The following is a 230686-nucleotide window of genomic DNA, read 5'->3' on the forward strand; positions in this document are numbered from 1 at the left end:
TGGCACTTTGCCCGAAGATTTGCAGGGTGTAACTTGGCACGATTGGTATGCTGATGCGAATGCAGCCTTTCGCGATTTACGGCGCGAGGTCGATAAAGTTATTTTGATTGGGCTATCCATGGGTGGCCTCGTGGCCAATCATCTGGCAGCGGCCCATCGCGACGAAGTCATTGGCGTGGTCAGTGTGGCCGCAGCCATGCGCTTTCACTATAAACATGCCGACCGGGCACGCTATGTTGCACCAATGCTGGGCATGTGGGGCGACGAAAATCGCGATATGGGCGCAGGTTGGTACGATAAAGAGACAGGCCGCCAACATGGCAATTATCGGCGCTTTCCGGCTCCAGCCTTTGTTTCGCTTTGGCGCTATGCCAAAGTTGTGGAACAACAATTGCCACGAATTATTGCACCAATCTTAATCATTCATTCACATCAAGATCGTACAATTCCAACATCCGCCGCCGAAGCGATCTATCGCCACGTCGGCTCTAGCGATAAACAATTACTGTGGTTCGATAAGAGTGGCCACGAAATGCTCCGCGATGGCGAATCGCCAGCAGTCTTAGATGCAGTTGAGCAATTCGTGCTACATCATCGTGCTCAATATCAATCATCAACAAACAAGGAGTAGATAGCTGCATGCCTGCAAAAACCGATACACCTGAGGAATCGACCAACGGGTCAGCCAATGATCTATCGCTCGATGCTGAGCATGTTCGTAGTCAAGCTACCACGCCCTTGCCAACTCGTTCACGTGCCGCAGCTAAAGCCGATGCAGCCAACGACGCGGCGTTGATGAATGATCTGCTGTTGAATAATAATTCGACCGCTGCTGCACGCCCACGCCCACGGGCAGTACCACGCGCTGAGCACGAAGGAGCCTATGTTCGCGTGCCCAAGGCTGTTCAATCGGCGGTTGGCAGTCGCCCAACCTCGCGCCCATTGCCACCCAAAACTGCTCCGGTCAAAAGTACCTCGCGTGGGGCAGGCTGTGGCATGATTATGCTTGGGGTCTTGTTAACAGTGGTTTTGGTGGGCGGGGGTGGGGCACTTTGGGCCTATTTAAAGGTTAAAAACGCTACCAGCGATGCTTTAGTTACGATTCCAACTCAAGCGCCAAATCTGGTCGAAAATCCTAATAACCCTAATCCTCAGCCCAACCAACCTTTGGCAACCCCCGATATTGTCAAAGATCCCTTTAATTTGTTGTTGATTGGGGTCGATTTACGCGAGAATGATACCAAAGCTCGCACCGATACGATCATTGTGTTGCATATCGACCCAACTCAAAAATGGGCCAGCATGGTCTCGATTCCGCGTGATAGTTGTGCCGAAATTCCAGGCTATGATGCGCCTGGCACATGTTCACAACGGATTAATGCGGCCTATGAACTGGGCTATAAAGAAGGTATCGCCCAAAATATGACGATTCCTTCAACTCAAGCAATGGCGTTAACCCGCGATACCGTTGCTAATATGCTCAACATTAATATCGATTATGTCGCCCAAGTCGATTTTAAGGGCTTTCGTAAAATTGTTGATGCCGTTGGGGGCATTACGATCGATGTGCAACGCCCACTGTGGGATGCGACCTATCCAACCGATGATGATGATTATGGGGTGATTCGGCTGTTTATTCCGGCTGGCTTGCAACATATGGATGGAACAACCGCGTTGCGTTATGCCCGTTCACGCCATCAAGATGCCGATTATGGTCGCTCACGCCGCCAGCAAGATGTGATTCGGGCGCTGATTCAAACCCTCAAAGATAAAGGCTTGCTCGACCAAATTGATTCCTTGGATAACCTGGCCGAACAACTCAAAGGCTCGTTCTATACCGACCTGCCAATCGATGACCTTGGCAATTTACGAGCTTTGGCTGGGCTTGGCAGTGACATTGCCAATGGTCGAATCAAGAGTGTCAAATGGGATACTAGCTCAGTAATCGGCTATATGGATGAATCGCAGTATGTGCCAATTTGGGACCCAGCCAGCATCGCGGCTACGGTTGATCAATTATTGACCAGCCCGATTCCCGATACCAATAGCCCTGTTGATGGTAGCTCAAACACACCTTCGGACGACAATCTAAGCATCGAGGTGATCAATGGAGCACAAATTAGCGGGTTGGCAGGCGATGTAGCAACCCATCTTGAGAATCGTGAGTATCAATTGCTCAATCCTTCAACCGCTTCAACTGTGTATGACACCACCAAAATCATCGATTTTGGCAATCATAAAGACCTGCGTGAGCAACTTGCTGCTGAACTGGGCATTAGCAATCGCAACATTATTGTCGTGAGCAAAACCAGCCCAGCCCCCGAACAACCAAAGGGTGACGCAGCTTTAGTGTTATTGCTTGGACGCGATTACGACGAGGCTTGGCGCAAACCCTAAGCAAGAGGTCAGGGGTTAGGAGCCAAAATTGTAGTTATTTTTGCTGCTCCCTCGCCCCTTCGTGTCCTGCGTGGATAAAACTGGCTGTTTGGCTTTAGCTTTTATGTGTAATGGTTTATAGCGTTAAAAACAGCCAGCATGCCCTCACCCCCAGCCCCTCTCCCACTGCGACGGGCGAGGGGAGCACTCCTGGAACGGTTCTCCTTATGTTCTATGTTCTTTGCTTTATGCTCTCGCCTCGGCCAAAATATGGTAAAGCTGGGCGATTGCTTCTTTGCGGCGACGATAATATTCGCTTTTCGAGAGATGCAGTTGCTGAGCTTGGGTTTGCGGGTCGTGAAGTTGCACAAATTCGCCCTCCAGAATTGCCAAGGTTTCGAGCACATTCAATTGCATGGCTTCGCGAATCACGCTGGCAATTTTGGCTTGGGTTTGCAAGCCACGTTGATAATCGCTAGCAATTTGCGGAAACAAATACCTGGCCAAATGACTTGTACCCAAGCCAACCAAGCCTTGACGATGCAATTGCAACAGCGCTTTGGTCAGATCTTCCTCGTTCAACGGTGGGCTAGGCGTGGGGGCCAGCAAACGTAAGCGCAGAATATTCAGCAAGGCTTGACTGCCAAGCGGTGCTTGTTGAGCACTTGTCAGCAGTGCTTGCTCAATTCGTTGGGCTAAATCGGGAGTAGCGGGTTTTTCGAGGACGGCATCGCAGCCAAAGGCAATGGCTGTTTGATGCACTTCGCTGGCACTTAGTGCAGTTAATGCCACAATCGCCAACGGTGGTAGGCTGCCATTGGCAATCTGAATTTGCAATTGTAAAGCCAAATTTGCGCCCGCCAACGATGAGGCAACCACTTGCTGAAGCGCAGGATCGTTGGGCATATTTAAATCCACAAGCAACAATATTTGGCTTGGCTGATAGATCGCCAAGGCCTGCTGTAATTGCTCGGTAGCTTGTTTGCTTGAACGCGCCATGCTGGTTTGATAGCCAGCTGCTTGTAAATAACGCGCCGCTAACTGACGATCAACCGCCAGATCATCAACGATAATGCAATAGTTCATTGCGTAACCTGTGGAAAATGTAGTTGAATTGTATAGCCCGTCGGAACATCGGGCACATACAGCGTAGCTTTAGCTTGATTCAGCATCTGTTGCACTTGTTTCAAACCCAAACCTTGGGTGATTGCACTAAAATCAGCCTGATTGAGCGCCGCGCGTAAGGCTTGATGCATGCCAGCCCCATCATCACGAACTTCTATGATCACGTTTTGCTCCGATCGATAGCTACTGATACGTACCTCGTGATGGCAACGGCTCAAACTATTATCAAGCAAGTTGAATAAGGCTCGCTCAAATTGCTCACGATCAGCCATAATCACGCTGCCCGCAGCAATTTCAAGCTGCACCTTGGCGATTGGCTCACTGTAGTAGGCCGCCAAGCCGCTGATTGCTGGCTGCAATTGCGCCAAACATTGCTGTACATCGATGATTTCGAGGCTAGCACGCTGGCGACCAAGCTGCTGACGGGCTTGATCAAGCAAATTATTAAGTTGGCGTTCGACCCGCTGAGTGGCAGCTAGGGCTGGCTGAATCGTACTATTGGTGCTTGGTTGTTCGAACGCCAAGCCTTGCAACAAGCCTTGAACGCTTTTCAAGGGCTGGCGCAAATCGTGTTTCAGCAAACTAAGTTGTTGCACATGGCTTTGTAAATCGTGGAGTTGCTGTTGCATGCTGCTCCGTTGCTGCACTAATTGAGCAGTTTGGCTATGTTGTTGGCTAGCATGCCACAAGGTTTGGCGCGAAACAAAGCCAATCGTGCTGCACATCAACACAATGCTCAGTACCATAATCATCACCAAGGCCCATTCATTCAACACAATAAATTGGCCTGCAACAAGATAATTCAAGCCAATCAGCCCGCTAGTATAAGCCAACACTTGCCAAAATGGCATTACCACCGCAAAACTACACAAAGCAAACAACTCAAAAATAATCACATTTGGTAAATGCATCGCATAAGCCAAGGCTGAATTGTAGCCAATTGCGAGCAGCATTGTACAATGCCAAGCCCAATTAATCTGTTTACGCCGTACTAGCCACCAAACCAGCAAAGGATTGAAGAGGCTGCGCACAAGATGTAAACTAAATATACTCAACGATTGTTGCTGATTAAGCACGGCCAAACCAAGAATCAAGGTGAATGGGATGGCCAAGCCACATGCTACCAAGGTGATTAATTGAATCAAGCGGCGTTTGTTGTGCTCAAGCAGTTTTTGGTAGTGCTGCAAGGTAGCTGGTTCAGCATGGTTTTGGGTTGAATTAATGATCATTTTGAGCATTTTTGAATCGTCTTTTGAGGCTAGCCAGCATCATCTGATAATCGTAATCAAATAGCCAGCCAAAACAACAAAAAAGCATAAAGCTATTTAAGCCGCTGCTCACGATAATTGCCAGCAATTCGAATGGCAATAAATAGGCAACGATGCTATGCAAAAAATCGATGCAGCCAACAATCAACAGCGCAATTAAGCTAAAACTCAGAATTTTGAATGCTCCACGTGGGCGAACATGCTGAATTAACATCAAGCACCAGAGTGCAGCAATTGCCAGATGCACTGGCCATAGATGACTGAAGATCATCAATTTACCAACGCTCAACGATCAATTGCAGCACCAAACAACTAAACAGCCCCAACCCACAACCTAGGCCAATCCCGATAATTGGCCAGAACAGCCGCTTGGCCTCACGATCAAACTTCAACACGCAACCCTCCTACGCTAGCTCCTCAGCACTTCGCTCAGCGCTAGTGTAGTCGAATCAGGTTGAAATCGGGGGCTATTTTTCCCAGCTTTTTCCCAAGCTAAATTGCTAAAATGCTGGCGGGGCTGGGCACTAAATCGCGGGTAACCACCCGTTCATTCGCTCGATTGGGGGCCAAAATATCAATTGGTTCTTGTGGTTCGAGCTGATTGTCGGGGCCAGTTGTAAACCAAGGCGTGATGCGCAAGCGCCAGCCATTCAAGGTTTCATCGAGATTAAGTGTAAGCAAGCTTTGTAATAATGGCGAGCGATCATGGTTGAGCGCGTTGGTATAGCCCCGATTTAAAATATTTGGCTCTTGGCCGACAAGCCAGCGCCGCAAGCCCCAAACTTGGTCATCAAGCTCGATTTTGCCATTGAATTTGGTCCGAAGCTGTTGAGCCGTTGGAAACACTTCACGCAACATCACCTGATCGACGATATCTTGTTCGTCGTCGCGGTAGACAAAGCGCGATTCCAAGGGGGTCATGCCGCTGGGCGTGTGCCAATGTAAATCAACAGGTTTGCTGAGATACGCGCCGCCACCGCCATTGACCAGATGATGAGCAATATGTTGAGTGCCGCGCAAAGTGATATAGCGGGCTTCATAATGTTGGAAGGCATGGGTATCGCCGCCAATTACCACGTGGGTTTCATAGCGCCGCAATAATTCATATAATTGGCGCATGCCAGGATGATCAGCAAAGGCTCCATTGACATACAACGGCTCGCTAAGCACCACGGCAATAATTTTTTGTTGATTGAAGGCCGCCAGCAAACGCCCTTCCAACCATTCCATCTGAATTGGATCGACGCTACCGATGCAGCCAGTATCCACGGCTAACAACACAAATGGCACTGGATCAAAGCTCAATTCGAAAAATGGCAATCGTTGGTGGGTACGCGGTTCATTCAGGTCGCCACCAAGCCGCGTGAGGCCATAGCGTTGGCGCAAACTGTGCACCTCGTTCCAACGCAATTGGCCCCATGGATAGCCATAGCGTGCCCAAGGCCCAGTTTTGAGTGCCTTGGCCCATTGTTGCAACTGTGGGTCGCGGCTTTCGACATGGGCCGCAGCATAGCCAAAATTCAGCATCAAGCCCTTTAAATCATTGTACCAATCGTGATTGCCTGCCAAACCATAGATCAATGGCGGGGTTGCGCTGGCACTCGCATACGGTCGATACAGCGTGCGTTCATAATCCATCAACTCGCCAGCTGGGTAGACAATATCTGAGCTAAGGATTGTGAAGGTTGGATACGCTGGATTAGCTGGGCCTTGCTGGGCCAAAGCGCTCTGCTCGGGCACAATTGGCGGAGCAATCTGCGATTCGTCGCCCTCGCCCGGGTCGCCAATCACTGCGAAGGTAAAACCACGTTGGGGCTGCGCGACTGGCTCAATTTTGGCAGCTTTGGCGACATCACGCGGCGCTTTGCTACCCACGATATGCTCGATATAGGCCATGCGCACTGTATCAGCCAAATCGCTTTCAGCCAATGGTGGAATACCCCAACGTGGCATCAGGGTATATTTCAAATGCGGCAACAACGTGCGCCAATTCGGCGGATCGATCCATGAGAAGCTGCCACTTTTGAGCAATCGCCGTGCCAAATAAAAGCCCAGATAGTAGATGGTGAGCAGCACACACAAGGTTGCCAGCAATTCAACCCAATTCTTAATCGCATCGATAAACCGCGTATCACTATCGAGAATTCGCGCTGGAACCAACAATAGTTCTAATATGATGGCAATTCCGCTGACTGTCAGCAAGACCATACATAAAAATTGGATGACCACCAGCACGCCGCCCGTGTAACTTGAGGGTGAACGATCGCCTGCGCGTAAGCGTCGTCGTAGCTCACGATAGAGCGTCAGCAAGCCCATAATTGCCAACGAACTGGCAATCACCGTGCGCAGTTGGGGAAACGGCAGTAGCGCGAGGGTCAGCATGGTTGTAGTGACTGCAAAAATCTTGATGAGCAGTAAGGCCGCCCCAGCCAATTCCATCATTGTAATGTTGCGATGTGCCCAGTGTGAGGTTTCGATCCAAATTAAACTGAGCACTAAGATTGTAGTAATGATTAAATAGGTGCGAGCCGAGCTTGGCATGCCCAACGCAACCAAATATTCAGCGATTGTTCCAAGCAGCATAACGCACCTCAACACACAACAATCCTTGGGGTATTTCGATTGATTCAAGTATCCCTGCTATGGTTGATAATTCCAAGCAGGGATGATTGCAATTGGCTAACAAATTAGTGGCGTTTTTGTTTGGCGAGCCGTTCGTTGCCCCGTTTAAAATTACCAGTGATTTTGGCCATCACGAGTTGGGCAGCTTCGCCATCAAGCTCGGCGATGTTGGCTAGAAAGCGTTGGGCTTTGGCTCCACTTAAAATCACAACTTGCTTGCCATACCAACTAATAAACACTTTGCCGGCTTTGCTGACCGAGTAATCGAAGGCTTCATCTTCGACGGCGTTGGTTTTATGGGGGACGGTTGCGGTTTCAAGCACTTCCAGTTCGGGATCAGTTTGTTCGCTCAACGTTGGCGACTCCTTGGCAAAATTAGCGTCGGCGCACTTCAGGAGGAATTGCCGCTAGCCAGCCAAGTTCAACCGCCGCCCATAATCCCAAGAGAATGGCTTCGGCCGCGTCGTGGCGCAATGAGGTGGGGCGTGGCGCATCCGACCATTCGATCACGCGGCGGGCTAATTCATCGGCCACAGCTTTGGCTTGCTCTCCGGTGCGTTGCTCACGAGCATATAGCAAACTGGCTCGCCAAACCTCAGCACTTGTACGGATCAGCTGTAGGTCGCGGCGGGTAGCTTCGCGCTCCCAAACATCGGCAATCGGGCCACCACCCTCAAGCACCAATACGCTTAAATCGCTAATTTCGGCCAATTGGCCACTGCTGCCACGGCGTAAGCGCGGCAACGAACCATAATTATGCGAACGATACCAAATCAATTGGCCTGCGCGGTTGTAGCACGCAAAACCAGTGCGAATGCCCAAATCAACCGCTAGTAACATTAGCGTTCTCCAAAACTATCGCCCCGTTGCGGGTTGCTTAGTTCTTGATTGTAGGCTTCTAGCCCACCAATTGCGCGCTGGAAATGGCCATCGGCCTCTTGCAAACGCAAGGCAGCGCGGTTGGCAATTGCCACATTGTAGTTGGTATAATATTCCAAAATATCATCAAAGGCGGCTTGTTCTAGTTGTAGGCCTTGTTTATATTCGTTATGAATTTCGGCCAAAATGTCGGGGGCTTTGACGCGCTCCAAATCGGTGTAGGCTTGGCGCACCACATCCCGATAAATTTTGGCGGCCTCAATTTGCTCCGTTGCCACGGTTGAGGTATCGCTGGTTGCGCGATAGGTCGTGACTGCTTGGTCGAGGCGTTGGCGAATTTCACCGACTTGGCTCAGATAGCGCAATAATTCAACCTGATTCATTTCCGAGGCCGCAACTACCGCCTGTGGATCAGCCTGATCATTGATTGCAACATCAAGGCCTGCTGGAATTTCGGGTAAAGGCTGATTCTTGGCAACCGAAAGCATCACCGCTGTGAAGCTAATTGCCAAAATCAAAGCAACTAATGAAGCAACACGCACAACTTTACCGCTGCGCTCAGAATCGCGCCATTCTTGCCACCAAGCTTTTTCGGCGGCTGGGGTGATTTCGGCGGCCCGCTCCTCGGCGGTTGGGATGCTAATTTGTTGCAAACCACTAGGCGATTTGGGCGTGGTAACACTAGCAGGCTTGGTTTGCTGCTGCTGAACCCAAGCTAAGCCTTTGCGGGCTTGTTGGTTATGCGGGTTGATTTTGAGCGCCGATTGCAAACAAAATTCTACATCACGCGGCTCGTCGAGCACCCCACTAAGCCAAAGCCACGCTTGTTCGTGGCGCGGATCAAGTTGAACCGCCTTGGTCAATAAGCCTGCTGCAATTCGGCGTTGGCCGCCTCGGGCCGCCGCTAAACCACGCTCATACAAGCGCTGAGCCTCAACACTATAAGTTGTAATGCCTTGTTCCATAATCCTCTGTAGGGATGAAGGATGAAGTAGGAGGGATGAAACTTTATCCTTCAACAATTAGATTAATTGCACGTTAGAAATAATGAGGAATCAATCAGGCTCAATTAAGTTTTCATCCTTCATCCCTTATCCTTCATCCTTCTAAACTCAATGGTCAGGAATATAGCGATTGATTGAGCGTTGGACGATCAAGGGATCTTGTTTCAACGATTCGCGAATATAGGTCCAATTTTGGGGATCTTCGCTGCCCAAGCGCCAAATTGCAATCCCAGCTAAATCGTTTTCGCGCACCATCTCCATTTTGGCGGTTAGCGAACGATAATTGGAGAACCAAACCGTGCGTCCGGCATAGTTAAAGGTTGATTCCTGGATTTGCTGGCCGCCATCTTCCTCGACCAAACGAATTTGGGGCTGGTAGGTGGCCTTAATTTCTTCAACTTCGGTATAACTTCGCGCAATCCCAAAACCGCCATTGCTAGGCCAATCGTAGGCATAAAACGAAATCCCAATTTGAATTTTGCTAGGGTCAACTTGGGTTTTGGCATATTCGGCAACCGCTTTAACCCAAAACATCGGAGCGATTGGGCCTGGCTCAGAGCCACGCCAGCTATAATCGTAGGTCATAATCCGCAGGCGATCAACCACTTTGCCCAAATCAGCATAATTTTGGTAATCGGGTCGGCCCGTATGGGCATGGACTGCAACGGTTAGCAATTTATCTTCAGCATGCAACGCTGCACCCAATTCGGTCATAAACGCGGTAAATTCATCTTCATAATCAAGCGCAAGCGATTCATAATCGATGTCGATGCCATCGTAGCCGTAGGTACGCACCTCATCCATAATAATATTAATATGGTTTGTTCGACTTTCTGGAGTGGCCAAAACAATCGAAGCTGCTTCCAAATCTTCAATATTATGCACAGTTGGAATAATCAGCACATTATTTTCTTTGGCAATTTGCACCAATTCGGCATCACGAGAGCCAACATCGGCGATTAACGTGCCATCAGGTCGCACGCCATACCAAAATGGGCTGACCTCATCGAGAATATCTTTGTTGGCTTCAAAGGTTGCACGAGCAGCCTCAGCATCAAACGATGTCGGCAGCCAAGCAGCGACGTAACGGCCAGTTTTAGGGTGCACTCCGCGCACATCATTGGCGCTGGCAGGCAGCTCTGAGCCACCTTGACCATCGGCAACAGTGTTGGGCAGCGGCTGCAAGGTTGGCGCAACAAAGGTAGGAACGGGCAGGGCGGTTGAGGTTGCTCGGGGTAACAGAGCTTGGGCGGCGGCATCGGCGGCGCGACTGTGCTTGATCCGTAAATCAATAAACTGCCAGAGAAACACGATCCAGACCAAAATCCCAATTGCGAGAACCCCGCGAAAAAGATGACGAAACATAACAATTCACTCGATCAGCAAAAAAATCACGAAAAAGACCACTCAAAGTATAACCGATTAAACAAGGCTTTCCAAGAAACGCTAGATTAAAGGATGAAGGATGAAGGATGAGGGATGAAAAAGATAAAGGTTAAATGTTAATGCAGAGGCGCAGAGCATTAACTTTTTCTCTGCGCCTCTGCGTTAAAACGTATAGCCCTAGCCCCTGACCCCTAATCCCATCCTAATATTCTTGGTCGGCGTTTGCGTGAGGGTGATAGCCTCGTTTATAATGGAGGGCAGTTTTGAAGACGAGGCATATCCTTGATAGCTTTTTGGACAACCTATGGCTTCTACTTATGGATCGGCAGCGGCCTACTGATTATCGGCTTGCTGATCTGGATCGGGCGTTTAAGCAAACGGCTGAGCGCCATCGATCAACGCTACACTGCCCTCACCAAAGGTGTTGATGCCGAACATCTTGAAGATATTTGGCTTCAGCGCTCGCTGCAAGTTGCGCATCACGATGATCAAATAACCGCCCTCGAACGTGAAGTTCGGCGTTTGGGCCGCAGCAGCCTGCATCATGTTGGGCTTGTGCGCTTTAATCCCTTTGGCGATGTTGGCGGCGATCAAAGTTATGCTTTGGCGCTACTCGATGGCGAACAAAGTGGGGTTGTCCTGAGCAGTATCTACAGTCGTTCAGGGGTGCGCACCTACGCCAAGGCTGTGCAACGCGGCCAATCGAACCATACGCTTTCCGAAGAAGAAGTTGCATCAATTGCGCAAGCCCTTGGTCAATTTACCTCGGTGGAATCAGCAGCTCAACCCGCTACAACAGGAGGCAATTCATGAGCTTATTCGGTAACAAAAAAGTGGTACAACCAATCGCCCAATCGCCAACCGGCAAGCCCGAAACCGTGATTGGAGCCAATACCACCTTTGTTGGAACCCTCAAATCCGACGGGAATGTTCGGGTTGATGGCTCTGTTGAGGGCGAGATCGAGGTGCTTGGCAATTTGATCGTTGGCTCAACTGGGCGGGTTATCGCCACGCTCAAGGCCCAAAATATTCACGTATCGGGTGCAGTCAAAGGCGAGATCATCGCGACTGAGCAACTAGAAATCTCGCCTTCGGGCAAGGTTTGGGGCGATATTACTGCCGCTTCGTTACATATCGAGCCAGGTGGCTTGTTCCGTGGTCAAAGCAGCATGACTTCAAATATCGACGAGCCATTGTTGCTTGATGCCCCACGCTCACGCTTAAACGAAGAGCCAAGCGGGGTTTAATTCCTCAATGCTGATTGTTAGCAATTTGTCATCGATTAAGGCAGGTTTTGCCCAAGCGCTGTGCTAGGCTAACACGACTATCTAAAAACCTTGAGGATGGTGTTATGGCTCGTTGGCGCTGGCCACAATGGCGCAAACCACAGATTCCACAGCCAACTCAATTGCGCAGCGGGGCAACGCTGGCCGTAACCTGGGGCTTGGCCGCATTTGCGCTCTATTTGATGGTGCTATTTGGCAGTTTGGTGGTGCAAGGGTATACCATGGAGCAACAGGCTCAAGCCTTGGAAGCCGAAAATGCCCGTTTGGCTGCCGAAAGCCAAGCCCTGCGCGATCGCGCTGCCTATGTGCGCTCTGATGCGGCAATCGAATTGGCGGCCCGCGATATGCTCGATATGGCCAAGCCAGGCGATGTGGTGTTGCATGTGAGTGTGGTTACGCCAACATTGACGGTTTCGCCAACCGCTGCCTTAGAAGTTCCAGCCGCTGAGCCAGCCGCGTTACCACCGATGGACACAACGCCCAATTGGCGGCGTTGGCTGGAAGTGCTATTTGATTCGTAATTTCGGATGAAGGATCGAGCGATTGGGCAACCAATCGCTTTTTTGTTATGAATTGTTCTGTCATTATTTTAAATTGGAATGGCCGCACGCTATTAACTGATTGTCTCAACGCCTTATTGCCCCAATGCGATGCTTCAATCGAAGTGTTGGTGGTCGATAACGGTTCGCACGATGGTTCAGCGGCATGGCTGCATCAACACTATCCCCAAGTGCGTTTGCTGGCGCTCACCAACAATCGTGGGTTTAGCGGTGGGGTCAATGTTGGTTTACATGTGGCACGGGGCGATGTGTTGTTGTTATTGAACAATGATGCCATCGTTGAGCAAAATTTCATCTCGGCTATTTTAGCGCCGTTTGAACGCCAACCAACCCTTGCTGCTAGCGCTGGCGTGATGACATTTGCCCATCGCCCCGAAATCATCGCCTCAGCTGGAATTCAACTCTATCGCGATGGTGTGGCAACTGATGCTGGGTTGTTGCAGCCAGTTGCCCAATTAGCCAGCCAAACCAGCCCGATTTGGGGGGGCAGTGGCGGGGCAGTAGCTTATCGTCGCGCTGCATTAGCCGATGTTGGCATCTTTGACGAAGGCTATTTTGCCTATTTAGAAGATGTTGATTTGGCCTGGCGTTTGCAGTTGCGCGAATGGCAAACAGTACTAGCCCCGCAGGCTATCGCTCGGCATATCTACTCGGCAACTGGCGGCGAAGGCTCGCCCTTCAAAGCTTGGCTGATTGCCCGTAATCGCTGGCGGGTAATTTTGCGTTGCTGGCCAACACCATTGTTGGCCCGCGATCTGCCATTAATGCTGGCTTACGATGGTTTAGCCTGTGCTCAGGCCATCCTACGCCGCCGCTGGACGACGGTCAGTGGGCGTTTGCATGCATTACGTCAATTACCACAACTTCGCCAACAGCACCAAGCGATCCAAGTTCGTCGAACTGCTTCGCTCAATGATCTTGATCGTTGGATCAAGCCAGCCCGTTCGCCGCTAGCAATTTGGCGTGAAAGCCAAGCCCTAGGCCAATTGATCGCCCAACGCTAGCCTTTACTGGCCTCAATCATTCGCTGCATACGCTGATTGGCCGTGCCAGTGTCGATGGCCTGTTGGGCTTGACGCAAAGCCTCGCCAAACGAATCGGCCCGTTCGCAAGCAACCAAAGCAGCGGCGGCATTCAACAATACAATATCGCGGCGCGGGCCAGTATCACTGCCATCAAGAATCGCCTTGGTCATGGCCACATTTTCCTCGACCGAGCCACCAGCAATTGCTTCACGTGGCGCGAGGCTTAGGCCAAAATCGCTGGGGCTAAGCGTCGAAGCTTGGGGAGTTGCTCCAGCGCGTACATCAAATACCAAGGTTGAGGCGCTGATTGAAATTTCATCAAGCCCATCGCTGCCATGCACCACCAAGGCGCGGCGAATGCCCATTTTGCTCAGGGCGTTGGCCAATTTCTCAGCCAAGCCCACATTAGCAACCCCAATCACCTGATACTCGGCGCGGGCTGGGTTGGTCAGTGGCCCTAACACATTGAAAATGGTACGAATGCCAATTTCGCGGCGCACCGGCCCAGCGTAGCGCATCGCCGGATGAAACTTAGGCGCAAACATAAAGCCAATGCCTGCCTGACGTAAACAGCGGGCTACGCCTTCAGCATCAAGCTCGATATTGACTCCCAACCCTTCGAGCACATCAGCCGAGCCGCATTTCGACGACATAGCGCGATTGCCGTGTTTGGCGACGGTTGCGCCTGCGCCTGCTGCCACAAATGCCGCAGTGGTCGAAATATTGAAGGTATTCGAATGATCGCCACCAGTGCCACAGGTATCGACCACGCCGCCATCGTGCGGCACGGCCAGCGATTTAGCCCGCATCACTTGGGCCATACCAGCAATTTCTGCGTCAGTTTCACCTTTGAAATGCAAAGCTGTGAGCAAGGCCGCGATTTGGGCTGGCGTGGCCTCGCCATTCATCATCTGCTCCATCACCGCCGCCGCATCGTCTTGGCTTAAATCCGTTCGATTGGTAACCGTAATAATCGCATCGCGAATCTGCATGGTTGGCTCCTTGCAGCAAAACAACAAAAAAACAACGAGAGCAAATTGCCCTCGTTGTAGTGGTCGGGGTGATAGGATTCGAACCTACGACCTCAACGTCCCAAACGTCGCGCGCTACCAACTGCGCTACACCCCGTTGCTTTTGTTTTATCGTTGCGCGTGGCATTATAGCGGAGAATAGTTTGTTTGTCAAATTACAAGAACCCAAGCATCAAACATTGTATTCCCTCACCCCCTAGCCCCTCATCCCGCCCAGCAGGCGAGGGGGAATCATCCAAGTCATGAATGGTGGAACGCCCTTCTCCCTCCGCAGTGGGAGAAGGGTTGGGGATGAGGGCATGCTACCAACTAAACTATTTTACCCAGCAAAGCTTGAATTGCGCTAATTTCATCGTCGTTGACAGTATGGCCCATATTTGGGTAGAGCCGCAGATCGATGGTTGCTCCAGCTTGCTCAAAAACGCTGGCACTTTCACGCACCCGTTCGGCAGCAATATGAAAATCGCGGTCGCTACAGCCAAGCAATGCAGTCGTACCTGTGAGGTTGGTGCTATAGCTGGTCAAATGCGTGCCAGCGCCAATCAAGCCGCCGCTAAGTGCAATGACACCAGCTAAGCCCTGCCCATAGCGAGCTACCCACTCCAAAGCCAAACACGCACCCTGCGAGAAGCCCAACACCACAATTTTACTGCGCGGAATCTTGTGAGCTTCGGCCTCTGCTACTGCCCGACCAACCGCAGCCAAGGCAAAATCTAAGGCTGGCTGATTAACCGCTACTGGCTCGATAAAACGCTGTGGATACCAGGTATGATTATCGGCTTGGGGCGCAAGATAGGCCCAATCTGGCCGCTCAAAAGCTTGGCTCAAACTCAGAATGCTGGCGGCATCAGCGCCCCGCCCATGCAGCATAATCATGGCTCCAGTGGCGTTTTCGAGTTTGGTTCCAGTTTGAATAATCGGATTAGAATGCATGAGTTTGCTCCACCACTGCCAATTTGCTGCATGGAATAACCAACGGCGTAAGATGTTCTTCGATCAGGCTGCGTTGAGTTTCGAGCCATGGTGGCAATTTCAAGGTCTTGCCCAATTGCTCAACTGGCTCATCGACCGTAAAACCTGGGCCAAGCGTTGCCAACTCAATGATATGGCCATCGGGATCGTTGGTATAAATACTTTTGAAATAGGTGCGATCCTGGACTGGCGAAACCCGTTTGCCAAAGCTCAGTAAGCGTTCGCGCCAAGCCAATTGCTCATCGTCGTTGGCGACAGTAAAGGCAACATGATGAGTTTGGCCAGCACCCATGCGCACAGGCCGCGTATGCGCTGGATCACGCTCAAAATAGGTCATCAACGTACCAGGCTTGCCATGTTCGCTGCCCCAATACCAGTGCGCCGAAGTTGGATCGTCGAAGTTATAGGTCATTTTGACCCGTTGCAAGCCCAAAATACCTGCATAAAACTCATGCGAACGCTCAACACTCGCGCCGATCGCTGAAATATGGTGCAAGCCTTCGTGCAACGACATATCGGCAGTAATTTCGGGCACTGGTTCCGGCCAATTGATCGTAGCAATATCACATTCATTGCGATTGCTACTCATCAAATCCATTGGCGGCATCAAGGCTGTTTGCCCAAGGCTTTCCAATGGCTCATCGACCGTCCAGCCCGGCCCTTTGGTCGCAATTTCAATGATTGTACCATCGGGATCACGAAAGTATAGCGATTTGAAATAGTTACGATCATATGGGCCGTTGACTCGCACTTTAGCATCGAGCAAGCGGCGTTTCCATTTGAGCAAGGCCTGTTCGTTGGCGACGCTTAGCGCCAAGTGGTGGGTACCACCAAGGCCCGTTGCCCCGCGTGGCGCACGTGGCCATTCAAAAAAAGTGATGATCGTACCAGCCGAGCCATGCTGATCGCCAAAATAAAGATGATAGGAACCGGGATCGTCGAAATTCACGGTTTGCTTGACCAAACGCAGCCCCAGTACGCCAGTGTAAAAATCAACAGTTCGCTGCGCATCTGCACTAACAATTGTAATATGATGTAAGCCCAAAATCGACATAATCAACACTCCTTTGTGTGAACATGCGACGACCCGGTTGCCCTAATTAACTATTTATTGACTTAACCGTTTCGTCCAAGCCACAAGCGCTTCTAAATGGTTACGTACAACCTTGCGGGTTGGTTCATCGTGTAATTGACCATCGCTAAACTTTTTGTCTGCGAAGGTAATCATCACCTCAGGTTTATTTAAGGGATGCATGTTGGTATTGACGGTCACTTGGCGTAAATGGTGCTGGCCCCGAGCAGTGCCATAGGCTCCAACGCTTGCGCCGATGATTCCCAAGGGTTTGCCACTCAGCGGCATCTCGCCAGCGCTACCAGGCCGCGAAGCCCAGTCGAGCGCATTTTTCAGCCCCCCAGGAATCGAGTAGTTGTACTCAGGCGTAGCGATTAGCAAGGCATCAGCTTCACTAATTGCTTGGCGTAGATGTTGCACACTACTCGGGAAGCCGTGTTGCTCAACATCCTCATTGAATAACGGAATATCATGTAATAGGATAATGTTGAACTCCACGCCATCGGGCATTAACCCAGCCGCAGCCCACAACAACGCCGTGTTATACGAATCCTTGCGCAAGCTGCCCGAAATCCCGACAATCTTGAGTGTGTCTGCCATAGACTAACTTCCTCCAACAAATGGTTGTTGATGATCACACACTGATTGTATCGCGATAATACGATCATGTTGTCCGCCAAGTTGTCCATCTTTTTGTCCTTGGAAGCGTCCTATTCTAGTTAAATAATAAAGAGCAGCAGCTGCTGCTCTTGGTCGGAGTACATTTTGATCGGTTGTTTAGGGGCGTTTCCATTTGCGGCAGGTAATTTTGGTACCCTCGCCGACCACCGACTCAATTTCGAACTCGTCCATGAGCCGTTTTGCACCTGGCATACCCATCCCCATCCCCTTGGAGGTGGTATAGCCATCCTGCATGACGAGGCTAATATCCTCGATCCCTGGCCCTTGGTCTTCGCAAACGACCTGAAGCCCCTTACGGAGCCCCTGTTGAATTTCACTGACAGTGACAGTACCTTCACCGGCGTAGAGATAAATATTCCGCGCCAGTTCGGAGATCGCGGTAGCAATCCGTGCTTGGTCGATAGCGCCAAAGCCCATTGCCTTAGCCATATCGCGGGCCGCCATCCGTGCCGCCACAATGTCGAGGTCGCTCTGAATTGTGATGACTTTATTAGGCATTGCCATCCGCATTGTTCTCCGTAATCAGCCGCAACTTAGCGATGCCTTTTTCCAAATTCAGCGCCGTTGTGACACCAGGCAACTCAAGCCCAAGCTCCACCAACGTAATTGCGACGGCTGGTTGCAACCCTGTAATAACAACGGTTGTTCCCATCAGGCGAGCCATCGCCGCAATATCACTAATCAAGCGGCCTACGAAGCTGTCTAATACATCCATCGCCGTTAGATCGATGATGACCCCTTTTGCTTTGGTCTCATAGATCTTCTGGAGAACCGCGTCTTTGAACTGAATTGCTTGCATGTCATACAGGGCAACCTGAACCGAAGCAATTAAAAAGTTCTCGATCTTAAGAATTGGAATATTAACGATGTCCAAGCGGCCTCCCTGAAGTCGAACGCGAAGATGAGCCACAACAAAAGCTTGCGTATGGAGTATGTGCCTATTATACGTATGATATTGCTACTCGGCAAGCGTGAGTTTGCTGCTCATTTCGGAGTAATTTTCGCTATCATACAGCATAAAGCATCTCTATGCACATGTTTTTAGGCCTGTCCTAGGCTATAACAGGACTTAAGGATTACTCACGGCGGGTTTTGGCAAATCTAGCAACGAAAGGTTGACGATGTTTAATGCACTTTTGATGCTCTGGCGTGGTTTGGGCGGGCGTTGCCCCACATGTGGCTATGGGCACATGTTCAAAACATTTTTTGGCCTAATTGAGGGTTGTGCTGCATGTGGCCTACGCTTCGAAGGGACTGGCGATCAAAGTACTGGAGCAATGGGGATTTCATTAACGATCACCGTAGCAATTGGTTTTGCTGGAGCATTAATTTTGGTTTGGCAATGGCCTGGGCATTTAATTTTGGGCACGGCTGGGTTAATTGGCGTGCTTAGTATTTTTCAATTGTTCTGCTACCGCGTGTCGCGCGGCTTCTGGATTGGCATTCTGGCGATTACTGGGGCGATCCACGAGGATGAGCATCGCGATGAGTTTTTTCTTTAAAGCTTGGTTAAATTTAGGCGTTGTAGTAGTTTTCGTGGTTGTTGGGCACACTTTTTGCCGTACAATGGCAACGCCGTTTTGATCTTGAATGTGGAAAGAAGCGTCCCATGACTGAGTTGCTAATACCCGACACAGTTGCTGAACCACTAAATTTGGCTGACCCACGAAATTTCCTGAATCGTGAATTGAGTTCGTTGGCGTTTCATCGGCGCGTTTTAGAGGAAGCCCTCGATCCTTCATTGCCCTTGTTGGAACGGGTAAAATTTTTGGCGATTTTCAGCACCAATCTCGATGAGTTTTTTATGATTCGGGTTTCGGGAATTCGCCAGCAAGTTGCAGCGCGAGTGTTTGAACGCTCAGCCGACGGCAAAACGCCATTTGAGCAATTACGCGCAATTCGAGCGGCAGTTGCGCCCTTGATGGAACTGCAACGAGCCTGTTTTATCCAAGATTTGCAGCCCAAACTGGCCGCCGAAGGGGTTTTTATCCAAGAATATAGCCAGCTTTCGATTCATCAACAGGCTTGGCTAAAAAATTATTTTGATAATGAGATTTTTCCGGTCTTGACTCCTTTGGCATTTGACCCAGGCCATCCTTTCCCACATATTTCTAATTTGAGCCTCAATTTGGCAGTCGTGATTCAAGACCCTGATAGTGACGAACATTTTGCGCGGATCAAAGTGCCTGCTTCGTTACCACGTTTGGTCAGTGTGCCCAGCGAGCAGCCAAATACGGTTTGTTATACATGGCTCGAACAAATTATCGCCGAAAATATTAGCACGCTCTTTCCTGGTATGCAGGTTTCTGAGGCCTATACGTTTCGAGTTATTCGCAACGCCGATGTCGAAATTGAAGAAGATGAAGCCGCCGATTTGCTTGAGACAATTCAGGCCGGCGTGCGTCAACGCCGTTTTGGCTCAGTCACCAAGCTTTCAGTTCACTCAACCATGCCGCCACGGATTGTCGATTTGCTGATCGATAATCTTGAAGTTGAGCGCGATGATGTTTATCAATTGAATGGTTCGCTCGATTTGAGCAGCCTCATGAGTGTGGTGCGTTTAGATCGTTGGCAGTTGAAGTTGCCACCATTCAAGCCCAGCGTGCCAGCCGTGCTCTCAACTGGCGAAGATATTTTCAATGTGGTGCAACGCCGCGATGTACTATTACACCATCCTTATGATTCATTTATGCCGGTGGTTGATTTTCTGCAAGCAGCAGCGCGTGACCCAAATGTGTTGGCGATTAAACAAACGCTCTATCGGGTTGGCTCGAATTCGCCAATTGTCAAAGCCTTGCTCAAAGCGCGTGAGAACGATAAACAGGTGGCGGTGCTGGTAGAACTTAAGGCGCGTTTCGATGAGGAAAATAATATTGAATGGGCCAAGGCCTTGGAACGTGAAGGCGTGCATGTGGTTTATGGCTTGATGGGCTTGAAAACTCACTGCAAAGTGGCTTTGGTGGTACGCAAAGAGCGCGACGGCGTATCGCGTTATCTGCACCTTGGCACAGGTAATTACAACGCCGTGACCGCCAATATTTATACCGACCTTGGCTTGTTGACCTGCAATCCTGATTTTGGGGCTGATGCCTCGGATTTGTTTAATTTTCTCACGGGCTATTCGCGCCAAAGCCAATTTCGCAAATTGTGGATTGCCCCGATCAACCTGCGCCGCCGCTTGACCCATATGATCGAACGCGAGATTCAACATCAACAGGCTGGGCGCAGCGGCAAATTAATTTTCAAAATGAATTCGCTGGTTGACCCAAATATCATTCAATTGCTTTATCGGGCTTCACAGGCTGGGGTTGAAATTCAATTGCTGGTTCGGGGCATGTGTTCGCTACGCCCGGGAGTTGAAGGTTTGAGCGAAACTATTCAAGTTAAGAGCATTGTCGGGCGCTTTTTAGAGCATAGTCGTTTGTATTATGCTCGCAATGGCGGCGACGAACAATTGTATGTTGGCAGCGCCGATTTGATGGAGCGCAACTTAGATCGCCGAGTTGAGGTCTTATTCCCAATCGAAGATCCAAGTTTATTGAACTATATTCGTGAGGAGATTTTGGGCGTGGCATGGCGCGATACGGCCAAAGCCCGAATTTTGCTACCCAATGGTTTATATGGCTGTCATTTACCGCCTGCTGGCGAAGAACCCTTCGATAGCCAGATGTATTTTTTGCGTCGCCACACAGCTTAAGCTACCATAAGAGCGAACTTGGTCGATTGACCTGCCCTCACCCCCTGGCCTTACAAGGGTAGGTTACAATGATTGGGTAGGATTTTCGCATGGCATGCCCTCACCCCCTAACCCCCTCTCCCGCAAGCGAGCGAGGGGGAACCGCTCCATCATGAATATTGGAACTACCCCTCTCCCACGGCGGTGGGAGAGGGGCCGGGGGTGAGGGATAGAGAACATTGCCAATCTAAGAAACCATTACAAATAACCTCTGCCCAACTCCACAATCGCAATTTGCTTGGGGGAATCACAATGACTGCTTGTGGTGGTGCCCAGTTTTCGTGTAGCCAGCTTTTGCTGCAATTGGTGATTTTTGGCTTAGCCAATGGCGCAATTATCGCCCTAAATGCGATCAGTGTGACGCTGGTATATAGCGTTGTGCGCATGCTCAATTTTGCCCATGGCGATTTATTTTCCTTGCTCACCGTTTTGGCGGCTGAATCAATCGCAATTTTGGGCTTGCAAGTTGGCACTTCATGGCTCTGGATTGGGCTGGGTTTGCTGGTAGTTTTGGTCATTTGTGCGCTGGTTGGAGCGGGCACAGGCCTGATCATCGAACAAATTGGCTTTCGGCCTTTTCGTGGAGCTTCGCGTTTAGCTCCGTTGATGGCAACCCTCGGCATTTCATTTATGCTCTACCAAGCCGCTTTGTTTGTGCGCACCCTGACCAACGCGGTAATTCCAGGCGAACATCGCAGTGTGCCCGGCATTCCCGAAGTAGCCCGGCTTAATGTGCCCGATCTATTGCCGCATGGTAATTTGTTTGGCGATGCGGCGCTGATTTTACAAGGCAAAGATTTGATTGTGCTAGCGGCGGCGGTGAGTGTGGCACTGGGCGTGCATTGGCTGTTGCAGCGCACCCGCTTTGGCTGGAAGCTCCAAGCTAGCGCCGCCGACCCAACCATGGCTCAGTTATGTGGCATCAACTATAGCGCGACGTTACGTCAAGTTTTTGCGCTTGGCGGCGCTTTGGCGGGCTTGGCGGCCTTGCTCTTTAGCTTGTATTACACCGCGCCCTACACCAATTACGGGGCGCAAAGTGGCTTAATTGCCTTTACGGCGGCCTTGTTGGGTGGGGTTGGCAGGCCATTGGGTGCATTGCTAAGTGGCTTGGCCTTGGGCATTTTGGCAGCCTTCAGCGATTATTTTATCGCCGCCCAGTGGACTCCAGCGCTTACGCTTGGTTTGTTGGTGCTGCTGGTGGTGCTACGCCAACAACCAAAACTTGATGATAGCCCGATTAATTCAGCATTGGTTGGCAGCGTCCAAGTGGTTCGCCAAAACTGGCGTTGGCTGATTGTGCCAGCCTTATTGGCCTGTGTGCCATTGCTGAATGCCTGGTTTGAATTGGGCATTCAAGTTGCCGCAATTCAGATCTTGATTTATGGCTTGCTGGCGTTGGGCCTAAACCTGATTGTTGGCTGGGGCGGCATGCTTGATTTAGGCTATGCTGCACCGTTCGTATTAGGCGCTTATTTGGTCGGCTTAATGAGCACGGGCTTGCATGGCGGTTGGCAAACATGGCTCGCCTCAGGCGAATTGGCAGGAATTTTGCTGGTTTGTGGGCTTGGTGGCAGCCTATTTGGTTGGCTGATTGGGCTTTTAGCCGCGCGGCTTGATAATGAACTATTGGCAATTGTCACCTTTGCGCTGGGCGTGATTGCTCAGCGCGTGTTACAAAATTGGCGCAGCCTGACCAATGGCTCAAGCGGCATTTCGGGCGTGCCCAGCCTGCACATTTTTGGGCTAGATTTGGCTACACCTAGCGCAACCTACTATGCAATATTGGCAATTACCTGTGGCGTTGGCAGCTTGGGCTATAACTTGGTGCGTTCGCATTATGGACGAGCCTTAGCAGCCTTGGCGAGCGATGAGTTGGCGGCGACGAGCGTTGGGATTGCACCTGTGGTGCTCAAACGCTTGGCCTACAGTTGGGGCGGTGGCGTGGCGGCCTTGGCTGGTGGCCTGTTCGCAGTCAGTTTTAGCTATATCTCGCCAACCTTGGCCGAATTTCGAGTTTCAGCAATTGCTTTGATTATTGTGGTTTTGGCAGGTTCGCGGCGAATTATTGCCCCATTGATCGCGGCATGTTTGGTGTTGGGATACGATTTATTATTGATTCCCAAGCTTGGCAAATTGTTTGATGATTTACGCGAACAAACTGGCAATTGGCTGTGGAGTGCAATTAATCCGCGTGGCGCGAATTTTCTGAGTTTTGGCTTGATGCTCTATTTGACGGTGTTGTATCGAGCACGAGCACGCCGCGCATGAGCTGGCAACGGGTTTGGCTAGGGTTATGGCTGCTCGGGCTAGGCCTGAGTTATAGCAACCAATTTGATCTGCTGAGCGTGCTGCAACCATGGTTTTTTGCTCCAACCCTACCGTTATTGCTGTGGGCAATTCCACAACGGCGGCGCTGGCTGAGTGGGTTGGCCCTATTTATCAGTTTGATCTGGCTCTGGTTGTATGCTGAGCGTTGGTTGCCCCAACCAAAACCCATACAAACCCCAAACTTGCGTCTGCTGAGTTGGAATGTAGCTGGTTGGAATTTAAACAGTGCCGATATTCTGCGCGTGATTGAGCAAGAACAGCCTGATTTAATCGCCCTGCAAGAAGTTGATGTTGGTTTGGGTAAACCATTACAAACAGCTTTGGCCAGCAAGTACCCGTATGTTGAATTTCGCCCAGCGAGCGGAGCGGCGCAACCAGCCGATTTGGCTTTGTGGAGCAAATGGCCGTTTGCGTTGATTCAGCCGTGTGCCTATTGGCACTGCTATCGGCGAGCCTATCGCGTGCAGCACCCGCAACAACCCTTGATTTTGGTGAATGTGCATATTGAGCATAGCCCAATTCGTTGGCTCAAATTTGAGCGTCAGCGCGAAGAGGCAGCGATTGAGCAAATGATCGCTGATTTTAGCCAAACAACTGAGCCATTACTCTTAGCTGGCGATTTTAACACCGTCGAGCAACAGGCTAGCTATGCGGTATTAAAGGCGGTTTGGGGCGATAGTTGGCGTGAGCGTGGCGTGGGCATGGGTTTTAGCTGGCCGCAACGGTCGTGGCATCCACCATTGGTACGCTTGGATTATATCTGGTACAACGCAGCAATCCGACCAATCCAGATTGAAACAGGTGTTGGAGTATCCGATCATCGTTATTTGATTGGCGCATTTGATTTTTGATCCGCGAAGGGCAAAAAGAATTGGAACCGCGAAGAGCGCGAAGAACGCCAAGGCCATTTTTTAGCCACAGAGTACACCGTTTATAGTCCTACCGCTGGCTGAATCTATTTAGCTCCTGCCCAACCCGTCGTTAATCATCTCCCTTCGTGCCGCTTCGTGTCCTTCGTGGTTAAACCTTTAGCTTGCATCCTTCATCCTTCATCCTTTGAAAAACGGTTGCAACTCCCCCGCTTTTAAGCCATAATAGGCACTAACGTTCAGGCTCAAAACAAACAACGCGATGTTGCGACAGGCTTTTTCTGGCTGGCGGCATCGTTTTTTAATTAATCGTAGTACAAGGAGTTCCAATGAACGTTGCTGAATTACCACCGCAGTTTGCCCCACTACCCCAACGAATCAACCGACTCTATGAGTTGGCCTATAACCTTTGGTGGAGCTGGCAACCAGAAGCCCAAGCACTTTACCAAACGATTGATGCAACGTTGTGGGAGCGCACGGGCCATAATCCGGTGAAATTTTTGCGTGAAGTTAGCTTGGCTAGCCTCGAACAAAAAGCCCTTGATAGCAATTATTTGGCCCAGTATGATCGGGTAACGATCAAATTTGATCAGTATATACGTGATGATCAGACCTGGTTTGCTCGGACTCATCCTGAGCTTAAAGATCAGACGATTGCCTATTTCTCGGCTGAGTTTGGCATTCACGAGTCGTTGCCAATTTACTCTGGCGGCTTGGGCATTTTGTCGGGCGACCATTGTAAAGAAGCTAGCGATATGGGTTTGCCGTTCGTTGGGGTTGGCTTTTTATATCCTCAAGGCTATTTTCGCCAATTTATCAACAGCGAAGGCACGCAAGAAGCGCTCTACGAACGCTTGAATTTTGCCGAGTTGCCAGCTTTGGTTGTGCGCAACAGCGATGGCAGCGAATTACGGGTGAGCGTCGATTTGCCCGGGCGCATGGTGTTTGTCAAAGTTTGGCGCTTCCAAGTTGGCCGCATCACCCTGCTGCTAATGGATACCGACGTTGACGAAAATCGCCCTGAAGATCGCGAATTGTCAGCCCGCTTGTATGGCGGCGATCAATGGTTGCGGGTTGCGCAAGAAATTATCTTGGGGATTGCAGGCGTGCGGGTTTTACGCGCCCTCAACCTCAACCCAACTGTTTGGCACATGAATGAAGGCCACTCAGCATTTTTGGGATTGGAATTGTTGCGCGAACGAGTCCAACGCGGCGAAAACCTTGAGCATGCCGTCACTGAAGTACGCAAACGCTCAGTATTCACCACCCATACCCCAGTGCCTGCTGGTAACGATGCTTTCCCTCTCGATTTGATCGATCAATTTTTCCACAACTACTGGCCACAATTGGGCATCGATCGCGACACCTTTATGAATATTGCTTTGCAGCAACAAAGCTGGGGGCCAACATTTAGCATGACCGTGCTAGCGTTGCGCTTATCGGAATATCATAACGGCGTGAGCGAATTGCACGGCGCTGTGGCGCGTCAAATGTGGCAATTCCTGTATCCAGGCAAATCAGTTGACGAAGTGCCAATTGGCCATGTGACCAACGGCGTGCACTCGGATACGTGGCTCGCTCCAGCGATGGCCAATATGTACGATTCAGTGCTTGGGGCTGGTTGGCGCGAACGTATGGACGACCCTGCAACATGGGATCGCATCACCACGATGCCCGATGAAGTGCTTTGGGGCGTACACTCAGGTCAAAAGCATGATTTGGCTCGCTTTATTCGTGAACGGGCTTGGCAACGCCAACGTCGTTTAGGCTATCATCGCGACGATGCAATTAGTGGCGATGTTAACCCCAACGCCTTGTTGATTGGCTTTGCTCGCCGATTTGCTACCTACAAACGGGCAACCTTGATTTTCCGCGATTTGGATCGGATCAAGCGGATTTTGAACAATCCTGAGCGTCCAGTTCAGATTATTTTCGCTGGTAAATCACACCCAGCCGACGAGCCGGGCAAGAGCTTTATTCGCGCCGTTTACAACATGGCTCGCGACCCAGAGTTGCGTGGCAAGATCTTCTTTATCGAAGAATATGATATTAACGTTGGCCGCCATTTGGTACAAAGTGTTGACGTATGGTTGAACAACCCACGCCGACCATTGGAAGCCTCGGGCACCAGTGGCGAAAAAGCTGGCATGAACGGTGTACCAAACCTAAGCGTGCTTGACGGTTGGTGGCGCGAAGCCTACAACGGCAAGAATGGTTGGGCAATTGGGCGCGAAGCTGGCTACGACGACCTTGAACAACAAGATATTGACGATGCTGAATCGTTGTATAGTTTGTTGGAAAACGAAGTTATTCCATCGTTCTATGATCGTGATGCCAATGGCTTGCCCCACAAGTGGATTGCGACCATGAAAGAATCGATTCGCACGGTTGGCCCACAATTTAGCTTCCGTCGCATGCTTAAAGATTACGTAGCCCAATACTACGTGCCAGGTATGCAAGCCGAATAAGCCGCGTTTGTAGCGTGAGCCTGTGCTACAGTAAGGCTTTTTTGGTTTTTTGACAATGTTTGTCAGTCAAACAAACGAGCAAGGTTTTGAAAAAGCGCAAAATCTTGCTCGTTTGGCATTTTTAGCCCAAAACTTCGTTCGCCTACCGATCTTTGTTATATGCAGATGCGGCTATTGGCTAAAGGCATCGGCTATCGGAACAATGGTTGGTAGTTCCAATCAATCTCCGATAGCCAAGCGCCGCCAGCCAATAGCCATGTTTCCTTCGTGTCCTTCGTGGATCATTCTGCCTTTTCAGCTTGCTATCATTGACTAACCCGCCGTGAGCATGCTAGGCTGAGCAGGTGAATGTTGTGAGTTGATGGAGGACATACCTCATGAACGATCATGCCCGTCTTGCGGCGTTGGGTGGTTAATAGCCCCACTAGTGCCAACTGGTCAATCCGCTGTAACCACCTCTCGATACTGACATAAGTAAAATCACCATGACTAGTAGTAGTGGCTTTGTACCCATAAGCCTAGCTAATTTTGTTGCTGCCTGCCGTGCATGGGGCGCTAGTCCATGTGGGCTGGTCTTTTGGATCGCTTGCTGGAGGCCACAACAAAAGCACGCCTGCTGCCCTTTTTTACCGACTAAGCGGGCACATCGCCTACGTTGTTGGCTATCGTGCGCCCATGGTCATACGTACTCGGTTTATGGAGCCTTTCGTGCTCAAAACTCCCCCTTGACAATGATCTACTTTTGGCGTATCGTAATGGAAACGCTTCCATTACTTCAAATACTCAATCAACGCCAGAATGACCAGCGTTGGCCGTCAAGTAGCTGTTATTCCTGTTTAGCGCTAACCCTAAATGCCTTCCCAGTGCGGGATTTTTTTATCATAATGATGGAAACGTTTTCATATAAAATTGACGTATGATATAGGAGGATACCTCGCCGCTGTCAATCTGCCGCATCCACCCAATTTCGCTGTTAGCTTGACGTTTGGTTTAATCAATGAGGATACACCATTATGCAACGACCATGGATTCGCTCGTTTACCTTGCTGATCGGCTTAATTTTGGCGGCATGTGGCGAGGCTGCTACGCCAACCACGCCCCCGACCAACCCAACTACGGCAACTGGCGCTAGCAGTGCGGCTAGTGGCACGGTCACGCTTTGGTTTCACTCCGGCCAAGGCGCTGAACGCGATGCCTTGAATGCGACGCTCCAAGCATTTGCGGCCAAAAACTCAGCGATCAAAGTTGAAGCCATCGAATTGCCCGAAGGCGCTTATAACGATCAAGTCAATGCTGCGGCGTTGGCTGGTGAGTTGCCCTGTTTGCTCGATTTTGATGGCCCATTCGTCTATAACTATGCGTGGTCGGGCTATTTGCAACCATTGGATAGTTTGATTGCTGCCGATGTCAAAGCCGATTTTTTGCCCTCGATCATTCAACAAGGCACCTACAATGGCAAATTGTATAGCCTCGGCCAGTTCGATTCGGGCTTAGGCTTCTATGGCAACAAGGAATTGCTGGAAAAAGCTGGGGTGCGCATTCCAACCTTGGCTCAACCATGGACTCGCGCTGAGCTTGACGAGGCCTTGAGCAAACTTAAAGCCAATGGTTTGGAATATCCACTTGACTTGAAAATGGACTATGGCCGTGGTGAGTGGTTTAGTTATGGTTTTTCACCCTTCTTGCAATCATTTGGCGGCGATTTGATCGATCGCTCAAATTATCAAAAAGCCAGTGGTACGTTAAATAGCGCTACTTCAGTTGAAGCAATGAAGTGGTTCCAAGGCCTCTTCACCAATGGCTATGTTAATCCTAAGCCTGCTGGCAGCACCGATTTTGCTGAGGGTAAAGCGGCCTTGAGTTGGGTCGGGCACTGGGCCTACCCTGATTATGCCAAGGCGCTTGGCGATAAATTGTTGGTGCTGCCTGCCGCCGATTTGGGCAAGGGTGCAAAAACGGGCATGGGTTCGTGGAATTGGGGCATTACCAGCAAGTGTGCCAATCCTGCTGCTGCCGCTGAAGTGCTTTCGTTTATCGTTTCGCCCGAAGAAGTGCTGCGCATGAGCGATGCCAATGGCGCTGTGCCAGCCCGTACCTCAGCAATTGCCAAATCCAAATTGTTTGGTGATGGCGCTCCGTTGAACCTCTATGTACAACAATTGACCAATGGCGTTGCTGTGCCTCGCCCAATTACTCCAGCCTACCCAGTCATTACCGCCGCCTTTGCTGAGGCGGTCGATAACATTGTGGCCGGAGCCGATGTGCAAGCTGAATTGGATAAAGCGGCCAAAAAAATTGATGCCGATATTGAAGATAATCAAGGCTATCCCGTGAAGTAACTGTTGATTAACCACCAAGCCGTTGGTTTCAGCGGCTTGGTGCTTCACAAGGAGTGTGTCTGATGGCTATTTCAAAATCGCAAACCGCTAGCGCCAAACCCACCACCAGCCGCCCAATGCTTAGTTGGAAACGCCGCGAACAACGGGTCGCTTGGGCGTTTGTGGCTCCGGCACTGCTGTTGCTGCTAATCTTTTTGATCGCTCCCTTTGGCTTGGCGTTTTATCTCTCGCTAACCGACCAACGCCTCGTGCCCAACCCCAACTTGCCAACGCGCTTTGTTGGCCTTAAACACTATTTGGCAATGTGGCAAGATGCCACATTTGTACGAGCATTGCTGAATAATTTCTTGTTTGTGGCCGTGGTTGTGCCCGTGCAAACCAGTTTTGCCTTGTTTCTGGCAGTTTTAGTCAACCAAAAAATCAAGGCAATCAACTTTTTTCGCACAATCTACTTTATTCCAGTTGTCACAATTATGGCGATTGTGGCGGTAGTTTGGACGTTTCTCTACAATCCTGATCAGGGCATTATCAACAAATTTATTCAGACGATCAGTTTTGGCCAACTTGGCCCCTATCGTTGGCTCGAAGACCCTAAATTAGCGTTTCCCGCGATTATGTTGATGTCGATTTGGCAGGGCGTTGGCTTTCAGATGGTGATTTATCTGGCGGGTTTGCAAGAAATTCCTGGCGAATTGTACGAAGCAGCTCAGTTGGATGGAGCCAGTGCTTGGCAACAGTTTCGCTTTGTCACCCTGCCTCAATTGCGCAATACCTCAATTTTTGTGGTGATCTCAACCACAATTATGGCCTTCAAGCTGTTCGATCAAGTTGAGATTATGACCAAGGGCGGCCCCAACGATGCCACCGTCACCGCCATGTTGCATATCGTCAACAGCGGGTTTCGCACCCAAAAAGTTGGCTATGCCTCGGCACTTTCGGTAGTGTTTTTCGTGATTGTGCTGCTGATTTCAATGGGCCAACGAATCTTTACCCGCTCAGAAAGGTAGGTTAATGATGCAACGTCCTGCAATTGAACCAACCAAGCGCTGGCAGAAAAGCTCACGCACATTCGGCATCTACCTGCTGATGACGGGAATCGCGATTTTCACCCTGTTTCCCATTGTGTTTATGTTGGTCACCGCAATTAAAGCCGATGAATCGCAGATTTTGCGCGAAATGAGCACATTTGCGGCGTTTTTGCCAACTGGCGAGCTTTCGTTGCAAAACTTTCGCGATGTCTTTGAGCGCGTACCATTTGCCCAATATCTGATCAATTCGGTGATTATTGCCTTGTCGATTGTGATCTGTGGCCTGTTTGTGAATAGCTTGATCGCCTATGCCTTGGCCCGTATGCAATTTCGCGGTCAAAAATTGCTCTTGGCAATTGTCGTGGCATTGATTATCATTCCATTTCAAGCAGTTGCCGTGCCCTTGCTGCTGATCGTCAATCAGTTGCCATGGTTTGATGGTCGCATGACCTGGCTTGATAGCTATCATGTGCAGATCATTCCATTTATTGCCGATGCCTTTTCGATTTTCCTGTTCTACCAGTTTTTCCTGAATATTCCCAAGGATATCGAGGAAGCGGCCTTGGTCGATGGAGCCAGCCGTTTTCGCATGTATTCGCAGATTATCGTGCCACTTTCACGGCCTGTTTTTGCTACGGTGGCCATTCTGCAATTTCTGACCCACTGGGGCGATTTCTTGTGGCCATTGATGGTGGTGCGTGATCCAGCGGTGCGACCATTGACGGTTGGTATGCAAGCCTTTTTTGGCCAAATGCCACGCCAATGGGGCGATATTATGGCCTTTGCCACGATGGTAACGCTACCAGTATTGATTATTTTCCTGCTGTTCCAAAAATGGTTTGTCCAATCGGTGGCCTCATCGGGGGTAAAGGGCTAAACATACTGATTGTGTGCCCTCATCCACTAGCCCTACGGGCGTAGGTTTTAAAACCCGCCAGCCTGCCCTCACCCCCGACCCCTCTCCCACTGCGGCAGGAGAGGGGAGATCCAATCATCCCGCTCGCCTGCAGGGCGGGCTAGGGGGCTAGGGGGTGAGGGCACATCGAGAAACCCAGTATTAGTTAAAAAACCATCGGCAGTATGAGGAGTGTGGTTATGCAACCACTCACAGTTCAAACAATGCATTTACCAAATCCAACCACGTTCGACGATCTGCTCGATCAACAGATTGCCAATCCGCGTGATCGCGATATTTTTCGCTTGCGCATGCAGCGCCATTTTGGCGATTGCTTAGAAGCGCTGGGCGCGTTGTATGCGCAGCATCCAGCTTGGACACAGTTGTTGGAGCAATTGCCCGAACGTTTGATTACTGCCTATGCCCAACGCCGCGATGCCCTGAAAATTCACGATTTAGCCCGCGAAATTCAGCCCGATTGGTTTGCTGAGGCCAACATGGTTGGCGGCATTTACTATGTTGATCGCTTGGCGGGCACGTTGCGCGGAGTGATTGAGCATATCCATTATTTGCAGGAATTGGGTTTGACCTATGTACATCTGATGCCATTATTGCAGCCGCGCCATGGCCTTAACGATGGCGGTTATGCAGTGCTCGATTATCGCTCGATTGATCAACGGCTTGGCAATGTGGCCGATTTTATCGAATTAAGCGATTTGCTCCGTGCCAATGGCATTAGCTTATGTATTGATGTGGTGGTAAATCATACTGCCAAAGAGCATGAATGGGCGGTTAAAGCCCGTGCTGGTGATGCTCAATATTTGGATTATTATCTGAGTTTTGCTGATCGCAGTTTGCCCGATGCCTATGAGCAGCATTTACCTGAAGTGTTTCCTGATTTTGCGCCTGGCAATTTTACGTGGTATCCCGAGCTTGGCGAGCATGGCCGTTGGGTTTGGACGACCTTCAACGAATTTCAATGGGATTTGAATTATACCAACCCCATGGTTTGGCTGGAGATGTTGGATATTTTGCTGTATCTCGCCAATTTGGGCGTTGATGTGTTGCGCTTGGATGCCGTGCCATTTATGTGGAAACGCCTCGGCACGAATTGCCAAAACCAGCCCGAAGTGCTCGATTTGTTGCAAGCTTGGCGAGCAGCCATGCGGATCGTCTGTCCGGCGACAATTTTCAAGGCCGAGGCGATTGTTGCGCCCGACGATTTGGTGCAATATTTGGGCTTGGGGCGACGCACAGGCAAGCTGTGCGAAATTGCCTATCATAATTCGCTGATGGTCTTGTTGTGGAGTGCTTTGGCCTCGCAACGCGCCGATCTGTTCACCCAATCGCTGCTGAATATGCCAGCAACGCCTAGCAACGCCGCGTGGATTACCTATGTGCGCTGCCACGATGATATTGGCTGGGCCGTGACCGACCACAATGCGGCCTTGGTTGGTGAAGATGGGCCATTGCATCGTCAATTTTTAAGCGCCTGGTATAGCGGCGAATTCGCTGGGAGTTTTGCGCGGGGCGAGGTGTTTCAATACAATCCGCTCACCAACGATCGCCGAATTAGCGGCATGACTGCCTCGTTGGCTGGGCTAGAACAAGCCTTGGAGACCGCCGATCCAGCAGCGATTGAATTGGCAATTCGCCGGATCGCTTTGCTGTATGCAGTGATTTTTAGTTTTGGTGGCATTCCATTAATCTATATGGGCGATGAATTGGGCATGCTCAATGATCATAGCTACCTGCACGATCCGACTAAAGCCAACGATAACCGCTGGTTGCATCGCCCAGCGATGGATTGGTGCTTAGCGGCCCAACGCCATGATCCAAGCACAATTGCTGGGCGCTTATGGCAGGTAGTACGCCATTTGATTCAGGTACGCCAACAGACCCCAGCCTTGCATAGCGCAGGCCAAACCCTGCCAATCTGGACCCAGCAACGCCATGTTTTAGGGGTGGTTCGAGTTCACCCATTGGGGCGAATTTTAGTTCTTGGAAACCTTTCCGCAACGCCACAGCGGGTTAGTTTAGCGGTTATCCAACAGGCAAGCTTCGTTGGTCGCTTACAGAATTTGTTGGATGCGGATGCGCTTACTATTGATATTCAAAGCCATGAAATTGTACTTGATAGTTACCAATGTTGTTGGCTTAGTACGCAAGCCTAAACTTTTTCAAATCAAAAGATTAAGCTTCCGGTAACGATTGCAGTCCTGAATTGGATCAAGTATAGTTGCGCTATCCCTGTTCTTTTTTTCAGAAGGAGCGCAACGATGCGAAATGTTCAATTACGCATGCTCTTGCTTGTTGGGTTATTGGCGAGCTTAAGTGCTGGAGTCTGGCTACGCCGACCAGCGGCCTATGCCGTGCCTAGCGCAACCAGCCAAACCCTACCGCCACCAGCACGGGTCGCGGTAACAACCCGTAGTTTTAACAATGCCCGCACTGGCACAACTGCCGCCGAACAACTACTAGCCCCAACCAATGTTATGTCCACTACTTTTGGCAAATTGTTCAGCCACACCGTTGATGGTCAGATCTATGCCCAACCTTTGTATGTGCCCGATTTGAATATGCCTGGGGTTGGGGTGCGCAATGTGGTATTTGTTGCAACTCAAAAAATAATGTTTATGCTTTTGATGCTGATGATCCGGCGATGAGCCAACCATTGTGGTCGCTCAACCTTGGGCCATACGCCATTAGCAGCCTCAAAGAATTTGGCACACGCTACAACGGTGGTGTGTACCAAGATATTAAGCCTTACGTTGGGATTACCGGTTCGCCCGTGATCGATCCGGCCACCAACACCCTCTATGTTGTGCCATTTATTCGCTTGGGAGCCTATCAATATCAGCATCGAATGATTGCGATTAATATTTTGGATGGCACACTTATTCAATCAACGACGATTCAAGGCTCAGTGCCAGGCGATGGCAACGATGCTAATCCTAATGATGGAATTGTGGTGTTCGATAGCCGTCAGCATTTGCAACGTTCTTCATTGTTGCTCGATGGCAATCGGGTGTATGTGGCCTTTGCTGGCTATGCCGACACCGACCCCTACCATGGTTGGGTCTTTGGCTACAACAAAACGACCTTGCAACAAGAATTAATCTATAACACAACGCCACAAAAAGAAGTTACCTCGCAACCCAACGCCGCCAACGATGGCGAGGGTGGCATCTGGATGAGCGGACAAGGCCTTACCAGCGATGGTCAGGGCAACTTGTATCTTTCGATTGGTAACGGCAGCTGGAACGCCAACTTGCCCAATGGCCGCGATTATGGTTCGTCGGTCAACAAATTGAATGTAACCAATCCACTCTCGCCAACCGTCGAGACCTGGTTTACGCCTTACGATTACAAAACCCTCAATACCAACGACACCGACCTTGGCACAACTGGCGCGGTCTTAATTCCCAATACCAATGTTATGATCGCTGGCAGCAAGGGCGGTAAAATCTATGTCTTCAATCGTAACGATATGGGTGGATTAGGCGTTCAGCAAGGCACAACCGGCTTTGATAAAACCGTGCCTGGCAAGTTCTATCAAAGCTTCAAGCCCCATGGTGGCTCTGGCTTCCGTGGGATCTTTGGCACGCCAGTGGTTTGGGCGGCTGGTGGCGCAACCGGCACCCGCATGTTTGTTTGGCCAGTCAATTCGCCATTGAAGGCTTTTCAATTTAGCACCACCCAGCCATTGACTCCAAGTTTTAATACCACGCCTGTGGCAACCAGCACCTTGCAAACCGTTACGATGCCTGGTGGGGTAATGTCGTTATCGTGGAATGGCGGCAACGCCAATACCGGGATTGTTTGGGCGACCCACTCAACTGGCGGTAGCGCTAATACCACCACCCAGCCCGGGGTTATTCATGCCTATAACGCTTTGACCTTGCAAGAAACTTGGAATAGCAACCAAAACTCCACTCGCGACGCGATGGGCAATTTGGCAAAATTCAACACGCCGTTAGTTGCTGATGGCAAAGTCATCGTTGGTACATTCTCAGTCGATAGCATCACCAACACCGATAAATTGGTGGTATATGGTCATTTGGCTCCGCGAATTGTGCGCGAACCAGTTGATACTACCGTGTCGTTTGGCCAAAATGCCAGCGTCAATGTAACCGCAACTGGAGCAGCAAATCTCAGTTATCAATGGTATCGCGGCACAACTGGCGATACCAGCAACCCAATCAATGGCGCAACCATGCCAAGTTTGACCTTGACCAATGTCCAAACCAATAGCCTAGTTTGGGTGCGGGTCTCCAACCAGCAAGGCAATGTAAACAGCATTAGTGCTAGTGTGATGGTGACCAATCTTCCAACCAACACGCCAACGATTACCCCAACGCCGAGCAACACGCCGACCCCCAGCAATACCCCAACGCCGAGCAACACGCCAGTTGTTAGCCAATGGCAGGTTTGGTTACCGATGGCGATGCGAGGCCAATAATGTTGATTGATCGTCAATTAGCAGCCCAACTTGAGGCGGCTGATGCACATAATTTACGTCAATATACCGCTGCGGTAGCCCAAGTTGTGCCTACGAGCCAAGCAACATGGGCACAGATTGGCGATGCAACCGCCTGCTATACTGGCCCTGACCTGCCAATTAATCGGGCGGTTGGGGCTGGCAGCCAACAATCTTGGGAAGCGCAGCAATTTAGCGAATTAGCAGATTTTTATCAACAACACCAACTACCAGTGAGCCTCGAACTAACTCCATTCAGCGATCCGAGTGTGTCAGCAGTGTTGAGCCAGCGCAACTACCAGATTATTCGTTGGTGGAGCGTGTTAGCCTTTGACATGCTGCGTTATACCCCTTTTAGCCCAAGTAGTGTACAATCGCGGATGATCTCACCTGAACATGCCGAACTATGGGTTGAGAACATAACTAATCATGGTCAAAGTAGCCCGATGGGCATTACGATGGCCAAAGCCGCCGCTGCCCGATCGGATAGCCAGCTGTTTGGCGCTTGGCTCGATGATCAGCTGATTGGTTGTGGCGCATTGAGCATCAATGCCGAAGTTGCCACCCTGTTTTCAACCTTCGTCAAACCAGATTGGCGGCGGCGCGGCGCACAAACCAGCCTGATTGCAGCGCGTTTGGCCTATGCTCAGGCCCAAGGTTGCCGTTGGGCAACTGTGCTAACCATTAGCGGGAGCGATTCGCAACGGATTGTAATGCGAGCTGGTTTTGAGCTTGCCTACAATAAAGTAACGCTAGAAGAGCAACGAGGATCGTAGACAATCTATCTAGGAGGAAGCTGCACATGTATCGTGTGGAACCGGTAGCGGAACGACAAACCTTGGCCGACCTGATTCGTGGCAAATCACTGGGTCGTGATCTTGCGCTGATTATCGGGTTTAGTTTGTTTGTTGCCCTCACCGCTCAAATTGCTATTCCGTTGCCTTGGACTCCCGTGCCAATTACGGGTCAGACCTTGGGGGTGTTGCTGACGGGGGCGATTTTGGGGCCACGCCGTGGCGCTTTGGCAATTTTGCTCTATCTGGTCGAGGGCTTGGCTGGAATGCCAGTGTTTGCTGGCATGACCAGCGGCTTGGCTAAATTGCTTGGCCCAACTGGTGGGTATCTCCTGTCGTGGCCGTTGGCCGCAGTTTTGGTGGGCTGGTTGGCTCAACGTGGCTGGGATCGCCGGATTCCAACCGCCTTGGCGATGTTTTGTTTTGGCAATATCTTGATCTACGCGATTGGCGCATCGTGGTTAAATATCTACAAAGATACGTTTGGCCAAATCAGCGTCATGTGGGCGGGAGTTTATCCCTTCTTGCCTGGTGATGCCTTGAAGATTGTGATTGCAGCCTTGGTATTACCTGGGGCATGGGCGCTATTCGGGCGCAACGAACGCTAAAACTACTTGGTTAAACCACAACACGGCTGAAATTGCTTCAGCCGTGTTGGCATTTAACCGCGTCGGAACATACCGAAGAAACTGCTTTTTGGTTGGAGCTTGTGCATCAGCATCAGCCGATATTGGCCCCAATCGCCTGGATCACGCTCAATTCGCAAATCGTAGTGATGATTGATAAAGACTGGGCCGTATTCGTTGTTGGCCGATTGGGATAAACCACGTTTTGGACCTTCCTCTTTAAGTCGCTCAACGATTGGTGCAAGCTCTACGCCTTGCATCAAAATTTCACGCTTCACGTTCATCTCGGTAACTCCTTGATGGTATTATTTGAATATGTAGGTATAAATTTAATAATGCCGTTGTAATTTGTATCCTATCATGCTGTGCAAGAGCTATGCCATAAGCCATGTTTCCTACACAACGATAGGGCGTAGTAAAATGATGAGGGACGAAGGATGAATTTTGACACAGAGGCGCAGAGATTATAAGGGGGTAGGGGTCAGGGGGCAGGGACTAGAGGTCAAAGTTTAGAATCCTTCGCGGATCAAAATCTGGCTCCTAATCCCTAATACCTAGTCCCTATGTTCTATGCTCTTTGTTCTTTATCCATGTTGTTGGCCGCGTAAGGCTGGCCCGGCGGCTTGCAATGCCGAATATTCGGCATCGCTGAACACCCGCGAACGAGTTAAAAAGCGCACACCTTCAGGCGCTTCAACCGAAAAGCCACTGCCACGACCTTTAACCACATCAATCATCAACTGGGTATGTTGCCAATATTCAAATTGTGGTCCGCTGATGTAAAATGGGCAGCCTGCAATCTCGCCAAGATACACATCGTGCTGGCCAATTTTAAATTCGCCGCGTGGATAGCACATTGGGGCGCTGCCATCGCAACAGCCGCCCGATTGATGAAATAATAATGGGCCATGCAATTGGCTGAGTTTCGCAACCAAGGCTTCAGTTTGCTCAGTTGCCAGCACACGTTCAACCATCATGATCCAACTCCTTGTTGAGATAAAAACACTACCGCAAGCAGCATACCTGCGGTAGTGTGACGTTTGGAAACAACGATGAGCTAGAAAAAGCCCATTGGATTGGGATCGTAGCTGACCAACAGGTTTTTAACTTGTTGATAATGGTTGAGCATCATCTTATGGTTTTCGCGGCCAATCCCCGATTGTTTGTAGCCACCGAACGCGGCATGAGCTGGATACAAATGGTAGCAGTTGGTCCAAACGCGGCCTGCTTGGATGGCCCGGCCCATGCGATAGGCTGTGTTCATATCGCGCGTCCATAAGCCAGCGCCCAAGCCATACAAGGTGTCATTAGCAATGCTAAGTGCATCGTCAAAGTCATCGAATGAAGTCACCGAAACAACTGGTCCGAAAATTTCTTCTTGGAAAATTCGCATACGGTTGTTGCCAGCAAAGATCGTCGGCTGAATGTAATAGCCTTCAGCTAAATCGCCGCTGAGTTCAGCTTTAGCTCCACCAACCAACACTTTAGCACCTTCATCGCGGCCAATCGCCAAATACGACAAGATTTTCTCAAATTGATCGTTGGAGGCTTGTGCGCCCACCATCGTAGCTGGATCAAGTGGGTTGCCCTGAATACAGCGTTTGGTTCGTTCGACGGCGCGTTCTAGAAACTCGCCATAGATCGACTTTTGAATTAATGCTCGTGATGGACAAGTACAAACTTCACCTTGGTTCAAGGCAAACATAGTAAAGCCTTCGAGTGCTTTATCAACAAACGCATCTTGCTTGTTCAAAATATCTTCAAAGAAGATGTTGGGCGATTTACCCCCAAGCTCTAACGTCACAGGAATAATATTTTCTGAGGCATATTGCATAATCAAGCGGCCTGTAGTGGTTTCGCCAGTAAAGGCCACTTTGGCGATGCGATTGCTGCTAGCCAACGGCTTGCCAGCTTCGATCCCAAAGCCATTGACCACATTCACTACGCCCGCTGGAATCAAATCGCCGATCAATTCCATCAAGACCAAAATTGTGCTGGGCGTTTGTTCGGCGGGCTTGAGCACCACACAATTGCCAGCAGCAAGCGCTGGAGCCAATTTCCAAGTTGCCATCAACAGCGGGAAATTCCACGGAATAATTTGACCAACCACGCCTAGCGGCTCATAAAAATGGTAGGCTATCGTATTTTCGTCGATCGTAGCGGCACTGCCTTCTTGTGCCCGAATCACCCCAGCAAAATAGCGGAAGTGGTCGATCGCCAGTGGTAAATCGGCGGCGAGGGTTTCGCGCACAGGCTTGCCATTTTCCCATGTTTCGGCAACAGCCAACATCTCCAAGTTTGCTTCCATGCGGTCGGCAATCTTATTCAAAATATTGGCTCGTTGGGCGGGTGAGGTTGCACCCCAAGCAGCTTTGGCAGCATGGGCCGCATCGAGAGCTTTTTCGATGTCTTCGGCGGTCGAACGCGGAACTTCACAGAACGGCTTGCCATTCACAGGGCTGATATTTTCAAAATACATGCCCTTGACTGGCTCAACAAACTCGCCATTGATGTAGTTGCCGTAACGCGACTTAAAACTAACTTTACTGCCCGGCTGATTGGGATTGGTGTAGACCACAGTGTCCTCCAATAGCATGTTTCAAGCTTGGGCCAAAATGGGTGGGGGAATGTTTCAAAACCAGAGGCGAAGCGTTTCCAAACGTCGTGCCTGTATGATATCACAAAATAGAACATAGAACATAGAGCGTAGAGCATAGCGTTGAGGGGTCAGGATTCAGGGGTCAGATACATTTTAATTAACGCAGAGGCGCAGAGAGGGAAGGATGAGGGATGAAGAATGAAGGCAAAAAGGTCGGAGCACGCAATCAAGCATTGGGCATAGGAGAATAATCATAGCCATCCGTGCTTATCTGTGGCGAAAAAATTAACTTCGTGATCTTCGTGTTCTTAGCGGTTTCAGCTCTTCGTTAATCAACATTCATATGTTCTATGTGTAATGGTTTATCGCGTTAACAACGGCCAGCATGCCCTCACCCCCTCACCCCCTCACCCCCTCACCCCCTCACCCCCTCTCCCCCTCTCCCGCCCGCGAGGCGAGGGGGAACCGCTCCAGGCGTGCTCCCCTCGCCCGCCGCCGTGGGCGAGGGGCTGGGGTGAGGGAACGAGCACTGGTTGCCAACCCAATGAACCATTACAGCTATGTTCTATGTTCTTTGCATAATTAGCCCAAATCGGCTAGCATAGATCGCTGATTATTGTAGGAGTGTGGATATGTTGCCACCAGCTTTGCGGGTTGCCTTAGAACGCGAATTAACTGGCACTGATCAACAGCGTTTAGCGGCGGCGGCCAGTGGGCTTTCCGAGCGCTACCGTGAAGGCCATAGCCGCACCACCGCGCCATTTGTACAAAACGCCGCCGATGTGTTGGCCTATGCGGCCACGCGCATGCCCGCAACCCTCGGGGCAATCAAAGCCGCTTGTGCTGAAATTGCCCAACGCCAACCAAGCTTCCAACCCAGCACCCAGCTTGATTTAGGAGCAGGCACTGGGGCAGGAACTTGGGCGGCCAGCCAAACATGGCCAAGCTTGCACCAGCATCAGTTAATTGAACGTGAAAACACCATGTTGCAACTTGGTCAACGGTTGATGCAGGCTGGCCCAACCTCGCTGCAACAAGCAGCTTGGCAACAAGCCAATTTACCTAATACCAATAATTTAGGTAGTTATGATTTAGTGACGATTGGCTATGTCTTGGGTGAATTAAACGCCACCCAGCGCCAACAACTATTGACCCAAGCCTGGCAAGCCACTAGTGGCGTATTATTAATTGTTGAGCCAGGCACACCACGCGGCTTTGAATTAATCTTAGCAGCGCGAGCATTTTTGCTCGAACAACAAGCCCATTTAATTGCCCCCTGCCCCCATCAACAAACTTGCCCACTGCAAGCCAACGATTGGTGTCATTTTGCCACCCGCATCGAACGCACCCGCTTCCATCGTAGCTTAAAAGGTGCTGAGTTGGGCTATGAAGATGAAAAATCGAGCTATGTCGCGGTTAGTCGCCAAGCGAGCCAGCGAGCGCAAGCACGAGTTATTCGCCACCCTTTGCATCAGCCGCAGCGCATCCAATTGCAACTCTGCACACCACAAGGGCTGATCAGCCCAACAATTAATAAACGTGATGCCCAATGGAAACAAGCGCGAAAAGCCGAATGGGGTGATAGCTTCGAGCTAAATCTAAGCCAAGATTAACCATAATCATTGATAAAACAAGCGAACCAAGCCACTCAGACCATGCTATACTAGCAATGGTATCAGCACATTGCACAGCTTCATTAATTTGGCTGAATTGCAGCCCAAGCCAAGCCAAAGCCATGACCTAATCGGCCCTTGGTTTATGCGCTTTTTACCCTTGAAACAGGTCAAGCTTTGCTTGCGTTTCAAGCTTTTTTCAAGTATGCTACAGGGAAGCAAATGCCATTTGAAGGCATGTTGTCAACCTGATTTTCCGGCACAGGAGGCTCTCAAATGAGCGATGTAGCAGTAAAACCAATGACTGCCATTGAAATCGATCCAGCATTGGTCACGGTGACGGCATCAGCAGCAAATCGCTTGTTGTCGATCAAACAAGAAAAAGAATTGTCCGATCAATATGCACTGCGGGTTTTTGTGGCCGGCGGTGGCTGTTCAGGCTTGCAATATGGTATGAGCTTCGATGATCAAACCAACGAAGGCGATACCGAATTTTTCGCCAGTGGCTTACGCGTCATTGTAGACCCAATGAGCGCTCAATACATTGGCGGTGCCTCGATCGATTACATCGACAGTTTGATGGGTGGCGGTTTCAAAATTGATAACCCCAACGCAACCTCAAGCTGTGGCTGTGGTAGCTCGTTCAAACCAAAAAACGGTGAAGCTCCCGCCAGCGGTGGTGGCTGTGGCAGCGGGGCCGGCGGCTGCGGCTGTCACTAAGCCTAAGCCCAAGCCTTAAGCTGGTTTACGATACAGTGAGCGGGGACGAGCAACTCGTCCCCGTTTGTTATGCTTCATGAAGCGAAGCCATTTCTATGCTTGGTTGGGGCTGCTGTATACATTGGCCGTATTTGGCCTCGCATGGCATAATTGGACAGGTAGCTCAACCCAACCTAGCCTTCAATTACAAATCGGAGCCACGATCAGTGCAGCCTTCCAGCAAGGGGGGCGGGCTGCTTTGATTAATATCGTCGGCAATCTGGCGGCATTTGCCCCTAGCGGCTGGCTTTTAGCCTTATGGCGGCCCAAAATGCGGCTTTGGCAGATTGGCATAATCGGCCTTGGGTTAAGCTGCAGCGTTGAGTTTGGCCAATATTGGCTGGGCTATCGGGTTGTTGATATTGATGATGTTGTGTTGAATAGCTTGGGGTTCGGCCTCGCTGGCAGCGTTGCTCGCGCAAGCCAACGCTTGATTCAACGGTGTACGAGGGAAGTCGATCGTGGCGATTCCAGCTAATCATGAGCTTTGGCTCAGCGCTTATTGTTTTCAAAGTAATAATCATCAAGTAATTGCCGCCGCCGTGCGGACGATCACCCAATGCCATGATCAAGCGCCAACTTCGGTGCAATGGCAAGCAACCCAGCCCTTTGCTGAACAGCTTGAGCAAGGCATGCCAACCTCATATCATATCGCACCTGCAGAACAAGGCTGGGTGCTGGTTTATCCCAATCGCTATGCCAACTTAGCCTTTGCCTCATCACTCTCACGTCAATCTCGCAAATTAACGATCGCCTATTTTCCTGAGCGCCGCGAAGCCTGGGAGCGTGGTCACCCTGCCGATCTGCCAAGTTTGCCCGATTTCGGCTTGCTTGATTGCCGTTATTTTAGCCAACTGATTCAGCCACCAGTTGCCGATTGGTCGCAATGGATACACCTGTGGCATCCACGTTGGATTGCCCCTAGCCAAGGAGCTTAAGATGTATAACAACCAAAGTGCCGAAGACATTGCCGCCCGCATTGCCGCTGGGGAAGATTTGTATCTGCTCGATGTGCGCGAACCCAACGAATGGGAGATTGCCAGTATTGCAGGCAGCGAACGCAAAGCGATGAGCCAGATTAACGATTGGTGGGGTGATTTGCCCAAAGATCGTGAGATTGTGGTCTTTTGCCACCATGGCGGTCGCTCAGCTCAAGTGTGTCAGGCGCTTGCTACCCAAGCAGGGTTGACCCAACTAACCAACATGACTGGAGGGATTGATCGCTGGTCGGTAGCGGTCGATTCCAGCATCAAGCGCTACTAAAATCTGGCGGTGATGATGGACATGCCAATCCAGCAAACCAGCGAATTTATCCAAGGCTGCGAGTTATTCAACGCTGGCCACTATTGGCATGCCCACGAAGCTTGGGAAGTGCAATGGCTGCAACGTAACGGCAATGAACGCAATTTGCTCCAAGGCCTAATTCAAACGGCTGCGGCGTTGGTTCATTGGTCGCGGGGCAACCCCAAAGGTTTGTTGCTCAATTGGCGTAAAGCCACCCCCAAGCTCCAAGCCGCCCAAGCCTGGGCCGATTTTCTCGATCTTCAGCATGTGATTGTTACCATGCAGGCACTGGTTGATGATCAGGGTAAGCATCCGCCGCAATTGCGTTTCGTTTCAGCTTCCGATCCACTTTGCAATCAACATTGAGGGTATCGTCATGTCGGAGATCATTTTAGTTGTTGATGATGAGGCTCGTAGTATTGATACCTTGCGACGGGTGCTTGAACGTGAGCGCTATACCGTGCGCATCGCTCGTGATGGTGTCGAGGCGCTAGCTGACATTCAAGCATGTATGCCTGATTTGGTCTTGCTCGATGTAACCATGCCCGTTATGAATGGGTTTGAGGTCTGTCGGCGGTTGCGCGACCGCGAGGAAACCCAGTTGTTGCCAGTTGCCATGCTCACCGGCCTCAACGATGATGAATCGCGGATTTTGGGCTTGGAGATGGGCGCTGATGATTTTATCAACAAGCCATTTGAGCGCACTGTGCTCTTGGCCCGCATTCGCTCGCTACTACGGGTGCGCCGCCTCACCGAGGAACTCGAAAGCACTGAGCGCGTAATTTTCACCCTCGCTACGACGGTCGAATCGCGTGATCCCTACACTGAAGGCCACTTGCGCCGCCTAGCTTCGTATAGTTATGCCTTAGCCACAGCCTGTGGCTGCGATGCCAAAGAGTCGCGTTTGATTCGCTATGGTGGTTTGTTGCATGATATTGGCAAAATTGCCATTCGCGAAACTGTGCTGCAAAAAGAGGGCAAACTCACCAGCGAAGAATACGACGAGATGAAAAAGCATCCGCAAATTGGGGCCAATATTGTCGCGCCAATGCGCTTTTCGGTGTCGGTTGGGCCAATGGTTTTACACCATCATGAACGTTGGGATGGTAAAGGCTACCCGCATGGAATCGCTGGTGATACAATTCCGCTAGGGGCGCGGATCATCGCGGTGGTTGATAGCTTCGATGCGATGACCACCGATCGGCCTTATCGTAAAGGCATGAGCCGCGCCGAAGCAGTCCAAGTGCTTCAATCGGGGCGTAACACCCAATGGCAAGCCGAATTGGTCGATCTCTTCGTCGAATTGATCGAACATGGCCATGTGGCTTCGGATGATCTTAGTTGGGTGCTACGCAACGCCTAAGCTCTATTCGCCTTAAACGGGCGTTTCAGTGAGGTAGCTATGCATCCTGATTTGCTTCCATGGCTGCGTTGTCCGATTTCGCAAACCAGCCTTAGCCTGCACGATGCCCGTTGGCGCGATGGCATGATTTGGTCAGGCCGGTTGGTCAGCGCCGTCGGCCAAAGCTGGCCCATTCGCGATGGCATTGTCGATCTGTTGCCACGTTCAGCGGCTTGGAACGGCGCACAGGTTGTCAATCGGCTGCCATTAGCGGCTTGGGGCTACGAACGGCTCTGGCGTTGGCAAGCCTTGAGCACGCTCAGCGGGCGCAGTTTTCCGGTCGATGAAGAATTAGCCCTGCTGATGGCCCAATTAGCACCACAACGCGGTGGTGTCTACCTCGATTTGGCTTGCTCGAATGGCTTGTATGCACGAGCAATCGCCGCTGCTCTCCCCGCCGATAGCTATTGTATTGCCCTTGATCATTCGTTGCCAATGTTGCGCGAAGCCCAACGCCGCAGCCGCGCTAAACGCCTCAAAATTAGCTATATCCGTGGTTTGGCCGAAGATTTGCCATTTGCCGACCAATGTTTGGCGGGCGTGGCGTGTGGCGGTTCGATCAACGAGTTTGTCCGGCCAGATCGGGCAATTTCTGAGGTACGCCGCTGTTTGCTAGCCGCAGGCCGCAGTTTTTGGATGCAAGCCCAGCAAGCTGCCTCACGTTCAGGTCGCTTATTGCAAACATTTTTGTTAAGCGGCGGAATCCAATTTCTGGCTGGCGATCAGTTTGTCGAAAGTTTACGTGCCGCTGGCTTGTATGTCGCCTATGAGCAGCGCGATGGCGCAGTCCAAATTGTGGCAACTCGTGGCCGGATTATTGCTTAGCTATTGCGGATTTTGCCCGTAGCGTGGCGCTCTGATTGCAGGATACAATTAATGGCACAAGCACAATTACTCTATATCGGAACTGAACAAGGTGTGGTGTTGTTGAGCAATCCAGGTCGAATTGATCGCTGGATTTCGGTTGGTATCGAATTAGCCGATCAGGCAATTGCAGCGGTTAGTTGCCAAGCCGATGCCCCGATGCAAGCCACAGTATGGAGCAGCAACCAAGCTTGGCAAACCAAAGATGGTGGTCAATCGTGGCAAGCACTTGAGCCTGCGCCAAGCCTGATCACACCAAGTCAAAGCATAGAACTTTCAGGCCAACCACCAGCCACAATTCGCATCGCCAATGATCCCAACCAACTCGAACGCAGTAGCGATGGCGAAAGCTGGCAAAGTTTGGCGCTTGGGCAGCTTGGGGAATGGAGCTGTTTGATCAGCGTTGCCTACCAAATTGATAGTATTTATGCAGCAACCAAGGCTGGTCAGGTGTGGGTTTCCAGCGATCGGGGCCGCACATGGGCACTGTTGAAACAACAACTTACGCCGATCACATCCTTGGCAATTGGTCGGGTTATCTCTTAGCAGCAATATTTTGGTGGAGCACATGAGCAAAATAACCGACCGATTCACTCATTTTAGCCAAGAGCCGCTATACAACACCAAGGCTGTGGTGCAACGAACAGGCGTTGCCGCCGATACGCTGCGAGCTTGGGAGCGACGCTATGGTGTGCCGTTTCCTGAGCGCACCGAAGGCCGCCAACGCGCCTATTCTGATCGCGATATTGCGATTATCGATTGGTTGCGCCAACAAACTGAATCGGGATTAACCATCAGCCAAGCCGTGGCCTTGCTGCAAACCGATAGCATCATCGAACAACCAACTTATGATCTAGCGCCATTGGCCGAATTAAGCAACGACTGTGTTCAAGCCTTGCTCAGCTTCGATGTGCTCAAAGCCGAAGATATTTTGAACCAAGCCTTTAGTATTTATCCGGTTGAAACGGTTTGTATTGAAGTCATCGAACGGGTGATGGTGGCGATTGGCGATGGTTGGCATGCTGGCAAAATCTCAATCTCGCAGGAGCATGCAGCTACAGCATTTATGTCGTTGAAACTGAGCAATCTGATTCATCAAGCCCGTACTCGCTCCAACCGAGGGGTGATTGTTGTGGCAACCGTACCTGGCGAGCAGCATGAGCTTGGGGTGATGATGGTGGCCTTGTTTTTGATGCGACGCGGCTGGCGGGTGGTGTATCTTGGCAGCAATTTGCCCGCTTCAGAATTACTGCATACGGTGCAACGGCTCAACCCGAAATTGGTGGCGCTCAGTGCCACCACCAAAGACAATTATAGCCAAGCAGTGCATTTGCTCCAAGAACTCCACAACGTGCCAAAACCGCCAATTATTGGCTATGGCGGGGCAGCGTTAAGTGGCACAACCCAGCAAACTGTGTTGCCAGGGATCTTTTTGGGCTATAACGCCGGCCAAGCCTGCGACAAAATCGAGGAATTACTGGCCTAATTCTTGCGCCGACTCATCCAAAACCAACATGTTTGCGTAGCACCAAAAGCAAACCTATGGTGAGTCTGTAGCAGGAAGGATGCGCTATGTCTTGGCCTTCGCTCGATCCTCAAATGTGTGCTGGGTTGACCTTACCAGCTCAATTTATTCCAACGGTTGCCGAGTGCGTGTCACATCAGCCCAGCAACCAATGGCTTAATCATGCTTATGCCCATTGTACCGAACTAACTAACGTTCACTCAAAGAGCTTCTATTTTAGTACTCAATTGTTGCCTGCTCGTAAGCGTGATGCAATTCGGGTGTTGTATGCCTTCTGTCGAACGAGCGACGACTTGGTAGACATGCACCCTGAAACAGCCCCAGAACGTTTGCAACAATGGCTCAAAACTTTGCGTTCCACCCCACGTCACGACGACCCCGTGCCATTGGCTTGGCATCATGTGCGCAACCATTTTCGAATTTCTAGCAAACTTGAATCCGAATTGTTGGCGGGAGTCGAGATGGATCTCTCGATCAATCGCTATGCAACCTTTGCCGATTTATGGCTCTATTGCTATCGTGTGGCTTCAGTAGTAGGTTTGCTCAGCATGCAAGTGATTGGTTATGCAGCAGGAGCCGTGCCTTACGCGATCAAATTAGGTGTGGCCTTGCAATTAACCAACATTCTGCGCGATATTGGCGAAGATGCGCGGCGTAACCGAATTTACTTACCACAAGAGGATTTAGAACGCTTTGGGGTGCGCGAACAAGATATTTTGAATGGGGTGCGCAGCCCACAGATGCAGCAATTATTACAATTTGAAATGCAGCGGGCGCATCAACTCTACGATGAAAGTTGGCAGGGCATCGGTTTATTGCACCCCGATTCACGCTTCGCCGTCGCAACTGCTGCAACCGTCTATCGCGGCATTCTTGATCAGATTGTGCGTAATGACTATGATGTATTTAACCGACGCGCCAGCCTCTCGTTAGGGGCAAAATTGGCCTATTTACCCAACATTCTCTGGCGCTTGCGCAAGCTCAACCGTGAGTTTCCGCTTGATCAATGGGGGCAAGTATGATTTTAGTAACTGGTGGCACAGGCTATGTTGGTTCACGTTTGATTGAAAAATTACGCCAACGCCCTGAGCCAGTGCGAGTTTTAGTTCGCACCCCAGAAAAAGCTCAAAAGCTGGTTGCTGGCAATGTTTCAATTGTCAAAGGCGATGTGACCGATCCTGAGTCGTTGATCGCAGCAATGAAAGGGGTCAGCACGGTTATTCATTTGGTGGCGATTATTCGCGAACGTTCGGGCGGAATCAGCTTCGAACGCATGAATTATCAGGCCACGGTTAATGTGGTCGATGCTGCCAAAGCCGCTGGAGTCAAGCGCTTTTTGCATATGAGTGCGCTTGGCGTGGTCAATGACCCCAATTTGCCCTATATGGATACCAAATTTCGGGCCCAAAAATATGTTGAGGCCAGTGGCTTAGAATGGACAGTCTTTCAGCCTTCGGTGATTTTTGGCGAAGGCGATGAATTTATCAATACCTTGGCCGATTTGGTGCGCCGCCCGTTGATGATTGCCCCAGCGCCGTTTGTACCTGTGGTTGGCGATGGCAAAACCAAATTTCAGCCAGTTTGGCGCGACGATGTGATCGATGCCTTTATCAAAGCCTTGGATGATCGCAGCACGATCGGCCAAATTTATCAATTGGGTGGGCCAGAAGCGCTGACCTACGAGCAAATGCTTGATCTGATTATGCAAAAATTGGGCAAAAAACGCAGCAAAATCTATGTACCAGTACCATTAATGAAACCAGCAGTTTTTATGATGGATAAACTGTTGCCCAAGCCACCAGTCACGCCTGCCCAATTGACCATGCTCAGCCTCGACAATAGTGCGCCCCAATCGGCTACCGAGCAACTGATTGGGCATAGGCCGTTGGCATTAGGCGATGGCATCGACTATATCAAAAAGCGCAACACTGCTCGTCACAGTTGAAATCTAGATGTAATGCTTTATTACATTACTCCTTTGAGATTCCCTCACTCCTAGCCCTCTCCAACTGCGGCAGGCGAGGGGAACATACTAGAAATGAACCATTCCAACTAATCCAATTAAACCAACAACGGCGGGTAGCAACTACCCGCCGTTGCATCGTTACACAAGCGATTACTTGGTGCTTTCTTCCACCGCATCTTGCAAATATGAAGGTTGGCGCAATTCAACAGGCTTTTGAGTAACCTTCTTAACCCGCAAATTGAGCATTTCGACCAATACCGAAAAGCCCATTGCAAAATAAATATAGCCTTTTGGAATGTGTTGATCGAAGCCTTCGGCCACCAACGACATCCCAATCAAGAGCAAGAAGCTGAGGGCTAACATTTTGACAGTTGGGTGGTGATTGACGAAATCGCTAATTTTACCTGCTGAGAGCAACATCACACCTACGGCAATAATCACTGCTGCAATCATAATTTCAATATGATCAACCATGCCCACAGCCGTAATCACTGAGTCGAGCGAGAACACAATATCTAAGACTAGAATTTGGGCAATCACCGAATTGAAGGATTTAGCTTTGACATTTTGCTCATGATGTTCAGAGCCTTCCAAGCGTTCGTGAATTTCAAAGGTTGCCTTGCCCAAGAGGAACAAGCCCCCACTTATCAGAATTAAGTCGCGCCCTGAGATTGCTTGGCCGACAACTGTAAATAGCGGGTTAACCAAACCCATTACCCACGAGAGCGAGAACAATAGCCCTATCCGCGTAAATAAGGCTAAAGCTAACCCTACTTGACGAGCTTTGGCTTGTTGCGCTTGGGGTAGTTTGCCCGATAGGATCGAAATAAAAACAATATTGTCGATCCCTAAGACGATTTCAAGCACAGTCAAGGTTAATAGCGATACCCAAGTCTGTGGATCTGATAACCATTCCATACAGGTGCGCTCCTTCAATTAGCGAAAATGAATTCTTCCAAATTGTATGCAATCATGCGGCAATGTAAAGAGTATAATTTCTTATATGATACGAACACATGCTTCAATCGAATGGCTAGCCAACTTACCTACCAGCGAACGCCATGTGCTGGCGCATTTATGGCAGGTTGCTGATGCTGCTCAGCTTGGGCAACCAAGTGCCATCCAAGCCTTGGTTGCACGTTTATCGACGACTGAACGCTCAGCGCTTGATCGAGTGATTGCGGCTGGTGGTAAGCTCGCGGCCAAAACGCTTGAACGTGAGTTTGGCAAAATTCGCTCACATCGGGATATTGTGACTCCTCGGGCCTATTTATTGGCGCTGCATGGCCAAGCTTCGGTGCTCGAACGTCTTTATATTTTGGGCTTGCTTCAGCCGCTCAAAACGCTGGACGGCGAGTATTACGTGATTTTTAGCGATTGGTTGCAGGCTTTGCCAGCAGTTGCGGCCCCAAGTTTGCCAACCTGGCAGCAACACCCCAGCCCAAGCAACTGGCTCGAAGCTGATCTCAGCCAAACTGAAACGCTGCTCACCACAATCCTGGCGCTGTGTTATCAGCAACCACTGCGGCTGACTCGCCAACTCCAATTTGAACGCGATGGATTGAAAGCAATCTGTCAACGCATAGCAGTTTCTACGCCAGCAAGCGAACGACAATTTCCTCAATTAGCTTGGCTGCGGAGTGTGGCGCTTGAAGCTGGCTTAGTCCAAATCCAACATCAACAGCTTCAGCTCGCTGGTAAGCCAATTAATTGGCTGGAAGCAACACCCAAACAGCGGCTAGAGCACTTGTTTGCTGCTTGGTCGACTTGTGATTTTGATGAATTTAGTTTGACTGAGTTGCAGATTCAAGTTCGATGGACGCTCCAAGCTGCTCGCCAAGCCTTATGGCAAGTATTAAGAACTGCGCCACGTGATCAATGGTTGGACTTCGACGATCTACTGGCACAAATCCAAGCCTTGCACCCCGAACTCTTGCGCAGCGATTTTGAGCAGCCTGGCATTCACGATCAAACTGGCAAGTCACTAGTTGGTTGGCAGCATTGGGCCGAAGTTGAGGGCGCATGGATCAAAGCCACATGCCAAGGGCCATTGTTCTGGCTGGGCTTGCTTGATATAGATCAAATTAACCATCCACAGGCCTTGCGCTTAACTCAATGGGCAAGCTGCTTAATCGATCCAGTGCACGAACCAAGCCATTTTGCTGGACAACTACAACTCAGCAGCGATGGCCTGATTCGGGTTCCACCAACGGTTGAGCCGCTGCCGCGTTTTCAAATCCAACGCATCACCGAATGGCAATCAACCGATACGCAGGGCACAATGCTCGTGCGCTTGACTGCCCATTCGTATAGTCAAGCCTTGCAGCGCGGAATTCAGGCTAGCCAAATGCAAACATTTTTGCAACGCTGGTGTGACCGACCAGTGCCAAGCGATTTGCAAACATTATTTCAGCAATGGCAAAACGACCGCCAGCACCTATTGGCCCGTCCGGCGTTGTTGCTGGAAGCCGATGATCCCAGATTGCTCAATGAGCTGGCTAAGCTGCCCAACTTACCGCCATACGCCGAGCTTACTCCCCAACTTTGGGAATTGGAAATAGCCGATAGTGCCGCATTAACCAATCTGTTACATGCGGCAGGCTATGCGATCAACCCAGTCAGCGAGCCAGATCAACGGATCAATGACCATGATCTTAAACAATTGATTACTGCCTTATTGACAGTCCAGCGTTTAGCACCAAATTTGGTCAGTCAAACAGTGATTGAGCGGGTGTTGCAGGCCTTGCCCAGCAGCCAACGCCAACAGCTCACTGCCAACGTCAACCAATGGCTATCAATCATTAATCGAAGCTAGAAGGAGCCAGCATGCGCGACCGATTATATACCACTGAAGCCTTAATTATTCGGCGCTTCGATGTTGGCGAGGCTGATCGGATTCTGACGATCTATACGCCGCATCATGGCAAACTCAGTGTTACAGCTCGAGGTGTGCGCAAAATGACCAGCAAATTGGCAGGCCACTTGGAGCTATTTATCCATACCCGCTTACAACTTGCCAAAGGGCGCTCATTCGATGTTGTGACCGAAAGTCGGGTGGTTCAGCCATTTCGGAGCTTGCGTGAAGATCTCTCGCGGATCAGCCAAGGCTATTATGTGGCCGAATTGCTTGATCAAATGACTCCCGATGAGAGCGATAATCCGGCGCTTTTTCGCCTAACATGCGAAACCCTAGCAGCGTTGGATGTGCTTGATGAAGTTGTGCGGCGCGATGTAATTTTGCGGTATTATGAATTACACACGCTGATTCTTTCAGGCTATCGGCCACATTTGTTTGATTGTGCTAACTGTGAACGCGAGCTTAGCCCAGAAGCAGATCGGTATAGCCCAATCACTGGAGGTGTTTTATGTCAACAATGTTCAAGCAGCGAGCCACGAACATTGCCGATCAACCTCAATACCTTCAAATTGTTACGCTATCTGGCGCGAATGCCGCTGGAGACGGTCGTCAGCCTTGTGCCAGCCCCAGCAACAGTCCATGAAGCTCGTGCCGTTTTGAAAGCCTCGTTAAGTCAAATTTTAGAGCGTGAGCTAAAATCGACCCAATTTCTCAATTTAGTGCGTGGTTGACAAGCCTATAGCTTACCACTACACTAGCCGCGATTCCCCCTAAAGGAGCACAACCAATGAGCTATGTTGAGCAACTCTTGGCTGAAAACGAAGAGATTAAATATCAAGCCCATCAGCATCCGTTCGTTTTCTTGGGACGCATTAGCTTTGAAGTCGTTGTTATAGCAATTATGGTTGCGGCAATTGTGTTTATCACCAATTTGCCAAGCCAAAAATGGCAAGAAATCCAACCATATGTGCAATTAATTCTAATTGCAATAATTCTGTTGATTCTGGCGAGCGCTGTAGTGGACTTCCTGCGTTGGCGTAACGAAAAGTTTTTATTAACCGATCGTCGAGTCATTCATTTGCGCGGCATTGTTAATAAAACGACCCTCGATTCATCACTTGATAAAATTAACGATGTTCAAATGCGTCAAACATTTATGGGTCGTATGTTTAATTATGGTGATCTTGAGGTGCAAACCGCCAACGAAAATAGCGATAACTTCTTTGCATTTATTCGTGCTCCACTTGAATTTAAACGCGCCATGCTCAATGCCAAAGAAGAGCACGACCGTGAACCAGCGATGTATATGCAATCAGTTAATGCCTATCAAAACTTTGTACCGCCCTATCAACGCCCCAACGATCAGGACGTTGAAGAGTTATTGTTGCGCTTAAACGATCTCCGTCAGAAAAATTTAATTACTGATGCTGATTTTGAAGCCAAAAAACGTGAAATTTTAAGTCGGATATAATGCCTGCGGCCATAGCAATGTGGCTATTGTTGCAAAGGATTTCAATTCATGACCACCAACCGAACTCAAGCAATCGCTGGCGCAGTCGCCGCCATTCGTCAATATACCGAGCGTGTCCCCCAAGTCGGCATTATTCTTGGCTCTGGCTTGAGCCAACTTGTTGATCATATTCAGGATGCCGTGGTAGTTCCCTACACTGCGATTCCAGGTTTTGCTCCTTCGGCAGTACCAGGCCATCGCGGTGAGCTTGTTTTAGGTGAGCTTGGTGGGGTTTCAGTGCTGGCAATGCGTGGTCGCTTTCACTTTTACGAAGGCTATGCCATGGATGAAGTGACCTTGCCAGTCCATGTGATGCGAGCGCTGGGAGCGGATATACTAATTGTTACAAATGCTGCTGGTGGCTTAAATGCCAATTGGCAGGTTGGCGATTTGATGCGCATCAGTGACCATATTTTTATGCCAGGCATGGCGGGGTTTCATCCATTGCGCGGCCACAACGACGATACGCTTGGCCCACGTTTCCCTGCCATGCTCAATGCCTATGATCCTGAATTAGGCGCAATGGCCAAGGCCGCCGCCGAACGCGCTGGCGCAACCCTACGCGAAGGGGTTTATGCCATGCTAGCAGGGCCATCGTTTGAAACTGGCGCTGAAATGAACTATCTGCGCGGGGTTGGGGTTGACGCTGTAGGTATGTCTACCGCCCCTGAAACGATTGTGGCTCGCTATCGTGGCATGCGCGTCTTGGGCATTTCGTTGATCACCAACATTGCCCACCCCGACGCACCACCAGCCAACCATGAAGAGGTGCTGGAAGCAGGCGAAACTGCCAAGCCAATGTTCAGTGCATTGATCACCGATGTACTAAGCCAAATCGCCGCCTATGGCAAATAGTCTGCGTGGCTTAGGCTTACTGCTGGTAGGAATTGTGATTGGCATGATCATTGGGGTGTGGTGGTTAGCGCCACGCCTCAATGGAACGATTATTCGCTTTGAGAGCGCTAGCAATCCAATTGCTAGCCCTAGCGCGTTGCCAACCCTACCGACAATCACGCCCAATCAAGCATCAACAGCAAGTACCACTAGCCCAGCCAGCCCAAGCAACTCGGCCAGCCCAGTTCCATCAGCAACTATCCAAGCAACTGCCAGTTTGACCAGTTCTGGTGACCTTAAACTTGATCTATTAACAGCGGTTAATCGCGAGCGCCAACAAACCAATTGTGCAGCCTTGGTTTTCGATTCACGCTTGCAAAACATCGCCCAAGCTCATGCTGACGATATGGCTCAGCATCAAAAAATCGATCACGTTGGTAGCGATGGTCGAAGCTACAGCCAGCGGCTTGAAGCGGTTGGCTATCAATTTATTCGACGCGGCGAAAATATCTCAGCTTGGTTTGCCACTCCGGTCGAGGTTGTAGCCCAATGGATGGACGAGCCAGTTGATGGGCCACATCGTGCCAACATCACCAATTGTGCCTATCGCCATGTGGGCATTGGCCTCGCCTACGTTGGCGACCACCCGTATTGGGTGCTTGACATGGCCGAACCAAAACCCTAAGATGCACTTATGTTAAGCGTAATTGAGCATATCATTCAGCCAATCCTGTGGGCGATTGGCACCTATGCAGTGTTGCGCCTGTTAATTCGGCTTGGTCGGCGCATTGGGCTGATTAGCGGGTTAAGCATCCTTGGCCAATTTTTGGCGCTCAGCAGTGCTGGCTTAATTGGCCTATGGTCGGATCAACAGCTTGAGCATTGGCCGCTGCTCACCAAAATCCTGCAAACCACCGTGACTGTTTCGATTATTGCGGTTGTTTTACATATTGGAGATCAACTATTGGTGCGGCGTTTGGCTGCCGATGGTCGTCCCAATGCTATCCCGCGCTTGATGCGTGATATTGCCCGTGGTTTTGTGCTGCTCATGACCTTGCTGATTTGTATTGGTCATTTTTTCAAAGTACAAATTGGCACAGTGCTACTCAGCTCAACCGTTTTTACCGCTGTGGTTGGGTTGGCCTTACAAGATTTGCTCAAAAACGTGATTGCTGGGATTGCGCTGCAAATGGAGCGGCCTTTTATGCCTGGCGATTGGATTTTTATCGATGTCCAAACTGGTTATGGCCGCGTTTTGGAGATGAGCTGGCGGGCAATCCGAGTCAAGCCGCGTGATGGTCAGGTCGTAGTCATCCCCAACACGATTATTGCTCAACAACAAATTATCAATATGAGTGCAACTGGCTTGCCTGTGGCCATGCGGGTTGCAGTAACCGTCGATTGTGTGCACCCACCAATGATGGTACGCGAATTGTTGAAAGAAGCAGTGCTTTCCAGTCGCGGGGTCGTTGCCCAGCCTGAACCATTTGTGTTTGTGCGCAACTACACCGCTTTCTCGACGACCTACGAAGTTAAATGTTGGATCAGCAACTACGATGATTTTCCACAGTTGCAAGGCGATGCGCTGAGCCGGATTTGGTATGTGTTCCAGCGTCAAGGCATACACTTTGCCTCAAACGAAATGGTGCTGACCCGCCCTGAACAAGCTAGTCGGCAACGTCGGCTTGATTACACGCCTGAGCAAATTTTTGATCGCCTCCGCCGAATCAAGCTGCTCGATGGCTTGCACGAGCAAGAATTGCGCTTTTTATCGGAGAACGTCGAAATTCGCTTATTCGAACGCGGCGAAATTCTGGCGCATCAAGGCCGCCACGAACATATTTTGTACGCAATCACCCGCGGCAAAGTGCGAGTTGAGGTTGCTCATGACGATCAGCCAGCAATCGTCGTTTCGCACTTAGGTGCTGGCGATGTGTTTGGTGAGCGTGGCATGTTAATGGATGAACCGCGTTCGGCCAGCGTGATTGCCGAGGAAGATACCCGCACAATTGTGATCGAACGCCACGATCTGGCTCCGCTGTATGCCAAAAATCCCTCGTTGGCCGAACGTCTGGGGGTTATGGTAGCCGAGCGTCAGCAAGCCACCCACAATTATCTGGAGCAGCAACGCTCGGTCAACCAAAACCCCACGCCATCCCCCGCCGCCCGCTCAATCACCGAGCGCATCCGCGATGTGCTGCTTGATTTGAGCAAATAACTACAACGCTTGAAAATGACCAACCAAAGCGGCGTAGGTGTCATCCATGGCTTCGGGAATGAGCTTGACTCCACCAATTAATGGCATAAAGTTGGTATCGCCATTCCAACGTGGAACAATGTGCATATGCAAGTGTTCATCAATGCCCGCGCCAGCTGGCCGCCCCAAATTCATGCCCAAATTATAGCCATGTGGGTTCATCACCGTGCTCAAAATTGTGGCTGAACGTTGGGTCAAATGCATAATTTCGGCGGCAGTTGCAGCGGGCAAATTAGCAAAATCGTTGGTATGGGCATAGGGCACAATCATCAAATGGCCTGGATTATAGGGATACAAATTCATCAGCACATAACTAAATTGCCCACGATAAAGCACATGATTTTCAGCATCGTTTGATTCTTCATGTTTGATGCACAAGACACAGCGCGAATCTTTGGGTGTTTCGCCTTTGACAAACTGCCCACGCCAAGGTGTCCATTTGATCTCCATTACAACCTCCAAAATCCAAAGAACCAGCGCCATTGTAGCCGAGAATTGCTGCTTAAATGCCAACCGATCGTCGTTATGACGATCGGTTGAGGAAGCTTGAAATCGACTATTTATTGGGTTTTGACAAACGGAATAAAGGCTTTGTGGGCTAAAACGCTACGCACTTGCACATTGATGGGATTACGGGCATAAGCACTACCCCAAGCCCAGCCGCCACCAGCAATTGGCACTTCGCCAGTTGCTCCAGCATCAATTTCAATCGTGCCAGGAGCAACCGCCCGCAAGCCAATTGTACGACAATCGGTTGGGTGCTGGTTGAATTTACATGGCATCGTCAATGGTGGATCGAATTGGACAGTTCCGGTTGGGCTGAGCGTGATTCCGGTATAAGGCACACCAATATTGACATACTGAATTGTGAGGCTAAAAACGTCGCCAACATTGACCAGCGCTGGAGCACTCAAAATCAGCTCTTTAACAATTGGCGTGACTGTCGGGCTACCACTGGTGGGCGTGATCGTTGGCGTTCCGATACAAGTACTACCACTCATTGCCAAATTGGTTGGACATGGAGTGGCAGTTTTAGTAGCCGTTGGCGTTGGCGTACAGGGAACTTGGGTTGTTTGCACGCGATTGCTATTTAATGGTTGTGGCGTTGGCGTGAAACATGGTGCACTTGGGAAGGTCGGGGTCGGGGTAAAAGTTGGGGTTGGCGTACACGGTGCTTGGGTTACTTGAGGCGCTTGCTTGTGGGTTGGCCGCGTTGTTGGCGTGTAGCATGGATAGCTTGGAAAGGTTGGGGTCGGTGTCCGCGTTGTCGTTGGGGTTGGAGTCGGTGTACATGGTACCCGGGTTGTTTGCACACCATTGCTATTTAATGGTTGTGGCGTTGGCGTAAAGCATGGCGCGGTCGGGAAGGTTGGGGTAGGAGTACCAGTGTTGGTTGGGGTTGGCGTATAGGTTGGTGTACCATCGCCCGCCACGATATTTACATAAACTGGGTTGCGTGCCCGTGCACCACCCCACATCCAGCCACCGTCAATAAATAATTCACCAGTCGCCCAGGCATCAATCGTTAATTCGCCCACAGCAGTTGCTCGCAAGCGAATTTGGGTACAATGGGTTGGGTCTTCAAAGAAATCGCATGGCATGACTGATGGCGGTTCCACTTGGGCCAAACCATTGGGGCTGAGGCTAATTCCAGTATCTGGCGCACCAATGTTCACATAATCAATCGTTAGCGTAAAGATATCACCAACTCGGACTTGACTTGGGGCACTCAACAGCAACTCAGCATATGATGTTTGTTGGCATGGCAGCGCCGTTGGCGTTGGCGTGCGGGTTTTGGTTGGAGTTGGAGTCGCCGTCGCCTGACCCGCTGGAGTTGGCGTATAGGTTGGCTGTAGCGTAGAAGTTGGGGTTCGGGTTGCTGGAACACATGTTGGCATTGGGGTTGGAGTTGCCGTCGCATTCGGATCAACGACATTGATCCAAATTGGATTACGCGCTTGGGCACTGCCCCAAGCCCAACCACCGCCAGCAATCGGCACTTCGCCAGTCGCCGATGCAGAAATTTCTAACATTCCCTCAGCCGTTGCCCGTAATGTAATTGCACGACAACCTGTTGGGTGTTCATTGTACTTGCAAGGCATCGTCATAGGCGGATCAAATTGCGCCAGATTGTTCGGACTCATGGTGATCGAGGTGTAGGGCAAACCAATATTGACATACTGAATCATGATCACGAACAGTTCACCAACTTGGACTTCGGTCGGGCCACTCAGAATTAATTCGGAACGAAGTGGCGTTGGGGTTGGCGTTAATAACGCCTTGGCGCTTGTTACTTCAGGTCGTTTAGCCACAGCAAAGCTAAGCAACACTGCACACAAGCTCACTAACAGGGCCAGCCGCCTGTTATTCATAGGGGTCCTCCTCTATATAAGATTAATGGGCCTAGGCTTCTAAGTATTCATCAACTAGGACTACTCCCGCTATAGGACAAATGGCCCAAAAAACAAGCTATCTAGCTTACTAGATATTAATAATCATTAAAGAAGCCAACCTGAAATAGCTCGCTCTCAAGCGTCAAACGGCCAAGCGCCTATGATACAATAGACTCTGTGATGAATCGAACAGATGCGGCGCTTCAACTGAGCTGGCACGAGCTTGCCAAAACCTACAACACCCGCCCGGTCTATGACCAGTTGGCGGGCGAATTGCATAGTGGCGAAGTTTTGGCAGTACGCGGCCCAAATGGCGCTGGCAAATCGACCTTTTTGCGCTTGCTCTGCGGCCTCGAACGGCCAAGTGCTGGCACAATTCGTTATCAGTGGCAAGGCCAAACCTATAGCCCAAACACCATGCGCCCATGGATCGGCTTTGTGGGGCCAGATGTCGCGTTGTATCGTGAATTAAGCGCGATCGAACATTTGCAATTTTTAGCCAAAGCCCGTGGTTTAGCCGCCGACCAAGCCTATTGGCGCGAATTGTTGGCGCAAGTTGGCTTGGCTGGGCGTGAGGCAGAACAGGTTGCCCATTTTTCATCGGGCATGGCCTTGCGTTTGAAATATGCAATTGCGCTTTTAGCCCAGCCACCAGTGCTGCTGCTCGATGAGCCAACCGCCATGTTCGATGAGCATGGTCGCCAATTTGTGGCTCAACTGGTTGAACAACAACGTCAGCATGGCCTGACCATTTTGGCCACCAACGACGAGCGCGATGCTGCTTGGGCCGATTTGATTTTGACGGTAGGAGCGGCGGCACGTGGCTAAACCAACATTATGGCAAGCTGCTTGGGCAGTTGCCTATAAAGATTTACAAATTGAGTTGCGCACGCGCTATGCCCTGAATGCCATGGCCTTATTTGCAGTCACAACTGCGGTGATGGTCAGCTTTCGTTTGGGGCCATTGGGCCTAAGCCGTGATCCACGTTCGGCAGCAACCTTGGCCGTGCTCTTGTGGATTGCGATCTTTTTTGCGGCGATGAATGGCTTGGCTCGCACGTTTGTACGCGAGGAAGAAGCTCATACCGCAACCTTATTGCGCTTAAATGTGCCAGCGTTGGCCGTCTATTTGGGCAAACTCTTGGTCAATTTGTTGATTTTGGCCTTGCTCGAAACACTGGTAACCTTGCTGTTTATTGGCTTGTTGAATGTTACGATTGCCAAAGTTGGTTTGTTTCTAGCCACCCTCAGTTTAGGCGGAGTCGCCTTGGCCGGAGCAACCACTATTTTAGCAACTTTAGTCGCCAAGGCCGATGGCAAAGGTTCGTTATTTACGATTTTGGCCTTTCCCTTGGTGCTGCCATTATTGATTATCGCGGTTGAAACAACCGAATTAGCATTGAGCGGCGGAACATGGGGTTCAGCTGGGAGCGGTTTGCAACTGCTTGCGGCCTATACCATCGCTGAACATGTGGCCGCGCTCTGGCTGTTTGAACGAGTTTGGGAAGCCTAAAACTCTACTGGTGGGAACAATTAAGCATGCTTGCGACAACCTTTAAGTGGTTTACTGGAATTTGGCTCGCCTTGGTCAGCCTAGCGATGTTCTTGTGGGTGCCGGCTCACGAGGGCTTGGGCAACGTTGGGCGAATTGTGATTGTGCATGTGCCAACAGGCTGGCTAACCAGTGTAGCCTTTTTGTTTTCGGCAATTTATAGCTGGCGCTACCTGCGCAATGGCCGCGCCCGCGACGATGCTTTGGCCTTGGCTGCGGCAGAGTTGGGCTTGATTTTTAGTATTCTGGCAACGGTAACTGGCTCGATGTTTGCCAAAGTAGTGTGGGGAACTTACTGGAATTGGGACCCACGCGAGACCGCAATTGCTGCATTAATGTTGATTTATGCGGCCTATTTCGCCTTGCGTACCTCGATTGAAGATCGCCAACGCCAACGCTATCTTGGCTCGATCTATGCCCTGCTGGCGTTTGTGGCTGTGCCATTTTTGATCTTTGTGATTCCACGGGTCACCGATGATACGCTGCACCCCAATTGTGCCATTTTGAATACACCTAATTGCCAAGGCATTCAATTAACCGAAAATGGGCGAATTATTGGCACAATTGAGGATTTTAAAGTTGAATTGCTGGGCATCGAGCAACAAGCTGATCTAACGGTTGCTACGGTCAGTATTTTATCGAATGGCACAAATTACACACTCAAACCGTCATTTAATCGGGCCAGCAATAAACCCGAAGCCATTGAGCGCTTGCCCGAAACCTTGCGCGATGTACAAATCAAGCGGTTAAGTGGCGAGCCAGGCAATCAAACGGTCGAAATTGCGATCGCCAACACAGGCAATATTGGCCTGCTAACCGAGCAACGCACCCTGCTAACCTTCTTTGCCAGCTTATTTGGCTTTACGCTGCTGTTCTTCTGGCTCTGGTGGTTACGCGCCGATGTGCTCGATATCAACGAACAATTACTACAACAAGGAATCACGATATGAATGGATTAACCGACCCAGGCTTAGCCATGTATGTGGCAGCGGCGGTAACCTTGGTGGTTTGGCTGGGCATTTTTGCCTATTTGCTAAAGATTGATCGCCAAGCCAAAGCCTTACGCCAAGCCTTGCAAGAACGCCAAGCCAATCCAGCCAATCAAACCAGCAATGCCCCGATTCGGCCAGAACGGGTCAGCCCAGAGCGCAAGGAGACTAGCAATGTCTGAAGTTAAACCACGTTTTCGCTTAAAACCACTCCATATCGTTGGGATTGCCCTGTTAATGCTGGCAGGTTGGTTGGGCTTTACCTCGATGGGTGATTCACTAACTCCTTATGTCAATGTGACCGAGGCCAAAGCCAGCGGGCGCAATGTCCAAGTCATGGGTTACCCGCAAAATCAAGGCACGGTTGAATCAGGTTCATTCCGCTTTACCATGCGTGATGAAATGGGTCAACCAATCGAAGTACTGTATCGCCAGCCCAAGCCAGGCAATTTTGATCAAGCGATTAGCGTGGTGGCAATTGGCGCATTTGATGAAAGCCAAGGCATTTTTGTGGCCGACGATTTGTTGGTCAAATGCCCATCGAAGTATCAAGAAGATACCCAAGCTGCCAAGTAGGTCGCAAGGCTGGGGTTTGTGCTAACCCCAGCTATCAATCCAAACCAGAGGATCATCCATGAATTTGTTTATGTTTGGCACGTTGCTGCTGGTTGTGGCGTTAGTTGCCGCTTTCACCGCCACCACTTCCTATACATTGCTGATTGCAGGCCAGCGCACCGCCTTGAGTTGGGGCCGTTGGAGCGTGCGGATCGCCGCAGTTTCAATCCTTGTGGCTTCGCTGCTGCTCTTGGCGTTGTTCTATTTTGGGCGCTACGAGTTCGATTATGTTTATAACTACTCATCGAACGATTTAGAGCTACGCTACAAACTTTCGGCGCTCTGGGCTGGCCAACAAGGCTCATTTATGATTTGGGCTTTGGTTGGCTTGTTGGCAGCGCCGTTGTTGCTACGCCGCTCACGCGAGTTTGAGCCGTTTGTGCTCATGCCCTTGATGGCGGTGCAAGTAGCAATTATCAGCTTTATGTTGATCAACAATCCATTTGCCTTGCGCTTCGATGTTGCCAAACAAATCATCTATGCTGAAGATGGGCGTGGCTTGAACGAGCTGCTGCACAACCCATGGATGGTGATTCACCCACCTATTTTGTTCTTGGGCTATGGCTTGTTGGCAATTCCATTTGCCTATGCCATCGCTGGGCTGTGGCGGCGCGATTATGATGGTTGGGTCAAAGCAGCCTTGCCATGGACAATTACTGCGTGGGTTGTCTTGACGACTGCATTAACCCTTGGTGGTTATTGGGCCTACGAAACCTTGGGTTGGGGTGGCTACTGGGCATGGGACCCAGTGGAAAACTCATCGCTCTTGCCATGGCTGACCGTGACGGCCTTGCTCCACGGGATGTTGGTGCAACGCGCCCATGGTGGTTTGCGTCGCGCTAACTTTAGCCTAGCAATTGTGACCTATGGCTTGGTCATGTATGCCTCATTCCTGACTCGTTCGGGGGTTTTGGGCGATTTTTCGGTGCACTCATTTACCGAAGATGGCCTTGGCACGACCATGGCAGCAGTTTTGGTAGTTGGTTTAGTGGTTTCGCTAGGCATTTTCTTCCAGCGCTGGCGTGATGTACCAATCAGCAAACTCTCGGAAAGCCTATTTTCCCGTGATAGTTTGTTTGTGCTGGGCATGTTTTGTCTGGTCATTATCACGCTGATTGTGGGCCTTGGCACGTCAATGCCCTTGTTCTCCAAAACGCCGATTTTGCGCGATGGCCTACGCACGACGTTTGCCAAAGCCTTCGATATTGCCGCGAGCCAAGATGGCCGCTTTAGCTTGCAACCAAGCTTTTTCCGCACCGTCACACCGCCGTTTGGCTTGGTCGTGATTGGTTTAATGACTATGGCTCCTTTGCTTGGTTGGCGCGGCGGCAACATACGCAAATTTATTTTTGCCCTACGCTTGCCAGCGATTTTGGCAGTAGTGGCTACAGTGGTTGGCTTGTTGCTTGGCGTGCGCAAACCACTCTCACTGGCCTACCTTGGGCTGGGTAGTTTGGGGCTTGGGGTCAATATCTTGATGATCGTGCGCACAGTGCGTGGCGGCTGGATGCGGATCGGCGGTTATGCAGCCCATATCGGCGCAGCTCTGCTGGTAATTGGCTTCGTCGGATCGTCGGCCTATAGCTCGCCCGACATCAATATGACCATTCCCTTGAATACGACCCAAACCGCCTTTGGCCATAAAATTACCTTCGAAGGCTATGCAACCCGCACCAACAACCAAGGAGCCGAAAAAGGCGTGATCGATTTGGCGGTGCAACGCGGTGATGGCGAGGTGCAAGATGCTGCACCACAGTTGTATCTCAACCCACGCGATGGCCAATGGATCAGCAACCCAGCGATTATTCGCGAATGGTGGGGCGATTTATATATCTCGCCTGGTAAATATTTGGCCGCCAGTGATCCCAATTTGTTAACCTTGGCTCAAGGCCAAAAAGGCAGCGTCGGCCCCTATAGTTTTGTGTTTCAAAACTTCGATTATAGCCTGCCCGAGGACCACACTGGTGCCGAAGCCCAAACCGATGAGATTACGATCAAAGCGCGTTTGACCTTCTACGATGAGGCGGGTAAAGCCACGACGATCGAGCCAGGTTTACGCGCCGTTGCCAACGTGGGCAATCAACCTGAGCCATATACCTTAGCTGATGGCAACCAAGTGTTGATTTCAGCCTTAAGCTTGGAAAATCGCCAAGTGCAATTGCAAATTGTTGGGCTTGATTTACCAGTTTTGCCTGAACGGGCTGATATTTTTGTCAGCACCAAACCAGCGGTTGGCTTGGTTTGGGTTGGCACAGTGGTGATGACGCTTGGTGGCTCGTTGGCTGCCACACGGCGCTTTATCGAACATGCCACCAAACGCCATGCCCAAGCAAGCGTACCCGAGGCCGCAACCCAAGCCGCCTAATCGCGTACTAGCTTCCCTCACCCCCTAACCCCCTCTCCCGCCCAGCGAGCGAGGGGAAGCACTTCAATCATGAGGTTGGAACTCCCCTCGCCCGCCGCCGTGGGCGAGGGGTCGAGGGTGAGGGAACATAATTGTTCATGCAAAAAACCATGACAACCTAATTGATAATAACCGCTGCGGATGCAAGCAGCGTTTGCATCCGTAGCTAGCGAGTTTAAACAGAATGTCGGAACAACCCGATAAATTAGATTATCGCCCGCTGCCCTCGCGGCGTGGCAATACCACAATTAAACCCATTGACGTGGAACGAGCAGTGCGTTGGCGCTGGCTGAATGGCTGGCTAGTGTTGGTGATTACAACCGCACTGGTGATTAGCGGAACTGGCGGCTTAATTTGGATTAACACCCGTCCGCCAGCCGAGACCGCCCCGCAACAAATGCCGCTATTTGCCTCGACGATTTTGAGCGAAATTAGCGACCCGAATGTGCGCGATCAACTGCTAGCACTTGATGCGAGTACCTCCCAAGCCCAAAGTGTAATCAATCAAAACCCGCGTGATCCCAACGGCTGGATTATGCTTGGCCATGCCCATTATGATTTTATTCAGATGATTTATGAGCATGCCCCCAACGGCCAAGCCTATGTGCAAAACCTCAGCCGTTGGATTCAAGCCAGCGATGCCTATTCGCAAGCCTTGGCCTTGGATAACTTCCAACCGCTAATCCGTTCCGATCGAGCGGTGGCCTTGGCACGCTATGGAATTGGCTTTGGCAACCCCTTTTATAGCGAACAAGCCCTCGCAGAAGCTGAAACCGCCTTGGCCCAAGATGATCAGACCTTGCTGGTGTTGCTGAATGTGGGGCGTGTTTATGCCTTATTGCCTGAACCACGCATGGCTGATGCCGAGCGTTTATGGCGAAAAGTTATTGAACTTGGCCCAACCAGTTTGCAGGCCCAATTAGCCCAAAGCCTGCTTGATGGAGCCAAGCCCTAGGAGCAATCATCATGACCAGCGAATCTGAAACCAGCGTCAAGCAAGGCCTTTCACGCAAAGAATGGCTTTGGTTGGGAGCAGGCATTGTCGTCGCAATTATCGTTATCGCGACAGTGGCAATCTTAACGAGTGGCGGTAGTAAACCGCAAACCGTGGTTGGTATCGATCGACCAGTGCCTAATATGGTGCTCAAAACGGTTGACGGTGGCAGCTTTAACCCGACGGAATATAAGGGCAAACCTATAATTATTAATTTTTGGGCCTCGTGGTGCGAGCCATGCAAGGAAGAAATGCCCGCGTTGGTGCGCACAGCCGAACGCTATGGTGATAAAATCGCCGTCGTTGGCATCAACCTAACTGATCAAGATAACGATCAGGAAATTCGGCGCTTTATTCAGCGCTACGCCGTAACCTACCCGATTGCGCTTGATAACGAGCGGGTTGCCCAACAAGCATTTGGGATTTTTAATATTCCTGTTACTTTTTTTATTGATTCTGAAGGCATTATTCGGTATACTCGGATTAATGCGATTACAGAGTCTGAGATGGATCATGTATTATCGGAATTATTGCCCTAAAAAATCGGGTTAGTGTTTTTGGAGAGGATCTCTCACTTATGGAACAACCGTTAATTTTAGTTGTAGACGATGAACCCGATGTTGCCCAGTTGTTGTCGTTGCAATTGACCATGGAAAAATATCGGGTTCAAATTGCCTACGACGGTCCAACCGCCATCGAGTATGTCCGCTCACTCACACCCGATTTAATTATCTTGGATGTGATGTTGCCTGCCATGGACGGCTACGAAACCTGCCGTCGGATTCGCGAGTTCAGCAATGTGCCCATTTTGATGCTGACCGCCAATATTCAAGACCAACAAATTGTCTCAGGTTTGGATAGTGGGGCCGATGATTATGTCACCAAGCCCTATAGCCCAAGCCAATTGCTGGCACGGGTTCGCGCTTTGTTGCGCCGGATTCCACCGCAACGGCCAATTATCACCGCAGGCGAAGGCTTGATGGTGCTCGATCGCCAGCGCCGCGAGTTGAAAGTCAAAGATAAAGTGATTGATCTCACGCCAACCGAATATCAATTGTTGATTTTATTGGCTGATAGTGTTGGTCAAGTTGTGCCGCACGAAAAATTGCTTGGCTCGATTTGGGGCAGTGGCAAAGAATCAGATCACGATTCGCTGAAAGTTTATATCTGGCATTTACGGCGTAAATTAGAGGACAATCCTCGTCAGCCGAAAATTCTGCTGACCGAATGGGGTGTTGGCTATCGCCTAGCTGAGTAATCTGGTTTGCTTGTGGATTGAGGAATAAGCGGCACGATCAACGAGGATCGCGCCGCTTTGGCATTTTAGCAGCACCACACTGAACATGCACAGTCAATAGGTGTGCGCCTCAAGACTGATAGCCAAAACTTAAAGCAATGGTATGATGTGTGAAACCTTGAGGAGCACCCGCTAATGTCTGTCTTAATTGCCAATAATCTCGGCAAATGGTTTGGAGCCGAACAAATATTTGAAGCTGTCTCGTTCCAAGTGGCTCGTGGCGACAAAATCGCCTTGGTTGGGGTCAATGGTGCGGGCAAATCTACGTTAATGAAAATTATCGCTGGCATCGATAGTTCCAGCGAAGGTTCATTACATCGCTCACGCGGTTTGCGCGTGACCTACCAAGCTCAAGAAGCGACGTTCGCTGCCGATTCGACCTTGGAGCGCGAAGCTCATGCCGCCTTTGCTGCACTGAGCAGCATCGAAGACGAAATGCGCCAGCTCGAAGTCACGATCGCTAATCCCGATGATCCCCAATGGGAGCAGGCCATGGAACGTTATGGCGAGTTACAACATCGCTATGAGCATGCTGGCGGTTATGAAAAAGAGCATCGGATCACCCGTACCATCCAAGGTTTGGGCTTTACTGATGCTCAATGGACGCAGCCAATCGCTCAGTTTAGTGGTGGCCAACGCACCCGTGCCGCGCTTGCCATAGCCCTGCTAGGCGATCCCGATATTCTGTTGCTCGATGAGCCAACCAACCACTTGGATATGGCAGCCTTGGAATGGCTCGAAGAATTTTTGCGCGATTGGGATGGAACATTAATTGTGATTTCCCACGACCGCTACTTCCTTGATCGCGTTTCTAACCGCACCTGGGAAATGGAATGGGGTCGCTTGCAAGATTACGCCGCATCCTATTCTAAATATCAAACGATCAAAGCCGAGCGCATGGAGCGTTTAGCCAAAGAGTTTGAAGCCCAGCAGCAGCAAATCGCTAAAACCGAGGAGTTTATTCGCCGCTTCAAGGCTGGGGTTCGCGCCCGCGAAGCCAAAGGCCGCGAACGCCGACTTAACCGCTTTAAAGAAGGCTGGAATAGTATCCATGGCCATGTTAAAGCGATTGAAGGCCCGCAACGCCGCAAAGAACTCAAATTTGCTTTGCAGACCAATCTTCGTTCTGGTGATGTGGTGCTGGCCCTCGATCAATTGGGGGTTGGCTATACCAATAATGGTCAAACTACCACCTTGCTGCAATTTGATGAATTGTATGTGATGCGCGGTGAACGGGTAGCCTTGCTTGGGCCAAATGGCAGCGGCAAATCAACCTTGCTCAAAACTGTGGTCGATCAACTCAAGCCCTTGGCTGGCAGCTTTGAGGTTGGAGCCAACGTGCAGCTTGGCTATTATGCCCAAGGTCACGAAGGCCTCGAGTTCAGCAACACGATTTTGGATGAAGTGCTGCGGCATAACCCGCAAATGGGCGAAACCAGGGCACGCACCATGCTTGGCAACTTCTTGTTTACCAGCGATGATGTGTTCAAGCAAATTCGCGATCTTTCGGGTGGCGAACGTTCGCGGGTGGCATTATCACAGTTGATGCTTAACGGCGGCAACTTCTTGATGCTCGACGAACCAACCAACCACTTGGATATTCAGGCCCGCGAGGCGCTTGAAGGCGTACTTAACGATTTTAATGGTACATTACTGTTTGTCTCGCACGACCGCTATTTTATCGATGCAGTCGCTGATACCTTGTGGTTAGTCAACGACGATGGCAGCATTACGCGCTTTCCAGGCAATTATTCGGCGCTGGCTGCTCAGCGGGAAAACGAACGTCGCGCTGCCGAAGCCGCCGCGCTCGAAGCCAAACGCGCTGCCGAACGCCAAACCAAAGCCAACAAAGCCAATCCAACGCCTGTTCCAGCTAGCGCTAAGCGCCAACTACAAAATCTTGAGCGCGAAATTGCCAGCCTAGAGCAACGCAAAGCCGCGCTTGATGCCGAAATTATGCAAGCATCAATCAAGCAAGATAGTCGCAAAATTGGCGAGCTTGGCACGCAATATGCCGCGCTCGAAAACCAACTCAGCGATTATTACACCCGCTGGGAGCAATTGGCCGAAGAAGTTGGAGCTTAACCAAAGGATGAATTATGAAGGATGAGGGATGAAACCAAAAATCAAAAGTGCGAAGGTTTTAACGCAGAGGCGCAGAGAAAAGAAGGGTACGAAGATTTAGGGTTTTGGCTGTAAACGTTGTTAATATCAGCCTTCGTGCCCTTCGTGTCCTTCGTGGTTAAACGGTATCTTTCATCCTTCATAATTCATAATTCATCCTTCTGTAAGGGCTTGTAATGTATCGAATTGGCTTGACTGGCAATATTGCATGTGGCAAAAGCACGGTTGTAGCGATGCTCCACGAATTAGGCGCAGCAGTTTGCGATGCTGATGCGGTGGTGCATCAAGTGCAAGCACCTGATGGCAGCGCTTATGCACCAATCGTCGAGGCTTTTGGCCTTGGAATTGTGCAAAATCAAACCTTTGGCATGCCAATTAATCGCCAAGCTTTGGGCCAAATCGTTTTCGCCGATCAAGCGCAGTTGCGCCGTTTGGAAGCCTTGGTGCATCCAATTGTGCGCCAAACTATTATGGCTTGGCTGGAAGCTCAGCGCCAAAATAACGCTCAGGTTGTGGTGATCGATGCAATTAAATTGATCGAAAGTGGCTATCCTGCTTTGTGCGATGCAGTTTGGGTGGTCACCGCCGATCCAGCAATTCAGCTAGCACGCTTGATCGAAACGCGCGGTATGAGCGAAGCCGAAGCCCTGCTGCGGATTAATGCTCAAAATAGTCAGGCCGATAAAATCGCCCATGCCGATGTTGTAATTGATAATAGCGGTTCGCTCGCGGAGACTCGCCGCCAAGTTGAACAAGCATTTTTGGCGATTCAACGCCATGATTAAACCAAGTAAGGAGCCAGCCATGCGTGTTCTTGATGCCCCAACCAATCAAGCACGACCAACCCCTCAACCACGATTAACCCCAGCCATGAGTTTTGGCTTGGCAACACTTGGTGTTTTTGTGGGGGTTGGCTGGCTCTGGCTCGCGCCACACTGGCTAGCGTTGCTGATCACGCTTGGCTCATTAAGTCTTTTGCTCGGCCAAGCTTGGGCCAGCATCCAACGGACTGAACGCGAACGCACGGTGTTAGCCCAAGCCCATAGCGCCCTCGACAGCGAATATAATAGCATTCAAGCTGATTACGCCACGCTCGAACGGGCCTACGAAGATTTGCAACAATCGCATCAGCGTTTGCAACGCCGCATCGATGAACGCACTGCTGAGCGCGATCAATCGACCAATCAGTTGCAAACCTTACTTGATGATACCCGTTCGTATGTTGCGCAACTAACTGCCTTGAACGAAGTTTCGGTTGCTTTAAATGCCACGCTTGATCGCGATGAGGTGTTGGCCTGTATTTTGCGCCAACTTGAGCGGGTGGTTACCTTCGATAGCGCTTCGGTTCAGCAGCTTGATGATGATGAATTGCAGGTCATCGCTGCCCGTGGCATGAATAACGAAGTCTACGACATGCGGATTTCGGTGCCCGATAACGAATTGGCACGCAAAGTTGTTGGCTCGCCTGCTCCAGTGGTTTTGGGCGATGTGCGCAAAGATCCATCGTTTGTGATGCAGCCTGGGCCAATTCGTTCATGGATTGGGGTAGCGTTGCGGGTGGGCGAACGCACGGTAGGTATTTTGACCGTCGATAGCCATCGCGAAAATGCCTACACCGCTGACGATGGCCACTTGGTCGCTAATTTTGCCAACCAAGCAGCCTTGGCCTTGCACAATTCACATCTTTTTGCTGCTGCCGAACGTCGCGCTACCGAAATGGCCTTGCTTTTGGAAATGACCCGTACAGTTGGCTCGACTTTGCACTTGCCCGAAGTGTTGCTACGAGCCGCCGCCGCAATCGGCGAAGCCTTGCATGCGGAAGATGTGTTGGTGTTGTTGCTTGATGAACAGGGCGAACGTTTAACTCCCCAAGCTGGGGCAATGGGTGATCACAACTATTTGCGCATGCGCTGGGCAAGCCCAACCTCGTTGAGCAACGAGCCAACCTTGGCCAAAGTCATCAAACAAGGCTGCGCGAGAGTGATTCATGCGGTTTCGCCGACGATTCCATACCAAACCTTGTTGGCCTTGCCATTGAGCATTAAAGAGCAAGTTTTAGGGGTTGTCTTGGTTGCCACGCCTGATCGTGATGCACCGTTTGGGCCGCAACAATTAGTTTTAGCTGAAGGCTTAGCCACCTCAGCCGCCATCGCGATCGAACAAGCAAGGTTATATGATCAAGCTCGGCGAGCAGCTCAAGCTGAGGAGCGTTCACGTTTGGCGCGTGAATTGCACGATTCGGTCACCCAAACCTTGTTTAGCATGACCTTGACCGCTGAAGCTGCCCGTGCCCAAGTTGAGCGCAATCCAGTTCGGGCTGCAACTCAAATTGATCGCTTGAAGGCCGCCGCCCATCAATCGCTGGGCGAAATGCGCGAACTCTTACTACAATTGCGCCCAACACCTTTGCAAGAACATGGCATCATCAAATCGCTGCGCGACCATATTGCCAGCTTGAATGCCCAAGAAGTTGCGATTAACTTAGAGTGCGAGGGCGAAGATTCGGTGCTTAGCCCAGCCAATGCTGCTGGCTTATATCGAATTGCCCAAGAAGCAATTGCCAATGCCTTGCGCCATGCCCAAGCAACCAATGTGCGAGTGAGCTTCAGCTTTGCCAGCAAATCGACAACCCTGATGGTCAAAGATAATGGCTGTGGCTTTGATCCGGATTTATTGGAGCGCAGTGGCAGGCATTTGGGGCTAACCAGTATGGCCGAGCGTGCCGGAGAACTTGGTGGCACGCTCGATGTCCAAAGTATTGTTGGTGAAGGTACTTGCCTAACTGTGCACTTGCATGGTTAGGCTCGTATTCGATTCCGTTCATTGTCATCTATTTCGCCACCCTTCCGTCCCTCCGCCGGAGGGAAACGCAGGGGGTTTCACCCCCCTGCACCCCCTAAAGCACAATTTACGGTCTGGAATGATCTAGAAGATCCATCAACCTGATACATTAAGGTAAAACGCGGCCTCATCTATCTAACTAGGCAGGCTTGCCAGCCAACAATTTTAGCCCGATAATACCCGCAACAATCATTACCAAACAGGCCAGCCGCAACGGTTGAGCCGATTCGTCGAATAACCAAATACCCAAAATTGCCGTGCCAGCCGTGCCAATCCCTGTCCAGATTGCATAGGCTGTGCCCAAGGGCAAATCACGCAAGGCCATCCCCAACAGCGCCATACTCGCCGCTAGCATCACACCCGTGGCAAGGCTTGGGCCAAGCTTGGTTAACCCTTCGCTATATTTTAACCCAACCGCCCAACCAACTTCTAAAACACCTGCCACAATTAAATAGAACCAAGCCATTGTACAACTCCCAAAATTGAAATTAATCAGCGCTTGCAGCGTCGCATAGCCTGAATTAATCATCAGTTCAGCGATATGCAATGATCCTAACAAATTTGGGAACAAAATGCTGACGAAAAACGTCATTGTGCCAAACCCCGAAGAGTGTGTTTCGTCAGTCCACATTGGAGGAATACGTTATGACAATGGACGAGCTTGATCAGGCCATTTTAGAAGTTCTGCAAACCGATGCCCGCCTGCCCAATCGGGCGATTGCCAGTAAAGTTGGTAGCAGCGAGCCAACAGTACGTCGCCGCATCGAACGCTTGGTTGACGAAGGGTTAATCAAAATTGTCGCCGTCGCCTCGCCCTATGCCTTAGGCTATCAGGTGGTCGCCATCATCGGCATGCAAATCGATCGAGCTTACCAGCGCCAAATTGAACAAGCCTTATGTAATTTGCCCCATGTGCATTTCGTTGGCCTCACCTTGGGTAGCTATGATGTTGTGTTAGAAGCATGGTTGCGCTCTACCGACGAATTATTAGAGTTATTGGCCGACCATATCGCGCCCTTGCCAGGAGTCCAGCGGGTCGAGCCATGGCAAGTTTTGAAGCTCAGCAAATACAATTACGATTGGGGCAATCAGCCTTCGATCAGCAATTCTCACCATTGACGAAGGCTTAACTGACGCGTACAATGGCCTAATACTGAATCACTAGCAATCGGGAGAAAGGAATATGCCAGGTCAACGCTGGCGGCTCTTGCCGTCTCTGGTATTGGGATTGGCGCTCTTGGGGCTTGCGCCAAGTGTACCAACTGCCTCGGTTAGTGCTGCCGTGCAGGCACAACAAACGACTGCATGGGAGCCGTATCGCTATTTTTCGGCAACTGGCCATAACATCTCATTCGATGTCAAACGCTTCTATGAGCGCCAAGGCGATCTTGAGGTGTTTGGGTTGCCATTAACTGAAGTGATTTGGGAGAATGGGTTTCAGGTGCAATATTTCGAGCGTGCTCGCTTGGAGATTCACCCCGAAAATAAGGGCACAGATTTCTATATTTTAGCGACGCGTTTGGGGGCGGTTGCCGCCGAAGGTCGCCAAAACGAAGAAGCATTTGTCTGGCGCACTGGCCCTAGCTACGAAGGCGCAACCTTCTATCCTGAGTCGGGCCACTCGTTAGGCAATGGCTTCCGCGATTATTGGACGAAGTATGGCGGTTTGTACACCTTTGGCTATCCGATCAGCGAAGAATTTTCGGAAGTTAACGCTGAGGATGGTCAAACCTATACTGTCCAATATTTCGAACGCGCTCGCATGGAATGGCATCCCGAGCACGCTGGCACTAAGTGGGAAATTCAATTGGGCTTATTGGGCAAGCAATATATCAATCGCATGGGCATTGATCAAAATTTGCTCAAGCCAGCCCTCGAAGTGCAAAAACTGGGCAGTGCCACCACTTACTACCGCGGCTCCAATGCCGAACGCATCAACAACATCAAACGCGCCGCTGATCGCTTCAAAGGGGTCACGGTCAAGGCTGGTCAGGTCTATTCGTTCAACCAAAATGTTGGCGATGTTTCCGAAGAGGCTGGCTTTACCGATGGTTATGCAATCGTCGATGGCAAGCTTGAAAAAGTGGTTGGCGGCGGCTTATGTCAAGTATCAACCACGATGTACCGCGCAGTCTTCAATAGTGGCATGCCAATTATCGAACGCTATGGTCATAGCTACATCGTGTATTATTATGAAAATATTTTGGGCTTTGATGCCACTGTATTCGTGCCCGATGTCGATTTCCGTTGGAAAAATGACTTAGGCACCGATATTTTCATGTGGACGGATACCGACACCAGCGCTGGGCGGGTGACCTTCTCGTTGTGGGGTTATGGCGATGGCCGTCGCGCAACCATGGAAGGCCCAACCTATTCCAATGAGCAAAAACCAGGCAAGCCAGTTTGGCAATACGACAAAACGCTGCGACGTGGTGCAGTTGAGCAACTCGTCCATGGCCGCGCAGGCATGGATGTGACGATGTATCGCGTAATCAATAAGGCCAATGGCACATCGAACCGCGAGCGCTTCTTCACGCGCTACTATCCATGGGAAGATTTTTATCTATACGGGCCTGGAGTTAAGCCACCAGCAGGCGTAACGATCGCCCCACCGCGCTATCCATAACCTTCAACAGATCAAACAGTAAACCAAACAACGAGCGTCCTTTGGGCGCTCGTTAGTATATCAGAAGGAAAATTATGTCAAATCAACTTCCGCCAACCACACCGATTCAGCCGAGCAGCCAACCACCAGCTAATCAACAACCAAGCCAATGGTATGCCCAACAACCTTATCAAACACCACCCCAAGCCTATGGCAACCCAAGCTATAGCGTTCCAACCCAAAGTGTCAATGCTTCCAATAGTTGGTTACGCTGGATTGGCTTCAACCTTTTGGCCATGATTTTGAGCAACGTGGTGTTTGGAATACTCTTTTTTCTCATGGTGATCTGGTTGTTTATTGATGGATACCAATCTGAAGGAATTCTCAACTCAATTGATAGCCAAACAGGAGAAGTAGTCTTTATCATTGGATTAGGCACAGTTATAACTGGGATTAGTGCCATAGCAGCAGGTTGGGTTCAACGGATCGGACTCCATAAACGGGTTTCTTATTGGCCATGGATGCTCAAAACTGCCCTTATAACCGCGATCATGACATGCATCAGTTTGAGCATTTTCTTTTTCATCATTAATCCCAAAACATCTGCTGATAATTTTCAATTGATCAATACGCTATTTTCCACCGCAAGTACGGCAGCCATCGCCTTAGCAACTGCCTTGGGCCAGTTTTCCGAAGTAAAAAAGATAACTCCCCAACCCTTTACATGGATAGTTATTTCGGTTTTAACCTGGACAAGCCTTACCGGAATCCTGAGCGCCGTTTTATTTTTCTCATTGTAAGTAGCAATTCAACGTTTGGCGTTAGTGCTACAATCTTTAGCATCTATTTGCCAACTCAGCCCTGAGCATTCTTATAATGCTTGGTGGTTTTATCAGGAGATAGGTTTATGCCAGAACCAATTCAACCAACCACGCCCTTGACCCCGCCAGCAAATCCAGAGCAACCAGTGACCACCAATGTGCTTCAGCCGCAGGTAACCCAAGTACTGGATTCATCGACTCAAGCGTTGCCGCCCAATCCGACCTATGGGCAGCAGCCCCCAACCTATGGCTATCAACAGCCACCGCAATACGGGCAACCGTCTCAATATGGCCAGCCTCAGCCGCCCTATGGCCAACCACCAACCTATTATCAACAACCTCCACAAGCCTATGGCCAACCACAAGCGCCTTACGGCTACCAGCAACAGCCAGTGGTCTATGGCAATCCAGTCTATATGGGACCACCGCCAATCATTAGCGATATTAATGCGCCTGATCGTGGGCTACGCTGGGTTGGCATGAACGTACTAGGCTTTTTTGTAGCTTCAATGAGCTTCTTGAGCTTGTTTTTTGGCCTAGCCATGGTGATTGCAGCATCCTATGTCGATTCAACCTCAAACTTTGAAAATTTTGAGAATGTTGCCAATGCCGATATTCTTGCCTTCGTTGGCTATGGACTCTGTGCAGCACTTACTGCCGCGATTGTGGCCTTAATTCAGCGTGGAGCCTTACATAATAAAGTTTCGCTCTGGCCATGGATTGGCAAAACTGCCTTGGCTGTGGGCATTTTATTGCCATTAAGCACCTTTCTCAGCGGCACAGTGGTTAATATGGCAGAACCTGCTGAATCAAATGCTTGGATGTTTATCGTTTTAGCCACACTTATTTTTGGCATAACCTCATTTGGTACTGCCTTTGTGCAATATCTTGAGGTCAAAGAGGTCGCCAATCGTCCGATGCAATGGGTGATTACGACTGGCCTAACTTGGACAATCCTTGGTGGTTTAGTTTTAGGCGGCTTGTTTGGCTTCTTTGTGATGGCCATTGAGGGTCAGATCTAGCCTTTATTCGCCCTGCAAGTAGCACTACACTCGCAACAACCAATGAGCGTTCTTCGAGCGCTCATTAGTTAATGTAAGCGTAGAGTTGACGACAGAACATCGGATAAATAATCGAGAGGTGAGGCGAGCATGAATGATCTACCCATTAACCAACCAGCAAACCCCAATTCAATGCCAGGTTATCACGTTCCAACTGCTAACCTGAGCAAAATCAATCATCCAGATCGTTGGAAACGCTGGGTCGGTGCGAATGTGATAGCATTCTTTATGGCAAGCTTTCTGTTTCCTGGTTTATTCTTAGCTGTTAGCCTAGCGCTAGTATATGTAGAAGATCGATCGCCTTCCCTATTAAACCAGTTTAGCCTTGATGCCCGTGGGCCATTAGGTATCATAGGCTATGGCTTCCTTTCAGCCATAACCACAATACCCATAGCACTGATTCAACGCATAGCTTTAGATTCCAGCATCCCTCGCTGGTCATGGGTCACCAAAACAGCCTTGTCAGTCGGTGTGCTCATGCCGACTAGTACATTTTTAGCCCATTTTATGTTGGGGAATCTTCTTTCCAGCAATACTTCTGAATTCATCGTGATGGGATATTTATTTATTATTTTTGGCATAACTGCATTTGGTACAGCGCTGATTCAAGGGCTTGAAATCAAACCTGTTGCCACTGACCCACTTCAATGGGTTTGGGCAAGCAGTTTAACATGGATAATCCTTAGCTGTATCATATTAAGTGTCTTGTTTAGTCTAAGCAAAATAATCTTTCCCCCGATCAAACAATAAGATCTAAAGTATCGATTTGATTAACATTCAATGGAGAGGCGAGACCAGTATGAACGATTCAAGTCAACCACCGATCATTCCTGAGTCATCAGCAAACTCCAATTCAGTGCAAGACTATCACGTTCCGACAGTTCGTATGGACGACCCTAATCAGCCAAGCCGTTGGAGTTGGGTAGGGGTTAATTGCACAGCCTTTGGGGTTAGCTGTATCCTTTACCCAATGTTTAATGTTGGTGGTTTTTGCATGTTTGCCCGATCCAACTTTCGAATAGGGAGCATCAACGATCATTCTTCGGGCATTCTTATAAGCATATTCATATTCGCTATCCCTGTTTTTATCACGATTTATATTGCGAGTCGCATCCAGTGTGGAGCGATAAACGAGCATTTCAGGCACTCAGTTTGGAGTTTCAATAGTGCGCTAATCGGCACATTTACCTTTATCAGCATAAGTTATCTGATTATTGCCAATAATCCCGAATTAACCTCCGCCCACTTTATTGGGATAGTGTTTTTTGTTTTTGGATTTACCTCAAGTGCAATTAGTTGGGTCCAATGGCGTGAACTTCGGCATGTCGTTGATAACGCTTGGCAGTGGGTCTTAATCACAATCATCACATGGACTGGCCTTGGAACCCTCATTCTTGGTGCTGGTATTAGCTATGGATTACAAGCATTGATACGGCGCTAGCCCAAGGAGTATCCAATGAGTGAAGAACCACCACATGTTAACCCACTATCAACAAAACCAGAATTGCCAAACTTCAACCCAGCACAAGGCTATCACGTTCCAGCAACAATTATGGCCGACCATACTAAGCTGAGTCGTTGGGTCGATTGGGTGATAATGAATGGTGTAACTTTTGTTATTAGTTGCATCGTTTTTCCAATTCTATTTGTTGGATGTTTATTGCTCTTGGCAGGATTTACAGAGTCAGCCTCAGCAACCCAAGCTCCAATTTCAGATGGCTTTAGCCTCCTATTCGTCGTGGGAATTCCAGCATTTGTCACGATGTATCTTGCAAGTTTTCTGCAATGGACTATCGTCAGCGAAGGTATTAATCGCTCGACATGGGTCACCAATAGCGCAACAGTTGGGGCAATTGCCTTCACAGTATGGATCTATCACCTAAGCCCAATCAATGCTCAATCGATTAAAAATTATAATCAAGTTATCTTTCTGACTTTTGGTATCACCTCAAGCAGTGTTAGCTGGGCGCAATGGCTTGAACTGCGCAAAACAATCGATCAGGCATGGCAGTGGGCATTGATTAGCATCATCACATGGACTGGCCTTGGCACATTAATCTTGGGTTTTGGCCTTAGCTATTTGGTACGCCGCTAGCACAAGGAGTAGTAGATGAGCGAAGAACCACAATCAGCAATTTCAGCAACGGCCCAACCACCGATCACATCCGAACCTCTAGCAACCGCCAATTCAGTGCAAGGCTATCACGTCCCAATAACTAGCATGGCCGACCATAACCAGCCGAGTCGTTGGCGTTGGTTTGGGATTAATTGTTTAGCCTTTGTTATCAGTGGAATCCTTTATCCAATCTTAACTATTACTTTTTTATTTGCAATTGGTTCAATCAATGTTCAATTGCCTTTGATTGATAATCAACGTGCGCTCAAGCCGAATCTCTTCGTTCTTCTCAGTATCCCTGTGTTCATCACAATTTATATCGCTAGTCTCATCCAGCGTGCAGCAATTAACGAGGATTTCAAACGCTGGGCTTGGAGCCTTAACAGTGCAACTGCTGGAACTCTAACATTTATAACGGTGGGCTATCAGATCATTTCCAGAGATTCTATATCCACATTATCCAGCTATCTTTGGCTTATATTTTTCATTTTCGGGTTTACCTCAAGTGCAATTAGTTGGGTCCAATGGCGTGAACTTCGGCATGTCGTTGATAACGCTTGGCAGTGGGTCTTAATCACAATCATCACATGGACTGGCCTTGGAACCCTCATTCTTGGTGCTGGTATTAGCTATGGATTACAAGCATTGATACGGCGCTAGCCCAAGGAGTATCCAATGAGTGAAGAACCACCACATGTTAACCCACTATCAACAAAACCAGAATTGCCAAACTTCAACCCAGCACAAGGCTATCACGTTCCAGCAACAATTATGGCCGACCATACTAAGCTGAGTCGTTGGGTCGATTGGGTGATAATGAATGGTGTAACTTTTGTTATTAGTTGCATCGTTTTTCCAATTCTATTTGTTGGATGTTTATTGCTCTTGGCAGGATTTACAGAGTCAGCCTCAGCAACCCAAGCTCCAATTTCAGATGGCTTTAGCCTCCTATTCGTCGTGGGAATTCCAGCATTTGTCACGATGTATCTTGCAAGTTTTCTGCAATGGACTATCGTCAGCGAAGGTATTAATCGCTCGACATGGGTCACCAATAGCGCAACAGTTGGGGCAATTGCCTTCACAGTATGGATCTATCACCTAAGCCCAATCAATGCTCAATCGATTAAAAATTATAATCAAGTTATCTTTCTGACTTTTGGTATCACCTCAAGCAGTGTTAGCTGGGCGCAATGGCTTGAACTGCGCAAAACAATCGATCAGGCATGGCAGTGGGCATTGATTAGCATCATCACATGGACTGGCCTTGGCACATTAATCTTGGGTTTTGGCCTTAGCTATTTGGTACGCCGCTAGCACAAGGAGTAGTAGATGAGCGAAGAACCACAATCAGCAATTTCAGCAACGGCCCAACCACCGATCACATCCGAACCTCTAGCAACCGCCAATTCAGTGCAAGGCTATCACGTCCCAATAACTAGCATGGCCGACCATAACCAGCCGAGTCGTTGGCGTTGGTTTGGGATTAATTGTTTAGCCTTTGTTATCAGTGGAATCCTTTATCCAATCTTAACTATTACTTTTTTATTTGCAATTGGTTCAATCAATGTTCAATTGCCTTTGATTGATAATCAACGTGCGCTCAAGCCGAATCTCTTCGTTCTTCTCAGTATCCCTGTGTTCATCACAATTTATATCGCTAGTCTCATCCAGCGTGCAGCAATTAACGAGGATTTCAAACGCTGGGCTTGGAGCCTTAACAGTGCAACTGCTGGAACTCTAACATTTATAACGGTGGGCTATCAGATCATTTCCAGAGATTCTATATCCACATTATCCAGCTATCTTTGGCTTATATTTTTCATTTTCGGGTTTACCTCAAGTGCGATTAGTTGGATACAATGGCGTGAGCTTCGCAATGTTGTTGATAATGCTTGGCAATGGGTGCTGATTTCAGTTATTACCTGGACAGGCCTTGGAACATTAATCTTTGGCGCTGGGATTGGTTTTTGGATACGGTCTTTGATGCAACGCTAAACCAAGGAGTAGTAGATGAGTGAAGAACCACAACCACCAAACCAAGCAGATCAACCTCAGCCACCGTCTACCAATTATGGCTATCAGTCGTATGATCAAACTTACCCAAGTTACAACGTACAACCAAGCTACAGCGTGCCAGCAACTACCGATAACAATACCAATGCTCCCAATCGTTGGCGGCGCTGGGTTGGCTACAACGCTTTAGCATTTGGCCTAAGTTGTGTCATTATGCCCTTGGGCTGTTGCGTAATGTCGGTCATTGCCAATGTGCTGCGCAGCGGTTTGCAGGAATTGGTCGATAATCCCAACTTTAATCTTGCTGGAGCGATTGGGGTTTTCGTGCTACTCAGTTTCCCGCTCTTTTTGACCATCGGCGTTGCCAGTATGATTCAACGGGCTGCCTTGTATCATCAAGTGCCCGCTAAATTATGGTTTTTTGGCAGTGCCCTGAGTGGCATCGCTGCAATGTTTGTGGCAATGATGTTGATGGGAATGATCGCAGCGCTATTTGATCTCGACTTCACGCCCAATGCCTATCTCTTGAGCATCGTTGGGATATTTGCTGGTACATCAACAGGCATTGGCTTTTTTCAATGGTGGCAGATTCGACGGGTTGTGATTAATGCTTGGCACTGGCCGCTGATCTCCGGCGCAACTTGGACAGGCCTTGGCACGCTAATTCTTGGCGTGGGTATGCGCTATCTCTACAATCGCTTAGGCATTTAGCGAATGCCCAACATGGCCAAGCCCATGGGCAAATCGCGGGCGGTGCGAATGTTAGTAAGATGAATCCCCGCTCGAATAAGGCCTTCGATTAAACTTGGTCGTAGGCCAATCAGCATACTTTTGGCCCCAATCAACTCAATCGCTTTAACAATCGTGCTAATCGCTTGGATCGCATCGGGATCAAAGGTCAATAAGCCACTGCCATCGAGCAGCACATGCTCACAGCCACGTTCACGCAAGGTTTCAAGAATGGTGTGGGTCAGATTTTCCCAGCGCAGCCGATCAAGCACCCCAATCAAGGGCACAATCAACACATCATCGGAAAGTGGGATGCGCGGAATATCGAGTTCGCTGACCTCTAGCTCTAGCTCAGCTAAAACTTGGGCATTATCGAGCGCCAAAGCCACCGAACTGGCGACCGTGCTCAACAAAGCCTCTTCAAACTCGCCATACAAGGCAGGCTGATAGCTCTGAATATTCAACACGCCCACAAAATCAGTGCCAATCAGCAGGGGCACGCTCATCCAAGCACGTGAACGTTTTTCTTCTTGACCGAAGCTGCGAGTGTTTTCCACGGTAAAACGTTTGGGCAAATCTTCATGCAAATCATCAAAACGCACCAATTGCTGGTTAGCAATAATCCAAGCTACGACTTTGGAGCGCCGATAATCCCAAGCATAGGGCACAACGTTTTCAATGCCCTCATCGATTGAGTAGATCGTTTGCATGGTGTCGGTTTTGGGCTGATATTGCTCGATAAAGCCAGCATCAAAGCGCAATACGTGATGCAATTGCTCAAAAATTGTGCGACAAACATCAGCCAAATCACGTGGCAGCAAAATCGCCCGAATCAATTCATGAATCGCCAAAATCGTTTGCTCAACTGGCTGATGATGGCGGCTACTCTCATAGGCTGTCATACTCACCTCGCTCAAATTTGGCGCTTGAGATAGCGCAAACTTTGCTGCACATCACGCACAATTAGCACATTATGTTGGCTCAAAATCGGGCTAAGCACAGCGCTATTTTCGGCCTGCACTCCGCTAACAATGCAGGTTGCCCCCAATAAGCGTAATGCGCCGATTAATTTATTGAATAAGCCTGTTGCCTGTGGGTCAAACGAGCGCATGCCAGTTAAATCAAGCACCACATAGCGAATGCGTTGGCGCTCAACATGGCCCAAAAGAATCGTTTGCAAAATTGCAAGGCGCTGTTGATCAACCCGCCCAATCACTGGCACAATCCACAAATGTTGATCAACCGGAATCGTGGGAGCGCTCAAGGCCAAACGCAGCACTTCCAATTCTTCCACTCGTTGTATCTGGTTGATCGTCGTGGACAGCATCAAGCTGAGGGTTTGCAGCAATTGCAATTCGCGGTCGCCATAGGCCGCCGTTTCATGATGTTGAATCGTCACCAAGCCCAGCAATTGGCTGCCCAGCATAATTGGCAAGCCTAGCCAACTGCAACTGGCGTGGTGGAAATCGGCTCCAAGCGCATGCTCAAGGTTAATCTCGCTATGGCTATCAGTGTAGATATTTTCAAACAGCAGTGGTTTGCGCTGACGCAAAATCCAAGCGCTCGGCGTATGCGGTTTAATCGTGACTGGCTCATCGGCAAAATTACCACGCCGATGGGCAATCACATAGACATGACGCAAATTCTGCTGCGCATCAAAAAAGCTGATGTTGCCGTGATCGATCGGCACAACCTGCTCAAGCAATTGATAAAACGACTCGTAGACCACAAACCGATCGCGGGTACTATGGATAATGCGGCCAAACTCTTGAATACACTCCAACTCGGCTCGTGCCCGCACCAACGCCTCAGTCGTCGGCATAGCTCAATCCTTCAGCCTCACGGTTCAGCCAATCTGATGCCCAGCCGCCGTCAGAACTGCCACAGCTTCGTTAAATTCAGGTTCACGAAGCAAAAGATAATCGGTATCATAGGTTGATAGCACAAAAATACTGATCTGGGCTTGAGCTAGCGGCGCTGCTAAACTGGCCAAAATCCCAACTTGGCTAAAATCTAATGTGCCTACGACCCGCAGCCCACGCCAATTGCGCTCGGCTTGGACGTTTTCAGGCACACATTTAGTTTCACACACAATCGATAATTCATCAGTGGTACGGCTAATGCTCACAAATGGGCTTTGCAAGGCCCATTCCGGCCATGGCTGCTCGACATTTAAACGAGTAACCGCCAACATTTCGGAATAGACGCTTAATTTCAATTGATGCATGTTACTCACGAACCCGCTGGGCTGCAAATAGCGTCCCCAACACCACAAAAAAAGCGTTTGGCAAGGTAAAGCCCAAATAGCGTCGCGAAGGTACTTCACCTAGGTACATCAACCATTGGCTTGGCTCAAGATCGTTGCTGATGCCCAGTGTCCAGAGTGCCGCGACCAGCGCTGCAATCAGCACGCCTGCTCCAGCAATCACCATTAATTGGGCATTGCGGCGCTCGTTGGAAATCCGGCCAACCACTTCGCCACTCAACAGGCTAATGGCAAACACAAACCAAAAACTCCAATCACCCCAATCGCCGAGCAAGCGAAATTGCCCCCAGGCAATCCCGCCAACAATTGCGACACCGAGCATTCCGGCAATCGCTTTGAGATATTGCTGGCTCGTGACTTGGCTGAGCAGGGTTGGCACATAATAGCCAGTTCGTCCAGCCACCGCGCCAGTGCAATCGGGGCAGCGCCAACCAACTGGCGTGCGCATGGCACAACGTCCACAAATCGGGTTCAAACATTTTGAGCAGCGCAAAAGCGTCGCTTCTTTGGGGTGATTAACACAAAAAAACTCTTCTTCTACCGTTGTTTGCATAGATTTAGCCTCGTTTGATGCGTTGAGCTTCGCGCCAAGCCGCCCAACCAAAAAGCACCACCGCTGTGAAAATTCTGCGCCAACGCTGTGGATGGCGAATTAAGCGCCATAACCATTCTAGCCCAAATTTGCGCATCCATTGCGGCGCTCGTGGACGCAAACCAGCCAAATCATCAAACGTACCGCCAACTCCAATTCCCAGTTTAATCCCCAACTCAGCGCCATAGCGCCGAATCCAGAGGTCTTGGGCTGGTGCACCATAGGCCACCAACACAATATCAGGTTGGCTACGCCGAATTTCGTCGGCAATCGCTGGTTGGTCAAGCTCACGTGGTGAGCCGGCCCATGTACCAACAATCTGGCAATTAGGATAGCGCTGCTGGAGCACCGCCGCTGCTTTGGCTGCCACCCCATCAGCCGCCCCCAGCAAAAAGATTTTCCAGCCGCGCAGAGCACTTTCAGCCGCCAAACGTTCGGTCAAATCGATGCCTGTAACTTTGGATCGTAGCTGTTTGCCTTGCCAACGCGCTGCATGCAACAAGCCTGTGCCATCAGGAACCGAAAGACTTGAGGCGGCCAAGGTTGCCCGAAAAGCCACATTATCTTGAGCCGCCATCACAAACTCAGGGTTAACTGTGGCAATTTGATGCGCTCCACCAGCGGCGAGCATAGCCGCAATCAGCTCAATCGTTTCATCCATGGTCACGTCATCGACGCGCACCCGCAGAATTTCGAGTGAAGCCAAATCGGCTGGACGTTGAAAAGTCATAGTTATTGTTTTTCCTCACGTTGGCGGCCATGACGTTCGCGCAAGGTAAACCAAACATCCTCAGGCGAAACGCCCTGATTGAGCAACAACACAAACAAGTGATAAATTAAATCGCTGGCTTCGTTACGCAATTCATCGGCGTTGCCATTTTTGGCGGCAATAATCACCTCGGCTGATTCTTCGCCAATTTTCTTGCCAATTTTATCGACTCCTTTTTCGAGCAAATAGGTGGTGTAGGAGCCAATTGGGCGGGTTTGTTCGCGTTCGCGCAAAAATTCAAATAATTGGCTCACAAAGGCCAATGGCACAGCGCTACCTTCGCGTTTGGTGCCATCCAGTGTGGTATGAAAACACGAGCGTGAGCCAGTATGGCAGGTTGGGCCAGTTGGCTCAGCCAAAATCAACAAAGCATCGTTGTCGCAATCGGTGCGAGCAGCGATAAATTTCAGCACATTGCCGCTGGTCTCGCCTTTCGTCCACAATTGCTGGCGCGAACGGCTCCAAAACGTCACTAAGCCGCTGGTTTGGGTTTTTGCCAACGCTTCGGCGTTCATATATCCAACCATCAACACCTCACCGCTACGGGCATGCTGCACCACAGCGGGAATCAAGCCTTGGCTATCGTAGGTTAATTCGACCATAACATCACATTCTTTCGACTAAAAAGCGACCAGCGTGGCCGACCATCGACCAACGCTGGCCTGTAGATAGATTTAGTGTTTGAAGTGGCGGGTAGCAGTGAAGATCATCGCGATACCTGCGGCGTTGGCAGCAGCAATCACTTCATCATCACCTTGTGAGCCACCAGGCTGCACAATTGCGCTCACGCCAGCCTCAATCGCGGCCTGAATTCCATCGGCCTTGGGGAAGAAGGCATCGGAAGCTAGCACGCTGCCCTTGGCGCGATCACCAGCCTTACGAATCGCCGTCAACACCGAATCAACCCGCGAAGGCTGACCAGCACCCATCCCCACCAATTCTTCGCCTTGCACCAAGACAATTGCATTCGATTTGACGCTGGCACAGGCCTTCCAAGCAAATTGTAAGGCCGCCAGTTGCTCATCGCTTGGCACAGTTTCCGTTACAACCTGCCAAGCATCCCAGCGATCATTGCCAACGCGATCGACATGTTGGGCCAAAATACCGCCGCCAATGCTGCGATATTCCCAATCGTTGTTGGTTGGGCGGCTGGTATCGACGCTCAACAAGCGCAAATTGGGCTTTTCGGCCAAAATTACCAAGGCTTCTGGGCTAAAGCTTGGGGCAATAATCACTTCGTAAAAATATTTTTTCAACACATTGGCTAAGGTTTGATCAACTGGGCGATTGACTCCGACGATGCCACCAAAGGCCGAAAGCGGATCGCCCGCCCGGGCCGCTTTGTGAGCAGCCACCAAATCTTCAGCCGAAGCAAGGCCACAAGGATTGGTGTGCTTGATAATCGCCACAGTTGGCTGATCAAAATTTTGAATCACTTGCAAGGTTGCATCGGCATCAAGCAAATTGTTGTAGGAAAGCTCTTTGCCTTGATGTTGCACAGCCTGGGCTAAGGTATTGGCAGCAGCATTGGGAGCGCGATAAAAAGCCGCTGCTTGATGCGGATTCTCGCCGTAGCGCAGCGATTGAGCTAATTCCCAGGCCAATGGCAATTGTTGCGGGAAGGTTTCATCGGTTAAGTAAGCGGCAATCGCGCTATCGTAGGCTGCGGTATGGGCAAAAGCTTTGGCGGCAAGTTGGCGACGCAATTCAGGCGTAATTTGCTCAGTCCGCAAAGCTTCCAACACCCGTGGATAATCAGCAGGATCGATCACGATCAAGACATGGGCATGATTTTTGGCCGAAGCCCGCACCATCGTTGGGCCACCGATATCGATCTGCTCAACTGCTTCGTCTAAAGTAACATCAGGTTTGGCGATAGTTTGGGCAAACGGATACAAGTTGACGACCACCAAATCGATCTGACCGATATGGTGTTCGGCCAATTGAGCCAGATGGGCTGGTTTATCGCGGCGGGCCAAAATTCCAGCGTGCACGCCAGGATGCAAGGTTTTGACCCGACCTTCCAAAATTTCGGGAAAGCCCGTCAAATCGCTGACGCTACGGACTGGCACACCAGCCCCAACCAAAGCGGCTTTGGTACCGCCAGTTGAAAATAATTCAATGCCCAAATCGCTCAAGCCCTGAGCAAAATCCGCCAACCCCGATTTGTCTGAAACACTGACAATAGCTCGCATGAACCAAAGCTCCATTCGCGGTGTACATAGGGCTAAACAGCCCTTTGCCCAGGCGAGCGGCATCTGCGCAAATCGGCTCCCCCGTGGTTGCCCACGTTTGTGTATCGCCAGTCACCGATTCATGCGCCATTATAGCCGCGCCCCGCTTGTAGTGCAAAGCACAAAGAACATAGAACATAGAACATAGAACATAAAGAGTATGCGAGGCTGGTTTAAGTTTTAATACAGAGGCGTAGGAATTAAGGCTCTAGGCTTTTGGCTATCGGAGATTGTGTGCTTATTTACAAATTGTTCCGATAGCCTGTAGCCATCAGCCTAGAGCCAATATACGTGGTTTATTTGCTTAACAAGGCCTCGATTGCCGCTTGATCGTATTTCAGAATTGGGCGGCGAGCAGCGGTGGCTTCATCGAGCCGGCGGACTGGCGCGGTAGTTGGCGCAGCATGCAATAGCTCTGGGTTTTCAACCGCTTCATGGGCAATTTGCTTCATGGCAGCAATAAATGCATCCATGTTGCGCTTCGATTCGGTTTCAGTTGGCTCGATCATAATCGATTCAGCCACGCTGATGGGGAAATAGACTGTTGGTGGGTGAAAACCAAAGTCAATCAAGCGCTTGGCAATATCCAAGGTATGTACGCTTGGCGCTCCCTTGATTTTGCCTTGCAACACAACTTCGTGCATACAAGTACGATCGTAGGCCACTGGATAAATGTTATCCAAATTGACCCGCAGATAGTTGGCATTCAACACCGCGTGTTCGCTGACTGAACGCAAGCCAGCCGCGCCGAGCATGCGAATGTAGGTGTAGGCTCGCACAAACATACCAAAATTGCCTTTGAAGGCTTTCAAGCGGCCAATGCTCTTGGCTGGCGTGTGGCGGGTGTATTGACCTTCTTTGAGTGCCACGATTGGGCCTGGCAAATAATCGGCCAAAAATTCTTTACAGCCAACCGCACCACAACCAGGGCCACCGCCACCGTGAGGCGTGGTGAAGGTTTTATGCAAGTTGTAGTGCATAAAGTCAAAGCCCACATCGCCCGGCTTGACAATCCCCAAAATGGCGTTGAAATTCGCGCCATCGCCATACATCAAGCCGCCAGCTTCATGCACAATTTTGGCAACTTCATGCACATTTTCATCAAACAAGCCCAAGGTATTAGGATTGGTCAACATCAAGCCAGCGGTACGCGGGCCAACTTTGGCTCGCAGATCGGCCAAATCAACATTGCCCCGACTATCGGTAGCAATTTCGACTACTTTGAAACCGACCATCGCGGCGGTTGCGGGATTCGTGCCATGAGCCGAATTGGGGCACAATACTTCATCACGCTGATCATCGCCACGATCAAGGTGATAGGCACGGAACACCAAAATGCCCGCGAATTCGCCTTGAGCGCCAGCGGCTGGCTGCAAACAAACTTGATCAAAGCCTGAAATTTCGGCCAAGATATTTTGCAATTCATAGGTCAATTGCAAGGCACCTTGAACGGTTTCTTCGGCTTGCAAGGGGTGAATGAAGGCAAAGCCTGGCAAACGTGCGGCATCTTCGTGAATTTTGGGATTGTATTTCATCGTACACGAGCCAAGCGGATACATGCCTGTGTCGATGCAGAAGTTGCGTTGTGAGATGCGGGTGAAGTGGCGCACCACCTCGGTTTCACTAATTTCGGGCAAGCCCGCTAAATCGTCGTTGCGCAGCAAATGAGCTGGCAATTCGGTTTCAGGTACGCCAGCATCGGGCAGGGCTGCGCCAATTTTACCAGGGCTGCTCAATTCAAAAATTGGTGGTTCGTAGGTATGCATTGGCTTAGCCTCCCAACACTGCGACAAGTTGGTCGATATCGTTTTTCGTATTTTGCTCGGTAACACAGATCAGCATCGCATTGCCCAAGTGTGGGTAATCCTTGCTCAAATCGTAGCCGCCGATGATGCCTTGAGCATGCAAGGCTTGAGTAATTTCCGCCACAGGCCGTGGGCAGCGTACCACGAATTCATGGAAGAATGAGCCTTGCTCAAGCACTTCGTAGCCAGCCAAATTGCCAATCGCTTTGGCGGCATAATGGGCACGTTGGTAGCAAAGCTCAGCCACTTTACGCAAGCCAGTTTTGCCCATCAACGAGGTATAAATCGTTGCAGCCAAGGCCATCAAGCCTTGGTTGGTACAAATATTCGAGGTAGCTTTTTCGCGGCGAATATGTTGCTCGCGGGTTTGCAAGGTGAGCACATAGCCCAATTGGCCGTTGAGGTCGGTAGTTACGCCTACCAAACGCCCAGCCATGCGCCGCAAAAGTTTTTCGGTACAGCTAAATACGCCAACATACGGCCCGCCAAAGCTCAGCGGAATCCCCAAGGGCTGGCCTTCCATCACGGCAATGTCAGCGCCAACCATACCTGGCGTTTGGAACAAGCCCAACGCGATCGGATTGGTGACCATCAACAGCAATGCCCCAGCCGCATGAATTTGTTCGGCGACTGGCTTCAAATCGTGCAACACACCCAAGAAATCAGGCGATTGCACAATAAACACCGCCGTTTCGTTATCGACCAAAGCCGCAGCATCAGCCACACTAGCAGCTGGATTTTCGTCGCCAGTGATTGTTACGCCCAAGCCTTGGGTATAACTGCGCAACACGCCGCGATATTGTGGATGAACCGAAGGAGCCACAACAATTTTGCGCCGATTACGAGTTGCGCTGATCGCCATAATTGCGCCTTCAGCCATGGCCGTTGCGCCATCGTAGTGCGAAGCATTAGCTGCATCCATCTGCAACAAACCACACATCAACGATTGGTACTCGAAAATCGCTTGCAGTGTGCCTTGCGAAATTTCGGGCTGATAGGGCGTGTAGGCGGTGTAAAACTCCGAGCGGCGCAACAACGAATCGACTGCGGCAGGGATAAAGTGGTTGTAGGCTCCCGCGCCCAAGAAACAGCTATAGTTCAGCACATCGCTATTTTTGCTGCTCAAGCGGCGTAATTCGCGGGCCATTTCACCTTCGGCAAGTGCGGCGGGCAGATCGAGCGTTGGAAACCGAAGATCAGCGGGAACATCGTGGAAAAGCTCGGCAACATCGGCAACGCCAATCGCCTTGAGCATTTCTGCGCGTTCGCTCTCGGTAATCGAAATGTAGTGGCTCATATAACCTCTGACAAGGATGAAGGATGAAGGATGAAGGATGAAACCTAATCCTTCTTGCCTTGCAATCCATTGGTTTACGAATTTGTTTCTATTTAGATTAGTTGATCGAAGTCCCCTCACCCCAACCCCTCTCCCACTGCGGCGGGCGAGGGGCGTTCCAACCCTCATGCTGGGTTGGTTTCTCCTCGCATCGCTCGCTGAGAGAGGAGGCTAGGGAGTGAGGGATGGAACGCCCCTCGCCCCCGACCTCTGATCCCTAACCCCTACTTATTGGCTTCGTCGTTGATATAGCGTTCGTACTCTGCGGCACTCAACAACCCACTTGGTGCAGTGGTAAAGCTGAATTTGGCCAACCAGCCCTCGCCATAGGGGTCTTCATTGACCAATTCTGGTGAATCAACGACTTCGTTGTTGATTTCGGTAATTTCACCACTGAGCGGAGCATAAATTTCCGAAACCGCCTTGACTGATTCGACCGTGCCAAATGCGTCGCCAAGCTCAAAACTTTTGCCAACATCGGGCAATTCGACGAATACTACATCGCCAAGCTCGCGTTGAGCATGTTCGGTGATGCCAACAACTGCGCTGTTGCCGTCGATCCGCACCCATTCGTGTTCTTTGGTATACAGCAATTCATGTGGTACATTGGACATTCGGTGGTCCTCCTTCAATAACGCCGAAACAGCACACAATCAGCATAGATTGTTAGGCGCTACTATCAAGCAAAGCGGCTATTTATGCAAGAGCAGCAGGCTATTTTTTGTAGCGTGCTTTGTAAAACGGCGTTTTGACAACAGTTGCCCGCACTGGCTTTTCGCGAATCAGCACATCGACTTCAACGCCAACTTTGACGCTGCCAGCTTTGATCAAGGCATAGGCCAGGTTTTTGCCCAGTGTCGGGCTGGGCATGCCAGTCGTCACAACGCCTAACTCGCTACCATCAAGTGCCACAACCGGGTAGCCTTGGCGGGCAATCCCGCGGCCAGTCATTTCCAAACCAATCAGGGTGCGGGCTGGGCCGTTGGCCTTGATATCTTGCAAGGCTTCTGAGCCGATAAATGGGCCTTTATCGAGCTTGACCACCCAGCCCAATTTAGCTTCATAGGGATTAATATCGTGCTCAATTTCATGGCCATAAAGCGCCAAACCTGGCTCGAAACGTAGGCTATCGCGTGCCCCCAAGCCAATTGGCATAGCGCCTGCTTCCAACAAGCGATCCCAGATTCGTTCGATCTCGCCAGCAGGCAAGAACAACTCGAAGCCATCTTCGCCAGTGTAGCCAGTGCGCGAAATATAGCCAGCAGCAGCCTCAACGGTGGCCTTGGTGATGCCGTGGAAGGCCAAATTAACCACATCAGCATCAGTCAAAGGAGCCAACAGGCTTTCAGCTTTTGGCCCTTGCAAGGCAATCATCGCCAACTCTTGCGAACGATCAGTCAGCACCACATCGTAACCAGCAGTATGTTGATTGAGCCAAGCCCAATCTTTTTCAGCGTTGCCAGCGTTGGCCACAACCATCCATTCGTCAGGGCCAAGATGATAGGTGAAAATATCGTCAACAATTCCGCCATCTTCGTAGCACATAATCCCATAATCGGATTGGCCGATCGCGGTTTTGCTAATATCAAAGGTATCGATCAACTGAATAAAGCGTTCGCTATCGGGGCCAGTGACCCAAAATCGCGCCATATGGCTGATATCGAACAGGCCAGCGCCTTCGCGGGTTGCTTTGTGTTCAGTGATAATGCCCGCATATTGCACTGGCATATCCCAGCCGCCGAACTCGACCATTCTGGCTCCAAGGGCGCGATGGCGTGCATTGAGTGGTGTTTGTTTCATCAAAAAACCTCGTAAATCACTTAGCGTCGTTGTAACCATTCAGGGTTAGTATAGCGTTCATGGCGCAAGCGCTCAGCCGTAGCCAGTTCTTGCTCGGTCAATTGATCAGGTTGGAATTCGAGATTGAAGGCCGTGGCAAAGCCTGCAACAATCGCCTGTTGAGCCTCGTCAAAGCTCACGGGGCGTTGAGTCGCTTCATCGAGCGCAATCAACCGCTCGGCCAAAGCTGCTGAATCAAGCTCAGCTGGTAAATGTAACACTTGGCTTAATTGCTGGCGATCAGCATGCAACAACAGCGTTCCATGTTGCAAAATTGCGCCCCGCGTGCGAGTTTGAGCGCTACCAACCAATTTACGTCCAGCCACCGTGATCTCAAAATCGCTGGGTGTATCAAAGCAGGCGGCTGATTTTGGCTCATCGCTGGCACTAGTAGCCCAATCGACAGCGCTTACCAGTTGGCGCAAACCAACCAATAATCCATGGCTGATCGTGCGGTAGGTTTTTAAAACCCGACCCCCAAGCAGTGGGTTGCTGTTGGGGGCAGTGATCGAGTAGGTCAATTCAGCATCATGCAAAATTGCACGACCACCAGTTGGCCGCCGCACAATCTCGATTTGGGCTTGTTGGCAAGCCGCCACATTAACATCGCTATAGGGTTGAAATGCGCCGATTGAAAGACAGGCAGGCTGCCAACGATAGATTCGTAGGGTTGGGTATACCGATTGATTGGCATGCAGCGCCAAAGCATGATCAATCGCCATATTGGTTGCGCCATCGGCGGCGGCTGAAACAATGTAACGCCACATGAGCAAAATCGCTTAAATAAAAAAGAGATCACGACATACAATTATGCCTGATCTCTGTCCATTGACCTGAGAGATTCCTTGCCCTGCAAGTTACTCCATCGGTGCAAGTGAATGCTTGCTCTCCAGAGCGCTGTCGAGACACGGTGTTGGAGCCTGAAAGATTCATCAACGGGTTGGCTACCCGTAATTTGCTTCGTCGGCGATCCCCGTAGGGATACTCTTCCGCGTCCTTCATTCAGCGATATTGGGTTGTAGCAGTAGTATACGCCGCTGTGGGTATTTGGTCAATTTGCGTACTTTATTGGTTTGAGGCTTGGTTTGCTTCGTATTGAGCTTCGACTGGCTCGCTAAAACTGCGCAAGCCGATCACAACCGGAGCCACAGCACAGCAGAGCAACATAAATGCCCAAAACACGATAGTCAACATACTAGGGCGCTCCTCAAATAAAAAGTTCAAGAACCAATTGAGTTCATTCCTCGGTTCACACAGCGTTGTGGAATGCAAGTGATATGCCATCGATTGCATTTATACTGGTTGATTTTGGTGGGCGCAGTTCAATTATGACGATTGCTTTGGCAGAGCACAATAGCTGTTTGTGCATAGCAGACCCATGACTTTTGCCGAGCAAGCTGATCAACAATCGATTTTGGTGCGTCCTATCCATGTGATGGCTGCTAGATTATATGCTGCTTTGCTATTTCTGCAAATTACAGGGCTTGGTTATAAGCTGATAGTTTCCTGATAATTACCTGATAACTCAATAATCCGCCTAACCTGAAAGCGCTCAAGTGTTGTAGCGGTAGTGGGTTCAAGGCCCGCCCGTTGATAGGCCAATTGGCGTTGTTGCTCAAACGTCGTAATGCCACTGGTATTCGGCAGCACGACCCCTTGATTGCGCCCACGCAGCACCCGCAAGCCATCAACTGCAGGATCATGGGCAGATCTATTTTTCAGCAAGGCCAAATTTTCAACTAGATCAACGATATAGCTCAATTGATCAAGCTCATCAAGCTGAACTGGGCTAAATCGCGGGTCGTGCACTGCTGCCGCAACTGCCATATAGATCACTTCTTTGGCTAACGAGGCTTGTTGTGGTTGCACGCTGCCAACACAACCACGTAACTGCCCAGCTTTGATCAAGCTCACATAAACCCCTTGGCTGCGGCGTTGATCGATTGGCAATGGCTCGACAACAGGCAGCAACTCGCCTTGGCGAATAAAGCGATTGACCGCTTGCCGTGCCAGCACAACCAAGGGATCTTGCACAATCAGGGCTGCTTGTTTGGGCATTGGCAGGCTCCTTAGCTGCGTATTTAGTCGTTTAATTTGTTACGTTTAAATAATGATGAGCGAATGTAGACTTCGCTGCCACAGTTTTCGCACTGGCTTTCGCTAACCCCAACCACCCGGGGCTGACCATCGAAGCGTTCGATCACTGCCCATTCGCATTTGGGGCAGCGTGTAGTTTCGGTTGGCTGCGCTCCATAGACAAATGGCAAGCCTAAGCCTTGGGCCACTTTGCGCACCGAAGTCGCGGCGTTGGTATCAGCATCACGACTCGGGATAATCCGCCATGGAATCAGACCATTGAATTTGCGCTTGATCCAACGGGCAATGCCTTCAATTTCGGCGCTACTATCGTTCACTCCAGTCACAATTGGCGTGGTAATTTCAAGATGACAGCCCCAGCGTTTAACCGCATGCTCGGCTCCAGCGAAAATTCCTTGCCATTGCTCAACCCCAGTTAATGCTTGATAACTGGCATCACTCAAGCCATAGACCGTTAGCATTAAGCCATCGATATAGGGCGCAAGCTGATCGAGCGCCGCTTTCGACCAATAACCATTGGTTACCATACCGGTCATACGGCTGGTCGAGCGAGCCAAACGGGCGGTTTCTAGCACATGTTCAAAGTTCATGGTTGGTTCGTTATAAGCCCAAACAATCCCACGCGTCATGCGCTCTTGCGAAAATCCCACCACCCGTTCCGGATCAATCGAACGTTGCTTGGCGGGGTCAGTCGGAACTTGGGCGTGATAGGCAGCATCGTGATGGGCAGGGAACGACGTACCCCAACCCCCTATTGCAAACACGCTGGCCCCAGGAAAAAAATGGCGAAACCCATAATCCTCAACTGGGCCAATCGTGGCTGCTGACACTAAACCATGGTTATGAACCGTAATTGTTTGATCTTGGCGTTGGCGCACACCACAACGACCCCATTCACCATCAGCGAGTAGACAGCGCCATTGACAGACCTCGCAGCGCAATCCTTGCGCCGAGCGTGACACGAGTGTTGTTTCGTGCATGAAAGATTTCCTCGTCGTCCTACGTGTTGCGTCTTCCACCCAGCCGTGCTGACGCTCATATTTTCTTCTGCAACTATAGTACCACGCGCTGATAGGAACGCCGTTGATTTAACCCCATTTAGAGCAGCAATTTCGTCGATCAGCCCTAACCTGATCGTTAGCGATGAGCGCTAATTTAGCAAACCGTTAGGCGAACTCGTTGAATTGCGTTGTGATGATAGCCTTTGACATTCCAGGCTGGTTGCTCTGGCTGTTGTTGACCAAGCGAATCAGTGGCACGCACCCAACATTGATATGCACCTACGGCCAGTTCTAGCTCGATTTGCCAGCGACTCCAACAACCAAGCGTTGGTGGGTCGATCAAACGAGCACTTTGCCAAGTTTGACCCTGATCAAGCGAAATTTCGACCCGCTCAACCAGCGCTTGGCCGCCAGTAATCGCATAGCCCGCCAGAGTGATCGTGCCTGCTGTCAAGGGTTGGTCAGGTGTCGGCAAACACAGCACCGCATTAACTGGCAATTCATGCAACATTGGGGCTGTTTGCCAAGCTTCAGGTTCGCTACTTTGAGCCAAACGATAGGCGCGGCGCTGAAAATAGTTATGTGATGGCTCAGCACTCAATTCAATCGAGCGCAACCATTTGACGCTGCGAGCACCAACAATCCCAGGAATAACCAAGCGTAACGGGCCACCATGCAGCGCTGGCAAGGGTGCACCGTTCATCGTGTAGGCCAACAAGCTATGCTCGATCATCGGCTCGTTGAGCGGAATCGAACCACCATAGCCAAAAGTTTGGCCATGACGCTCAACCTGATCGTAGCTTTCAAACACCAAATGCAGCGCAGCAGGCTCAATCTCGCAGCGCTCTAGCAGCGCTCGTAAGGGCGCACCACCCCAAGTTGCGGTACTCAGGCCATTAGCTCCCCACGGCAATTCGCCATAAATTGGCTGGTAGGCGTGCATCTCCTGGCGGCGGTTGCCAGCACATTGCAAGGTCGAAACCTGCTCAATATAGGGCAATTGTTGCTTAATTTCGGTAATGCTCATGCCGAATGGTTGCGCCAATAAGCCCTGCACGTGAATTGTGGTGGTTTCAGGGTCGAGGCTCGGAATCGTGCCATGAGTGCGCACAAAAAAATGGCTGGTTGGCTGAATATAGCTGTCAGCTAGCTCAGCTAAGGGTGTGCCAGCATTAAATGGCTCGGCCTGAACCACCTGCATCGTCGCACTTTTGGCAAGGTCAAATGAAGGCAGACTATCTCGCATCGAAATCGCTCCTTTTCTAGAGATGCTGCAACCAGCACCCATGAACAACACTGTTCTTTGAATTGGCAATGGCTAGATTTTTTCTGCAACGGAGGGACTAAATCGATGCAGCGCTTGCGAGTATAGCACAATTAACCGCTAAATAAGGAGTTAGGGTACCTGCCCTCACCCCCGACCCCACGCCCACGGCGGCGGACGAGGGGAGTTTCATGATGGAGGGATGCCCGCTCGCCTCGCTGGGCGGGAGAGGGGGCAAGCTTTCAAGGGTCGGTTTTCGCTACGAACCACGGCTACGCTGGTTCATCGGTGGATGAATGAATGCCACTAATTGCAATTGAGGGGGTGCAGGGGGATTAAAGCCCCCCTGCGTTTCCCGCCTGGAGGCGGGACGGAAGGGTGGTGAATCCTCAAGAATACTAAAATTCATTGCCAATCAAGTTTGGCATTAAGCAGCTTGCGGCTGCGTGATTTGCGGGGTCGCCTTTAAGGGTAAGTAAAGTGTGAAATGGCTGCCGATCCCAGGATTGCTGCTCAAGGTAATATCGCCGCCCAGCAACAACGCCAAGCGCTTGCTGATGGCCAAACCCAAACCTGTGCTTGGTTGACTGCTCAGGCTTTTGCCCAAACGCGGTTGCTCTTGAAACAACTGGACTTGTTGCTCAGGAGTCATGCCAATGCCTGTATCGATCACATGAAAGGCCAAATAATGCTGACCATTGCGCTGTTCTTCGCTCACTTCGATCCGTACTGAGCCATCGTGGGTAAATTTGGCAGCATTACCCACCACATTCACCAAAATTTGGCGTACCAAGCGATTATCGCTCCAAAAAATGCGTTGGCGTGTGCCAATTTGCACATGGAACGAATTATGGTTACGCACCATCAACGGCCCAACAATCACATTTAATTGATCGATCAACGGACCCAAACAAACTTCCTCATAGTGCACATCAAGTTGGCCATGCTCAATCTTAGCCAAATCGATCATATCGTCGATTAATGCCAAAAGCTGGGCACTGGTTTCTTGGATATGATGGGCAGTTGGCTCTAACTCGGCCACTCCCGCTTCGATCAACTGATCAGCCAAAAGTTGACTATCGGTCATAATCGTATGCAGCGGCTTGTGCAACTGCTGGCTCATTTTGGCAATTAAGGGTGTTTTGCTCGGCACTTGGGGGTCATTGGCGATATTCGAATGAAAGACATCGTGGGGCAAGGCAGTCAGTTGTTGCACTTGGCGCAAAAGCTCAAATTGATGGCTTAATTGTTGGGCGATCAGTTGTAAACTTTCACGCTGCTGCGGGCTAAGTTGGCGTGGCTGCCGATCGATCACCGCGATGCATCCAAGGGCAAAGCCTTGTTGATTGATAATCGGCATGCCTGCATAGAATTGAAAGCCCTGCTGTACTAAGGGGTGATGTCCAAAACTACGCTCAAGGCTAGCCTGATCATAGACAACCATCTCACGCTCAACAATTGTCTGGGCACAACATGAATATTTACGTGGAATTGTTTTGAGTTGGCTGCCAAAAGCTGCTTTGATATATTGATATTTATGATCGATCAGCGAGATGATTGCAATGGGCGTAGCACAAAAAAGCGCCGCCAAGCGCGCCAATTCATCGAATTCGTGAATATATGGGCGGGCCAGCAAGCCATAACTTTGCAGGGCAGCAAGACGTTGAGCTTCGTTTGTAGGGTATTGAGTACGCATGGCGGCTCCTCGCTAAAATCAAGATCGCTGGAAACTAAAGGCTAGTACGATCTTGACATAGCGTTAAGCCACTGTCGAGGGGGCTGTTTGGGTGACTTCGCTGATAGTACGGTCTATAAGCTGAGAATGGACATTTGTCGCATGTAGCGCAGGAACGAGCACAGCCAACGAAGCTTCTGGTTGGCATTGATCGCCACAGGTAAAACAATCCCAGAAAGCTGCTCCATGCTCAGGATAGGTGTGTAGCGAGGCATGACTTTCGCCTAACACTGCCACGATGGTAACGCCTTGCGGAGTAAATTGATGGGCAACAATTTCGAGCACAGTTGCATTGGTGGCATGTGCTGCTTGCATCACAATTGCTTGCAGCACATCACGATCATTGAGGATTGCTGCTGAGCAGCCACCTAAATTTGCAAGTAGGTGTCGCCCAGCAGCCGGATAGATTGGCGCTTGAATGAAATTGCTCATGATTTGGATTGCCAGCGTGGTGCGCCTTCAACTCCTTCGGCATTCCACGAATTAAACCAATCGTCCATTAATGCGATTAAGCTGGCCCGAAACACAGCTTCGGCTTGCAACAAATGGTTTTGGCCACGCGCCGCAAACCAAGCCAGTTGGACAAACGCGCCCAAATCGTTGACATCGGTTGGGGTAAGGCCTTCGTTATTGCCGTTCGACCACCAATCGCGAATCACATGTTCGAGCACAACATTAACCGCAATCTTGCGGAAATTGGCGGGAGTATTGGGTGGTAGTTGATTGACTGCATCATTAGCAAAGCGCACATGCTGGGTTAGCAAAATCACGGTCGATGGCGGAATCCGCCCGTACCCTGAGGCCTTCAGCACCTCGTTGTTGCGTGAGGCTGCATACACTCCGGCCCCGATTGCTGTGCCAGCCCCAACCATGCCGATGCTACGAGCAAAGGTTGAATTGCTGAACATCAGTGCGCCAAGTGCTCCCATAATCAACCAAGTGACGATATAGGAAACAATCGACATATCTGAGTCAAAAAAGACGACAGCAATCACATTCACAACGAAATGCGCAAGAAACCAACCGCTAATCACCAAAAAGCTCGAACAACCACGAAACCAACGTTTGATGATAAAGTAGGATAAACAACCTACAATAACCATCATAACCACCAAAAATACAGGCATCCCACCAGTCAGTACCCGACTGGTTTGCCCAAAAATGATGTTTCCTAGCAACAACGATACAAGGCTAGCAATAGCCCCACCCAAGCCAAGACTAAGCGTATGGATGCCGAAGCGTTGCCAAAATGGTTGGGTTTGTGTATCCATGTTAGGTTGCCACTGCCATGATAACAATTGCGGCTAAGGCAATGGTTACTGCTGCTAATTGAATCGCTGCGGCCACATTGCCACGTTTAATTTCTTCACGATAATCAATTGGATCAAGTAAATCGTAAAGCCGAGCGCCACCGTAGAAAATCAAAACGCTGATGAGCGTCCAACCAACCGAAGCAGCGACCCGACCCACCAATGTCATAATTTCATCACCAGACATGCATGCTCCTTGAAGCTCAAAAAAAGCGGTTTATCCAGCAGTGTTTAGTATGGGCCAGGTGCACCAGGGTCGCCTGGAGCATTCCAATTTGCCAGCCAATCTTCCATCAAGCCAGTCAGCACCGCCCGAAAAACCGGCGCACCTTGATTTTCAAGATCGTTGCCAGCCAACGTGGCGGCAAGCTGCACAAATGAACGTAAATCGGCGACATCATCAGGCAATAAGCCCGAAGTATTTTCATTTTCGCGCCAGTCGCGCAGCACAATCCCCAGAATAATTTCGGTAGCTGCGGCGCGAGTTGCATGGCCTGCATGGTTTGGCAGGGCAGTCACAACTTGGCCAGCAACGGTTTGGGCAAGGCCCGCTACCAATTGAGCTGTGTTTGGCGGTATCCGGCCAAAACGTGGCGGTTGACTCATTGAGCCTCCTCGGAAGCACTAAAAGGCGTTTCCTTATAACAACTAACTAGGCCAATTCGCGCACTGCTCGAATAATGACATCGGCTAGTTGTTCGGTAAAATAATAATCATATGCCCCAATCAAGGCAATTGCTTGCCCACCAAAGGCTCGCTTGAAGCGCGAAAAGCCTGCAAATGGGTGATGCGGATCACCTGTTGGTTCAAATCCATAAAAATCGTAACTGGTGCAGCCCAAGCTTTGGGCTTGTTGAATTGCGGCCCATTGCAAAGCGTAGCCTGCCATGTGTTCACGCAATTGGTTGCTAATACCACCATATTGATACACTGCCCGCTGACCATAACTGATCAACAGCAAGGTTCCCAAGATTTGGTCAGCATACTCGGCAAACAACAAATGGGCATGACCAAGCGGAGCCAGCGTCGCCAACAGATCATTAAAATGGTCGATTGGCTCAACATAGAAATCGTCGCGTTCGCCAGCTTCATCCATCAAGCGATAAAACAAGGGTATATCGGCCAGATCATGCGAGATGCGCACGCTTACGCCACGCCGCGCCGCTAAGCGAATGTTATAGCGGCCTTTGGGTTTCATCGCCGCCAACAATTGCGCGGCAGAAGGTCGTAAATCCAAATAAAGGGTTTCGCGGGCCAGTATATCAACTGGTGCTCGTCGCCAATCGCGCAGCAAATTGGGTGCTGGGCGTTCCAACCGTGGCTCAATCCGCAAACCAACTGCGCCGTACGTGCTGGCCTGTTTTTCAGCGGTCTCGCGCAATAAACGCAGCCCCTGGCGAGCGATGGATTGATCGTGCCACGGCAAAATTGGCCCATCGGCAACGATCAAGTTGCTACCAACCCCACTCTGCGCTGGAATTGTGCAGAGCATACCACCAATTAAATGATCAGTAGCATCAAATAGGCCAAAATGCACAACCTGCAAACCGCGTCGTTGTTTGAATTGGCCCCAAGCTAAGCTTTGCATCACGCCACCAGCGGGGTTGGCTTGAACTAAAGCTTCCCACTGCTGGCCCAGTTCACTGCTGCTGCTCAGTTGTGACAAAAGCGCGACGTACATTATTTCAAGCTCTGTAAAAACTTCTTGGCCGCGTCGTTTTGCTTGGGCAACGAACTTAGTTGATCATTTAAGACTTGGATGAGTTGTTGGGTTCGGGCTAAATCATCGTTGGTGCGACGCAAAGCTTCGTCAACCCGAATTTCGGTTGTGCCATAATCAACAATATCGCTTGGGCCATAGCTCGTTTGAATTGACGTGTACTCAGTTTTATCTGAGTTTAACAAGCTCAAGTCACTCTTGGCACTGGTCAAATCGGCCTCGATGCGCTTTTTAATCGCCTCATACTCAGTGGTTTGCTTGGTCAGGAATGGCACTAAAACCTTAGTGCGAAATTCATCAGGATACGGCTCGCTGAGTGGTTGAGTTAGCGCTGCATCACGGAACCAGCCAGTTTTATTGAGGTAGGCCTTGCTCCCATCGGGCTGTTCGAGAATCGCCAAACTACCTTCAGCATTCATCCAGACGCTGGAGAATAATTGAAAGCCTCCAGCGGTTGGGGGTACGCGAATGGCTGGCTGATTGGCCGGAATCGAACCCAAGCTTTTGATTGCTTGATCGAGCGTGCCCCGAGTTTGCACAATATTATTCAATTCAGCTTGATCATCGTTGCGCCATGGCACAAAGCCCGCCCAACTGACCCAATCGATCCAATCTTGTTTGGCTTTGACGCTGCCATCAAGCCCACGCCGCTGACGGTCAAGCTCGCGATGAGTCCGCCAAATCAGAGCTTCGTCGCGCTGCAAAAAGACGATCGGCAAGCCATCTTCGCTATCAACCACGGTCATCACCTGATCGGCAAGTAACAAATATGCTTGATCGGTCAAGATAATGACGATTTCGCCATTGGCCAAAATATCAGTTTCAGGGGTCAGGCGATAGAGTGCACCGCCTTCGTTGGGGTCTTCGCTTGGGCGTTGGTTACGGTTGTAATTACGATACGAGCTACCACCATAATACGAGCCATAGTAGCGATAACGGCGGGTGGTTGGAATATAGGTTCCATATTCATCGACCGGCCCGCGCCCATAGGTTGAGCTTGCAAAACCGCGTCCAGCCACCGTGGAAGGCGGCGCTTGCACCACATCATAGGGCGAGTTGGTACGCACCATCGATTGACTTGAGGTTGCACCGGAGCCTGCTGAGGTATCACCTTTGGCATAGGTTGTATCGGGGTGTAGCAAGTTGGCCAAGATAATCACCAAGGCAATCACCGAGACGATCCGCAAGCCCCGACTCAACAACAATTGAGGATTCTCCCACGTGCGCTGGAGATGGCGACGCAGCAAGCGTAATTCGGCCACAAGTTTGCGCGGCAATTCGCGACTGCGACGCAACAACGCCTCAACCAAGCTGCGCAAATCGAGCGAATTGAGGAAACGCAGTGGGTTGGCAATAAATTCATGCACCATACTGCGAGTTTGTTCGGCTCGTAGGGCGGGCATCACCTGCACCACTTGCTCGAAAACTTGGCTTTCATCAAGCCCTTGATCAGCCTGCAACGCCTGCTGGACAGCACTTGGTACTAAAGTCGCGCTGGTATGCGGCTTGGGCAAAGGCGCTGGATCATGCACAAAATCGAGTGATGTCCAATCAGTACCACTGGCTTCATCCCACGTTGGCGCGAACAAACTGTGCAACAGTGCATCGCTCGCAAGTTTGGTTGGTTGGGCAGTCGTGCGTTTTTCGGCAAGCGCGGCGGGGAAGGCAAAGGCTCGTTTCAATTGCTCGATATTGTGCAAAAATTCGCGTGGCTCAGCCAAGGCCAAATGATCAAGCTCGCGTGGGCGCAACGCTCGACGACTGCCAATGAAAAAGCCCCAATCATCGCCGTAGCCTGCTTCGGTGAATGAAGGCAAGGCAAAACGATAAGGTTTTGGGTTCAAATCGGCAGTGCGAATGCTGTTATAAATCATCCAATAGGCCACTGGCGTTTGCGATGGCGAAGCAGCATTGACCGCAATCAGGCCTTGGGGATGCAAAATATAGGCCAATTGCTGATACCAATCGATACTATGTAAACGAGCACCAGCCTGATCACGTGGCACAGTAAAATCACAAATAATCAAATCGTATTCATCGGCTGCCTGTGCCGCCTGATCGACAAATTGCACAGCATCGCAGATATGTAATTTCAGGCGTGGGTTGGTTAAGGCATGCTGATTGAGTTCAGGCCATTCGTTCTGGGCTAAATTGAGGATGGTTGGGTCATAATCGACCAAATCGATCTGTTTGATGGCTGAAGATTTGAGCAATTCACGGGCAACGAAGCCATCGCCACCGCCGCAAATCAACGCTCGGAGTTGGCGTTTGGGGCGGCGTGCTTGGGCGAGCGCGAGTGCTGGCAAGGCCAAAAGCTCGTGGTACACCCCTTCATCACGGCTATCAAACTGCAAATCGCCGTCGATGTAGACGGCAAGTGATTGATCGGAGCGCTGATCAAGGACAATGGTCATGGTTGTTCTCCATACAACGGGTTTGCTGGGGTTGGTACGTGGGTTGCTGGCTATAGGTTACAGATTTATAGTCTGCATGTCAATGGCTAGGGACTGAGAGAAAATTTTGTTCCCTCACCCCCTAGCCCCCTCTCTCACAAGGGTAGGTTTTTAACAATAATTTGGATGGAATTTACCGCCGATTGATATGCCCTCACCCCCTAACCCCCTCATCCCGCACGCGGGAGAGGGGGAACCACCCAACGAAAAGCCCCTCGCCCGCCGCAGTGGGCGAGGGGTTGGGGGTGAGGGAACAAAAGCCTACCCTTATAAGCACCCCCTCATCGCGCACGCGAGGCGAGGGGAAATCACCCAACAACCGATCCCCGATCCCCAGCAACCGATCCCCAATCTTGACACAAAGCGCAAGCATGGCTATTATTTGAGCAACTACAAACGACGTTGAACAAGATGAGTAAATTATTGGTTCCCGCCAGAGATTGGGTGTCACCGGCTGAAAGCACCCTCGGTTGAGCAATAATTGAACGTGGCTTGGAAGTCGATCAACTGAAATCCAGTAAGTTGGTTCGGGTGCGCCCGTTATTGCGTCAATGAGTGATGTTGCACTTGCAACATAATCAAGGTGGTACCACGAGTTTCCTCTCGTCCTTGTTTGGGCGTGGGGTTTTTGTTTTTAGCAGCAATTGATCTAAATTTGAGGGGATGTGATGGAACCGACCAACTGGCAGCGCGAGGTTGAACAAGCCTTAGCCCAAAACGACCACAATCGAGCCAAACAGCTTTTAGCCGCCGTGATTCGCCAAAATGTGCATGAACGCGAGGCTTGGCGCATTTTAGCCAACATCGTCACTGACCCAGTCCAACAGGCCGAATGTTTGCGCCGAATTACGGCAATTGAGGCTGCCGCGCCAGCAGCGATTAAGCTAATTAAGCCGATTGCAGCAATTAAGCCAATCGCCGCGTCACCAAGCGATCCAAGCACCAGCCCAACCATGCCCTTGGTTGATGCGCAGGCTAGGCCTAGTTTCACGGCATCAAGCATTCAAACTGAGCGATTGGTTGATTCGCAAGCTGGGCCTAGTTCCACGCCGCCAGTCAATCACAGTATGGGTCAACCAACCCAGAAACTGCATCAACCAACACGGGCAACGCCTAAACCCGCTCGTTCGTTGCCTAAAATGTTAATGCTAATTGGGGCAAGTTTATGTGGTTTGGGCTTGTTAATCCTGCTTGGTTTACAATTTTGGCCATTGTTGAATAATACCAACTCAACCACCGCTAACGAACAACCGCTGCTAGCTGAGGTTGAACTTAAAATCGTATCTTCAGGCGTTGGCCAAGCACCGATGACCGATCAGGCGATGGTCTATTTTGAAATTGAAAACCCTAGCGATCAAGCGCTGTATAACATTCCCTATACCATGACCTTAACCAGCCAATTTGATAAAGTGCTGAAAAATACCAATACGATTGAATTATTGCTGCCCAAGCAAAAAATTGTCGTTGCCGATGGGGTTTTTACTGGTGATAGCTTTCGCGCCAAAAGCGTTGAAATTAGCCTAGGTCAGGGCTATCCAATCACGCTTGATCAAGCTATACCTAAACCAAACTTAGATGTTATCACAACAAATGGAATCAAATATCCTCCTGATAATTTAGAAGCAAGAGGTGATACCTATATTGTCTATAATGTTATTGCAACTGATACTACAGAACGTATTACTTCAACCCTTGTATCAATGTTGCTCTATGACAAGGACGATACAATTATTGGTGCTGGCTCCGATTTCATTGATATTATTGGTGAATCTGATTTAGAAACCAATCGTAATAATAAAACTTTAGTCTATCCTACTATCTGGAAAGATACAGAAGTAGCTCGCGTTGAAGTTGTACCAGCATTTACTTTGGCAACATTTAATCAAAAGCCGCCAAGTAAAGCCGCCAAGCCCAAATTTGATCAAATGTGGCTGGGCGAATATATTCCAGCGGTTGATCCGCCACAACATATTATTGGGAGTGCTGATTATAAAAGTTTGCCGCCAACTTCTGGTTATCATGCAACCTATCCCGCTGATTGGGGTTATCATTTTTATGATGTTCAAGATGAAGCACTCGTGCATAATTTGGAACATGGCGGGGTAATTATTTTTTATAATCCCCAACTCATTACGCCTTCAGAACTTATCCAATTAGAATCAAACTTTAACAAGCTCTACCAGCGCAATGATCATACTATTTTCCGTTTGCGTATGAATATGGATGCAACGGTGGCAATGACTGCTTGGGAATATCGTTTGATGCTGCACGATAATGTTAATCTCGATGCAGTCAATACTTTCTTCAGCGAACATATTGCTCGTGGCCCTGAATGCGTTAATTTACGCTGCCCTAATTAATTCTAGTTTGAGGTTTAAACCATGTCAGCAAACGAACATTTACAACGCGCCCTAGCCGGAGCCGATCTTGGTCAAGCCTACGAGGCCACCAAGGTCGAGGAACATTTGTACAAATGGTGGGAAGCGGCGGGCTATTTCAAGCCAACTGCTGCCAATACGAAAGATCCATTTGTGATTGCGATTCCGCCGCCCAATGTGACTGGCGTGCTGCACACAGGCCACGGTTTGACTAACACGATCGAGGATATTTTGACCCGCTGGCATCGCATGCTCGGCCAACCAACGTTGTGGGTTCCTGGCACCGACCACGCGGGGATTGCCACCCAAAATGTGGTTGAAAAGCAACTTGCCAAGGTGGGCAAAACTCGCCACGATCTTGGGCGCGAGGATTTTCTCGATGCAGTGTGGGAATGGAAGGGCCGTTCACATTCCACAATCACCAACCAAATTCGCCGCCTCGGATCATCGGTTGATTGGAAGCGCGAACGCTTTACCCTCGACGAAGGTCTCTCGCAAGCGGTGGTTGTAGCGTTCAAGCGCTTGTTTGATGATGGCTTGATCTATCGGGGCACGCGCTTGGTTAACTGGTGTCCGCGCTGTCTTTCGGCGATCTCCGACCTTGAAGTGGTCTATCGCGATGAGCAAGAGCAAGGCAATTTGTGGCATATTCGCTATAAAGTTGCCAACGCTGCCAACGATACCGAGTGGCGCATCAGCGAGGGCGATCAATCAATTACGATCGCCACAACCCGTCCCGAAACCTTGCTAGCCGATCTGGCAGTAGCGGTGCATCCCGAAGATGAGCGCTACGCTGATTTGGTCGGCAAATTTGTGGTGCTGCCAGCTTTGGGTCGCCAAATTCCAATCATCGCCGACACCTATGTTGAGCGTGAGTTTGGCACGGGGGCACTCAAAATCACTCCAGGCCACGATCCAAATGACTATATTGTTGGCCAACGCCATAATTTGCCGATTCTCAACGCCATGAATCTTGATGCGACGATCAATGCTGAAGGTGGTAGTTACGCTGGGCTTGATCGATTTGAGGCTCGCAAGCGCTTGGTTGCAGATCTAACCGAAACTGGTAATTTGGTTGAAACTAAGCCGCACTTGATGAAGATTGGCCGCTGTGAGCGCTGCGATACGATCATCGAGCCATTAATTAGCACCCAGTGGTTTGTAAAAACTCAACCATTGGCCGAGCCAGCGATGGCCGCTGTGCGCGAAGGCCGCACCAAAATCGTGCCCGAACGCTTCAATAAAATCTATTTTCATTGGATGGAAAATATTCAGGATTGGTGTATCAGTCGCCAACTGTGGTGGGGTCATCGGATTCCGGTGTGGTATGGCCCCGATAACCAGATGTTTGTCGAATTGAATGCTGCCGATGCTCTCGCCGCAGCGGCGAAGCATTATGGTCAAGTAGTTGAGTTACGCCAAGATGAAGATGTGTTGGATACGTGGTTCTCATCGGGCTTGTGGCCATTCAGCATTTTGGGCTGGCCTGATGTTGAAAATCCTGATTTCAAACAATTTTACCCAACCACGCTGCTCGAAACTGGCTACGATATTTTGTTTTTCTGGGTAGCGCGGATGATGATGTTGGGGATTTATCTCACGGGCAAAGAGCCTTTTGAATGGGTTTATTTGCATGGTCTTGTGCGTGATGAACATGGCCGCAAGATGTCGAAATCATTGGGCAATCAGGTTGATCCGATGGATTTGATTGAGCAATATGGCACTGATGCGCTGCGGTTTACCTTCGCCACTTCATCAACGCCAGGCCAAGATTTTGCCCTGCAACCAACCCGTTTGGATTCGGCGCGTTCGTTCGCTAACAAAATCTGGAATGCAACCCGCTTTGTGATTTCGAAGTTGGGCGATTTGCCACGCACCGCCGAAAGCAAAGTTGGCGCTGAACGTTTGAGCGATCAAGCCTATACTGTGGCAGATCGTTGGATTCTTTCGCGGTTCAATCGTTTGGCGGGCGATGTTGAGCGTTTGATGAACAGTTTCAATTTGGGCGAAGCTGGTCGCCAAATCCAAACCTTCTTCTGGGATGAATTCGCCGATTGGTATATTGAAACTGCCAAAATTCAAATTGACACAGGCGATGAGCAACAGCAATTGCGCACTCGCGAAACGCTCTACAGCGTTTTAGAAGGAACCTTGCGCTTGTTGCACCCATTTATGCCGTTTGTCAGCGAGGTTGCTTGGCAAAAATTGCACAATAGCGAGCAAACCACACCAACGCCAGCTGCATTAATCATCGCTGAGTATCCTTTAATTAACGCTGCCATGCTCAATGAGCAAGCTGAGCGTGATTGGGATTTGGTGCAAAATATCATTCGCGGCGTGCGTAACGTGCGCACCGAAACTGGGGTGGAAGCAGTTAAATGGATCGAGGCATTGATTGCGGCTGGTTCTGCCACGCCAATGCTGACCGAGCAAGCAGCAATTATCAGTCGCTTGGCGCGGATCGCTCCCGACAAACTGCTAATTAGCGAAAGCCTGAGCGAACGACCTGAACAAGCCACAACTTTGGTGTTTGCGCCAGCCGAAGTTGTCTTGCCATTGGCGGGTATGGTCGATTTGGCGGCTGAGCGCGAACGGCTCAACAAGGAGCTTGAACGGGTTGAGGCCGATGTCGAGCGACGCCGCACGAAGCTTGCCAACGAAAACTTCGTGGCTAAAGCCAAGCCCGAGGTTGTGCAGAAAGAGCGCGAAGCTTTGGCTGCTCAAGAGTTAGCAGCTACAACCTTGCGCGAACGTTTGGCGAGTTTCTAAGTAGGGGTTGTTTTGATCCACGAAGGACACGAAGAACCACGAAGATGCTTAAGTTTGGAATGCTTAGCCTTCGTGCTCTTTGTGCTCTTCGTGGAAGATCGGCTACACTAGACCTAAATTCATGCTTACCAAGGGATCATCATGGAATTAGCGCTTGAGCAGGTAGTTGATGCATTTGTGTGTGGTTGGGTTTATTCACGGGCTTTGGCTAGAACTCAGCTTCAACCTATGGGCCAGCATTATCACGTCAGCTTTGGTGAGGTAATCAATGGGCGCAGCGATGAATTTTTAATCTTCGATCAAGGCCAGTCCGCCAACGTAGAGGATTTTGGCCGAGCCATCAGCCAACAACACCCTCTGCTAGCGCATTGGCTCACAATCTTTACCCAAACCACCAACGATTATGTGAGGTTGTTAGCTCCGCTGGGCTATCAGCCATTACACCACGAAACATTAATGAGTCGTAGGCTAAGCGATTCTCCAGTCGAACCACAAACCAACGTGCAACAGTTGAGTGCAACAACTGCATTACCAAACCACGCTGAGTTTGCCAAATCGCCATTTGCGCTTGATCGACTTGATGATTCGCACCTTGGCCAATATTTGATCGAAGTTGAAGGACAGTTAGCGGCAGTCGCCCGCTTGGTAAGCTTGCCTGAGGGCATTGCGTTGGTAGATTCGGTGGTGGCCGCGCCAAGCTTTCGGCGGCGCGGCCTCGCACGTCAGTTAATGCAACAGTTGTTGAACGATGCAGTTGCCAAGGGCTGCCAACATAGTATTTTGGTGGCCAGTACGCTGGGAGCACCACTCTATCGCCAACTTGGCTACCGCGATCGGGCTGAGGTATTGATTTTTGAGCTAGAAAAAGCTAACTAGCCTATTCTTCGTCGTCTTCAGTTTCCTCTTCGGTTGCTTCGGGATCTTCAGTCACCATCTGCTCACGCAAAAATGTGGCTTGCTCCAAAATCACCGTATCCATATCAGTTTGGTCTTTGATATCGATCCAGCGCATCAAAGCCGAAACAAACAATTCTTTCAAATAGGCAAACGAGAAGCCTTCGGTTACCTCAGCGGCCTGCTGGATGCCAGCTTCAGTTAATTGGGTTGAGCTATGCAGCGCGGTATTCCATTGTTCAATATAGGCCAAACGCTCGGCCAGTTCAGGCAAGCTAAAGTAATATTTGCGGTCAAAACGGCTGGGACGGTTCATAATCGCTGGGTCAATATCCTCAGGATGATTGGTCGTTGCCAGCAATACAACCCCTTGATTTGCGTTAAACCCATCAACTTCGTTCAAAAAGAAGGCTCGATTGGTATCATTGATCAACGAATCTAAATCTTCCAACACCACGATACAGGGAGCGCTGCGGCGTGCTCGATCAAACACCGCCCGAATATTGGCGTTGTTGGTCGAATATTGGGCATCAAAGCTTTTGACATACAGACATGGGTAATCTAAGGCGTTCAGCAAGCCTTTGATCATGTGGGTTTTGCCGTTGCCAGGCGGGCCAACCAGAATAATTCCCCGTTTCCAAGCAATATTATAGTGTTCGTAGGTAGCTTTACTTTCAAAAAAGCGTTGCAAATCGCGGAAAATATCTTGTTTAAGCGTCCCAGGCAAAATCAAATTATCGAGCGAGGCATTTTTAATCGCATAGTAGAGTTCTTGGCTTTTTTCCCAACTGCCTTCATCGAACACCATAATTTCATCGCGAATTTCGGTGTTCCAATCACAGACTACACTGAAAAACCCTTCGACGGCTGCTTGTGAAGCCCCAATCAACCATTGCAGACTATAGGTCGTGCCATAGGCTGTCCACGACAGCAGCAATAAATCAAAGCTCTGGTCTTGCCAAGTGATGGTTTGCCAAGCGTTTTCTAGCGAACGAGCAATCTCACCACCTTCCTCACCACGTAGCCATGAATAGTTGATTTGCGGGTAGGGTTGTTGATGGATTTTCACTTCACACAAGCCCGCCCCAGCATAGCTGCGCACATCAAAATCGCAATCTCCGGTTTGGAGAATGCCTTGATCGGGATAATGCGCGGCTAATTGCTGACTCACCATATAGGTCAGCGATTGGCTCGACAGCCCCAACGCATCATTTAAATAGGTTTCTTTGTTCAAGGGAGCATTCTCCTATAACGTAAAGCCCTCGTTCGATGGTCTGAGTATACCCAAGCCCAATGACAACGGTTGTCACAACGATTAAATGTGTCAGTTTAACGCTTATCTGATTTACAATAAGCCCAGCATGATTGGAACAACGTATGGCTTTTTTCGATGCAATCAACCAGATTATTCATTGTAATGTGATGTATTGTGGCCCAGCAATGAGTGGTAAAACGGCTTCGATTCGACAAATTGCCCGTTATCATACCGAGCAGCAACGATTGATTCACCCTATCCAGCATTATGCAACAGAAGCATTTCGTTTTATTAGTTGTAGTGTGCTTGGGCAACAGCAGATTGGTGATTGGCAGTTGCATCTACACTGTCTTGGACAACAAGGCGTAGCCATGGAGCATACTTTCACCAATGAGTGGATTAGTATTGCTGATGCTGTGGTTTTTGTGGTCGATTCACAGCACGATAAATTACAGTCAAATATCATTGCCCTCAAAAACGTTGCCAAAATGCAGCAGCAAAATCAACGCACGTTTCGAAAACTACCGTTTGTATTGCAATATAACAAACGCGATATGTCACACATTATTCCAATTGAAACGCTCCAACGCTTCCTCAACCCACTTGATTGGGAATATGTAGAAACAAATGCCTATCAAGGCTCAACTGAAGCAATTGTAGCAGCGCTGAATACGCTAGAAACGCGACTTATAACCTATTTAAAACAGGATGTTCTTCAGTCGCTAGCCCGATTTATCAGATTAACTGAATGAGGATAAAAATGATAACCCAGCATATCGAGGCTGAATTACGTGAGGATGCCTGGCATTTTGGTTTTTATCTTGGCAATAGCACGCTGTTGGCCTTTTACCACGATGCCGATATCTTCGACGAAGATTATGCTGAATTTTTGCTGGCGAATCGTCACGTTTTTGCCGCTAGCTTTGCCGTTTTCAGCAACAATTGCTTAACTCCCCATGCTTCAGGCCAATCGGCTTTAAATCGGGCGGCAACCTGGGTTGCTCAAAACATGCTCCCAACGCTTGCCTGCAATTATCCAATCGAGCCATGGGAGCTGGCTCCAGCTAGCCAAAATTGTACATTTAACGCTGCTTTCCAGCATTTTGGTCAGGCGCTGGCCTTTGGTACACTTCCTACTCAAATTATCCAAAACCACGATTATTTTCCACACTTGTTCAATGGTGGCAGCTTTTTAGAGCAAGTGATCATGGTTTTTGTCAATAATCTACTAGTTGATGCTAATGGGATGGTGGTGAATAAACAAGCCGCCTTGGAACGAGCAACATGGTGTTTGCTGCACTGGATTGATCGTACAATCGTGCTCGACCCACCGATCGCACCATGGGAAATTAATTGCTAAATAGTACGAAAATTTGGCAACAATCGCGGCGAATCAGGCAACTCAATTAAACGAACATTGGTTATACTGGCAATGATTGGTTTATTTAAGAGGTTGGTATGGAGATCAAACGAAATGGTTCGCAGCCTTCGGAAATTGGCTCGACAGCCTATTTTAGCGGCACAGTTCGCATCGACCCACTCTTTCAAGCGCCAGAACCAGCACGAGTACGTGGCGCAAGTGTCACCTTCGAGCCAGGCGCACGCACTGCTTGGCATACCCACCCACTCGGCCAGACCTTGATTGTCACGGCGGGTTATGGCTTGGCTCAACGTTGGGATGGCCCAATCGAGATCATTCGGCCAGGCGATGTGGTTTGGTTTGCACCAGGCGAAAAACATTGGCATGGCGCTGGCCCCACCACGGCCATGACCCATATCGCGATTCAAGAGCAACTAAATGGCACAGCCGTCGAATGGCTAGAGCATGTCAGCGACGAACAATATCAAGTCGAGGTTGGCTAAGTGCTTGATCGCCGCAAGCGAGTCAAATCCTCGGTTGGCGAACAACCAAAGTAGCGCCGATATTCGCGGCTAAATTGCGAGAGGCTGGCATAGCCAACTTGCTGGCTGATTGGCCCAATCTCCAATGCTGTCGCGACCAATAAACGCCGCGCTTCGTGCAAACGCAAGGTTTTTTGAAACTGAATTGGACTAAGCGCGGTAACCGCCTTAAAGTGTAAATGAAAAGTCGAAACACTCATATTCGCCAGTGTGGCAAGCTCCTCAACCCGCAAAGGCTGGGCAAAATGGCGGCGTAACCAGCTAATCGCCTGCGCTACTGGGGTAACCCGTGAAGTGGTTTGGCCAATTTGAGCCAGCCGACCGCCAAATGGGCTACGCAACAACCGAATAATCATCTCGTCGATCACCAACGGAGCCAGCAATTCGACCTCATCGGGCTGGCTCATTAGATCGATCAAGCGGCTCGCAGCCTGTACCAACTGGCGATTGGTGCGTTCAATCGAAATTGCCCGCAGTTGAGTCGGCGCAGGAATGCCCTGCGGATAGACTTTAAGCGCTAATTCGGCCACGCGCTGTGGATCAAACTCAAGCTTGAAGCATAAATACGGCTCGGCAACACTGGCTTGGGTAATTTGCGCCGCAACTGGCAAATCGACCGCAATAATCAAAACATGTTCAGCATCATAAGTATAGGTCTGATCGCCCAGTACCAGTTGTTTAGCACCTTGAGCCACAATACAAATGCTTGGCTGATAGAGCGCTGGCAGCGAACGTTGATGCGGTTTCGATTCACGGATGGCATAAGCTCGAGGAATATCCAAGTCAAAACGCCCATCTTGGGGCGTATGCTGAGCCAATAATTGAGCCAAATAGCGGCGTTCAGTTTCCAGCAAGGGTTTGGTTTCAAGGGCTGGGGCAAGATCCAACATGGTCATGGCAGGTATCCTCGTCGCAACAAGCTGCAACTACTATACCAAAAACCCGAGCCTGTTGGATTGTAGGAATCAAACAATCGCGCTGGTCAGCCAGTTTAGCCGACCAGCGCGAAGATCAAGCATTTACTCTAGACGCAGATTACCATCACGATTGGCAATATCGTTGGCATTGGCAGCCTGTTCAGCGGTGTAGTTCAGGGGTTGTGAGGGAACCCATTGCCCATCAATTTTTTGGCAAACCGCATTTAATGTAACGCTTACTTGTTGACTGGTGCGTTGATATGAGCCAGCTGGCACGAATGGCCCCAAATTATCCGAGACATTATGGTTGGCTGGATTATCGGTGAACAAGGTCAAAACCCCGTTCATATTGGCCAAATCGGTAATTGTGCCAGCTTGGTTAGCCGAATAGCTCAACGGCGGCGATTGCACCCAACTGCCATCATTCTTTTGACAAAGCGCGGTAATTGTTACATTAATGTTTTGGCTAGTACGTTGGTAGGAACCTGCTGGAACATATTCTTTGGCTTGTTCTTGCACTGACATAGGTATTCGCTCCTTGTACCAAAAGCCGTTTGCCATAGCTTACGTTAAGCATTGTCTGCTGCTGATCGGCTAGCCTTGAAGCCTCGCTAGCGAACCACACAGGGCGATATCTGTAAACTATTTAATGTATAGATATCTATGATTGAGCGCTCGTTAATTAAACGTTGCATCCAGCCAAATCATGAATTATTTCACTCAACATACCTAAAAGATCGCCGTAGACATCCATCAAGACCACGTGTATGCTATGCTGGGTGTAAGTAGCAGTCAATGTATGTTGAGGAAGATTGCATGGAACTTTTGCCAGATTTACCACTGGTTCATTTACGCTTTGTTTATCGCTTTATGGCTGAAACCCGCTTGCCACGTTGGAAGGGGGCACTATTGCGCGGTGGCTGGGGTCGCGCCCTGAGCAAAGTTTTTTGCATTCCAACCTGTGAGAATGTGAATGATTGTCAAGTCGCCTGCCCCTATCGCAACCTTTTTGCCCCAGAAGCACCGCCAAATCAATTAGTTGGGGTACGCGAAGCACCACGGCCATTTATTGTACGCCCACCACTCGATGAACAAACCCAGTTTAGCATTGGCGATCGATTAAGCTTTGATTTAATTTTGATTGGCTCGGCTGAACGCCATGTCATTCCGATTATTGCGGCCTTTGAGCATTTGGGTCGTTTAGGTCTAGGCGAAGATCGGGCGCTGGCTGAGTTGACCCAAGTTGATAGTTTTTCCAGCCAGCGTCAGCAATTCATACCATTATTAAAGGATGGTCAATGGTTTGGAATGGCGGCGCAGCTTCAACCGCAATTTTTTCTTGATCATGCTCAGCGTTTTGCGAGCCGCTGGCAGTTGCAGTTTGTTACGCCAACCCGCCTCAAACAGCATGGCCAGTTGGCGCGACAATTCGATTTACCGTTGATTGTGGGTGCTGCCCTACGGCGTATGCAACAAATGAATAGCTTATATGGCACAAAACCCTGGAATTGCGATCTTGATCAATTATTTAACCAAGCGCGGGCTGCGCAATTTGAGGCCGCTAACACTCGTTGGGTTGAATGGGGTCGAACCTCGGCGGCAACTGGCCAAAATATGCAGTTTGGCGGAGTCGTTGGTACAATCGATTTTTCGCGGGTTACACCCGCATTAACTGCCCTGTTGCTCATGGCCTCGGCGCTGCATATTGGCAAAGCTGCGGTTTTTGGCAATGGCTGGTTTCGGTTACGCTGAGGGTTCAGGGTTTAGGGGCCAGGGGTCAGTATTTAATCAAAAGGCTCAAAATACTAAAGAATAAAGGCAGAAGTCAAAAATCAAAAGGTCTAGGGACTAAGGATTTAACCCAGAGGCTATAGGCTTTTGACTTTTGGCATAATGGTAGGTTTTCCCATCATCAGCGCTAGCCAAAAGCCTATAGTCCCATGCTTCATATCCTTCCTAGCTCAAAAAAGTTCAGGCCCAGCTACTTGCTGTTCGCAGGCTAATGGTGCTTTCGCTGCGCTAATCGCCACGTCGGCTGGCAATCAGCGCCAATTGATTCAATAATTGCCCAGCGTAAATTGGGCGCTCGCCTTCGTGATAATAGCGATGATACAAATGAGGCTCAAGCTCACTCAGGGTTTGCATTGCCCATTCTTCACAGGCAATTTTGCTAGCTTTGATCAGGCCATGATTCATGGCAGCAGTAGCAACCCCCAGCTGCTCATGTTCAAGCGAACGAATGACGACGGCGATCAAGCCATGTATTTGCGGTTGATCGCTAGCCTGAATAAAGCCAGCTCGCGCTAATTGACGCAAGAGCCGATTGAGCATACGCTGACTGAATCCAGTTGCAAAGCCCAGAGCGCTCAATGGAATCGGCAGATTTGGTGCGCAACAGGCCAACAAACTTAGCAAACGCCGCAGTTTAAGCAAATCGCCACCAGTCTTTGCTTTAACCAACAAATCATAGTTAATCCACACGGTAGCAGCGATGATCGATTGATAATTGGTCGCTGAACGATATTCAATCTCAGCTAAATCCTGGGCATTCAGTTCAAGCTCATCGAGCAAAGCCTGCTGAAGTCGCTCAAGGTAACGGATGGGTGCAAGGGTTGGCTCAAGTTTGCCTAAGGCATAACCAACTAAATAAAGCGCCAAAGGCAAATAACTAACCGCCTCAGCCAATTGAGCAGCCTCAGCTAGATTAAGTCGCGGCACCAAACGCTGGAGCAATCCACAACTTTCGCGTGGCTCAAGCACATCAAGGGGCAATTGGTGAATATTGCTGGCTGACCATGTGCTGTTACGACTTGTTACCAAAATTCGACAGCCACTGCTTGGTGAAGGCCGATACATTTCGAGCAAAGCCTCATTTTCGCAGTTATCGAAGATCAATAAACGGGGGATGGGATTATTAAAAAAAGCTTGTACCTCAGTCAAACGCTGTTCCCATTCAGCCAACTTGAGATCTCGTGCATGGTAGATTTTGCGCCAAATTGCGTCGAGACTGGGCAACACAATACAGCGAACTGAATTAGTATCATCGGCGTTAATCCAAAAAACGCCGCCTGCAAAGTAATGCCCATATCGATGAGCAAACTCAAGGGCTAGGCTGGTTTTACCCATACCACCCATGCCAGTGATCACCACTGCTGGAGTGCTTTCGGTTGCATCGCGGCTAGCCATGGCCTGAGCCAACTGGCGCAAGTAAAATTCACGTCCAATAAAGGTATTCGCCGGATGCAAAGGCAGCCACGATTCAGGCGCAGGTTGCTGGCGCTTGGGAATCCGCTTGAGCGGCAATTTAGCGAATTGTGCATATGCTCGTTGCAACGTTTCAGGATCTGGCTGGTGCATAACAAGCTTCCTCAGCAATTGACGCGCCTATAATAACCGAAGAATGTCTGCATCGGTCAAGAGAACATGGGGGTTAGGTTATCGATACAATACCTCAATCCTTAACTACCAATTTGACAAAAGATCTGAGGCTGTGTATACTTATAGACGCTGTTTGGGCCGGTAGCTCAATGGTCGAGCATCTGACTCTTAATCAGCTGGTTGTGGGTTCGAGTCCCACCCGGCTCACCAAACACAGAGGGACGTAGCAAATTTGCTACGTCCCTTTTTTGTGGTTTCAAGCTGCTGGTGAAATAGTTAATACAACTCAGCAAATTTTGTTTGTAAATATTTGACATACGGTGCAGCATCCATTGGGCGGCCAGTGGCCCGTTTAATCAACTCATTGGGCAAGAATTTGCTGCCATGTTGATGGATATGTTCACGCATCCAGCCCAGCAATGTGCCAAATTGACCCTGCCGCATTTCATCCCAAATTTCAGGATGCTTGGCGATCGCCGTATCGAACAATTGCACCGAAAGCACATTGCCGATGGTATAGGTTGGGAAGTAGCCAAACATCATGCCCGACCAGTGAATATCTTGCAAGACACCCTCGGCATCGTTGGGTGGTGTGATGCCAAGATAGGCTTGCATTTTGGAATTCCAGGCTTCCGGCAAATCGGCAACTTTGAGCGTGCCTTCAACTAGAGCAATTTCCAATTCCATACGCAACAAAATATGCAAATTGTAGGTCAGTTCGTCGGCTTCAACCCGAATCAACGAGGGCTTAACCGCATTGACCGCGCGATAGAAGCTTTCTAGTTCGACCTTGGCTAATGGCTCGGGAAAGGTTGCCTGCAAATCGCTGTAGAAAAATTCCCAGAATGGCCGCGAACGCCCAACAATGTTTTCCCACATACGTGATTGCGATTCGTGTACACCTAACGATGTGCCTCGCCCAAGTGGCGTGCGATCAAGTTCGGGCTTGATGTTTTGTTCATATAGCGCATGGCCAGTCTCATGCAGCGTGCCGAACAAGGCTGGTGAGAGCCAATTGGGATTAAAGCGCGTGGTGATCCGCACGTCGTTGCGGCCAAAGTTGCTACAAAATGGATGGGTACTACGATCTTGACGACCGCGATTCCAATCGTAGCCATAGCGCACGGTCACCTTTTTGCCAAACTCTTCTTGCAAGGCTTCAGGATAATTGCCATGTAACGGGGCATCGCGGCCATCGTCGCCCATGGCGGCAATTTTCAGCACCAACGGCACAGTGCCAGCCTTCAACTCTTCGAACAGGCCAATGGCTTGATTGGTGGTTAAACCACGTTCATAGCTATTAAGCAAGGAATCGTAGGGATGTTCGTCGTAGCCCAAGAATTCGGTTTGTTCGCGCACCATCTCAACAATCGTTTCAAGATGGGGTTGAAACTGACCAAAATCGGAGTTGGCGCGAGCATCTTCCCAAACTTTACCCGCCAAAGCCCGTACCCGCGATTGTTTGGCCACAAATTCAGCAGGCAACTTGCTCGAACGCTCGTAGTTGTAGCGCGTATGACTGATCAAACGGGCATCATCAGAGTCGGGTGGCAAATCGGTAACGTTGACTGCATCGAGCAATTTAAGCGTTTTTTCGCCAGTAAATAGCTCGTGCGAAATCCGACTAATCGTAGCCAACTGTTCGGCGCGAGTGCTCGATCCGCCGCGTGGCATTTGGGTACGCTGATCCCATGACAGTAATCCAGCAGTATGGTTGAGATCGCGAATCGTCGCCAGATGTTCACGAAGTTGCTCAAGGGCTTGGCTCATGGGTGCTTAATCCTTTTTAATTGAAGCAGCATGACCATGTTGATCATGCCGCTGACGATACCTACTCTATTTTAGCATATGTTGATATGATCATACGAGTTTCTTTTAAAAATCAAGGGGTCAGGAAGTTTTTGAGCCACGAAGCACACGAAAAACTGAAACCGCGAAGGACACGAAGGTTTAGTTTTTTAGCCACAGATTCACCCAGATGGATGTGATGATTCTACTTTGCCCCTAATCCCTGAACCCCAACCCCTAAGTTCTGAAGTCTAAACCCTCACTCCCTCTGCGCCTCTGCGTTAAATCGTCGTGCCTGATTCCTAATCCCTATGCTCTATGTTCTATGTTCTACAACTTCCCTGACCCCTGATCCCTAGCCCCTGACCTCTTATTCTCTAATTCCCCACAATTGCAACTGCCCACGATCAACCGAAACGATCAAGCGTTGGTCGGGGGCAATAATCGCATTTTTGGCGCTAAACAACGCTTGTCCATCATTAATACGATAAATAATCACGTTTGGTTCAGTTGGGTTATTGGCTAGCGGAGCAGATTGCAGCAGCAACAATTGTCCATCGGGGCTAAATTGAATTACAGGATACCAAGATCGCGGATCAAACGCTTGGCTACTAGTGTGGCACTGAACTTCTCGGTACACTTGCAAACTGGCTCGATCAAGCACAACTGCACAAATGTTGCTTGAATCGGAGGGTTGGGTTGCTACGGCCAGGGTTTGGTCATCGGCGCTCACGGCTAATGCCAAGGCTGGTTGATTGAGGTCGATTGTTTGCAAGGTTGTGCCTGTGCTAAGCTCCAGCAAACTCAGTTGCCCTTGCTCGGTTAACAACACCAATTGATTTTGATTGGGGACAATCGCCAAATCGACCAAATAGCCAGGATCAAGTTGGCGACTATAAAGCGGTTGGCCTGCCTGCGAAACATACAACTCAAGCTGACTGATACTGACTGCCTCAACGACCAATTGCCGATCAGCATCGGTCGCCATCAAGGTGTAACCAACATCATCGATGCCATGGAGTTGTTGCTGCCAAAGCTGACTCATATCGCCTAGATTCCACTGGCCAACGCCAAGGTTGATCTGGCTACTATCGCTGCTAAAGTCAGGTTTTGGATTCAGGCGATAGAAGATTGGGCGTGGGATTTTATAGGCAAGCCTGGTTTGCTCAAGATCGAGAATCTGCTGGCCGCCAGCGATCGCCAACAATTGGCTATTGGGACTCAATGTTGGTTGATAATAGACCGGAAAATTGAAGCTTTGGCTATGCCCATCGGAGAGCGCAACAACCGTCAGCGCTTGATCATCGAATAACAAGGCTTGGCTGCTATCAGGGCTAAATCGCAGGTTTTTGCTACTGTTGCCAGCATAAATAACCTCTTGATCAGCCAGCCGAATCAGGCTCACATCACTATCACTTGGCACACCTTCAGGAATAGCAAAACGCGCCTCGATTTGACCATCGGGGCTGATGATCCGTGGGTTGGGTTGATCGTAATTGGTTGGCTGGGTATTCCAAGTATAGTCAGTATCGTCGGTTGGCTGGCGTTCAATAAACTCGCCCATGCTAGCGTTATAGCGCTCGATCGACCACACGCCTGCGAATGCTGGATCGCTGCTAACTTCAATTAATGCTTCGATGATCGTGTTATCAGAGCTAACCCGAATTGCTTTGATGGCGCTAGCGCTGCGCACAAAATAGGCTTGTTCAAGCAATGGTAAGCGATGCACCCCAAAACCGAGTTCTGTTACTACCACCACAAATTCGTTATTTGGGGCAAAATCGCCATTTTGCAGCGTGCCTAGACCGATTGTTTGTAATAGCTCAATTTGTGGTAGGGTTGCTTCATTAATCGTTTGGCTGCTACGGGCTGGCAATTTAAACGGGGCTGCTAACAACCCATAGCTATTGGGGTTAATGTGTTCAATTGAGCTAGCTGGCAGTTGCATCAATTGAGGCAAGAGATTATTGGTTTGAACAACGCTAGCAACTTGAGTCGCAACGAGGGTTGGCTCGCTCGTAGCCGTTGCAACAAGTGCTTGGGTTGGGCTGGGCAAGGCCTGGGTTGGCGCAGTTGTCGCGCTTGGTAAGGCTTGGGTAGAGGCAAGCGTTGCCGAGGCTTGAGGTGCTAAGCCTTGAACACTGCTACCTGACGCAATGTTGGTCGCGGTTGGTAATACACTTGGGGTTGGCTGGGCTGCTGGTGTGCTTTGGCAAGCACTAATGATCATGATTAAAAGACCGAAGCCGAGCCGTTGGGCTGGTTGCTTGAACATAACTCCTCCTTTGCTGAATGGATCTATCATCCAAGAAGGAGTTATGTCAGACCATAGTACGAATCTGATAGAATACTTATACCTAACTGAAATCTATGGTTTCAGCCCCCATAATTGTAATTGACCGCCCTCAATCGAGATGTAAAGTCGATTATCTGGTGATAGCATGCCTTGTTTAATCTGATAGATCGGCATTCCATCACTTACCTGATAAACAATAGCCTGATTCTCTTTTGAATCAATCGGGATGATCATTAAATCAGCAGCAGCGATAATTTGAATAGGCACATTTCTTTGATAGGCTTGATAAGATAAATTATTATAGTCAAGTGCAAATTGCTGCTCGACGGCTCCAAATGTTCGAATAATGCTCAGATCATTAAAATTAAGCAATACGGCAACAATCGATTGCGGATTCTCCTCGAAGCTTACAACAATTTGACTGCCATTATTGCTAAATGCTAATTCTTTAAGTGCATATGGAAATATTTTGGATTGAATGAATGATTTACTTGCTAGATCATAGAAATGCAATTCATTATCATTGAAAATAAAGCCAATTTGTGTTCCGTCAGGACTAAAATAGGCATCATTCAAGGTGTCGGTAACCGTAAAACTACTATAGAGCTGATCGGCTTTAAAAAGCTCTAGCTCAAGCAATTCATTATTTCTAGTAAACCTTTTTTCGCTGGTTAATAGCCACTCGCTAGCACCATGAACAATCGCCATCCCCGATGCTACATCGCCAGCAAATGGCAATATTTGCTGGCGAATCAGGGGTGGCTCTTGGTTAATCGCCCAGATATTTTCGCCATTGCTAATGATTTGGCCGTCAGGGCTAAATGTTGGACGCGTATAGGTGCGATACATCGTATCAATAGGCCGATTTGGAAAGCTTTTGAAGATACGTGCCTGGTTCAAATCGAGCAATTGAAACCCATCGCTGGTTGCGTATAAGGTGCTGTCAGGGCTGAAATTGCCATAGCTGTAGGCTGGAATCAACAGGTGTTGCACAGCGCCTGAATTCAAATCGATCAATTGAATCGATTGCTCAAAAAACACAGCGGCATAGGCACTATCGGGGCTAAAGCGCAGATACAACGATTGTTCATCAGTATAAATCGTGGTTTGATCCACGACCCGTTCGATTGCTACGCCTAAACCCAGCACTAAACCTGGGGGTGGCTCAAGATGGGCAAAAAAGGCTTGATTCGGGCTGTAAGCACCATAACCGCCGCTATGAGTTGGAATCGATTGGCTTCCCACGATTGGTTCGCTTGGGTCCCATTGGGCAAGATCAACCATTTGCTCAGTTTGATCGATAAAAGCTCCGGTCTGGCTTGCATAACGCCGAAGCGTGGCCTTAACTGGCGATGGATTGATTAAATCGGGATTGACTAATAGATTAATCGTCGCGCTATCAGCACTAATGCTAAGGTTATAGATGGCCGCTGGCACTTGCGCAACATAGCGTTGCTGCAAACTTGGCAAATCATACACAACCAGATTAATCGAGGTGGCAACCGTCATAAATTGATTATTTGGAGCAATCGCCAAATCAACCACTTCGCCTAGCCCTATTTTTTGCAAGAGGTTTAGGCTAGGCAAGGTTTGCAAATTGATTGTTTCTGCGCTGCGTTCGGGCAATAGGGCTGGATTGGCATAGGTCGTTTGATCATTCAAACTAAAGCTTAGTGGTGAATCAAGCATCGTTTGCATGAATTCAGGCAATGGCTCGCTGATCAAAATTGGCTCGGGCAATGGTTCAATGCTAGCCTCAAATGGCGTTGGGCTTGGTGCAATGGTTGGCTCAATCGTTGGTGTTGCCAAAACTTGGGTGGTTTCGGTTGGGATTTCTGGCTCGTTGGTTGCAACCAGCGATGGCGTTGCTGAATTCTGGGCGAACTGGGTTGGGCTTGCTTGGGTCGGAGCGGTTGGTTGAGTTTGGCTGGGTTGACAAGCGCCTAGCCCGAGCACAAGTGTGCCACAAAGCAATAATTGAACACGGCGTTTAAACATAACTCCTCCTTAGATGTGTAGGTTTATCATCTAAGAAGGAGTTATGACAAAACATCATACGAGGCTGATAGTTGGCTTATAGCTAGCTGAAAGTTAATCGGCCTGTTCGCTCAATAGGCGGACTTCAGCGGGTTTGTTGGCCAGCGCAAACAGCGTATCGCCAGCATACACCACATACAAATATTCATTGTTGCGATAGCTCCAACGCCGTTGGCTCGACAATGGTGCACCAAGTTTGGCTTCTAAAGCTTTTTTGATAAAGGGCAACTTAGCATCGAAACTGGTATTGATACGGCTATACATGGCTCGATTGATCGTTTCGCGCAGGGTGGCATCGGCGGCTGAGGCATTTTGAGCGGCCACAATCGCACTAAGTTGTTTGACTACCGACCAATTGGTTGAGCCTGTAGCGGCAATCGGCGTATACAGCGCATCAAGCGAGAAAATTTGAGCCGCATAGGCCGCGCCATCGCCAGCTTGCAAACGGCTGCTATTGCCCAACGGCACACCCACCACCTTCCGTGGCGGTCGGCTAATAAATTGATAAAAGGCTTGATCTGGTCGATAATCCACGCCCAACGCCCCATAGGTAAATTGCATCAGGGCGTTGTAAACATCTTGATCGGTCAGATCGTTGGCGCGCAGCACAATATCCCATTGATTGTATGGGCTAATCACAACATCGCGGCCATAGACCTCGCCTGTGTAGCGCACGCCTTTCACACTAAAATCCATGCCAACCCGAATCGGCGAGCCAAGTTTGTTTTTGAAGGCATATTGATGAAACATCCAATCAGGTCGATATTCGCCCTTGGCCAGTTTATAAACCTCGTTGCGCAATTGTGCGCCGAGGGTGTTGGGGCGTGGGCCAACGCTGGGTGGGCTACTTTCATCAAGCAATTTCAAGGTATATTCAACGCTATAGCCGCGTGGGTCATCTTTATAGCCAGGCGCAACCGTGCTATGGGCAAAGAAATAGTCGCGATTAATCGGAATTGCATAGGTATCACGAAAATAGCGAATTAACTCGACGAGTGACTTGGTTTGAGCGGTGGTGATCGGCGTACCATCATTTGGCCCCTCAACTTCGACCCCAATCGAATAGATATTGATTTCGCCGCCACTGTAGCCGCGTGCCCAACTGCGCACCCCAGCATGCCAAGCGATATAGGCTTTTTCATTGACGTAGTGATAGGTTTTACCATCACGCGCAATTAGATAGTTATAACTTGAGCGAACTTCTGGCCGCAGGTTCCATTCGAGTGACCCATAGCCCGCCGTTTCGTGCAAAATCACAAATTCGGGCTTGAAACTAGTGGTGTTACGGGCGGTTTTGTTGGGGGTTTTGTTGAGATACGAGGTATCAAACTGCATACAAGCTCCTTGCATGATGCCAATCATTGCATCATTACTACCGCTCCTAATAATCTCGTTGTTAATGTACTACAAAATGCATAAGAACATAGAACAAAGAACATAGAATATAGGGGCTTGGAATTTTAACTACGAAGGACACGAAGCGCACGAAGCATAATTTTTTATGCTCTATGTGTAATGGTTTATCGCATTAACGACAGCCAGCATGCCCTCACCCCCTCTCCCGCTCAGCAGGCGAGGGGGAACTGCTCCAGGAGTTTACTCTCCTCTCCCGCCGCCGTGGGAGAGGGGCTGGGGGTGAGGGAACGGGAGAACAGTTGTTAAAATCATAAACCATTACATCTATGCTCTATGTTCTCGTTTCCCGATCTACACAAACTTCACGGCCAGCATCGTAATATCGTCGTGCTGCTCGGTATGGTTGGCAAAGTCTTGCACATCGTTGAGCACAGCATCGAGCAAGGTTTGGGCATGAATATCGGCAGGCAACGAGCGCACCAAATCTTCCAAACGCTCGAAACCATACATCTCATCACTGCTATTCATGGCCTCAACAATCCCATCAGTGAAGAACAATAGCATATCGCCATGATTACACTGAATTGGGCTATCTTCATATTGAATTAATGGCGTGATGCCAAGTGGCAACGATTGGCCGCGCCCAATCAAATATTCGGGAAATTCGGGCTGATTGCGGCTGTTATGAATTAAAAATGGATAAACCTGGCCAGCATTAGCCCAAACCAAGGTGCGAGCCAAGGCATCGATGCGGGCATAGCTCACCGCCGCAAACATACTACGAGGAATATTTTGTACCAAACTGGTGTTGGTTTGATCAAGAATCATGGCTGGAGTGGCTTGGGTGCCAGCCAAGGCGCGGAGGGTGCTATAGGTGGCGACCATCACTAAGGCAGCAGGCACGCTCTTGCCCGAAACATCGCCAATCATCAGATCAACGGTGTTGCTGCCTTGAGCAATCACACCATAAAAATCGCCTGAGGTTTCACGTTGGGGCAAACAAATCGCGGCAACTTCAAGCCCAGCAACACTAGGTAAATGCTTTGGCAACAGCGCTTGTTGCACATTTCGTGCAATTTGCAACTCGCTCAACATCCGTTCGCGTTCGCTTTGCTCGGTATAGAGTTTGGCGATGCGCTGCGACATAAGATTAAACGTTCGGGTTAAGTCGGTTAATTCATCAGTAACCCGTTGATCATCAGGCAGGGTATGGCCCAAATGGCCGTCGGCAAGTTGCAATGCACCATGTTTCAAGCGCTGAAGTGGCCGATTGACCACAAAAACCGTCGCCAGCCAAGCACAGGCAATCGCCACCAGACTGCCACCAATAATCAATGGCAATAATTGGTTAATTAGCGATTGCTGGGTCAAATCACGCGCCTCAACCGAAAGCGAAGCCTCGACAATCGCAATTACATAGGGCTGACCTTGGGCATCGTTGACCACGATTGGCGCAACCAACCCATAGTACGAGCCAAATTCATCGGCATAGCGCACGGCATGGCGCTTACCATCTTCAAAGGCCGCCCAGTGCTCAGGTGTATCGTAGAAGAAGGGATAGTTGATCCCTGTATTATCAACATCGACCCAATAATACAAACGATGGGTTTTGATATCGCGACGTAAAATGCCGATAAAGCCTACGTTGGCGGCAGTTTGAGCTTGGACCAATTGCTTTTGCAGCGTGGTATAGGCTTCGGTATATAAATCAGCTGGCGCATCAATTTGGCTCAGCAAGGCTGGGTCAATTTCACGGGCAATTAATTCAACTACCCGCGCCAGACGCGTATCCATCTCACGTTGCCAGCGCTGATTGGTTTCGCGATAGAAGCTCAGGCCAGCAAAGACCAGCGTTGCAATAATGATCACTTGGAGCGGCAACAACACTTTGATAATCAGTGGAATACGCACTTTCATTGCTCGCTCCCCAAGCGTTGTGGATTGCTACCATCGGCATTGAAGCGCCAAATGGTATTGTTGTAGGCATCGGCAGCATAAACATGATTGTTGTAAAACGCCAAGCCAAAGACTTGCCAACGCTCAAGATCAGGCGCAAAGGCAGTGATTGGCTGACCATCGTGGGTTAGGCGTTGAATCCGCTGATTGCCCATATCGCCAACATAAATATCGCCCGTCGCTTGATCGAGCGCAATATTGAGTGGGTAGGAAAATTCACCAAGATTGCTGCCATAGCGGCCAATTACCCGCAAAAATTGCAATGAAATTGTATCGCCAGCTTCGTGCAACGAAAATTCTTGAATTCGGCCATTGAACGAATCGACCACATACACATGGCGACGTTCGCGATCAACGACTAAATCGCTGATGCCGCTAAATTGTTCGTTGCCATTACCAAACTCGCCAAAAAATTCAGCCAATTGCTGACCATCACGATGATAGACCACCACCCGATTGGCTTTGTAATTGGCAACCCAAATCCGGTCGGCACTATCAACGGTCACGCCATAGGGTTCGTTGGTTGGCTCATCCATGGCTGGATCATAATCGTTGCCACCGAATTCGCGCACAAACGAACCATCAGGCTCGAAGCTGCGCACCCCATCGTGCACCAGCGTCGCTTCATCATTATAGATAAAATTGCCAATATACAAACGGCCAGAACTATCGCGCCCCAGATCCCAGCCAGAGTGAATATTGCTTGGGCCAACCCCAAAAACCCCAATGCTGGCAGCAATTTGGCCAGTGGAGTTGAGCTGAGCGATGCGATAATTGCCGCGATCGGTCACATAAATTTGTTGATCGCTGGCAACAGCAACGCCATTTGGACGCAGCAAGTGTTGAGGTTGCTGACTACAGCCAGCCAACAACCCCACAAGCAAGAATGAAAGACAGCGACGCATGCATGCTCCAAAGTGCGCTTTAGAACCCAAAACGGCCAAGATTCAATAATGTGCCAATAATGCCCGTTAATCCAGCAAGGCCATAGAGCGCGATCAGCGCAATTGTGCGTGGCTCAAGCTTGAGGCTCTTTTTATAGCTCTGAGTTGGCTTGATTTCAATTCGTTGGCCGCGCCAGTATTGAACTTGCGGGCCACTGCTAAAGAGCCGCGAGCCTTGGCGATTCTGCCAGATTTGCCAAGCAATCCACAGCAGAAAGCCGCAGCCAACCAACATAATTGCCACTCGCGCCACGTTTGGCATGGCCAACACTTGGGTGCGCAGCATAAACAAACCCAGAATTGCAATGATCGCGGGTATCCAAGAACGGTCAAATCTCATAGTTCGCTGGTTTCTTGTAGGTCAAAATAGGGCGGAGCATTGGGATCAAGCTCATTGCTGATCGCTGGCTGAGCCAAGCGCCCATACACTTCGGCCAGCCCATAAAGCGAACGAGCTAAATCGTAGGATAGCTGATCGGGCTTGATACGCCATGCCCAATTGCCACCAGTATAACCAGGCCGATTCATGCGAGCTTCGCTGCCCAGATCAAGTGCATCTTGCATGGGAATGATCACAGTATCAGCCACCGAGGCATATAAGGTGCGAATCATTGTCCAAACTATCGCATCCTCGCTACAATACAAATAGGTGCGGGCACGATGCTGTTCTTCTGGCCCAGCACTAGTGTACCAGCCACGCGAGGTATCGTTATCGTGTGAGCCAGTGTAGGCGACGGTATTTGGCACATAGGTATGCGGCAAGAAGTTCGATTGGAAGGCTCCTGAGGTGAAGGCAAATTGCAAAATTCGCATGCCTGGTAGGGTAAATTGATCGCGCAATTGATACACATCAGGCGTGATCATGCCTAAATCTTCGGCGATCAACGGCAAGCTGCCAAAAGCATGGCTAATCGCTTGGAAGAAATCTGCACCTGGACCACGTCGCCATTCGCCATTGACTGCGGTTTCTTCGCTTGCTGGTACAGCCCAATAGCCAGCAAAGCCCCGGAAGTGATCAACCCGCACGATATCGACGGTGCGCAAACTGGCGCTAATTCGCTGTTGCCACCACTGATAGCCATCTTGGGCCATCACATCCCAACGATAGAGCGGGTTGCCCCAGCGCTGGCCTGTTGCCGAAAAATAATCTGGTGGCACGCCCGCAATATCAACTGGATTGCCATCGGGATGCAGCAAAAACAGGCTACGATTAGCCCAAACATCGGCGCTATCGTGAGCCACAAAAATCGGAATATCGCCAACAATTTTGATATCACGCTCGTTGGCATAATGCTTCAAAGCATCCCATTGGCTAAAAAAGGCCCACTGCAAAAACTTATGGAACTGCACATCATCAGCTAATTTGTTGCCCCACTCGACGACCGCTGCTGGCTCATGCAAGGCAATTGCCTGATCCCACGTCGTCCAGGAAGCGCCGCCATGGGCTGCTTTACAGGCCATAAACAAGGCATAATCGTCGAGCCATGCGTGTTCGGCAACACAAAACGCGCTAAAACCACGATCATCAGCTTGAGCTTTGAAATTTTCAAAGGCGGTGCGCAAAAGTTGCAATTTGGCCGGAATCACCGCACCAAAATCGACAGCTTCGGCAGGCAAATGCGTGAGTTGCGCCAAATCCCATTCGGCTAGCAAATTGATCCGAGCCAAATAATCGGGACTAATCAGCATATGGTTGCCAGCAAACGCCGAAAAACATTGATAGGGTGAATCGCCATAGCCAGTTGGGCCGAGCGGCAAAATTTGCCACAGCCGTGCGCCAGCCGCTTGTAGCCAATCCACAAATTGGTAAGCCTCGCTACCAAGATCGCCAATTCCATAGCGACCATGCAACGAAGTGGGGTGCAGAAGAATCCCCGCAGCACGTTCGAAGGTCATCGAACTACCTCCAACTATCGGTGAGAATCTCGTACAATTTAACGTATGTACTTGGTATGATAGCATAGACAAGCAGGAAGGATGAGGGATTAAGGATGAGGGATGAAAGAGCAAATTACGCAACGAGCAAATGGATATAAGCATCAACTATCAGGATTTTAGGTCAATCAAATAAATCTGTGGCTAAAACAAAAACTTTATGTAATAGGCATAATTATTGGCCCAGCTCGCCACTCAATACTCCCACGAGAGTTTATTTGCAATAGCATCCCCTAACTTGTACCAAGATTGAGGATTGCACACTAGCCCAAGGTTGTATGGTATCATCGAATGCCACATCCTACTAAAACACTACGCTCATTGCCACCAGCGATCATGTGGGTTAGGAGCACGCAATTATGTCCTTCGGAAGTGTTTTTATTGCCATGGAAGAATCCATGAGCGATCAATTGATTGATCAGGCTTTGGTGGAGATTCCAGGTTACCGCAAATTGCCCCTGACCAAACAACAATTGGCTCAACGGGTGCTGATTACCGTTCATGCCTTCGGAATGGATTTGGATGAGGAAGAACCCCATTTCTATCGTACCCACCTCGAAGAAGGTGCTTACCAACGCGCCATACAAGGCCTGCCAATCGACGATTTTGAGCAATTGGTGTTGCTCTGGCATCGCCGTGGCATCGAAATGCTCATGGCTAAATTCGAGCAACCAGCTGAGCATGTTGCGCTCTTACATCAAGCATTAAAGGTCATTCAATCAGGCTTAGCTGGGTTATATCGTGGCTATGATCGAGCACGGATCGGTCAACTTGACCGCCAACAGGCGATTTTAAGCGAATTGGCGCTCCCCATTATTCCAGTCTACAAGCATATTTTGGCGGTTCCGCTGATTGGGGTTATCGATAGCAGCCGTGCGCAACAAATGATCGAGCGCCTGCTCGATGAGATTACCAATCTCAAAGCTCAAATGGTTATTCTCGATCTCACAGGTGTCCCATTAATTGATACTGGCGTGGCCCACCATTTGCTTAAAACCGTGCATTCGGCGCGTTTGCTCGGTGCTCGGGTAATTATTGTGGGGATTCGCGGCGAAATTGCCCAAACCATGGTGCATTTGGGCATCGATCTCAGCGAAATTACGACCCGCGCCAATCTCCAAGCAGGCGTAGAATATGCTCTCGCTTGCACCGGCTTCGCAATTCGCCCGTTATAGCGTGGACAGGGAAGTTGGATTATGGCTAACCAAACGTCGCAGCATGATCATTCTGCTCAATTGAGTGCTTTAGCCGCCCGCGAACGTGAGTTGATCAAACATTTAATCGAACACCCCACGATTAGCAAAAATACCAATCATCAATTTGAGGCCGACCAAACCTTTGGTGAGCGTTTGGCCGATCGGGTAGCGGCGTTTGGTGGTTCTTGGCCATTCCTAATCGGCTTTTCCACGGCTTTGCTCGGTTGGATGCTGCTAAATGGGCTATTCTTGGCCAAACCGTTCGATCCCTATCCATTTATTTTGTTGAATTTGGTGCTATCAAGCGTTGCAGCCTTGCAAGCGCCGATTATTATGATGTCGCAGAGTCGTCAGGCTGCTAAAGATCGGCTTGATGCCAGCCATGATTATGAGATCAATCTCAAGGCCGAACTCGAAATTCAGCGCCTACATAACAAAATTGACCAACTGCGCGAAGCGCAATGGCACGAATTGGTACAACTGCAACAAGAGCAAATTCGCTTGCTCAACCAAATTTTGAGCCAACGCTCTGAATAAGCGCCCAACTCGTTAACTTTCCGGTTATGTTGGCTTGCCATACTGCTCCTATCAATCCCAAAAGGCTTTCAATCCTAGGAGCAAGCAGATGGATGCAGCACTCAGAAAATCGCAACGCCAAGGCAACCTGTTGTTGGTTAGTTTGTGTCTGTTTTTATTGTTAATTGGCATGCATTTGGGCTACCAATTAGCGCATTCTACCCCACAACAGTTTAGTGCCGCCAACTCAGCAATTAAATGTCATTATCTCTGCAAAATGAGCATTAGCGAGTAAAAAATATTTTTTAGCTCAGGTTACAAATTAATATCCACATTTCAAGTCCAATTTAACTGTATTCATATGTGTTTAAACTAAAAATTATTCAGCTTAAGCTTCTCATTCAAACTTCTTGCAGATTTATTCAGTACTTCTAGCCTAATACCACATTAACCATTCGGTACGTCCTAGAAAATGACTAGGCCAAAGGAGCGGTTATTTTAGTTTGGGCTGCTACAAAAGTACTTGACTAGAAGTACTAACGCTTATTCCACAGAAGTACGGTAAATAGTTAACGTTTTGGTTGATTGTGTTAATTGCTTTTTTAATAAAAAATAAAGATATAAATTATTGATTTGGTTCAGTGAGCATCAGCATTACAATCAAGCAGCACACTCGCGAGCCTTCAGCCATTGCGAGAGGTTTGTATGTCAGGTAGCACGATCCAGTTTCCACAAAAATTCCAAGGTATTTTCAAGCGTTCTCAAGCCAGCTTCGCCCCTCATCTCCAAGCCGCCCGTAAGTTACTCAATAGTCTAAATATTCCAGCGCCGTTGCAACATGTCTGGGATTATGTGGTCGTGGACAATCCACAGCCATCGTTCATTCTGCTGCCATTGCTCTATTTAAGTTTGGCCGAGCAGTTGGGTGGCATAACGCCAGCCCATCAACGAGCGCTACCAGTAATTATGTTGACAATGGAAGCGGTTGCAGTGATGGATGATACTGTCGATATTTCGAGTCGGCGTTCTGAGCGAGCGACCGTACCCGCCCGCTTTGGTGTAACTCAAGCCACGCCAATTGCCACTAGCCTAACCGCAACCATCGCTGAATTGGCGGTCGAAATTGACCCACGCTTGGTGCAGCCAACCATGAATTTTCTGCGCGAATTAGGCGCTTTGCAAATTTGGGAAGTTGAACATAGCTATCCCGATCAGGCTGAATGGGATGCATGGATGCAGCAGCGCTATCGCCAAGGCCAAATTGCCACCGAATTTGCGCTTAATTTAGCCCTGATGTACCATCGCCAAGCGCCATTTCCTGCTACTCCTGCCTATTTCTTTGCCCAAATAATGCAAGATGTTGATGATGTGGTGGGCCTTTTAGAGCAACGCGTACAATTCGGCGAGGGCTGTGATCTTCAGCGCGGTCGGGTTATTGCCCCGCTCGCTGATGCGTGTGATAATAATATTCAGCTAGCTAGCTTAATCAGCCAGCTTTGGCGTAAAAAACAAGCCTTGTTGGCCGAATCCAATCAAACAACCTTCCAACAACTCAACCAACATGTGCTCGAAGCCGGATTAGCCACAACCCTTGATCGCTTGACCCAGATTGCCATAGCCTGCGAAGAACAAACGCCTCCAGCGCTGCAAGCGTGGATGTACGACGTGATTTGCACATTTATGGCTCGCCTCAGCGGCGTTGGCCTAGCGCAAGCCCAAACAGCCTAGTGCCATGGTTTGCCCACTGATGGCTTACAATCGTGATAGTCGCGGCTATCAGTGGAGCAATCATGAAGGATGTATGGGGCAATTTATCGCAATCATGGTTCAACGCCTATCAACGCATCGGCCAACAACTCGATCCATTGCCGTGGATTACTTGGCTAATTGCATGTTTTAGCATTGGTGTCGGCGCATTAGGCTTGGCTGGCCTCGATCAAGCTGCACCCAAGTTGTTAATTTGGATCGATTTTGGCTTGGCGCTCTATCTGTTTTGGCTAGGTTGGGTAGTCTATCGTCGCCCAAATTTGGCCTGGCCGCGCTGGCTGATTGTGCTCAGTATGACTTCAACTTGTTTGATCGCCCTCAGCATTGTCGAGCTTGAAAGCGCGGCGGTGGTTTTGGTAACTGTGCCAATTCTCTTGACCATTATCGCCACTGGTCGTTTATGGCCGATCGTTAGTTATCCAGCGTTTATGCTGATTGCGGCGTTGGTTCACCCCGCAGGCTGGAGTTTGTTTAACCCAGCCGTAATTGTCTTTAATTTGTTGTTGTTTTTGACGATGTGGCAATTGCGTAGCTCGGCCAGCAGAGCCACCCAAATTCAGGTGCTGGCCAAAGCCCAGCTTGAGCAAGAACAACAAGCGCGTCAATTTATTCGCTTTTTTCAGCATGAATTACGCGGCTATAGCAGTGGCTTAGAAGGTTTAGTGCCAATTTTTGAGCGTTTTTTGGCCAACGCGCCGCAGCAAAATGCTGGCATTAGCAGCAACGAAGCTTTGAATGCGCTAGCCACCACAACCCAACATCTTAAGCAATTAACTACTCAATTATTGATTTTGACTCGCGATGGGGTTTTGCAAGCTCAGCAATTACAAACCCTCAACTTAGCCGAGTTATTGCAACAAATCGTCAACGAAGTTCGCACCTCGCATCAGCTTGATCCTGAGCATCTGCGTTTGAGTTTATGTAAACAGCAGCCAGTCTTGATTAAAGGTAATGATTTATTTATTACTTTAGCCTTACGGACAATTATTCAAAATTCAATTGAGGCTAATCCAGGCTCTAGCGATGGGCAACAGATTAGCCTTGAGTGCTGTACCAACAACGAGATGGCGGTGATTAGCATCAGCGATCAAGGCATGGGCTACCCCAAAGAATTGCTGCAACGCCTCGCGACCAATCAGATTCCGGCGGTGCTAGGCTGGAGCGGCAAGCTCGGCGGCAATGGCTTAGGTTTGGCATTAATTATGCAGGTTGCGCGATTGCATCAAGGATCAGTTAGTTTTGAAAATCAGGCTCAAGGCGGCGCACGCACCAGTTTGGCTTTGCCACGAATTTAGGCGATGAGCTGATTGGTAGCCCATGGCACGGGCAAGCCCACACACGTCCAGCCTGCGCCATGCAAGCGTTGTTGATAGATCCATTCAATTGCTTGGGCAACTTCGTTTTGGGCTAAATGTTTGCTGATAAAGCCATCGAAGCCAACCGAGCGAAACAACGTATCAACATCTTCATAGGCGCTCCAGCCAATGAGCAAAGCCTCGGGATGCAAGGCTGGGTGCAACGTGCGACTAGTCCGCAAGCGATAAATAATGTGCAGCGGAGTGCGCCCAACCATAGCATAATCGACCACCATCAAACGAATACTTTGGGCGGGATATAAATCGAGTTGGCGTTCGAGATCGCCGACAGAGCCAACCCGATCGCACCCATAGCTTAAATTGCGCAACAAACTCAAACGTTGGTCGGCGATCGCTGCTTGGAGGCCTAAGGCAGCGGCTGGTTGATCATCAACAATTACCACATATGGTTGATTTGTAAGCTGCATACTGCTTTCCTTTCGCGCCATTTTTATCAGCTTTGCAAGGTCAAAACAGGCTTTTTCATCGTGGCTTGTGGCTGTGATCTCCCTTGTTCGCTTGATTATACTGTGATTCAATTACAAAAACTACCGTCAATAGTCTGAGTAGTTAAAGGTAGTTGAGCATAGCAAATTCTTGCAGCAAGCTCCTTTTAGCCTAAACCAAAGTTCAGTCGTAAAACCGATGCCTCGCCCCGCCAACGACCTATAATCAAGCAACAATCACAATCGTAGCCTTGTAGAAGGGTCGTTATGAGCAGTGAAAATCCAATTTATCCAGTGGTAACAGGTCAACAAATTTATTTTGCGACCTTGCGCCATGAGCATGTTCCATTGTATGTACGTTGGTTTAGCGACCTTGGGATGACCGCCAATCTGGGAGCAATCGGGTTTGCGGCCACGCTCGAAGATGAAGAATCGTGGTATCAACAAGCTTCGCGCCAAAACGCCGAACGGATCACCTTTGCCATCCATATCAAAGAAACCGATCAGCCGATTGGTAACATTAGCTTGTTTGAAATCAATCATCGTCGCCAAAGCGCGGCCTTGGGCATCTTGATTGGCGAAGCAAGCCAACGTAGCAAGGGCTATGGCACCGAGGCTGTGCGCTTGATGGCTGAATATGGCTTTTTCTTCTTGAATTTGTACAACATCAAGCTTTGGTATTACGGCTACAATGCGCGGGCTGGCCGCGCCTACGAACGAGCTGGCTTTCGCGAGGCAGGGCGAGTGCGCGGAGCGATTCCCTTGGGCAATCAGCGCTACGACGAAATTTTGATGGATATTGTGCGAGACGACGTTGATTTGCGAACTATGAGTATGCTTGTCCCAGGAGCAAATCATGACTAAGGTTTGGCAGCCCAAGCCTGCGCTGCTGTATCATCTCAGCGAAGATGCCACCATTAGTCAATTTGCGCCACGTCCGCATCCGCGTAAGCCCGAGCACCCACCAATTGTTTGGGCAATTCAAGGCAATCTTGTGGCAAATTATTTATTGCCACGAGATTGCCCACGGATCTGCATGCGCTACGATCAGCAGACCAGCCCCGACGATCAAGCTCGCTTTTTTGGCTTCAGCAAGGCCCAGACAATCATCGCGGTCGAACATGCTTGGCTTGATCGAATTCGCGCGACGACACTGTATGCCTATGCGTTTGAGCGAGACCATTTTGAGCTTGCGGATGCAGCCGCAGGCTATTGGATTAGCGTTCGCCACGTTGCACCAATCGCCATGCATCCAATTAATGATCTGTTGGGGCAGCTGGTGGGTCTAGGGGTTGAATTGCACGTCATGCCCAATTTATGGCGCTTGCATAGTGCTGTTGCCCAATCGAGCCTACAATTTTCGATGATTCGCATGCGCAATGCCACGGCACGTAGCGAATAGGTCACCATGGGTAGTGCTTCCTCCCCCCAGCGGTTGCGCACGGCATGCTATAATGGGCGCGTTGTCAGCCATAAGGAGCATTCTCAATGATTGACCGTATTGCAGAATTATTAGGCGATGAAGCATCGTCACTCTTAGAACATCAATCGAAAACGATTAGCAAAGATTTGATCCATCAACCAGGGCCAGATTTTGTTGATCGGGTCTGGACTGCCTCAGATCGCAGTATTCCAGTATTGCGCAGCTTGCAAAGCCTCTATGGCACAGGCCGCTTGGCCAACACTGGCTACCTTTCAATCTTGCCAGTTGACCAAGGCATCGAACACTCCGCTGGTGCTTCATTTGCTCCTAACCCTGCCTATTTCGACCCCGAAAATATTGTAAAACTTGGCATTGAAGGTGGCTGTAACGCCGTTGCTTCAACCTTTGGGGTGCTAGGTTCAGTTGCCCGTAAATATGCCCATAAAATTCCGTTTGTGGTCAAAATCAACCACAACGAATTCTTATCATATCCCAACAAGTTTGACCAAATCTTGTTTGGCACAATTAAAGAAGCCCAAGAAATGGGCGCGGTAGCAGTTGGCGCAACGATCTACTTTGGTTCAGCCGAATCAGGCCGCCAGATTGTTGAAGTTGCCCAAGCTTTCAAGATGGCCCACGAGTTGGGCATGGCCACGATTCTGTGGTGCTACTTGCGCAACAACGCCTTCAAGAACAGCACCACCGATTTCCATGTTTCAGCCGACTTGACCGGCCAAGCCAATCACTTGGGCGTAACGATCGAAGCCGACATCATCAAGCAAAAACTACCTGAAACCAACGGCGGCTACAACGCAGTTACCTCAAAAGACAACCCATATGGCAAAACCGACAAGCGCATTTATAGCGAATTGACCAGCGATCATCCAATCGACTTGGTGCGCTATCAAGTTGCCAACTGCTACATGGGCCGCGCCAGCTTGATCAACTCAGGTGGTGCATCGAGCGGCGAAAGCGACACCGCCGAAGCAGTACGCACCGCCGTGATCAACAAGCGTGGTGGTGGCGCAGGCTTGATCTCAGGCCGCAAAGCCTTCCAACGCCCAATGGCCGAAGGCGCTGCCTTGTTGCAAGCCATCCAAGATGTTTACCTGTGCGAAGACGTTACCATCGCCTAAACATCGCGCAATCAGCCAAATCAAGCGAGTGCATAGCCTAGCTATGCGCTCGTTTTCAGTGGAGCACAATTATGGCATCCTATGATTATCGCACTCGACGCGGGGTTGACCCAATTAGTTGGCAGCGTTTCGAGGAACTAACCCGCCAGCTTGCCGTGCAAATTGCCCCGTGGGGACCAGAACTCGTCTTGGGGATCGCGCGTGGGGGCTTGTTTCCGGCTACCTTGCTTTCGTATGCCCTGCGCCGCGAACTTTACCCAATTCGCTTAACTCGCCGTTTTGAAGATCAAGTCGTGCGGCGAGATCCATCGTGGTTGGTTAAGCCACCCGAAAAAGTGCGCAATCGGCGGGTGCTGATCGTCGATGAGATGGCTGATTCAGGCCAAACTTTGTTGGTCGCGGCGCTAGTGGTGCGTGATATGGGTGCTGCCGATGTCAAAACGGTTGCGCTCTACGCCCATACCTGGGCTAATCCACGGCCAGATTATGTCGGATTGTTATCAGATCAGCTGATTATGAACCCGTGGGATCGCGAAATTTTGCAGGATGGCCATTTCGTCCAGCACCCTGAATATACCGCAGCAATTCGTGCGCAGGATGATGAACAACCATCGGAACAACCATAAAACTATAGTAAAGTAGGACTGTTGCGCTATAGGCAATAACGACAAAATCTACTACATTGCAGCATAGTCGTTAACTTTTTTAAGGATACGCACATATGCGGGCATTGGTTGTTAGCAGTTTAAGCATTTGCTTTACCATGCTCTTAGTGGTTGCCCTCTTAACCGCGCAATCATTAGCTGGGGTAGAGCAAGCCCAAGCACAAACTATCGGGGCGCAACAAGCCGCACAAACATTTCAGCATCAGATGCAGCAAACGGCGGTTAATCTGGCCTTCTATCGCCTAATTGATTATGGGGCTAGTAGCATTCAATCCGCCGCCTCAATCAAATCAATTTACATTCCAGACCATATTTTAGGGCGCTATCAACTGACCATGCAACGCTAACCAGCTTGTATTCAGCGCCCATTCCGTTTCCTGCTCCCACGATGGTTGGGAGCAGGCGTTAGTCAGCTTGCAAACGCTCAAAATAGGCCTGCATCGCTTCGTTGTGCAAGGGAAACGCCAACACTTGCTGAGCATCAATCACCACTAAGGCTTCGGTTTCGCTGCGATCAAAGTCAGTTGGAATATTACTACGACTGATTGGCTCGGCCAAGCCAAAAATCAAAATCATGCCATCAGGCGTGCTGCGCGTCCACCAATCGCGAATACTGTGTTGATCAAGCTGAATATTGGTTTCCTCGAAGACTTCACGTACTCCGGCTGCTTGCCAACTTTCATCGAAATTAACAAAGCCGCCAGGCAAGGCCAATTGACCTTTGCGCGGCTCGATCGCCCGCCGCACGGTTAATAAACCACGTTCAACAGGCAATAAAATCACACTAACCGGAATTGGGTTGCGATAGGTTGAATTACCACATGTGCTACAAACGCGCGGAAACCCTTGCGCCGCCCCAAATGCTGCCCCACACCAATGACAATGCTGAAACGCTGGCATGCAATCACCCTCATCAAATGCAGAATTTGAGGTTTAGCTTAACTGAGCCACGCTAAAAAAACAACAGCGTATCGTCACTGATACGCTGCTACAATCACCCATCATGGCCTAGTTCATTACAATAAGGCTGCTCCATGGTCAACCAAAATCGACTGAATGCGCCCACGGGCGGTAGCAGGATCGTGAAGTTGGGCAACAGGCACTTCTAACCGGAAATGACAGCCATCACGCACATGTTCATCTGGATGCCAATAGATCCGCGTAATATTCAGGCTGGTGCGAATTGTGCGCATTGCACGCCATAAAATCGGGACGGTCGCTTCCACTGGTACTACAATAAATGCACTCGAATCAACGGCCATGCCGAACCTCCTTTGGGTAGAATCACCCGTGTGGTATAGGACAGATGTTTTGGCGATTGTAACGACGCAGTGTAGCAAGCTTTGACCAAGATTTCAAGTCCCTTGATCACGCATTTGGGTGATTAACGGGTGGTACTTAATCACCCATTGATAGTATAGCTATCTACCCATATTAATCAAGATTAATTTTTACAATTTCAGACTTATTCTCGCTCATTACTCAAACAAACGCTCATCTGTTCGTCAATATCTGCCAGTTGTTGGCCTTGATCAAGGCTCAAACGCCAAATTTCTTGCACACACTGCCAGCCTTGAGCTTGATAGAAGCGTTTGGCGCGTTGATTACTGGCGGTTACATACAACTGCATTCGTTGATAACCCTGTTGGCTGGCCCATGCTTGGGCTAGGTTAAGCAAGCGTTGCGCCACGCCCTGCCCTCGAACATCGTGCACAACATACAATGCCAGTAACTCAGCCCAATTGCGATGCTTAAATAATGCTGACCCCTGCTGACCGGCCAGCATCAACAAACCAATTGGCTTCGCGCCATACCAAGCCAGCATGGTTATACCACGTTGATTCAGCGCTTGATCGATCAAAAATGTCTGTAAGGCCTCGCGCCAATCTGACGACAAGCTAAAGTATGGATCAAGCGATGTGTTATAGTGGTGTAATCCTTCAAACAGTTGTGCAACCGCCCATTCCTCATGAGCTTGCGCTGGGCGAATTTCAAAAGCAATTGTCATAGCGTTTTAGGTATCCTTATGCCTGCAAACAATCCTTGTTGGTTCTACTGATCGTGCTTTGTTTTTGGATGCTTACCTGCATGCAGCAAAAAGTAGGCCATTCCAGTTTGGAATGGCCTAGAATAATACCAGTAATCGCTATGTCAGCGGGTTACAAAACTCCAAATCGTGCCATCCCAGCCATAGGCCGCACCATCCAAGGCTGGGCAAGCATGGCCAAGGTAGCGATCAAGCGTGCTTTGCCAAAAGCTTAATCCTGCTCGATTGCTCGCTAAACAGCGAATTTCCCACATCGCTGGAAAGCGATCAAACAAGCGCCACGCTGTTTGGCGCGCCAAGCCTTGACCACGCGCATGTGGCTCGACGTAAAATTCAGCAATCGCCAGCGTCGTTTGCGGCAGCAAGGCATAGCGATTCAGCAGCACAAAGCCAATCCGCTGCTCAGTCTGCTCAATCCACAATGGCACACGCTCAGGATCTTCCCAATAGCTGCACAAATAGGGATATTCGCTACCTGCCGTCGGATCAAGCTCGGACAGATACTCGGCGAGTAGCACGGCTAATTGGGCTTGTTGCTCAACCACAATTGGCCGTAGTTGAATTGATTGCATACAATTCCTTAGGCTAAATTCCAAGTTGCAGCGCTGAAGTTGCAACGATTCTGCTGTTAATCTGCTACACCTCCCACCCCAAATGGCGGTATGCTAGCAATGGGTCAAGCAAAACACATACCCAGTGCGTGCTTACCCAAGCATTGTACCCATATCATGTGTTGGAGGAAACTCAATGATCGTTAATCGGCTGCTCCTTGGAGCCTTACTCGCTTGCCTGCTGATTGGCTGTGGGCGAACTGCCCTACCCGCACAAACTGGCAATCAAGACCACATCTGGCCAACCCTCCCACCGCATATTCCTATGATTGAAGAATTTGGTCGTCATGTCGATTGGGACATTCGCCCATCAACCGATCCATCACGCATCGCCATTACCATTACCCTCTATCACTCCTTGTGGTTTGAGCATGTGACGGCAGTTATTAGCACAGGCCAGCAGATCGATACCCAATTGCAACCGCTTGCCAAAACATCAATTGAGCAGTTTATACCATTTGTGATTGAACTCTCAGTTGATCGGACACGCTTGCAGCCTGATAACGAAATCACGATTGTATTGAATGGTCAATCCAGCGAACCAATGATGAACCAAGTCAAACTACGTCATTACATATCTCTGGATAATAGTGAATATGTATTAACTTCAAGCCCGTTACATCAACCAAAAGTTGAAGAGTTTTTAGAATCCTTTGATCTTGATGAATATCAGCTATCCACCAATCCCCAGCATCAACCTACGCCCACAATCTATATGATGGAGACGCTTGATCCGGCAATTCCTACCCCTCAAAATTAATATAATCGGGCTTGCACTTCGGCGGCCAGCTGCGGCGGATCGCTCATGGTGATGCTGATGGTTGGCGTGCGATGCCAGTTGGCACAATCGCGCAGCATCACGGCCAAAGCGTCGTACAAGGCTTCGCTTAGATCGATGTGTGGCTCCAAATGCAACGCATGCACTCGAAAAATCCCGGCGCTGCGTTCAGCCTTGGCATCAATCCGCCCAATCAAACGATCGTTCCAGAGAATTGGCAAGGTAAAATAGCCATAGCGCCGCTTGGGGGCTGGGGTATAGCATTCGATCCAATAATCAAACTGCCAAAAATCCCTTGTTCGTTGGCGATCCCAAATTAAGTTGTCGAAGGGCGAAAGCATAGTAGTCAGGCTGGGCGTGGGCGTGTGCTCCAACAAATGGCGTTGTTCATGATGAATATAGGCTGGGGTCTTCCAACCTTCCACCTGCACCTCGATCGCCTTGCCTTCTGCCGCCCAGGTTTGCAGCCGTTCTTTGATGCCAACTCGTTTTTGGCGAAAGTAATCGGGCAGATGCCGTTCAGTGGCAATCCCCATCGAGCGCAAGCCACGCTCGCTCAATTGCTCGGCGGCGGCCTCAAAACTAAGCACATCACGATCATCCCAATTGGGCATAACTCGCTCGGTTAGTTCATAAACCCGTTGAAATTTTTCGCGGCGCACAATCATCAATTCGCCCATACCCCAGAGGATATCGAGCGCCGATTTGGCTGGTTTCCAATTCCACCAGCCACCGCCAGCATGATCGGCTGGAGCTTCAAAATCGGCTGAGCGCAACGGGCCACGCTCACGAATCATCGCAAGCACGCCATCAGTCACCGCCTTATTTTCCTCGAGCCAACGCCGCGACCGATGCCAATCCTGGATATAGCGCAACATCGCCGGACGCAGCAAGGGAAATAATTCAATCGGCAAGAACGAGGCTGCGTGGGCCCAATATTCAAATAATTGACCAGCTGGATATTGCAACTGGTCAAACCAAGCTGGATCATAATCGCCCAAACGGCTCCAAAGCACAAAGTAGGGCGCACGCGCCACCACATTGATCGTATCGATTTGGACAATTTGCATGCGCTGGACGGTTTGTTGCAAGGTGGTTTGATCAACCTTGGCCGGACGATGATCTAAGCCTTGGGCCGCAATCGCAATCGCCCGCGCTTGATCAAGTGAGATAGTGCGAGTCATGAAGCATCCTTAATTCAAATCCAAATAGGCCTAGCAACGCTACGCCGTTTGCACTTCGAGCATCGATTAATTGGCTTGCAGGCTGGCCAGATCGATCACAAAGCGATATTTGACATCGCTTTTGAGCATGCGCTCGTAGGCTTGGTCGATTTGAGTCACATCTATTAATTCGATATCCGCCAATACATTATGTTCAGCACAGAAATCTAACATTTCCTGAGTTTCGGCGATACCACCAATCAACGAGCCAGTTAATTGGCGACGGCGAAAAATCAAATCGGGGTAACTGGGGGTTGGATGGGGATTTTCGGGCACGCCCACGAGGCAGAGCGTACCATCACGTTTCAACAAACTTAAATAATCATCAAGATTATGCGCGGCAGAAACTGTATTCAGAATAAAATCGAAGCTGTTGCGTTGGCTGCGCATGCCCGCAGCATCTTTGGAGATCACCACTGAAGCGCCCAAACGCTCAGCATCAGCAGCTTTATGCGGCGAGGTGGTGAATAAAACCACTTCAGCACCCATGGCTTTGGCAATTTTCACCCCAATATGACCTAAACCACCTAAGCCAACCACACCAACTTTTTGGCCGGGCTGAACCTTCCAATGGCGCAATGGCGAGTAGGTAGTGATGCCAGCACACAGCAATGGCGCAACCCGCGCTAAATCCAAATGCTCGGCAATCCGCAAGACAAAATGCTGATCAACCACAATTTGGCTGGAATAGCCGCCATAGGTCACGCCGCCCGTGTGCAGATCGGGGCTATTGTAGGTATAGGTGGTTTTGGAGCAGAATTGTTCTTGACCATCGCGGCAATCGAAACATTCGCCACACGAATCGACCATACAGCCAACTCCAACTGCATCGCCAACGCTAAATTTTTGCACGTCAGCGCCGACTGCCACTACTCGTCCAACAATTTCGTGGCCAGGCACAATCGGATAGACCGTGCCATCCCACTCGCTACGGGCTTGATGTAAATCGGAATGGCAAATGCCACAGTATAAAATTTCAATTTGAACATCGGTGGCAGTTAAATCGCGGCGCTCGAATTGGAAGGGGGCAAACGGAGCATCGGCGCTAAAAGCAGCATATCCTTTGGTCGTTAGCATGGGCTTCCTCCTACAACAAAACATATGTGCAGTTTACCCAAAAAACGTTAACCATGCATGTGACCTAAGGCTTATTTTTGCAACCACACAATCGTCAGATCATCGACGGGGCTGCGATCTTGCATAAAATTGCTAATTTGCTTGAATAAATAATTATGATATGGCTCGATCGCGGGCCATTGGCGATAGCCTGCCAGAATTGTTTCGAGCAACTCGAAGCCTAGCATTTGATTAGCCGGATTACGCGCTTCAACCACACCATCGCTGACAAATACCACATGATCATCTGGTTTAAGCTGAATCATACGTTCTTGATATTGAATATCGGGGCGCGAACCAATCGGCAAACCAACCACATCAATTTCTTCAAGCGTGCCAGCTCGCAGCAAATAGGGCATAACCATCCCGGCATTAGCCAGATGTAAGGTTTCAGTCGCTTGATCATAAATTGCATACAGAATTGCCGCATTCATATGATTGGCTTTGAGCCGATCGATCAACAAGCTGTTGAGGGTTTGTAATAAGACTGCTGGCTGACTGCCTTCGCGTGCCCGTTCTTCCAAGGTACTTGAAACCAGCGCCATCATCAAGGCAGCGCCAACGCCCTTGCCCGAAATATCGCCGATTGCTACCCCAACCCGACCATGGCCCAAATCGACAAAGCTATAGAAATCGCCGCCAACTTCAGCCGAAGGCAATGAATGGGCATTCGCCCGTAGCAGATCAGGCTCCCATGGCGGGCGCTGCGAGAGCAAGCCAAGCTGAATATCATGGGCTAAAGTCAGGCCTTGTTGCAGATAATCGTTTTTCTCTTGCAGTTGATCGGTTACTTGGACTAATTGCTGATAGGCCAAGCGTAATTCGTTGGTGCGCAGGGCAACTTGCTCTTCGAGTTGCTCGCGATTGGTACGCAGTTGCTCGGTCATACGGGTAAAACTACGAATTAACAAGCCCAATTCATCATCACGCGAGGGCAAATCGGCAGTTTGCAAATTGCCTTCGGCTACATGGGCAGCAGCCTCGGTTAATTGAGCAATCGGCAACACCACCCGTCGCATCAAACTCAAGACCGCCAAGACCGCCAAAGCCTCTAAAACCAAACCAATCGCCATAATAATGATACTTAGTTCGCGGGCGGGAGCAAAAGCCTCAGTTTGGCTGACCTCGCTGAGCAAAATCAGATCGCGACCTTCGAGCCAGCGATAGACCCCAACTACATCATCGCCAGCATAATTTTGATATTTGGCGTTGCCATTTTGCTTGGCGAGCGCTTGCTGAATGCCATATGAATCAACCACGATTGGCATGCCTGGTCGGCCAAAGCGTTTACTTGAAACAAAACGCTGCTTACTATCGACCAAATAGGTTTCACTGCTGCGACCTAAGCCAACCCGTTGCACCAAAATATCATCAAGCCGCGAGAGATTAATGTGAGCTGCCAACACTGCATAGACATTATTATCTTGGTCAAACAACGGGCTAGCAATCGTCATGGTTGGAATATCTAAATCATTGGGATAGATATTCTCGATATACAAGCCAAATTGACCAACATTAACATATTCAACGCCACTAACAATGCTGCCCTCATGCAGTGGATCAGTTGAGAAAATCACCCGCCCAACTTGGTTGAGTACAAAAATTTCATCAAATTTGGTTTGATTTTTGACGACTGAACGCATGTAGGTCGAGAGGGTATCGTAGGCAGTATTGGCTTCGGGGCTGACTAATTTAGAGTTGGCCAGCATATTGGCATTCGTTCGCACCAATGGCAAGCCAGCTAATAATTGCACTTCCTTACGCTGATCGTCGATCCAGCGCTCAATTTCTTGCTCTTTGAGTGAGGTTGCAATGCTCAGGCGTTCAACGACCGATTGCTCAATCGCACCTTGCCCAAGCCAATAGGCTGTGAAGCCCAAAAGACTTACAGCCAAGGTGGCTACCAAACAAAACATTGCCACTAAGCGGGCAACTAAGCTGCGTTTAATTAAGCGCAGCACTCTAAACCTCGCGCAACATAGCTAGATTGTTCATCGGCCCCCATTGTACCAGCAATTTGATCCACGAAGGACACGAAGCGCACGAAGCATGAAACCGCGAAGGACGCGAAGTTATTGAGCCACAAATTTCACTAAGGGCAGTTTTAGCCACAGATTATCACAGATTTTGATGATTATGCAGCTGTTCCCTCTGTACTTACTAGATTCTCGCTGCTCATTCTGCCCCCTCGCCCCTGAATCCTGACCCCTATGTTCTTTTTGCCTTTTGCCTTGTTAACAACTTGCTCATCAAAAGCGGTTGACGCTACTAGGTAACTCAAGTAAGATTCATTCGCGGTCGGCATAGGCCGTACACCACTATCCACGGGAGATCTTTATGGATTTTAGCAGTTTGGCGTGGCTTGCGGTTATTCCCGCTTTAGGCTTTTTAGTTGTTGTTCATGAATTGGGCCACTATTGGGTTGGCCGCAAAATGGGCATTAAGATCGAAGAATTTGGCATTGGGTTACCGCCACGCGCCAAAGTGTTGTTCGTGCGCAAGGGAATTCCATTTACGCTTAACTGGCTGCCCCTCGGCGGCTTTGTGCGGTTTGCAGGCGAAGAAGGTGGCTTCGACGACCCCGATAGCCTAGCTTCGGCCTCGCCAGGTCGCCGGATTCCGGTGATGGCAGCTGGGGTGATCGCCAATGTGATTACCGCGATCATTATGTTTGCGATCATTTTTGCAATTTGGGGCTACCCCAACCTTGATAAGGTCATGGTTGCATCAACCGATGAATTTGCCTCAAACGCTGGGTTTCAGGTTGAAGATGTGTTTGTATCGATCAATGGTTCACCGATTAGCGCCGATGAACAGGTACGGCGGTTGGTTGAAACCAGCGGTGGTGAGCCATTAACCGTGATTGTGCAACGGGCTGGCGCTGAACAAAGCTTGACTGTCACCCCCCAATACAGCGAAGAAGCACAGCGCTATCGTTTTGGGGTTGGCTTGGGCAATCCACGCGAATCAGTTAATATTTTCCAAGCGATCATCAACGGGTTTACCTATAGTTTTCGGCTATTAGGTGAAATGTTTATCGGTTTTGCCATGCTGATCGGCGGTTTGCTGGGCACGAATGCGGCTCCTGAAGGCGGCTTAGCTGGCCCAGTTGGCATCGCTCGCTTGACAGGGCAGGTTGCTCGCTCGGGCTTGCGCGATTATCTTAATTTTACGGCCTTGCTCAGCCTGAATTTGGCTTTGATCAACATTTTGCCAATTCCAGCGCTTGATGGGAGTCGGATTATTTTTGCCTTGATCGAAGCCATTCGCCGCAAGAAGATTCCACCTGAGCGCGAAGCAGTTGTGCATGCTGTGGGGATGATGATGTTGCTTGGTTTGATGCTGTTAATTACAGTTTCCGACGTGCGCAATATCATAAGTGGTGAGCCAGCGATCACGATGCCGCCAACCCCAACGCCAATCGTTAGACCATAAAATTATGGCCGAGCGTAAGCCAATTATCCGCGCCAGCGAGCTTGGCGAATATGATTTTTGTGCCCGAGCTTGGTGGCTACGCCGTGAGTGTGGCTGGGAAGGGCGTTTTCCCGAACATTTAGCCCAAGGCGAAACGGCGCATCAACGCCATGGCCAAGATTTGCAGCAAAGCCAGTGGTTACGCACCGTAGCCATTGGCTTGTTGCTGCTAGCCGCCTTGGCCTTGGTGTTGGCATGATTTGGCTAGCACTTGCTTTGGGCTTAATTGCGCTTTGGTTCTGGCGACGGAGCAACCAACTGCGGGCTAGCACCGGCCTGCCTTGGCGCACCGTGGTTTATCACGATACTGCTCGCCGTGAATTAACCAAAGCGTTATTTTCAGCCCGTTATCAATTAACTGGCAAGCCCGATTATGTCTTGGCCGATGGCAAGGCCTTGATTCCGGTTGAGGTCAAGCCGCAGCGCCAAGCAACCAGCCCACGCCAAGGCGATATTTTACAGTTGGCAGCCTATTGTTTGTTGTTGGAAGAAGCAACTGGCGTGGCTCCGCGCTATGGTTTGTTGCGCTACGCTCAGCATACCTTCCAAGTCGATTGGACGGATCAGCTGTATCAGGCTTTGCTGGAAACGCTCGACGCGATGCGCGACGAGCTTGAGTTAAATGATGTTGAACGTTCGCATGAACAACCTTGGCGTTGTCGCGCCTGTGGATTTGGCGACCGCTGCACAGATGCGCTAGAATATGACTAGCACATCCCAAGCTTTTGATAATGACGTTGCTAGCAAGCGTTGTGACAGACTATGAAATTTAAAATTCGCCAACATCCACGCATGAAAGATATTTGTGTCGGTGATGAGGTTGTGTGGAATCCCCAATTGCTCTATGCCAATGTCGAGGAAATTTTTCCGGCAGCGGTCTGTGTTAAGTTGGCGATTCTGCGCACCGAGCCAACACCCAAATTGGAGCTACACTCACAGCTTTGGCGGGCTGACGATATTGAAAATCTCAGTGTTTGTCGTTGCTGTGGCTCACGTGAAAATCTGGTCACGCCCTGTCATACAGGCGTGCCCTTTCGGTTGTGCCAACATTGTTACACCTGCCACATTGAGGAGTCTCTGGCATGAGCCAACGTATTTTCCGCTTGCAAGTAACTAAGGATCAGCTTGGTTTTGCGGCGGCGCATTTTATTACCATGCGCGGCAAATGTGAGCGGCTGCATGGCCATAATTATCGCGTAACGGTCGAAGTAGAGGGCTTTTTATGCGAAGATCAATATGTGGTAGATTTTGGGGTGTTGAAAAAACACGCCGCTGAAATTGCCCGCACGCTTGATCATCGGGTATTGTTGGCCGCCGAGAATCCTAAAATCGAATATAGCCAAAACGAGCAGCATTTGACAGTGCGCTATGAAGATAAATATTATGTCTTCCCAATTGCCGAAGTGATTATGCTGCCAATTCAAAATACCACGGCTGAATTGTTGGCAACCTATTTTTGTGCTGAGTTGTGCGAACGTCTGCGCCAAGATGGCGTTGATACGCTCAAAATGGTTGGGGTTTGGGTTTCCGAAGGGCCAGGTCAGCAAGCCTTCGCCAGCCGCGAATGGGTTCAAAGCTCATGCTGAGGTATACGCTATGGATGGAATGAGCGCTCTGGTGGTGATTATCGGGGCAGTTGGGTTAATTACCCTCTTGATTATGCGCACCAAAACCTATCGCGAACGCTTGCGCTTTCAGGCGCGGGCGATGGATCGCCATGTGCGAACCACCAATATTCGCGATGATGTGCGCCAAGATATTTTAGACCTTTTGATTCGTGGCGATCGCTTGGCCGCCATCCAATATGCCCACGAACAAACCCACCTCGATTTGTTAGAAGCGCGAACCTTGGTTGATGATATTGAAAAAGCGTTGAAAAAACACGACCAAACCCAAGGAGCCAGCAACGATGGCCATTGATCTTGCACCCCACAACCCCTATGGTTTAACCGTGCGCAGCGCCGTGCTTGGGCGCTGTGGCGGTTTTGGGGCGGGCACAGATCGCTTGGCAAATCTCGATAATCTTGGGGCAATTATCACTGATCCGTTGGGCACACGCGATCAAGCGATTCAATTAATGCCAACTACAGGCGGATTGCTGTATCGTTCATCAACCCGCACCTGGCGACGCGCCCAACGTGATGCAGCCCATTGGCAAACCCTCGATCTGCCAGTGCTGCTCTGCCTACAACCACGCAGCATTCAGGATCTCCAAGAATTATTGCGTAACCTGCACGAGGGTGAATGGGCGGCGGTGCTGCTAGATCTTGAGCAAAGTAGCGAGTTGAATCACATGGCACGTTGGTGTGAGTTGGTGCGCAATCAATGGGAAGCTCCGCTGTTAATGCAAGTTGCCACCGATCAAATTAGCCAACTCAATAGCATTCCACAAACAATTGATGCTTTGTTACTTGGTTCGGGGCCACGAGCGAAATATGGTCAACATTATGGGCGCTTGCTAGGGCCAGGGATTGAGCCAATGCTAGGCTGGGGGCTTGAGCGTTTACGCGAACTAACCGAAAAACCGCTGATTTGTAGTGCACCCAGCCTAGCCAGCATCAGCACGTTGCCTGAAATTGGGGCACAAGCGATTGTGCTCGATAGCATGTTGTGGACAACAGCACCACAACATGTACCGCAAATTAACCTCTAATCCCCCACAATTCGCATAGCTCAAGTGGTTAACCATCGCAAGACCTAGGCCAATTGTCCCCCTTGCTCCTATTACTCTGCCTACTCCAAAAACAACACTATTGCCCCTCATTTCAGCCTATGGCTTAGGGGTAGACTATCTATATTGAAATTGGGCATATTGAACAATGCTGTTTTTAGGAGTGGAAGCAGCCTTGGCAAAGGAAGAATTGTATGGCAAACATTTTAGCAATCGATGACAGTGGCTTGATGCAAGCATTTTGGGTGCGAATTCTATCGCGTTCACAGCATAATGTGATTACGGTGAGCAGTGGCAACGAGATGCGTAGCGTTTTAGCTACTATGAGTCCCCAATTGATCTTCTTGGATCTTTCGTTTCCTGGCGAGAATGGCTTTGAGCTGTTGCAGCACATTCGCCGCTATCAGCATTGCCTTGAAATTCCAGTGATTGCGGTTAGTGGTTATGCTGGCGAAGATACTCGGCAAGCCTGTCGTGAAGCGGGCTTTACCGATTTTTTGGCCAAACCATTTTCATTAGCCGAATTGCGGGGCATGCTCGCTCGCTATCTCGAACATGCCACCAATCCACGGGCTTTGGCTCGCTAAACGTGGGTGTGAATCATGCGATTGCGCAGTTGTTTGCGCAAGGCTGCAATGCCCAAAGCCAGTACAAAGCAGCTGGTTTGGGTCAAAACAATCGTCGCACCTGAGGCCAAATCGAAAAAATAGCTCAAATACATGCCGATGCACCCAGTCAAACCACCGATCAACGTCGATAGCCCTAGCATCCGATGAAAACTATCGGTTAACAAACGGGCTGTAATAGGTGGAATAACTAAGGCAGCGGCGATTAACGTCACGCCCAAAATTTTCATTGAAACGATTAATGTGGCAGCGAGCATCAATGAAAACAGCGTATCGAGCCAGTTGGTACGCACTCCATAGACTTGGGCTACATCATTATTAAAGGTCATAAACAGCAATTGCTTGTAGCTGAAGAACACCACTAGCCCAACCATCAGGCAAACGCCGCCGATCGCCCAAAGATCATCGCTAGTTACCCCGAGAATATTGCCAAACAACGCAGCATCAAACGAGCGAGTGAAATTACGGTAGCGACTAATCAAGGCGACCCCAACCGCAAAACTCGCAGTCGTAATTACCCCGATCGCCGCATCGGCATTGATTTTGGTACGCCGAGCAGTTTGGTTGATCAATACAGCAGCAGCAAAACCCCATAATCCTGCGCCCAGATAAAAATTCCAAGCGAGCACAAACGAAACGACTGCGCCGCCAAAAATTGCGTGCGATAGCCCATGACCGATATAGCTCATGCCACGCAACACAATATATACGCCCAACAAGCCACACAAACTGCCAATTAATAAGGCGGCCAACATGCCATAGCGAAAAAAGCTAAAGCTCAGCGGTTCTAAAAGCTGGTTCAATTGGGTTCTCCATGGCTGGGTTCAGCACTTCGCCAATTACTGGATTGGGAATCAAATCGCGATAGCTATGACCATGCGGGCGTTGTTGAATTAAGAGCATGCCTTCATGCTGCACCACCACCATCTCGCTATGGTAGGTTTGCTCTAAAACGATGGGGGTAAAGACTGCTTCCGGCGTGCCTTGAGCAACAATCGTTTGGTTAAGGCAAATAATCCAAGGTACATGATTGGCTGCCGAATTCAAATCATGAGTTGTCATTAAAATCGTCATGCCTTGCTGATTCAAATCAGCCAGCAAATGCAAAATCGTTTCAGCCACCCGTGGATCAATCCCAGTTGTTGGTTCATCGAGCACTAACATGGCTGGTTTGGCAACCAAAGCCCGGGCCAAAAAGACCCGCTGTTGCTGGCCGCCCGAAAGATTGCGAATATGTTGTTGTGCTAAATGCTCAATTTCAAGTTGTGCCAATACGGCCTGCACCGCTTGACGTTCATGGTTGCGCAACCATGGCCATGGGTTGCCCTGCCGCACCAAGCCCATAGCCACAACTTGCTCAACTGTCACCGGAAAATTCCAATCGACGGTTTCAAGTTGTGGCACATAGGCGATCGTCGGAACTTGGCCATCAACTGGATGCTTGCCATGGATCAGAATTTGACCACGACTAGGAGTATGCAAGCCCAAAATCAAGCGCAGCAAGCTGGTTTTGCCAGCACCGCTTGGCCCGACCAGTGCCGCAAATTGGCCATGGTGCAGATGTATATTAATTTGATCGAGCACCAAACGGTCGGCATAGCGCAACCCAACATCGCGCAACTCAATAATTGGCTGCATCCAAACTACTCCCTATTGTTGTTGAACGACACTGCTATCGCTGCCAGGAATATTACTGGTATCGAAATTGGCAATCAAGCTGGGGTCGCCGCCCAAATTTTCGGCCATAATTCGCAAATCTTCGGTCAGCAAACCTAAATATGAGTGATTAGCAGCCCCGACCTCGCCAGGTAAATCGTCATCGCGCAGGCTATCGATATACTTTACGCCAGTTTCGCGACCAATTTGCTCCAACACAGGCGATGGAAAGACTTCCGAGCCAAAAATTGCTGGCACTTTTTGCTCACGAATTTGGGTGATCAAATCGGCAACATCTTTGGCCGAAGGCTCGGCAAAGTCGGCAGGCTGAATCGCCCCAATCACGGTCATGCCATAGTGCGGAGCGAAATAGGCCCATGAATCGTGGTAGGTCAGCAATTTGCGATTTTCAGCCGGAATACTTTCGATCGTTTTTTTGACTGCCAGATCAAAGGCTTCGATCCGGGTTTTGAAGGCGGCATAATTGGTGTTGTAATACTCGGCATTGCCGGGGTCGCGGCGCACCAAGGCATCCCGCACAATTTCGGCGTAGCGCAAACCATGCAGCGGGTGCGTCCAGAGGTGCGGGTTGGGGCTACCAGCCTCTTTAGGAAACGAGAAATCGTAGACATATTGCTCAGGCGTGATCGTTTGCTCGCCGAGCAAGATAATTTCGGCACTTGGTTGTTTGTTGGCTTCGGCCAATTTGTGGGTTGGCTCCTCTAAATTGAGGCCATTGATAAAAATTAAGTCGGCCTCGGCCAAGGTTTTGGCATCCGAAGGCACTGGCTCGAAGGTGTGGGAATTCACACCCTCAGGCACAATCCCCGTTAAGCTAATTTTATCGCCTGCAATATTGTAGATAATATTGGTAATTGGCGAAACCGTACTAACGACTTTGAGTTTAGCGGTTTGGCCTTGGGTGGTTGGAGCCGCTTGCTCAGCACCACAACTTGCCAAAATAAAAAGCGAAATTAAACTAATAATCCACCAGCGCCGCATAGGGTTATCCATCCTCGACTACATGAATCCAACGAGTATTCTACCATCGATCGTTTGAGCTAAGCTATCTCGGATATACTACTATTCTCTGCCAAAGCGCTGTTGCTGAGCAAGCGCTGAAGGTTGTATGATCAGTACGTTTTAAAAGGAGTATTAGGATGGATATCAAACGCGTAACAGTAATTGTTTTAGATGGGGTGGGCATTGGTGAAGCGCCTGATGCTGCTGAATATGGCGATGTAGGCAGCCATTCGTTGGCCAATACAGCCAAAGCAGTCAATGGGCTTGATCTACCGAATATGGCCAAACTTGGGCTTGGTTGCATTAGCGAAATGCAGGGTGTAGATTGCCCTGAATCTTTTAGTGGCAGCTATGGCAAAATGCAACCGCTATCGAAAGGCAAAGATACCGTTTCAGGCCACTGGGAGATGATGGGCATCGTCTTGCCAACGCCGTTTCCAGTGTATCCCGATGGCTTTCCGGCTGAAGTGATCGCTGCATTTAAACAAAAAATTGGGCGTGGCGTGCTGGGCAACAAATCAGCCTCAGGCACCGATATTCTCACTGAGTTGGGTATGGAACATATCCGGACTGGCGATCCAATTGTCTATACCTCAGCTGACAGTGTTTTTCAAATTGCCGCCCATGAAGATGTGATTACTCCCAAAGAATTGTATGCCATGTGCGAAATCGCACGTGAGATCTTGGTTGGTGAACATGCAGTTGGGCGGGTGATTGCACGGCCATTTATCGGCGATAGCCCCGAAACCTTTAAGCGCACCATTCGCCGCCACGATTACGCCCTGACCCCAGAAACCCCCACCATTTTGGATAAAGTGGTTGCGGCGGGTAAGCAAGTTTATTCGGTTGGCAAAATCGACGACATTTTTGGCAATCGTGGGATCAGCGTTTCCAACCATACGGTTGATAATGCAGCTAGTTTAGAGGCAGTGCTTGAATTTCTGGATGTCGATTTTGAAGGGCTGTTGTTTGCCAACTTCATCGAGTTCGATATGATCTACGGCCATCGCAATGATCCAGTTGGCTATGCCAAGGCCTTGAAGGCGGTTGATCAGCGTTTGCCTGAGCTACAAGCCAAACTGCGGGCTGGCGATCTAGTGGTAATTACCGCTGATCATGGGGTTGACCCAACCACACCCGGCTCGAACCACAGCCGTGAATATGTTCCGCTATTGGTCTTTGGCCCCGAAATTCCCAGCGGCGTTAATCTAGGAACCCGTCAGACCTTGAGCGATCTAGCGGCAACGATTGCAGAAATTTTTGGGTTGGAGCAACCATTGCAGGGAACAAGTTTCCTGAGCGAACTTCAATAATTTGTCATCGATCAATCAAATTGATCAAATGCTAAAACCTATCTCACACGAGGTAGGTTTTTTGCTACAACTGGCGTGATATTGGATGACTTCAGATAACCGCTAGTGATACCATGATAGTACATCGATCATCCAGCAACAATGCTGTGGGTCTAGAAGGAATCGTATTATGCAATTACGTCAACTCGGTAAGTCGGAACTACGGATTCCTAAAGTGGTCATTGGGGGCAATGTATTTGGCTGGACGGTTGATCGCGCCCAAACATTTCGTTTGCTTGATGCCTTTGTTGCTGCAGGACTTAACACAATTGATACCGCCGATGTCTATTCGGCATGGGTCGAAGGTAACCAAGGTGGCGAATCGGAAACGCTGATTGGAGAATGGATTAAGCAACGTCAGCGTCGCGATGATTTGATCATTCTGAGCAAAGTTGGGGCTGGCACAGGTTTAGCCAAGGCGCATATTGCCCAGGCAATCGATGCCTCATTACAACGGCTGCAAACCGACTATCTTGATCTATACCAAGCACATGTTGATGATGCCAATACTCCATTAGATCAAACGCTTAGTGCATTTGCCGAGCTAATCCAACAAGGCAAAATACGTGTGATTGGGGCATCAAACTATAGCGCTGAACGGTTGCAAGCTGCCTTAGCAATCAGCCAAGAGCTGAATCTACCACGCTATGAAAGCCTTCAACCGCTGTACAACTTATACGATCGCGAAGCATATGAAACACAGTTGGAAACAGTTTGCCAACAAGCAGATTTGGGTGTGATTCCCTATTCAACCTTAGCATCAGGCTTTTTAACTGGCAAATATCGTAGCGAAGCCGATTTGATTCAAAGCGCCCGTGGTTCGCGAGTGCGGAGCTATCTCAATCCACGTGGCTGGACTATCCTTAAGGCGCTTGATGAGGTCGCGGCTGAGGTTCAAGCGACATCTGGCCAAGTTGCCTTAGCGTGGCAAATCGCCCGTCCTAGCATCACCGCGCCAATTGCTAGTGCCACCAACCTCGATCAAGTTAATGATCTGATCAAGGCGGCCCAACTTGAATTAACCTCAAACATGATTGATTATTTGAACCAAGCTAGCCAATACTAATTAGTTAACCACGCTGAATTGCTAGACTGTCAACGGTTAACGTGACATGTCTAGCAACAACCCAAGCATTATTAGAAACTCTGGCGCTGCCAGCCGTTGGCGATTAAGTATTTGCATAAGTGTAGAGTTCAGTGCATAATGCTAGCCATCTGCATTTTAGCGCCGCCTACCTCAATGAACCAACCACAGGCAATTCCACTAACATCCACAATCATTTGGTAGGGTTTGGCATAGCGCTCAAGGAGGACTGGTGAATCGTTTCCTACCACGTTGGGCTGTATTATTGAGCTTACTCACCTTGGTGATTAGCTTATTTGCGCAGCCATTAGCCACGACAGCTCAAAAAGCTCCACTAACAACTGATTACGCCCCTGCGACTAGCGACAGTGTTGCCCCAAGCTCAACTCCTTCGCATCGCTTGATTATCGAGTTGCAATCGCCAGCCCTGGCTGCATGGAGCAAAAGCACCAATAAAGCTCGCAACGCCAACCAACGTTTGGATCTGAAGGCAGCTGATGCCCAAACCTACTTGGCCCAACTCGAAGCTGAACAAAATCGCTTCGTGACCGATATGCGCCAAGCCTTGCCCGGAGCCAGCGTCGAAAGCTTTGTTAATGAATTTGGCAACCTCGACGAACTGCGCTATAGCGTGGTGTTTAACGGGATGACCGTCAACGTTGGCAATGCCAAACGCGATGATGCTCGCAAAGTTTTGGAAGCCTTGCCCAATGTCAAGGGAGTCTACCTCGACTTACCACAACACGCTGATTTGCATGTGAGCAACACCTTAATTGGTTCGCCAGCCTTGTGGGATAGCGCGGGAATTGGTGGCCGCGACAATGCAGGAGCAGGCATCAAAATTGCCTCAATGGACGGTGGCGTGCACAAAGATGGGGCCATGTTTAGTGGCACAGGCTACAGCTACCCTGCGGGCTATCCTGCCAATGGTTTGGGCTTAACCCAAAACAATAACGGCAAAATTATCGCCTCACGCACCTACTTCCGCACCTGGGATGGCGCTGCCGCTGGCGACCAAAACCCATGGCCAGGCGAAAATGGTACTCCTCACGGGGTTCACACCGCTGGGATTGCCGCTGGTGATGTGGTGACGGCAACCTTTGGTGGTCTGAACTTGCCATTAACCAGTGGGGTTGCGCCCAAAGCATGGGTCATGAGCTATCGCGTGTTCTATGCCAGCGTCAATGGCATTGGCTCGTTCTACAATGCTGAAGGGATTGCCGCGCTCGAAGATATCGTTGCCGACGAAGCCGATGTGGTTAACAACTCATGGGGCGGTGGCCCAGGCAGCATCGGTGGCGAATTCGATGCCCTTGATACGGCCTTGATCAACACCTCAAATGCTGGGATTTTTGTTTCAATGTCGGCAGGCAATGCTGGCCCCAACAAAGGCACCAGCGATCATCCTTCCGATGAATATATTGTGGTAGCGGCCAGCACAACCCAAGCAACTTTTGCTGCTGGACAGTTGAATGTGACCCAACCTACCCCCATTTCGCCAACCTTGCAAACAATTCCGATTGCTGCTGCTAGCTTTGGCGGGCCAATTAATGCAGTTGTCAGCAACAACTACCTGCCTGCAAGCGTGATCTCGCCAACCAATGCGCTTGGCTGTAGCCCATTCGGGCCAACCAGCTTTACCGGCAAGATTGCCTTGATTCAACGTGGTACCTGTGAATTCGGGGTTAAAGCGCTGAATGCCCAAAATGCTGGCGCAAGCTTTGTGATTATTTACAACAATGCTGCCAATGGCAACACCTTGATCAACATGGGTGCTGGTGCGGTTGGTGCACAAGTCACCATTCCAGCAATTATGATTGGCTTTACCCAAGGTAGCGGATTAGTTAATTGGTATAGTCAACACGGCGCTGCGTCAGTTGCCGAAATTAACCCATCAACCTATCTTGCCCCAAGCACTGCCGACGTGATTGCAGGCTTTAGCAGCCGTGGCCCTGGCGTTGGCGATGTGTTGAAGCCAGACGTTACCGCACCTGGGGTTAATATTCTTTCGCATGGCTACACGCCTGGTGCTAGCGGCGAAGCCCGCCACCTTGGCTATGGCACAGCCTCGGGTACGTCGATGGCTGCGCCACACGTTGCTGGTGCTGCCGCCTTGTTGCGCCAAGCTCACCCAAGCTGGACCAACGACCAAATCAAATCGGCTTTGATGAGCACCTCGAAATATATTGGGGTGACGGTTGCCGATGGTTCGCCAGCTCAACCCTTGGATATGGGTGCTGGCCGGATCGATTTGAGCAAAGCTAGTGATCCAGGGGTGTTCTTAAGCCCACCAAGCTTGAGCTTTGGCCAAGTATTGACTGGCACAACCAAGGCCATTCAAGTAAGCGTCAGTAACGCCACCAATGTTGCCGAAACCTACAACCTGAGTACTCAATACACTGGTGGCGGGTTTAGCAATATCACTGCAATGGCAGGGGTAACCCTCTCAACCAATTCGATCACCGTTCCAGCCAATGGTAGTGCCCAATTTACGGTCACCTTCAACAGTCTGGCAGGACGTGGTTATGGCGATAATCAAGGCTTTATTGTGCTTGATGGCCCAAATCACGATGCCCACATGCCTGCTTGGGCACGGGTAACCAAGCCTGTTTCAAACATCGATGTCTTGGTGATTGATAACGATGGTAGCTCATCACTTGGTGGTGCCTACATCGATGTTACCCGCTACTACACCGAAACGCTTGAAGCAATGGATTTGAGCTATCAAGTCTTAGATGTTGATGATTTGGCTGGCAGCGTAACCACCTTCTTGCCACCAGCCGAGGAACTTTACCCATACAAGGCAATCATCTATTTCACTGGCAACTACAACCGCCGCAATGGTGAGTTTACGATTGCCACGCCATTAACAGCCTTGGATATGGATCGTTTGACCGAATATGCTAACAATGGCGGGACGATCATCGCCATGGGTCAGAATTTGGCCCAAGTGCTGAATTCAACCAGTTCCAACACCGCATCGTTCTTCTATAGTAGCGTGTTGAGTGGCGAGTATGTTCGAGCTAATATCAATTCATCGAATGTGATGACCGTTACCTCGCTCATTACTGCCACAACTCAAGCTCCTCAAGTGTTCCAAAACATGGAGATCGATATTGATGCTAGCGAGACCGCTGGTGGTGGTGCTCGTAACCAAACCAGCGTTGATGCACTTGAATCGCTGTATGGCACCGACTTCGATCCCAACCGCGATCCATTAATTCGCTCGTTGTTCTCAATCGAAGGCGAAGAAGACGTGGCTGCTGGACGGTTACATCGCGCCCAACCAAGCTTAGAAACCCCAGGCATTAGCTATTTGGGCCGCACTATCTACACGACCTTCGGCTTGGAAGGGGTCAACAACTTGAGCGATACCACTGGTCGTCAAGAATTGATTCAAACCTTCTTCCGCGTGCTGTGGGATGATCCAACCAGTGAAGTTATTGTGATGCCTCGTGCTTCACAAGTTTGGTTTGATGTCGATCTGACCTCAGAGTACGAAGCAGTACCAGTTGAATATCGCTGGGACTTCGGCGATGGCTCAGCCTATGTGACTGCGCCAGCAGGCACGCTAGTTGCGCATACCTATGCAACGCCTGGCCAAGTTCACACCGTCCGCGTGGAAGTAACCGACAGCTATGGTAACAAGTCGATTGCAACCCGCCAAGTAACTGCCCCATGGGGTCTCTACTTGCCAATGGTTACCAAAAACTAGCGATTGATCGTTAGTAAATCTTAGCGACAGGCGTTTGGTGCATTACCAAACGTCTGTCGCTTTTTTAGCTCGGGTATAATAAGCCAAATACTGCCTATACCTGAGGTTGTTTATGATTCACTCAATTACCTTTCGCCGCTGGAAAAGCTTTTTCGATACAACTCTCTACCTCGACCAAATTATGGTTTTAATTGGCATGAATGCCAGTGGCAAATCGAATGTACTTGATGCTTTGAGTTTGTTAAAAGCTTTAGCCGATGGCGAAGAATTACAAGAAGCTCTAGGCAATTTGCGTGGCGGAGCTGAGTGGTGTGTTCTACAGGGCTATGATTCATTTGAATTAGAGGTTGAGATTCATCAAAATGAAATTGATAAGAGTCAAGAGAAATATATATATACGATTAGGATTAATGTAAAAAATAACATATATATTGAATATGAATCCCTAGAATTATATGAAGAAAAAGATAAAGGATTATTTTTATATAGAACAGAAATCAATAACGATGATTCTAATATATTTAGATTAGATATTCTAAGTGAAAATAATTCTTATGATAAAATTGGAGTTATAACATCAGGAGAAAGTATACTAAGTCAAGTATTCAAAATAAATGATAATAAATTAGTTAACAGTACCATTAAATATATCATTCAAATATTTCGTAATATATTTGTTTTCGATCCAATACCTAATAGAATGCGTAGTTTCTCAAAAATATCATCTTTATTGATAAAAGATGGCTCTAATATAAGTGGTGTCATTGCTTCTTTTGATGAGGAATTTCGCAAAGGTCTACAAAAACAAATATCTGATTATATAACACGTCTCCCTGAGCATGATGTTGGTAAAGTATGGGTCGAAAAAGTTGGTAAATTTAATAGTGATGCAATGCTGTATTGCGAGGAAACTTGGCCAAATGGCCAGAAATTTATTGTTGATACTCGCGGCATGTCTGATGGCACATTGCGCTTTTTGGCAATTGTGACGGCTTTATTGACTCGGCCAGAAGGCAGCAATTTGATTATCGAGGAAGTTGATAATGGTTTGCACCCATCACGCGCCAAGCTACTGCTAGAGATGTTGCGCGAAATTGCGGTCAAGCGCCAGATCGATATTTTGGTTACAACCCATAATCCTGCCTTGCTCGATGCAATGACCCCCGATTATATTGGCTTTATCACGGTTGCGCATCGGAATCCTCAAGGTTATAGCGAATTGACCTTGCTTGATGAGGTTGATGCGCTGCCCAAGCTCTTGGCCAGCGGTGGAGTTGGTTATCTGGCAACGACTGGCAAACTTGATCATGCTATTGAGAATGAGCAGGAGCAAGGCGAATGACACAGGTCTTAGTGATTGATACATCTATTTTATGTGTTTGGCTGCAAGTTCCGGGTAAAACAACCTGCGGTTCAGATGAACATAAATGGGACTATCCCAAAGTCAAAGCAATTATTGAAGGCTATATTCAGAAAGGTGCTACGATTGTCTTACCGCTAGCTTCGTTGATCGAAACAGGCAACCATATTGCCCAAGCTGATGGCAATATTTACCCCATTGCTCAACGATTAATGGATATTGTTGATAAAACGTTAAATGCAGAAAGCCCATGGGCGGCATTTTCTGGTCAGCCTAATTTAGAGCAACAATTAAGATCGTTGATTGGCTCATGGCCGGAACAAGCTAAACAGAAGCTTTCGTTTGGCGATGCTATGATTATTGATATAGCAGCATTTTATGCCAAGAATTATCAGGTTGAGATATTAACTGGCGATGCCCAATTAAAATCATTTGAGCCAGCACCACCAAGCGCAATTCCAAGTTTAACTCCCCGCCGCCGCAAATAAAAAAGCCCCGCGACCAATACCTAAGCATCAATCGCGGGGCTTCGCCTTAATTATTGATAATTGGCTACTTCGGCCTTGATGCGTGCGATGAACTCATCGACGCTGATTGAACCGAGGTCGCCGCCAGAGCGTTGGCGTACCGCCACAGCTCCGGCTTCTTCTTCTTTATCGCCCACCACCAACATATACGGAATCTTGAGTTTTTGGGCATCGCGAATTTTGGCGTTCATACGATTGTTGCTAGCATCAACTTCAACCCGCAAGCCTTGAGCATTCAGTTTAGCCGCCACCGCTTCAGCATACGCCACATGACGATCGGTAATTGGCACTAACGTGACTTGAACTGGAGCCAACCACACCGGAAACGCCCCAGCATATTGTTCAATCAACGTGCCCACGAAACGCTCGATCGAGCCAAATGGCGCTCGGTGAATCATAATTGGCCGATGCTTTTGGCCATCTTCGCCCGTGTACTCAATTTCAAAGCGCTCGGGCAAGTTGTAATCGACCTGCACCGTACCAAGCTGCCATTGGCGACCAAGCACGTCGCGGAAGATGAAGTCGAGTTTTGGCCCATAGAACGCAGCTTCGCCTTCGACCACAACGTAATTGAGGCCTTTCTTTTCAGCAGCATTGATGATCGCACTTTGCGCTTTTTCCCAAATCTCATCCGAACCGATGTACTTGGGATTGCCCACCTCGCGCAAGCCGACCCGCGCTTGGAAATCCTTCAAGCCCATCGTACCAAACACGAAGAGAATCAAGTCAACAACTTTCAAAAATTCTTCTTCCAGTTGATCGGGCGTGACGAACAGGTGCGAATCATCGACCGTGAACGAGCGTACCCGCAGCAAGCCGGTTAATTCGCCGCTGTGTTCGTAGCGATAGACCGTACCAAATTCGGCCAAGCGCAAGGGCAAATCGCGATACGAACGTGGTTCGCTAGCATAAATTTCAATATGATGCGGGCAGTTCATCGGCTTAAGCAGATAAATTTCGCCCTCGGGATTTTCAGGGTCATCGTTTTCGATTTCACGCATCGGCGGGAAAATGCCATCGCGATAGGTATACCAGTGACCGCTCGTTTTGTAGAGATCGATCTTGCCCATATGCGGCGTGACAACTGGCAAGTAGCCGCGTTCAATCTGCGCTTGACGCAGGAAACGCTCCAAGACATCGCGCAAAATTGCACCTTTGGGCAGCCACAACGGCAAGCCAGCCCCAACTTTTTGCGAGAAGGTGAACAAGCCTAATTCGCGGCCAAGCTTGCGGTGATCACGCTTTTTGGCTTCTTCTTGCTGCCACAAGTAATGGTCAAGCTCTTCTTTCGATGGCCAAACCGTGCCATAGATGCGCTGCAACATTGGGCGTTTTTCATCGCCACGCCAGTATGCGCCCGAAACCCGCAGCAACTTAAAGCCATTCGGCGGAATATCGCCTAAGCTTTCGACGTGTGGCCCTTTGCACAAATCTTCAAACGAATCGTGTTTGTAGGTTGAGATGATCGTATCGCTGGCGGCGGCTTTTTCGCCATATTCATCTTCGCCCTTGGCCAAACCTGCGATCAACTCAAGCTTGTAGGGCTGATTTTTGAATAACTCACGGGCTTCGTCTGCTGAAACTTCACGATAAGCAAAGCGATGTTTGGCCTTGATGATTTTGCGCATCTTGGCCTCGATGTCCTTGAGATCATCGGGCGTTAATGGGCGTGGCAAATCAAAATCGTAGTAAAAGCCATTTTCAACTGGCGGGCCGATCGCAATCTTGCCATCGGGGAAAATTTCGAGTACAGCTTGGGCCAATACGTGCGCCGTCGAGTGACGCAAGCGATACAGTGGCTCATTATCTGGATTGACTGGTGGCATTTGAAACTCCTAGAAAGTCAAAAGGCAAAGGTCAAAAGGCAGAAATGCCTCAATCTCAATTTTCGATCATATTTTGGCTAATGGATAAATCAGAAGGCAAACTACAAATCAGATTTTGATTTTTGACTTCTGATTTTTGACTTTAATCTTACCAACATGGCATGAGATGACGTGGGGCTTCTGGTTGGTTAGCCAAATCGCGCTGATAAACTAATTTGAGCATAGCGGCGCGATACTCAGCGCTATCAATTAGTTGCCAACCTTCGGCGAATAACTGAGCATCCATGGCGGCGCGGTCGGGCCATTCGCGAGCCTCGGCAGCACAGGGAGCGTCGCCCTGAACTGGGGCATAAGCAATTAAATATTCCAACATTGTTCTGCTCCTTTAAGTGATTAATTGGGCCAGTATCACTTTCGTCCAGAACGATCACCCCCTTTCCATAAAATCAGAAGGCAAAAATCAAAAGGCAAAACAGGCTAGCCTCTGTTCTATGCTCTTTGTTCTATGTTCTGTTATTGGGCTTCGACGGTAGCGGTGAGCACGCCTTCGCCGACTTCGATTGCTGTAATCCGTTGGCCATTGGCAGTTAATTGGCTGTTGAGTTTGGTCTCAAGGGTTTGGGACAATTGTTCAGCATCAAGGAAAAAGCCCAGAGCGCCGTCAATTTGGGCATCAACCACATCAATTCGGCCATCAGCGGTTACCTGAACTCCGGCGCTGGCGCTTCCAGTCATGCCATATGCGCCGACAGTTGCGCCCAAACGGCCTGGCGTAAAACGCACAGTCGCACTATCCAAGGGGCTAATTTCATTGGGATTAGCCTGAATATACTGGTTAATTTCAGTATCGGTCACTTGAACTACGCCTTGAAAGCCAGCCGGAATTTCGCTATTTGGGCCGCCAAGTTGCTCATCGAGCTTGCGATCAATTTGTTGTTCGAGTTGGCCACCCAAGGTATTACCTGCTTGTTCACTGAGCATTGGCCGTAAATAGAAATAGACTCCCAACAGGCCACCTAAGGCCAAAAACACAAAAATTGTCAGGGTGGTCAAACAACCAAACAGACAACCGCGGCGGCGTGGTGGCGGTGGTGGTGCATAGCCATAGCCGTAACCCATACAAAACCTCCTGTGGTGCTGTTAAACAAAAAAGCCCCGTCCATTACACATAGGACGAAGGCAAACATAAACCTCGTGGTTCCACCTAATTTCCAAATTAGCCAGCACTAATTTGCTTAAGTTGTCCGTTAGCGGGGACAAAGCGCATCGGTCTACTAGCCACATGGCGTTGGGCGATGAACTCAGAGGGGGTATTGTTTGCATCCGTGCCAGCAACGCTCGCAATCTATGGCGCTGCTTCCCTGATGGTGTGACTCAAACAACATGGCCTCATCACAGTTGAGTTATTCAATTGTGCTAGATGCTACCATACCTTGGCTTGCTTCGTCAATCCGCCCTTTGAACGAGAATGCGTTGCACCTGATCACCACCCCTCTGACTCAAGGCGGGGAACTCAGGGTGTCTACATCCCCCTGCTCCCCCTACAGCACAATTTTTACAGAAAAGACATACTCCGCTAGAGATGACACGGTGATTTTAGCCAAATCACATCGAATAAATAATGCTATTGCCGATTGGTGCAGGCTCAAGTATGATATCAGCGAACATTTGAGCTACTGAGGTACGTATGGCTGAATCACGCAAGGGCGCAACCAAACTGGCCAATATTTCGCCTGACATTTTGCAGCAACTCAATACTGGTCAACTTGCCACGGCTAATTTGATGGAAGGTTTGGCGATTGATTTTCAACAATTATGGCAACATTGTTTTGCCGAATTGCCTGCATCTGCCTTGGCGAGTTATGACCCAGCGGCGGGAGTCGTCAAACGCATGCAAATGATGGGCCAAATTCTCAATCAATCCTTGGGATTTGGTGCGTTCAATCGTGTGGCAACCCATCATGCTGATACGGTGCGTGGTTGGGCCGCCTTTATGCTAGCCGATCAGGCTAATTTGAGCGTTGCTGAGCGATTAAATTTGGTGCAACCCTTGGCCGATGATGCCCATTTTGGCGTGCGCGAATGGGCTTGGCTAGCCTTGCGCCCCCAACTTACCGCCGATTTAGCCACTAGTTTAAATGTATTGCAGACTTGGGTTGCCGATAGCTCAGAGAATATTCGGCGCTTTGCAATTGAGGCGTTGCGGCCACGCGGAGTTTGGTGTAGTCATATCAATCAATTAAAACAAAACCCAGCCTTGGCGCTTGAGCTTTTAACACCAGTGCGCTCCGACACCAGCCGATATGTCCAGCTTTCGGTCGCCAATTGGCTCAACGATGCTAGCAAAACCCAGCCAAGCTGGGTTGAGCAATTAACCGAGCAATGGTTGGTTGAATCGCCAAGCGCTGAAACGCGCTGGATCGTAAACCATGCCACTCGCAGTTTGCGCAAAACCAAAGCCTAAGATTGCCAAACAACCAGCGAATCGGTAGATAGACCGATCTCACATTGAGCAATTTCGGTTAAGCTATGCTGTAGCTCGGATGTTTGTATGACATGGGATCAATGGTGGCGAGATTGACTGCCAAGCGCCATCGTGTGCTAAATGTGGGAGTATCTAATGGCCAAACGTGAATTTTCGGTTAAACATGAATATAACTACCCGCGAAGTAGCTCAATTCGCTGGATTATAGCGCATGTTTGGCGCTATTGGTTTTTAGCCTGTGTGGTGTTGCTCTGTTTTCTTGGGTCGTGGGTGACCTACTCGCAGGCACGGGTCGTGATCGGCGCTGTGGCGGCGCTGCTGGAAGTGCCCTTCGATGCTGCTGAATTGCTGCGCCTTTCGCTGATTATTTTGGCTCTTTTGGTTGGCGATGGTTTTTGTTTGTGGTTTGGCAGTTTGGCGGGCGAAACAATTGCCGCCCGTTTCGAGGCCGATGCCCGCGAAGAGCTGTATATCAGTTTGCTCGGCAAAAGCCAAGCCTACCACGACCGCCAACGGGTCGGCGATTTGATGGCGCGGGCTACCGATGATACCAGCCAACTTGCCAGCATGATTGTGCCCGGCAGCACCATGATTTTTGAAAGTATTTTGGGGATTGTGGTTCCGCTGACCTATATTGGCTTTATTAAACTTGAGTTATTGTTAGTGCCATTGGGCTTTGTAGCCTGTTACATCATCGCGGTGCGACGCTATGTGCGACGCTTGAATCCGGTTGTGGCTGAGCAACGCGAACAATTTGGCAAGCTCAATGCTGGCCTCGAAGAAACCATCTCAGGGATTGAAGTAGTTAAGGCCAGTGCCCGCGAAGGTTTTGAACGACTGAAATATCGCCGCCATGCGCGAGGCTTTCGCGATTTGTTTGTGCAACAAGGTCGAATTGAAGCTCGTTATATTCCACTCTTGCTGTTTGGCATCACCTTTGGCCTGACCTTTTTGCACACGATGATTTTATTTGATCAAAATCGGATTAGCATCGCCGATATTATTGCAGTAATGAGTTTGATTGGCTTGTTGCGCTTCCCAACCTTTATCTCGTTGTTTGCCTTTACCTTGGTGCAAACCGGGATCGCCAGTGCAGGTCGGATTTTGGGTGTAATCAAAGAGGAAACTGAGCTAGACGAAAATACCCAAGGCCATCAAGCAGCAATTAAAGGTGAATTGCGCTTCGAAAATGTGCAATTTGGCTATGAAGCTCAGCCAATCTTGCATGATGTTTCGTTCAGCGTCAAACCTGGCCAAACCGTGGCAATCGTTGGGCAAACTGGCTCAGGCAAAAGTGCCCTAACCCAGTTGGTCAACCGCACTTACGATGTGCAATCTGGCCGCGTATTAATTGATGGAATTGACGTGCGCGAGTGGAATTTGGATACATTGCGCTCACAAATTTCTAAAATTGAGCAAGATGTCTTTTTATTCTCACGCACAATTGGCGAGAATATTGCTTTTGGTGCACCCAACGCCAGCCGCGAACAAATTATCGAGGCAGCCAAAGCGGCCCAAGCCCACGATTTTATCAGTTCATTCGTCAATGGCTACGATACCGAAATTGGCGAGCGTGGCGTGACGCTCTCTGGGGGGCAACGCCAGCGCATCGCCTTGGCACGGGCCTTTTTGAGCAACCCGCGCATCCTGATTTTGGATGATTCGACGAGCGCGATCGATAGTGCGACCGAAGATCAAATTCAACGGGCGATTCGTGAAGCGCAGCGTGGCCGCACCACCCTGCTGATTACCCACCGACTTTCACAAATTCGCTGGGCCGATGTGATTTTGGTGCTTGATGGTGGGCGAATTGTGGCCGCTGGCAGCCATGAACAACTGCTACGCACCTCAAGCCACTACCGTCGGATCTTTGCCCGCTATGAAAGCTCGCTGCCACCAATTGAAGCCGCCGTTTTGGCCTAAAATACAATGCGCCACTAGCGATTGCTGGTGGCGCATCCTTATTAATTAAGCTGCAACCATGGATGCTCAGCTTGATTGGTAAACACGGTCACAATATCCCGAATTAGTTGGTGCGATTGACGATTTTTTGAGATAAAGCCATCCAAGCCAGCGCGATAGAAAACCTCTTGAGCTTGATCGTCACGGCTCCAGCCAATAATTTTGGCATCATCGGCCAAGGCACGATGTTTAAAATGCTCAGAACGAATTTGCGGCATTAATTCAGCGATGCTCACCCCATCGGCCAAACGCTGATCGACCAAAAGCAAACGGGCATACTGCTGTGGTTGATATTCAAGCCATTGCAAAAGCTGAAAACTAGTGCTACAAATCGCAATCGTCGTCGATAAATTGAACTGCGTCAGTAATTGTTCAGCGCCGCGAAACTGGGTCTTTGCCATAATTTGCAAAACCCGGGTACTCTCCACCAGACACACATTGGCCAGCATGCCAGACTCCTTGCTCCATACCAAGAAATATTCTATAGCTAGAACATTGATATAGCTCATTGGCTCAAATTAGGCCTTTGAGTGTCGTAATCAGCGATAAAACGCTTATTTGATTAATTATGTGATTGATATTTGAATTGTAGAAGTTGCTGGTTGGTAGCGACGATGCTCTCGTTACGTTTGATTATAGCATAGCCTGATTGGTATAAATGTGACTTTTGCTGCCTAATTTGGCGCAAAAATACTGCAATAATCATGATTACTGAGTTGAATAGCAACTTTTGGTTGCATAATCGTTATTTGCGCATGCTTCAATCTAATTTTGATATTTATTAATCTATTTAATGCGGATTAAATGAATATATCTGCATATTACACTTATAGAATATTGCTTAATGGAGCTGACCTAACTGTACTACATAGCTGCCCATGGGTTTGTTGTTCCCTCATCCCCAGCCCCTCACCCACGGCGGCGGGCGAGGGGAGTTCAAATCGGCATGGTGGAATGATTTCCCCATCGCTCGCTGGGCAGGTGAGGGCATGCCAATCAATGGTATGTTCAACCCAGCCATTAGCTTGTAGCCTAAGCCAAAAAGCCAATTTGCTTAAATTCCGTTAATTAAACCTCTTGACAAATGTTTAAAAATCGGTTAAAGTCTTTGTAATTCCAATGAAATTAGTTAGTGATTTCTGAGTTGGCTAGCAGTTTGGAACGTTCGCGTCGGATGATCTCTAGTAACCACGAAGGAGTGACGATTATGAATTTGATCCATCGTCGGTTTCGGTTTCTAGCCTTTATCTTAATTCCCGTTCTTGTTATGTTGATGGCATTGAGCCAACAAAAGGTTGAGGCAGCCGCGCCTGCTTGGAATGGCAACTATCAAGCGTATGCCATTGGCAATCGGGTGAGTTATGCTGGTGGCGAATATGAATGTATTCAAGCCCACACCTCACTGCCCAATTGGAATCCAGTTGATGTTCCAGCCTTGTGGCGAGCGGTTTCACCAAGCAATCCAACCGCAACTTCCGTTCCAGCAACTGCCACGCCACGCCCAGCAACCGCAACTCCCTTGCCACCAACGGCAACGCCACGACCTGGCACGGCCACGCCAACCCCAAATAATCCAACTGCCACGCCACGCCCAGCAACCGCAACCCCAGTCTTGCCAACCGCAACCACCCCTCCAGGTGGTGGCAGCAAGCGCATCATCGGCTACTTCGCTGAATGGGGTGTCTACGGTCGTAACTATCACGTTCGCAACATCAAAACCAGTGGCTCAGCCGCTAAATTGACCCACATCAACTATGCCTTTGGTAATGTTGTCAACAGCCGCTGCCAATTGGGCGACACCTACGCCGATTATGATCGGGCTTATAGCGCTGCTGAAAGCGTCGATGGCGTAGCCGATACTTGGGACACTGGCGTATTGCGTGGTAGCTTTGGCCAATTGCGCAAACTCAAAGCCGAATTCCCCCACTTGAAAGTGTTGATTTCATTGGGTGGTTGGACTTGGTCAGCAGGTTTCTCGGATGCTGCCTTGCCAGCGAACCGCGCTGCCTTCGTCAAATCATGTGTTGACCTGTTCATCAAAGACCCACGCTGGGCTGGCGTATTCGATGGCATCGATATCGACTGGGAATACCCCGCGGCTTGTGGTAACACCTGTAACTACCGTCCTGAAGATACCCAAAACTTCACCGCCTTGTTGAGTGAATTCCGCAGCCAATTGAATGCGGTTCGCCCAGGCTTATTGTTGACGATTGCTGCTCCCGCCGACCCAGCCAAGATCGCCAAGATTCAGGTTGGTCAAATTCACCAATATCTCGATTTCATCAACATCATGACCTATGACTTGCACGGCGCTTGGGAAGCTAACACCAACTTCCAATCAAACTTGTACTCAATCGCTGGCGATCCAGGCCCAGTCTACTCAGTTGATATTGCCGTCAACGCTTGGTTGAACGGTGGAACTCCAGCCGATAAAGTTGTCGTTGGTGTGCCATTCTATGGTCGCGGCTGGAAAGATGTACCAAGCACCAATAATGGCTTGTTCCAACCTGGCTCGGCTGCTCCAGCCACCTACGAAGCAGGGATCGAAGATTACAAAGTTTTGAAAACCAAAGGCTTGACCCGCTACTCAAATAGCGCTGCTGGCGCTGCTTGGCTCTACGGTAACGGCCAATTCTGGACCTACGATGACCCAGCCATTATGAAAGTCAAGACTGACTATGTAAAAGCTCGCAGTCTTGGTGGCACGATGTTCTGGGAATTGAGCGGCGACACCACGGATGGCGAATTGATCAACGCCCTTTACCAAGGTCGCTAGATTCAAACTCATATCGGTGAGGCTAAATGGCGCGAGCATTGCTGCTCGCGCCATTTGGTTTTTTAGCATAATACATTTAATCAGGGGAACTCACATATTCACACTAAAATCCTGATTTTGAATATATCATCAGATCGTTTGGTATCCATAAATTGAACTTTAGGGGGTGCAGGGGGATGAAAACACCCTGCGTTTCCCTCCAGCGGAGGGACGGAAGGGAGGAGATCCATAAAATCAATAAACTCTACATAAATTACCCCCATTGATCAACGCCTTGAGCGAGAGTGCTATACTGAGCATATTCTATTTGGTGGAGGTTGTAGCATGAGTGGCGTGCGAATTCGACGTTTGGCTAGCGCTGCCCGCCCGCAAGGGATGGATTATGTGGTGTTGATGCCTGGGGCTAATTTACAATACTTTACGGGCTTGACCTTGCATTTAAGTGAGCGTTTGGCCTTGGCGTTGATCGCTGCTGATGGTCAGAGCATCAATATTGTCTTGCCAGCTTTGGAGCAACCGCGTGCTTTAGCCGAATATAGCGGCGAAGTGGCGGTACGTTGGTTTCCATGGAGCGATGACGAAGGCCCGATGAATGCCTTACGCAATGCAGCGGCTGGCCTAATTGGCCGCACGGTTGGCGTGGAATATACGACCATGCGAGTATTAGAATTACGTGCTTTAGAAGAAGTCGCAGGTGTGCATAGCATCGATGCCAGCGCCGCAATTGCGAGTTTGCGCATGCAAAAGGGCGATGATGAAATTGCCTTGATGCGCGAAGCTGTACGGATTGTCGAGGCTGGCCTCAAAGCCGCAATTGAGGCAATTCATCCAGGCCGAACCGAGCGCGAAATTGCCCGAATTTGGGAAGAAGCAATGCAACTTGAGGGCGGCGAAGGCCCATCATTTGCGACGATTGTCGCGAGTGGCCCAAATAGTGCTAATCCCCACCATACGACAGGCGAGCGCCAAATTCAAACTGGCGATCTGGTAATTTTGGATGGTGGGGCGTTGTATCGGGGCTATTGCTCGGATATTACCCGCACTGTGTGCGTTGGCGAGCCAAACGAGCAACAACGTAAACTGTATGAAACCGTTTTGGCGGCCAATCGCGCTGCCTGTGCTGGGGCCAAACCAGGCATGAGCGGCGCACAGGTTGATCGCTTGGCACGGCAAGTAGTTGAGAATGCTGAGTTAGGGCGTTATTTCATCCATCGCACTGGCCATGGCTTGGGCATGGAAATTCACGAACCGCCCTATATTGCCAGCACCAATAACGTTGCCTTGCCAATTGGCACGGTCTTCACGGTTGAGCCAGGCACCTATGTTGCTGGAATTGGTGGCGTGCGGATTGAAGATGATGTGCTGCTGACACCCACTGGCGCTGAATGTTTGACCAACTTTCCACGGGAGTTGATTATCAAATGATCGTGCTGGCCCAAACGATCGCCCAAGATCCACCGTTGTGGGCGATGATTCTCGCGCTTGGCGTGGGCAATATTGTTGGAATTATTGGCATTTGGTGGTGGCGGCGACGCTCTGCCACCAGAAAGTAGGCTTATGCAACAACGTCGTGCTTCATTTTGGACATTAAGTTTGTTGGTGATTGGCTCGTTGGCACTGCATGGCTGGACGATCGGCACGCTGTTTCAGGTGCGTTCGACCGCCAACCAACAACTTAGCCAATTGCAAACGGCGCTTGATGAAGCACGGCGTGAACCCTTGGTCTATCAAGTGCCGATTAACCAAACCGTGCCGATCAAGCTCGATGTGCCAATCAATCAATCACTGAACATTCCAATTAATACCTCAGTGCAGATCAAAGATACCTTGCAATTGCCCGTCGATACTGGTTTTGGTTCGTTGACGATCCCGATGCCAATCGATATAACGATTCCGGTTTCGACCAATGTGCCGATTACCTTCAACCAAACTGTGGCAATTTCCACCAGTGTGGCGGTCGATTTGAATGTGCCAATTACGCTTGATTTGAACCAACCACCCTTTAATGGCTATCTTGATCGCTTGCAAAAAGCGCTGGCCGATGTAGCCGAGCAACTGAATTAACCAATATAACAACCAAAATAGATCCAGATAGCAACAAGCACAACATAATCAAAACCTCCCTTCAAGCCGCAGCAACCAAAAGGCCTATCTCTAAAAATCGATATTGAATACTATAGTCTGTAGATCTTTAGTCTATATATAGCAACCATGTTTCTGATTTCACTTTGTTGGACGACGATCATGAAGTTGCAGCATGCGTTTGCAGTGGTTTTGAAGGATCTTCGGGTTAGCCTTGGTATCTCGCAAGAAGAACTTGGCTTTAAAGCAAACTATCATCGAACGTACATTAGTCAGCTTGAACGGGGCTTAAAAATTCCGACTTTAACAACAGTTTTTGAATTAGCCCATGTACTCAAGATTACACCTGCAGAATTTATTGAACGTGTCCAACAAGCATTTGAAAATGCTCTATCAGAGGATGGACACGATGAAAATAATTCATGAAGAACGACTCATAGATGCAGGCAATTTCTGCTTAACAACCGATTGGTACACCATTTATGCTGATATTATCGAGGCCATTGCCACAATCCGTTGGCCGATTAATGGTGCTGTTTTCTCATTGAATCCTATTGATAAAGGAAATGGAGTCAAACCAATTAAAACCGCCTGTATGGATCATTTGGCAAAAAAGGGTTGGCTACTGGAACATTCAATTGATATTGCCACAGCTAAGAAACCTGGTCCAATTGATGCATCATATAAAACTCCCAGTTCACAACTTTTCTGTTTGGAATGGGAAACAGGAAATATCTCCTCAACCCATCGAGCATTAAATAAGCTAGCACTTGGGATGCTAAAAGAAACAATTATTGGTGGTGTACTAATCCTTCCTACTCGTAGTATGTATAAATACTTAACTGATCGAATTGGGAACTATACAGAAATTGAACCCTATTTTGATCTTTGGCGATCACTTCAGATTAAAAATGGTATCTTAATGGTTATGGCGATTGAGCACGATAGTTTAGATCATACTATTCCACTCATTCCAAAAGGAACAGATGGTCGGGCTTTGCGGTAGAATAAAAAGAATGTTCTGATTTTACTAGGATAGGATTTGTATATGCCCGATCATCCATCAAAACTATTCGATATTCAGCAGAGTTTGGAATATCATCATAGATATAGTACAGATTTAGGAAGTCTCTATCAAGGAGACTGCCTTAATTTTCTTCAAGCCATACCCTCGGAATCGATCGATATGGTATTTGCTGATCCACCATTTAATCTTGGTAAAAACTATGGTAAGGGAATTAATGATCAACTTTTAGACGCTGAATATCTTGAATGGTCTTATAGCTGGATTAGCGAACTTATTCGAATTATCAAACCAGGGGGAGCAATTCTTCTATTTAATCTACCTAAATGGTTAATTAGCTATGGTTCCTATCTTAATCAAGCAGGAATGATGTTCAGGCACTGGATTGCATGCAGAATGCCAAAGGCCTTTCCGCGTGGCAAGAAGCTTTCTCCTGCTCACTATGGTTTGCTTTACTACACAAAAGGCGAACCCTCAACCTTCAATAAAGTCTATATTCCTATTCCAGTATGTAGACATTGTGGTAAGGAAATTCGCGATTATGGGGGGCATCGTAAGAAATTGAATCCTCAAGGCTTAAATCTGATGGATATATTTGACATGCCAGAAGAGGTTTGGTGTGATGAAAGCCTTGAAGCACATTCAACCAACCAGCTATGGACTCCTGCCGAAGATTTATGGGATGATATTCCAACAGTCCGACATAGTAAACATAAAACACGAGGAGCTAATGAATTAGCTCCAATTATGCTGGAGCGTTTAATTGCATTAACCACTAACCCTCATGATCTGATTCTCGATCCGTTTGGTGGATCTGGAACGACTTATTATGCTGCTGAGAAATTACAGCGTCGTTGGCTCGGTATCGAGATTGGCGAAATAGATCCTGCGATTCACCGACTCCAAAATTTGCACCAAGGCCAAGTTGCTCTATGGGAATCGGCCCGAGGGATCGTTTAATAATGCTGTATCTGGCGTGTGTGGTCTATTGCGCAACCTTGGCGCTGGGCGCAAGTGTCCAATATCTGCAACTGCGCTTGGGGCGCTGGCGTTGGCTGCATCATGCGCTGTTTTTCGCGACATGGCTTAGCACAGCCACAGCCTTAGCTTGGCGTTGGTGGAATGGTGTTGAGCAGTGGTGGTTAGTCGGATTGATCATCCCGATTTTGGCGCTTTTTCCCTTGCAGCGAGCTAGCACCCGTCGGCATCGTTGGCTGGGTGTTAGCGGCTTGGTGGTTTGGGCGTTAATCTTAGTCTTGGGCGCTTAATGCAAAATCCGCGATAAGAATAACTTGGTGCGTTCATGTTGGGGTGCACCAAACACTTGCTCGGGCGTGCCTTGCTCAACAATCATGCCGCCATCCATAAAAACCACTTGATGCGCCGCCTTCCGCGCAAAGCCCATTTCATGCGAAACCACGACCATGGTCATACCTTCGCTGGCTAGCGTTAACATTACGTCAAGTACCTCATTGATCATCTCAGGATCGAGCGCCGAGGTCGGTTCATCGAATAAAATCACTTTGGGTTGCATGGCCAACGAGCGGGCAATCGCGACGCGCTGCTGTTGACCACCCGAAAGTTTCGGTGGATATTTATTGGCCTGCTCAGGAATGCCAACTTTTTCGAGCAAACTACGGGCGATTTTTTCACTTTCGCTACGTGAGCTATTGCGCACTTTTTGCTGGGCCAAACAGATATTTTCGAGCACCGTCAGATGTGGAAATAGCTCGAAACGCTGAAAAACCATGCCAACCTCAGCGCGAATTGCATTTAATTCGCGTTCTTTGGGCGTAACATGCTTGCCATCGATGATAATTTCGCCAGCATCGGGCACTTCGAGATGGTTGATACAGCGCAACAGTGTCGATTTGCCCGAGCCAGAAGGCCCAACGATCATCAGCACTTCGCCGCGATCAACCGTGAGGCTCACATTATCCAAGGCGCGAAAATCGCCAAAAAACTTGCTGACTTTGTTAATGCTAATCATTGGTTGATTGGAATTGGCAAGTTTAGTGGACATTGCTGCTCATCTTTCGTTGCAACCATTGCAGCAGCAATGACAGCACTAAAGTCATGGTCAAATAGAAGGCGGTCAGAATAAAATAGGTTTCTTCATATTTAAACGACGAGCTAACCGAAAGCCGTGAAACTTGAGTAATTTCGCGCACCCCCAACACCGACACCAACGATGAATCTTTGAGAATGGCGATCAGATCGTTGCCTAAGGCTGGCAGCACATTGCGAAATGCTTGCGGCAAAATCACATAGCGCATCGCTTGCCCATGGGTCATGCCCAACGAACGGGCGGCTTCCATCTGGCCACGGCTGATCGATTCGATTCCAGCGCGGAAGATTTCGGCAATATAGGCAGCATAAATTAATACTAAAGCGATAATGGCGCGTGCAGTCAGCGAAATATTGCTAGCATTCAAGCCAATGCCATTGGAGAGCGCTGGAACAATCGCAAATGAGATGGTAAAAATTAGCACCAAAATTGGCACACCGCGAATAAACTCAATATAGCCAATCGAGAGATTACGCAAGATTAAATTGCGTGAAACCCGCCCCAGCCCTAGCACTAAACCCAAGATTAATGCACAAATAAATGAAACACCTGTGACCATCAAGGTTGTGCCAAGTCCGGTCAGAATCGTCTCGAAAATGCGGGTATATTCAGGGTCGCTGATAATCCGAAAGCCCATAAAGGCGATGATCAGGCCAATTGCGACCAGCCACCATGGGATTGTGCGCCAATCAAGGCGTTTGTTGGTTGGGGGTTGCAGCGAGGTTGAAGGCGGAAGGTCGGCAGCCATGGAAACTCCTTGTGATGACTAAGGAGAGGATGGAATAAACCCAGTGGTGTCGTGCATCAACGCACCACACCACTGAATTGGTGCGCTTATTCGGGCAATTTGAAATCAGGGCCGAAATATTTCTTTTCAAGCTCAGCCAGCTTGCCATTTTCGCGCAACGCCTTGAGCGCTGCATTCACTGGCTCAACCAAATCGCTGTTCTTGGGGAAAATAAAGCCCAATTGATCGCTCTTGATTGGGTCGCCAACCAGCTTCAATTGGTCGCTGTTGTTGCCAACATAGCCTTGGCCAGCGGTTTCGTCCATGATGACCGCATCAACATCGCCGTTGATCAAGGCGGCTACCGCAAATGGGAAGGTTTCAAAACCTTGGATGCGGGCTTCATCGAGCAAACCTTTGGCAGTTTCGTAGTTGCTAGTGCCAGTTTGCGTGCCTAAGCGGAATTCAGTTTTGGCGAATTCGTCCATGCTGGTGAAACGAGTTTCATCGTTGCGCACCAACAAGCGTTGGCTAATTTGAATATAGCCATCGGAGAAGGCCACTTGCTCAGCTCGCTCGGGCGTGATCGTAATCCCATCGGCGGCAGCATCGAATTGACCATTGCCAACCGCTTGGATCATACCTTCCCATGAGGTTTCTTTGAAAACTGGTTTACAGTTCAGCTCAGCACAGATCGCCGCCCAAGCATCGTAATCCCAGCCTTCACCTTTACCCGTTTGCGGGTTGATGTAGTTGAATGGTGGGTACAAGTTTTCAACGGCGATACTGACTTCACGGCCACCAAGATCGATCTTGCCAGCGACGGGAGCGGTGGTTGATGCGGTTGTTGGAGCAGTTGTTGGAGTTGCTGACTCTGCGCCACATGCGCCCAGCACAACCAACAGTAAGCTCAACAGAGCCACAACATTGAGGCGTTTCATCTGCAGTTCCTCCTGATATAGAGTTGGTATTATACCGTCAATCGCACGGTTGTTTTGCAAAATCTTGGCCTAAAATCAAAAATTGCTAGGGCTTATTGCGATCAATGCAATTAATACAGAGGCGCAGAGTAAATTAACATACTCTGCGCCTCTGTATTAATCGTGATAGTGTTTCGTGCCCTCACCCCCAGCCCCTCGCCCACGGCGGCGGGCGAGGGGAGTCCCAAGTTTCATAATGGAGGAATTCCCTTTCACTCGCTTGGCGGGCTAGGGAGCTAGGGGGTGAGGGCATGCAGTTTATTACGAACCCAATGAGCCATTACAATCCTAATGGCTGGCAGCCGCCGCCGCTCCGGCTGTTCCACCGCGCCCAACCCATTTAAGTGGCCAGCCAGGCAGAAATAAGCCAAGCACCAAGGCAATAATTGCTACATAGAAGGTGAAGTGATAGGTTTTTTCAAAGCCAGCAACTTGTTCAGCACAAGCCAATTGAATGCTGCTACGAACCTGATCCTGTACCGCAGCTGGGGCTTGCTCCATGCCAGCAGGCAAATTCTTGGCTGGATCAACGCCTGGGGTTTCGCACAAGCCAAATGCAGCAGTTGCAACTCCGGCTTGGGCATTTTCGGCGGCACGAGCCTGCGAATCTTCTTGAAATTCTTTGGTGGCTACTGAGGTTGTGCTTGCTAGAATTGTCGCCAACACTGCCACCCCAATCGATTGAATGACTTGACGGGTGGCATTGATTAAGGCTGAGCCACGCGGCACTTTGGGCAATTCCACATCTGATAATGCGGTAACAAACGTTGTTTGCACTGTCATGCCCAGCGCCAAGCCACGCAAGGCCAGCAAGAACATAATCCAGCCAATTGAGGTATCGGCTTGCAATTTCGAGAGTTGCCAAGTGTTGAGAATCAAAATCGCATAGCCAGTCACAATCAACGGGCGAGGGCCAATTTTGTCGTATAAACGCCCAGCAGTTGGCGTGGCAAAGCCAGCGGCAATCGCCAAGGGCAACAAGATGAAGCCCGTTTCTAAAGCGGTACGCCCACGCAGCACTTGCAAATACAAGGGCAACAAAAATTCGGCCCCAAATAAGGCTAAAACACTCACCCAACCCACCAAATTGGCCATAGTAAAGGTTGGTTTTTTGAATAAGCGCAAATCAAGCAAGGGTTCTTTGGCCACGAATAGCTCAATCAAACCAAAGAGTACCAAGCTAATGCCACCGATGATAAACCACATCGTGACGCTGCCCGATTCCCAGCCCTGTTCGGCAGCAATCGTGGCGGCATAGAGCACCGAGCCAAAGCCAACCGTGGAGGTGATCAATCCCAACACATCAAGTTTGGGTTTACCAGTTGGTTGAGTTGGCTTGAGCCAGCGAATCGCTAAACTTACTCCAAGTACGCCGATTGGCACATTGATGAAGAAAATCCAGCGCCAAAGATCGTTATCGACCAACAAGCCACCGAGAATTGGCCCCAAGGCTGGCCCTAAAACCATGGCGATTCCGAATACCCCAAGGGCTTTACCACGTTCATTCGGCGGAAAAGCCCCATAGATAAAGGCTGTGCCAAGCGGGGTTGATAAACCACCACCAAGCCCCTGAATTGCCCGTGCTACGACGAGCGCTTCAATGCTAGGTGCTACCCCACACAAAAACGAGCCAAGCACAAAGATCGAAAGCCCAATCACATAGGTACGCTTGAGGCCAAAGCGATCAGCCATATAGCCCGAAATTGGCGTGCTAATCCCCAACATCAACACATAAATGCTCAAAATCCATTGGGCTTCGTTGATCGTCGCCCCGAGATCTTGTTGCACCGTGCGAAATGCCACGTTTACGACAGTCGTATCCAGAATCACCATGAAGATCCCGAATATAACCGAAATTAATACCTTCCATTTGTAGGCTAAACCGCCTTTTGGTGATTGCTCTGAATCCTGCGCTGTCGCCGCCATGAAATACCCTCGCAACTAGCATGTCCAATTTATTCCACATCAAAAAAGCAGCAGTCTCTGGTTGCTTCCAGCCCATGCAAACTACTGCTGATAGATTGCAACTATTTGCTTAGTTAATCTAACTAATTAAATGGTACGCCGAAAAATTTGTTTGTCAAGCACGATTAGGGATTAGGTTTCAGGGGCTAGGGATCAGGTTGAATGTAGAGGCGCAGAGAATATGGGCTTTGATCCACGAAAAACACGAAGGAATGAGGGTTCAGTTGTCAGGGGGCAGTTTAAAATCATACAGCATCTGATTCCTAGCGCCTAAACCCTGAAGTTTAACGCTCTCTGCGTCTCTGCGTTAAAGTCCCATGTCTGAAGCTTGGCCCTTATGTTCTATGCTCTTTGCCTTTGGCCTTCTTGCCCTCTCTCTTCGCTCAAGCTTAGTCGCATTTGCTGACTTGGGTTGGCATATTCATCAAGTAGCTAATCGTTACTTGATCGCCAACTTGGGGGTTGGCATACATAACTTCACTACCAAGCCGCGCTTTGATCAACCGATCAGGTTGATCATCATGGGCAAACGTTACATCGTAAAAGATGCTGCCATGTAAACTGACCGCTTGGACAGCCTGAATCACTGCAGGGCGGGTTCCCGAAAGAATCATTGTTTGCTCCGAATAGATCGCATAGAATCACGCTTAATTATAGCGATTATTGCTTGGCTTCAAACTAATATTTGGTTGGGGTTGGTGCATAAACGCATATAATGGGTGTTGCATTTCACGATAACGATCTAAAGCCGTATGCACTGGTAAGATAAACGTGCGATGTTCACTTTGGCCAAGTCGTGGGTGTTGATAAATGCCCGCCGAGCCAATATCCTCAAACATCAACATCCGATAGAATTTTGCCAAGCGCTGGGTCGAAGAAATCACCACATGCTCATGGCCTTGTTGCAGCGCATACATCCACAAAGCCTTGCATAAAAGCAGCTTAACTGCCAACAATTCGCGACAATGGCGAATCGTAAAGCGGGTTGCTTCCACAAACGAGCGTTGATGTAATTGGGGAATCGTGGTGATCGGCACAAATTGCTCTAGCTCGATCTTGCCAGGCCCGCCATCGATCAGCCGTAGCGTACCGACAATTCCACGATTGGCCAATTCGGCCACCAGAATTAAACTATGATCAGCCAAATCGAGCATATCAAGCGCTTGATCGGGCGCAGCAAAATGACCATAGCCGCGATAACGCAAATCCAACACTTGCTTTAATTCGCCAAACGAATCAAGCGGGCGAATATGCACCTGCTTGGTGGTTTCAGTGAGTTTTTGCCAGCCCACTGTTTTAAAATCGATCATGCCATCCTCACAGCAAAATATTAAATACCAGTAAAAATAATCATCAAGCCTAGCTATCTAAATGCTAGTAGGACTTTAGTCTTGATTTTACCCTTGGTAGAGAGCAATAGCTGAGAAATTGGTTTACACTTGACGAATTTTCGATAGTGATAGGTAAAGATAGGCTAAAAGTTTGCTAGCGATTGTCGTTTTGGCTTGGCGGTTATCCGTTATAATGAAGATACCCGCTTGATATTGTTCGGCGTGCGATTGCGAGGAAGCTCCGTGGTTGCTCCCCTATCCACTCTCGATGAACTGATTTTGCACTATGTCCGTGCCTTGGTAGCCTTACCAAGTGTTACTGGCGATGACCCAGCCTTAGAACAGGCTGCGCCGACGATTGCTGATATATTGCGCGGCCTTGGGTTTCAGGTCAATGTGCATCCAACAGAAGGTGCACCGATTATTTTGGCCCATCGGCCTGGCAAAAGTGCCCAACGCTTGCTCTTTTTCAATCACTACGATGTGATGCCGGCTGGGGTCTGGCGTGATTGGTTTCACGAGCCGTTTACCTTAGCCGAGCGCGAAGGGCTGCTCTATGGGCGTGGCGTTGCCAACGATAAAGGCAATTTAGCTGCGCGAATTGCTGCTGTGGCCCAAATTTTGGCCGAAACTGGCGATCTCCCTGTTGGTGTGACGTTTTTAATTGAAGGTGACGGGCTGAGTGGTAGCCCATCATTAGCTAATTTGGTTGCCGATCAAGCCAATCATTTAACTGCCGATTTGGTCGTTGGCTATGGTGGCATGCTCGATCAGGCGCGGTTGCCCTACCTCTATGCTGGGGTTCGTGGGCGCTTGTTGGTACGCTTGCGAGCTGAAGGCGCTAAAATTCCGATCGGTGCTGATATGGCGACCAGCGTACCCAACCCTGCTTGGCGCATCCTTTGGGCGGCCAATCGGATTAAAAATGATAGTGAAGAAGTGACAATTGATGGTTTTTATGATGCGGTTGTGCCACCAAATCGCGAGGCCAACAAGCTCACTCGTGGCTTGCAGCTCGATGAGGCAACCCGCCTTAAGGCTTGGGGCATGCCGCAATTCTTATTTGGTATGACTGGGGCTGGTTTAGCTCGGGCTGAAACCTTCAATCCAACTTGTAATATTGCCGAATTAACCGTTGATACTGGCCATAGCCCACCGCCAACCATTCCGGCAAGCGCCGAAGTACTACTCGATTTTAGCCTTGTGCCCGAGCAACGGCCAACCGAGGTTGCGCGGTTGTTACGTGAACACCTCAATAGTGCCGATTTCCACGATGTGCATCTAGAAATTATCAAGGGTGCATATCCACCCGCCATGAATGCTTTGAGCACGCCATTACTCAATAGCTTGGCCACTGCAATCGAACAGGTCTATGGCTCAACTCCCCAAATTGTGCCGCTTGCGCCGTTTTCTGTGCCGCTGCACCTTTTTACTGCCGGAATGAATGTGCCCGCTGTTGCTTTGGGGATTCAACGCCCCGATAGCAACATTCGGGTGATTAACGAGCATATTCAGTTGGCGGATCTCAAAGCGATGGCGAGTTTGATTCAACAACTAATTATCGGCCTTGGCTAAATCAATCAAGCTATACTGCCTTAGCTTTAAAGGGTAGGTTCTTAACAATCATTGGCGATCACCACCCTTCCGTCCCGCTTAGCAAGGAGGAACTGTGATACCAAAATCCCCTCTCCCGCCGCAGTGGGAGAGGGGTTGGGGTGAGGGAATGTGATCATTTTTCATTCGATGAACCATTATTCGCCAAGCTTCCAACGTTCGATAGTTGGCTGAGCCAAACGGCGCTTGAAATCGAGATACACGGCATTCGACCAGCCAAAGCCTGGCAATGAGCCATATTTGCCGCCCTCAACGTCGCCCGTTGGGTCAACCACATTGTATTTTTCCCACATGGCGTTGGTTCGCTCGAACACCGTTTCGTTGAGCGTACACCATGCCTGCATTACCTCCCGCGCTTGGGATTGATAGCCATAGCGCAACAAACCCTCAACCACAATCCATTGCAATGGTGCCCAACCGTTGGGACTAGCCCATTGATAGCTGCTATGAGTTTTGAGGGTAGTCACCAAACCACCAACTCGCATAAATGTTGGTAACCATTGCTCAACCACCTGCGCCGCCTGAGCTTCGGTCGCCCAACCAGCCCACAAGGGGTAAAATCCGGCCAATGAAGGGTTATCCAAGTCAGCTACTTCATTCAGATAGTTGTAATCGTAGAAAAAGCCACTGGTTGCATCCCAAAAAACTGCTTGCATGGTTTCGGCGCGTTGGGCTGCGCGGGTTTGCCATTGCTCGGCTGCCGCATGATCGTCACGCAAACGGGCGGCTTGGGCAAAATCGCACTCACGCAGATACAAAATGCTATTCAAATCAACTGGCAGATGGCTCATCCATTGACCATTGCAGCGGGTTGAATGATCCCAGCCACTTTCACAACAGGCAAGGGTATCCAAATAATTAATATCAAAATAGCGCGACAAACCGCGATGGACTTGGCGCTGATGCGGATGGGCGGTCGCCAGCCAAACACTGGCGTGCTCCTGCTCAGCCAGTGCCATCATCCGCTGTAACCAAGCAGCGCTGTCAGGAGCGCCAGCGGCCTGTTTGGTCTGGTAAGCCAGCCAAATCAATTGGGTCCAGAAGGGTGGTTGGCTGCGCGAAAGAAAATAATAACGGCTGGCATTAGGAATCACCCCGAAGCGCTGGTAGAGATAGGCCATATTTTCGGCCATGCCCTCGATCGCTGCCTCATAGCGCGTGCCACCCAAACCCAGCGCAATAAAAAAACTATCCCAATAAAACATCTCTTGAAAGGTTGGGTCGTGGGTTGGCACCATAAACGTATGGGGCAAGCCAATTAAGGTTTTTTGATCTTCCGGCTGTTGACGAACAAGTTTGTCCCAATAAGCATCGATATACTGCGTGATTGCAGGCTGTCGCATACGCTTCCTGTTCTTTTTGACTTCTACCGTGTGCTGTAGTATGATCGCGATGCCGCACATACCACCGCGCTCGATTGTCCGTTCGGGGCGCGTTTGTATGTTAAGCTATGTTTGAACCACGACGTTCAACTAACCCTTAGGAGGACTCAACCATGGCTGCGCCCATTGACCGCGCACAAATTCTGGAGGCCTTGCGCACCGCCGATACGACGATTAGTTGTTATCTCGATCTTGAGTCGGGTAGTGTGATCAGCATTGATGACACGGCTGCCGACGCTGATACCGAAGCAAAGCGCAACGAAATTATGGAAGGCTATGGCGAACGGTTTCGCTATATCTCAGGTGGTCATCCCGGCGCTGATGATGCTGCGGTTCAAACGTGGCTGGACGGCGAAGGCTTATAACCCTTGCTGCCAAAGCCAATGACCCATCTATAACCCCAAATGCGTTTTCCAGTGCCTCGTGTTTCATTTGCGTGGATATGGCTGGAGCGATGGATACAAGAAGAACATAGAACACGTTGGTTCTGTGTTCTTTGTTTTTTAGCCCAAGCGCAAATTTGGTACAATCTTCTATTGGCAATTTGCTTTTAGGAGATCTCGATGGTTAATAGGTATGCTGATGCTGAAGCTTTGCTCGCTGAGTGGGTGCAAAGCGAAAGTCTACGAAAACACTGCCTCGCGGTTTCTACCTCCATGCGTCATATGGCGCAACGTCAACAGGCTGATGCCGAGCTTTGGGCAACGGTTGGCTTGATTCATGATCTCGATTATGAGCGTTTTCCGAATGCTGCCCAATCTCCTACTGCTGAACATCCCTCGGAAGCAGTTCGGGTGCTCCGTGAACTCGGTTGGAGCGAGGAGATTTGTCGGGCTATTTTATCACATGCCGATTATTGCCATGTTGAGCGGATTACGCCCATGGAAAAAACGCTCTATGCTGTCGATGAACTTTCGGGCTTTGTCACTGCTGTGGCCCTCGTGCGCCCCGACAAAAGCGTGCATAGCGTCGAAGTTAGTTCAGTCAAGAAGAAAATGAAGGATAAAGCCTTTGCCCGCGCCGTCAATCGCGAAGATATTATTCGTGGCGCACAAGAGCTGGATGTCCCGCTCGAAACCTTGATCGAAGAAGTGATCACGGCGTTGCGTGGCAATGCTGTGGCCTTAGGATTAAACGGAATTTAGGCTATATCATACGGTTATGTCCCCTCACCCCCAGCCCCTCTCCCACAGCGGCGGGCGAGGGGCGCACTCCCGGGGCAGTTCCCCTCGGCTCGCATGCGGGAGAGGGTTTTAGGGGGTGAGGGCATTAATTTATAGCCTGATTGATCTTTGAACATCCATTAACATCTTTTACATTCTACTACCCCCTCACATTGCTGAATAGCGCTTCTGAATGAGCTAAATCGTTTATGTGGAGCATTTAATGCACGTATACTTTTGGCACTATCCCTGCTAAACAACCTATATACCTGCTCAACGTCGTGCTGGATTTGCCTGCAATGCCCATGTATTGCTGTGTATTGTGCTGTGGATTGATATTAAACTGTGTTTTTAAGGAGGATGGCAAATCATGCAAGAGTTACCAAATCGACTGATGATTGTCTCGAATCGGCTGCCGATTTCAATTGCTGAACAAGCCGATGGTACACCTACCATCAAGCCCGCTTCGGGTGGCTTGGTTACTGCGCTCGACCCAATTTTGCGCCAAGCACGCGGAACCTGGATCGGCTGGTCGGGTACAAATGAGGCGGATCAAACGGTCGATCAATTACTCGAACATGCCACCAATTCGATTGGTTATAGCATGCATGCGATTCACCTGAGCCAAGAGGAACAGGAAAAATTTTATTTGGGCTTTTCGAATGAGATTATCTGGCCATTATTTCACGATTTGCAGTCGCGTTGTAATTTCGACCCGAACTATTGGACAACTTATGAGCAAGTTAATCGTAAATATGCTGAAACAATCGCCCAACATTATCGTGACGATACCTATATTTGGGTCCAAGATTACCAATTAATTAATGTTGCTTGTGAGTTGCGCCAGCTCGGAATTGATGCCCATATTGGGTTCTTCTTGCATATTCCCTTCCCTCATATCGATATTTTCCTGAAATTACCGTGGCGCGAGCAAATTCTGAATGGCTTGTTGGAATACGATTTACTAGGTTTTCAAACCAACCGCGATTTGAATAATTTTTTGATTTGTGTTGAGGCATTATTACCCGATGCAGAAATCGATCGCGCTGGTGAATATCCATTAATTCTGCATGCAGATCGCAATCCCACCAAAGTTGGCTTCTTCCCAATTAGCATTGATCCACAAGAATTTCGCACAGCAGCGCATACCTCAAATGTTGATATTTTATATAGCCAGATTCGTGAGGCTTTTGCAGGACGTAAAATAATTCTTGGCGTTGATCGTTTAGATTATACCAAGGGCATTCCTGATCGCTTGCAAGCATTTAGTGCATTGCTTGAAACGTATCCTGAGTTACAGCAAAAAATTTCATTAACTCAAGTAGTTGTGCCAAGCCGCGAAGATATTAGTGAATACGCCGATTTGAAGCAAACAATTCAGCAATTAGTTAGTGAAATTAATGGCAAATATACCAAAATCGGTTGGGTACCAATTCATTACATTTTTCGCTCCTTGCCGCGTGAAGAATTATTAGCCTATTATCGCGCTGCCCATGCTGCATTAATCACACCATTAAAGGATGGCATGAATCTTGTAGCAAAGGAATATGCGGTCTGTGGGCCTGATGATGGTGTACTGATCTTAAGTGAATTTGCAGGGGCAGCAATGCAACTATCCGAACACTCATTGACGGTTAATCCATATGATATTAATGGCACAGCTCAAGCACTTTATAATGCAGTCACAATGCCACGCTTAGAACGAATTGAACATATTAGCAAGCTCCGTCATTCGATCAATCAATATGATATTTATTGGTGGGTTGATACATTTTTACAAGCAGCGAATGTCAAGCGTTCGGGAACAATTGAACAAGCCTCAGGTCTATAAGTATGTATGCTACTAAAGGAGTTTTATGCAAAACGATTGGTATAAAGATGCAATCTTTTACGAATTGCATGTACGAGCTTTTCAGGATAGCAATGGTGATGGCAATGGTGATTTTCGCGGTTTGATTTCGCGCTTAGATTATTTACAAAGTTTAGGCGTTGATTGTTTATGGTTATTGCCATTTTATCCATCACCTGGCAAAGATGATGGTTATGATGTGGCAGATTATTGTAATGTACATCCTAGCTATGGCACGATGGAAGATGTTGTAACATTTTTCGAAGCAGCCCATTCACGCGGCTTGCGAGTAATGATCGACCTTGTAGTTAATCATACCTCGGATCAGCATCCCTGGTTTCAAGCAGCACGCCAACCTGATTCGCCTTATCGTGATTATTATGTTTGGAGTGATACAAATCAACGTTATCGCGATGCCCGGATTATTTTCACCGATACCGAACGCTCAAATTGGGCTTGGGATGAAGTCTCTAGTTCATATTATTGGCATCGTTTCTTCAGCCATCAACCTGATTTAAATTACGAAAATCCCGCCGTTTTGGAAGAAATGTACAATATTATGCGTTTTTGGCTCGATCGCGGGGTTGATGGATTTCGGGTTGATGCAGTGCCCTACTTAATCGAACGTGAAGGCACAAATTGCGAAAACTTGCCTGAAACCCATGCAATTTTGCGCAAAATGCGTGAATTTGTTGATCAGCATTATCCGCATTGTGTACTACTAGCTGAAGCCAACCAATGGCCCGATGATGTACGCCATTATTTCGGCAATGATGATGAATTTCATATGGCCTTTAATTTTCCAGTGATGCCACGCATGTTTATGGCAGTTCGCAAGGAAGATAGTACGCCAATTATCGATATTGTACGTCAAACGCCTAAAATTCCTGAAAACTGCCAATGGGCAACTTTTTTACGCAATCACGATGAACTAACCCTCGAAATGGTCACTGATGAAGAACGCGATTATATGTACCGTGAATATGCAGCCGATCCACGCATGAAAATTAATATTGGGATTCGGCGACGTTTAGCACCCTTGATGGATAACGCTCGTCGCCGTATGGAATTGATGAATAGCATGCTGTTGAGTTTGCCAGGCTCGCCAATTATTTATTATGGCGATGAGATTGGTATGGGCGATAATATTTATCTTGGCGACCGCAACGGCGTGCGTACTCCGATGCAATGGAATGGCGACCGCAATGCTGGTTTTTCGGCTGCCGATTTTGCCCGTTTGTATAGCCCAGTGATTATCGATCCAGTTTATGGCTATCAAGCGATCAATGTTGAAGCACAGGAGCGCGTGCAATCATCATTATTAAATTGGATGAAGCGCTTAATTCGGGTGCGTAAGCGTTATTCAGTCTTTGGGCGCGGCGATATTCAGATTCTCGAAACTCAAAATCGCAAAGTTTTAGCCTATTTGCGCAGTTACGCCGACCAAACAGTGCTGATCGTCAATAATCTTTCGCGCTTTATCCAGCCAGTTGAGCTGGATTTGGCTGAGTTTGCAGGCATGCGCTTGGTAGAATTAATTGGTGAAACGCCATTTCCAACGATTGCAACGACACCATATTTTCTCTCGCTAGCGCCGCATGGCTTTATCTGGTTCCGAATCGAAGGAGTGCGCCTTGCTCTCGACGACGCTTAAACAACGCTTGCAGCCACTTATTGCCGTGGAGCGCTTGGGATTAATCACCGATATCGATGGTACGATCAGCCGAATTGCCCCAACGCCTGATGGCGCAACGGTTGAGCCCTTATGTCGGGCTGCCTTGGGTCAATTAACTGAGTATTTGCCCTTAGTTGCCGCCGTTTCTGGTCGGGCTGCCCGCGATGTCCAACGCATGCTGCAACTGCCAGCAATGCGCTATATCGGCAACCATGGCTTAGAAATCTGGGGCCACGATGGCGGGATGCTCGTGCCTGCTGCTCAACCATATAGCGCCGCCGTGCGCGAATTTGTGGTGGCGATGCAGCGCTACGAGTTGCCCGAGGGCGTGGTACTCGAATCCAAGGGCATCACGGCGACCTTGCACTATCGCTTAGCGACCGATCAAACGGCGGCTGAACTTTGGCTGCGCAAGGTTTTGGCCGAACTAGCCGCCGCCCACAATTTGATTATCACCGAAGGCTTGATGATTTTCGAGGTTCGCCCGCCCGTTGATTGGCATAAGGGCAGCGCGGTCGCTTGGCTGATCGAGGATCACAAACTTGAGGCAGCAATCTTTTTGGGCGATGATTTGACCGATGTTGATGGCTTTCGCTCGATTGCGGCAGCGCGTGAACAGGGTTGCCAAGCCTTGGCGATCGGCGTAATCAACCCTGAATCGCATCCATCAGTAGCTGAAACCGCCGATATTTGTATTAATGGTGTTGATGCAAGTGCTGAGGTTTTACAATGGATTCTTGAGCAGCGGTTGGCACGCACACATCCCGCTGGTAGCTAGGACTTTTGGTATAGCTGACATTGTTGACATCGCTCAACGTGTCAGCTATGGTAATACCAAGAATGCCTATCAAGGAGATACCATGAGTGAACCAGCCGAATCAAAACTACAAGAATTCCAAAATCAATTAGTAAAGAAATTATTAGAGCTGTTTGATGTTGTAATTGCAGATCGACGATCTTATTATCAAAAAAATCCACATAAAATTCCAAGTAGACAAGAAGTTGGACAATTAATTAAAGCCTACAGTTATAAAAATGCAGCCATAACAGCAGGATTAAATCTTATTCCAGGACCGTGGGGATTATTAGCAATTGTTCCTGAAATAGTTTTAATTATACGCAATCAGCTATCGATGATTTACGACATCGCTGCGGCTTATGAACAAGATAAAGTAATGAATAGAGAGTTACTAGCAGGTATTTTAGCATCGAGTTTAGGTGTAGGAACACTTGGATTAATAACTATTCGTGGCGGAACTGTTTTTGTTAAACGTGCTTCATTAAGAATATTTCAGCAAATTATAGCAATTCTAGGTGGAAAAATAACGCAACGGTTGATAAAACAACAAATCAGTAAATTTCTACCAGTTGTTGGGGCTATTTCTATGGCTGTTTGGTCGAAATATACAACCACCAGTATTGGCAAAAAAGCTACAGAGATTTTGAGAAAGAAAATTGAATTTAGCGATGAAGAAGTAACACAAGCAGAGGCTAAGGCAGATGATGTCGTCGAGGTAGTCATAGACATAGATCCAACCATCGACTCCGAGCTAGATCAAGTCAATCCTGATATAGATTCAAATGCTGCCCAGCCACTTGATCTTCTCAAAATTAAAGCAGTCATTAATCTGATGAAAACTGGTGACCAAATTACTCAACAAGATTTGGATTATGTTGATTCTATCATCCATGCCGCCGCTTTTGATACCGAAACACAGTATTATTTGAATGGATTGTTACAAACCAGCAATAAAATAGATCTTGATTATAGCTTGTTCAGTAACAATCCTAATCATTCCCTAGAAATACTGCAATCGATGATTCAATTCGTGAAACAACGCGATTCAATCCACATCACTCAAAAAATGTATATCAAGCAAGTTGGTAAGCTTTTGGAATTCTCCGATGAGGATGTTGTTGAATTGCTTAATGCTTGATTTTAAGTATTTTTTTAGAATTACAGCTACTCATTAATAAAATTTTAAGATGATCGCACTATACTTGCTGGCAGCGTGAGCCAATCACGTGGGCTATTTTCTTCAGTTGAAGGAGCAAGTATGCAGCGTAGGTTAACATGGCGTTGGTTGGGGTTGCTTAGTTTAGCACTAGGTTTGTTAATTCAAGCACCGGTTTCGGCTCAAACTCGCAACCCTCAACGAGCTAATTTAACGGTAACGGTCACCAATGTTGATGGCAAGCCCGTGAGCAACGCTACGGTTTCAGTTGCTAGTTTGGGCTTAACTGCCACAACCGATGCGGCAGGTACTGCCCATTTTAGCCTAGCAACCAGCGAGAGCCAAGCAATCGAAGTAGCGGTTGATGCTCAGGGTCATCGCGCTTGGCGCTTACGCAATGCCCAGTTAATTCCCAATGACACGCTATTGGTTGATGCCCCACTCACGCTCGCCAATAAAGTCGTCGATCAACAACCTGAGATTATCGAGCTTCAGCCGCATCGTTTAACCAGCAACGTACTCCAAGAAGCTAGTTTAAATGATGCTGAATTGAATCAGATTATGGCGGGAACAAATACCACACCGCCAAGCACGATTCGGGTCTATCGCGTGAGCCTTGGGCGAATTGATACGGTCAATTTCAAAACGTATGTTAAGCATGTCTTGCCCAATGAATGGGTAGCTGGCTGGCGGACTGAATCGTTGCGTTCTGGCGCGATGGCCTCGAAAACCTATGCTTGGTATCGCACGATGTACCCCAAATATCCGGGCAAAGGCTATGATACCAAGGATACGACCGCCGACCAAGTCTACAATCCCAATGTGTCGTATGCTAGCACCAACGCAGCGGTTGATGATACATGGAACTATCGCTTGATCAAAAACAATGCGATTTTCCAAAGCCAATATTGTGCTGGCTCCTACAATGGCAGTCGCACGTCCGGACAGTGTAGCCAAAATCATGGTTGGACAGTTGGCTTGTATATGAGCCAATGGGGTTCGAAATATCTGGCTGATAATGGCTCAACCTGGCGTTCAATCCTAACGTTCTACTATGATAACGTCACAATTGGCACGATCGCTGGTGGTACAACTCCTAGTTTGCCCGCTTGGCCTAGCTTGCGCAACGGCAGTTCGGGCAACGATGTTAAGGCTGCTCAGCATCTATTGCGTTCGCATGGCCATTCGCTGACTGCTGACGGAGCATTTGGCGCAGGCACCGAACAAGCTGTGCGTAACTTCCAAAGTGCCAATGGCTTAACCGCCGATGGGATTATCGGCCCACAAACCTATGCCAAACTGATCAAAACCGTACAAAACGGCAGCAGCGGCGATGCAGTTCGGGCAATTCAAACATTATTAGGCCTAACGGTTGATGGGGCATTTGGCGCTGGCACGGAACAAGCAGTGCTTAATGTACAATCAACCTATGGCCTGACCCGCGATGGAATTGTTGGGCCAATCACATGGCAAGCAGCTTTTGGCAAGTAACCATTCAATCGCTTAATCAAGTTCAAGCCTGCGCCTGCCAATGTTGGTAGGCGCATTCGTTTAAATCGCTTAATTTTATCAAGTTGTGACTTTGACTTATCGTGTCATGCAAAGTATGCTATGCGCAGTTTTACGCCCAGAGAGTCTAACAAGGACAACGCTGTGAGTATTGAAACCACCAGCCTGATTAGCGAGCTAGAGGCGATTCATGCCACCCGCGAAATCGCGCTCAAATCGGCTCGCGAACTGATTCGCCAATGTGCCAACACAATTCGGGCAGTCCATCGCCACGAATGGGCTTTGGCCGAACCACTCTTGCAAGCAACGGCGACGGCAGCTCAAAGCCTGCACGAACGCCTTCAGGATTATCCGGCCTTGCTGTATGCAGGCTATACCCAAGATGCCTTCAAAGAATATGCCGAAGCTGCCTTGACTTTGGCCTTGGTACGCGGCGAAACCTTACCAACCCATCACGCCTTGGGCGTTGAAGCAGCGGCCTATTTAAATGGTTTAGCCGAGGCCGCCAGCGAATTGCGGCGCTATATTCTCGATGGCCTGCGCCATGGCAAGGTCGATAGCGGCGAACGCCTGCTCGATCAGATGGATGAGATCTATAGCTTTTTGGTGACTGTCGATTTCCCCGATGCCGTAACCAGTGGCTTGCGCCGCACAACCGATGCACTACGAGCAGTGCTCGAACGCACCCGTGGCGATCTGACCAGCGCCGTGCGCCAAGAACAATTGGTTGTCGCCCTCGCCCGCTTTGAACAACATATGGGGCTGCCCCTCGCTGCGCTACAGGAGTCAACGCCCGATGAAACAGACAGTTAGCCATGCCAAGCGCCTACGCGGGGCAATTAGCGTCCCAGGTGATAAATCGATCTCGCATCGCTCGGTGTTGTTCAATGCTTTAGCCGAGGGCAACGCCGAAATTACGGGCTTCTTGCCAGGCGCTGATTGTCTTTCGTCAATCGCCTGTTTGCGTCAAATGGGCGTTGAAATTGAACACACCGATGATAAAGTACGGGTGTTCGGGCGGGGTTTGCGTGGCCTACGCGAGCCAAGCGACGTTTTAGATTGTGGTAATTCGGGCACAACCCTGCGATTATTGGCTGGTTTGTTGGCTGGACAGCCATTTTTGAGCGTGCTGACTGGCGATGCCTCGTTGCGTTCACGCCCACAACGCCGCATCACCGAACCATTACGTCAACTAGGAGCTAAGCTCGATGGCCGCGATAACGGTAATCGTGCGCCATTGGTGATTCGCGGCACAACAATTCATGGTGGCAACTACGAATTGCCAATCGCCAGTGCTCAAGTTAAATCGGCCTTGCTCTTGGCTGGCTTAACTGGCGATGCTCCAATGCGTTTATCGGGCAAGATTGTCAGTCGCGACCATACCGAGCGTATGTTGATCGCGATGGGCGTTGATCTGACAGTCAAAGATGGTGAGATTGTGCTCTATCCACCGAGCCATCCGGTTTTCCCCTATCCACTTTCGTTGCATGTTCCAGGCGATCCTTCATCGGCAACCTTCTGGTGGGTGGCAGCGGCAATTCACCCCGATGCGGAAATTACCACCTTGGGCGTGGGATTAAACCCTAGCCGCACCGGAGCGCTCGATGTGCTCAAAGCCATGGGCGCGAATATTACGATCAGCAACGAGCGCAATGAAGGCGCAGAGCCAGTTGGCGATGTAACTGTGCGCGGCGGTGGCTTGCGGGGCACACGCATCGATGGTGATTTAATTCCGCGTTTGATCGACGAGATCCCCGTGCTAGCAGTGGCGGCAGCCTGTGCAGTTGGCGAAACCGTAGTTGCCGATGCCGAAGAACTGCGAGCCAAAGAAACCGATCGCGTAGCCACGGTAGTTAGCGAATTAAGCGCGATGGGTGCAACCCTTGAAGCCACACCCGATGGCATGATCATCGCTGGTGGTGGTGAGTTGCAGGGTGCTAAAGTTCAATCGCATGGCGATCATCGGATCGCCATGGCCTTGGCGGTGGCTGGCTTAGTGGCCGAAGGCGAAACAATTATCGACGAAGCCGAAGCCGTAACCGTCTCGTACCCAACATTCTGGCAGCATTACGCGCAGATCAAAGAAGCCTGATCGCGCCGATAGCCCAACAAGGAGGTTGTGCATGTTTCGTTCAGATCTGCTCAAAGACAAAGTGATCATCATCACTGGTGGGGGTTCGGGCTTGGGGCGTTCAATGGGTGAGCGCTTCCTTGAGTTGGGGGCAAAGTTGGCAATTACCAGCCGCAATGCCGAAAAATTGAGCACCGCAGCCAGCGAAATGATGGCAGCCAAAGGCGGTGAAGTTTTTACGGTGCCCTGCGATGTGCGCGACCCCGAAGCGGTTGACCAAATGATCGAGGCCGTTTGGAATCATTTCGGCACGGTCGATATTTTGGTTAATAACGCTGCTGGCAACTTTATCAGCCCAACCGAGAAGCTTTCGCACCGAGCAGTTGATGCCGTTTTGGGAATTGTGTTGCATGGTACGTTTTATTGCACCTTGGCTCTAGGCAAAAAGTGGATCGAAGCTGGGCGCGGTGGCCAATGTTTGAACATCGTTACAACTTACGCTTGGTCGGGCAGCGGCTTTGTTGTACCATCGGCGGCAGCCAAAGCTGGGGTTTTGGCCCTTACTCGCTCGTTGGCAGTCGAATGGGCACGCTATGGCATTCGAATGAACGCAATCGCACCTGGCCCCTTCCCAACTCAAGGCGCTTGGGAACGGCTTGCCCCAACCCCCGAATTGGCTGAACAAGCGCTCAATCGTGTGCCATTACGCCGCGTTGGCGAACATATTGAGCTAGCCAATTTGGCCGCCTATATGTTGGCCGACGAAGCGGGCTATATCAACGGCGAATGCATCACGATTGACGGCGGCGAGTGGCTGTATGGCGCAGGTCAATTCTCAGGGCTTGATCGCTTGCCCAACGAAATGTGGGATATGCTCTCCAAAATGACCAAGAAAAGTGGCAATTAATTAACCACGAAGGACACGAAGGAGGCAAAAAATGATTCTTCGTGCTCTTCGTGTCCTTCGTGGTTAAATTTCATCCCTCATAATTAATCCTTATACTTTCCCCTAGGTTCTATGTGTAATGGATCATTGGGTTAACAACCATTTCTCTCGTTCCCTCACCCCCAACCCCTCTCCCACTGCGGCGGGCGAGGGGAGCACTCCCTGAGCGATTCCCCCTCGCCTTGCGGGCGGGAGAGGGGGTGAGGGCATGCTGGCCGTTATTAACGCGATAAACCATTACATCTAGGTTCTATGTTCTTTGCTCTATGTTCTCATTAACCTCTACAATTCAACTGGCAATTGCTCGGCCAAGCGAATGCCAGCAAGGCTCAAAGGGCAGCGATAGGCATAAATTTCAACGCCACGGGCAGCGACTGCGGCCAAAGTTTCAGCAAAGGCTGGATCAATTTGGCGGTTGACGGCAACCCGCTGAGCATCGCCACGTTGCACAATAAAAATCACGGCTGTGCGCCGCCCTTGTTCATGCAATTCGGCCAATTCGAGCAAGTGTCGGCGGCCCCGCACGGTCGGCGCATCGGGAAACAAGGCCAAACTATGCTCAGCATCACCGACACTTTTCACCTCGACCAGCCATGGGCAATCGCCGCCATGACGCTTGGCTTTGGTTGGTGGAGCCGGAGCTAAACCAAAATCAAAGCGGCTTGCCCCAAGTTTGACTTCACGCTCAATATGGCTATATTCAGCAAAAGGCGCGAGGGTTTGCGCTCGCAGGGCAGCCTCAACCAAACGATTTGGCAAGCCTGTATCCAATGAAACCAGTTCGTCAGCCTCATACACTCCGGCTACTTGATAGGCAGTTTTACGGCCTTCGGCTGGTTTGTGGCCTAGCACCAGCTGCGCTCCTGGCACGAGTTTGGTCAATAAACGGCCTCGATCAGCCAAATGCGCCTGAACAATTACCCCATCGGCCAATTGAGCCAGCACCAAAAAGCGATTTGGTCGCTCCAAAAAAGTGGCTTGCACCAACGGCGCACCGCCAACTAAGGCAACTTGAATTGTTGTTTCCACAATGGCCCTTACCACTAAAAAAACGAAGTCCATTATAGCCTTAATCAGCTTGGTACAGCGTGGTACAATGGCTTGCGGTCGTTAATCACCGATAAAAACTGATAAAGGATTGAGGTATGCTGGCAGTTTTGCAGCATTGGTTTTATGTTTTGCGCTCACGGTTAGTCATGGGAACGCGCCGACTCTATCGGCGACTTGGCGGCAAAGTTAAGCCGCGGGTCAACCAAATTACTGAGCAATTATACCTTGGCGGCTTTTTCGATCTCCACGATTGGCAGATTTTACACGCTCAAGGTGTGCGGGTGACGGTCAATCTCCAAGCTGAGCGCCAAGATCAGTTTGGCACGTTAGGCAACGAGGGCTACCTATGGCTGCCAACCATGGATCGCCAAGCACCTAGCCCTGAAGCGCTCCAACAAGGCGTGGCTTTTGTGCAACAAGCTATCGAGACTGACCACAAGGTGCTGATCCATTGTCATGCTGGCATGAGCCGTTCAGCTACCTTATGTACAGCTGTGCTGATTGCCCAAGGCATGGATTTAGAAGACGCATGGAATTTAGTTAAGGCGCGTCGCCCAATTGTGCATTTGCATCCCTGGCAACGCCGAGCTTTAGAGCAATTTGCCCACGATTGGGCACAACAAGGAGCAGAATCATGAGTTTTGCGGGCAAAACTGCCATTATCACTGGAGCATCATCGGGCATTGGCAAGTTGATCGCCGAAGGTTTGGCGCGTGGTGGGGCCAATGTGGTGCTCGCCGCCCGTTCAGCCGAGCAACTAAACGATCTGGCGGCAGCCATCAACCAAACCGGAGCCAAGGCACTCGCAGTTGCCACTGATGTTAGCGATGTGCAGGCAGTTCAAGCTTTGATCGATCAAGCCGTCGCCAGCTTTGGGCGGGTCGATTTGCTGATCAATAATGCTGGTTATGGGGTCTTTGATTCGATTGAGCAGATTGAATGGAAGCATCTCGAAGGCATGATCACGGTTAATTATTTTGGGGCAATGCATTGTATTCGGGCGGTCTTGCCTGTCATGCGCAAGCAAAATAGTGGCCATATTGTGAATGTAGCTTCGGTGGCAGGCTTGGTTTCAACCCACAACATGGGCAGTTATTCAGCTTCAAAACATGCTTTGATGGCGGCCTCTGAGGCCTTGCAAATTGAATTGCGGGGCACGCCGATCAAATGTTCATTAGTTTGCCCTGCCCCAATCGCCACGCCATTTTTTGATTCCGCCGACTTCAATAAGATGTCGCGCTTTGCCTCAATCTTTGGCATGCTCAAGCCTCACGATGTCACTGAGATTGTGCTGCATGTGGCGGCCAACCCCACGACTCAGCGGGTTATTCCGCGGATTTATCATGTGTTTGGGGTAGCATATCGAATCTTTCCAGCCTTCACCCGTTGGTTGGTGAAAATGGTTGGCTAATTTTGAATACTGAGAATAAGCATGATCACTGTTGAACATGTGGCCCAACTCGCCAATCGCCGCGTGCTGGTGGTTGGCGATGTTGTGCTCGACGAATATTTGTATGGCAAGCCCGAACGGCTCTCGCGCGAGGCGGCAATTCCGGTTTTAGAATTTGAGCAACGGCGAATTATTCCTGGTGGTGCAGCTAACCCTGCGACCAATATCACCGCCCTCGGCAGCACGGCTGGGATTGTGGCATTAATCGGTGCTGATCAAGCTGGCCATGAATTAGCCAATGCCTTGCATAAACGCAAGGTGAGCACCGCTGGATTGCTGCGTGATGAGCAACGCCCAACCACCACTAAAACCCGCATTTTGGCCTCGGTACAATTAACCGTTGCCCAACAAGTTGCTCGACTCGATAAGGTTGATCGGCGGCCAGTTGATCCAAATTTGGAAGATCAGGCGATCGAATTATTAGGCCAATTGATTCCCCAAGTTGATGCTGTGCTTTGCTCAGATTATCGCGTGGGCTGGCTCAGCCAGCGGCTAATTCAACACATCCAACAGTTATGTCAACAATATAAAACTTTGTTGACAGTTGATAGCCAAGGTCGCTTTGAACCCTACGCTGGAGCCGATTTTCTCAAGTGCAATTTGGGCGAGGCTGAGGCGTGGCTTGGCCAGCGTTTAGCTAACGATCAGCAAGTCGAACAGGGCTTGCAACGCTTGCGCGATCAACTTAAGTTGGCGGCGGTCGTGATTACTCGAGGCGGGGCAGGCTTTTCGCTACTCGATGCAGCAGGCATCCATCATATTCCAGCAGTGCCAATTGGTGAGGTGTTTGATGCAACTGGGGCGGGCGATACCTTTATTGCCACCGCCACACTTAGTTTGTGTGCAAGCCATAGCCCGCTTATTGCTGCCAAACTTGCTAACACGGCGGCAGCCTTGGTAGTACGCCGAATTGGCGTAGCCACAGTTAGCCCGAACGAGCTTCAGAACGCATTAATTCAATTTGGCCAGATTGTATGAGGCTTCGATGAATTCACCATTTACTGATTTAGCCGATTTAGTTGTACTTCGCCAGCAGTGGCGCGAACAGGGCTTGAGCGTGGTTTTTACCAATGGAGCCTTCGATTTGCTGCATGCAGGCCATGTAACCTACCTGCAAGCAGCCCGAGCCTTGGGCGATCTGTTGATTGTTGGCTTGAACAGCGATGCCTCAGTCCGTGGCTACAAAGGCCCAACCCGCCCAATCGTGCCTGAGCTTCAGCGCGGAATTGTGCTTGCAGCATTGCGCTCGGTCGAGTATGTCACACTATTTGAATCGTTAACCGCCGAGCCATTAGTTAGTGCTTTACAACCTGATATCTATGTCAAAGGTGGCGATTATGCTCACCCTGAGCAAGCAAGCAACGGCAAAGATTTACCTGAGGCGCGAATTGTTTTGGCCTATGGCGGCAAAGTCGAGCTAATTCAGTATCAAGCAGGGCTATCCACTAGCAACCTGATTGCCAAAATTCGCAGCGAGTAAATCGATCACTTAACATGCGCTCTAGCAGCCAGCAACCATATCGAGGGCTTCAAATCAACCTCGACAGCAGCCTTTGCCTGCTAGGGCGCATTAGATCAATAGGATTTCAGTTAGCTAGCTTCTAGGCCACTACTTCCTCTTCGCGCCGAAATTGGCTCATATACAAATCGTAGTATGCGCCGCGTTGCGCCAACAATTCGGTATGCGTGCCACGCTCGATCACAGCCCCGTCTTTAAGCATCAAGACCAAATCGGCGTTACGAATTGTGCTCAAACGGTGGGCAATTACAAAGCTGGTTCGGCCTTGCAGCAAGCTATCAAAGGCCTGCTGAATCAAGCGCTCGGTACGGGTATCAACACTCGAAGTCGCTTCATCAAGAATTAAAATGCGTGGATTGGCTAGTGCAGCCCGTGCAATCGCGATTAATTGACGTTGGCCTTGGCTCAAACCACCACCACGTTCGCCCAGCACGGTTTGGTAGCCATCACTCAAACGCTCAATAAAATCGTGAGCCGAGGCCAATTTGGCTGCTGCAATCACTTCTTCATCGCTGGCATCGAGCCGCCCATAGCGAATATTATTAATCACGGTATCCGAGAACAAGAACGAATCTTGGAGCACGATACCAATTTGGCGGCGTAAGCTAGCAGCTGTTACATCGCGTACATCAATTCCATCAATCTTAACTGCGCCACCAGTGACATCATAAAAACGCGGCAGCAAATTGATAATCGTGGTTTTGCCTGCGCCAGTCGGCCCAACAATCGCGATCGTTTGGCCTGGTTCAGCAGTAAAACTGACTCCGCGCAAAACTGGTTCGCCTTTTTTGTACTCGGCTTTAGCATCGACCAACTCCACTTTGCCGACAATCGCGGGCATTTCGCGGGCATCAGGCTTGTCGGTTACATCGGGAACTTCATCAAGCAAATTGAAAATTCGTTCGCCGCCAGCAATCGCATTTTGCACATTAGTCCACATCACGGCAATTTGCTGAATTGGTTGGTTGAAGCGTTGGACATATTGCAAGAAGGCAAATACCAAACCTAGCGAAATTGCAGTCGAGCCAAATAATGGTTGATCGCGTAAGACTGAAAGCCCGCCAACCACAACCACAATTGCAATCGCCACATAGCCCAAGGCTTCGAGCACTGGGTTGAGCGCACTGGTGAAGGTGGCAGCTCGCACGTTGGCATCACGATTGGCCGCGTTGGTACGCACAAATTGAGCGATACTTTCTTCTTCACGATTGAAGGCTTGTACTTCACGCGCCCCAGCGATGCTTTCTTGCAAGCCAGCATTGACGCTGCCCATCTGTTGGCGGGTTTTACGGAAGGCTTTGCGAGCTTGACTCGAAAAATAGAAGGTTGCAATTGCCATAAACGGCACAACGCTCAAGCTCAACAAAGCATAGGGCACATTTTCTTGTAACATTTTGATCGCAACCCAGCCGATTAGCAAAATACCGCCAAGCACGTTGAGCAAGGCAAAGCCCAGCATCTGCTGAATCGTATCGGTATCGCTGGTGATGCGACTCATAATGTTGCCAGCTTCGTTGCGCGAGTAAAAACCCAACGACAAACGATGAATTTGGGCAAATAGATCTTCACGCATCTGGCGCAGGGCATGTTGACCTGACCAGTTCATAGCATAAAAGGCCAAGCCTTGCAAAATCGATGTCCCAATAAACAAGCCACACAACAACAGCACCAATGAGCCAAGTCCGCTCAAACGATCAGCGCTGCTAATTTCGCTATTGATCGTATCAAACCAGCAGGCGCTGGGGTTGGGCAGCAAATAGCAATCGATCGATTGGCCGATCAAATCGGGGGTAACAACTTGGCCCCATGTGCCGATGACAATTAAAAGGATGGCAAACGCAAAGCCAAACCATTTTTTACGAAAATAAAAGCCAAAGCGAGCCAGCGTTGCACCCAAGCGTTGGGGCTTTTCAGTTTCAGCTTCTAATAAGTGGCGAGGACCGCCTAATCCACCCATCATAGCGCTAAGCCTCCTCAACGCTTGAGTTTTCAAGCGCTGCAATGTCGGCATCGCCGACCAGTTGCGAATTGTAAATTTCGGCGTAGATGGCACTGCTTTCCATTAATTCTTCATGGTTGCCACGCGCCACCACTTGGCCTTTTTCGAGCACCAAAATTTGGTCAGCATTCAAGACGGTGCTAATCCGTTGGGCAATTACCACGCTGGTGCGGCCTTGCATCAATTGATCAAGTGCCTTTTGAATGCGATATTCAGTCATCAAGTCAACGCTGCTGGTCGAATCATCCAAAATCAGCAGCCGTGGATTGAGCAGCAAAGCGCGAGCAATCGCGATCCGTTGCTTTTGACCGCCAGACAAGGTTGCACCGCGTTCGCCAACCGAGGTATCGTAGCCTTGAGGAAAAGTCATAATAAAATCGTGAGCCGAGGCTGCTTTAGCAGCAGCTTCAACTTCTTCAAACGTCGCCTCAGGTCGCCCAAAAGCGATGTTATCGCGAATTGAGCCACTAAACAGATTGGTTTCTTGCAGCACAATCCCAATCTGCGAGCGCAAGCTATCAAGTTTTACATCGCGCAAATCATGGCCATCGATCAAGACTGCACCTTCGCTGACATCGTAAAAGCGGGGCAGTAAGTTGATGATCGTCGATTTGCCACTACCAGTTGCGCCAAGTAAAGCGATTGTTTGGCCTGGTTTAGCCGCGAAACTCACATCGCGCAGCACTGGATCGCTGCTGCCAAAGTAGCGAAAGGTTACATTACGAAATTCAACGTTGCCTTGAATGGCGGGTAATTCTTGGGCATCAGGCTTATCGGTAATTTCGCTCTTGGCATCGAGAATTTCGAAAATACGCGAGGCCGAAGCGCCAGCCTGAGCCATCAGCGAGATAATAAAACCAAGCTGACCCAAGGGAAAAAACACATAGACCAAGTACAAGCTGAATTTTTGATATTCACCTAAATCTAGCGTACCACCCAAAATTTGGCGACCGCCGAAATAGAGAATTCCCGCTTGGCCAAGTTGTGCCACCAAAAAGATTACCGGAAACAAAAACGAAAAGACTTTGCTAATTCGCAGTTGTTGGTCCATCAAATCGGTTGCCGCCAGATCAAAGCGTTGCGATTCGTATGGCTCGCGGGTAAACGCCTTGACAACTTTGATCCCCGCCAAGTTTTCTTGCAAAATGGTATTGAGTGACGAAAGTTTGCGTTGCACAATCCCAAACAAGGGCTGGCTGACTTTACCAAAGATCATAAACATGACCATGGCGACCGGTAGCAACGGCACAACCACCAATGAAAGCTTCCAATTGGTGAAGAACAGAATTACTAATGCGCCAACCAAGAGCAACAAGGCTTGAGCGGTTAAAATCAAACCTTGAGCAATGAAAGTTCGCACTTTTTCCACATCATCGGTGGCGCGAATCATCAATTGGCCAGTTTGATTTTGATCGTAGTAGGAGAATGAAAGGCGTTGCACCCGCGCAAAAATCTGATTACGCAGATCAAACGCCACACCTTGCGAGGTTTTTTCAGCCATATAGGCTTGCACAAACGAGAAAATTCCGCGCATAAAAGCAAAAGCCACAATAATCAACGCCGCATTAATCAACAACGATTCAGCATTGGTTTGATCAAGCCGCAATTGTTCGATAGTCGTACCTGCTTGTTGGGCGGCGGCAGCTTGCATTGGCTCAGGCACTTGCTTGAAAATAATTCGCGCAATTGAGCCACTGGTTACCGCATCGATCATGTTTTGCACCAATTGCGGCACTGCCAATTGGGCTAAGGTTGCGAGTGCCAAGGCCACATAGGCCAGAATCGCCGATTTGCGCTGAGCACCGAGGTAGGCGATCGCACGACCAAGCCCCCCCGACCCACCGCCAGCCTTCTGACCACGCTGTGCTTGGGGTTTTCCCATTTGTGCTTGCACGTTGCCCATCCTTACAATTTCAATTAGTTAGTTGAACTAACTAATTGTACGCCAAGTTTCAAAAAGATCAATCATACTCTAGTACGAGAACGTGGTGTGGATCGGTTGATCCACGAAGGGCACGAAGATGAGAAATAGAAACCACGAAGAACGCAAAGAACGCGAAGCGCACAAAGGATATATATGCTCTCTGTTATATGACCTTCATCCCTCATCCCTCATCCTTCATCCTTTCTTGATCCTCTATGTTCTGCGGCAGGCTTGCACTATAATAGAGTTGTGAGGTGTGTTGTGCATCACTGATAGGATTACGCCGATGGGAATTCCACGCCATATTCCATTACCAGTTACACCGCTGCTTGGCCGCATCCAAGAAATGGCTCAACTTGAGCAGCTTTTGCCCGATCCCACAATTCGTCTGGTTACCTTGGTTGGGCCTGGTGGAGCGGGCAAGACTCGCTTAGCACTCGAAGCAGGCCGCACAGTCTGCGAGCAATTTGCCGATGGCGCGTTATTTGTCAGTTTGGCCCATGTCTATGATGTTGATCTGGTGTTGCCAACCCTGGCCCAAGCCTTCAACCTCAGTCGACTGGGCAATCAATCGCTCTTGGCCAGCGTTGGGGCGTGGCTAGCCGACCAAGAATTATTGCTGATTTTGGATAATTTGGAGCAGGTTATCGATGTCGCAGCTCTATTAGTCCAGCTTTTGGCTTTGGCTCCCAAATTGACCTTGTTGGTCACCAGCCGCGAAGTATTAAATGTGCAGGGCGAATATCGCTTGCCAGTGCCGCCGCTGAGCCTGCCACCTAGTAGCCAACCCATGGCAATCGAGCAATTAAGCGAATTTAGCGCAACCCGCTTATTTATTGAACGAGCCAAAGCTGCCCGCCCACACATTCCGCTGAATGCCAATGATGCCCAAAGTATCGCTACGATTTGTCAGCGCCTCGATGGCTTGCCCTTGGCGATTGAACTGGTTGCGGCTTATACCAAGGTTTTTACCCCGCAAGAATTATTAACCCGCTTCAGTTATAGCCTCGATGTGCCAGTCGGCGGCGCACGCGATTTGCCTAACCGCCAACAAACGTTGCGCCAGTGCATTGATTGGAGCTACCAACGCTTGACCCCTGAGGAACAAACGGTTTTTTGTTATCTCAGCGTGCTAGTCAGTAGTTGGACGATGGCAGCGGTTGAGCAGATTTGTGCTGGGCAGGCCAATGTGGTAGCAACCGTTTTAGCCTTGGTCAATAAAAGTCTGGTGGTCGAGCAAACTACCCACGATGGTCAAACTCGCTTTACCATGCTACAAACCATCGCTGAATTTGCCCGTGAGCAAGCAGTGCTATGTGAAGATTTTCAAACGATCTGCCAACGCCATGCCAGCTATTATTTACAGATGGTTGCCCAAGCCGCGCCGCATTTGCGTGATCAGCAACAGGCTCATTGGTTACGTCACCTTGATGCCGAGCAGGGCAATATTTACGCCGCCCTGCAATGGACGCTTGATCATGCCGTGGTTGAATCGATCGAACTCTTTCCATCAATTAATTTGTGGATCACCTATCGCCGCCGCCATGGCGATGTTTGGTGGATCGAGCGCATGCTTGAGGCCAGCAGCAACATTCGCTCGGGCGCACGAGTTGAAACGCTCTCCACGGCTGGCTGGTTTATTCTCAATCAAGGCTTATTTGCCCAAGCCGAAACCATTTTTGAGCAAGCGTTGAGCCTCGCCCGCGATTTGCAAATTCCCATGAGCATTGGCTTGGCGCTGCATGGCGTTGGCGAAATTGCCTATCATCGCGGCGACTATGCTCAAGCAGTCACGCTCTACGAGGAAAGTGTTCAAATTTTCGAGCAGCTTGATGATCACAATGAGTTGGCATGGTCGCTTGATCATTTGGGGCGGGCTTGTATTCAGCAAGGTCAATGGAAACGCGCTGCGCTGTTGTTTGCCCGTGCCCATCAGCTTTTTGCCCGCTTAGGCCATTTGTGGGGCGATGCCTTTGCACTCAATCACTGTGGTATCGTCGCCGCCGCTCAACAAGATTATGATCAAGCTCAGCATTTTATCGAAGCCAGCATTGCGATTGCTGAGCAATTGCACGACCCATGGCATCGTGCCGAGGGCTTGCATCAATTAGGATTAATTGCCTTGGCGCGTCAGCAGCACGATCAAGCATTAACTGCCTTATACGAAAGCTTCAGTCTGCGTCGCCAACATCAATTGCTACCGATGATCGCGAGTTCACTTGAAGCCTTAGCCCGCGTCGCTCAAGCCCAACATCATTGGTCGTGGGCGGTGCAATTGAGTAGTCGCGCTGCTAGTTTACGCTTGCAAAGTGGCGAGCCAATGCCAGCCACCGAGCAGCGCATTCAACAACACGTATTAGATGAAGCTAAAAAATTGCTGGGCGAGCCGCAATATCAACATGATTGGGAGCAAGGCCAACAGCTTGAGTTGGATATGGTAACGTTACGTCAACCAACCCCGCAAACGCCAACCCCGCTGTTGACCAAACGCGAACATGAATTGCTAACCTTGATTGCTCAAGGCAAGAGTAATAGCGAAATCGCCCTAGAATTGGTGCTTAGCCCATTTACCGTGAACAATCATTTGCGGGCGATTTATCGTAAATTGGGCGTTTCAACCCGGAGTGCAGCGGCCTATATCGCCCGCGAACGCGGCTTGCTGGAAAGCCTCGAACAGCGTGTTTAGGCCTGATCCGCAACTGGCTGTTCTCGGATTATAATAGGGCTTGAACCCGTTACGAGCCTATTGAGGATAGCAACGCAATGCGAGTATTACTTGTTGGAGCCGGCGGGCGTGAACATGCCCTAGCATGGAAAATCGCCCAATCGCCATTATGCGAACACCTGTGGATCGTCCCTGGTAATCCCGGCACGGCAACGCTTGGTACAAACGTCGATTTAGCCGCAGACGATGCTGCTGGCATTGTGGGTTTAGCCACCCGCGAACAGATAGATTTGGTGGTTGTCGGGCCAGAAGCGCCCTTGGTCGAAGGCCTAGGCGAGGTCTGCGAGGCTGTCGATTTGGCCATGTTTGGGCCTTCGTCTGAGGCCGCCCAACTTGAGGGCAGCAAAGCCTTCGCCAAAATGATTATGCTTGAGGCAGGCGTGCCAACCGCTGCCGCTCATACCTTTGATGATCCCGCCGCCGCAATCGCCTTTGTTGAAGCAGATCAACAAGCTTGGGTGGTTAAAGCTGATGGTTTGGCCGCTGGTAAAGGTGTAATCGTGCCCGATGATGGTAATGTTGCTGCCACGATCAGTGCCATTCACGAGTTGGCCGCGACCAACGCTGGTACGCGCTTGGTACTCGAAGAAAAATTAACTGGCCCCGAAGTTTCGTTATTGGCCTTATGCGATGGCGAACGGGCGATTCCGCTAATCGCCGCCCAAGACCACAAACGCATCGGCGATAACGACACTGGCGGCAATACCGGCGGCATGGGATCATATGCACCAGCCCCAATTTTGCCCTATGCCGAAGCCCAAGCCTTGGTTGATGTGATTTTCACGCCAGTACTACGCACTATGGCCGCTCGCCAAATTCCCTATCGTGGTGTGTTGTATGCTGGCTTGATGCTCACACCCAACGGCGTAAAAGTCATCGAATTCAATGCCCGCTTTGGCGACCCCGAAACCCAAGCCCTGCTGCCCTTGCTCAAAAGCGATTTGCTCGAACTGCTGCACAAAGTTGCCACCAGCAATCTAGCCGATGTCACAATCGAATGGCACGACGGCGCGGCGGTGTGTGTGGTGCTTTCGGCGGCAGGCTACCCCGCCAAACCGCGCACTGGCGACGTGATCACAGGTTTAGATCGCTTGCCCAGCGATGTCTTGTCGTTTCAGGCGGGCACCGCAACCAATGCCCAAGGCCAGTTGGTGACCGCAGGCGGACGAGTTTTGGGCATCACCGCAGTTGCGCCAACGTTACGCGAAGCTCGCGATAAAGCCTACGCCGCAACCGAATTGGTCGAATTTGCTGGCAAATATCAACGCAGCGATATCGCCGCACGGGGGTTAGCAGAATGATGCGGCTTGCCGTGATGGTATCGGGCAGTGGCTCAAATTTACAAGCCTTAATCGATGCCCAAAAAGCGCAACAACTCAATGCCACAATCAATGTGGTGATTTGCGATCAGCCCAAAGCCCAAGCAATCAGCCGCACCTTGGCCGCCCGCATTCCAGTGATCTGCGTGCCATTGGCCAAAAAAGCCAGCCGCGAGCAATGGGCCACTCAAATTAGCGAATTACTGGCAGCTTTCAAGCCCGATTTGATTGTGATGGCAGGCTGGATGCGGGTGATGCCAGCCTCGTTTGTTGAACGCTGGACTCCGAATATCATCAATCAACACCCTGCCTTGTTGCCTGAGGATGGCGGCGAATTCTATCCGCTCAACGATGGCCGCCAAATTCCGGCAATTCGCGGAGCGCATGCGGTGCGTGATGCCTTGGCGTTGGGCGTGCCAGTCACTGGTTGCACGGTGCATCAAATCACGCCAATCGTTGATGTTGGCCCGGTTTTGGCTCAAGTTGAAGTTGCGGTCTTGCCCGACGATGATCAAGCCAGTCTGCACGAACGAATCAAACAAGCTGAACGACGGATTTTAGTTGAAGTAATTAACAATTTAGCCCAAACAGTTGCCTAAATTCCGCCCTAGCCGTAGTAATTTCCGCTTGCAACGTCACCTGCTACGGCTAGCGCTATTCTGTGGGAGATATGTCAATGACGACTACAGCAGAAAAAATCGCTGAGTTGCGGCGACGGCGTGAACAAGCAGCAACCACCGATCCCAAAGCCGCCGAAAAGCAACATGCTCGTGGCAAATTGACCGCCCGTGAGCGGATCGAACGATTGCTTGATCCCGATTCGTTTGTCGAACTCGATGCCTTGGCCGTGCATCGCTCAACCGCTTTCGGCTTAGAGCACAAACGGATTCTTGGCGATGGCGTAATTACTGGCCATGGCACGATTGATGGTCGCCAAGTTTGTGTGTTTTCGCAAGATTTCACTGTGCTTGGTGGTTCGTTGGGCGAAGTATTTGCCGAAAAAATCGTCAAGGTGATGGATTTGGCGATGCGCATGGGCGTGCCGCTGATTGGTATCAACGACAGCGGCGGCGCTCGTATCCAAGAGGGTGTGGTGGCACTGGGAGGTTACGCCGAAATTTTCTATCGCAATGTCGTGGCTTCGGGCGTAATTCCCCAACTTTCGATTATTGCCGGGCCATGTGCTGGCGGCGCGGTCTATTCACCTGCCATGACCGACTTCATTTTGATGGTCAAAGGCACATCGCAAATGTTTATCACTGGGCCAGATGTGATTAAAACCGTAACTGGCGAGGAAGTGACCCAAGAGCAATTGGGTGGTGCGATGACTCACAACAGTAAATCGGGCGTAGCACATTTTGCTGCTGATGATGAGGAAGAATGTTTCGAGCAATTACGCACGTTACTTTCCTTCTTGCCGCTCAATAATATGGATGATGCGCCGATCATCGAGCCAACCGACGATCCCAACCGTATGGATGATACCCTGCAAAGCATTATTCCCGATCAGCCCAAAAAGCCCTACGATATGAAAGCCGTGATCGAATTGATCGTTGATGATGGCTTTTTCTTCGAAGTTCAGCCGCACTATGCTCCTAACTTGGTGATTGGTTTTGCGCGGCTTGATGGCATGCCGGTGGGCATCGTTGGCAATCAGCCTGCTGCCTTAGCTGGAACCTTGGATATTGATTCATCGGTTAAGGGTGCACGTTTTGTGCGCTTCTGCGATGCTTTCAATATTCCCTTGATCACCTTTGTTGATGTACCAGGCTTCTTGCCCGGCACGCATCAGGAGTATGGCGGGATTATTCGCCATGGCGCAAAACTGTTATATGCCTATTGCGAAGCAACCGTGCCCAAACTGACCGTGATCACGCGCAAGGCCTATGGCGGAGCCTACGACGTGATGGCCTCGAAGCATATTCGCGCCGATTTCAACTTTGCTTGGCCAACCGCCGAAATCGCCGTGATGGGCGCAAGCGGCGCGGTTTCGATCATCTTCCGCAAAGAAATTGCTGAATCGGCTGATCCTGTGGCAACCAACGCTGAACTAATCCACAATTATGAAGAGCGTTTTGCTAACCCCTATATTGCTGCTGAACGTGGCTATATTGATTCGGTGATCGAGCCACGCGAAACCCGTCCAGCCTTGATCAAAGCGCTGCATTTGTCGCGTACCAAACGCCAAAGCCTGCCGCCACGCAAACATGGCAATATGCCGTTGTAATCGAGGGGTCAGGGGCTAGGGATCAGGGGTCAGGTTTCGGCTTTAACCACGAAGAGCACAAAGGACACGAACATAACGCTTTGTGTCCTTTGTGGTTTTAATGTTTTAGCCACAAATTCCACCAACAATATTCCGATAGCCCAGAACCCAGAGCCAAAAGCCCACTCCTCTCTAGCTCCTGATCCCTGAATCCTGATCCCTATGTTCTATGCTCCAGGTTCTATGTTCTCAACTTCATCCCTCATAATTCATCCTTTATCCTTCACTTTCCCTTCTTGACATTTCATGAATCACTAGTATATTTATGACTAATAAGTCAATAAAATACTGATGAGTCTAAATGCACATCAGTAGAACGAGCAGGCAATCTATGGCAGCGAATCAACCAAGCGATCATTCTAGTCCGGTGGTACGTCCGTTGAAAGAACGCCAGCGTGAGCAACGCGAGGCCATGATTTTGGCCGCAGCCCACGCTGTGTTCATTGCCAAGGGCTATCACGACGCTTCGATTGACGAGATTGCAGGCCAAGTTGGCATCTCCAAAGGCGCGATCTATCAACATTTTGCCAGTAAAGAGGATTTAGTTGAGGCCTTGATCGCCCAACAGATCAGCGATTTTCTCGGCATTTTGGATCGCCTACTTACAGAAACAACCTCGGTTTGCACTCGGCTTGAACATATTCTGAGCCACGCTTATGGTGGCTTGCAGGGTAAACACAGCGGTGTGCTACTCGAATTGCACCATCGAATCGGCTTGCCCAATGCTGTGATTGAAAAACGTCCTCAGCTTCAATCGCGAGTTGAACAAGCTATGAGCCGCCTCAGTCGCTTATTTGATGAGGGCAAAGCGACTGGCGAACTCAATCCATCCATTCCAACGCCAATTATGGTGGCCACCTTTATTGGTTTGTTGTCGTTGCGTGGTTACGAGCAATTAATCGCGAGCGCCCAATTCAGCCCTGCCGACTTGATTCCCCATATTAGCCAGATCTTCTTGCGCGGCATTGTCGCACCAACTGGAAGTTAATTGATAGCAAGGAATCATAGAACCATGACACAATCACAAGCGCACATAGATGCCGATGATCCAACGGCGCAAATTTTTCAGCCCAGCGCGATTGAAAATCCCTATCCATTGTTTGCCCAAATGCGGGCCAAAGCGGCGGTATTGGCGGTTCCTTCGCCCTATGAATTTGTCAAAGCCGATGCTTGGCTAGTAACCCGCTATGCCGAAGCAGTCCAAGTATTAAAGGATAGCCGCTTCACGGTCGATGCGACGATACTCAACCCTGAGGCTGGCGTATTTGGCCAAACTGCCTCGGAAGGAGCCGAAGATCGCAGCTTCTTGGGCGCGAAATCGATGGTTAGCGCCGATGGAGCCGAGCATTCGCGCTTACGCAGTTTGGTTGCCAAAGCCTTTACCCCGCGCTATATCGAACAGCTTCGCCCACGCATCCAAGAGCTTGCCGACGAATTGCTCGATCAGGTGCAGGCTCAAGGCGCGATGGATTTGGTGAAGGATTATGCTTATCCTTTGCCAATTAATGTAATCTCCGAAATGCTAGGCGTACCAGCTCATGAACGCGACCAAATGCGCCAGTGGTCGGACGCATTGACCAGCCATAGCCCCGAAAGCCAAGGCCAATTGCGCGATTTTGCTATGTATGTGCAAAAACTGATCGCTGATAAACGCCACAATCCCCAAGCCGATCTGATTAGCAAGTTGGTCGAGTTGGAAGCCACAGGCGATGCCCTCAGCGAATCAGAATTATTGGCAACCGCAGGCTTGTTAATTTTTGCAGGCCACGAAACCACCTCGAATTTAATTAGCATTGGCTCGTTGATGTTGCTTGATCATCCTGAGCAACGCGCCCGCTTGCAAGCCGACGCAAGTCTTATTCCAACAGCCGTCGAAGAATTATTGCGTTTCAATGGGCCGATCTTCAGCCCCGCCCCGCGCTTTGCACTCGAAGATCTGGAGATCGCAGGCCAGCCGATCCGTCGTGGTGATTTGGTGCTAGTAGCGCTCGGCTCGGCCAACCACGATCAAAGCGTTTTCAATGATCCTGAATCGTTGGATGTGGCGCGTGAAATTAGTCGCCAACTCGCCTTTGGCCATGGCGTGCACTTCTGTTTGGGTGCGCCACTCGCTCGCTTAGAAGGCGAAATCGCTTTCAGCAGCTTATTGAAGCGCATTCCCAACTTGCAACTAGCCGTGCCACGCGAACAAATTAAATGGCGCGATAACCTAAATTTACGGGGTCTCAAAGCCCTACCGGTGATCTTCTAGATCACTGTTTCGATCAACCATTCATTCTTATCACAGGAGTCGATCGATGCGTTTACACGACAACGTTGTCATCATTACCGGAGCCGCCTCAGGTATGGGACTTGCGATGGCTACCCGCTTCGCAGCCGAAGGAGCCAAATTAGTGCTTGGCGATTGGAATGCTCAGCGGCTCGAAGCAGCGGTTGCCACGATTCAGGCCAGCGGAGCAGCGGTGGTTGGTTCACAGGGAAACATTGCCGATCACGCGACTGCCGAAGCCTTAGTTGATTTAGCCATCAGTACCTACGGCCATCTCGATGTACTTTGCAACAACGCCGGGGTGATGGATTCGATGCAAGGAGTTGCCGAGGTTTCTGATGATATGTGGCGGCGGGTTTTGGGAATCAACCTCGAAGGCCCGATGTTCACCAGTCGGCGGGCACTCAAATTTATGTTGGAGCGTGGTAGTGGCGTGATTGTCAACGTCGCTTCGACGGCGGGAATTCATGGTGGTGCTGCTGGTGCAGCCTACACCGCCTCGAAACATGGCTTGGTTGGGCTAACGCGTAACACCGCATGGATTTACGCCAAACGCAACATTCGTTGTAACGCGATTTGCCCAGGCGGTACGATCACTAACATCGTTGAATCGATGGATCGCACAGCGATTGCGCCAGCCGATGCAGCGCGGGTTGGCGAATTTACTGCGTTGGCTCCAGCCTACCTCGAACCTGCGGATATTGCCAATTTGGCCTTGTTCTTGGCTTCGGATGAGTCGCGGCATATCAACGGAGCGATTATTCCAGCTGATGCTGGCTGGGCTGCGGTTTAGAATTGTGGCTTCAGGCCCAACTCTGCTCGCAGGGCGGGTTGGCGCTTCCGTAATCCATAAGCGCACTTCAGTAGACGTTTGGTTGCTGCAAAAATTAAATAAAAAGGTCAAGCCCGTAGTGCCGAGTAGGGGCAGCACTGCGGGCTTGACGCTGGCGATTAATTACAAATTGCCACGTTTGGCTTGTTCGCGTTCAATCGCTTCAAATAGGGCTTTGAAATTTCCAGCACCAAAGCCACGGCTGCCTTTGCGTTGAATGATCTCGTAGAACACGGTTGGCCGATCGCCAACTGGTTTGGTAAAGATTTGCAAGAGGTAGCCTTCATCGTCACGATCGACCAAAATCCCCAATTGTTGCAGGGTATTGTAGTCTTCGTCGATATGACCAACCCGACCAGCCAAGGCCGAGTAGTAGGTATCCGGCGTGCGCAAAAATTCCACGCCATTATCGCGCAGTTGTTGCACGGTTTTGATGATGTCAGGCGTAATCAAGGCAATATGTTGAGCACCTGGGCCACGGTAATAATCGAGATATTCGTCGATTTGCGATTTTTTGCGGCCTTCAGCTGGCTCATTGATTGGGAATTTGATCCGACCTGTGCCGTTTTGCACGACTTTCGACATCAAAGCGCTATATTCGGTTGAAATATCATCATCGGTAAATTGTTGTAATTGGCTAAAGCCTAGGATGCGGGCATAGAAATTAACCCATTCATCCATCTTGCCCAGCTCAACATTACCCACAATATGATCAACTGCGGCCAAACCGGTTGGCTCAGCTTTGACGGGATTTTTTACTTTGTTATAGCCTGGCATAAACGTACCAGTATAGCCGTCGCGCTCAACAAAGGTATGCACCGTATCGCCATAAGTACGAATAGTCGCTTTGACCACTTTGCCCCACTTGCTTTCCAGCACGGTTGGCTCAAGTACAGCCGTTGCACCGCGAGCAAGCGCAGCCTCAAAAGCAGCAGTGGCGTTTTCAACTTCAAGCGCAATATCCTTGACCCCATCGCCATGCAATTTCACATGCTCAGCAATCGGCGAATCCGGATTAAGTGCCCCAGTCAATACCAAGCGGATGTTGCGCTGTTGCATCACAAACGAGACGCGGTCGCGCGTGCCAGTTTCCAAGCCAGCATAGGCAACTGGCGTAAAACCAAAGGCCGTCCGATAGTAGTGAGCCGCTTGGCGGGCATTACCAACATACATTTCGACATAATCGATGCCACGTAATGCTAAAGGATCATGGGCATTCGTGGTTTCTTGTTCTGCCATCGTCATTGATAGCCTCCTTTTGATGAAAACGCCGCAACGATTAATCGCTATAGGGCTGAGCTTGCGCCCAGAATGCCTCGAACGCGACCCGTAAGGTTTGCGCTAGCGATGGATGATTCATACATAACGCGGTGATTGAAGGCCGCCCCGTGATGGGATCTTGCAATGATAGCAAGGCCACCCGACCATCAAACAAATTCATTTTGATTGGCAGTTGTGGCACAAAGCGCAACTCTTGGCCTAAACTGCGAAACTGCGCCAACACTGGCCGCAATTGGGCATCTTCCAAGGCGCTTAGTTCATATAAAGCTCGATACTGCACGCCGCGCGAGCGTGGTTCGCGAACTTCAGCCACATTTTCTTCGAGGCTCGAGACTAACGGGCGTTTGAAACAGGCTAAAATTTCATGTTCAGCTTGTTGGGCCAACGTCCAAGCCCGAGCACTAATCTGGCGTGGGTCGAGCAAAACATCGATGTAATCCAACGGATTATCTTCGTTGCTGCCTTCGGTATAGATTGGCTGCATCGTGGCAACAAGGCCTTGAGCAATCGTCTGAGCTTCGCTTAATTCGCGTTCCATCACACTGCGCCGTTCGGCTAAGAGTGCAGGCAAGGCTTGTTCAGGCGCGACCGCCACAAAAGTACGCCGTGGCCCCATGCGTTCATGAGCCAAACCTTTGCTAGCCAACGATTGCAACACATCGTAGATCCGCTGGCGCGGAATGCTGGTATGGGTTGCTAGTTGCGCCGCCGAAAACGATTGCCGACCGAGTAGCCCCAAATAGGCGGTTGCCTCGTAGCGACTTAAGCCTAAATCGCTCAGTTGATCAATCAAAGATTCATCGTGCATTGGTGTCACCACTGCCTAGTGGTGCTATTGTAGCGAGTTGTCGAATGCTTGTCAATCATGCGATCAAAGGCCACGCGCAGCACCGAAATCGAATATATTCCGTTAATGTGTCCGATCAAAAATGGGAGCGTTACCAAAACTAGCTGTAGCTTTAGCTTGCGAAGCCAAATTGTACTACGAAGTAGCCGCCACAGTTAAAATCAATTAATCTGCTAGATTGCCTGTTGGTATCTTTTTTGCTATAGTGGCGGGTAATTTCTAAAAACTTGGTTAATTGAGGCAGGCATATGCGTACATTTGTGGTCTATTTATTACTTATTGGGCTAGTCGGTTGTGGTCAGCCCGACCAAGTTGCGACTACTCAACCAACCTTGGGGCTAATTCTGAGCAATCCAACTGCCACGCCCTTGGCAATCAGCCCAAGTGCGGCTCCTGCCAGCGGTGCAGTTAATCCAACTCAAATAGTGGCTAGCACGCCAAGCATTGCCGCCGACGATTGGCAAAGCCAATATCGAGCCTGGATTGAAGAAGCCCGCCAGACCCATCCTTATAGTGAAAGCACTGAGCTTATGTGGAATGTGATGATCTGCGAATCGAGCGGCAATCCCACGATTCAAGGCCCAGGCGAACTGATTGGATTATTTCAATATCAGCCAAGCACTTGGGCTGGAGCCTGGAACCCCTATCGTGATCAACCAATTACTGATGCCCGTGCCCAGATTTTCGCCACTGCCAAAGCTTGGCACGATGGCAACCAACAATGGTGGGGCGTGTGTCTCTAGTTCTGCATCATTGTTTCAATCGTGTCAAATAGAATATCCAAGGTAAAGGGTTTAAACAAAAATTGCCCATACAACTGGGTCTGATCACGGCAATCAACAGCGCTCATAAAGACAAATGGCGGCGAGGTTGCGCCAAATTCGCGCTGCACCAATTCGGCCATTTTGATCCCATCCATAAACGGCATCATCACATCGGTCAATACTAAGGCTGGCTGAATGCGCTGGGCCAATTCGAGGCCACGCCGCCCATCATAAGCCACATCGACCGTGTAACCTTCATCTCGCAGCGCATCGGCGATCATGTCTGCGATTGAATCTTCATCATCAACGATTAATATATGTTTTCCAGCAACCACACAAAGACTCCTTTTATCGCCGTGAGACATTGCAACGCCAATGATCGCTGATCATTAGCGTTTGCTCCTCGGAACACTTTAAATGCATAAACCAGACCACGTAGCAAGATCTAGGCCAATAGGCGGTGAGCGTTATTCGTTTGCTTCAACTGGAAGGCTTAATGTAAAGCAACTACCACGGCCTAGGCCTTCCGATGCAACGAGAATGCTGCCGCCATGCGCTCGCACAACAGCGCGAACGGTATACAAACCAAGACCTGTGCCACCAACCCGTTGAGTATGTCGCCCTCGCGTAAAGCGCTCGAAAATTCGCTCAAGATCTTGGGGATCGATACCAAGGCCAGCATCGCAAATGCTCAACAGCACTTGGTCTTGCTCAAGCTCTAAACGAACATCAATGGCTGTATCATCAGCGCTATATTTCAAGGCATTATCGAGCAAATTCCAAATCACTCGCTCCATCCAAATTGGGTCAACTCGTACCAACGGCGTAGCCTGAAGCTCCACGTTGATCCGTGGATTGGCTAAACCACCATTGATCGTGGTAATTAATTGACCAACCAACTCGCCAAAATCCAATAAACATGGGCTAATTAAGGTTTCGCCAGCATTGATTCGCGCAACATCAACCAATAACGAAAGATAATCGCGCATGCGATCAGATTGGGCAATAATTGATTGCAAACGATTTAACTCGCGTTCGCTACGATTTTCAGTTTTAGCCCGCCGCAACAGCAAATCGGCACTCCCACGAATCGTCGTCAGTGGATTTTTCAAATCGTGCACGATAGTAGCAATGGCATTATCGCGATCACTTTCTTGCAATTTCCAGCCAGTAATATCTTGAAAGACGGCAACCGCACCAATCAAATTACCGCGATTATCGTGAATTGGCGAGGTATTGGCCAAAATTGGAATTTCGCTGCCATCGGGGCGACGCAAAATCAACTCATGTTTGAGAAATGGCTCGCCAGTTCGAATCACACGGGCAATCCCCGAATCACCAGCAGGCAAGCGCGTGCCATCAGGTTTGTGCAAACCAAAATGATTGTAGCCTTCAACTGGTACAGAATGGAGTGGATGTTGCCACAATTGCTCGGCCTGACGATTGGCCAAAATCAACTGGCCATCGGGCGCTAAACCGACAACTACACCTTCGGGCAACACATCGATAATGCTTTGCAACAACGATTGATGCAGATCACCAAGATTTTCGTGCTCATGCGGCTCGACATAGCTGGTGCGCAAACGCCCGATCCAGCCTTCCAGCAAGGCCTGAATAATCATTACTTGGGCTGGGCTGAAATTATGCGCAGGATTAAATTTGGCGGCGTAAAACGCTTCATAGACAAAAATCAAGGTAGCTTTTTCGACGTTTAATGCCTGCTCAGCGCTCATCATCAGGCCTTCGGGCTGGCCTGCGCTTGGCGTAACACAATGATATTCACCAGAAGCAGTGCGGCTCCAAATCGTTACGTCAACTTGAAAGGCCGCACTGAGTGATTGAGCCAAGGCAACCAACGATTGGGGCGCTTCGGTTGTAATACGGCGCGAAAAGTCTTCAATCATAGCCCATTCGCGACTGGTTATATTCATTCAGGATTCCTTCCACATATCGTTTGGTTGCAAGGCAGATTAAGCTTATTCTGAGTTTGGTTTGATCGTGCGTCCGATAATTGCTTCGTAGCGTTGGGCTAGGGCGGTATAATCCGAGCGTGGGTCAAGCGCTTTTTGGGCGATCCACATTTGTTGGGCGAGGCCGCCAGCCCACAATGGCACACCACTGGCACGGGCAGTATCTAACACAGCGTTTAAATCTTTGGCCAACAATTCAGCGGCAAAGCCTTTGTTGTAATCGCCGCTGAACACGGTTTCGGGCAGCCAACGTTCCAATAAATAGTTTGAGGCGGTGGCATTTAACAATACATGGCGAATCGTTTCAGCTTCAACGCCATTGGCCACACCAAAGGCCAACGCTTCGATATTGGCCATGGCAATAATGCTGATCGCCAGATTATTGCAAAGCTTGACGACTGAGCCAGAACCACTAGCGCCGATATAGCTGACTGCGCCACCCAGTACCTCCAAAACTGCTTGGCAGCGCTCGAATGTGCTTGGTTCGCCACCCACCATAATCGCCAACTCGCCAGTTTTAGCACGGGCTGGGCCACCACTGACTGGCGCATCGAGCATGGCAATTTGACGCTCGGCGAGTTGGGCGGCAATCGCCCGGCTGGCGGTAGGAGCAATCGTGCTCATATCAATACAGATACTGCCCGCCGCCATACCATATGCAGCACCATTCGTGCCAAGCAATGCCGCCTCAACTTGAGGTGCATCAGGCACCATCGTAATCACAATATCGCTATTTTCGCCCAATGCTTGGTAGTTTTCGGCAATGCTTGCCCCTTGCAATGCCAACTGTTCAGCAGCTTCGCGCCGTTGATGTACGCCAACCGTCAATTGATAGCCTGCTTGAAGCAAATTCGCCGCCATCGGCGCTCCCATCGCGCCCAAGCCAATCAGGCCAATTCGTGGTTTTTGCATGATGATTCCTCAATACCCAAGCCAATTATGCTTCCGGCCAGCCTGGCTCAGTAATCGCCATATCCAAGGCATCGTTGAAACGATTAAACATCGAAAAAAGGCTAGTTGTGGCGGTTAATTCAACAATTTCGCCTTCATCGAAATGCTCACGCAAGCTCGCCCATAGTTCGTCGCTGATACCTTTGGCATTTAAGGTTACTTGCTCAGCATAACGCAAAGCCACTCGTTCACGCTCAGTCCAACGTGCATCATCGGGCGCTTGCAAGGCATCAATATTTTCTTGCGAAAGCCCAAGGTTGCGCAAAATCGTTGAGTGCGAGGTCAAGCAGTAGGAGCATTCGTTTAATTGTGATGTGCGTACCACGACCATCTCTTTTAAGCGTAAATCCAGTGTACCAGTGCTTAGTACAGCGCTCATCAAATTGCTGGCGGCGATCATCATTTCAGGGCGGCGGGCAAACGTGCGAAACATATTTGGCACATTGCCGCGCTTGGCAAAAAAGCCCTCGAAGACTTTCAGCGATTCAGGATCAACTTCGTTGGGCGCAAGCGGTTTTAATCGGGGCATTACAAGGAACCTCCACTAGTTTGAGTTGGTACAATTCAGCAAATTATAAACAAACCCGCCCGATTGCAAGCACAATCATACAGGCGGGTTGCTGCGATGGAATCAGCCCAATCCAGCTTTAGTAGCGTGGTTGGCGACTGCTGCGAATAATCCAAATCGTGCCAAAGACGATCAAGAGCAAGCCCCCAATCCCTGCTAGCCAAATCCACAAAGGCACTGATGGGGTTGGCGCTGGGTTATTGGGCAAGCTTGGGTTACTAGGAGCCGATGAGCGTGGTTGTTCGCTAAATCGATCAGCTGGAGCAGTATCGTCGGGCAAGATTTGAGCTGGGCCAGAGCCTTGGGCTTCGGGCAAGGTGCTGCGCCATTCGCTATCCAAGGTATCAAGGCTGCGATTCAAGACTGTTTGCACGGCCACATCATCGGTCACGCCACTTTTGAATTGAGCGACAAGCTTGGTAATCGACTCGATGCCATAAGTAGCCTCGATATAGCGCACCACACTTTCACTTTGGGCATACGAAAGCAGAGCTTTTTCAGGGTCGGAAGGAAAATTCGAAGCCAAAGCGCGTAACGGAATCAGCTCACCATTTTTGGCAGCCTGCTCAACCATTTGGCTAAACCCAGCGTCGGGTGAATCTTGGTTGGCAACCGCCAAACCTTCATCGAACCAGACTGGCATACCACCATAATTATTGTTGGTTGCTTGATGCAGCACCAAATGGCTCAATTCATGCGGCACTAAACGCCCTAATTCAGCATCATCGCCAGCATCAATCGATCCAATAATCAAGCCAAGGTCAGGTCGGGCTTGACCGCCAATCCAATCGGCTGAGTTGGGGGGCAACGCGCCGCGCATATCGCGGGTATTGCTGTAGATCGAGATCGTCATGGGATCTTCGACCGAGCCACCGATTCGCTGCTCAAGCCGATCAAGCCCACCAAGCGCACTATCGAGCAGCGCTTGGCCCCAAGCTTCATCGCCATCATACCAGCGCACGGTAATGCCACGCGAGCTTTTTTCTTGCCAATTGAAACGAGTATCTTGATATTGCACCGATTGCTCGGGCGTTTCAGTAATCGTGCCATCTTCAGCAACAAGCTGCCATTTATAGCGCACAGTCACGCCAACTGGCAAAAACTCGATGCTGGTATCGCGGGTAAAACTGGCTTCAATTGAGGTACCAGGTTGCCATTTAGCCTCAGCCTCGGTATAAGCTGGCACATCGCCGGGCTGTACACCCAAGGCATATAAAAATGTCACTTCGCGAATTGGCGAACTTGATTCAGCTTCCAGCTCAAAAATCACGTTTTCGCCAAAGCTGCTAGTTGCGTCGTTACGCGAGATTTTGGCTGGCTCAGCCGCCTGAGCCGTAGCCTGAAAACCCAGAACAAGCAAACATCCTAGCATCCACAACACTACTCGTCGCATACAAACCTCACTACTCTGTGCCTTCGGTTCTCCAGCGCAAGAAGGCATCGATAAATAAATCAATCTCGCCATCGAGCACTGCTTGGGTATTCGATGTTTCGACGTTAGTACGATGATCTTTAACCCGCCGATCATCAAGCACATACGAACGAATTTGATTGCCCCAAGCGGCATCGCGATGTTCGCCCTTGAGTTTGGTGCGTTCAGCAGCTTGGCGGGCTAGTTCACGCTCCAACAACCGCGCCCGCAAGACATTCATCGCGGTTTCTTTATTTTGCAATTGCGAACGTTCATTTTGACAGGTTACAATAATTTCATCGGGCGTACCACCACGATAAACCAAGCGCACCGCTGAGTCAGTCGTATTGACCCCCTGACCACCATGGCCACCAGCCCGATAAACGTCAACCCGCAGATCTTCGGGATTAATTTTGACTTCGGCAGCATCATCGACTTCGGGCAACACTTCAACCCGCGCAAACGAGGTATGGCGGCGATGGTTGGCATCAAAGGGCGAAAGCCGCACTAAGCGATGAATCCCAGCTTCGGCCTTAGCATAACCATAAGCATAGGGGCCGCGCAATTCTAAGGTAGCACTTTTGATGCCTGCCTCTTCGCCGTCCATCATATCAACGATGGTGGTACGGAAACCTTGGCTTTCGCCCCAACGACTATACATGCGCAACAACATCTGCGCCCAATCCTGCGATTCAACCCCACCAGCGCCCGATTGAATTGAGATAAAAGCATTGGTGCTATCGTATTTTTCGCCCAGCAAAATGCTCAATTCAAGCTGATCGACCGATTTGGTCAAGCCATTGACCTCACGCTCAATTTGGCTGAGCGAATCAGCATCATCAGCCGAAAGTTGCAAGAGATCGCGCAGGGTTGCCAAATCGACTGCTAAACTATCCCACATTTTCAATTCTTCTTGCATACGAGCAAGCCGTTGTAAAATGCTCTGGGCCTGTTGCGGGTTATCCCACAAGCTTGGTTCGGCAGCTTGATGCTCTAAATCATGCAATTCAGCTTGTTTGGCAGCCCAGTCAAAGCCGCCCCCTTAGCGCATCGAATCGCGCTTGCAACGAGTTTAGGGCCGCCCGAAGATCAATAAACTCTGTCATGAACGGTAGTTCCTCTAGGTAGTTAAACACAAGATCGAGTGGGTTTAGCACTCGATCTCATGATACTCGAAAGCGTTAATTTTGCGAAGGGTTTCGTTACTCAACCCAAGGGTGTACTCCAGCAATCTTTGGCGCTATTGATTGTTCGCCACCCTTCCGTCCCTCCGCCGGAGGGAAACGCAGGAGGTTTTCATCCCCCTGCACCCCCTAAATTGCGATTGTTAGCTTATAACCAACCTTCGTTTTAACAAAATCTTTATGTTTTAGTTGGTAACCCACGGCGCATAGACATGATGGGTTGACGGCACTGGTGTCGTAACCGTGGTTGTAGCCGTTGGCGTGTTGCTTGGCGTAACACTTGGCTCAAGCGTTGCCGTCGGTGTTTCGGTTACCGTCGCGGTTGGTGTATTGGTCGGTGTGTTCGTCGGCGTTTCGGTTGCTGTTGCTGTAATCGTCGCAGTGATCGTGGCAATTTCGGTTGCCGTCACGGTCGCGGTTTCAGTCGCGGTCGCGGTGATCGTGGCGATTTCGGTTGGCGTAGCAGTTGCAACGTCCGTTGCAGTGGCAGTAATCGTTGCAATCTCGGTTGGGGTATTGGTTGGTACTTCGGTAAACGTCGCCGTGGCAGTATTAGTTGGTGTGTTGATCGGCGTATTGGTTGGGGTATTCGTAGCAGTTGCCGTCGCCGTGGCGGTTGGTACGGTTGGCACAGGGGTATTGGTGTTGGTTGGAATTGGCGTAGCCGTGGCATTGCTATCAATAATATTAATCACAATTTGATAGGGTGTGCCTTGCGTGCCAGTTCCACCCGAACCAGTGAAGGTTGCAGCTTTGATCACATGGGTTCCATGGGCCAAGGCTGGGGTCATCGGCAAGAAATCTGTGCCATTGGTTTGATCGCCGGCGATTGAATATGGCCGACCACTTTCAGTGCGATAGACCACGCTATCAACCCAAAATCGCACGCTGCCAATCCCGCTCGACGGCGCGGTTGGAGCCACAATGCTAATATTACGGGTGCCAAGCGTCGCATAATTAATCGTCACGCCATTGGGAATTGGATCGTACATAACTTGATCGGTATCAGCGTTGTACATGATCAGGCGTGGAACATACGAGCCAGTTGGGGTTGGCGTATTGGTTGGCACGTTTGTAGCAGTAGCAGTTGGTTGAATATTGGTTGGCGTTGGCGTAATCACCGCGCCAGGCGCAGTGAAAATATTGCCAGTAGCTACGGTGTTGGGGCCAATCACCACTAAATTATTGCTTGGGTGGTTATAAATCGTGTTATTGGTGATCGTATTGAAATCGGTCAGATAATCAACCGGAGTGGTTGGCGGCACAGCTAAGTTGACCTCACGAATCCCAAAGAGTTGGTTACTGCCTGCTGTGTTTTCAACAATATTATCTTGGATGATATAGCGTTGGGCTGGGCCACGCTTGGAAAGCAAGTTGATGCCAGCATAATCTTGATTGCCAGTGTTATTATTGCGAATCAGATTGCGGCGAATAATGTTATTGGCTAAGTTGCCACCACCATTAACTTCAATCCCAGCGCGGAAATTGCCTTCCATAATGCTATCTTCAATGATGTTATCAGTATCGCGCGAGGAATTATCGGTATCGCCACCGCCTAAATCGCCAACGCCTGAACCAGCGTTATTACGAAAAACGCTCTGGCGAATATTCACCCGTTGGTTGGCCCAGCAATAATACAACCCATCGCCAGCAGTGCCACGCGCCGCATAACCCAAATTGCCGATCCCTTGAATTTTGAAAAATTCAATATCGCGTGAGGCTGTACCAGGGTGGAAGCCATGGCCACGATTAGCAGTTGCCAGACTATTGCTGACCGTACTTTGATCACACGATTGCAAGCTTACGCCATCACTATGCCAATAGCGCACGGTGATGTTATCGATCGTCACAAAGCGGCAATAGACAAAGTTAATCGCCCCAATATAAAACTCATAGAAGGCAGGCTTTTGGTTGGTATTCCAGCCTTCAATGGTTAAATCGCGTACACCCATATTTTGCAAGCGATTGTTGAAATTGGTTCCAAGCGCGAAAATCGCCGAATAAGCGTGCGATACGACAGAGTTATTGGGCACTGAAAGCGTCAAAGGCTTTTTGAGGGTCAGCGTGTTGTTGCTGGTATTGATCGAATCGACCATATTTTGCTCAACACCCCAATTGCCAATGCCTGTACCTTCAGTTCCTTTAATAATAATGCCTTCACCTGGCTTGAACACATTAGTATCGGCCACGCTGATCACATTGGTTCCTTGGCTTGCAGCAGCGGTCAATTTGGTGTACAAGCCATACGAAACTTGCGAAACATTGGCAGTCAGCGGGTAATTGACCGCGCGATCAAGCGTAATCGTTTGATTAGCACTGTTGATGCTCATAATTTCATATGAGCCAGGCAAGAAGCGTAATTCAGTCGAACGCCAGACATAGACGATCATGCCAACGCTAAATGGTGTAGTGCTAGCAACTTTAATTGTCGAAAGATTACTGCCCGTTTGGGTGACAAAAACCCGTTGCTCGTTGCGGCCAGCCTTTAAAATCGTCTCGGCTCCAACCCCTTGCAGGGTCACTCCGGTTTTAAGATCGAGGTAGGTTTCGAGGGTAAATGTGCCAGCGGGCAAACGCACCGTGCCGCCCCCCTGAGCAGCCGCAGCATCAATCGCCGCCTGAATGCCAAAATCGGGCGCTAATGGATTTAAGTACGGTGTTGCATCAATCGTATTGGCAAACGCCGATTGTAACAGCCAACTAAATGAACCAAGACTAAACGTTAAAATGATAAGAGCACTAACTACTGACCTGAATCGTTGTTGCACAAAGCTTGGCTGCATAGTCCCTCCGCGCGTGAACCTTGGTGCTGAACAATAAAAAAGGAGCCTTTCAATAGCCCCCATGCACCTAGGTCTCTGAGCCTTTAATCAAACTTGGAAGTATTCAAAATGAGTTTGATCTTCTGACTCTTATTGTACTATGGCATACCATAGCGCATACTGGCCTTTTTTCCTACAGGACTTTAGGCCTACTTGACACACTATCCCACCTTTAACGCCCTTTACGCTACCCCTTACGAGTGATCAACACTAGCCCGAGGTAGCTATATAGCTTGATTAACCGCAAAAACACCTAAAGCAACACTGCCTTAGGCGTTTAGCATTTAATGGTTCGCATCTTGGGAAACCTAATTCAAATAGGGCCAACTGCTGCTAGCGCTCATTGCTAAGCAGCCAAATGTTCCACCTATATTGAGCAACTCAGTCAACGTCTGGATGAATGTGTGCGTTTGAAGCCTCGCTTACGCTCACCGTTGGTCGCCTGCTTGGGCAGTAGTATAGAGCAATTCGACTGCTTGTCGAGTGCCACACTTAAGCTTATGTCCCTTTTACCAGTGATTAATAAACGATTATTATGCCTTTGTTAAGGCCTAAATTGCTTGTTCCATACTTCCATGCTCATGTCGCTTTTTCTATAGTACCTGCTAGTACCCAGCTAACTAGCTTGTACAACCTGCACAAAAACCCAGCAAGTAGCACTGGTAGAATTGCCCGATAGCCACAAACCAGCGCTATGGTATTGTATATGCGAAGCCTCTGCTACACTCCTTGTACCAATACCTCACCTCGCCTGCCCATGCTCTCAACGTTGCGAGCGTAGGCAGCAGCGATGCTCATGTTCGGCAATGACTGCCCCCAAACGTCGATCCTCTACATCAACGAAAGGACGGGGTCATGGGCATGTTTATGGGTGAGGGCACTCCAGTGCTCCTGCATACAATCGTCGAATTCGAAGGCAAGGGTTTTTTCAACCCGCAAATGCTCGATCTGCGCTATGTTGTGCCAGCAGATCGTACCACGGGCATGCTCTACTTTCGAGCTGGTAGCACCGTGAGCAGCCTCGTCAATGTTTCCATTTTGCGTAATGGTCAAGTTCTACGCTACTTTCCAGTAGCCGCCGATTCAGCAATTCATGTGTCACTTGCCATCGTTGAGGAACACCCCGCTGGAACCGTGCTCGACGTGTGCGTCGCCGGTGAAGGTAGTGGACTGTTAATCCTCGACATTGGCTACCTAGAAGTGTAGGCCGACCATGAACGGATTGGTGCGTTTTCGGAATAACTTGCAATGGGCGACAACGCTGCCGCTCTTTCGCCGCCCAGGCCTAACCATCGAACGTCGGCGCTTTACCGACCAACGACCACTCATGCCGCAAATCGAGCGCTGGCGCAGTTGGTCGATGCAATTGACCTTAAGTGGCACGCGCTATGTTAGTTATGGCGACCGCAGCTTTTGTCAAGCCCCAACCTCGTTGGTCTTGACTAGCCCACAAACCGACCCAATGCGGATTCGCTACTTGCCTGGAGCAACGACCGATTGGCTCAACTTGACTTGGACGAACGATGGTTGGCAGCATTTTATCAACCAATATCCACAGTTCAATCAACGCCATGCCTATTTGATCAAAGATGCAGTTCGTTCGCCGTTGTTGGCAGTCCGCTACGTGCCACCGCCAGCGCTCCATGCAGCCCGTCAATTAATCACGATTGCAGCCCTGCCCGAAGCTCCACCAGCGACGTTGGAAAACGCAGCCACAACCTTTTTGGCGCTATTAAGTGCGCTCGATTTCCAAACAACCTTAAATGGTTATGCACCAACCCAAGCTCAGTCGGTCGAAAAAGCCCAAGCCTTAATGATGAAAAACTTAGAGCGGCCACCAAGTATTAGTCAATTGGCTTCAACCTTGCACATCAGCCCGCGCCAATTGCAACGTGATTTTCTGGCTTGTACCGGGCTTAGCCCACTCAGTTATTTACAAATGTTACGGCTCAGCGAGGCCAATATGCTGCTTGCCAGCACCAATTTGCCGATTGGAACGATCGCTAGCCGCTTGGGCTATGCCAGCGCCGCCCACTTTAGCGCCGCCTTCCGCCGTTTATACGATTGCACGCCGCGCCAAATTCGCGAATACGACGACGACTTGATGCTTGATGCTGTTATGGAGGAAGCTCATGGCTGTTCAAATTGAAACACTCAAGAAGGTCAAAAATGGGCTTGATGTCTTGCCCGATCTGTATCGCTATGCTCGCTTAGGCTTCGATGCGATTCCCGAAGATGAGCTTGAGCGCTTGAAATGGTATGGATTATTGCACCGCAAGCAAACCCCTGGCTTCTTTATGCAACGCCTGCGGATTCCCAATGGTATCCTGAGCACGCGCCAGATGCGGGCAATCGTCAGTATTTCCCGCGAGTTTGGCCGCAACACCATGGATTTGACCACCCGCGAAAATATTCAATTGCGCTGGTTGCGGATCGAAGATGTGCCCGAAGTCTTTCAACGCCTGCAAAATGTTGGCCTGACTTCACAACAAACTGGGCTTGATAATTATCGCAATGTGATGGGCTGCCCCTTGGCTGGCTTACACCACGATGAAATTTTCAATGCTGCGCCAATTGCTCAAAGCGTTTCGTTGGCCTTGCTCGGTCGTGAGTTCAGCGATTTACCACGCAAATTCAACATTACAATTAGCGGTTGCTCGCACGATTGTGCCCATAGCCGCGCCAACGATATTGGCATGACACCTGCCGCCAAAGAAATTAATGGTTATCGCATGCTTGGCTTCCACGTCGCACTGGGCGGGGCATTGGGCGGCACATCACCGCAACTCGGCCAAGATGCAGGCATCTTTTTAACCACTGAACAAGCTTTACCCTTCTGCCGTGCGGTCTTGACGGTATTTCGCGATAATGGCTCACGCGAAAAACGCACCGAATCCCGCTTGAAATGGCTAATTCGCGAATGGGGCATGCCGCGCTTTATGGCCGAAGTTGAAAAAGTGTTTGGCCAAGCCTTCTTCAGCGCTGGCGAATCGTTGTTGATTGAGCATAGTGGCGACCACTTGGGCATTCATCAACAACAAGAAGCAGGTTTTGTGACGGTCGGTTTATTAGTGCCAGTTGGCCGAACCAATGCCGAGCAAATGGCCGAAATCGCCGATTTGGCTGATGCGTATGGCACTGGCGAACTGCGCTTGACTCCCGACCAAAACATTCTAATTCCGAATGTGCATGAAACTTGTCTCGAACGTTTGTTGGCTGAGCCATTGCTGCAAGTGCTGCAACCACATGCACCTGGAGCTTTGCGCGGCTTGGTCAGTTGTACGGGCCGCGATTATTGCCACTTTGCCTTGAGCGACACCAAAGAATTATCGTTGCAAGTTGCCACCGAATTGGCCGCACTGATTCCTGCTGAACGACGGGTTGATTTGAAAGTTTCGGGCTGTGTGCACGCCTGTGGTCAGCATCATGTTGGCGAAATTGGCCTGCAAGCTCAGCGCTTGCGGCTCGAAGATGGCACAATCGTCGATGCCTTCGATTTATTTGTTGGTGGCAATCATCAGCAACTAGCAACTCTCAAAGCTCGCAAAATCCCAGTCGATCAATTAGCTGGGCGGATTGCTGCTGAACTCGCCGCTATGGATGGGGAATAAGCATCATGAGTAACGTTGTGCGTTCACAATGCCCCTATTGTGGCGTTGGCTGTGGAATTGAACTGACCGTCAACGATGGCAAGGTCGTGCGGGTCACTGGCGATAGCGCCCACCCCGCCAATCAAGGCAAGCTGTGCATCAAAGGGGCCACGATTGAGCAAATGCTCACGCCCACGACACGGCTAACCCATGCCCAGATTCGCACCGATCGCAATGCTGCGCTGCGTTCCGTTGGCCTCGATCAAGCCCTCGACCACGCTGCCCAACGGCTGAACGCAATTCGCCAACAATATGGCAACGAGGCAATTGGCTTTTATCTTTCAGGCCAACTAACTAACGAAACCAGCTACTTGGTGACCAAGCTTTGCAAGGGCTTGATGGGCACCAACACTATGGATGCCAATTCGCGTTTGTGTATGGCGAGCGCCGTTGCCGCCTACACCCGCACCTTAGGAACCGATGGCCCACCCTGTAGCTATAGCGATATCGAACAAGCCGATTGTTTCTTGATTGTTGGCTCGAATACCGCCGAATGTCATCCCATCGTCTATCGCCGCATCGAGCAGCAAGTGCGCAAGCATGGCGCTACATTAATTGTGGTTGATCCACGCCGCACCCAAACCTCGCGCTATGCCAGCTTGCATTTGGCCGCCGCCCCGGGCAGCGACACAGCGTTACTTAATGGTTTATTGCACATCCTGATTCGCGATGGCGCAGTTGATTATGAATTTATTGCTCAACATACCACTGGCTGGAGCGAAATCGCCGAAGCTGTAACTGGCTGGACACCTGCCCAAACCGCCTTAGCCACAGGTTTGACGGTTGAGGAGGTCGAAACCGCTGGGGCAATGTTAGTTGCCAGCCAACGCACGTTGAGCATGTGGAGCATGGGAGTTAATCAAAGTCGCAATGGAGTTGCCAAAGCCACCGCGATCATCAATATGCACTTGGCAACAGGCCGCATCGGCAAGCCAGGCTGTGGGCCATTCTCGCTGACGGGCCAACCAAACGCCATGGGTGGCCGCGAAGTTGGCTATCTCGCCCATCAATTGCCTGGCTATCGGCGGGTTGATGTGGCTGAGCATCGCACGGCAATCGAGCAGGCTTGGGGCATTCCGGTTGGCAGTATCAACTCAACGCCTGGCCCTGATGCTCAAACCATGTTCAACCAATTGGCCGAAGGCAAACTCAAAGCAATCTGGATTATCGGCACGAATCCCTTACACTCGATGCCCAATAACAGCACCATCCGTGCTGCACTCGAAAAAGCCGAATTGGTGATTGTGCAGGATGTGTACAATACCAGTTCATGTTTGGCCTATGCCGATATTGCCTTGCCCGCTGCGCAATGGGCTGAAAGCATCGGCACCTTCACCGCCTCGGATCGCCATATTACCCTGCTGAACCCAGCCTATCCCGCTCCTGGCGATGCCATGCCTGATTGGTGGTTGGTGCAAGCAGTTGCCCAGCGCATGGACTTCGAACTTAATTTTGCCAATGCTGAAGCCATTTGGGATGAATATCGCGGATTGACTGCTGGCCGTTACCCGCTTGATGTGAGCGGTGTGAGCTACGAACGGCTAGGCAATGGCCCAATTCAATGGCCTTGCCCTGCCGAAGATCACGCTGGCACTGTGCGTTTGTATAGCGATGGCCGTTTTGCAACCGCCAATGGTCGCGCCAACTTCCAAGTGACGATTCCGGTTGAGCCAGCCGAAGTTCCAAGCTATGAATTTCCATTTTGGCTGACCACCGGACGAGTGTTGGAGCAATGGCATACCCGCACGCGCACCGCCAACGTGGCCAAGCTCAATCAACGCCATAACGGCAGCTTTATCGAAATCCATCCCGACGACGCTAACACGCTCGGCGTGAGCGCTGGCGAAAAAATCGCGGTGATCGGGCGACGTGGTAGTTGCACCTCAATCGTACAAATCAATCCCGAAATCATGCCAGGCTGTTTGTTTATGCCAATTCACTGGGAAGATGGCAACCCAAATGTGCTGAGTATCAACGCCGCCGACCCAATTAGTAAGCAACCCGAACTTAAGGCATGTGCGGTACAATTACGGCCAATCGTCGAAGGCATCAATATCAAATTTGGTGAAGCCGCCACAGTTCCAGCGATGGCCGCTGGCAAACGGAGCAGCCAATGAGTAGCTTACATGGTCAACGGATCGCAATTCTCGAAGCTCGCCGTGCTTCAGAATTAGCCAACTTGCTTAGTCGTCATGGCGCGACCCCAATCCATGCCCCAGCATTACGCGAGGTCAGCGTCGATGCGGCTCCAGTTGCTCAGGCAGTGTTGCAAGAGCTTGAGGCAGGCCAGATCGATCTGTTGATTTTGTTGACTGGGGTTGGCACACAACAATTAATTGATGCTGCCGCCAGTTTGGGGCTTGAGCAAGCCATGGTGACTGGGTTAGCCAAAACCTCGTTGGTTTGCCGTGGCCCTAAACCAACCGCCGTATTACGCCGTTATGAATTACGCCCAAGTATCAGCGCTGCCTCGCCCTATACAATCAACGATCTCATTAACAGCCTTGATACAGTTGATTTGGCCAAACGTGGCGTTGGCTTGTTGCACTATGGCGAACGCGATCGCAAATTAGCCGATTATTGCCTCGAACGCGGGGCCGTGCTCCACGAACATAGCGTCTATGAATGGCAATTGCCTGCTGATATCAGCCCACTACTCGCGCTAATTGAACAAGCAATTGCTGGCCAGATCGATATTTTCACTTTTACCAGCCAAATTCAGGTGCGCCATTTGTTGCAAGTTGCCGAGCAACAAGGCCAAGCCCAAGCCTTGATTGCGGCCATGCAACAAGCCTTGGTCGCAGCAGTCGGCCCATCGTGTGCCCAAGCGTTGATCAATGTTGGCATTCAACAAGTAATTATGCCTGAACAGCCGTTTATGGGCCAGATGGTGCAACGAATTCTCGACCAAGTGAGCGTCAATAGCTAGCAAATTAAGCCCTCACCCCCTGCCCCCCTCTCCCGCCCAGCGAGCGAGGGGGAAGCGCAAAACCAAACGCCCCGCTCCCGCCACAGTGGGAGAAGGGTCGGGGGTGAGGGCAGACCTCGTAGATCAACTCCCTGCAATGAATGCAGTTTCCACCAATGACGGTGCGCTAACAAACCTGTTCGCTTCGCGATAGCTCCTGCAACGCCATGCAGCCTCACCAATGTGGGTGAATCGTGCCCGATTATTGATCTAGTTTTAATCGACATACTTTACCCTAGCCACCTCTTCTGCCCAACAGGCGAGGGGGAACGACAAAACCAAACGCCCCGCTCCCGCCACAGTGGGAGCGGGGTCGGGGGTGAGGGAGCACAGTCGCTAGATGAATAATTGCTATCTCCCAAGCGTTTGATGTGTGCCACAGGTTTCACGGAGGAGCTTCCAATGTCAAAAATCAGCCGTCGCAATTTTCTCAAAACCGCAGCTTCACTTGGTGCTGCCGTTGCCATGCCCAGCTTTTTGACCGCCTGTGGTGGCAGCGAAAGTGCCAACGAAACTGGTGAGCGCCCAATCAAAATAGGCTTTATTCCGCTGACCGACTGTGCTTCGGTGGTTATGGCGCATACCTTGGGCTTATACCAAAAATATGGGGTCAATGTTGAGGTGGTTAAAGAGGCTTCGTGGGCCAATGTGCGCGAT

General features: G+C 49.7%; 220 protein-coding genes, 2 tRNA genes, 2 riboswitches and 1 other annotated feature (2 of these 225 only partly in view). Of the genes, 131 read left to right on the forward strand and 91 right to left on the reverse strand.

The window, feature by feature from the left end:
- Both ABEB26_RS10980 and ABEB26_RS10985 read left to right on the forward strand, forming a co-directional pair.
- Positions 1-631 carry the 3' portion of an alpha/beta hydrolase gene (locus ABEB26_RS10980; RefSeq protein ID WP_345722042.1) on the forward strand. 122 nt of this gene lie to the left of the window's left edge, so the window shows 631 of its 753 coding nt (coding positions 123-753); the start codon falls outside the window, past its left edge; the stop codon is at positions 629-631.
- 8 nt (positions 632-639) lie between these two features.
- A complete protein-coding gene (locus ABEB26_RS10985) occupies positions 640-2397 on the forward strand; it encodes an LCP family protein (RefSeq protein ID WP_345722043.1) in 1758 nt (585 codons plus the stop codon).
- A gap of 225 nt (positions 2398-2622) precedes the next feature.
- Here the strand turns inward: ABEB26_RS10985 and ABEB26_RS10990 are convergent, their stop codons facing one another.
- The 8 genes from ABEB26_RS10990 to ABEB26_RS11025 all read right to left on the reverse strand — a co-directional run bounded on the left by ABEB26_RS10990 (position 2623) and on the right by ABEB26_RS11025 (position 10639).
- Positions 2623-3462: a response regulator gene (locus ABEB26_RS10990; RefSeq protein WP_345722044.1), complete on the reverse strand. Its 840-nt coding sequence runs from the start codon at positions 3460-3462 to the stop codon at positions 2623-2625.
- Positions 3459-4739, reverse strand: a complete 1281-nt coding sequence (locus ABEB26_RS10995; protein ID WP_345722045.1) for a sensor histidine kinase — start codon at positions 4737-4739, stop codon at positions 3459-3461. The genes ABEB26_RS10990 and ABEB26_RS10995 overlap by 4 nt, the downstream gene beginning before the upstream one ends.
- Positions 4720-5040: a hypothetical protein gene (locus tag ABEB26_RS11000; protein ID WP_345722046.1), complete on the reverse strand. Its 321-nt coding sequence runs from the start codon at positions 5038-5040 to the stop codon at positions 4720-4722. The genes ABEB26_RS10995 and ABEB26_RS11000 overlap by 20 nt, the downstream gene beginning before the upstream one ends.
- Positions 5041-5261: 221 nt before the next feature.
- Positions 5262-7352 carry a hypothetical protein gene (locus ABEB26_RS11005; RefSeq protein ID WP_345722047.1) on the reverse strand — a complete coding sequence of 697 codons (2091 nt, stop codon included), beginning with the start codon at positions 7350-7352 and terminating at the stop codon, positions 5262-5264.
- Between the two features lie 104 nt (positions 7353-7456).
- On the reverse strand, positions 7457-7744 hold the full coding sequence (locus tag ABEB26_RS11010) for a hypothetical protein (RefSeq protein ID WP_345722048.1): 288 nt from the start codon (positions 7742-7744) through the stop codon (positions 7457-7459).
- 22 nt (positions 7745-7766) lie between these two features.
- Entirely contained in the window at positions 7767-8231 is a 465-nt protein-coding gene (locus tag ABEB26_RS11015) for a hypothetical protein (protein ID WP_345722049.1), read from the reverse strand.
- Positions 8231-9235, reverse strand: coding sequence for a hypothetical protein (locus ABEB26_RS11020; RefSeq protein ID WP_345722050.1), 1005 nt, complete (start codon positions 9233-9235; stop codon positions 8231-8233). The genes ABEB26_RS11015 and ABEB26_RS11020 overlap by 1 nt, the downstream gene beginning before the upstream one ends.
- Before the next feature lie 147 nt (positions 9236-9382).
- Positions 9383-10639, reverse strand: a complete 1257-nt coding sequence (locus ABEB26_RS11025; RefSeq protein ID WP_345722051.1) for a glycosyl hydrolase family 18 protein — start codon at positions 10637-10639, stop codon at positions 9383-9385.
- Between the two features lie 303 nt (positions 10640-10942).
- Here ABEB26_RS11025 and ABEB26_RS11030 point away from each other — a divergent pair, with 303 nt between their 5' ends.
- The 4 genes from ABEB26_RS11030 (at position 10943) to ABEB26_RS11045 (ending at position 13510) form a co-directional block, all read left to right on the forward strand.
- On the forward strand, positions 10943-11473 hold the full coding sequence (locus ABEB26_RS11030) for a DUF4446 family protein (protein ID WP_345722052.1): 531 nt from the start codon (positions 10943-10945) through the stop codon (positions 11471-11473).
- Entirely contained in the window at positions 11470-11907 is a 438-nt protein-coding gene (locus ABEB26_RS11035; protein ID WP_012190231.1) for a bactofilin family protein, read from the forward strand. The genes ABEB26_RS11030 and ABEB26_RS11035 overlap by 4 nt, the downstream gene beginning before the upstream one ends.
- A 104-nt stretch (positions 11908-12011) precedes the next feature.
- Complete coding sequence (locus tag ABEB26_RS11040) at positions 12012-12467, forward strand: FtsB family cell division protein (RefSeq protein ID WP_345722053.1); 456 nt, start codon at positions 12012-12014, stop codon at positions 12465-12467.
- A 47-nt stretch (positions 12468-12514) separates the two neighbouring features.
- Positions 12515-13510, forward strand: a complete 996-nt coding sequence (locus ABEB26_RS11045) for a glycosyltransferase family 2 protein (RefSeq protein WP_345722054.1) — start codon at positions 12515-12517, stop codon at positions 13508-13510.
- Here ABEB26_RS11045 and trpD read toward each other — a convergent pair.
- The 7 genes from trpD to ABEB26_RS11080 all read right to left on the reverse strand — a co-directional run bounded on the left by trpD (position 13507) and on the right by ABEB26_RS11080 (position 18161).
- Entirely contained in the window at positions 13507-14523 is a 1017-nt protein-coding gene (trpD, locus tag ABEB26_RS11050; RefSeq protein ID WP_345722055.1) for an anthranilate phosphoribosyltransferase, read from the reverse strand. The genes ABEB26_RS11045 and trpD overlap by 4 nt on opposite strands.
- A 60-nt stretch (positions 14524-14583) precedes the next feature.
- Positions 14584-14659: transfer RNA gene (locus ABEB26_RS11055), tRNA-Pro, on the reverse strand.
- A gap of 212 nt (positions 14660-14871) precedes the next feature.
- Complete coding sequence (locus ABEB26_RS11060; RefSeq protein WP_345722056.1) at positions 14872-15495, reverse strand: alpha/beta hydrolase; 624 nt, start codon at positions 15493-15495, stop codon at positions 14872-14874.
- Entirely contained in the window at positions 15485-16588 is a 1104-nt protein-coding gene (locus ABEB26_RS11065) for a VOC family protein (protein WP_345722057.1), read from the reverse strand. Before ABEB26_RS11065 ends, ABEB26_RS11060 begins: the two co-directional genes overlap by 11 nt.
- 54 nt (positions 16589-16642) lie before the next feature.
- Positions 16643-17206, reverse strand: coding sequence for an NADPH-dependent FMN reductase (locus ABEB26_RS11070; protein ID WP_345722058.1), 564 nt, complete (start codon positions 17204-17206; stop codon positions 16643-16645).
- Between the two features lie 177 nt (positions 17207-17383).
- Positions 17384-17785: an anti-sigma regulatory factor gene (locus tag ABEB26_RS11075; RefSeq protein WP_345722059.1), complete on the reverse strand. Its 402-nt coding sequence runs from the start codon at positions 17783-17785 to the stop codon at positions 17384-17386.
- Positions 17778-18161, reverse strand: coding sequence for an STAS domain-containing protein (locus ABEB26_RS11080; protein ID WP_012190223.1), 384 nt, complete (start codon positions 18159-18161; stop codon positions 17778-17780). The genes ABEB26_RS11075 and ABEB26_RS11080 overlap by 8 nt, the downstream gene beginning before the upstream one ends.
- A 247-nt stretch (positions 18162-18408) precedes the next feature.
- On the opposite strand from ABEB26_RS11080, the gene ABEB26_RS11085 reads away from it, so the two are divergent.
- The 13 genes from ABEB26_RS11085 (at position 18409) to ABEB26_RS11145 (ending at position 36835) form a co-directional block, all read left to right on the forward strand.
- A complete protein-coding gene (locus ABEB26_RS11085) occupies positions 18409-18789 on the forward strand; it encodes a DUF983 domain-containing protein (RefSeq protein ID WP_345722060.1) in 381 nt (126 codons plus the stop codon).
- Between the two features lie 107 nt (positions 18790-18896).
- Positions 18897-20984 (forward strand): polyphosphate kinase 1, encoded by a 2088-nt coding sequence (gene ppk1, locus ABEB26_RS11090; RefSeq protein WP_345722061.1) that lies wholly within the window; start codon positions 18897-18899, stop codon positions 20982-20984.
- Positions 20985-21275: 291 nt separating this feature from the next.
- The gene (locus ABEB26_RS11095) at positions 21276-23294 is read left to right on the forward strand and encodes an ABC transporter permease (RefSeq protein ID WP_345722062.1); all 2019 of its coding nucleotides are present in this window, start codon (positions 21276-21278) and stop codon (positions 23292-23294) included.
- Positions 23291-24205 carry an endonuclease/exonuclease/phosphatase family protein gene (locus ABEB26_RS11100; protein ID WP_345722063.1) on the forward strand — a complete coding sequence of 305 codons (915 nt, stop codon included), beginning with the start codon at positions 23291-23293 and terminating at the stop codon, positions 24203-24205. Before ABEB26_RS11095 ends, ABEB26_RS11100 begins: the two co-directional genes overlap by 4 nt.
- Positions 24206-24552: 347 nt before the next feature.
- Positions 24553-26691, forward strand: coding sequence for an alpha-glucan family phosphorylase (gene glgP, locus ABEB26_RS11105; RefSeq protein WP_345722064.1), 2139 nt, complete (start codon positions 24553-24555; stop codon positions 26689-26691).
- Between the two features lie 1013 nt (positions 26692-27704).
- On the forward strand, positions 27705-29030 hold the full coding sequence (locus tag ABEB26_RS11110) for an ABC transporter substrate-binding protein (protein WP_345722065.1): 1326 nt from the start codon (positions 27705-27707) through the stop codon (positions 29028-29030).
- Between the two features lie 62 nt (positions 29031-29092).
- Positions 29093-30037: a carbohydrate ABC transporter permease gene (locus ABEB26_RS11115; RefSeq protein ID WP_345722066.1), complete on the forward strand. Its 945-nt coding sequence runs from the start codon at positions 29093-29095 to the stop codon at positions 30035-30037.
- Between the two features lie 7 nt (positions 30038-30044).
- Positions 30045-30935 carry a carbohydrate ABC transporter permease gene (locus tag ABEB26_RS11120; protein WP_486348305.1) on the forward strand — a complete coding sequence of 297 codons (891 nt, stop codon included), beginning with the start codon at positions 30045-30047 and terminating at the stop codon, positions 30933-30935.
- A 218-nt stretch (positions 30936-31153) separates the two neighbouring features.
- Positions 31154-33127 carry an alpha-amylase family protein gene (locus ABEB26_RS11125; protein WP_345722068.1) on the forward strand — a complete coding sequence of 658 codons (1974 nt, stop codon included), beginning with the start codon at positions 31154-31156 and terminating at the stop codon, positions 33125-33127.
- Between the two features lie 105 nt (positions 33128-33232).
- Positions 33233-33619, forward strand: coding sequence for a hypothetical protein (locus ABEB26_RS11130; RefSeq protein ID WP_345722069.1), 387 nt, complete (start codon positions 33233-33235; stop codon positions 33617-33619).
- Positions 33616-35415 carry an immunoglobulin domain-containing protein gene (locus tag ABEB26_RS11135; protein ID WP_345722070.1) on the forward strand — a complete coding sequence of 600 codons (1800 nt, stop codon included), beginning with the start codon at positions 33616-33618 and terminating at the stop codon, positions 35413-35415. The genes ABEB26_RS11130 and ABEB26_RS11135 overlap by 4 nt, the downstream gene beginning before the upstream one ends.
- Entirely contained in the window at positions 35415-36209 is a 795-nt protein-coding gene (locus ABEB26_RS11140; protein ID WP_345722071.1) for a GNAT family N-acetyltransferase, read from the forward strand. Before ABEB26_RS11135 ends, ABEB26_RS11140 begins: the two co-directional genes overlap by 1 nt.
- A 26-nt stretch (positions 36210-36235) precedes the next feature.
- The gene (locus ABEB26_RS11145) at positions 36236-36835 is read left to right on the forward strand and encodes a biotin transporter BioY (RefSeq protein ID WP_345722072.1); all 600 of its coding nucleotides are present in this window, start codon (positions 36236-36238) and stop codon (positions 36833-36835) included.
- Between the two features lie 53 nt (positions 36836-36888).
- On the opposite strand, the gene ABEB26_RS11150 is transcribed toward ABEB26_RS11145, so the two are convergent.
- The 3 genes from ABEB26_RS11150 to exaC all read right to left on the reverse strand — a co-directional run bounded on the left by ABEB26_RS11150 (position 36889) and on the right by exaC (position 39431).
- Complete coding sequence (locus ABEB26_RS11150) at positions 36889-37137, reverse strand: hypothetical protein (protein WP_345722073.1); 249 nt, start codon at positions 37135-37137, stop codon at positions 36889-36891.
- Between the two features lie 300 nt (positions 37138-37437).
- Positions 37438-37830, reverse strand: coding sequence for a DUF779 domain-containing protein (locus ABEB26_RS11155; protein ID WP_345722074.1), 393 nt, complete (start codon positions 37828-37830; stop codon positions 37438-37440).
- An 80-nt stretch (positions 37831-37910) separates the two neighbouring features.
- Positions 37911-39431 carry an acetaldehyde dehydrogenase ExaC gene (gene exaC / locus ABEB26_RS11160; protein ID WP_345722075.1) on the reverse strand — a complete coding sequence of 507 codons (1521 nt, stop codon included), beginning with the start codon at positions 39429-39431 and terminating at the stop codon, positions 37911-37913.
- Between the two features lie 653 nt (positions 39432-40084).
- Between exaC and ABEB26_RS11165 the strand changes: the two genes are divergently transcribed.
- From ABEB26_RS11165 to ABEB26_RS11220, 12 genes are all read left to right on the forward strand, one after another.
- Entirely contained in the window at positions 40085-41065 is a 981-nt protein-coding gene (locus ABEB26_RS11165) for a small ribosomal subunit Rsm22 family protein (protein ID WP_345722076.1), read from the forward strand.
- A 276-nt stretch (positions 41066-41341) separates the two neighbouring features.
- On the forward strand, positions 41342-41785 hold the full coding sequence (gene erpA, locus ABEB26_RS11170; protein ID WP_345722077.1) for an iron-sulfur cluster insertion protein ErpA: 444 nt from the start codon (positions 41342-41344) through the stop codon (positions 41783-41785).
- A gap of 76 nt (positions 41786-41861) precedes the next feature.
- Positions 41862-42302, forward strand: a complete 441-nt coding sequence (locus ABEB26_RS11175; RefSeq protein ID WP_345722078.1) for a VanZ family protein — start codon at positions 41862-41864, stop codon at positions 42300-42302.
- The gene (locus tag ABEB26_RS11180) at positions 42286-42762 is read left to right on the forward strand and encodes a hypothetical protein (RefSeq protein WP_345722079.1); all 477 of its coding nucleotides are present in this window, start codon (positions 42286-42288) and stop codon (positions 42760-42762) included. Before ABEB26_RS11175 ends, ABEB26_RS11180 begins: the two co-directional genes overlap by 17 nt.
- Before the next feature lies 1 nt (position 42763).
- Positions 42764-43087, forward strand: a complete 324-nt coding sequence (locus tag ABEB26_RS11185) for a rhodanese-like domain-containing protein (protein WP_345722080.1) — start codon at positions 42764-42766, stop codon at positions 43085-43087.
- Positions 43088-43108: 21 nt separating this feature from the next.
- Positions 43109-43474: a DUF309 domain-containing protein gene (locus ABEB26_RS11190; RefSeq protein ID WP_345722081.1), complete on the forward strand. Its 366-nt coding sequence runs from the start codon at positions 43109-43111 to the stop codon at positions 43472-43474.
- Between the two features lie 10 nt (positions 43475-43484).
- A complete protein-coding gene (locus ABEB26_RS11195; RefSeq protein ID WP_012190239.1) occupies positions 43485-44471 on the forward strand; it encodes an HD-GYP domain-containing protein in 987 nt (328 codons plus the stop codon).
- Between the two features lie 39 nt (positions 44472-44510).
- The gene (locus ABEB26_RS11200) at positions 44511-45335 is read left to right on the forward strand and encodes a methyltransferase domain-containing protein (RefSeq protein WP_345722082.1); all 825 of its coding nucleotides are present in this window, start codon (positions 44511-44513) and stop codon (positions 45333-45335) included.
- A 51-nt stretch (positions 45336-45386) separates the two neighbouring features.
- Positions 45387-45920 (forward strand): WD40/YVTN/BNR-like repeat-containing protein, encoded by a 534-nt coding sequence (locus ABEB26_RS11205; protein ID WP_345722083.1) that lies wholly within the window; start codon positions 45387-45389, stop codon positions 45918-45920.
- A gap of 22 nt (positions 45921-45942) precedes the next feature.
- Positions 45943-46860 carry a MerR family transcriptional regulator gene (locus ABEB26_RS11210; RefSeq protein ID WP_345722084.1) on the forward strand — a complete coding sequence of 306 codons (918 nt, stop codon included), beginning with the start codon at positions 45943-45945 and terminating at the stop codon, positions 46858-46860.
- Between the two features lie 86 nt (positions 46861-46946).
- The gene (locus ABEB26_RS11215; protein WP_345722085.1) at positions 46947-47921 is read left to right on the forward strand and encodes a phytoene/squalene synthase family protein; all 975 of its coding nucleotides are present in this window, start codon (positions 46947-46949) and stop codon (positions 47919-47921) included.
- Positions 47918-48844 (forward strand): SDR family oxidoreductase, encoded by a 927-nt coding sequence (locus ABEB26_RS11220; protein WP_345722086.1) that lies wholly within the window; start codon positions 47918-47920, stop codon positions 48842-48844. The genes ABEB26_RS11215 and ABEB26_RS11220 overlap by 4 nt, the downstream gene beginning before the upstream one ends.
- A 171-nt stretch (positions 48845-49015) precedes the next feature.
- Here ABEB26_RS11220 and ABEB26_RS11225 read toward each other — a convergent pair whose 3' ends face one another.
- Positions 49016-49783, reverse strand: a complete 768-nt coding sequence (locus ABEB26_RS11225; protein WP_345722087.1) for a TerC family protein — start codon at positions 49781-49783, stop codon at positions 49016-49018.
- 85 nt (positions 49784-49868) lie between these two features.
- On the opposite strand from ABEB26_RS11225, the gene ABEB26_RS11230 reads away from it, so the two are divergent.
- Genes ABEB26_RS11230 through ABEB26_RS11255 form a run of 6 tightly spaced genes read left to right on the forward strand, consistent with a single transcriptional unit; the run spans position 49869 to position 56284 of the window.
- Positions 49869-51680, forward strand: a complete 1812-nt coding sequence (locus ABEB26_RS11230; protein ID WP_345722088.1) for a helicase-associated domain-containing protein — start codon at positions 49869-49871, stop codon at positions 51678-51680.
- 11 nt (positions 51681-51691) lie between these two features.
- A complete protein-coding gene (gene recO / locus ABEB26_RS11235; protein ID WP_345722089.1) occupies positions 51692-52453 on the forward strand; it encodes a DNA repair protein RecO in 762 nt (253 codons plus the stop codon).
- A 56-nt stretch (positions 52454-52509) separates the two neighbouring features.
- Positions 52510-53193 (forward strand): PH domain-containing protein, encoded by a 684-nt coding sequence (locus ABEB26_RS11240; protein WP_345722090.1) that lies wholly within the window; start codon positions 52510-52512, stop codon positions 53191-53193.
- Positions 53194-53241: 48 nt separating this feature from the next.
- A complete protein-coding gene (locus ABEB26_RS11245) occupies positions 53242-54087 on the forward strand; it encodes a purine-nucleoside phosphorylase (protein WP_345722091.1) in 846 nt (281 codons plus the stop codon).
- Positions 54077-54751, forward strand: a complete 675-nt coding sequence (locus ABEB26_RS11250; RefSeq protein ID WP_345722093.1) for a CAP domain-containing protein — start codon at positions 54077-54079, stop codon at positions 54749-54751. Before ABEB26_RS11245 ends, ABEB26_RS11250 begins: the two co-directional genes overlap by 11 nt.
- Positions 54752-54760: 9 nt before the next feature.
- Positions 54761-56284 carry a cyclic nucleotide-binding domain-containing protein gene (locus ABEB26_RS11255; RefSeq protein ID WP_345722094.1) on the forward strand — a complete coding sequence of 508 codons (1524 nt, stop codon included), beginning with the start codon at positions 54761-54763 and terminating at the stop codon, positions 56282-56284.
- Here ABEB26_RS11255 and ABEB26_RS11260 read toward each other — a convergent pair whose 3' ends face one another.
- Together ABEB26_RS11260 and ABEB26_RS11265 are read right to left on the reverse strand one after the other, a co-directional pair.
- Positions 56285-56773: an HIT family protein gene (locus ABEB26_RS11260; RefSeq protein ID WP_345722096.1), complete on the reverse strand. Its 489-nt coding sequence runs from the start codon at positions 56771-56773 to the stop codon at positions 56285-56287.
- Between the two features lie 110 nt (positions 56774-56883).
- Positions 56884-58695: a hypothetical protein gene (locus ABEB26_RS11265; protein ID WP_345722097.1), complete on the reverse strand. Its 1812-nt coding sequence runs from the start codon at positions 58693-58695 to the stop codon at positions 56884-56886.
- A 201-nt stretch (positions 58696-58896) separates the two neighbouring features.
- Between ABEB26_RS11265 and ABEB26_RS11270 the strand changes: the two genes are divergently transcribed.
- The 12 genes from ABEB26_RS11270 to ABEB26_RS11325 all read left to right on the forward strand — a co-directional run bounded on the left by ABEB26_RS11270 (position 58897) and on the right by ABEB26_RS11325 (position 71493).
- Positions 58897-59544, forward strand: coding sequence for an ABC transporter ATP-binding protein (locus ABEB26_RS11270; RefSeq protein WP_345722098.1), 648 nt, complete (start codon positions 58897-58899; stop codon positions 59542-59544).
- The gene (locus tag ABEB26_RS11275; RefSeq protein WP_345722099.1) at positions 59537-60229 is read left to right on the forward strand and encodes a heme exporter protein CcmB; all 693 of its coding nucleotides are present in this window, start codon (positions 59537-59539) and stop codon (positions 60227-60229) included. Before ABEB26_RS11270 ends, ABEB26_RS11275 begins: the two co-directional genes overlap by 8 nt.
- Positions 60230-60255: 26 nt before the next feature.
- A complete protein-coding gene (locus ABEB26_RS11280; RefSeq protein ID WP_345722100.1) occupies positions 60256-61218 on the forward strand; it encodes a cytochrome c biogenesis protein in 963 nt (320 codons plus the stop codon).
- A complete protein-coding gene (locus ABEB26_RS11285) occupies positions 61215-61439 on the forward strand; it encodes a CcmD family protein (RefSeq protein ID WP_345722101.1) in 225 nt (74 codons plus the stop codon). Before ABEB26_RS11280 ends, ABEB26_RS11285 begins: the two co-directional genes overlap by 4 nt.
- Positions 61432-61833, forward strand: a complete 402-nt coding sequence (locus tag ABEB26_RS11290; protein ID WP_345722102.1) for a cytochrome c maturation protein CcmE domain-containing protein — start codon at positions 61432-61434, stop codon at positions 61831-61833. The genes ABEB26_RS11285 and ABEB26_RS11290 overlap by 8 nt, the downstream gene beginning before the upstream one ends.
- Positions 61834-61891: 58 nt before the next feature.
- The gene (ccsA, locus tag ABEB26_RS11295) at positions 61892-64237 is read left to right on the forward strand and encodes a cytochrome c biogenesis protein CcsA (protein ID WP_345722104.1); all 2346 of its coding nucleotides are present in this window, start codon (positions 61892-61894) and stop codon (positions 64235-64237) included.
- Between the two features lie 223 nt (positions 64238-64460).
- The gene (locus ABEB26_RS11300; RefSeq protein ID WP_345722105.1) at positions 64461-65231 is read left to right on the forward strand and encodes a tetratricopeptide repeat protein; all 771 of its coding nucleotides are present in this window, start codon (positions 64461-64463) and stop codon (positions 65229-65231) included.
- 11 nt (positions 65232-65242) lie between these two features.
- The gene (locus ABEB26_RS11305; protein ID WP_345722106.1) at positions 65243-65809 is read left to right on the forward strand and encodes a TlpA family protein disulfide reductase; all 567 of its coding nucleotides are present in this window, start codon (positions 65243-65245) and stop codon (positions 65807-65809) included.
- Positions 65810-65847: 38 nt separating this feature from the next.
- Positions 65848-66528 (forward strand): response regulator transcription factor, encoded by a 681-nt coding sequence (locus ABEB26_RS11310; protein ID WP_012190265.1) that lies wholly within the window; start codon positions 65848-65850, stop codon positions 66526-66528.
- 174 nt (positions 66529-66702) lie between these two features.
- Positions 66703-68652 (forward strand): ribosomal protection-like ABC-F family protein, encoded by a 1950-nt coding sequence (gene abc-f, locus ABEB26_RS11315; protein WP_345722108.1) that lies wholly within the window; start codon positions 66703-66705, stop codon positions 68650-68652.
- A 215-nt stretch (positions 68653-68867) separates the two neighbouring features.
- Complete coding sequence (gene coaE / locus ABEB26_RS11320; RefSeq protein WP_345722109.1) at positions 68868-69476, forward strand: dephospho-CoA kinase; 609 nt, start codon at positions 68868-68870, stop codon at positions 69474-69476.
- A 19-nt stretch (positions 69477-69495) separates the two neighbouring features.
- A complete protein-coding gene (locus tag ABEB26_RS11325) occupies positions 69496-71493 on the forward strand; it encodes a sensor histidine kinase (RefSeq protein WP_345722110.1) in 1998 nt (665 codons plus the stop codon).
- Between the two features lie 178 nt (positions 71494-71671).
- On the opposite strand, the gene sugE is transcribed toward ABEB26_RS11325, so the two are convergent.
- Complete coding sequence (gene sugE, locus ABEB26_RS11330) at positions 71672-71998, reverse strand: quaternary ammonium compound efflux SMR transporter SugE (protein WP_345722267.1); 327 nt, start codon at positions 71996-71998, stop codon at positions 71672-71674.
- Between the two features lie 179 nt (positions 71999-72177).
- Here sugE and ABEB26_RS11335 point away from each other — a divergent pair, with 179 nt between their 5' ends.
- The 11 genes from ABEB26_RS11335 (at position 72178) to ABEB26_RS11385 (ending at position 80859) form a co-directional block, all read left to right on the forward strand.
- Positions 72178-72651 (forward strand): Lrp/AsnC family transcriptional regulator, encoded by a 474-nt coding sequence (locus ABEB26_RS11335; protein ID WP_012190271.1) that lies wholly within the window; start codon positions 72178-72180, stop codon positions 72649-72651.
- Positions 72652-72715: 64 nt separating this feature from the next.
- Positions 72716-74158, forward strand: coding sequence for a VanW family protein (locus ABEB26_RS11340; RefSeq protein WP_345722111.1), 1443 nt, complete (start codon positions 72716-72718; stop codon positions 74156-74158).
- Between the two features lie 74 nt (positions 74159-74232).
- Positions 74233-74937 carry a hypothetical protein gene (locus ABEB26_RS11345; protein ID WP_345722112.1) on the forward strand — a complete coding sequence of 235 codons (705 nt, stop codon included), beginning with the start codon at positions 74233-74235 and terminating at the stop codon, positions 74935-74937.
- A gap of 107 nt (positions 74938-75044) precedes the next feature.
- The gene (locus ABEB26_RS11350; protein ID WP_345722113.1) at positions 75045-75980 is read left to right on the forward strand and encodes a hypothetical protein; all 936 of its coding nucleotides are present in this window, start codon (positions 75045-75047) and stop codon (positions 75978-75980) included.
- Between the two features lie 129 nt (positions 75981-76109).
- Positions 76110-76769 (forward strand): hypothetical protein, encoded by a 660-nt coding sequence (locus tag ABEB26_RS11355; RefSeq protein WP_345722114.1) that lies wholly within the window; start codon positions 76110-76112, stop codon positions 76767-76769.
- Between the two features lie 49 nt (positions 76770-76818).
- A complete protein-coding gene (locus ABEB26_RS11360; RefSeq protein WP_345722115.1) occupies positions 76819-77460 on the forward strand; it encodes a hypothetical protein in 642 nt (213 codons plus the stop codon).
- Positions 77461-77475: 15 nt separating this feature from the next.
- Positions 77476-78114 carry a hypothetical protein gene (locus tag ABEB26_RS11365; protein WP_345722117.1) on the forward strand — a complete coding sequence of 213 codons (639 nt, stop codon included), beginning with the start codon at positions 77476-77478 and terminating at the stop codon, positions 78112-78114.
- A gap of 15 nt (positions 78115-78129) precedes the next feature.
- A complete protein-coding gene (locus ABEB26_RS11370; protein ID WP_345722118.1) occupies positions 78130-78795 on the forward strand; it encodes a hypothetical protein in 666 nt (221 codons plus the stop codon).
- Between the two features lie 15 nt (positions 78796-78810).
- Entirely contained in the window at positions 78811-79449 is a 639-nt protein-coding gene (locus ABEB26_RS11375) for a hypothetical protein (protein WP_345722117.1), read from the forward strand.
- Between the two features lie 15 nt (positions 79450-79464).
- Positions 79465-80130 (forward strand): hypothetical protein, encoded by a 666-nt coding sequence (locus ABEB26_RS11380; RefSeq protein WP_345722119.1) that lies wholly within the window; start codon positions 79465-79467, stop codon positions 80128-80130.
- Positions 80131-80145: 15 nt separating this feature from the next.
- Positions 80146-80859: a hypothetical protein gene (locus ABEB26_RS11385; protein WP_345722120.1), complete on the forward strand. Its 714-nt coding sequence runs from the start codon at positions 80146-80148 to the stop codon at positions 80857-80859.
- On the opposite strand, the gene ABEB26_RS11390 is transcribed toward ABEB26_RS11385, so the two are convergent.
- From ABEB26_RS11390 to ABEB26_RS11500, 23 genes are all read right to left on the reverse strand, one after another.
- Entirely contained in the window at positions 80856-81779 is a 924-nt protein-coding gene (locus ABEB26_RS11390; RefSeq protein ID WP_345722121.1) for a GAF domain-containing protein, read from the reverse strand. The genes ABEB26_RS11385 and ABEB26_RS11390 overlap by 4 nt on opposite strands.
- A gap of 11 nt (positions 81780-81790) precedes the next feature.
- Positions 81791-82699 (reverse strand): GAF domain-containing protein, encoded by a 909-nt coding sequence (locus tag ABEB26_RS11395; RefSeq protein ID WP_345722122.1) that lies wholly within the window; start codon positions 82697-82699, stop codon positions 81791-81793.
- Positions 82700-82723: 24 nt separating this feature from the next.
- Positions 82724-83104: an ACT domain-containing protein gene (locus tag ABEB26_RS11400; RefSeq protein ID WP_345722123.1), complete on the reverse strand. Its 381-nt coding sequence runs from the start codon at positions 83102-83104 to the stop codon at positions 82724-82726.
- 1 nt (position 83105) lies between these two features.
- Complete coding sequence (locus ABEB26_RS11405; protein WP_345722125.1) at positions 83106-83696, reverse strand: B-box zinc finger protein; 591 nt, start codon at positions 83694-83696, stop codon at positions 83106-83108.
- Between the two features lie 4 nt (positions 83697-83700).
- Positions 83701-84465, reverse strand: coding sequence for a WecB/TagA/CpsF family glycosyltransferase (locus tag ABEB26_RS11410; RefSeq protein WP_345722126.1), 765 nt, complete (start codon positions 84463-84465; stop codon positions 83701-83703).
- A 2-nt stretch (positions 84466-84467) separates the two neighbouring features.
- Positions 84468-85106 carry a bifunctional phosphoribosyl-AMP cyclohydrolase/phosphoribosyl-ATP diphosphatase HisIE gene (gene hisIE / locus ABEB26_RS11415; RefSeq protein ID WP_012190284.1) on the reverse strand — a complete coding sequence of 213 codons (639 nt, stop codon included), beginning with the start codon at positions 85104-85106 and terminating at the stop codon, positions 84468-84470.
- A gap of 72 nt (positions 85107-85178) precedes the next feature.
- Positions 85179-86699 (reverse strand): bifunctional phosphoribosylaminoimidazolecarboxamide formyltransferase/IMP cyclohydrolase, encoded by a 1521-nt coding sequence (gene purH / locus ABEB26_RS11420; protein ID WP_345722127.1) that lies wholly within the window; start codon positions 86697-86699, stop codon positions 85179-85181.
- 39 nt (positions 86700-86738) lie between these two features.
- A riboswitch (ZMP/ZTP riboswitch) is annotated at positions 86739-86824 on the reverse strand.
- A gap of 210 nt (positions 86825-87034) precedes the next feature.
- Positions 87035-88504: an aminomethyl-transferring glycine dehydrogenase subunit GcvPB gene (gcvPB, locus tag ABEB26_RS11425; protein ID WP_345722128.1), complete on the reverse strand. Its 1470-nt coding sequence runs from the start codon at positions 88502-88504 to the stop codon at positions 87035-87037.
- A 4-nt stretch (positions 88505-88508) separates the two neighbouring features.
- Positions 88509-89840, reverse strand: coding sequence for an aminomethyl-transferring glycine dehydrogenase subunit GcvPA (gene gcvPA, locus ABEB26_RS11430; RefSeq protein WP_345722129.1), 1332 nt, complete (start codon positions 89838-89840; stop codon positions 88509-88511).
- A gap of 263 nt (positions 89841-90103) precedes the next feature.
- Positions 90104-90493, reverse strand: a complete 390-nt coding sequence (gene gcvH / locus ABEB26_RS11435) for a glycine cleavage system protein GcvH (protein ID WP_345722130.1) — start codon at positions 90491-90493, stop codon at positions 90104-90106.
- Positions 90494-90593: 100 nt separating this feature from the next.
- Positions 90594-91679, reverse strand: a complete 1086-nt coding sequence (gcvT, locus tag ABEB26_RS11440; RefSeq protein WP_345722131.1) for a glycine cleavage system aminomethyltransferase GcvT — start codon at positions 91677-91679, stop codon at positions 90594-90596.
- Between the two features lie 20 nt (positions 91680-91699).
- Positions 91700-92485 carry a lipoate--protein ligase family protein gene (locus tag ABEB26_RS11445; RefSeq protein WP_345722132.1) on the reverse strand — a complete coding sequence of 262 codons (786 nt, stop codon included), beginning with the start codon at positions 92483-92485 and terminating at the stop codon, positions 91700-91702.
- A gap of 44 nt (positions 92486-92529) precedes the next feature.
- Positions 92530-92621, reverse strand: a riboswitch (glycine riboswitch).
- 162 nt (positions 92622-92783) lie between these two features.
- The gene (locus ABEB26_RS11450; protein WP_287045367.1) at positions 92784-92912 is read right to left on the reverse strand and encodes a hypothetical protein; all 129 of its coding nucleotides are present in this window, start codon (positions 92910-92912) and stop codon (positions 92784-92786) included.
- 294 nt (positions 92913-93206) lie between these two features.
- Complete coding sequence (locus ABEB26_RS11455) at positions 93207-93776, reverse strand: AMMECR1 domain-containing protein (protein ID WP_345722133.1); 570 nt, start codon at positions 93774-93776, stop codon at positions 93207-93209.
- 23 nt (positions 93777-93799) lie between these two features.
- Positions 93800-94795 carry a radical SAM protein gene (locus tag ABEB26_RS11460; protein WP_345722134.1) on the reverse strand — a complete coding sequence of 332 codons (996 nt, stop codon included), beginning with the start codon at positions 94793-94795 and terminating at the stop codon, positions 93800-93802.
- A gap of 175 nt (positions 94796-94970) precedes the next feature.
- A complete protein-coding gene (locus ABEB26_RS11465) occupies positions 94971-96062 on the reverse strand; it encodes a molybdopterin-dependent oxidoreductase (RefSeq protein WP_345722136.1) in 1092 nt (363 codons plus the stop codon).
- 445 nt (positions 96063-96507) lie between these two features.
- Complete coding sequence (locus tag ABEB26_RS11470; RefSeq protein ID WP_345722137.1) at positions 96508-97776, reverse strand: GAF domain-containing sensor histidine kinase; 1269 nt, start codon at positions 97774-97776, stop codon at positions 96508-96510.
- A 63-nt stretch (positions 97777-97839) separates the two neighbouring features.
- Entirely contained in the window at positions 97840-98247 is a 408-nt protein-coding gene (gene speD / locus ABEB26_RS11475) for an adenosylmethionine decarboxylase (protein WP_345722138.1), read from the reverse strand.
- Positions 98244-99086 carry a hypothetical protein gene (locus ABEB26_RS11480; RefSeq protein WP_345722140.1) on the reverse strand — a complete coding sequence of 281 codons (843 nt, stop codon included), beginning with the start codon at positions 99084-99086 and terminating at the stop codon, positions 98244-98246. The genes speD and ABEB26_RS11480 overlap by 4 nt, the downstream gene beginning before the upstream one ends.
- A 1-nt stretch (position 99087) precedes the next feature.
- Entirely contained in the window at positions 99088-99312 is a 225-nt protein-coding gene (locus ABEB26_RS11485; protein WP_345722141.1) for a DUF350 domain-containing protein, read from the reverse strand.
- A gap of 44 nt (positions 99313-99356) precedes the next feature.
- Positions 99357-99731, reverse strand: coding sequence for a hypothetical protein (locus ABEB26_RS11490; RefSeq protein ID WP_012190398.1), 375 nt, complete (start codon positions 99729-99731; stop codon positions 99357-99359).
- A 46-nt stretch (positions 99732-99777) separates the two neighbouring features.
- Positions 99778-100806 (reverse strand): lipid II:glycine glycyltransferase FemX, encoded by a 1029-nt coding sequence (locus ABEB26_RS11495; RefSeq protein WP_345722142.1) that lies wholly within the window; start codon positions 100804-100806, stop codon positions 99778-99780.
- The gene (locus ABEB26_RS11500) at positions 100806-103259 is read right to left on the reverse strand and encodes a spermine/spermidine synthase domain-containing protein (protein ID WP_345722143.1); all 2454 of its coding nucleotides are present in this window, start codon (positions 103257-103259) and stop codon (positions 100806-100808) included. The genes ABEB26_RS11495 and ABEB26_RS11500 overlap by 1 nt, the downstream gene beginning before the upstream one ends.
- Before the next feature lie 432 nt (positions 103260-103691).
- Positions 103692-103912, forward strand: a binding site (T-box leader).
- 54 nt (positions 103913-103966) lie between these two features.
- Between ABEB26_RS11500 and ABEB26_RS11505 the strand changes: the two genes are divergently transcribed.
- The 3 genes from ABEB26_RS11505 (at position 103967) to ABEB26_RS11515 (ending at position 109321) form a co-directional block, all read left to right on the forward strand.
- Positions 103967-105658, forward strand: a complete 1692-nt coding sequence (locus tag ABEB26_RS11505; RefSeq protein WP_345722144.1) for a DUF3105 domain-containing protein — start codon at positions 103967-103969, stop codon at positions 105656-105658.
- Positions 105659-105679: 21 nt separating this feature from the next.
- Positions 105680-108445 (forward strand): valine--tRNA ligase, encoded by a 2766-nt coding sequence (locus tag ABEB26_RS11510; protein WP_345722145.1) that lies wholly within the window; start codon positions 105680-105682, stop codon positions 108443-108445.
- A gap of 141 nt (positions 108446-108586) precedes the next feature.
- Complete coding sequence (locus ABEB26_RS11515) at positions 108587-109321, forward strand: GNAT family N-acetyltransferase (protein WP_345722146.1); 735 nt, start codon at positions 108587-108589, stop codon at positions 109319-109321.
- A gap of 1 nt (position 109322) precedes the next feature.
- On the opposite strand, the gene ABEB26_RS11520 is transcribed toward ABEB26_RS11515, so the two are convergent.
- Positions 109323-110573 carry an AAA family ATPase gene (locus tag ABEB26_RS11520; protein ID WP_345722147.1) on the reverse strand — a complete coding sequence of 417 codons (1251 nt, stop codon included), beginning with the start codon at positions 110571-110573 and terminating at the stop codon, positions 109323-109325.
- Positions 110574-110716: 143 nt separating this feature from the next.
- On the opposite strand from ABEB26_RS11520, the gene ABEB26_RS11525 reads away from it, so the two are divergent.
- From ABEB26_RS11525 to ABEB26_RS11535, 3 genes are all read left to right on the forward strand, one after another.
- Positions 110717-111346 carry a GTPase domain-containing protein gene (locus tag ABEB26_RS11525; RefSeq protein ID WP_345722148.1) on the forward strand — a complete coding sequence of 210 codons (630 nt, stop codon included), beginning with the start codon at positions 110717-110719 and terminating at the stop codon, positions 111344-111346.
- Positions 111347-111354: 8 nt separating this feature from the next.
- The gene (locus tag ABEB26_RS11530; RefSeq protein ID WP_345722149.1) at positions 111355-111954 is read left to right on the forward strand and encodes a DUF7677 family protein; all 600 of its coding nucleotides are present in this window, start codon (positions 111355-111357) and stop codon (positions 111952-111954) included.
- A 98-nt stretch (positions 111955-112052) separates the two neighbouring features.
- Positions 112053-112457 (forward strand): (R)-mandelonitrile lyase, encoded by a 405-nt coding sequence (locus ABEB26_RS11535; protein WP_345722150.1) that lies wholly within the window; start codon positions 112053-112055, stop codon positions 112455-112457.
- On the opposite strand, the gene ABEB26_RS11540 is transcribed toward ABEB26_RS11535, so the two are convergent.
- Positions 112454-113392, reverse strand: a complete 939-nt coding sequence (locus tag ABEB26_RS11540) for an AraC family transcriptional regulator (RefSeq protein WP_345722151.1) — start codon at positions 113390-113392, stop codon at positions 112454-112456. The two genes, ABEB26_RS11535 and ABEB26_RS11540, sit on opposite strands and share 4 nt — an antisense overlap.
- 123 nt (positions 113393-113515) lie before the next feature.
- The gene (locus tag ABEB26_RS11545) at positions 113516-113938 is read right to left on the reverse strand and encodes a cyanovirin (protein ID WP_345722152.1); all 423 of its coding nucleotides are present in this window, start codon (positions 113936-113938) and stop codon (positions 113516-113518) included.
- A gap of 291 nt (positions 113939-114229) precedes the next feature.
- Here ABEB26_RS11545 and cas6 point away from each other — a divergent pair, with 291 nt between their 5' ends.
- A complete protein-coding gene (gene cas6 / locus ABEB26_RS11550; protein WP_345722153.1) occupies positions 114230-115165 on the forward strand; it encodes a CRISPR system precrRNA processing endoribonuclease RAMP protein Cas6 in 936 nt (311 codons plus the stop codon).
- A 267-nt stretch (positions 115166-115432) separates the two neighbouring features.
- Here the strand turns inward: cas6 and ABEB26_RS11555 are convergent, their stop codons facing one another.
- Positions 115433-116770: an AAA family ATPase gene (locus ABEB26_RS11555; protein ID WP_345722154.1), complete on the reverse strand. Its 1338-nt coding sequence runs from the start codon at positions 116768-116770 to the stop codon at positions 115433-115435.
- Positions 116771-116926: 156 nt separating this feature from the next.
- On the opposite strand from ABEB26_RS11555, the gene ABEB26_RS11560 reads away from it, so the two are divergent.
- Positions 116927-117001 (forward strand) — tRNA-Lys (locus tag ABEB26_RS11560).
- Positions 117002-117067: 66 nt separating this feature from the next.
- Here ABEB26_RS11560 and ABEB26_RS11565 read toward each other — a convergent pair.
- The 8 genes from ABEB26_RS11565 to malQ all read right to left on the reverse strand — a co-directional run bounded on the left by ABEB26_RS11565 (position 117068) and on the right by malQ (position 129064).
- On the reverse strand, positions 117068-118561 hold the full coding sequence (locus tag ABEB26_RS11565) for a carboxypeptidase M32 (RefSeq protein ID WP_345722156.1): 1494 nt from the start codon (positions 118559-118561) through the stop codon (positions 117068-117070).
- 388 nt (positions 118562-118949) lie between these two features.
- The gene (locus ABEB26_RS11570; protein ID WP_345722157.1) at positions 118950-120854 is read right to left on the reverse strand and encodes a hypothetical protein; all 1905 of its coding nucleotides are present in this window, start codon (positions 120852-120854) and stop codon (positions 118950-118952) included.
- A gap of 93 nt (positions 120855-120947) precedes the next feature.
- Entirely contained in the window at positions 120948-122873 is a 1926-nt protein-coding gene (locus tag ABEB26_RS11575; RefSeq protein ID WP_345722158.1) for a WD40 repeat domain-containing protein, read from the reverse strand.
- 93 nt (positions 122874-122966) lie between these two features.
- The gene (locus ABEB26_RS11580) at positions 122967-124247 is read right to left on the reverse strand and encodes an N-acetylmuramoyl-L-alanine amidase (RefSeq protein ID WP_345722159.1); all 1281 of its coding nucleotides are present in this window, start codon (positions 124245-124247) and stop codon (positions 122967-122969) included.
- 372 nt (positions 124248-124619) lie between these two features.
- On the reverse strand, positions 124620-126185 hold the full coding sequence (locus tag ABEB26_RS11585) for a PP2C family protein-serine/threonine phosphatase (RefSeq protein ID WP_345722160.1): 1566 nt from the start codon (positions 126183-126185) through the stop codon (positions 124620-124622).
- Positions 126182-127129: a 6-bladed beta-propeller gene (locus ABEB26_RS11590; protein ID WP_345722161.1), complete on the reverse strand. Its 948-nt coding sequence runs from the start codon at positions 127127-127129 to the stop codon at positions 126182-126184. Before ABEB26_RS11590 ends, ABEB26_RS11585 begins: the two co-directional genes overlap by 4 nt.
- A 19-nt stretch (positions 127130-127148) precedes the next feature.
- Positions 127149-127508, reverse strand: a complete 360-nt coding sequence (locus ABEB26_RS11595; protein WP_345722162.1) for a hypothetical protein — start codon at positions 127506-127508, stop codon at positions 127149-127151.
- Entirely contained in the window at positions 127505-129064 is a 1560-nt protein-coding gene (gene malQ, locus ABEB26_RS11600) for a 4-alpha-glucanotransferase (RefSeq protein WP_345722163.1), read from the reverse strand. The genes ABEB26_RS11595 and malQ overlap by 4 nt, the downstream gene beginning before the upstream one ends.
- Before the next feature lie 398 nt (positions 129065-129462).
- Here malQ and ABEB26_RS11605 point away from each other — a divergent pair, with 398 nt between their 5' ends.
- The 5 genes from ABEB26_RS11605 to ABEB26_RS11625 all read left to right on the forward strand — a co-directional run bounded on the left by ABEB26_RS11605 (position 129463) and on the right by ABEB26_RS11625 (position 133877).
- Positions 129463-130278, forward strand: coding sequence for an STAS domain-containing protein (locus ABEB26_RS11605; RefSeq protein WP_345722164.1), 816 nt, complete (start codon positions 129463-129465; stop codon positions 130276-130278).
- Positions 130279-130299: 21 nt separating this feature from the next.
- Entirely contained in the window at positions 130300-130836 is a 537-nt protein-coding gene (locus ABEB26_RS26930; RefSeq protein WP_486348304.1) for a DUF1003 domain-containing protein, read from the forward strand.
- A gap of 88 nt (positions 130837-130924) precedes the next feature.
- The gene (locus tag ABEB26_RS11615; protein ID WP_345722165.1) at positions 130925-131110 is read left to right on the forward strand and encodes a hypothetical protein; all 186 of its coding nucleotides are present in this window, start codon (positions 130925-130927) and stop codon (positions 131108-131110) included.
- A gap of 410 nt (positions 131111-131520) precedes the next feature.
- On the forward strand, positions 131521-132543 hold the full coding sequence (locus ABEB26_RS11620; RefSeq protein WP_345722166.1) for a polyprenyl synthetase family protein: 1023 nt from the start codon (positions 131521-131523) through the stop codon (positions 132541-132543).
- 62 nt (positions 132544-132605) lie between these two features.
- Positions 132606-133877: a sensor histidine kinase gene (locus tag ABEB26_RS11625; RefSeq protein ID WP_345722167.1), complete on the forward strand. Its 1272-nt coding sequence runs from the start codon at positions 132606-132608 to the stop codon at positions 133875-133877.
- Here ABEB26_RS11625 and ABEB26_RS11630 read toward each other — a convergent pair.
- Positions 133874-134365 (reverse strand): response regulator, encoded by a 492-nt coding sequence (locus ABEB26_RS11630; protein ID WP_345722168.1) that lies wholly within the window; start codon positions 134363-134365, stop codon positions 133874-133876. The genes ABEB26_RS11625 and ABEB26_RS11630 overlap by 4 nt on opposite strands.
- 285 nt (positions 134366-134650) lie before the next feature.
- Here ABEB26_RS11630 and ABEB26_RS11635 point away from each other — a divergent pair, with 285 nt between their 5' ends.
- The 5 genes from ABEB26_RS11635 to ABEB26_RS11655 all read left to right on the forward strand — a co-directional run bounded on the left by ABEB26_RS11635 (position 134651) and on the right by ABEB26_RS11655 (position 137954).
- Positions 134651-135247: a GNAT family N-acetyltransferase gene (locus ABEB26_RS11635; RefSeq protein ID WP_345722169.1), complete on the forward strand. Its 597-nt coding sequence runs from the start codon at positions 134651-134653 to the stop codon at positions 135245-135247.
- Positions 135240-135785, forward strand: a complete 546-nt coding sequence (locus ABEB26_RS11640; protein WP_345722170.1) for a DUF6886 family protein — start codon at positions 135240-135242, stop codon at positions 135783-135785. The genes ABEB26_RS11635 and ABEB26_RS11640 overlap by 8 nt, the downstream gene beginning before the upstream one ends.
- 86 nt (positions 135786-135871) lie before the next feature.
- Positions 135872-136942 (forward strand): class I fructose-bisphosphate aldolase, encoded by a 1071-nt coding sequence (locus tag ABEB26_RS11645; protein ID WP_345722171.1) that lies wholly within the window; start codon positions 135872-135874, stop codon positions 136940-136942.
- Positions 136943-137013: 71 nt separating this feature from the next.
- Positions 137014-137568 (forward strand): phosphoribosyltransferase, encoded by a 555-nt coding sequence (locus tag ABEB26_RS11650; protein ID WP_012190482.1) that lies wholly within the window; start codon positions 137014-137016, stop codon positions 137566-137568.
- 95 nt (positions 137569-137663) lie between these two features.
- Entirely contained in the window at positions 137664-137954 is a 291-nt protein-coding gene (locus tag ABEB26_RS11655) for a hypothetical protein (protein ID WP_345722173.1), read from the forward strand.
- A gap of 58 nt (positions 137955-138012) precedes the next feature.
- Here ABEB26_RS11655 and ABEB26_RS11660 read toward each other — a convergent pair whose 3' ends face one another.
- The 4 genes from ABEB26_RS11660 to ABEB26_RS11675 all read right to left on the reverse strand — a co-directional run bounded on the left by ABEB26_RS11660 (position 138013) and on the right by ABEB26_RS11675 (position 140226).
- Entirely contained in the window at positions 138013-138507 is a 495-nt protein-coding gene (locus ABEB26_RS11660) for an NUDIX domain-containing protein (RefSeq protein WP_345722174.1), read from the reverse strand.
- 116 nt (positions 138508-138623) lie between these two features.
- Positions 138624-138869, reverse strand: a complete 246-nt coding sequence (locus tag ABEB26_RS11665; protein ID WP_345722175.1) for a hypothetical protein — start codon at positions 138867-138869, stop codon at positions 138624-138626.
- A 203-nt stretch (positions 138870-139072) separates the two neighbouring features.
- Positions 139073-139615, reverse strand: a complete 543-nt coding sequence (locus ABEB26_RS11670; RefSeq protein ID WP_345722176.1) for a GNAT family N-acetyltransferase — start codon at positions 139613-139615, stop codon at positions 139073-139075.
- 143 nt (positions 139616-139758) lie between these two features.
- Positions 139759-140226, reverse strand: a complete 468-nt coding sequence (locus ABEB26_RS11675) for a GNAT family N-acetyltransferase (RefSeq protein WP_345722177.1) — start codon at positions 140224-140226, stop codon at positions 139759-139761.
- A 175-nt stretch (positions 140227-140401) separates the two neighbouring features.
- Here ABEB26_RS11675 and ABEB26_RS11680 point away from each other — a divergent pair, with 175 nt between their 5' ends.
- On the forward strand, positions 140402-141025 hold the full coding sequence (locus ABEB26_RS11680; protein WP_345722178.1) for a hypothetical protein: 624 nt from the start codon (positions 140402-140404) through the stop codon (positions 141023-141025).
- Here the strand turns inward: ABEB26_RS11680 and ABEB26_RS11685 are convergent.
- From ABEB26_RS11685 to ABEB26_RS11695, 3 genes are all read right to left on the reverse strand, one after another.
- A complete protein-coding gene (locus tag ABEB26_RS11685; RefSeq protein ID WP_345722179.1) occupies positions 141022-142227 on the reverse strand; it encodes a winged helix-turn-helix domain-containing protein in 1206 nt (401 codons plus the stop codon). The genes ABEB26_RS11680 and ABEB26_RS11685 overlap by 4 nt on opposite strands.
- Positions 142228-142293: 66 nt before the next feature.
- Complete coding sequence (locus ABEB26_RS11690) at positions 142294-143343, reverse strand: NAD(P)-dependent alcohol dehydrogenase (RefSeq protein ID WP_345722180.1); 1050 nt, start codon at positions 143341-143343, stop codon at positions 142294-142296.
- A gap of 71 nt (positions 143344-143414) precedes the next feature.
- Positions 143415-145343, reverse strand: a complete 1929-nt coding sequence (locus ABEB26_RS11695; RefSeq protein ID WP_345722181.1) for a SpoIIE family protein phosphatase — start codon at positions 145341-145343, stop codon at positions 143415-143417.
- Positions 145344-145719: 376 nt separating this feature from the next.
- On the opposite strand from ABEB26_RS11695, the gene ABEB26_RS11700 reads away from it, so the two are divergent.
- The 8 genes from ABEB26_RS11700 (at position 145720) to ABEB26_RS11735 (ending at position 150114) form a co-directional block, all read left to right on the forward strand.
- Entirely contained in the window at positions 145720-146817 is a 1098-nt protein-coding gene (locus ABEB26_RS11700; RefSeq protein ID WP_345722182.1) for a M50 family metallopeptidase, read from the forward strand.
- Between the two features lie 4 nt (positions 146818-146821).
- Positions 146822-147055, forward strand: a complete 234-nt coding sequence (locus ABEB26_RS11705) for a hypothetical protein (RefSeq protein WP_345722183.1) — start codon at positions 146822-146824, stop codon at positions 147053-147055.
- A complete protein-coding gene (locus ABEB26_RS11710) occupies positions 147052-147567 on the forward strand; it encodes a CRISPR-associated protein Cas4 (RefSeq protein ID WP_345722184.1) in 516 nt (171 codons plus the stop codon). Before ABEB26_RS11705 ends, ABEB26_RS11710 begins: the two co-directional genes overlap by 4 nt.
- A gap of 51 nt (positions 147568-147618) precedes the next feature.
- The gene (locus ABEB26_RS11715; protein WP_345722185.1) at positions 147619-147942 is read left to right on the forward strand and encodes a hypothetical protein; all 324 of its coding nucleotides are present in this window, start codon (positions 147619-147621) and stop codon (positions 147940-147942) included.
- Positions 147939-148442: a 6-carboxytetrahydropterin synthase gene (locus ABEB26_RS11720; RefSeq protein WP_345722186.1), complete on the forward strand. Its 504-nt coding sequence runs from the start codon at positions 147939-147941 to the stop codon at positions 148440-148442. The genes ABEB26_RS11715 and ABEB26_RS11720 overlap by 4 nt, the downstream gene beginning before the upstream one ends.
- Before the next feature lie 10 nt (positions 148443-148452).
- The gene (locus ABEB26_RS11725; protein WP_345722187.1) at positions 148453-148776 is read left to right on the forward strand and encodes a hypothetical protein; all 324 of its coding nucleotides are present in this window, start codon (positions 148453-148455) and stop codon (positions 148774-148776) included.
- Positions 148766-149509, forward strand: a complete 744-nt coding sequence (locus ABEB26_RS11730) for a hypothetical protein (RefSeq protein WP_345722188.1) — start codon at positions 148766-148768, stop codon at positions 149507-149509. Before ABEB26_RS11725 ends, ABEB26_RS11730 begins: the two co-directional genes overlap by 11 nt.
- Before the next feature lie 212 nt (positions 149510-149721).
- Complete coding sequence (locus ABEB26_RS11735) at positions 149722-150114, forward strand: response regulator (RefSeq protein WP_345722189.1); 393 nt, start codon at positions 149722-149724, stop codon at positions 150112-150114.
- Here the strand turns inward: ABEB26_RS11735 and ABEB26_RS11740 are convergent.
- The 3 genes from ABEB26_RS11740 to ABEB26_RS11750 are packed head-to-tail and all read right to left on the reverse strand — an operon-like array spanning position 150111 to position 152811.
- Positions 150111-150956, reverse strand: coding sequence for a metal ABC transporter permease (locus ABEB26_RS11740; protein ID WP_345722190.1), 846 nt, complete (start codon positions 150954-150956; stop codon positions 150111-150113). The genes ABEB26_RS11735 and ABEB26_RS11740 overlap by 4 nt on opposite strands.
- A complete protein-coding gene (locus ABEB26_RS11745) occupies positions 150925-151791 on the reverse strand; it encodes a metal ABC transporter ATP-binding protein (protein ID WP_345722191.1) in 867 nt (288 codons plus the stop codon). Before ABEB26_RS11745 ends, ABEB26_RS11740 begins: the two co-directional genes overlap by 32 nt.
- Before the next feature lie 12 nt (positions 151792-151803).
- The gene (locus ABEB26_RS11750; protein WP_345722192.1) at positions 151804-152811 is read right to left on the reverse strand and encodes a metal ABC transporter substrate-binding protein; all 1008 of its coding nucleotides are present in this window, start codon (positions 152809-152811) and stop codon (positions 151804-151806) included.
- A gap of 158 nt (positions 152812-152969) precedes the next feature.
- Here ABEB26_RS11750 and ABEB26_RS11755 point away from each other — a divergent pair, with 158 nt between their 5' ends.
- From ABEB26_RS11755 to ABEB26_RS11775, 5 genes are all read left to right on the forward strand, one after another.
- Positions 152970-154145: a phosphopentomutase gene (locus ABEB26_RS11755; RefSeq protein WP_345722193.1), complete on the forward strand. Its 1176-nt coding sequence runs from the start codon at positions 152970-152972 to the stop codon at positions 154143-154145.
- Between the two features lie 169 nt (positions 154146-154314).
- Positions 154315-155250, forward strand: a complete 936-nt coding sequence (locus ABEB26_RS11760) for an aldo/keto reductase (protein ID WP_345722194.1) — start codon at positions 154315-154317, stop codon at positions 155248-155250.
- Positions 155251-155500: 250 nt separating this feature from the next.
- On the forward strand, positions 155501-158983 hold the full coding sequence (locus tag ABEB26_RS11765) for a S8 family serine peptidase (protein WP_345722195.1): 3483 nt from the start codon (positions 155501-155503) through the stop codon (positions 158981-158983).
- A 112-nt stretch (positions 158984-159095) separates the two neighbouring features.
- Positions 159096-160325, forward strand: coding sequence for an AAA family ATPase (locus ABEB26_RS11770; protein WP_345722196.1), 1230 nt, complete (start codon positions 159096-159098; stop codon positions 160323-160325).
- Positions 160322-160831: a hypothetical protein gene (locus tag ABEB26_RS11775; RefSeq protein ID WP_345722197.1), complete on the forward strand. Its 510-nt coding sequence runs from the start codon at positions 160322-160324 to the stop codon at positions 160829-160831. The genes ABEB26_RS11770 and ABEB26_RS11775 overlap by 4 nt, the downstream gene beginning before the upstream one ends.
- A 50-nt stretch (positions 160832-160881) precedes the next feature.
- Here the strand turns inward: ABEB26_RS11775 and thrS are convergent, their stop codons facing one another.
- From thrS to ABEB26_RS11790, 3 genes are all read right to left on the reverse strand, one after another.
- The gene (thrS, locus tag ABEB26_RS11780; RefSeq protein WP_345722198.1) at positions 160882-162696 is read right to left on the reverse strand and encodes a threonine--tRNA ligase; all 1815 of its coding nucleotides are present in this window, start codon (positions 162694-162696) and stop codon (positions 160882-160884) included.
- Between the two features lie 148 nt (positions 162697-162844).
- Positions 162845-163069, reverse strand: coding sequence for a hypothetical protein (locus ABEB26_RS11785; protein ID WP_345722199.1), 225 nt, complete (start codon positions 163067-163069; stop codon positions 162845-162847).
- A 140-nt stretch (positions 163070-163209) separates the two neighbouring features.
- Positions 163210-163815 (reverse strand): hypothetical protein, encoded by a 606-nt coding sequence (locus tag ABEB26_RS11790; RefSeq protein WP_345722200.1) that lies wholly within the window; start codon positions 163813-163815, stop codon positions 163210-163212.
- A 568-nt stretch (positions 163816-164383) separates the two neighbouring features.
- Between ABEB26_RS11790 and ABEB26_RS11795 the strand changes: the two genes are divergently transcribed.
- Together ABEB26_RS11795 and ABEB26_RS11800 are read left to right on the forward strand one after the other, a co-directional pair.
- Positions 164384-165160, forward strand: coding sequence for a DNA alkylation repair protein (locus tag ABEB26_RS11795; protein WP_345722201.1), 777 nt, complete (start codon positions 164384-164386; stop codon positions 165158-165160).
- Between the two features lie 156 nt (positions 165161-165316).
- Positions 165317-167104 (forward strand): ABC transporter ATP-binding protein, encoded by a 1788-nt coding sequence (locus tag ABEB26_RS11800; protein WP_345722202.1) that lies wholly within the window; start codon positions 165317-165319, stop codon positions 167102-167104.
- Between the two features lie 41 nt (positions 167105-167145).
- Here the strand turns inward: ABEB26_RS11800 and ABEB26_RS11805 are convergent, their stop codons facing one another.
- Entirely contained in the window at positions 167146-167592 is a 447-nt protein-coding gene (locus ABEB26_RS11805; protein WP_345722203.1) for a hypothetical protein, read from the reverse strand.
- 758 nt (positions 167593-168350) lie between these two features.
- Between ABEB26_RS11805 and ABEB26_RS11810 the strand changes: the two genes are divergently transcribed.
- From ABEB26_RS11810 to ABEB26_RS11845, 8 genes are all read left to right on the forward strand, one after another.
- Entirely contained in the window at positions 168351-169919 is a 1569-nt protein-coding gene (locus ABEB26_RS11810) for a glycosyl hydrolase family 18 protein (RefSeq protein WP_345722204.1), read from the forward strand.
- A 324-nt stretch (positions 169920-170243) separates the two neighbouring features.
- Positions 170244-171344 carry a M24 family metallopeptidase gene (locus ABEB26_RS11815; protein ID WP_345722205.1) on the forward strand — a complete coding sequence of 367 codons (1101 nt, stop codon included), beginning with the start codon at positions 170244-170246 and terminating at the stop codon, positions 171342-171344.
- Entirely contained in the window at positions 171341-171472 is a 132-nt protein-coding gene (locus tag ABEB26_RS11820; protein ID WP_287044971.1) for a hypothetical protein, read from the forward strand. Before ABEB26_RS11815 ends, ABEB26_RS11820 begins: the two co-directional genes overlap by 4 nt.
- A 4-nt stretch (positions 171473-171476) precedes the next feature.
- The gene (locus tag ABEB26_RS11825; RefSeq protein ID WP_345722206.1) at positions 171477-171983 is read left to right on the forward strand and encodes a hypothetical protein; all 507 of its coding nucleotides are present in this window, start codon (positions 171477-171479) and stop codon (positions 171981-171983) included.
- Between the two features lie 180 nt (positions 171984-172163).
- Positions 172164-172427, forward strand: a complete 264-nt coding sequence (locus ABEB26_RS11830) for a helix-turn-helix domain-containing protein (RefSeq protein WP_345722207.1) — start codon at positions 172164-172166, stop codon at positions 172425-172427.
- Positions 172411-173007 (forward strand): BglII/BstYI family type II restriction endonuclease, encoded by a 597-nt coding sequence (locus tag ABEB26_RS11835; protein WP_345722208.1) that lies wholly within the window; start codon positions 172411-172413, stop codon positions 173005-173007. The genes ABEB26_RS11830 and ABEB26_RS11835 overlap by 17 nt, the downstream gene beginning before the upstream one ends.
- 42 nt (positions 173008-173049) lie before the next feature.
- Positions 173050-173985: a DNA-methyltransferase gene (locus ABEB26_RS11840; RefSeq protein WP_345722209.1), complete on the forward strand. Its 936-nt coding sequence runs from the start codon at positions 173050-173052 to the stop codon at positions 173983-173985.
- A gap of 2 nt (positions 173986-173987) precedes the next feature.
- On the forward strand, positions 173988-174293 hold the full coding sequence (locus ABEB26_RS11845) for a hypothetical protein (protein ID WP_345722211.1): 306 nt from the start codon (positions 173988-173990) through the stop codon (positions 174291-174293).
- On the opposite strand, the gene ABEB26_RS11850 is transcribed toward ABEB26_RS11845, so the two are convergent.
- From ABEB26_RS11850 to ABEB26_RS11875, 6 genes are all read right to left on the reverse strand, one after another.
- Positions 174290-175048 (reverse strand): amino acid ABC transporter ATP-binding protein, encoded by a 759-nt coding sequence (locus tag ABEB26_RS11850; protein ID WP_345722212.1) that lies wholly within the window; start codon positions 175046-175048, stop codon positions 174290-174292. The genes ABEB26_RS11845 and ABEB26_RS11850 overlap by 4 nt on opposite strands.
- Positions 175038-175841: an amino acid ABC transporter permease gene (locus tag ABEB26_RS11855; RefSeq protein ID WP_345722213.1), complete on the reverse strand. Its 804-nt coding sequence runs from the start codon at positions 175839-175841 to the stop codon at positions 175038-175040. The genes ABEB26_RS11850 and ABEB26_RS11855 overlap by 11 nt, the downstream gene beginning before the upstream one ends.
- Positions 175842-175927: 86 nt before the next feature.
- Positions 175928-176761: a substrate-binding periplasmic protein gene (locus tag ABEB26_RS11860; RefSeq protein WP_345722214.1), complete on the reverse strand. Its 834-nt coding sequence runs from the start codon at positions 176759-176761 to the stop codon at positions 175928-175930.
- A gap of 327 nt (positions 176762-177088) precedes the next feature.
- Positions 177089-178726, reverse strand: coding sequence for a DHA2 family efflux MFS transporter permease subunit (locus ABEB26_RS11865; protein WP_345722215.1), 1638 nt, complete (start codon positions 178724-178726; stop codon positions 177089-177091).
- Between the two features lie 428 nt (positions 178727-179154).
- A complete protein-coding gene (locus ABEB26_RS11870) occupies positions 179155-179379 on the reverse strand; it encodes a hypothetical protein (protein WP_345722216.1) in 225 nt (74 codons plus the stop codon).
- A gap of 33 nt (positions 179380-179412) precedes the next feature.
- On the reverse strand, positions 179413-180075 hold the full coding sequence (locus ABEB26_RS11875; RefSeq protein ID WP_345722217.1) for an N-acyl amino acid synthase FeeM domain-containing protein: 663 nt from the start codon (positions 180073-180075) through the stop codon (positions 179413-179415).
- A 264-nt stretch (positions 180076-180339) separates the two neighbouring features.
- On the opposite strand from ABEB26_RS11875, the gene ABEB26_RS11880 reads away from it, so the two are divergent.
- The gene (locus tag ABEB26_RS11880) at positions 180340-181671 is read left to right on the forward strand and encodes a M20/M25/M40 family metallo-hydrolase (RefSeq protein ID WP_345722218.1); all 1332 of its coding nucleotides are present in this window, start codon (positions 180340-180342) and stop codon (positions 181669-181671) included.
- A 176-nt stretch (positions 181672-181847) separates the two neighbouring features.
- Here ABEB26_RS11880 and ABEB26_RS11885 read toward each other — a convergent pair whose 3' ends face one another.
- Positions 181848-183053 (reverse strand): trehalase family glycosidase, encoded by a 1206-nt coding sequence (locus tag ABEB26_RS11885; protein ID WP_345722219.1) that lies wholly within the window; start codon positions 183051-183053, stop codon positions 181848-181850.
- Between the two features lie 152 nt (positions 183054-183205).
- Here ABEB26_RS11885 and ABEB26_RS11890 point away from each other — a divergent pair, with 152 nt between their 5' ends.
- The 10 genes from ABEB26_RS11890 (at position 183206) to fadH (ending at position 194221) form a co-directional block, all read left to right on the forward strand.
- Positions 183206-183457 carry a hypothetical protein gene (locus ABEB26_RS11890; RefSeq protein WP_345722220.1) on the forward strand — a complete coding sequence of 84 codons (252 nt, stop codon included), beginning with the start codon at positions 183206-183208 and terminating at the stop codon, positions 183455-183457.
- 198 nt (positions 183458-183655) lie between these two features.
- Positions 183656-184237: an HDIG domain-containing metalloprotein gene (locus tag ABEB26_RS11895; RefSeq protein WP_345722221.1), complete on the forward strand. Its 582-nt coding sequence runs from the start codon at positions 183656-183658 to the stop codon at positions 184235-184237.
- 388 nt (positions 184238-184625) lie between these two features.
- Positions 184626-186086, forward strand: a complete 1461-nt coding sequence (locus ABEB26_RS11900; protein WP_345722222.1) for an alpha,alpha-trehalose-phosphate synthase (UDP-forming) — start codon at positions 184626-184628, stop codon at positions 186084-186086.
- A gap of 25 nt (positions 186087-186111) precedes the next feature.
- Entirely contained in the window at positions 186112-187758 is a 1647-nt protein-coding gene (gene treS, locus ABEB26_RS11905) for a maltose alpha-D-glucosyltransferase (protein ID WP_345722223.1), read from the forward strand.
- The gene (otsB, locus tag ABEB26_RS11910) at positions 187739-188557 is read left to right on the forward strand and encodes a trehalose-phosphatase (RefSeq protein ID WP_345722224.1); all 819 of its coding nucleotides are present in this window, start codon (positions 187739-187741) and stop codon (positions 188555-188557) included. Before treS ends, otsB begins: the two co-directional genes overlap by 20 nt.
- 82 nt (positions 188558-188639) lie before the next feature.
- Positions 188640-189716 carry a hypothetical protein gene (locus ABEB26_RS11915; protein ID WP_345722225.1) on the forward strand — a complete coding sequence of 359 codons (1077 nt, stop codon included), beginning with the start codon at positions 188640-188642 and terminating at the stop codon, positions 189714-189716.
- 120 nt (positions 189717-189836) lie between these two features.
- Positions 189837-191225, forward strand: coding sequence for a peptidoglycan-binding protein (locus ABEB26_RS11920; RefSeq protein ID WP_345722226.1), 1389 nt, complete (start codon positions 189837-189839; stop codon positions 191223-191225).
- Between the two features lie 162 nt (positions 191226-191387).
- Entirely contained in the window at positions 191388-192056 is a 669-nt protein-coding gene (locus ABEB26_RS11925; RefSeq protein ID WP_345722227.1) for a haloacid dehalogenase, read from the forward strand.
- Positions 192040-193335, forward strand: coding sequence for a 3-phosphoshikimate 1-carboxyvinyltransferase (gene aroA, locus ABEB26_RS11930; protein WP_345722228.1), 1296 nt, complete (start codon positions 192040-192042; stop codon positions 193333-193335). Before ABEB26_RS11925 ends, aroA begins: the two co-directional genes overlap by 17 nt.
- 31 nt (positions 193336-193366) lie before the next feature.
- A complete protein-coding gene (gene fadH / locus ABEB26_RS11935; RefSeq protein ID WP_345722229.1) occupies positions 193367-194221 on the forward strand; it encodes a 2,4-dienoyl-CoA reductase in 855 nt (284 codons plus the stop codon).
- 321 nt (positions 194222-194542) lie between these two features.
- On the opposite strand, the gene sfsA is transcribed toward fadH, so the two are convergent.
- A complete protein-coding gene (sfsA, locus tag ABEB26_RS11940; RefSeq protein WP_345722230.1) occupies positions 194543-195289 on the reverse strand; it encodes a DNA/RNA nuclease SfsA in 747 nt (248 codons plus the stop codon).
- A 116-nt stretch (positions 195290-195405) separates the two neighbouring features.
- Between sfsA and ABEB26_RS11945 the strand changes: the two genes are divergently transcribed.
- The 4 genes from ABEB26_RS11945 to ABEB26_RS11960 are packed head-to-tail and all read left to right on the forward strand — an operon-like array spanning position 195406 to position 198240.
- On the forward strand, positions 195406-195948 hold the full coding sequence (locus ABEB26_RS11945; protein ID WP_345722231.1) for a protein-tyrosine phosphatase family protein: 543 nt from the start codon (positions 195406-195408) through the stop codon (positions 195946-195948).
- Positions 195945-196721, forward strand: a complete 777-nt coding sequence (locus tag ABEB26_RS11950; protein WP_345722232.1) for an SDR family NAD(P)-dependent oxidoreductase — start codon at positions 195945-195947, stop codon at positions 196719-196721. Before ABEB26_RS11945 ends, ABEB26_RS11950 begins: the two co-directional genes overlap by 4 nt.
- Before the next feature lie 21 nt (positions 196722-196742).
- Positions 196743-197738, forward strand: a complete 996-nt coding sequence (locus ABEB26_RS11955) for a bifunctional heptose 7-phosphate kinase/heptose 1-phosphate adenyltransferase (protein WP_345722233.1) — start codon at positions 196743-196745, stop codon at positions 197736-197738.
- A gap of 7 nt (positions 197739-197745) precedes the next feature.
- Positions 197746-198240 carry an adenylyltransferase/cytidyltransferase family protein gene (locus tag ABEB26_RS11960; RefSeq protein ID WP_345722234.1) on the forward strand — a complete coding sequence of 165 codons (495 nt, stop codon included), beginning with the start codon at positions 197746-197748 and terminating at the stop codon, positions 198238-198240.
- A 121-nt stretch (positions 198241-198361) separates the two neighbouring features.
- On the opposite strand, the gene ABEB26_RS11965 is transcribed toward ABEB26_RS11960, so the two are convergent.
- Both ABEB26_RS11965 and ABEB26_RS11970 read right to left on the reverse strand, forming a co-directional pair.
- The gene (locus ABEB26_RS11965; protein ID WP_345722235.1) at positions 198362-200239 is read right to left on the reverse strand and encodes an ABC transporter ATP-binding protein; all 1878 of its coding nucleotides are present in this window, start codon (positions 200237-200239) and stop codon (positions 198362-198364) included.
- A gap of 4 nt (positions 200240-200243) precedes the next feature.
- Positions 200244-202160 carry an ABC transporter ATP-binding protein gene (locus ABEB26_RS11970; RefSeq protein ID WP_345722269.1) on the reverse strand — a complete coding sequence of 639 codons (1917 nt, stop codon included), beginning with the start codon at positions 202158-202160 and terminating at the stop codon, positions 200244-200246.
- A gap of 328 nt (positions 202161-202488) precedes the next feature.
- Here ABEB26_RS11970 and ABEB26_RS11975 point away from each other — a divergent pair, with 328 nt between their 5' ends.
- The 7 genes from ABEB26_RS11975 to ABEB26_RS12005 all read left to right on the forward strand — a co-directional run bounded on the left by ABEB26_RS11975 (position 202489) and on the right by ABEB26_RS12005 (position 211574).
- Positions 202489-204888, forward strand: a complete 2400-nt coding sequence (locus tag ABEB26_RS11975) for a tetratricopeptide repeat protein (protein ID WP_345722236.1) — start codon at positions 202489-202491, stop codon at positions 204886-204888.
- Between the two features lie 77 nt (positions 204889-204965).
- Entirely contained in the window at positions 204966-206228 is a 1263-nt protein-coding gene (gene purD / locus ABEB26_RS11980) for a phosphoribosylamine--glycine ligase (RefSeq protein ID WP_345722237.1), read from the forward strand.
- The gene (purN, locus tag ABEB26_RS11985) at positions 206225-206845 is read left to right on the forward strand and encodes a phosphoribosylglycinamide formyltransferase (RefSeq protein WP_345722238.1); all 621 of its coding nucleotides are present in this window, start codon (positions 206225-206227) and stop codon (positions 206843-206845) included. The genes purD and purN overlap by 4 nt, the downstream gene beginning before the upstream one ends.
- A gap of 77 nt (positions 206846-206922) precedes the next feature.
- Positions 206923-208473, forward strand: a complete 1551-nt coding sequence (locus tag ABEB26_RS11990; protein ID WP_345722239.1) for an acyl-CoA carboxylase subunit beta — start codon at positions 206923-206925, stop codon at positions 208471-208473.
- A 370-nt stretch (positions 208474-208843) separates the two neighbouring features.
- Positions 208844-209500 (forward strand): TetR/AcrR family transcriptional regulator, encoded by a 657-nt coding sequence (locus ABEB26_RS11995; protein WP_345722240.1) that lies wholly within the window; start codon positions 208844-208846, stop codon positions 209498-209500.
- 24 nt (positions 209501-209524) lie between these two features.
- Positions 209525-210763, forward strand: a complete 1239-nt coding sequence (locus ABEB26_RS12000; RefSeq protein ID WP_345722241.1) for a cytochrome P450 family protein — start codon at positions 209525-209527, stop codon at positions 210761-210763.
- Between the two features lie 46 nt (positions 210764-210809).
- Positions 210810-211574: an SDR family NAD(P)-dependent oxidoreductase gene (locus tag ABEB26_RS12005; RefSeq protein WP_345722242.1), complete on the forward strand. Its 765-nt coding sequence runs from the start codon at positions 210810-210812 to the stop codon at positions 211572-211574.
- A 162-nt stretch (positions 211575-211736) separates the two neighbouring features.
- On the opposite strand, the gene hppD is transcribed toward ABEB26_RS12005, so the two are convergent.
- Positions 211737-212858: a 4-hydroxyphenylpyruvate dioxygenase gene (gene hppD, locus ABEB26_RS12010; RefSeq protein ID WP_345722243.1), complete on the reverse strand. Its 1122-nt coding sequence runs from the start codon at positions 212856-212858 to the stop codon at positions 211737-211739.
- 34 nt (positions 212859-212892) lie between these two features.
- Positions 212893-213702 carry a TrmB family transcriptional regulator gene (locus ABEB26_RS12015; protein ID WP_345722244.1) on the reverse strand — a complete coding sequence of 270 codons (810 nt, stop codon included), beginning with the start codon at positions 213700-213702 and terminating at the stop codon, positions 212893-212895.
- A 287-nt stretch (positions 213703-213989) separates the two neighbouring features.
- Here ABEB26_RS12015 and ABEB26_RS12020 point away from each other — a divergent pair, with 287 nt between their 5' ends.
- Complete coding sequence (locus ABEB26_RS12020) at positions 213990-214484, forward strand: hypothetical protein (protein WP_345722245.1); 495 nt, start codon at positions 213990-213992, stop codon at positions 214482-214484.
- Here ABEB26_RS12020 and ABEB26_RS12025 read toward each other — a convergent pair.
- The 7 genes from ABEB26_RS12025 to ABEB26_RS12055 all read right to left on the reverse strand — a co-directional run bounded on the left by ABEB26_RS12025 (position 214481) and on the right by ABEB26_RS12055 (position 223372).
- Entirely contained in the window at positions 214481-214840 is a 360-nt protein-coding gene (locus ABEB26_RS12025) for a response regulator (RefSeq protein WP_345722246.1), read from the reverse strand. The two genes, ABEB26_RS12020 and ABEB26_RS12025, sit on opposite strands and share 4 nt — an antisense overlap.
- A gap of 132 nt (positions 214841-214972) precedes the next feature.
- On the reverse strand, positions 214973-216436 hold the full coding sequence (locus ABEB26_RS12030) for a sensor histidine kinase (protein ID WP_345722247.1): 1464 nt from the start codon (positions 216434-216436) through the stop codon (positions 214973-214975).
- 45 nt (positions 216437-216481) lie between these two features.
- Complete coding sequence (locus tag ABEB26_RS12035; RefSeq protein ID WP_345722248.1) at positions 216482-217387, reverse strand: NAD(P)-dependent oxidoreductase; 906 nt, start codon at positions 217385-217387, stop codon at positions 216482-216484.
- A gap of 25 nt (positions 217388-217412) precedes the next feature.
- The gene (locus ABEB26_RS12040) at positions 217413-217955 is read right to left on the reverse strand and encodes a carboxymuconolactone decarboxylase family protein (RefSeq protein WP_345722249.1); all 543 of its coding nucleotides are present in this window, start codon (positions 217953-217955) and stop codon (positions 217413-217415) included.
- Between the two features lie 118 nt (positions 217956-218073).
- Entirely contained in the window at positions 218074-219387 is a 1314-nt protein-coding gene (locus ABEB26_RS12045; protein WP_345722250.1) for a peptidase MA family metallohydrolase, read from the reverse strand.
- Positions 219388-219397: 10 nt separating this feature from the next.
- Positions 219398-220511, reverse strand: a protein-coding gene (prfB, locus tag ABEB26_RS12050; protein WP_345722251.1) for a peptide chain release factor 2 whose coding sequence is annotated in 2 segments (ribosomal slippage) — positions 219398-220435 and positions 220437-220511 — 1113 coding nt in all. Because the reading frame shifts where the segments join, the coding sequence is not laid out codon by codon here.
- Positions 220512-220774: 263 nt separating this feature from the next.
- Positions 220775-223372 (reverse strand): right-handed parallel beta-helix repeat-containing protein, encoded by a 2598-nt coding sequence (locus ABEB26_RS12055; protein ID WP_345722252.1) that lies wholly within the window; start codon positions 223370-223372, stop codon positions 220775-220777.
- Between the two features lie 894 nt (positions 223373-224266).
- Here ABEB26_RS12055 and ABEB26_RS12060 point away from each other — a divergent pair.
- The 6 genes from ABEB26_RS12060 to ABEB26_RS12085 form a co-directional block, all read left to right on the forward strand.
- Entirely contained in the window at positions 224267-224617 is a 351-nt protein-coding gene (locus ABEB26_RS12060; RefSeq protein ID WP_345722253.1) for a molybdopterin oxidoreductase, read from the forward strand.
- Between the two features lie 7 nt (positions 224618-224624).
- Positions 224625-225560, forward strand: coding sequence for an AraC family transcriptional regulator (locus ABEB26_RS12065; RefSeq protein WP_345722254.1), 936 nt, complete (start codon positions 224625-224627; stop codon positions 225558-225560).
- A complete protein-coding gene (gene nirA / locus ABEB26_RS12070) occupies positions 225544-227022 on the forward strand; it encodes a ferredoxin--nitrite reductase (RefSeq protein WP_345722255.1) in 1479 nt (492 codons plus the stop codon). Before ABEB26_RS12065 ends, nirA begins: the two co-directional genes overlap by 17 nt.
- A 5-nt stretch (positions 227023-227027) precedes the next feature.
- Positions 227028-229178 (forward strand): molybdopterin oxidoreductase family protein, encoded by a 2151-nt coding sequence (locus tag ABEB26_RS12075; protein ID WP_345722257.1) that lies wholly within the window; start codon positions 227028-227030, stop codon positions 229176-229178.
- Positions 229175-229990, forward strand: coding sequence for a uroporphyrinogen-III synthase (locus ABEB26_RS12080; RefSeq protein ID WP_345722258.1), 816 nt, complete (start codon positions 229175-229177; stop codon positions 229988-229990). The genes ABEB26_RS12075 and ABEB26_RS12080 overlap by 4 nt, the downstream gene beginning before the upstream one ends.
- Positions 229991-230431: 441 nt before the next feature.
- Positions 230432-230686, forward strand: the start of a protein-coding gene (locus ABEB26_RS12085; protein ID WP_345722259.1) for a CmpA/NrtA family ABC transporter substrate-binding protein. It continues 969 nt past the right edge of the window; only the first 255 of its 1224 coding nucleotides appear in the window; it begins with the start codon at positions 230432-230434; its stop codon lies off the right edge, out of view.

The organism is Herpetosiphon gulosus, assembly GCF_039545135.1.
In the GTDB taxonomy this organism is placed as follows: domain Bacteria; phylum Chloroflexota; class Chloroflexia; order Chloroflexales; family Herpetosiphonaceae; genus Herpetosiphon; species Herpetosiphon gulosus.

Excerpts from the sequence above, each read along its gene's own strand:
- ABEB26_RS11505 (WP_345722144.1), top strand. The coding sequence starts at position 103,967 with ATGGAACCGACCAACTGGCAGCGCGAGGTTGAACAAGCCTTAGCCCAA.
- ABEB26_RS11145 (WP_345722072.1), top strand. The coding sequence starts at position 36,236 with ATGTATCGTGTGGAACCGGTAGCGGAACGACAAACCTTGGCCGACCTG.
- ABEB26_RS11775 (WP_345722197.1), top strand. The coding sequence starts at position 160,322 with ATGACACAGGTCTTAGTGATTGATACATCTATTTTATGTGTTTGGCTG.
- ABEB26_RS11220 (WP_345722086.1), top strand. The coding sequence starts at position 47,918 with ATGATTTTAGTAACTGGTGGCACAGGCTATGTTGGTTCACGTTTGATT.
- ABEB26_RS12015 (WP_345722244.1), bottom strand. The coding sequence starts at position 213,702 with ATGCACGATGAATCTTTGATTGATCAACTGAGCGATTTAGGCTTAAGT.
- ABEB26_RS11890 (WP_345722220.1), top strand. The coding sequence starts at position 183,206 with ATGGCTGCGCCCATTGACCGCGCACAAATTCTGGAGGCCTTGCGCACC.
- ABEB26_RS11005 (WP_345722047.1), bottom strand. The coding sequence starts at position 7,352 with ATGCTGCTTGGAACAATCGCTGAATATTTGGTTGCGTTGGGCATGCCA.
- ABEB26_RS11260 (WP_345722096.1), bottom strand. The coding sequence starts at position 56,773 with ATGGAGATCAAATGGACACCTTGGCGTGGGCAGTTTGTCAAAGGCGAA.
- ABEB26_RS11730 (WP_345722188.1), top strand. The coding sequence starts at position 148,766 with ATGGCCATTGATCTTGCACCCCACAACCCCTATGGTTTAACCGTGCGC.
- ABEB26_RS11140 (WP_345722071.1), top strand. The coding sequence starts at position 35,415 with ATGTTGATTGATCGTCAATTAGCAGCCCAACTTGAGGCGGCTGATGCA.
- ABEB26_RS11525 (WP_345722148.1), top strand. The coding sequence starts at position 110,717 with ATGGCTTTTTTCGATGCAATCAACCAGATTATTCATTGTAATGTGATG.
- ABEB26_RS12060 (WP_345722253.1), top strand. The coding sequence starts at position 224,267 with ATGGGCATGTTTATGGGTGAGGGCACTCCAGTGCTCCTGCATACAATC.
- ABEB26_RS11015 (WP_345722049.1), bottom strand. The coding sequence starts at position 8,231 with ATGTTACTAGCGGTTGATTTGGGCATTCGCACTGGTTTTGCGTGCTAC.
- ABEB26_RS11700 (WP_345722182.1), top strand. The coding sequence starts at position 145,720 with ATGGATTTTAGCAGTTTGGCGTGGCTTGCGGTTATTCCCGCTTTAGGC.
- ABEB26_RS11210 (WP_345722084.1), top strand. The coding sequence starts at position 45,943 with ATGAGCAAAATAACCGACCGATTCACTCATTTTAGCCAAGAGCCGCTA.
- ABEB26_RS11250 (WP_345722093.1), top strand. The coding sequence starts at position 54,077 with ATGGCAAATAGTCTGCGTGGCTTAGGCTTACTGCTGGTAGGAATTGTG.
- ABEB26_RS12075 (WP_345722257.1), top strand. The coding sequence starts at position 227,028 with ATGAGTAACGTTGTGCGTTCACAATGCCCCTATTGTGGCGTTGGCTGT.
- ABEB26_RS11270 (WP_345722098.1), top strand. The coding sequence starts at position 58,897 with ATGAATCGAACAGATGCGGCGCTTCAACTGAGCTGGCACGAGCTTGCC.
- ABEB26_RS11535 (WP_345722150.1), top strand. The coding sequence starts at position 112,053 with ATGGAGATCAAACGAAATGGTTCGCAGCCTTCGGAAATTGGCTCGACA.
- cas6 (WP_345722153.1), top strand. The coding sequence starts at position 114,230 with ATGGAACTTTTGCCAGATTTACCACTGGTTCATTTACGCTTTGTTTAT.
- ABEB26_RS11805 (WP_345722203.1), bottom strand. The coding sequence starts at position 167,592 with ATGCTGGCCAATGTGTGTCTGGTGGAGAGTACCCGGGTTTTGCAAATT.
- ABEB26_RS11615 (WP_345722165.1), top strand. The coding sequence starts at position 130,925 with ATGGATGCAGCACTCAGAAAATCGCAACGCCAAGGCAACCTGTTGTTG.
- gcvH (WP_345722130.1), bottom strand. The coding sequence starts at position 90,493 with ATGTCCAATGTACCACATGAATTGCTGTATACCAAAGAACACGAATGG.
- ABEB26_RS11990 (WP_345722239.1), top strand. The coding sequence starts at position 206,923 with ATGACGACTACAGCAGAAAAAATCGCTGAGTTGCGGCGACGGCGTGAA.
- ABEB26_RS11075 (WP_345722059.1), bottom strand. The coding sequence starts at position 17,785 with ATGCCTAATAAAGTCATCACAATTCAGAGCGACCTCGACATTGTGGCG.
- ABEB26_RS11585 (WP_345722160.1), bottom strand. The coding sequence starts at position 126,185 with ATGAAAGTGCGTATTCCACTGATTATCAAAGTGTTGTTGCCGCTCCAA.
- ABEB26_RS11945 (WP_345722231.1), top strand. The coding sequence starts at position 195,406 with ATGCTGGCAGTTTTGCAGCATTGGTTTTATGTTTTGCGCTCACGGTTA.
- ccsA (WP_345722104.1), top strand. The coding sequence starts at position 61,892 with ATGAATTTGTTTATGTTTGGCACGTTGCTGCTGGTTGTGGCGTTAGTT.
- ABEB26_RS11300 (WP_345722105.1), top strand. The coding sequence starts at position 64,461 with ATGTCGGAACAACCCGATAAATTAGATTATCGCCCGCTGCCCTCGCGG.
- ABEB26_RS11665 (WP_345722175.1), bottom strand. The coding sequence starts at position 138,869 with ATGGCCGTTGATTCGAGTGCATTTATTGTAGTACCAGTGGAAGCGACC.
- ABEB26_RS11975 (WP_345722236.1), top strand. The coding sequence starts at position 202,489 with ATGGGAATTCCACGCCATATTCCATTACCAGTTACACCGCTGCTTGGC.
- ABEB26_RS11900 (WP_345722222.1), top strand. The coding sequence starts at position 184,626 with ATGCAAGAGTTACCAAATCGACTGATGATTGTCTCGAATCGGCTGCCG.
- ABEB26_RS11950 (WP_345722232.1), top strand. The coding sequence starts at position 195,945 with ATGAGTTTTGCGGGCAAAACTGCCATTATCACTGGAGCATCATCGGGC.
- ABEB26_RS11680 (WP_345722178.1), top strand. The coding sequence starts at position 140,402 with ATGATCGTTAATCGGCTGCTCCTTGGAGCCTTACTCGCTTGCCTGCTG.
- ABEB26_RS11185 (WP_345722080.1), top strand. The coding sequence starts at position 42,764 with ATGTATAACAACCAAAGTGCCGAAGACATTGCCGCCCGCATTGCCGCT.
- ABEB26_RS11280 (WP_345722100.1), top strand. The coding sequence starts at position 60,256 with ATGCTTGCGACAACCTTTAAGTGGTTTACTGGAATTTGGCTCGCCTTG.
- ABEB26_RS11865 (WP_345722215.1), bottom strand. The coding sequence starts at position 178,726 with ATGGCGGCGACAGCGCAGGATTCAGAGCAATCACCAAAAGGCGGTTTA.
- ABEB26_RS11660 (WP_345722174.1), bottom strand. The coding sequence starts at position 138,507 with ATGCCAGCGTTTCAGCATTGTCATTGGTGTGGGGCAGCATTTGGGGCG.
- ABEB26_RS11875 (WP_345722217.1), bottom strand. The coding sequence starts at position 180,075 with ATGATCGATTTTAAAACAGTGGGCTGGCAAAAACTCACTGAAACCACC.
- ABEB26_RS11790 (WP_345722200.1), bottom strand. The coding sequence starts at position 163,815 with ATGGGTTACGGCTATGGCTATGCACCACCACCGCCACCACGCCGCCGC.
- ABEB26_RS11915 (WP_345722225.1), top strand. The coding sequence starts at position 188,640 with ATGAGTGAACCAGCCGAATCAAAACTACAAGAATTCCAAAATCAATTA.
- ABEB26_RS11130 (WP_345722069.1), top strand. The coding sequence starts at position 33,233 with ATGCGAAATGTTCAATTACGCATGCTCTTGCTTGTTGGGTTATTGGCG.
- ABEB26_RS11400 (WP_345722123.1), bottom strand. The coding sequence starts at position 83,104 with ATGCATCAATTGAAATTAAGCGTCTATTCCGAAATGTTGGCGGTTACT.
- ABEB26_RS11255 (WP_345722094.1), top strand. The coding sequence starts at position 54,761 with ATGTTAAGCGTAATTGAGCATATCATTCAGCCAATCCTGTGGGCGATT.
- sugE (WP_345722267.1), bottom strand. The coding sequence starts at position 71,998 with ATGGCTTGGTTCTATTTAATTGTGGCAGGTGTTTTAGAAGTTGGTTGG.
- hisIE (WP_012190284.1), bottom strand. The coding sequence starts at position 85,106 with ATGGTCGAATTAACCTACGATAGCCAAGGCTTGATTCCCGCTGTGGTG.
- ABEB26_RS12030 (WP_345722247.1), bottom strand. The coding sequence starts at position 216,436 with ATGAATATAACCAGTCGCGAATGGGCTATGATTGAAGACTTTTCGCGC.
- ABEB26_RS11800 (WP_345722202.1), top strand. The coding sequence starts at position 165,317 with ATGGCCAAACGTGAATTTTCGGTTAAACATGAATATAACTACCCGCGA.
- ABEB26_RS11870 (WP_345722216.1), bottom strand. The coding sequence starts at position 179,379 with ATGATTCTTTCGGGAACCCGCCCTGCAGTGATTCAGGCTGTCCAAGCG.
- ABEB26_RS10985 (WP_345722043.1), top strand. The coding sequence starts at position 640 with ATGCCTGCAAAAACCGATACACCTGAGGAATCGACCAACGGGTCAGCC.
- ABEB26_RS11045 (WP_345722054.1), top strand. The coding sequence starts at position 12,515 with ATGAATTGTTCTGTCATTATTTTAAATTGGAATGGCCGCACGCTATTA.
- ABEB26_RS11410 (WP_345722126.1), bottom strand. The coding sequence starts at position 84,465 with ATGACTTTTCAACGTCCAGCCGATTTGGCTTCACTCGAAATTCTGCGG.
- ABEB26_RS11125 (WP_345722068.1), top strand. The coding sequence starts at position 31,154 with ATGCAACCACTCACAGTTCAAACAATGCATTTACCAAATCCAACCACG.
- ABEB26_RS11840 (WP_345722209.1), top strand. The coding sequence starts at position 173,050 with ATGCCCGATCATCCATCAAAACTATTCGATATTCAGCAGAGTTTGGAA.
- ABEB26_RS12045 (WP_345722250.1), bottom strand. The coding sequence starts at position 219,387 with ATGCGACGAGTAGTGTTGTGGATGCTAGGATGTTTGCTTGTTCTGGGT.
- aroA (WP_345722228.1), top strand. The coding sequence starts at position 192,040 with ATGAAACAGACAGTTAGCCATGCCAAGCGCCTACGCGGGGCAATTAGC.
- ABEB26_RS11625 (WP_345722167.1), top strand. The coding sequence starts at position 132,606 with ATGAAGGATGTATGGGGCAATTTATCGCAATCATGGTTCAACGCCTAT.
- ABEB26_RS11370 (WP_345722118.1), top strand. The coding sequence starts at position 78,130 with ATGAGCGAAGAACCACAATCAGCAATTTCAGCAACGGCCCAACCACCG.
- purN (WP_345722238.1), top strand. The coding sequence starts at position 206,225 with ATGATGCGGCTTGCCGTGATGGTATCGGGCAGTGGCTCAAATTTACAA.
- ABEB26_RS11485 (WP_345722141.1), bottom strand. The coding sequence starts at position 99,312 with ATGTCTGGTGATGAAATTATGACATTGGTGGGTCGGGTCGCTGCTTCG.
- ABEB26_RS11115 (WP_345722066.1), top strand. The coding sequence starts at position 29,093 with ATGGCTATTTCAAAATCGCAAACCGCTAGCGCCAAACCCACCACCAGC.
- ABEB26_RS11960 (WP_345722234.1), top strand. The coding sequence starts at position 197,746 with ATGAATTCACCATTTACTGATTTAGCCGATTTAGTTGTACTTCGCCAG.
- ABEB26_RS11065 (WP_345722057.1), bottom strand. The coding sequence starts at position 16,588 with ATGTCGATTTTGGGCTTACATCATATTACAATTGTTAGTGCAGATGCG.
- ABEB26_RS11675 (WP_345722177.1), bottom strand. The coding sequence starts at position 140,226 with ATGCAATCAATTCAACTACGGCCAATTGTGGTTGAGCAACAAGCCCAA.
- ABEB26_RS11725 (WP_345722187.1), top strand. The coding sequence starts at position 148,453 with ATGGATGGAATGAGCGCTCTGGTGGTGATTATCGGGGCAGTTGGGTTA.
- ABEB26_RS11500 (WP_345722143.1), bottom strand. The coding sequence starts at position 103,259 with ATGACCATTGTCCTTGATCAGCGCTCCGATCAATCACTTGCCGTCTAC.
- ABEB26_RS11070 (WP_345722058.1), bottom strand. The coding sequence starts at position 17,206 with ATGGCAGACACACTCAAGATTGTCGGGATTTCGGGCAGCTTGCGCAAG.
- ABEB26_RS11670 (WP_345722176.1), bottom strand. The coding sequence starts at position 139,615 with ATGACAATTGCTTTTGAAATTCGCCCAGCGCAAGCTCATGAGGAATGG.
- ABEB26_RS11815 (WP_345722205.1), top strand. The coding sequence starts at position 170,244 with ATGAGTGGCGTGCGAATTCGACGTTTGGCTAGCGCTGCCCGCCCGCAA.
- ABEB26_RS11205 (WP_345722083.1), top strand. The coding sequence starts at position 45,387 with ATGGCACAAGCACAATTACTCTATATCGGAACTGAACAAGGTGTGGTG.
- ABEB26_RS11645 (WP_345722171.1), top strand. The coding sequence starts at position 135,872 with ATGATTGACCGTATTGCAGAATTATTAGGCGATGAAGCATCGTCACTC.
- trpD (WP_345722055.1), bottom strand. The coding sequence starts at position 14,523 with ATGCAGATTCGCGATGCGATTATTACGGTTACCAATCGAACGGATTTA.
- ABEB26_RS11885 (WP_345722219.1), bottom strand. The coding sequence starts at position 183,053 with ATGCGACAGCCTGCAATCACGCAGTATATCGATGCTTATTGGGACAAA.
- nirA (WP_345722255.1), top strand. The coding sequence starts at position 225,544 with ATGGCTGTTCAAATTGAAACACTCAAGAAGGTCAAAAATGGGCTTGAT.
- ABEB26_RS11470 (WP_345722137.1), bottom strand. The coding sequence starts at position 97,776 with ATGCGTACTCAATACCCTACAAACGAAGCTCAACGTCTTGCTGCCCTG.
- hppD (WP_345722243.1), bottom strand. The coding sequence starts at position 212,858 with ATGACGATGGCAGAACAAGAAACCACGAATGCCCATGATCCTTTAGCA.
- ABEB26_RS11325 (WP_345722110.1), top strand. The coding sequence starts at position 69,496 with ATGCGTGTTCTTGATGCCCCAACCAATCAAGCACGACCAACCCCTCAA.
- ABEB26_RS11920 (WP_345722226.1), top strand. The coding sequence starts at position 189,837 with ATGCAGCGTAGGTTAACATGGCGTTGGTTGGGGTTGCTTAGTTTAGCA.
- ABEB26_RS11035 (WP_012190231.1), top strand. The coding sequence starts at position 11,470 with ATGAGCTTATTCGGTAACAAAAAAGTGGTACAACCAATCGCCCAATCG.
- ABEB26_RS10990 (WP_345722044.1), bottom strand. The coding sequence starts at position 3,462 with ATGAACTATTGCATTATCGTTGATGATCTGGCGGTTGATCGTCAGTTA.
- ABEB26_RS11120 (WP_486348305.1), top strand. The coding sequence starts at position 30,045 with ATGCAACGTCCTGCAATTGAACCAACCAAGCGCTGGCAGAAAAGCTCA.
- ABEB26_RS11750 (WP_345722192.1), bottom strand. The coding sequence starts at position 152,811 with ATGCGGCGCTGGTGGATTATTAGTTTAATTTCGCTTTTTATTTTGGCA.
- ABEB26_RS11970 (WP_345722269.1), bottom strand. The coding sequence starts at position 202,160 with ATGGGAAAACCCCAAGCACAGCGTGGTCAGAAGGCTGGCGGTGGGTCG.
- ABEB26_RS11375 (WP_345722117.1), top strand. The coding sequence starts at position 78,811 with ATGAGTGAAGAACCACCACATGTTAACCCACTATCAACAAAACCAGAA.
- ABEB26_RS11095 (WP_345722062.1), top strand. The coding sequence starts at position 21,276 with ATGACTGCTTGTGGTGGTGCCCAGTTTTCGTGTAGCCAGCTTTTGCTG.
- ABEB26_RS11305 (WP_345722106.1), top strand. The coding sequence starts at position 65,243 with ATGACCAGCGAATCTGAAACCAGCGTCAAGCAAGGCCTTTCACGCAAA.
- ABEB26_RS11490 (WP_012190398.1), bottom strand. The coding sequence starts at position 99,731 with ATGAGTCAACCGCCACGTTTTGGCCGGATACCGCCAAACACAGCTCAA.
- ABEB26_RS11605 (WP_345722164.1), top strand. The coding sequence starts at position 129,463 with ATGTCCTTCGGAAGTGTTTTTATTGCCATGGAAGAATCCATGAGCGAT.
- fadH (WP_345722229.1), top strand. The coding sequence starts at position 193,367 with ATGTTTCGTTCAGATCTGCTCAAAGACAAAGTGATCATCATCACTGGT.
- ABEB26_RS12040 (WP_345722249.1), bottom strand. The coding sequence starts at position 217,955 with ATGCCCCGATTAAAACCGCTTGCGCCCAACGAAGTTGATCCTGAATCG.
- gcvT (WP_345722131.1), bottom strand. The coding sequence starts at position 91,679 with ATGAAACAAACACCACTCAATGCACGCCATCGCGCCCTTGGAGCCAGA.
- ABEB26_RS11595 (WP_345722162.1), bottom strand. The coding sequence starts at position 127,508 with ATGAGATTTGACCGTTCTTGGATACCCGCGATCATTGCAATTCTGGGT.
- ABEB26_RS11230 (WP_345722088.1), top strand. The coding sequence starts at position 49,869 with ATGATACGAACACATGCTTCAATCGAATGGCTAGCCAACTTACCTACC.
- ABEB26_RS11110 (WP_345722065.1), top strand. The coding sequence starts at position 27,705 with ATGCAACGACCATGGATTCGCTCGTTTACCTTGCTGATCGGCTTAATT.
- ABEB26_RS11335 (WP_012190271.1), top strand. The coding sequence starts at position 72,178 with ATGACAATGGACGAGCTTGATCAGGCCATTTTAGAAGTTCTGCAAACC.
- ABEB26_RS12065 (WP_345722254.1), top strand. The coding sequence starts at position 224,625 with ATGAACGGATTGGTGCGTTTTCGGAATAACTTGCAATGGGCGACAACG.
- ABEB26_RS11165 (WP_345722076.1), top strand. The coding sequence starts at position 40,085 with ATGTTGCCACCAGCTTTGCGGGTTGCCTTAGAACGCGAATTAACTGGC.
- ABEB26_RS11025 (WP_345722051.1), bottom strand. The coding sequence starts at position 10,639 with ATGTTTCGTCATCTTTTTCGCGGGGTTCTCGCAATTGGGATTTTGGTC.
- purD (WP_345722237.1), top strand. The coding sequence starts at position 204,966 with ATGCGAGTATTACTTGTTGGAGCCGGCGGGCGTGAACATGCCCTAGCA.
- ABEB26_RS11720 (WP_345722186.1), top strand. The coding sequence starts at position 147,939 with ATGAGCCAACGTATTTTCCGCTTGCAAGTAACTAAGGATCAGCTTGGT.
- ABEB26_RS11385 (WP_345722120.1), top strand. The coding sequence starts at position 80,146 with ATGAGTGAAGAACCACAACCACCAAACCAAGCAGATCAACCTCAGCCA.
- coaE (WP_345722109.1), top strand. The coding sequence starts at position 68,868 with ATGTATCGAATTGGCTTGACTGGCAATATTGCATGTGGCAAAAGCACG.
- ABEB26_RS11785 (WP_345722199.1), bottom strand. The coding sequence starts at position 163,069 with ATGTTGGAATATTTAATTGCTTATGCCCCAGTTCAGGGCGACGCTCCC.
- erpA (WP_345722077.1), top strand. The coding sequence starts at position 41,342 with ATGAGCGATGTAGCAGTAAAACCAATGACTGCCATTGAAATCGATCCA.
- ABEB26_RS11390 (WP_345722121.1), bottom strand. The coding sequence starts at position 81,779 with ATGACAGCCTATGAGAGTAGCCGCCATCATCAGCCAGTTGAGCAAACG.
- ABEB26_RS11860 (WP_345722214.1), bottom strand. The coding sequence starts at position 176,761 with ATGAAACGCCTCAATGTTGTGGCTCTGTTGAGCTTACTGTTGGTTGTG.
- ABEB26_RS11715 (WP_345722185.1), top strand. The coding sequence starts at position 147,619 with ATGAAATTTAAAATTCGCCAACATCCACGCATGAAAGATATTTGTGTC.
- ABEB26_RS11810 (WP_345722204.1), top strand. The coding sequence starts at position 168,351 with ATGAATTTGATCCATCGTCGGTTTCGGTTTCTAGCCTTTATCTTAATT.
- ABEB26_RS11650 (WP_012190482.1), top strand. The coding sequence starts at position 137,014 with ATGGCATCCTATGATTATCGCACTCGACGCGGGGTTGACCCAATTAGT.
- ABEB26_RS11290 (WP_345722102.1), top strand. The coding sequence starts at position 61,432 with ATGTCTGAAGTTAAACCACGTTTTCGCTTAAAACCACTCCATATCGTT.
- ABEB26_RS11175 (WP_345722078.1), top strand. The coding sequence starts at position 41,862 with ATGAAGCGAAGCCATTTCTATGCTTGGTTGGGGCTGCTGTATACATTG.
- thrS (WP_345722198.1), bottom strand. The coding sequence starts at position 162,696 with ATGCCACCAGTCAATCCAGATAATGAGCCACTGTATCGCTTGCGTCAC.
- ABEB26_RS11000 (WP_345722046.1), bottom strand. The coding sequence starts at position 5,040 with ATGATCTTCAGTCATCTATGGCCAGTGCATCTGGCAATTGCTGCACTC.
- glgP (WP_345722064.1), top strand. The coding sequence starts at position 24,553 with ATGAACGTTGCTGAATTACCACCGCAGTTTGCCCCACTACCCCAACGA.
- ABEB26_RS10995 (WP_345722045.1), bottom strand. The coding sequence starts at position 4,739 with ATGCTCAAAATGATCATTAATTCAACCCAAAACCATGCTGAACCAGCT.
- ABEB26_RS12055 (WP_345722252.1), bottom strand. The coding sequence starts at position 223,372 with ATGCAGCCAAGCTTTGTGCAACAACGATTCAGGTCAGTAGTTAGTGCT.
- ABEB26_RS11995 (WP_345722240.1), top strand. The coding sequence starts at position 208,844 with ATGGCAGCGAATCAACCAAGCGATCATTCTAGTCCGGTGGTACGTCCG.
- ABEB26_RS11135 (WP_345722070.1), top strand. The coding sequence starts at position 33,616 with ATGAGCCAACCATTGTGGTCGCTCAACCTTGGGCCATACGCCATTAGC.
- ABEB26_RS11445 (WP_345722132.1), bottom strand. The coding sequence starts at position 92,485 with ATGTGGCGTTACATTGTTTCAGCCGCCGCCGATGGCGCAACCAATATG.
- malQ (WP_345722163.1), bottom strand. The coding sequence starts at position 129,064 with ATGACCTTCGAACGTGCTGCGGGGATTCTTCTGCACCCCACTTCGTTG.
- purH (WP_345722127.1), bottom strand. The coding sequence starts at position 86,699 with ATGCGAGCTATTGTCAGTGTTTCAGACAAATCGGGGTTGGCGGATTTT.
- ABEB26_RS11580 (WP_345722159.1), bottom strand. The coding sequence starts at position 124,247 with ATGCAGTTTGATACCTCGTATCTCAACAAAACCCCCAACAAAACCGCC.
- ABEB26_RS11150 (WP_345722073.1), bottom strand. The coding sequence starts at position 37,137 with ATGAACGTGAAGCGTGAAATTTTGATGCAAGGCGTAGAGCTTGCACCA.
- ABEB26_RS11190 (WP_345722081.1), top strand. The coding sequence starts at position 43,109 with ATGCCAATCCAGCAAACCAGCGAATTTATCCAAGGCTGCGAGTTATTC.
- ABEB26_RS11590 (WP_345722161.1), bottom strand. The coding sequence starts at position 127,129 with ATGCGTCGCTGTCTTTCATTCTTGCTTGTGGGGTTGTTGGCTGGCTGT.
- ABEB26_RS11830 (WP_345722207.1), top strand. The coding sequence starts at position 172,164 with ATGAAGTTGCAGCATGCGTTTGCAGTGGTTTTGAAGGATCTTCGGGTT.
- ABEB26_RS11655 (WP_345722173.1), top strand. The coding sequence starts at position 137,664 with ATGCGGGCATTGGTTGTTAGCAGTTTAAGCATTTGCTTTACCATGCTC.
- ABEB26_RS11100 (WP_345722063.1), top strand. The coding sequence starts at position 23,291 with ATGAGCTGGCAACGGGTTTGGCTAGGGTTATGGCTGCTCGGGCTAGGC.
- speD (WP_345722138.1), bottom strand. The coding sequence starts at position 98,247 with ATGAGCAATTTCATTCAAGCGCCAATCTATCCGGCTGCTGGGCGACAC.
- ABEB26_RS11195 (WP_012190239.1), top strand. The coding sequence starts at position 43,485 with ATGTCGGAGATCATTTTAGTTGTTGATGATGAGGCTCGTAGTATTGAT.
- ABEB26_RS11345 (WP_345722112.1), top strand. The coding sequence starts at position 74,233 with ATGTCAAATCAACTTCCGCCAACCACACCGATTCAGCCGAGCAGCCAA.
- ABEB26_RS11085 (WP_345722060.1), top strand. The coding sequence starts at position 18,409 with ATGTTTAATGCACTTTTGATGCTCTGGCGTGGTTTGGGCGGGCGTTGC.
- ABEB26_RS11630 (WP_345722168.1), bottom strand. The coding sequence starts at position 134,365 with ATGCAGCTTACAAATCAACCATATGTGGTAATTGTTGATGATCAACCA.
- ABEB26_RS11955 (WP_345722233.1), top strand. The coding sequence starts at position 196,743 with ATGATCACTGTTGAACATGTGGCCCAACTCGCCAATCGCCGCGTGCTG.
- abc-f (WP_345722108.1), top strand. The coding sequence starts at position 66,703 with ATGTCTGTCTTAATTGCCAATAATCTCGGCAAATGGTTTGGAGCCGAA.
- recO (WP_345722089.1), top strand. The coding sequence starts at position 51,692 with ATGCGCGACCGATTATATACCACTGAAGCCTTAATTATTCGGCGCTTC.
- ABEB26_RS11735 (WP_345722189.1), top strand. The coding sequence starts at position 149,722 with ATGGCAAACATTTTAGCAATCGATGACAGTGGCTTGATGCAAGCATTT.
- ABEB26_RS11310 (WP_012190265.1), top strand. The coding sequence starts at position 65,848 with ATGGAACAACCGTTAATTTTAGTTGTAGACGATGAACCCGATGTTGCC.
- ABEB26_RS11240 (WP_345722090.1), top strand. The coding sequence starts at position 52,510 with ATGAGCTATGTTGAGCAACTCTTGGCTGAAAACGAAGAGATTAAATAT.
- ABEB26_RS11895 (WP_345722221.1), top strand. The coding sequence starts at position 183,656 with ATGGTTAATAGGTATGCTGATGCTGAAGCTTTGCTCGCTGAGTGGGTG.
- ABEB26_RS12035 (WP_345722248.1), bottom strand. The coding sequence starts at position 217,387 with ATGCAAAAACCACGAATTGGCCTGATTGGCTTGGGCGCGATGGGAGCG.
- ABEB26_RS11455 (WP_345722133.1), bottom strand. The coding sequence starts at position 93,776 with ATGCCCAAACAAGCAGCCCTGATTGTGCAAGATCCCTTGGTTGTGCTG.
- ABEB26_RS11020 (WP_345722050.1), bottom strand. The coding sequence starts at position 9,235 with ATGGAACAAGGCATTACAACTTATAGTGTTGAGGCTCAGCGCTTGTAT.
- ABEB26_RS11380 (WP_345722119.1), top strand. The coding sequence starts at position 79,465 with ATGAGCGAAGAACCACAATCAGCAATTTCAGCAACGGCCCAACCACCG.
- ABEB26_RS12020 (WP_345722245.1), top strand. The coding sequence starts at position 213,990 with ATGCGTACATTTGTGGTCTATTTATTACTTATTGGGCTAGTCGGTTGT.
- ABEB26_RS11555 (WP_345722154.1), bottom strand. The coding sequence starts at position 116,770 with ATGCACCAGCCAGATCCTGAAACGTTGCAACGAGCATATGCACAATTC.
- ABEB26_RS11245 (WP_345722091.1), top strand. The coding sequence starts at position 53,242 with ATGACCACCAACCGAACTCAAGCAATCGCTGGCGCAGTCGCCGCCATT.
- ABEB26_RS11795 (WP_345722201.1), top strand. The coding sequence starts at position 164,384 with ATGGCTGAATCACGCAAGGGCGCAACCAAACTGGCCAATATTTCGCCT.
- ABEB26_RS11285 (WP_345722101.1), top strand. The coding sequence starts at position 61,215 with ATGAATGGATTAACCGACCCAGGCTTAGCCATGTATGTGGCAGCGGCG.
- ABEB26_RS11225 (WP_345722087.1), bottom strand. The coding sequence starts at position 49,783 with ATGGAATGGTTATCAGATCCACAGACTTGGGTATCGCTATTAACCTTG.
- ABEB26_RS11710 (WP_345722184.1), top strand. The coding sequence starts at position 147,052 with ATGATTTGGCTAGCACTTGCTTTGGGCTTAATTGCGCTTTGGTTCTGG.
- ABEB26_RS11855 (WP_345722213.1), bottom strand. The coding sequence starts at position 175,841 with ATGGCTGCCGACCTTCCGCCTTCAACCTCGCTGCAACCCCCAACCAAC.
- ABEB26_RS11395 (WP_345722122.1), bottom strand. The coding sequence starts at position 82,699 with ATGCCGACGACTGAGGCGTTGGTGCGGGCACGAGCCGAGTTGGAGTGT.
- ABEB26_RS11530 (WP_345722149.1), top strand. The coding sequence starts at position 111,355 with ATGATAACCCAGCATATCGAGGCTGAATTACGTGAGGATGCCTGGCAT.
- ABEB26_RS11365 (WP_345722117.1), top strand. The coding sequence starts at position 77,476 with ATGAGTGAAGAACCACCACATGTTAACCCACTATCAACAAAACCAGAA.
- ABEB26_RS11850 (WP_345722212.1), bottom strand. The coding sequence starts at position 175,048 with ATGTCCACTAAACTTGCCAATTCCAATCAACCAATGATTAGCATTAAC.
- ABEB26_RS11495 (WP_345722142.1), bottom strand. The coding sequence starts at position 100,806 with ATGTACGTCGCGCTTTTGTCACAACTGAGCAGCAGCAGTGAACTGGGC.
- ABEB26_RS11360 (WP_345722115.1), top strand. The coding sequence starts at position 76,819 with ATGAACGATTCAAGTCAACCACCGATCATTCCTGAGTCATCAGCAAAC.
- ABEB26_RS11820 (WP_287044971.1), top strand. The coding sequence starts at position 171,341 with ATGATCGTGCTGGCCCAAACGATCGCCCAAGATCCACCGTTGTGGGCG.
- ABEB26_RS11540 (WP_345722151.1), bottom strand. The coding sequence starts at position 113,392 with ATGACCATGTTGGATCTTGCCCCAGCCCTTGAAACCAAACCCTTGCTG.
- ABEB26_RS11705 (WP_345722183.1), top strand. The coding sequence starts at position 146,822 with ATGGCCGAGCGTAAGCCAATTATCCGCGCCAGCGAGCTTGGCGAATAT.
- ABEB26_RS11545 (WP_345722152.1), bottom strand. The coding sequence starts at position 113,938 with ATGTCAGTGCAAGAACAAGCCAAAGAATATGTTCCAGCAGGTTCCTAC.
- ABEB26_RS11350 (WP_345722113.1), top strand. The coding sequence starts at position 75,045 with ATGCCAGAACCAATTCAACCAACCACGCCCTTGACCCCGCCAGCAAAT.
- ABEB26_RS11060 (WP_345722056.1), bottom strand. The coding sequence starts at position 15,495 with ATGCATTCTAATCCGATTATTCAAACTGGAACCAAACTCGAAAACGCC.
- ABEB26_RS11825 (WP_345722206.1), top strand. The coding sequence starts at position 171,477 with ATGCAACAACGTCGTGCTTCATTTTGGACATTAAGTTTGTTGGTGATT.
- ABEB26_RS11575 (WP_345722158.1), bottom strand. The coding sequence starts at position 122,873 with ATGTTTAAACGCCGTGTTCAATTATTGCTTTGTGGCACACTTGTGCTC.
- ABEB26_RS11620 (WP_345722166.1), top strand. The coding sequence starts at position 131,521 with ATGTCAGGTAGCACGATCCAGTTTCCACAAAAATTCCAAGGTATTTTC.
- ABEB26_RS26930 (WP_486348304.1), top strand. The coding sequence starts at position 130,300 with ATGGCTAACCAAACGTCGCAGCATGATCATTCTGCTCAATTGAGTGCT.
- ABEB26_RS11760 (WP_345722194.1), top strand. The coding sequence starts at position 154,315 with ATGCAATTACGTCAACTCGGTAAGTCGGAACTACGGATTCCTAAAGTG.
- ABEB26_RS11200 (WP_345722082.1), top strand. The coding sequence starts at position 44,511 with ATGCATCCTGATTTGCTTCCATGGCTGCGTTGTCCGATTTCGCAAACC.
- ABEB26_RS11040 (WP_345722053.1), top strand. The coding sequence starts at position 12,012 with ATGGCTCGTTGGCGCTGGCCACAATGGCGCAAACCACAGATTCCACAG.
- ABEB26_RS11460 (WP_345722134.1), bottom strand. The coding sequence starts at position 94,795 with ATGCACGAAACAACACTCGTGTCACGCTCGGCGCAAGGATTGCGCTGC.
- ABEB26_RS11770 (WP_345722196.1), top strand. The coding sequence starts at position 159,096 with ATGATTCACTCAATTACCTTTCGCCGCTGGAAAAGCTTTTTCGATACA.
- ABEB26_RS11565 (WP_345722156.1), bottom strand. The coding sequence starts at position 118,561 with ATGAGCCAAGCCCTTGAGCAACTTCGTGAACATCTGGCGACGATTCGC.
- ppk1 (WP_345722061.1), top strand. The coding sequence starts at position 18,897 with ATGACTGAGTTGCTAATACCCGACACAGTTGCTGAACCACTAAATTTG.
- ABEB26_RS11340 (WP_345722111.1), top strand. The coding sequence starts at position 72,716 with ATGCCAGGTCAACGCTGGCGGCTCTTGCCGTCTCTGGTATTGGGATTG.
- ABEB26_RS11265 (WP_345722097.1), bottom strand. The coding sequence starts at position 58,695 with ATGAATAACAGGCGGCTGGCCCTGTTAGTGAGCTTGTGTGCAGTGTTG.
- ABEB26_RS11755 (WP_345722193.1), top strand. The coding sequence starts at position 152,970 with ATGGATATCAAACGCGTAACAGTAATTGTTTTAGATGGGGTGGGCATT.
- gcvPB (WP_345722128.1), bottom strand. The coding sequence starts at position 88,504 with ATGCATACCTACGAACCACCAATTTTTGAATTGAGCAGCCCTGGTAAA.
- ABEB26_RS11515 (WP_345722146.1), top strand. The coding sequence starts at position 108,587 with ATGGAATTAGCGCTTGAGCAGGTAGTTGATGCATTTGTGTGTGGTTGG.
- ABEB26_RS11155 (WP_345722074.1), bottom strand. The coding sequence starts at position 37,830 with ATGATGGTTGAACGTGTGCTGGCAACTGAGCAAACTGAAGCCTTGGTT.
- ABEB26_RS11510 (WP_345722145.1), top strand. The coding sequence starts at position 105,680 with ATGTCAGCAAACGAACATTTACAACGCGCCCTAGCCGGAGCCGATCTT.
- ABEB26_RS11685 (WP_345722179.1), bottom strand. The coding sequence starts at position 142,227 with ATGACTCGCACTATCTCACTTGATCAAGCGCGGGCGATTGCGATTGCG.
- ABEB26_RS11835 (WP_345722208.1), top strand. The coding sequence starts at position 172,411 with ATGAAAATAATTCATGAAGAACGACTCATAGATGCAGGCAATTTCTGC.
- ABEB26_RS11570 (WP_345722157.1), bottom strand. The coding sequence starts at position 120,854 with ATGTTCAAGCAACCAGCCCAACGGCTCGGCTTCGGTCTTTTAATCATG.
- ABEB26_RS11215 (WP_345722085.1), top strand. The coding sequence starts at position 46,947 with ATGTCTTGGCCTTCGCTCGATCCTCAAATGTGTGCTGGGTTGACCTTA.
- ABEB26_RS11845 (WP_345722211.1), top strand. The coding sequence starts at position 173,988 with ATGCTGTATCTGGCGTGTGTGGTCTATTGCGCAACCTTGGCGCTGGGC.
- ABEB26_RS11480 (WP_345722140.1), bottom strand. The coding sequence starts at position 99,086 with ATGGATACACAAACCCAACCATTTTGGCAACGCTTCGGCATCCATACG.
- ABEB26_RS11465 (WP_345722136.1), bottom strand. The coding sequence starts at position 96,062 with ATGCGAGATAGTCTGCCTTCATTTGACCTTGCCAAAAGTGCGACGATG.
- ABEB26_RS11690 (WP_345722180.1), bottom strand. The coding sequence starts at position 143,343 with ATGCTAACGACCAAAGGATATGCTGCTTTTAGCGCCGATGCTCCGTTT.
- treS (WP_345722223.1), top strand. The coding sequence starts at position 186,112 with ATGCAAAACGATTGGTATAAAGATGCAATCTTTTACGAATTGCATGTA.
- ABEB26_RS11355 (WP_345722114.1), top strand. The coding sequence starts at position 76,110 with ATGAATGATCTACCCATTAACCAACCAGCAAACCCCAATTCAATGCCA.
- ABEB26_RS12000 (WP_345722241.1), top strand. The coding sequence starts at position 209,525 with ATGACACAATCACAAGCGCACATAGATGCCGATGATCCAACGGCGCAA.
- ABEB26_RS11450 (WP_287045367.1), bottom strand. The coding sequence starts at position 92,912 with ATGTTGACTATCGTGTTTTGGGCATTTATGTTGCTCTGCTGTGCTGTG.
- ABEB26_RS11405 (WP_345722125.1), bottom strand. The coding sequence starts at position 83,696 with ATGCAAACAACGGTAGAAGAAGAGTTTTTTTGTGTTAATCACCCCAAA.
- ABEB26_RS12005 (WP_345722242.1), top strand. The coding sequence starts at position 210,810 with ATGCGTTTACACGACAACGTTGTCATCATTACCGGAGCCGCCTCAGGT.
- ABEB26_RS12080 (WP_345722258.1), top strand. The coding sequence starts at position 229,175 with ATGAGTAGCTTACATGGTCAACGGATCGCAATTCTCGAAGCTCGCCGT.
- gcvPA (WP_345722129.1), bottom strand. The coding sequence starts at position 89,840 with ATGAGCCACTACATTTCGATTACCGAGAGCGAACGCGCAGAAATGCTC.
- ABEB26_RS11640 (WP_345722170.1), top strand. The coding sequence starts at position 135,240 with ATGACTAAGGTTTGGCAGCCCAAGCCTGCGCTGCTGTATCATCTCAGC.
- ABEB26_RS11745 (WP_345722191.1), bottom strand. The coding sequence starts at position 151,791 with ATGCAGCCAATTATTGAGTTGCGCGATGTTGGGTTGCGCTATGCCGAC.
- ABEB26_RS11635 (WP_345722169.1), top strand. The coding sequence starts at position 134,651 with ATGAGCAGTGAAAATCCAATTTATCCAGTGGTAACAGGTCAACAAATT.
- ABEB26_RS11965 (WP_345722235.1), bottom strand. The coding sequence starts at position 200,239 with ATGATGGGTGGATTAGGCGGTCCTCGCCACTTATTAGAAGCTGAAACT.